The 182881-nt window shown below is 73.2% G+C and carries 154 protein-coding genes and 2 pseudogenes; 77 read left to right on the top strand and 79 right to left on the bottom strand.

Features of this window, described 5'->3' with window-relative positions:
• The first annotated feature begins 318 nt into the window (after positions 1–318).
• Positions 319–768 (top strand): PTS glucose transporter subunit IIA, encoded by a 450-nt coding sequence (locus ACFY9V_RS34000; RefSeq protein ID WP_355344104.1) that lies wholly within the window; start codon positions 319–321, stop codon positions 766–768.
• Positions 769–858: 90 nt separating this feature from the next.
• Positions 859–2529, top strand: coding sequence for a phosphoenolpyruvate--protein phosphotransferase (gene ptsP, locus ACFY9V_RS33995; protein ID WP_391050064.1), 1671 nt, complete (start codon positions 859–861; stop codon positions 2527–2529).
• A gap of 133 nt (positions 2530–2662) precedes the next feature.
• On the opposite strand, the gene ACFY9V_RS33990 is transcribed toward ptsP, so the two are convergent.
• Positions 2663–3646, bottom strand: a complete 984-nt coding sequence (locus ACFY9V_RS33990; protein ID WP_391164208.1) for a hypothetical protein — start codon at positions 3644–3646, stop codon at positions 2663–2665.
• A gap of 38 nt (positions 3647–3684) precedes the next feature.
• Positions 3685–4992: an MFS transporter gene (locus ACFY9V_RS33985; protein ID WP_391164207.1), complete on the bottom strand. Its 1308-nt coding sequence runs from the start codon at positions 4990–4992 to the stop codon at positions 3685–3687.
• 94 nt (positions 4993–5086) lie between these two features.
• On the opposite strand from ACFY9V_RS33985, the gene ACFY9V_RS33980 reads away from it, so the two are divergent.
• The gene (locus tag ACFY9V_RS33980) at positions 5087–6415 is read left to right on the top strand and encodes an aminotransferase class I/II-fold pyridoxal phosphate-dependent enzyme (protein ID WP_391164206.1); all 1329 of its coding nucleotides are present in this window, start codon (positions 5087–5089) and stop codon (positions 6413–6415) included.
• Positions 6416–6533: 118 nt separating this feature from the next.
• Positions 6534–8129: a cellulose binding domain-containing protein gene (locus ACFY9V_RS33975; protein WP_391164205.1), complete on the top strand. Its 1596-nt coding sequence runs from the start codon at positions 6534–6536 to the stop codon at positions 8127–8129.
• Positions 8130–8169: 40 nt separating this feature from the next.
• Here ACFY9V_RS33975 and ACFY9V_RS33970 read toward each other — a convergent pair whose 3' ends face one another.
• Positions 8170–10188: an acetoacetate--CoA ligase gene (locus ACFY9V_RS33970; RefSeq protein WP_391164204.1), complete on the bottom strand. Its 2019-nt coding sequence runs from the start codon at positions 10186–10188 to the stop codon at positions 8170–8172.
• Positions 10189–10610: 422 nt separating this feature from the next.
• Between ACFY9V_RS33970 and ACFY9V_RS33965 the strand changes: the two genes are divergently transcribed.
• Positions 10611–12971: a TIM-barrel domain-containing protein gene (locus tag ACFY9V_RS33965; protein WP_391164203.1), complete on the top strand. Its 2361-nt coding sequence runs from the start codon at positions 10611–10613 to the stop codon at positions 12969–12971.
• Between the two features lie 49 nt (positions 12972–13020).
• On the opposite strand, the gene ACFY9V_RS33960 is transcribed toward ACFY9V_RS33965, so the two are convergent.
• The 5 genes from ACFY9V_RS33960 to ACFY9V_RS33940 are packed head-to-tail and all read right to left on the bottom strand — an operon-like array spanning position 13021 to position 17963.
• Positions 13021–13545 (bottom strand): NUDIX domain-containing protein, encoded by a 525-nt coding sequence (locus tag ACFY9V_RS33960; protein ID WP_391050075.1) that lies wholly within the window; start codon positions 13543–13545, stop codon positions 13021–13023.
• 9 nt (positions 13546–13554) lie between these two features.
• On the bottom strand, positions 13555–14889 hold the full coding sequence (locus tag ACFY9V_RS33955; RefSeq protein ID WP_391164202.1) for an adenylosuccinate synthetase: 1335 nt from the start codon (positions 14887–14889) through the stop codon (positions 13555–13557).
• A complete protein-coding gene (locus tag ACFY9V_RS33950; RefSeq protein ID WP_391164201.1) occupies positions 14889–15899 on the bottom strand; it encodes a hypothetical protein in 1011 nt (336 codons plus the stop codon). The genes ACFY9V_RS33955 and ACFY9V_RS33950 overlap by 1 nt, the downstream gene beginning before the upstream one ends.
• A 40-nt stretch (positions 15900–15939) precedes the next feature.
• Entirely contained in the window at positions 15940–17058 is a 1119-nt protein-coding gene (locus ACFY9V_RS33945) for a molecular chaperone DnaJ (protein ID WP_391164200.1), read from the bottom strand.
• Entirely contained in the window at positions 17055–17963 is a 909-nt protein-coding gene (locus tag ACFY9V_RS33940) for an NUDIX domain-containing protein (protein WP_391050080.1), read from the bottom strand. The genes ACFY9V_RS33945 and ACFY9V_RS33940 overlap by 4 nt, the downstream gene beginning before the upstream one ends.
• Positions 17964–18085: 122 nt before the next feature.
• Here ACFY9V_RS33940 and ACFY9V_RS33935 point away from each other — a divergent pair, with 122 nt between their 5' ends.
• The 4 genes from ACFY9V_RS33935 to glpK all read left to right on the top strand — a co-directional run bounded on the left by ACFY9V_RS33935 (position 18086) and on the right by glpK (position 22069).
• Positions 18086–18451, top strand: coding sequence for an Mpo1-like protein (locus ACFY9V_RS33935; protein ID WP_391050082.1), 366 nt, complete (start codon positions 18086–18088; stop codon positions 18449–18451).
• 119 nt (positions 18452–18570) lie between these two features.
• Complete coding sequence (locus tag ACFY9V_RS33930) at positions 18571–19047, top strand: zinc ribbon domain-containing protein (RefSeq protein WP_391164199.1); 477 nt, start codon at positions 18571–18573, stop codon at positions 19045–19047.
• A complete protein-coding gene (locus ACFY9V_RS33925) occupies positions 19044–20231 on the top strand; it encodes a lipid-transfer protein (protein WP_391164197.1) in 1188 nt (395 codons plus the stop codon). Before ACFY9V_RS33930 ends, ACFY9V_RS33925 begins: the two co-directional genes overlap by 4 nt.
• A gap of 302 nt (positions 20232–20533) precedes the next feature.
• Positions 20534–22069 (top strand): glycerol kinase GlpK, encoded by a 1536-nt coding sequence (gene glpK / locus ACFY9V_RS33920; protein WP_391164196.1) that lies wholly within the window; start codon positions 20534–20536, stop codon positions 22067–22069.
• A 129-nt stretch (positions 22070–22198) separates the two neighbouring features.
• On the opposite strand, the gene ACFY9V_RS33915 is transcribed toward glpK, so the two are convergent.
• The 4 genes from ACFY9V_RS33915 to ACFY9V_RS33900 form a co-directional block, all read right to left on the bottom strand.
• Positions 22199–22810, bottom strand: coding sequence for an ATP/GTP-binding protein (locus ACFY9V_RS33915; protein ID WP_391164195.1), 612 nt, complete (start codon positions 22808–22810; stop codon positions 22199–22201).
• 131 nt (positions 22811–22941) lie between these two features.
• Complete coding sequence (locus tag ACFY9V_RS33910; protein ID WP_355344056.1) at positions 22942–23337, bottom strand: DUF742 domain-containing protein; 396 nt, start codon at positions 23335–23337, stop codon at positions 22942–22944.
• 32 nt (positions 23338–23369) lie between these two features.
• Positions 23370–23792: a roadblock/LC7 domain-containing protein gene (locus ACFY9V_RS33905; protein WP_188286155.1), complete on the bottom strand. Its 423-nt coding sequence runs from the start codon at positions 23790–23792 to the stop codon at positions 23370–23372.
• Positions 23789–26476, bottom strand: a complete 2688-nt coding sequence (locus tag ACFY9V_RS33900; protein WP_391164194.1) for a nitrate- and nitrite sensing domain-containing protein — start codon at positions 26474–26476, stop codon at positions 23789–23791. The genes ACFY9V_RS33905 and ACFY9V_RS33900 overlap by 4 nt, the downstream gene beginning before the upstream one ends.
• A gap of 166 nt (positions 26477–26642) precedes the next feature.
• Between ACFY9V_RS33900 and ACFY9V_RS33895 the strand changes: the two genes are divergently transcribed.
• Complete coding sequence (locus ACFY9V_RS33895; protein WP_391050091.1) at positions 26643–27050, top strand: hypothetical protein; 408 nt, start codon at positions 26643–26645, stop codon at positions 27048–27050.
• A gap of 121 nt (positions 27051–27171) precedes the next feature.
• Here the strand turns inward: ACFY9V_RS33895 and ACFY9V_RS33890 are convergent, their stop codons facing one another.
• From ACFY9V_RS33890 to ACFY9V_RS33880, 3 genes are all read right to left on the bottom strand, one after another.
• Positions 27172–32124 (bottom strand): hypothetical protein, encoded by a 4953-nt coding sequence (locus ACFY9V_RS33890; protein ID WP_391164193.1) that lies wholly within the window; start codon positions 32122–32124, stop codon positions 27172–27174.
• 114 nt (positions 32125–32238) lie between these two features.
• On the bottom strand, positions 32239–33153 hold the full coding sequence (locus ACFY9V_RS33885; RefSeq protein WP_355344044.1) for a hypothetical protein: 915 nt from the start codon (positions 33151–33153) through the stop codon (positions 32239–32241).
• Positions 33154–33262: 109 nt separating this feature from the next.
• Positions 33263–34774, bottom strand: a complete 1512-nt coding sequence (locus ACFY9V_RS33880; protein ID WP_355344041.1) for a hypothetical protein — start codon at positions 34772–34774, stop codon at positions 33263–33265.
• Positions 34775–34981: 207 nt separating this feature from the next.
• On the opposite strand from ACFY9V_RS33880, the gene ACFY9V_RS33875 reads away from it, so the two are divergent.
• From ACFY9V_RS33875 to ACFY9V_RS33865, 3 genes are read left to right on the top strand one after another with little or no spacing between them, the layout of a single operon-like run.
• Complete coding sequence (locus ACFY9V_RS33875; RefSeq protein ID WP_391164192.1) at positions 34982–35815, top strand: 5-oxoprolinase subunit PxpA; 834 nt, start codon at positions 34982–34984, stop codon at positions 35813–35815.
• Between the two features lie 47 nt (positions 35816–35862).
• Positions 35863–36474 (top strand): carboxyltransferase domain-containing protein, encoded by a 612-nt coding sequence (locus ACFY9V_RS33870; RefSeq protein ID WP_391164191.1) that lies wholly within the window; start codon positions 35863–35865, stop codon positions 36472–36474.
• Positions 36471–37403: a 5-oxoprolinase/urea amidolyase family protein gene (locus tag ACFY9V_RS33865; RefSeq protein WP_391164189.1), complete on the top strand. Its 933-nt coding sequence runs from the start codon at positions 36471–36473 to the stop codon at positions 37401–37403. The genes ACFY9V_RS33870 and ACFY9V_RS33865 overlap by 4 nt, the downstream gene beginning before the upstream one ends.
• Here the strand turns inward: ACFY9V_RS33865 and ACFY9V_RS33860 are convergent.
• The 4 genes from ACFY9V_RS33860 to ACFY9V_RS33845 form a co-directional block, all read right to left on the bottom strand.
• Positions 37304–38293 (bottom strand): GDSL-type esterase/lipase family protein, encoded by a 990-nt coding sequence (locus ACFY9V_RS33860; protein WP_391164187.1) that lies wholly within the window; start codon positions 38291–38293, stop codon positions 37304–37306. The genes ACFY9V_RS33865 and ACFY9V_RS33860 overlap by 100 nt on opposite strands.
• Positions 38290–39708 carry a glycosyltransferase gene (locus ACFY9V_RS33855; protein WP_391164185.1) on the bottom strand — a complete coding sequence of 473 codons (1419 nt, stop codon included), beginning with the start codon at positions 39706–39708 and terminating at the stop codon, positions 38290–38292. Before ACFY9V_RS33855 ends, ACFY9V_RS33860 begins: the two co-directional genes overlap by 4 nt.
• A complete protein-coding gene (locus ACFY9V_RS33850; RefSeq protein ID WP_391164184.1) occupies positions 39705–40826 on the bottom strand; it encodes a glycosyltransferase in 1122 nt (373 codons plus the stop codon). The genes ACFY9V_RS33855 and ACFY9V_RS33850 overlap by 4 nt, the downstream gene beginning before the upstream one ends.
• 191 nt (positions 40827–41017) lie before the next feature.
• Positions 41018–42445, bottom strand: coding sequence for a HEAT repeat domain-containing protein (locus ACFY9V_RS33845; RefSeq protein WP_391118569.1), 1428 nt, complete (start codon positions 42443–42445; stop codon positions 41018–41020).
• Between the two features lie 385 nt (positions 42446–42830).
• Here ACFY9V_RS33845 and ACFY9V_RS33840 point away from each other — a divergent pair, with 385 nt between their 5' ends.
• Positions 42831–44300 (top strand): SpoIIE family protein phosphatase, encoded by a 1470-nt coding sequence (locus ACFY9V_RS33840; protein WP_391164182.1) that lies wholly within the window; start codon positions 42831–42833, stop codon positions 44298–44300.
• Positions 44301–44513: 213 nt separating this feature from the next.
• Here the strand turns inward: ACFY9V_RS33840 and ACFY9V_RS33835 are convergent, their stop codons facing one another.
• Positions 44514–45995, bottom strand: coding sequence for a hypothetical protein (locus ACFY9V_RS33835; protein WP_391050109.1), 1482 nt, complete (start codon positions 45993–45995; stop codon positions 44514–44516).
• A 226-nt stretch (positions 45996–46221) separates the two neighbouring features.
• Between ACFY9V_RS33835 and ACFY9V_RS33830 the strand changes: the two genes are divergently transcribed.
• Both ACFY9V_RS33830 and ACFY9V_RS33825 read left to right on the top strand, forming a co-directional pair.
• Positions 46222–47310 carry an aminoglycoside phosphotransferase family protein gene (locus tag ACFY9V_RS33830; RefSeq protein ID WP_355344012.1) on the top strand — a complete coding sequence of 363 codons (1089 nt, stop codon included), beginning with the start codon at positions 46222–46224 and terminating at the stop codon, positions 47308–47310.
• Positions 47311–47612: 302 nt separating this feature from the next.
• Positions 47613–49556, top strand: a complete 1944-nt coding sequence (locus ACFY9V_RS33825) for an N-acetylmuramoyl-L-alanine amidase (RefSeq protein WP_391164180.1) — start codon at positions 47613–47615, stop codon at positions 49554–49556.
• 195 nt (positions 49557–49751) lie between these two features.
• Here the strand turns inward: ACFY9V_RS33825 and ACFY9V_RS33820 are convergent, their stop codons facing one another.
• The 3 genes from ACFY9V_RS33820 to ACFY9V_RS33810 form a co-directional block, all read right to left on the bottom strand.
• The gene (locus tag ACFY9V_RS33820; protein WP_355344009.1) at positions 49752–50252 is read right to left on the bottom strand and encodes a hypothetical protein; all 501 of its coding nucleotides are present in this window, start codon (positions 50250–50252) and stop codon (positions 49752–49754) included.
• 128 nt (positions 50253–50380) lie between these two features.
• The gene (locus tag ACFY9V_RS33815) at positions 50381–53326 is read right to left on the bottom strand and encodes an AAA family ATPase (RefSeq protein ID WP_391164178.1); all 2946 of its coding nucleotides are present in this window, start codon (positions 53324–53326) and stop codon (positions 50381–50383) included.
• A 578-nt stretch (positions 53327–53904) separates the two neighbouring features.
• Complete coding sequence (locus tag ACFY9V_RS33810) at positions 53905–54537, bottom strand: ABATE domain-containing protein (RefSeq protein ID WP_391164176.1); 633 nt, start codon at positions 54535–54537, stop codon at positions 53905–53907.
• A gap of 49 nt (positions 54538–54586) precedes the next feature.
• Between ACFY9V_RS33810 and ACFY9V_RS33805 the strand changes: the two genes are divergently transcribed.
• Positions 54587–55240 carry a pyridoxal 5'-phosphate synthase gene (locus ACFY9V_RS33805; RefSeq protein WP_355344000.1) on the top strand — a complete coding sequence of 218 codons (654 nt, stop codon included), beginning with the start codon at positions 54587–54589 and terminating at the stop codon, positions 55238–55240.
• Complete coding sequence (locus ACFY9V_RS33800) at positions 55237–55962, top strand: maleylpyruvate isomerase family mycothiol-dependent enzyme (RefSeq protein ID WP_391164174.1); 726 nt, start codon at positions 55237–55239, stop codon at positions 55960–55962. The genes ACFY9V_RS33805 and ACFY9V_RS33800 overlap by 4 nt, the downstream gene beginning before the upstream one ends.
• Before the next feature lie 91 nt (positions 55963–56053).
• On the opposite strand, the gene ACFY9V_RS33795 is transcribed toward ACFY9V_RS33800, so the two are convergent.
• The 5 genes from ACFY9V_RS33795 to ACFY9V_RS33775 all read right to left on the bottom strand — a co-directional run bounded on the left by ACFY9V_RS33795 (position 56054) and on the right by ACFY9V_RS33775 (position 60566).
• Entirely contained in the window at positions 56054–56293 is a 240-nt protein-coding gene (locus tag ACFY9V_RS33795) for a DUF397 domain-containing protein (RefSeq protein WP_093716245.1), read from the bottom strand.
• Positions 56294–56390: 97 nt separating this feature from the next.
• Positions 56391–57557 (bottom strand): thiolase domain-containing protein, encoded by a 1167-nt coding sequence (locus ACFY9V_RS33790; RefSeq protein ID WP_391050118.1) that lies wholly within the window; start codon positions 57555–57557, stop codon positions 56391–56393.
• 3 nt (positions 57558–57560) lie between these two features.
• Complete coding sequence (locus ACFY9V_RS33785) at positions 57561–58604, bottom strand: thiolase domain-containing protein (RefSeq protein WP_391164171.1); 1044 nt, start codon at positions 58602–58604, stop codon at positions 57561–57563.
• On the bottom strand, positions 58605–59576 hold the full coding sequence (locus ACFY9V_RS33780) for an OB-fold domain-containing protein (RefSeq protein ID WP_391164169.1): 972 nt from the start codon (positions 59574–59576) through the stop codon (positions 58605–58607).
• Positions 59577–59762: 186 nt separating this feature from the next.
• A complete protein-coding gene (locus tag ACFY9V_RS33775) occupies positions 59763–60566 on the bottom strand; it encodes a crotonase/enoyl-CoA hydratase family protein (protein WP_391164167.1) in 804 nt (267 codons plus the stop codon).
• A gap of 198 nt (positions 60567–60764) precedes the next feature.
• On the opposite strand from ACFY9V_RS33775, the gene ACFY9V_RS33770 reads away from it, so the two are divergent.
• From ACFY9V_RS33770 to ACFY9V_RS33745, 6 genes are all read left to right on the top strand, one after another.
• A complete protein-coding gene (locus tag ACFY9V_RS33770; RefSeq protein ID WP_391164165.1) occupies positions 60765–62402 on the top strand; it encodes an AMP-binding protein in 1638 nt (545 codons plus the stop codon).
• A gap of 9 nt (positions 62403–62411) precedes the next feature.
• Complete coding sequence (locus ACFY9V_RS33765; RefSeq protein WP_391164164.1) at positions 62412–63020, top strand: isochorismatase family protein; 609 nt, start codon at positions 62412–62414, stop codon at positions 63018–63020.
• Between the two features lie 99 nt (positions 63021–63119).
• Complete coding sequence (locus ACFY9V_RS33760) at positions 63120–63689, top strand: TetR/AcrR family transcriptional regulator (RefSeq protein ID WP_355343976.1); 570 nt, start codon at positions 63120–63122, stop codon at positions 63687–63689.
• Between the two features lie 117 nt (positions 63690–63806).
• A complete protein-coding gene (locus ACFY9V_RS33755) occupies positions 63807–64394 on the top strand; it encodes a DUF4865 family protein (RefSeq protein ID WP_391050126.1) in 588 nt (195 codons plus the stop codon).
• 122 nt (positions 64395–64516) lie between these two features.
• Complete coding sequence (locus ACFY9V_RS33750) at positions 64517–64981, top strand: carboxymuconolactone decarboxylase family protein (RefSeq protein ID WP_391164162.1); 465 nt, start codon at positions 64517–64519, stop codon at positions 64979–64981.
• On the top strand, positions 64978–65967 hold the full coding sequence (locus ACFY9V_RS33745) for a phosphotriesterase (RefSeq protein ID WP_391164159.1): 990 nt from the start codon (positions 64978–64980) through the stop codon (positions 65965–65967). Before ACFY9V_RS33750 ends, ACFY9V_RS33745 begins: the two co-directional genes overlap by 4 nt.
• On the opposite strand, the gene ACFY9V_RS33740 is transcribed toward ACFY9V_RS33745, so the two are convergent.
• Positions 65964–66806 carry an endonuclease/exonuclease/phosphatase family protein gene (locus ACFY9V_RS33740; RefSeq protein ID WP_391164214.1) on the bottom strand — a complete coding sequence of 281 codons (843 nt, stop codon included), beginning with the start codon at positions 66804–66806 and terminating at the stop codon, positions 65964–65966. The genes ACFY9V_RS33745 and ACFY9V_RS33740 overlap by 4 nt on opposite strands.
• Before the next feature lie 128 nt (positions 66807–66934).
• Between ACFY9V_RS33740 and cpt the strand changes: the two genes are divergently transcribed.
• Positions 66935–67480, top strand: coding sequence for a chloramphenicol phosphotransferase CPT (gene cpt / locus ACFY9V_RS33735; RefSeq protein ID WP_391164157.1), 546 nt, complete (start codon positions 66935–66937; stop codon positions 67478–67480).
• A gap of 126 nt (positions 67481–67606) precedes the next feature.
• On the opposite strand, the gene ACFY9V_RS33730 is transcribed toward cpt, so the two are convergent.
• From ACFY9V_RS33730 to ACFY9V_RS33715, 4 genes are all read right to left on the bottom strand, one after another.
• Entirely contained in the window at positions 67607–68338 is a 732-nt protein-coding gene (locus tag ACFY9V_RS33730; RefSeq protein ID WP_391164155.1) for an alpha/beta fold hydrolase, read from the bottom strand.
• Positions 68339–68366: 28 nt separating this feature from the next.
• Entirely contained in the window at positions 68367–69920 is a 1554-nt protein-coding gene (locus tag ACFY9V_RS33725) for an AMP-binding protein (RefSeq protein WP_391164153.1), read from the bottom strand.
• Positions 69921–69978: 58 nt separating this feature from the next.
• A complete protein-coding gene (locus ACFY9V_RS33720) occupies positions 69979–71124 on the bottom strand; it encodes a nitronate monooxygenase (protein ID WP_391164152.1) in 1146 nt (381 codons plus the stop codon).
• 213 nt (positions 71125–71337) lie between these two features.
• Entirely contained in the window at positions 71338–72843 is a 1506-nt protein-coding gene (locus tag ACFY9V_RS33715) for an MFS transporter (protein WP_391164150.1), read from the bottom strand.
• Positions 72844–73006: 163 nt separating this feature from the next.
• Here ACFY9V_RS33715 and ACFY9V_RS33710 point away from each other — a divergent pair, with 163 nt between their 5' ends.
• Entirely contained in the window at positions 73007–73990 is a 984-nt protein-coding gene (locus tag ACFY9V_RS33710; protein ID WP_391164148.1) for an AsnC family transcriptional regulator, read from the top strand.
• A gap of 40 nt (positions 73991–74030) precedes the next feature.
• On the opposite strand, the gene ACFY9V_RS33705 is transcribed toward ACFY9V_RS33710, so the two are convergent.
• Together ACFY9V_RS33705 and ACFY9V_RS33700 are read right to left on the bottom strand one after the other, a co-directional pair.
• Positions 74031–76322, bottom strand: coding sequence for a tetratricopeptide repeat protein (locus ACFY9V_RS33705; protein ID WP_391164146.1), 2292 nt, complete (start codon positions 76320–76322; stop codon positions 74031–74033).
• Positions 76323–76577: 255 nt separating this feature from the next.
• Positions 76578–77756, bottom strand: a complete 1179-nt coding sequence (locus tag ACFY9V_RS33700) for an acyl-CoA dehydrogenase family protein (protein WP_355343944.1) — start codon at positions 77754–77756, stop codon at positions 76578–76580.
• Positions 77757–78047: 291 nt separating this feature from the next.
• On the opposite strand from ACFY9V_RS33700, the gene ACFY9V_RS33695 reads away from it, so the two are divergent.
• The 4 genes from ACFY9V_RS33695 to ACFY9V_RS33680 all read left to right on the top strand — a co-directional run bounded on the left by ACFY9V_RS33695 (position 78048) and on the right by ACFY9V_RS33680 (position 81853).
• Entirely contained in the window at positions 78048–79514 is a 1467-nt protein-coding gene (locus tag ACFY9V_RS33695; protein ID WP_391164144.1) for an LCP family protein, read from the top strand.
• A 197-nt stretch (positions 79515–79711) separates the two neighbouring features.
• A complete protein-coding gene (gene dhaK / locus ACFY9V_RS33690) occupies positions 79712–80704 on the top strand; it encodes a dihydroxyacetone kinase subunit DhaK (protein WP_391164142.1) in 993 nt (330 codons plus the stop codon).
• A 73-nt stretch (positions 80705–80777) separates the two neighbouring features.
• The gene (gene dhaL, locus ACFY9V_RS33685) at positions 80778–81452 is read left to right on the top strand and encodes a dihydroxyacetone kinase subunit DhaL (protein ID WP_355343936.1); all 675 of its coding nucleotides are present in this window, start codon (positions 80778–80780) and stop codon (positions 81450–81452) included.
• On the top strand, positions 81449–81853 hold the full coding sequence (locus ACFY9V_RS33680) for a PTS fructose transporter subunit IIA (protein WP_355343933.1): 405 nt from the start codon (positions 81449–81451) through the stop codon (positions 81851–81853). Before dhaL ends, ACFY9V_RS33680 begins: the two co-directional genes overlap by 4 nt.
• 76 nt (positions 81854–81929) lie before the next feature.
• Here the strand turns inward: ACFY9V_RS33680 and ACFY9V_RS33675 are convergent, their stop codons facing one another.
• The 5 genes from ACFY9V_RS33675 to ACFY9V_RS33655 all read right to left on the bottom strand — a co-directional run bounded on the left by ACFY9V_RS33675 (position 81930) and on the right by ACFY9V_RS33655 (position 89305).
• Entirely contained in the window at positions 81930–82187 is a 258-nt protein-coding gene (locus tag ACFY9V_RS33675; RefSeq protein WP_355343930.1) for a hypothetical protein, read from the bottom strand.
• 193 nt (positions 82188–82380) lie between these two features.
• Positions 82381–83454 carry a hypothetical protein gene (locus ACFY9V_RS33670; protein ID WP_391164141.1) on the bottom strand — a complete coding sequence of 358 codons (1074 nt, stop codon included), beginning with the start codon at positions 83452–83454 and terminating at the stop codon, positions 82381–82383.
• 180 nt (positions 83455–83634) lie between these two features.
• Positions 83635–85290: an MFS transporter gene (locus tag ACFY9V_RS33665; protein WP_355343925.1), complete on the bottom strand. Its 1656-nt coding sequence runs from the start codon at positions 85288–85290 to the stop codon at positions 83635–83637.
• Between the two features lie 343 nt (positions 85291–85633).
• Positions 85634–88411, bottom strand: a complete 2778-nt coding sequence (locus ACFY9V_RS33660) for a BTAD domain-containing putative transcriptional regulator (RefSeq protein ID WP_391164140.1) — start codon at positions 88409–88411, stop codon at positions 85634–85636.
• A gap of 384 nt (positions 88412–88795) precedes the next feature.
• On the bottom strand, positions 88796–89305 hold the full coding sequence (locus ACFY9V_RS33655; RefSeq protein WP_391050159.1) for an NUDIX domain-containing protein: 510 nt from the start codon (positions 89303–89305) through the stop codon (positions 88796–88798).
• A 188-nt stretch (positions 89306–89493) separates the two neighbouring features.
• Between ACFY9V_RS33655 and ACFY9V_RS33650 the strand changes: the two genes are divergently transcribed.
• Positions 89494–90636, top strand: coding sequence for an O-antigen ligase family protein (locus tag ACFY9V_RS33650; RefSeq protein WP_391164139.1), 1143 nt, complete (start codon positions 89494–89496; stop codon positions 90634–90636).
• A gap of 106 nt (positions 90637–90742) precedes the next feature.
• Here the strand turns inward: ACFY9V_RS33650 and ACFY9V_RS33645 are convergent, their stop codons facing one another.
• Both ACFY9V_RS33645 and ACFY9V_RS33640 read right to left on the bottom strand, forming a co-directional pair.
• Positions 90743–91294, bottom strand: a complete 552-nt coding sequence (locus ACFY9V_RS33645; RefSeq protein ID WP_355343913.1) for a hypothetical protein — start codon at positions 91292–91294, stop codon at positions 90743–90745.
• A 46-nt stretch (positions 91295–91340) separates the two neighbouring features.
• Complete coding sequence (locus ACFY9V_RS33640) at positions 91341–92102, bottom strand: aspartate/glutamate racemase family protein (protein WP_391164138.1); 762 nt, start codon at positions 92100–92102, stop codon at positions 91341–91343.
• 341 nt (positions 92103–92443) lie between these two features.
• Here ACFY9V_RS33640 and ACFY9V_RS33635 point away from each other — a divergent pair, with 341 nt between their 5' ends.
• A complete protein-coding gene (locus ACFY9V_RS33635; RefSeq protein ID WP_355344119.1) occupies positions 92444–93601 on the top strand; it encodes a glycosyltransferase in 1158 nt (385 codons plus the stop codon).
• A gap of 69 nt (positions 93602–93670) precedes the next feature.
• Here the strand turns inward: ACFY9V_RS33635 and ACFY9V_RS33630 are convergent, their stop codons facing one another.
• A complete protein-coding gene (locus ACFY9V_RS33630; RefSeq protein WP_391164137.1) occupies positions 93671–95011 on the bottom strand; it encodes a TerD family protein in 1341 nt (446 codons plus the stop codon).
• 195 nt (positions 95012–95206) lie between these two features.
• Here ACFY9V_RS33630 and ACFY9V_RS33625 point away from each other — a divergent pair, with 195 nt between their 5' ends.
• From ACFY9V_RS33625 to ACFY9V_RS33610, 4 genes are all read left to right on the top strand, one after another.
• The gene (locus tag ACFY9V_RS33625) at positions 95207–95839 is read left to right on the top strand and encodes a DUF6643 family protein (protein WP_391164136.1); all 633 of its coding nucleotides are present in this window, start codon (positions 95207–95209) and stop codon (positions 95837–95839) included.
• A gap of 53 nt (positions 95840–95892) precedes the next feature.
• Positions 95893–96720 (top strand): MOSC N-terminal beta barrel domain-containing protein, encoded by an 828-nt coding sequence (locus ACFY9V_RS33620; RefSeq protein WP_355343902.1) that lies wholly within the window; start codon positions 95893–95895, stop codon positions 96718–96720.
• 93 nt (positions 96721–96813) lie between these two features.
• Positions 96814–97443: a hypothetical protein gene (locus ACFY9V_RS33615; RefSeq protein WP_391164135.1), complete on the top strand. Its 630-nt coding sequence runs from the start codon at positions 96814–96816 to the stop codon at positions 97441–97443.
• 118 nt (positions 97444–97561) lie between these two features.
• The gene (locus tag ACFY9V_RS33610; RefSeq protein ID WP_355343896.1) at positions 97562–99973 is read left to right on the top strand and encodes a right-handed parallel beta-helix repeat-containing protein; all 2412 of its coding nucleotides are present in this window, start codon (positions 97562–97564) and stop codon (positions 99971–99973) included.
• On the opposite strand, the gene ACFY9V_RS33605 is transcribed toward ACFY9V_RS33610, so the two are convergent.
• Entirely contained in the window at positions 99943–102546 is a 2604-nt protein-coding gene (locus tag ACFY9V_RS33605) for a hypothetical protein (RefSeq protein WP_391164134.1), read from the bottom strand. The genes ACFY9V_RS33610 and ACFY9V_RS33605 overlap by 31 nt on opposite strands.
• A gap of 219 nt (positions 102547–102765) precedes the next feature.
• On the opposite strand from ACFY9V_RS33605, the gene ACFY9V_RS33600 reads away from it, so the two are divergent.
• Complete coding sequence (locus ACFY9V_RS33600; protein ID WP_188286022.1) at positions 102766–103611, top strand: DeoR/GlpR family DNA-binding transcription regulator; 846 nt, start codon at positions 102766–102768, stop codon at positions 103609–103611.
• Between the two features lie 70 nt (positions 103612–103681).
• Here ACFY9V_RS33600 and ACFY9V_RS33595 read toward each other — a convergent pair whose 3' ends face one another.
• The 3 genes from ACFY9V_RS33595 to ACFY9V_RS33585 form a co-directional block, all read right to left on the bottom strand.
• On the bottom strand, positions 103682–105085 hold the full coding sequence (locus ACFY9V_RS33595) for a hypothetical protein (RefSeq protein WP_391164133.1): 1404 nt from the start codon (positions 105083–105085) through the stop codon (positions 103682–103684).
• Between the two features lie 126 nt (positions 105086–105211).
• Entirely contained in the window at positions 105212–105919 is a 708-nt protein-coding gene (locus ACFY9V_RS33590) for a cytochrome b/b6 domain-containing protein (RefSeq protein WP_391164132.1), read from the bottom strand.
• Positions 105900–106589, bottom strand: coding sequence for a molybdopterin-dependent oxidoreductase (locus tag ACFY9V_RS33585; protein ID WP_391164131.1), 690 nt, complete (start codon positions 106587–106589; stop codon positions 105900–105902). The genes ACFY9V_RS33590 and ACFY9V_RS33585 overlap by 20 nt, the downstream gene beginning before the upstream one ends.
• Positions 106590–106938: 349 nt before the next feature.
• Here ACFY9V_RS33585 and ACFY9V_RS33580 point away from each other — a divergent pair, with 349 nt between their 5' ends.
• Positions 106939–107343, top strand: coding sequence for a Rid family hydrolase (locus ACFY9V_RS33580; RefSeq protein ID WP_391164130.1), 405 nt, complete (start codon positions 106939–106941; stop codon positions 107341–107343).
• A gap of 54 nt (positions 107344–107397) precedes the next feature.
• Here ACFY9V_RS33580 and ACFY9V_RS33575 read toward each other — a convergent pair whose 3' ends face one another.
• Entirely contained in the window at positions 107398–108627 is a 1230-nt protein-coding gene (locus ACFY9V_RS33575) for a pyridoxal-phosphate dependent enzyme (protein ID WP_391050181.1), read from the bottom strand.
• A gap of 250 nt (positions 108628–108877) precedes the next feature.
• Between ACFY9V_RS33575 and ACFY9V_RS33570 the strand changes: the two genes are divergently transcribed.
• The gene (locus ACFY9V_RS33570; RefSeq protein ID WP_391050183.1) at positions 108878–109387 is read left to right on the top strand and encodes an ATP-binding protein; all 510 of its coding nucleotides are present in this window, start codon (positions 108878–108880) and stop codon (positions 109385–109387) included.
• A 260-nt stretch (positions 109388–109647) separates the two neighbouring features.
• Here the strand turns inward: ACFY9V_RS33570 and ACFY9V_RS33565 are convergent, their stop codons facing one another.
• Positions 109648–109968: an SHOCT domain-containing protein gene (locus ACFY9V_RS33565; protein WP_391164129.1), complete on the bottom strand. Its 321-nt coding sequence runs from the start codon at positions 109966–109968 to the stop codon at positions 109648–109650.
• A gap of 191 nt (positions 109969–110159) precedes the next feature.
• On the opposite strand from ACFY9V_RS33565, the gene ACFY9V_RS33560 reads away from it, so the two are divergent.
• A complete protein-coding gene (locus ACFY9V_RS33560; RefSeq protein WP_355343879.1) occupies positions 110160–111071 on the top strand; it encodes a DUF2797 domain-containing protein in 912 nt (303 codons plus the stop codon).
• A gap of 944 nt (positions 111072–112015) precedes the next feature.
• Here ACFY9V_RS33560 and ACFY9V_RS33555 read toward each other — a convergent pair.
• Positions 112016–113248, bottom strand: a complete 1233-nt coding sequence (locus ACFY9V_RS33555) for an ROK family protein (RefSeq protein WP_391164128.1) — start codon at positions 113246–113248, stop codon at positions 112016–112018.
• A gap of 17 nt (positions 113249–113265) precedes the next feature.
• Here ACFY9V_RS33555 and ACFY9V_RS33550 point away from each other — a divergent pair, with 17 nt between their 5' ends.
• The 3 genes from ACFY9V_RS33550 (at position 113266) to ACFY9V_RS33540 (ending at position 116028) form a co-directional block, all read left to right on the top strand.
• A complete protein-coding gene (locus tag ACFY9V_RS33550) occupies positions 113266–114612 on the top strand; it encodes an MFS transporter (protein ID WP_391164127.1) in 1347 nt (448 codons plus the stop codon).
• 157 nt (positions 114613–114769) lie between these two features.
• Positions 114770–115183: an SCO4225 family membrane protein gene (locus ACFY9V_RS33545; protein WP_391164126.1), complete on the top strand. Its 414-nt coding sequence runs from the start codon at positions 114770–114772 to the stop codon at positions 115181–115183.
• A 101-nt stretch (positions 115184–115284) separates the two neighbouring features.
• Positions 115285–116028: a maleylpyruvate isomerase family mycothiol-dependent enzyme gene (locus tag ACFY9V_RS33540; protein WP_391164125.1), complete on the top strand. Its 744-nt coding sequence runs from the start codon at positions 115285–115287 to the stop codon at positions 116026–116028.
• 35 nt (positions 116029–116063) lie between these two features.
• Here the strand turns inward: ACFY9V_RS33540 and ACFY9V_RS33535 are convergent, their stop codons facing one another.
• A complete protein-coding gene (locus ACFY9V_RS33535) occupies positions 116064–116459 on the bottom strand; it encodes a MarR family transcriptional regulator (RefSeq protein ID WP_355343865.1) in 396 nt (131 codons plus the stop codon).
• Between the two features lie 87 nt (positions 116460–116546).
• Between ACFY9V_RS33535 and ACFY9V_RS33530 the strand changes: the two genes are divergently transcribed.
• Together ACFY9V_RS33530 and ACFY9V_RS33525 are read left to right on the top strand one after the other, a co-directional pair.
• A complete protein-coding gene (locus ACFY9V_RS33530; RefSeq protein ID WP_391164124.1) occupies positions 116547–118124 on the top strand; it encodes an MFS transporter in 1578 nt (525 codons plus the stop codon).
• Positions 118125–118308: 184 nt separating this feature from the next.
• The gene (locus ACFY9V_RS33525) at positions 118309–118755 is read left to right on the top strand and encodes a DUF6332 family protein (protein WP_391164123.1); all 447 of its coding nucleotides are present in this window, start codon (positions 118309–118311) and stop codon (positions 118753–118755) included.
• Here the strand turns inward: ACFY9V_RS33525 and ACFY9V_RS33520 are convergent.
• From ACFY9V_RS33520 to ACFY9V_RS33510, 3 genes are read right to left on the bottom strand one after another with little or no spacing between them, the layout of a single operon-like run.
• The gene (locus ACFY9V_RS33520) at positions 118716–119381 is read right to left on the bottom strand and encodes a response regulator (protein ID WP_391050197.1); all 666 of its coding nucleotides are present in this window, start codon (positions 119379–119381) and stop codon (positions 118716–118718) included. The two genes, ACFY9V_RS33525 and ACFY9V_RS33520, sit on opposite strands and share 40 nt — an antisense overlap.
• Positions 119378–120778: a histidine kinase gene (locus ACFY9V_RS33515; protein WP_391164122.1), complete on the bottom strand. Its 1401-nt coding sequence runs from the start codon at positions 120776–120778 to the stop codon at positions 119378–119380. The genes ACFY9V_RS33520 and ACFY9V_RS33515 overlap by 4 nt, the downstream gene beginning before the upstream one ends.
• 58 nt (positions 120779–120836) lie before the next feature.
• Positions 120837–121619, bottom strand: a complete 783-nt coding sequence (locus ACFY9V_RS33510; RefSeq protein WP_355343850.1) for a TetR/AcrR family transcriptional regulator — start codon at positions 121617–121619, stop codon at positions 120837–120839.
• A gap of 150 nt (positions 121620–121769) precedes the next feature.
• Here ACFY9V_RS33510 and ACFY9V_RS33505 point away from each other — a divergent pair, with 150 nt between their 5' ends.
• On the top strand, positions 121770–122234 hold the full coding sequence (locus tag ACFY9V_RS33505; protein WP_391164121.1) for a nitroreductase family deazaflavin-dependent oxidoreductase: 465 nt from the start codon (positions 121770–121772) through the stop codon (positions 122232–122234).
• Between the two features lie 46 nt (positions 122235–122280).
• On the opposite strand, the gene ACFY9V_RS33500 is transcribed toward ACFY9V_RS33505, so the two are convergent.
• Positions 122281–123534 carry a geranylgeranyl reductase family protein gene (locus ACFY9V_RS33500; protein ID WP_355343843.1) on the bottom strand — a complete coding sequence of 418 codons (1254 nt, stop codon included), beginning with the start codon at positions 123532–123534 and terminating at the stop codon, positions 122281–122283.
• A gap of 159 nt (positions 123535–123693) precedes the next feature.
• Between ACFY9V_RS33500 and ACFY9V_RS33495 the strand changes: the two genes are divergently transcribed.
• Complete coding sequence (locus tag ACFY9V_RS33495; protein ID WP_391164120.1) at positions 123694–125067, top strand: M20/M25/M40 family metallo-hydrolase; 1374 nt, start codon at positions 123694–123696, stop codon at positions 125065–125067.
• A gap of 84 nt (positions 125068–125151) precedes the next feature.
• Here the strand turns inward: ACFY9V_RS33495 and ACFY9V_RS33490 are convergent, their stop codons facing one another.
• From ACFY9V_RS33490 to ACFY9V_RS33480, 3 genes are all read right to left on the bottom strand, one after another.
• The gene (locus ACFY9V_RS33490; protein WP_391164119.1) at positions 125152–126186 is read right to left on the bottom strand and encodes an NUDIX domain-containing protein; all 1035 of its coding nucleotides are present in this window, start codon (positions 126184–126186) and stop codon (positions 125152–125154) included.
• 305 nt (positions 126187–126491) lie between these two features.
• Entirely contained in the window at positions 126492–126836 is a 345-nt protein-coding gene (locus ACFY9V_RS33485) for a hypothetical protein (RefSeq protein ID WP_391164118.1), read from the bottom strand.
• A gap of 5 nt (positions 126837–126841) precedes the next feature.
• Entirely contained in the window at positions 126842–127393 is a 552-nt protein-coding gene (locus ACFY9V_RS33480; RefSeq protein ID WP_391164213.1) for a hypothetical protein, read from the bottom strand.
• On the opposite strand from ACFY9V_RS33480, the gene ACFY9V_RS33475 reads away from it, so the two are divergent.
• On the top strand, positions 127347–127562 hold the full coding sequence (locus ACFY9V_RS33475) for a hypothetical protein (protein ID WP_391164215.1): 216 nt from the start codon (positions 127347–127349) through the stop codon (positions 127560–127562). The genes ACFY9V_RS33480 and ACFY9V_RS33475 overlap by 47 nt on opposite strands.
• Positions 127563–127911: 349 nt before the next feature.
• Here ACFY9V_RS33475 and ACFY9V_RS33470 read toward each other — a convergent pair whose 3' ends face one another.
• Positions 127912–128883: an ROK family protein gene (locus ACFY9V_RS33470; RefSeq protein ID WP_355343834.1), complete on the bottom strand. Its 972-nt coding sequence runs from the start codon at positions 128881–128883 to the stop codon at positions 127912–127914.
• Positions 128884–129060: 177 nt separating this feature from the next.
• Between ACFY9V_RS33470 and ACFY9V_RS33465 the strand changes: the two genes are divergently transcribed.
• Positions 129061–130050 (top strand): LacI family DNA-binding transcriptional regulator, encoded by a 990-nt coding sequence (locus ACFY9V_RS33465; protein ID WP_355343831.1) that lies wholly within the window; start codon positions 129061–129063, stop codon positions 130048–130050.
• A 91-nt stretch (positions 130051–130141) separates the two neighbouring features.
• On the opposite strand, the gene ACFY9V_RS33460 is transcribed toward ACFY9V_RS33465, so the two are convergent.
• The 5 genes from ACFY9V_RS33460 to ACFY9V_RS33440 all read right to left on the bottom strand — a co-directional run bounded on the left by ACFY9V_RS33460 (position 130142) and on the right by ACFY9V_RS33440 (position 134850).
• Positions 130142–131434, bottom strand: coding sequence for a DUF6986 family protein (locus ACFY9V_RS33460; RefSeq protein ID WP_391164117.1), 1293 nt, complete (start codon positions 131432–131434; stop codon positions 130142–130144).
• Positions 131435–131578: 144 nt separating this feature from the next.
• Positions 131579–132541 (bottom strand): electron transfer flavoprotein subunit alpha/FixB family protein, encoded by a 963-nt coding sequence (locus ACFY9V_RS33455; RefSeq protein WP_355343825.1) that lies wholly within the window; start codon positions 132539–132541, stop codon positions 131579–131581.
• A gap of 99 nt (positions 132542–132640) precedes the next feature.
• Positions 132641–133426, bottom strand: a complete 786-nt coding sequence (locus ACFY9V_RS33450; RefSeq protein ID WP_355343822.1) for an electron transfer flavoprotein subunit beta/FixA family protein — start codon at positions 133424–133426, stop codon at positions 132641–132643.
• 206 nt (positions 133427–133632) lie between these two features.
• Positions 133633–134163 (bottom strand): flavin reductase, encoded by a 531-nt coding sequence (locus ACFY9V_RS33445; protein WP_391164212.1) that lies wholly within the window; start codon positions 134161–134163, stop codon positions 133633–133635.
• Between the two features lie 273 nt (positions 134164–134436).
• Positions 134437–134850, bottom strand: a complete 414-nt coding sequence (locus ACFY9V_RS33440) for a thioredoxin domain-containing protein (protein ID WP_391050214.1) — start codon at positions 134848–134850, stop codon at positions 134437–134439.
• A 205-nt stretch (positions 134851–135055) separates the two neighbouring features.
• On the opposite strand from ACFY9V_RS33440, the gene ACFY9V_RS33435 reads away from it, so the two are divergent.
• Together ACFY9V_RS33435 and ACFY9V_RS33430 are read left to right on the top strand one after the other, a co-directional pair.
• Positions 135056–135463, top strand: coding sequence for a DUF4395 domain-containing protein (locus ACFY9V_RS33435; RefSeq protein ID WP_355343813.1), 408 nt, complete (start codon positions 135056–135058; stop codon positions 135461–135463).
• 159 nt (positions 135464–135622) lie between these two features.
• Positions 135623–136369 (top strand): lysophospholipid acyltransferase family protein, encoded by a 747-nt coding sequence (locus tag ACFY9V_RS33430; RefSeq protein WP_355343810.1) that lies wholly within the window; start codon positions 135623–135625, stop codon positions 136367–136369.
• Positions 136370–136412: 43 nt separating this feature from the next.
• Here the strand turns inward: ACFY9V_RS33430 and ACFY9V_RS33425 are convergent, their stop codons facing one another.
• The 4 genes from ACFY9V_RS33425 to ACFY9V_RS33410 all read right to left on the bottom strand — a co-directional run bounded on the left by ACFY9V_RS33425 (position 136413) and on the right by ACFY9V_RS33410 (position 140358).
• The gene (locus ACFY9V_RS33425) at positions 136413–137015 is read right to left on the bottom strand and encodes a transglutaminase domain-containing protein (protein WP_391164116.1); all 603 of its coding nucleotides are present in this window, start codon (positions 137013–137015) and stop codon (positions 136413–136415) included.
• A gap of 93 nt (positions 137016–137108) precedes the next feature.
• Positions 137109–138200, bottom strand: coding sequence for a beta-eliminating lyase-related protein (locus ACFY9V_RS33420; RefSeq protein WP_391164115.1), 1092 nt, complete (start codon positions 138198–138200; stop codon positions 137109–137111).
• Positions 138179–138937, bottom strand: a complete 759-nt coding sequence (locus ACFY9V_RS33415) for an SDR family oxidoreductase (protein ID WP_355343801.1) — start codon at positions 138935–138937, stop codon at positions 138179–138181. The genes ACFY9V_RS33420 and ACFY9V_RS33415 overlap by 22 nt, the downstream gene beginning before the upstream one ends.
• Positions 138938–138960: 23 nt before the next feature.
• Positions 138961–140358 carry a DUF6421 family protein gene (locus ACFY9V_RS33410; protein ID WP_355343798.1) on the bottom strand — a complete coding sequence of 466 codons (1398 nt, stop codon included), beginning with the start codon at positions 140356–140358 and terminating at the stop codon, positions 138961–138963.
• Positions 140359–140592: 234 nt separating this feature from the next.
• On the opposite strand from ACFY9V_RS33410, the gene ACFY9V_RS33405 reads away from it, so the two are divergent.
• The 4 genes from ACFY9V_RS33405 to ACFY9V_RS33390 all read left to right on the top strand — a co-directional run bounded on the left by ACFY9V_RS33405 (position 140593) and on the right by ACFY9V_RS33390 (position 144025).
• A complete protein-coding gene (locus ACFY9V_RS33405; RefSeq protein ID WP_355343795.1) occupies positions 140593–141264 on the top strand; it encodes a glycerophosphodiester phosphodiesterase family protein in 672 nt (223 codons plus the stop codon).
• Positions 141265–141405: 141 nt separating this feature from the next.
• The gene (locus ACFY9V_RS33400) at positions 141406–142326 is read left to right on the top strand and encodes a transporter substrate-binding domain-containing protein (RefSeq protein WP_391164114.1); all 921 of its coding nucleotides are present in this window, start codon (positions 141406–141408) and stop codon (positions 142324–142326) included.
• A complete protein-coding gene (locus ACFY9V_RS33395; RefSeq protein WP_355343789.1) occupies positions 142323–143201 on the top strand; it encodes an amino acid ABC transporter permease in 879 nt (292 codons plus the stop codon). The genes ACFY9V_RS33400 and ACFY9V_RS33395 overlap by 4 nt, the downstream gene beginning before the upstream one ends.
• On the top strand, positions 143198–144025 hold the full coding sequence (locus tag ACFY9V_RS33390; RefSeq protein WP_391164113.1) for an ATP-binding cassette domain-containing protein: 828 nt from the start codon (positions 143198–143200) through the stop codon (positions 144023–144025). Before ACFY9V_RS33395 ends, ACFY9V_RS33390 begins: the two co-directional genes overlap by 4 nt.
• 78 nt (positions 144026–144103) lie before the next feature.
• Here ACFY9V_RS33390 and ACFY9V_RS33385 read toward each other — a convergent pair whose 3' ends face one another.
• Both ACFY9V_RS33385 and ACFY9V_RS33380 read right to left on the bottom strand, forming a co-directional pair.
• On the bottom strand, positions 144104–144637 hold the full coding sequence (locus tag ACFY9V_RS33385) for a GNAT family N-acetyltransferase (protein WP_391164112.1): 534 nt from the start codon (positions 144635–144637) through the stop codon (positions 144104–144106).
• A 221-nt stretch (positions 144638–144858) separates the two neighbouring features.
• Positions 144859–146286, bottom strand: a complete 1428-nt coding sequence (locus ACFY9V_RS33380) for an aminotransferase class I/II-fold pyridoxal phosphate-dependent enzyme (RefSeq protein WP_391164111.1) — start codon at positions 146284–146286, stop codon at positions 144859–144861.
• Between ACFY9V_RS33380 and ACFY9V_RS33375 the strand changes: the two are divergent.
• The 6 genes and pseudogenes from ACFY9V_RS33375 to ACFY9V_RS33350 form a co-directional block, all read left to right on the top strand.
• Positions 146285–147169: pseudogene (locus ACFY9V_RS33375) on the top strand (DMT family transporter); the annotation flags it as partial. The gene ACFY9V_RS33380 and the pseudogene ACFY9V_RS33375 sit on opposite strands and share 2 nt — an antisense overlap.
• Positions 147170–147530: 361 nt before the next feature.
• On the top strand, positions 147531–148142 hold the full coding sequence (locus ACFY9V_RS33370) for a DUF5134 domain-containing protein (protein WP_355343777.1): 612 nt from the start codon (positions 147531–147533) through the stop codon (positions 148140–148142).
• A gap of 81 nt (positions 148143–148223) precedes the next feature.
• Positions 148224–149162: a M48 family metalloprotease gene (locus ACFY9V_RS33365; protein WP_391164110.1), complete on the top strand. Its 939-nt coding sequence runs from the start codon at positions 148224–148226 to the stop codon at positions 149160–149162.
• Between the two features lie 23 nt (positions 149163–149185).
• Complete coding sequence (locus tag ACFY9V_RS33360; RefSeq protein ID WP_391164109.1) at positions 149186–149890, top strand: HAD-IA family hydrolase; 705 nt, start codon at positions 149186–149188, stop codon at positions 149888–149890.
• 227 nt (positions 149891–150117) lie between these two features.
• Positions 150118–150804 carry a TetR family transcriptional regulator gene (locus ACFY9V_RS33355; RefSeq protein WP_391164107.1) on the top strand — a complete coding sequence of 229 codons (687 nt, stop codon included), beginning with the start codon at positions 150118–150120 and terminating at the stop codon, positions 150802–150804.
• A 96-nt stretch (positions 150805–150900) separates the two neighbouring features.
• Positions 150901–152274 (top strand): annotated as a pseudogene (locus ACFY9V_RS33350) (FAD-dependent oxidoreductase).
• 173 nt (positions 152275–152447) lie between these two features.
• Here the strand turns inward: ACFY9V_RS33350 and ACFY9V_RS33345 are convergent.
• On the bottom strand, positions 152448–152822 hold the full coding sequence (locus ACFY9V_RS33345) for an ArsR/SmtB family transcription factor (RefSeq protein ID WP_391164210.1): 375 nt from the start codon (positions 152820–152822) through the stop codon (positions 152448–152450).
• Between the two features lie 207 nt (positions 152823–153029).
• Between ACFY9V_RS33345 and ACFY9V_RS33340 the strand changes: the two genes are divergently transcribed.
• The 5 genes from ACFY9V_RS33340 to ACFY9V_RS33320 all read left to right on the top strand — a co-directional run bounded on the left by ACFY9V_RS33340 (position 153030) and on the right by ACFY9V_RS33320 (position 157820).
• Positions 153030–154124: a tRNA-dihydrouridine synthase gene (locus ACFY9V_RS33340; RefSeq protein ID WP_391164106.1), complete on the top strand. Its 1095-nt coding sequence runs from the start codon at positions 153030–153032 to the stop codon at positions 154122–154124.
• A 98-nt stretch (positions 154125–154222) separates the two neighbouring features.
• Complete coding sequence (locus ACFY9V_RS33335; protein WP_391164105.1) at positions 154223–154900, top strand: uracil-DNA glycosylase; 678 nt, start codon at positions 154223–154225, stop codon at positions 154898–154900.
• Between the two features lie 25 nt (positions 154901–154925).
• Complete coding sequence (locus tag ACFY9V_RS33330) at positions 154926–155765, top strand: phospholipid scramblase-related protein (RefSeq protein ID WP_355343755.1); 840 nt, start codon at positions 154926–154928, stop codon at positions 155763–155765.
• 3 nt (positions 155766–155768) lie between these two features.
• A complete protein-coding gene (locus ACFY9V_RS33325; RefSeq protein ID WP_391164104.1) occupies positions 155769–156851 on the top strand; it encodes a BadF/BadG/BcrA/BcrD ATPase family protein in 1083 nt (360 codons plus the stop codon).
• Positions 156852–156932: 81 nt separating this feature from the next.
• Positions 156933–157820, top strand: a complete 888-nt coding sequence (locus tag ACFY9V_RS33320) for a hypothetical protein (RefSeq protein ID WP_355343749.1) — start codon at positions 156933–156935, stop codon at positions 157818–157820.
• 117 nt (positions 157821–157937) lie between these two features.
• On the opposite strand, the gene ACFY9V_RS33315 is transcribed toward ACFY9V_RS33320, so the two are convergent.
• Together ACFY9V_RS33315 and ACFY9V_RS33310 are read right to left on the bottom strand one after the other, a co-directional pair.
• Positions 157938–158984: a beta-propeller fold lactonase family protein gene (locus tag ACFY9V_RS33315; protein WP_391050247.1), complete on the bottom strand. Its 1047-nt coding sequence runs from the start codon at positions 158982–158984 to the stop codon at positions 157938–157940.
• A gap of 83 nt (positions 158985–159067) precedes the next feature.
• Complete coding sequence (locus ACFY9V_RS33310) at positions 159068–160633, bottom strand: FUSC family protein (protein WP_391164103.1); 1566 nt, start codon at positions 160631–160633, stop codon at positions 159068–159070.
• A gap of 145 nt (positions 160634–160778) precedes the next feature.
• On the opposite strand from ACFY9V_RS33310, the gene ACFY9V_RS33305 reads away from it, so the two are divergent.
• From ACFY9V_RS33305 to ACFY9V_RS33290, 4 genes are all read left to right on the top strand, one after another.
• On the top strand, positions 160779–161354 hold the full coding sequence (locus tag ACFY9V_RS33305; protein ID WP_391164102.1) for an Lrp/AsnC ligand binding domain-containing protein: 576 nt from the start codon (positions 160779–160781) through the stop codon (positions 161352–161354).
• Between the two features lie 731 nt (positions 161355–162085).
• On the top strand, positions 162086–162508 hold the full coding sequence (locus ACFY9V_RS33300) for a hypothetical protein (RefSeq protein ID WP_188284393.1): 423 nt from the start codon (positions 162086–162088) through the stop codon (positions 162506–162508).
• 11 nt (positions 162509–162519) lie between these two features.
• Positions 162520–163149 carry a cell wall protein gene (locus tag ACFY9V_RS33295; protein ID WP_355343736.1) on the top strand — a complete coding sequence of 210 codons (630 nt, stop codon included), beginning with the start codon at positions 162520–162522 and terminating at the stop codon, positions 163147–163149.
• Between the two features lie 11 nt (positions 163150–163160).
• A complete protein-coding gene (locus ACFY9V_RS33290) occupies positions 163161–164060 on the top strand; it encodes a MauE/DoxX family redox-associated membrane protein (protein ID WP_355343733.1) in 900 nt (299 codons plus the stop codon).
• Between the two features lie 78 nt (positions 164061–164138).
• On the opposite strand, the gene ACFY9V_RS33285 is transcribed toward ACFY9V_RS33290, so the two are convergent.
• Both ACFY9V_RS33285 and ACFY9V_RS33280 read right to left on the bottom strand, forming a co-directional pair.
• Entirely contained in the window at positions 164139–168731 is a 4593-nt protein-coding gene (locus ACFY9V_RS33285) for an endo-alpha-N-acetylgalactosaminidase family protein (protein ID WP_391164101.1), read from the bottom strand.
• Between the two features lie 243 nt (positions 168732–168974).
• Positions 168975–170003: a substrate-binding domain-containing protein gene (locus ACFY9V_RS33280; protein ID WP_391118749.1), complete on the bottom strand. Its 1029-nt coding sequence runs from the start codon at positions 170001–170003 to the stop codon at positions 168975–168977.
• Positions 170004–170147: 144 nt separating this feature from the next.
• Between ACFY9V_RS33280 and ACFY9V_RS33275 the strand changes: the two genes are divergently transcribed.
• Complete coding sequence (locus tag ACFY9V_RS33275; RefSeq protein ID WP_391164100.1) at positions 170148–171980, top strand: beta-galactosidase; 1833 nt, start codon at positions 170148–170150, stop codon at positions 171978–171980.
• A 32-nt stretch (positions 171981–172012) separates the two neighbouring features.
• Here ACFY9V_RS33275 and ligD read toward each other — a convergent pair whose 3' ends face one another.
• Positions 172013–173044 carry a non-homologous end-joining DNA ligase gene (ligD, locus tag ACFY9V_RS33270; protein WP_391164099.1) on the bottom strand — a complete coding sequence of 344 codons (1032 nt, stop codon included), beginning with the start codon at positions 173042–173044 and terminating at the stop codon, positions 172013–172015.
• 77 nt (positions 173045–173121) lie between these two features.
• Here ligD and ACFY9V_RS33265 point away from each other — a divergent pair, with 77 nt between their 5' ends.
• The gene (locus ACFY9V_RS33265) at positions 173122–174183 is read left to right on the top strand and encodes an ATP-dependent DNA ligase (protein WP_355343717.1); all 1062 of its coding nucleotides are present in this window, start codon (positions 173122–173124) and stop codon (positions 174181–174183) included.
• 36 nt (positions 174184–174219) lie between these two features.
• On the opposite strand, the gene ACFY9V_RS33260 is transcribed toward ACFY9V_RS33265, so the two are convergent.
• On the bottom strand, positions 174220–175449 hold the full coding sequence (locus ACFY9V_RS33260; protein ID WP_355343714.1) for an extracellular solute-binding protein: 1230 nt from the start codon (positions 175447–175449) through the stop codon (positions 174220–174222).
• Between the two features lie 324 nt (positions 175450–175773).
• Complete coding sequence (locus ACFY9V_RS33255) at positions 175774–176196, bottom strand: secondary thiamine-phosphate synthase enzyme YjbQ (RefSeq protein ID WP_355343711.1); 423 nt, start codon at positions 176194–176196, stop codon at positions 175774–175776.
• Between the two features lie 456 nt (positions 176197–176652).
• On the opposite strand from ACFY9V_RS33255, the gene ACFY9V_RS33250 reads away from it, so the two are divergent.
• The 3 genes from ACFY9V_RS33250 to ACFY9V_RS33240 all read left to right on the top strand — a co-directional run bounded on the left by ACFY9V_RS33250 (position 176653) and on the right by ACFY9V_RS33240 (position 179931).
• Entirely contained in the window at positions 176653–177858 is a 1206-nt protein-coding gene (locus ACFY9V_RS33250) for an LLM class flavin-dependent oxidoreductase (RefSeq protein ID WP_355343708.1), read from the top strand.
• A gap of 167 nt (positions 177859–178025) precedes the next feature.
• The gene (locus ACFY9V_RS33245) at positions 178026–178859 is read left to right on the top strand and encodes a glycoside hydrolase family 3 N-terminal domain-containing protein (protein WP_355343705.1); all 834 of its coding nucleotides are present in this window, start codon (positions 178026–178028) and stop codon (positions 178857–178859) included.
• Between the two features lie 229 nt (positions 178860–179088).
• The gene (locus tag ACFY9V_RS33240; protein ID WP_391164098.1) at positions 179089–179931 is read left to right on the top strand and encodes an NAD(P)H-binding protein; all 843 of its coding nucleotides are present in this window, start codon (positions 179089–179091) and stop codon (positions 179929–179931) included.
• Positions 179932–179944: 13 nt separating this feature from the next.
• Here the strand turns inward: ACFY9V_RS33240 and ACFY9V_RS33235 are convergent, their stop codons facing one another.
• Positions 179945–180481: a MarR family transcriptional regulator gene (locus ACFY9V_RS33235; RefSeq protein ID WP_355343699.1), complete on the bottom strand. Its 537-nt coding sequence runs from the start codon at positions 180479–180481 to the stop codon at positions 179945–179947.
• A gap of 175 nt (positions 180482–180656) precedes the next feature.
• Here ACFY9V_RS33235 and ACFY9V_RS33230 point away from each other — a divergent pair, with 175 nt between their 5' ends.
• Together ACFY9V_RS33230 and ACFY9V_RS33225 are read left to right on the top strand one after the other, a co-directional pair.
• Positions 180657–181796 carry an NAD(P)-binding domain-containing protein gene (locus ACFY9V_RS33230; protein WP_391164097.1) on the top strand — a complete coding sequence of 380 codons (1140 nt, stop codon included), beginning with the start codon at positions 180657–180659 and terminating at the stop codon, positions 181794–181796.
• 232 nt (positions 181797–182028) lie between these two features.
• Positions 182029–182799 carry a heterodisulfide reductase-related iron-sulfur binding cluster gene (locus ACFY9V_RS33225; RefSeq protein ID WP_391164096.1) on the top strand — a complete coding sequence of 257 codons (771 nt, stop codon included), beginning with the start codon at positions 182029–182031 and terminating at the stop codon, positions 182797–182799.
• The last annotated feature ends 82 nt before the right edge of the window (positions 182800–182881 follow it).

Below are 182881 nucleotides of genomic sequence, written 5' to 3'. Positions count from 1 at the left end.
CTTTAGCAGAAGCTATTCGGTCGGAATTACCAACCCCGTTCCGAGCACACACGTTTCCGCGGGTCTCGTCGAGGCGGTTGTGCCAACGTACTGGACTCCCTCGCTCGGAGCAAATCGACCGCGGCCGTTGCGGTCGCGGTGACAGTCACGGTGGCTGAGGGTGGCCGGATGACAGACTTCCGATCGGGAAGGGTCATCATGTGGTCGCTTCCGCTCGGGCGGAATCCATACTTGACATGACTTAGGCTGCTCTCGCGGCCTCGCCGTCCGGTGACAGGCAGTGACGGCGTCTTGAGCTCCGCATATAGGAGGCTTCCCATGACGACCGTTTCTTCTCCGCTGGCCGGACGAGCCATCGGGCTCGCGGCAGTGCCCGACCCCGTGTTCTCCGGCGCCATGGTGGGACCGGGTACGGCCATCGACCCCGTGCGCGAGTCGACGGTGGCGGTGTCCCCGGTGGACGGAGTCGTTGTTTCTCTGCACCCGCACGCGTTCGTCGTCGTGGACGACGAAGGGCACGGAGTGCTGACGCACCTCGGCATCGACACCGTTCAGCTCAATGGCGAGGGATTCGAGTTGCTGGTGTCCAAGGGCGACACCGTCAGCCGCGGCCAGGAGGTCGTCCGGTGGAATCCGGCGGCCGTCGAGGAGGCCGGGAAGTCGCCGGTGTGCCCCGTGGTCGCGCTCGAGGCCACGGTGGAAGCGCTCGGCGAGGTCGCGGAGAGCGGCGAGATCGAAGCGGGCGGCACTCTCTTCACCTGGAAGTAGTCCCGCTCTCCGCCAGGAGTCAGGCCAGCGGGGGCACGCAACTTAAGCGGCGGCGTCATCGACCCGCCGCATCGACCGGAGACGGGTGAGATGGAGACAACGCTGCGAGGCGTCGGTGTCAGCCACGGTGTGGCGATCGGCGAGGTACGGCACATGGGCACCGCTGTTCTGGAGCCGCCCGCCAAGCAGATCCCGGCGGACGACGCTCCGCGCGAGCAGGGTCGGGCGCGACAGGCCGTCGAGGCGGTGGCCGCCGATCTGACCGCGCGTGGTCATCTCGCGGGCGGCGAGGCGCAGGCGGTGCTCGAGGCGCAGGCGCTGATGGCGCAGGACCCGGAGCTGCTGGCCGACGCCGAGCGCCGGATCGCGGTGGGGAGTACGGCCGAGCGCGCGGTGTACGACGCTTTCGCCTCCTACCGGGCGCTGTTGGCGGGCGCTGGTGAGTATCTGGCCGGTCGGGTCGCGGATCTGGACGACGTGCGGAACCGGATCGTGGCGCGGCTGCTGGGTGTGCCGATGCCGGGTGTGCCGGACAGCGACGAGCCGTATGTGCTGATCGCGCGTGATCTGGCGCCTGCGGACACGGCGCTGCTCGACCCTGCGTTGGTGCTCGGTTTCGTCACCGAGGAGGGCGGGCCGACCAGTCACAGCGCGATTCTGGCGCGGGCGCTCGGGGTGCCGGCCGTGGTGGCGCTGCCGGGTGCGGGTGAGCTGGCCGAGGGGACGCTGATCGCGGTCGACGGCAGCACCGGTGAGGTGTTCGTCGAGCCGGACGAGGAGAAGCGGACCGCGCTGTCCGAGGCGGCCGCGGCCCGGAAGGCGGCGCTGTCGGCGTCGTCGGGTCCTGGCGCGACGTCGGACGGGCACAAGGTGCCGTTGCTGGCGAATGTCGGCGGGCCGGCCGATGTGCCCGCGGCGGTGGCGGCGGGGGCGGAGGGCGTGGGTCTGTTCCGTACGGAGTTCCTGTTCCTGGACGACTCCTCGAAGGCGCCGACGGAGGACAAGCAGGTTCAGGCGTACCGCCAGGTGCTCGAGGCGTTCCCCGAGGGCCGGGTGGTGGTGCGCGTGCTCGACGCGGGCGCCGACAAGCCGCTGGAGTTCCTGACGCCCGCGGACGAGCCCAACCCGGCGCTGGGTGTGCGGGGGCTGCGGTCGCTGCTCGACCACCCGGAGGTGCTGCGGACGCAGCTCACCGCGCTGGCGAAGGCGTCGGAGGGGCTTCCGGTGTACCTGGAGGTCATGGCGCCGATGGTGGCGGACCGTCAGGACGCGAAGGCGTTCGCGGACGCGTGCCGTGCGGCGGGGCTGCGGGCGAAGTTCGGTGCGATGGTGGAGATTCCGTCGGCTGCGCTGCGCGCGCGGTCGATTCTCCAGGAGGTCGAGTTCCTGTCGCTCGGCACCAATGACCTGGCGCAGTACACCTTCGCGGCGGACCGGCAGGTCGGTGCGGTGTCGCGGCTTCAGGACCCGTGGCAGCCCGCGCTGCTCGACCTGGTGGCGGCGTCCGCGGACGCGGCTCGGGCCGAGGGCAAGAGCTGTGGTGTGTGCGGTGAGGCGGCGGCGGATCCGCTGCTCGCGTGTGTGCTGACGGGTCTGGGTGTCACCAGCCTTTCGATGGGTGCGGCGTCGATTCCTTATGTGCGGGCGACGTTGGCGAAGTACACGCTGGCGCAGTGCGAGCGTGCGGCTGCCGCGGCTCGGGCGACCGACAGCGCCGATGATGCGCGGCGGGCGGCGCAGGGCGTGCTGTCCGGCGAGTGAGCCGACGACGGCTACGACGGCGGTCGGGCCGGTTGGCGGAGGGCGTTCCACCCGTGCGGGGTGGGGCGCCCTCCGCCGTTTTGTCATCGGCCCGGTGTTCCGCGCTAGCCGGTCCCGTACTGCGGCCTCTCCCTCATGTGAGGGGTCCGAAGGGACCCGTCGGGCCGATGTGGTCGACGGGCGGTGGCGGCAGGGGGAGTCCCGCGCGGTAGACGACGCCGTGCTCGGGCGGTACGGGGTCGCCGGTGGCGGCGTCGGTGCAGTAGGCGTTGAAGACCTCCGCTTCGGTGAGCGGGTGGAGGTGGCCGTCGCGCAGGGACCAGCCGCGTACGGTGTCGGGCCGTTCGTCGTCGTGGGTGGTGCGCAGGACGACGCCTCCGGTCCGGCCGGTGGCGGTGCTGGCGGCCATGACGGTGCAGAGCACGAGGGCGTCGTTCTCCGCGAGTTCGATCGTGTCGTCGGTGTCGGCGTGTACGTGGACGGCGGCGAGCAGTGGGCCATCGTCGGCGGGGAGGCTGCACACGACGTGGTGGGTGCCGGGGCCGACGGTCTCGATGAGGCGCAGCAGGGTGTCGGAGGCGCGGTCGAAGGCGCAGTGGGCGAGGTCCTGTCCGCAGTCGGGGCAGGTGCCGGCCCGGGTGAGGGCGTCGGTGGCGCTCTCCCAGGTGGCGCGGCGGTCGGCTTCGTGGGCGAGTTGGCCGCGCAGCAGGGTGAGGGACTGGCGGGTGTAGGCGACGGAGGGGCCCGCGGCGGTCGCCTCCGCGGTGTAGTGGGTGCGGGTGGTGGCGCTGTCCGGGGGCTGGCGGGTGGTGGTGCAGTAGTCGGCGTAGGCGTCGGGGTCGAAGAGTGTGACGGCGATGTGGTGGCCCTGGGCGTGCAGGTGGCGGAGGAAGGCGTCGACGGCATGCAGATACTGTGCGTAGTTGTCGAAGGCGAAGCTGCGGTGGTCGGTCAGGGCCGCGAAGTCCTCGTCGTCCAGGAGCAGGGCGACGACGGTGGGGGCTTCGCGGCGCAGCGCCCTGCGGTGGGCCGCGCGGTGCCGGGGCGGGCGTTGTGCCTGGTCGGCGCGGGCGTGGCGGTTCTTGCGGTGGGTGGTGCGGTTCTTGGTGCTGGACATGCTTCCCCCTCGGTGTGGCACCGGGGTCCCGATGACCCCTAGTGCTCACTCACCGTAACCGGGTGCACTGACAACGGCGGTTCTGCGGCGGTCGGGTGCGGTCGGTCGAGGCGGCGCAGGACCAGGCGGCGTTGCAGGAGCGCGGCGGCGGCGAGTACGGCGCCGAGCGCGATCCAGCCGGTCGGTCCCGTGGCGATGACGACGGAGGTCATGAGCAGCGGGCCGACGCAGCGTGAGGTGGACTGGGCGAGGCCGTGCACGCCGACGTAGCTGCCCTGTGCGTCGTCGGGTGCGAGGGCGACGGACAGTTCCCAGGAGATGGCGGACTGGATCATCTCGACGACGGTGAAGGCGATGGCGGCGGCGAGGATCGCGGCGGTCGCGGCCCATCGCGTGTGGACGACGGCGACGGCCGTGGCGGCTCCGGAGAGCAGGAACCATACGGCGACCCGGCGCAGGGAGTCGGCGGCGACGCGTGGGGTCCTGCCGTGCCGGGAGAGCCGGACCTGGAAGGCGACCACGATGACGGTGTTGACGACGAAGATGGCGGCTGCGAGGCCGTGCGGGGCGTCGGTGCGGGTGATGATCCACAGCGGCATGCCGACGCTGAGCGCGCAGCCGTACAGGAACATCGCCGAGTCGAGGGCGGCGTAGAGGAGGTAACCGCGGTCCCGCCAGGGGTTCGAGGGGGCGCCGACTTCGCGGTGCGGTACGGGAGTTGTGGCCGTGGTGGCGGTCGGGGCGGTGTGGGCGGCGACGGTTCTGCTGGCCGAGGGGGGTTCGGCGCAGCGGGCGACCAGGGCGGCGACGAGGACGAAGGACAGGGCGTCGCCGAGGAGCAGGCCGCGGTAGACCGCGCTGGTGCCGATGGCCAGGGCGGCGGAGGCGCCGAGGCCGCCGACGGTGTAGCCGACGTTGACGACGGTGCGCTGTACGGCCTGGTAGCGGGCGCGGTCGGGTCCCGCGACGCGGGCGGCGAAGAGTTTGGTGAGGACGGAGGCGGAGCGTTCGCCGAAGCTGCCGAGGGCGACCAGGGGCAGCAGTTGCCAGAAGCCGTGGGCGAGCAGGAGCAGCAGGCTGGAGGCGCCGCGCAGGAGTTGGACGGCGAACAGCACGCGGGTGAGCGGCACGCGGTCGGCCAGGCGGCCCGCGACGGGCGCGCCCGCGATGCCGGCCGCGCCGCCGAGGCCGAGCAGCAGTCCGGCCTGGCCGGTGCTGAGTCCGCCGATGAGGACGAAGTAGAGGGCGGTGACGGCGACCCAGAGTCCCGAGCCTGTCTTGTCGATGAGGTTGATCCAGAGCATCCGCCGCCCGTCCGGGCCTCCTGGTATCGGCGGTATCCGCATCGTGTCCGCTCCCCCTCGTCACCGGGTCCGTTCGCCGCTCGTCCGCCACGTACTCGCTTGCCGTACGGCTTTGTATTGGTACATACTGATGTATGTGGCAACACAATATGCGATCAGCGGTGCGACGGCCAGGGAGATTGCCGCGTCGGCCGAACGGGCGGTGACCGAAGGGCGGTTGCGGCCGGGGGACGCGCTGCCGCCGGTGCGGACGCTGGCGGACGGGCTCGGTGTGAGTCCGGGGACGGTGGCGACGGCGTACAAGGAGCTGCGGCGGCGCGGGATCGTGGTGACGCGCGGGCGCGGCGGGACGGTGGTCGCGTCGGCGCCCTCGGTGGCCTCGCGGCGTCCGCCCCGGGTGCCAGAGGGGCTGCGGGATCTGGCGGGCGGCCATCCGGACCCGGCCTTCCTGCCGGATCTGGTGCCGCCGGGACGGCTGTCGCCCGGCGCGCGTTCGCACCGCGCCTCGCCCCGGCTGCCGCAGTTGGAGGAGCTGGCGCGGGCGTGGTTCCGCCGGGACGGGGTGCCCGACGGGCAGGTGACCTTCGCGCACGGCGCGCTGGACTGCGTCGCGCGGCTGCTGTCGGTGGAGCTGCGGCCCGGCGACGCGGTGGCCGTCGAGGACCCCGGCTTCCACCATCTGCTCGATCTCGTACCGGCGTTGGGGCTGCGGACGCTCGCGGTGGCGGTGGACGACGAGGGGATGCGGCCGGAAGCGCTGCGGTCGGCGCTGCGGGCCGGCGCGCGGGCGGTGGTGCTGTGTCCGCGCGCGCAGAATCCGTACGGGTCGCGGGTGTCGGAGGCGCGCCGGGAGGAGTTGCTCGCGGTGCTGGCGGGGTCGCCCGAGGTGCTGGTCGTCGAGGACGACCACAGCGCGGACACGGCGGGCGGTCCGCTGCACTCGCTGACCACGGCGGGGGTGCGGGGTCCGGGGCGATGGGCGCAGATCCGTACGGTCTCCAAGCATCTGGGCACCGATCTGCGATGGACGGCGATGGCCTGCGACCCGGTCACGCTCGCCCGGCACGACGGCCGGATGCTGCTGACGTCGGGCTGGGTCAGCCATGTGCTCCAGGAGACGGTGGTCCGGCTGATGACCGATCCGGTGACGGCGGAACTGGTCGCCGCGGCGGGGACGGCGTACACCGAGCGCCGCGAAGCGCTGATCGCGGCGCTCGCGGAGCACGGGATCACCGGGGCCGGGGTGAGCGGTCTGAATGTGTGGGTGCCGGTGCGCGACGAGGCCGCGGTCGTCAACGGCCTGCGGTCGCAGGGCTGGTGGGTGGCGGGCGGGTCGCGGTTCCGGATCGGTGCGGGTCCGGGCGTACGGATCACCGTCGCGGACCTGCGGGTGCCGGAAGCGGCCGTGCTGGCCGCCGACTTCGGTCGCGTGCTCGCCGACTCCGCGAGCACGTACGGGGGTTGAGGCACCGCACCGTGACGGGGGTGGTCAGTGAGGTGCCAGCGGCGCTATTGACGGGGGCGGCGCCGGTCAAGTATCCAGATCCTGGGCGGCATTGGTACAGACCAAATGGGAGTCCGGCATGCGAAGATCCCTCACACCCCTCCTCGCGCTCTTCGGCACGCTCGTCCTGTTCCTCGTTCCTCCCGCCTCGGCGGCCGGCGGCGTCGGCGCGGCCTTCGCCAAGACCTCGGACTGGGGCAGCGGCTACCAGGCGCAGTACACGATCACCAACGGCAGCGGTTCCGCGATCAGTTCCTGGAAGGTCGAGTTCGACCTGGCCTCCGGCAGCAGCGTCGGCAGCTACTGGGACGCGCTGCTGACCCAGTCCGCCACGTCCGGCGGCACGCACTACACGTTCACCAACCGCGACTACAACGGGACGCTCGCGCCGGGCGCCTCGGCCGTCTTCGGCTGGGTGGGTTCGGGAACCGCCACCCCCGCCAACTGCAAGCTCAACGGGGCTTCTTGCGACGCGGGCGGCGGTGGCGGCGGTTCCGACACCACGCCTCCGACCGTGCCCGGCGGCGTCACCGTGGGCTCGCCGACCAGCTCCTCGCTGACGGTGAAGTGGAACGCCTCGACCGACAACTCCGGTTCCGTGGCCGGTTACGAGGTCTCACGCAACGGCGGCACGCCGGTCGCCGTGACCGGCACCTCGTACACCGCGACGGGTCTCGCGGCGTCCACCGCGTACTCCTTCCAGGTCCGCGCCAAGGACGCGGCGGGCAACTACTCGGCGTACAGCGCGGCCGTCAGCGGCACCACGAGCGCGACCGGTGGCGGCGGGAATCCGAGCCCCGGCGTGATCCGTACCGCGCCGTACGTGGACATGGGCGCCTGGCCGACGCCGAGTCTCACGGCGATGTCCCAGGCGAGCGGCGTGAAGAGCTTCACGCTCGCCTTCGTCACCTCGGCGGGCTGCAAGGCGTCGTGGTTCAACGCCTATGACCCGCGCCAGGCGTGGGCGAAGGACCAGATCGACGCCATCAGGGCGGCCGGCGGGGACGTGAAGGTCTCCTTCGGCGGCGCGAGCGGCATCGAGCTGGCCCAGGCGTGCGGTTCGGCCAGTGCGCTGACCACCGAGTACGGCGCCGTGGTCGACGCGTACAACCTGTCCTACGTCGACTTCGACATCGAGGGCTCGGCGGTCGCGGAACCCGCGTCGATCGCCCTGCGCTCACAGGCGTTGGCGCTGCTCCAGCAGTCCCACCCGAGTCTGCGGATCTCGCTGACCCTGCCGGTGCTGCCCAACGGTCTCGACGCGAACGGGCTGAACGTGGTCACCTCCGCGAAGAACGCGGGCGTCAACCTGGACATGGTCAATGTGATGGCCATGGACTACTACCAGAGCGTCGACTACGGCGACGCGGCGGTCCGGGCCGCCAACAGCCTCTTCGGACAGCTCAAATCCCTCTATCCGACCAAGTCCGACGCGCAGCTCTGGGCGATGGTCGGCGTGACGCCGATGCTCGGCCAGAACGACGACGGACACGTCTACGACCAGGCCGACGCCCGTCAGCTCGTCGCCTTCGCGCAGAGCAAGCACCTGGGCATGCTCTCGTTCTGGGAGGAGGGCCGGGACGCCAACGCGTGCACCGGCGCCACCTACAAGTGCACCAACATCTCGCAGACGCCGTACGAGTTCTCGAAGATCTTCGCGGCGTACACCGGATGACGGCGACGCGGACGTGACCGTCGGCGCCTGAAGTGACCTTCTACGAGCGGCCCTTCGCGCGTTCGGCGGCGAGCCGCTCGTAGAAGCGCAGCACCCCGAGGTCGTCCACCGAGCCCGGGTTGACTGCCTTGTCGAGCGCGGTGCCCTGGAGGAGCCGTTTGACGGGGACCTCGATGCGCTTGCCGGTGAGGGTGTGGGGGACGCCGGGGACGGCGATGACCTCGTCGGGTACGTGGCGCGGCGAGAGTTGGGCGCGGATCGCGGTGCGGATCCGGTCGCGCAGCGCGTCGTTCAGTTCCGCGCCGTCGGCGAGCTGCACGAACAGCGGCATCCAGTAGCCGCCGTCGGGCTGTTCGATCCCGATGACCAGCGACTCGCGGATCTCCGGCAGGCGTTCGACGACCTCGTAGATGTCGGAGGAACCCATGCGGACGCCCTGGCGGTTGAGGGTGGAGTCGGAGCGGCCGTGGATGACGACGGTGCCGCGCGCGGTGAGGGTGATCCAGTCGCCGTGCCGCCACACGCCGGGGAACATCTCGAAGTAGCTCTCGCGGTAGCGGGCGCCGTCCGGGTCGTTCCAGAACCTGATGGGCATGGACGGCATGGGGTTGGTGACGACCAGCTCGCCGACCTCGTCGACGACCGGGCGGCCCTGCGCGTCCCACGCCTGCAAGTCGGTCCCCAGGCACGGCGCTTGGAGCTCACCGATGTGCACGGGGAGGGTGGGGACACCGCCCGCGAAGCAACTGCACACATCGGTGCCGCCGCTGACCGACGCGATCCACAGGTCTTCCTTGACCTCGTCGTGCAGCCAGCGGAATCCGTCCGGCGGCAGCGGCGAGCCGGTGGTGGCCACGCACTTGACGGCCGACAGGTCGACGTCACGGCCGGGGTGGATGTCCGCCTTGCGGCAGGCGATCACATACGCGGCGGAGGTGCCGAAGACGGTGGTGCCGGTCTGTTCCGCCACCCGCCACTGGGCGGCGACGTCGGGGTAGCCGGGGCTGCCGTCGTAGAGCACGACGGTGGAACCGGCCAGGAGCCCGGAGACCAGGAAATTCCACATCATCCAGCCGGTGGAGGTGTACCAGAAGAAGCGGTCGTCCGGGCCGAGGTCAAGGTGGAGGCCGGTCTGCTTGAGGTGTTCGAGCAGGATGCCGCCCTGGGACTGCACGATGGCCTTGGGCAGTCCCGTGGTGCCGGAGGAGTAGAGCACCCACAGCGGGTGGTCGAAGGGCACGGCCTCGTACGCGGGCGCGGTGTCGTCGGCGGTCAGATCCGCCCAGTCCAGGGCGCCTTCGGGGGCGGGCGTGCCGAGCAGCGGGATGTGCACGGTGGCGCGCAACGAGGGCAGCCCGGCGCGCAGTTCGGTGACGACGTCGGTCCGTTCGTGCCGCTTGCCGCCGTAGCGGTAGCCGTCCACGGTGAACAGCACGACGGGCTCAACCTGTTGGAAGCGGTCGAGGACGCTGCGGGCACCGAAGTCCGGGGCGCAGGAGGTCCATACGCCGCCGACGGCCGCGGTGGCGAGCAGCGCGACGACGGCCTGCGGGATGTTGGGCAGGTAGCCGCTGACGCGGTCGCCGGGGGTGACGCCGAGGCGGCGCAGGGCCGCGGCGAGCGAGGCGACCTGGCGGCTGAGTTCGGCCCAGCTCACCGTACCGGTCTCGTGGCTCTCGTCCAGGTGCAGCAGGGCGGGGGTGTCCGCGCGGGCCGGGTCGAGGGCCGGGCGCAGCGCGTGCTCCGCGTAGTTGAGGGTCCCGCCGGGGAACCAACGGGCGCCGGGCATCGAGGCGTCGGCGAGCACCGTCTCGTACGGGGTGCTGAAGCGGACGTCGTACCACTCGGTGATCGCGCGCCAGAAGGCGTCGGGGTCGCGGACCGACCAGGCGTGCAGCGCGTGGTAGCTCGCGGCGGGGTCGCCGGGCACGGCGGCCGGGGCGCCGTACCGCTCGGCCGTCCAGTCCTGGAACCGGGTCACCTGCGCGCGGGCGATCCGCTCGGGTCCCGGCGTCCACAGGGGCTCCGGGCTGTCGGCGGGCTCGGGCGTGGTGCTCATATGGGCGGCTCCCCGGACGGTACGCGTCGTCGCGTATCTGCGGCTGGTCCCCTGCGGGCGGAATGTCCCGCCCCGGGCCTGGGCAGGACGATGCCATGTGATCGTCTTCGGCGCCAGGGCGGGGTGGCCCACGGGTCGCGCGGCGGGGGTCGGCGGGGGCTCTGACGAGGGGTTCCGAGGGGGTGGTCCGGGCGACGGGGCGGCTCTGTTTCCGGCTCCCGCCGGGGTTCCCGCCAAGATCCCTGGGAAGATCACTCACCGGGCCCGCACGGGCCCGGCCCCGCCACTGGAGGGCACGGGCGCGCGGGGTGCGGTCCGGGTCGGCGGCGCCGGCGACCGGCGCGGGTCGCGCACCGCCCCCTCCAGGTGAACGGTGGCTGAACGAGCGGCGCGACCGGCGGTTTCGATGGAAGGGTGGGGGCATGGACGCTCGGGACCTGCTGCGGTCGGTGCGGACGGCGGGTTCCGCCGAGGGCCGGCGTGCCACACGCTCGGCCTGGCGGCGGCAGCGCACGGACGCGCGGGATCTGCCGCGGCGCGGCGCCGAGCGCGCCCGGGTGCCGGGCGCCGCACGGGAGGTGGAGCCGCTGCCCGGCGGCGGCCGGGTGCGGTTCGCGCGCTCGGTGCTGCGGATACGGGTGGCGATCGGCGGCGCTGTCTTCTGCGGCTGGGACGGCGCGGATCCCGACCCGTCGTACGCGCTGGCCGGCGGGCGGCCCGAGGCGGATCTGCGGGCGATCCTCGAACCGGACAAGGACGGCTGGCGGGTGGTGTCCGAGCGCGTCACCGTCCTGGTGTCGCGGCACGGCGCGGTGGAGATCCGCACGCCCGGCGGCGTGCTGCTGCGCAGGGAGCTGCCGCCGCGCTGGTGGGAGCCGACCGGCGGTGAGCCGGGGGTGGGCGCGCGCTGGGTGCAGCGCTCGGAGACCCCGGCCGACGCGCGGGTGTACGGGCTCGGCGGCCGGGCCGTGGGACCCCGGCTGCCCGCGGGCGGCTACCGGTTGTGGAACACCGACCCCGACGGCTCCTTCGAGCCGGGCGACGACCCGCTGTACATCACCATGCCGGTGCAGCTCGTGGTCGCCGACGCGGGCTGCCACCTGGTCTTCCACGACAACACGTGGGACGGCAGGGTGACGCTGCGGGACGGTGAGGAGGGCGCGGGCTCGGGCCACGACCGGCCGGGCGGCTGCGAGCTGCGGATGGACGGCGGGCCGCTGCGCTACTGGGTGATCACCGGTACACCGTCACGGGTGCTCAACGGCTGGACGGCGCTAACCGGCAGGCCCGCGCTGCCGCCGAGCTGGGCGCTGGGCCACCACCACTCGCGCTGGGGCTTCGGCAGCGAGCGGGAGGTGCGGCGGGTCGTGGCGGGCTACCGCGAGCGCGAACTGCCCCTGTCGGTGCTGCATCTGGACATCGACCACTTCGACGGCCACCAGGTCTTTACCGTCGACAAGGGCCGGTTTCCCGATCTGCCCGGTCTGGCCGCGGAGTTGGCCGAGTCCGGGATCCGGATGGTGTCGATCGTGGACCCGGCGGTGAAGGCGGAGCCCGGTGTGGCGGTCTACGACAGCGGCACCGAGGAAGGCGCGTTCGTGCGGGACGCGCGGGGCCGGGAGGTCAACGGCGTGGTCTGGCCGGGCGATGCGGCCTTCCCCGACTTCACCGACCCCCAGGTGCGGGCGTGGTGGGGCCGGTTGTACGCCGAGCGCCTCGATCAGGGCTTCTCCGGGGTCTGGCACGACATGAACGAGCCGGTGTCCTTCGTGTCCTTCGGCGAGAACACCCTGCCGCGCTCGGCGCGGCACTCTTTGGAGGGCCGAGGCGGCGACCACCGCGAGGCGCACAATGTGTACGGCCTGACGATGGCCCGCGCGGGCTACGAAGGGCTGCGCGAACTGCGCCCCGAGCAGCGGCCGTTCCTCTTCTCGCGCTCCGGCTGGGCGGGCATGCAGCGGTACGGCGGTACCTGGTCGGGCGATGTGTCGACCGGCTGGCCGGGGCTGCGCGCGTCCCTGTCGCTGGTCCTCGGGCTCGGCCTGTGCGGGGTGCCGTACTCGGGCCCCGATGTGGGCGGCTTCACCGGTTCACCGTCGCCCGAGCTGTATCTGCGCTGGTTCCAACTCGCCGCGTATCTGCCGTTCTTCCGCACCCATTCGGCGATCGACGCCGGGCGGCGCGAGCCGTGGGAGTTCGGCCCCGAGGTGCTGGAGCACGCGCGGGCCGCGCTGACCGAGCGGGTGCGGCTGCTGCCGTATCTGGAGTCGCTGGCGCACGTCGCGCACCGCACCGGCGCCCCGTACGTCCGCCCGCTGTGGTGGAACGCGCCGGGTGACCGGGCGTTGCGCGAGTGCGGTGACGCTTTCCTGCTGGGCGACGCGCTGTTGGTGGCTCCGGTGCTCGAACCGGGTTCGCTGACGCGGGCGATACGGCTGCCGCGCGGCCTGTGGTACGACACCGCGACCGGTACGGCGCACCGCGGGCCCGGTCAGGTGCTGCTCGACGCGCCGCTGGGCCGGATTCCGGTACTGGCGCGGGCGGGTGCGATCGTGCCGGTGGCCGGGGCGGACGGCGAGGTCGAACTGGAGGTGTGGGCACCGCGACTCGGCCGTACCGGGGGCGGTGTCGTCTTCAGCGGCGACCCGGAGGGCTGGGGCACGGCGCGGATGGAACGGTTCACCTCTCGGTGGGCGGACGGCGAGGTCGTGGTGGAGCGGGACGGCGCGGACGCCGGGGAGCCGGTCGGCTACCGGGTGCGGGTGCGCGGCACGGCGTCGTAGAAGCGGGTCGGCTACGGGGTGGCGGCACGGCGTCGTAGGGGCCGACCGGTTACCGGGTGTGCGGCGGCGTGTCGTAAGCGCCGTCGAACCAGCGGCGGGCGGCCAGGGTGTGCAGGGGGAAGCCCAACTCGGCCGGGCGCGGCAGAATCTGGTGCCCGTCGGTCTCGTCGGTCGGTACGGACGGCGGCAGTTCGGCCGCGTCGCGCTCCGGCAGCAGGCCGAACAGCAGCAGATATCCGCCGTCCTCGTCGGTGAGCGCGTCGGCGAGGGTGACGTCCGCCGCCGAGGCGCGGATGCCGGTCTCCTCCGACAGCTCCCGGACGACGGCCTGTTCCCAGCTCTCGCCGAAGTCGATGAAGCCGCCGGGCAGGGCGAGTCGGCCCAGGCGCGGCTCGATCGTCCGGCGGATCACGACGAGCCCCGTGCCGTCGGTGTGCCGTACCGGGAGCAGGACGACGGCGACGGGCAGCGGGTTGCGGTAGCTGACGGCCCCGCAGTTCCCGCAGGTGCGCGGCCATCCGGGGTCGGCGCCGAAGGGCGCGCCGCATGACGAGCAGTGAGAGTCCTTGGCCACGGCGGGACCCTATCGGACAGCGGTCGTGCGGGTGGGGTGCCGGGCCGCTTCAGAGGCGGCCTTGCGGGTCGGGCCGGCTTCTGGGCCGCGGGGCGGCTTGCGCAGGACCTGGCGGGTCGGGGACGAGGACTCCAGCAGGACGGGGGCGCCCAGGGCCGCGCCGATCGCGTCCGACCAGCGGCGTGGGTCGCGTCCGGGCGTGTCCCACAGGGCCGGGAGGGCGCGCTGGAGGCGCGCGGTGAGGGCGGCCTGGCGGGCCAGGTCGCCGGGCGGACCCGGCGGGAGGCGTTCGACGAGGGTGCCGTCGATGCCGTAGGCGCGGCAGATGCGCAGGCCGCGGGCGCGGGCGGGCGCGTCGAGGTGGGTGACGGCGAGGGCGTCCACTCCCCCGCAGACCTCCACGGCGTACGCGTGCGCGACGGCGTCGAAGTGGCCGGTGCGGAAGGCGCCTTGCCAGCGGCCGTGGCCGTTGTGCGGCTCGGGCAGCAGCGGTGTCAGCTCCGGGTCCTCGGTGACGAGCGGGCCCGGCCCGTGCCGGGTGGTGTAGGTGCGCACGACGCCCAGCCGCCGTGCCTCGCCCGGTGTGCCTGCCTCGGCCAGCAGCGTCTCGGCGTTGGCGAAGGTGGTGGTGGACCAGGTGGTGTACGGGTGGAAGCCGTGCCATTCGTCCAGCAGGACGCCCTGGGCGCCCTCGAAGACCACCGGGCCCCGTCGCAGGAGGTCGTGCAGCGCGGCCCCGTCGGTCAGGGTGACCGTACGGGCGAAGGCGGCGAGGACTTCCGCGCAGTCCTCGACCGGCGGCGCGGGAAGCGGGCCCAACTCGTCCGCCAACCGGTCGCGCAGCAGGCGCAGTTGGCGCAGCAGCCGAGGGCGTGACGCGCAGTCGCCGACGGTCGGCGCGTCACCGGGGTGGGCGAGCGCGTACGCGGCGGCCTCGCCCACGCCCATCCCGCAGGAGCCGTGCCGGTCGGCGCCGCGCGCCTGCTCCCGCAGCCGGTTGGCGGCGGCGTGGTACGGGGTGGCGATCGGCGCCGCGCGGTCGACGGACAGCAGGGCGTACGGGTCGGGGACGCCGACCGTGCGCAGGTGGTCGGCCTCGGCGGCCAGCGCGAGCGGGTCGACGGTCATGAACCGCGACAGGTGGGTGCGGACCCCGCGCAGCGTGCCGGAGCCGAACTGCGCGAAGGTGTGGTGGCGGCCGTCGGCGGTGACGACGTTGTGCGCGGCCTGGGCGCCGCCGTTGAACCGGACGACCGCCTGGACCGTACCGTCCTGGCAGAGCCGGTCCACGGCGGCGCCCTTGCCCGCGTCCCCGAATCCGAGGTCGACGACGATGGTGTGCACTACAGCCTCGTGGTGGTGGCGGGACCCGCGTCGCCGTCGGTGAGGGGCGCGTCGGAGACGGCGAGGGCGCTGCCGCGGGCCGCGCCGTCCCTGCCCCGGTCGAGTCCGGCGAGCGCCCTGCTGACGCTGTCGCCCGCCGCCGAGCCGACGTCGGCCAGGTCGGCCAGGCCCGCGGCGAGGTCGATCGCCTCCTCGCCGAGGCCCACGGTCAGCGCGATGGTCTCGCAGACCGCGTCGAGGTCGTCCAGCTCGATGACGTTCTGGCCGAGCAACTTCCGCCAGATGCCGAGCACTTCGGTGTTGCCGACGTAGGAGGAGCCCGCCGGGAGGATGTAGTGGACGTGGTAGGTGCGCTGGAGTTCGGCGACGATGTCGGTGATCGGGATGTCCTGCGGGATGCGCTCGCCGAGGACGTCCCACACCTCGCGCGCCTTGACCTTGCCGTACGGCATCTCGTCGCCGATCAGGAACAGGTAGCCGCGCCGCCCGCGCTTCTCGTGGCAGTCCAGCGCGGTGTGCCGGGCCATGGTGTAGAGCGCGAGTTCGTACGACTCGCTCATCTGGCCGCCGCCCCCGCCCTCCAGGAGGATGTTGCCGAGGTCGTCGTCCATCCGGTTGTCGGACTCGAACTGCCCGATCTGGAGGGGCACCCGGTCGCAGGTGGCGTCGCCGACCGCGCCGAACATCACCTGCGGGTGCTCGGTGTAGCCCTTGCGCAGCAGCAGGCCGAACAGCTCGGGCAGCTTGGTCTGGAGCACCTGCGGCACGGTGCGCATCGAGCCGGTGACGTCGAAGAGCACGGCGATGGCGAGCGAGGTGGGGTGTTCCGCGGAGTCGCGGCTCTCCCGCAGGGTGATGTTCTTGGGGTCGAGTGACGGGTGGGCCGCCCAACTGCTGCGCGGGGACGAGCCGGTGACGTGGTCGCTGTAGGCGAAGGCGCCGGAGCCGGACGCGGCGCGGTAGCGCGCGGCGGCGTCGTAGACATTGGTGGACCAGCTTCCGCTGCCCATGGTGGTTCCCCCTTGTGTCGTGGTGGTGGTGTCGCGGTTGTCAGATGTGCGGCATGGCGAACGGGCGGAAGGTGCGCGGCCCGTAGAGCCGTTCCAGCAGGTCGTCCAGCTCGCCGAGGAGCTGCCAGGCGTCCTGCGGGCGGGCGTTCTGCGAGGGCAGGACGCACGCGCGCAGGAAGGCGCGCATCGGCGCCGGTGCCCGGTCGCCCATGAGCTGCCGCACGCAGAGCGCGGCGAGGTGGATGTCGGTGGCCGGGGAGGCCGGTCGGCGCTCCGGGACCTCGGGCGGATAGGCGTCCCTGTGCCGGTCGACGAGGACCGGCACATGGGTGTCGAAGGCGGTCGCGTAGCACCAGTCGACCAGGACCAGGCCGTGCAACTCGGGGTGGATGAGGACGTGTTCGGGGAAGACGGCGCCGTGCACCAGCCGGGCGCGGTGGGCCCAGCCGAGCGCGGTCAGCAGGCGGCGCCACATCCAGGCCGCGTCGCGCGGGTCGAGGCCGCCGGGGTGGGCGGCGGCGACCTCGGCGAGCGTGTGGAAGCCGGTGAGCGGTACGAGCGCGTTGACGTGCCGCTCGACGCCGTCGGTGTCGCGGTGCCTGAAGCTCTCGATCAGTTGCGGGGCGTACGCGCGGTGCCGCCGTTCGCCGACGGTGTCGAGGCGGCGCAGCACGTCGGCCTCGTGCTCCAACAGGTCGTTGTCGCGGGGCCGTTGCGGGATCTTCAGTACGGCCTCGCGCCGGTCGCCGTTCTCGTCGTAGTGGGCGGTCCGCAGGACGGCGAGGTCGCCGGTGGCCAGGACCGGGCCGAGGACGTAGCGGCGGTCCGCGGTGGTGACGGTGGGAGCGGTGGCCCTTTCGTCGGTGTGGTGGTGGCGGGCGGACAGCCGGGCGAAGGCCGCGGCGGCCTCCGCGGTCCGGCCGGGCGGTGCGGCGTCGGGGTGCAGCAGCCGGGCGAGCCGCCGGTAGTGGCGGACCGCGTCGTGGGCGTCGGCCGGGAAGTCCGCGTCGAGGGCGGCGAGGGCGTCCTCGAAGGTGCGTATGTGTGCGCCCGACGGGTCGTTGCCGGGGTCGCCGAGGGGTCCGCGACTCGCGCCCCGCGTCGGGCCGTTGGTCCGGTCACCGGCCGGGTCACCGAGCGGATTCGTGGTGGCGGTCATCGGACGTCGTCCTCCCGGTCGGGGCGGAGCAGCGCCGGGTGCAGCAACCGGGCATCGCCTGCCCGGTAGAGACGGGCGCGCGGACCGCCCTTGCTGCCGGGGCGGCTGTCGGTCTCGCCGGTGGACTCCACGAAGCCCGGCACGGAGAGCACTTTGCGGTGGAAGTTGCCCGCGTGCAGCGGCGCGCCCCACACCGTCTCGTAGACCGCGCGCAATTCGCTGATGGTGAAGGTCTCGCCGAGGAAAGCCGTGGCCAGCGGGGTGTACTCGATCTTTCCGCGGGCGCGTTCCAGACCGTCCGCGAGGATGCGGTCGTGGTCGAAGGCGAGCCGGGGAGCGCTCCCGTGAGAAGCGGGCCGGCGGCCGGTACCACCCCCGTAGATTCCGGTCCGCCGACCCTGCTCGAAGGGACGCGGCGGCGCCGCGTCCGGTTGCCCTTTCGGGAGGATTGCTTCGACGGGGATCCAGGCGGCGCCCGCGGCGTCGCTTCCCGGCGTGGCATCGGGCAGTCCCGGCGCGAAGGCGAGGTACGCGATCGAGACCACGTGCATGCGCGGGTCGCGGTCGGGGACGCCGTAGGAGCCGAGCTGTTCCAGGTGGACCCGGCCGAGCGCCGTGGCGTCCAGGCCGGTCTCCTCGGCCAACTCCCGCGCCGCCGCCTCGTCCAGGGACTCGCGTCCCGCCCGGACGAATCCGCCCGGCAGTGCCCGCTCCCCCGCGAACGGCGGTCCGCCCCGCTCGACGGCCAGTACGTGCAGCCGGTCGGCGCGCAGGGTCAGCGCGACGATGTCGACGGTCACGGCAATCGGGTCGAAGGCGCGCGGATCGTAGGAGTCGAGGAAGTCCCGCTCCCGCCGCGCCGCCGACTCCCCCGCCGACTCCGGCGTGTTCACCGCGTCCGTCATGATCGCCCCCGTCTCGCGCCGAACCCACCCCGCATGTTGTTCTCAGGGTGAGTCATTCTCACTAGGAGAAGACCATAGCACCGACCCCTGACACCGTCCAGGGGCGGCGCTACTCTGCGGTAATGACGAAGCAGACGTTCAGCACTTTCGAGGAGTTCTGGCCGTACTACGTGGCGATGCACTCGAAGGCCGCCACCCGCTGGGTGCACCTGGCGGGCACGCTCACCGGCCTCGCGGTCACCGGGTACGGCCTGGCGCGGGGCCGCAAGCGGTACGCGGCGGCGCTGCCGCTGATCGGGTACGGAACGGCGTGGCCCGCCCACTTCCTGATCGAGAAGAACAATCCGGCGACCTTCGGGCACCCGGCGTGGTCGCTGCGCGGCGACGTCAAGATGATCACCACCATGCTCGCCGGACGGGACGCCGAACTGGCCGAGACGGCGGACAAGTGGCTGGCGGAGCAGGGCGGCACGGGCGACGACGCCTGACACCGCCTCGCACCGGCAGGTCCGGCCCGCCGACGTCGCGCGGTCCGGCGCTGTTCCGCCGGCGGGCCGCCCGTGGCACACTTCTGACGATCCGTCAGATGGCGAGTCGGGGAGGCCGCGTGGAGCAGCACAGGCGCACACCGCCGGTGGTCGAGGGCTGGTTCACCGAGGGGACGGGAACCGACTTCCGGCTGCTCGGCACCCGGTGCCGCGACTGCGGAAGCGTGTTCTTCCCCCGTGAGGACTCCTTCTGCCGCAACCCCGCCTGCGCGGGTACCGACTTGGACGAGTTCCCGCTCTCCAGGACCGGGCACGTCTGGTCGTACACCGACGCCCGCTACCGGACGCCGCCGCCGTATCCCTGGGACCCCGGGCGCGCGTGGCAGCCGTACACCCTGGTCGCCGTCGAGCTGGCGGACGAGCGGATGGTCGTGCTGGGACAGGCGGCGCCCGGGGTGACCCCGGCCGATCTCGCGGTCGGGATGCCGGTCGAGCTGGTGCCCGGGGTGCTCGGGGAGACGGCAGCCGACGGTACGGGCGGCGCCGACACCGGGCGCGGCACCTGGAACTGGCGGCCCGTGGGCGGTGCCCGATGACCGCCGACATCGCGGTGCTCGGTGCCGGCATGCACCCCTGGGGCAAGTGGGGGCGGCCGTTCACCGAATACGGGGTCGCCGCCGCCCGCGCGGCCCTCGCGGACGCGGGCCTCGACTGGCGCGAGGTGCGGTCGGTGGTGGGCGCCGACACCGTACGCGGCGGCTATCCCGGATACGTGGCGGGCGCGACCTTCGCGCGGGCGCTCGGCTGGCAGGGCGCCCGCGTCACCAGCGTCTACGCCGCGTGCGCCTCCGGGGCGCAGGCCATCGCGACCGCCCGCGCGCAGATCCTGGCGGGCCTCACCGACGTGGCGCTCGTGGTCGGCGCCGACTCCGCGCCCAAGGGCTTCTTCGCCCCCGCGGGCGGCGAGCGGCCCGACGACCCCGACTGGCTGCGCTTCCGGGTCCTCGGCGCCACCAACCCCGGCTACTTCGGCCTGTACGCGCGCCGCAGGATGGCCGTGCACGGTGACACACTCGACGACTTCGCGCAGGTCAAGGTCAAGAACTCCCGTGCGGGCGCGGCCAATCCACTGGCCCGCTACCGCGAGCCGGTCAGCGCCGAAGAGGTCGCGGCCTCCGCGGTCGTCGCCGATCCGCTGCGGCTGCTGGACATCTGCGCCACCTCGGACGGCGGCGCCGCGCTCGTGCTGTCGAGCATGGACTTCGCCCGGCGGCACACCTCCACCCCGGTACGGATCCGCGCGGTCTCCACCGTGACGCCCCAATACCCGCGCACCGTACCGGACTTGCCTGACATCGCGAGTGACTCCGCCGTCGCCGTGCCCCCGCCCGGACGGGAGCCGCGCGCCTCGATCGCGGCGGCGGCGTACGAGGAAGCCGGGATCGCGCCGGGAGACCTCGACCTGGCTGAGGTCTACGACCTGTCGACCGCCCTGGAACTCCAGTGGTACGAGGATCTGGGCCTGTGCCCGGCGGGTGAGGGCGCCAAGCTGCTGCGGTCGGGGGCGACCGCGCTGGGCGGCGCCATCCCGGTCAACACCAGCGGCGGCCTGGCGTCCTTCGGCGAGGCCGTACCCGCCCAGGCCATCGCGCAGGTCTGCGAGCTGGTCCGCCAGATCCGCGGCCGGGCGGAAGGGCGGCAGGTCGCGGGAGCGCGCCTCGGAATCACCGCCAACCAGGGGCTGTTCGGGCACGGCTCCGCGGTGGTCGTGGTGAAGTGACCGGGCACCGGGGGGCGCGTAGCGGATCGTACGGGCCGGGCGGACGCGCACCGGGCCGCACGGGTTGGTCGGACGCGCACCGGGCCGGACCGTACCGACGCGTGTCGGGTCACACGGTGGGGATCGGTCGCGGCTTCGTCGTGAAGTGACCTGATCGGTCACGCTTCTTGACGCTCCGTCACCCCTGGAGAACACTTCCGGTGGCGCGGAGCCGGTCGGCGGGAGGGGCACCGGCCACCGGCGGTCCGCGCCGCCGCCCGTTCCCGACACGGTCCCGCGCGGACCGGGCAAGGGAGACCGACATGAGCGACCAGCCCGTGAGCTACGTAGCCGCCATCGACCAGGGCACCACGTCCACCCGGTGCGTCGTCTTCGACAGCGGCGGCCGGATCGTCGCCGCCGACCAGCGCGACCACCGGCAGATCCTCCCCAGGCCCGGCTGGGTGGAGCACGACGCGACCGAGATCTGGGCGAAGACGCAGGCCGTGGCGGCTGGCGCGCTCGCCAGGGCCGGGCTGCGCCCCGACCAGCTCAGCGCCCTCGGGATCGCCAACCAGCGCGAGACGACGGTGCTCTGGGACCGCTCGACCGGACGCCCGGTGCACAACGCGCTGGTCTGGCAGGACACCCGCACCTCGGCGCTGTGCGCCGAACTCGGCGGCACCTACGGCCAGGACAGGTTCCGCGACGCCACCGGGTTGCCGCTGGCGCCGTACTTCTCCGGGCCCAAGGTGGCCTGGCTGCTCGACCATGTGCCGGGGCTGCGGCGGCGCGCGGAGAACGGCGAGATCGCCTTCGGCACCGTCGACTCCTGGTTGGTGTGGAATCTGACCGGCGGCGTCCACGGCGGCGTCCATGTCACCGACGTCACCAACGCCTCGCGCACCCTGCTGATGGACCTCGACACGCTGGACTGGGACCCGGCGATCCTGGCCACCATGGACATCCCCGAGGCCGTCCTGCCGGAGATACGGTCCTCCGCCGAGGTCTACGGCACCGCCGTCGGACGGCTCGCGGGCGTGCCGGTGGCCGCCGCGCTCGGCGACCAGCAGGCCGCGCTCTTCGGACAGACCTGCTTCGAGACCGGCGAGGCCAAGAACACCTACGGCGCGGGCAGCTTCCTGCTGATGAGCACCGGGGCACGGCCGGTGCCGTCCAAGAGCGGTCTGCTCACCACCGTCGGCTACCGGCTCGGCGGCGACCGGCCCGCGTACTGCCTGGAGGGCTCGATCGCCGTCACCGGGGCCCTCGTCCACTGGCTGCGCGACCAACTCGGCCTCATCCGCAGCGTGGACGAGATCGAGCCGCTGGCCGCGAGCGTGCCCGACAACGGCGGCGCCTACGTCATGCCGGCCTTCTCCGGGCTGTTCGCGCCCTATTGGCGGTCCGACGCGCGCGGTGTGATCACCGGGCTCACCGGCTTCGTCACCAAGGCGCACCTGGCGCGGGCCGTGCTGGAGGCCACGAGCTGGCAGACCCGCGAGGTGGTCGACGCGATGCAGGAGGACTCCGGCGTACGCATCGCCGAACTGCGCGTGGACGGCGGCATGACCGTCAACAGCCTGCTGATGCAGCATCAGGCCGACGTGCTGGGCGTGCCGGTGGTCCGGCCGGTCGTCGCCGAGACCACCAGCCGCGGCGCGGCCTACGCCGCGGGTCTGGCGACCGGCGTGTGGGACGGCCTCGACACGCTCAGGGCGCAGTGGGAGCGCGACACCGAGTGGAGGCCGCGCATGGCCGAGCCGCGACGTGAACTCGGTTACCGGCGTTGGAAGATGGCCGTCGAGCGGAGCTTCGGCCGGCTGGAGGAGGACGGCGAGGACGGCTCCGCCGGATAGCGATCGGCTCTGAACGGCGGCCGGTTGGCCGTCTCGCGGAAGAACCGGGCTCAGGCGCGGCCGGGCTGCGGAAGCGTCCGAGGCGGCGGCCGGGCTGCGGAAGCGTCCGACCCCAGGCAGCCGCCGGGCTCAGGTGGCGGCGGGCTCCTTGCGCCCCGTCGCCATCTGCGCCGCGTGTTCCACCACGGTGATCAGGACGTTCTTCGCCGAGTCCCGCTCGCGCGCGTCGCACAACACCACCGGCACGGAGGCGTCCAGGTCGAGGGCGTCGCGCACGATGTCCGGCGCGTGCAGCTCGGCGCCGTCGAAGCAGTTGACGGCGACCGTAAAGGGGATGCCGCGCCGCTCGAAGTAGTCGACGGCCGCGAAGCAGTCCTCCAGGCGGCGGGTGTCGGCGAGTACGACCGCGCCGAGCGCGCCCTGCGCCAACTCGTCCCACAGGAACCAGAACCGGTCCTGTCCTGGCGTGCCGAACAGATACAGCACCAGGTTGTCCCTGAGCGTGATCCGCCCGAAGTCCATGGCGACGGTGGTGGTGCGCTTGCCCTCCACGCCCTCGATGTCGTCCACCGGGCGGCCCGCCTCGCTGAGCGACTCCTCGGTGCGCAGCGGCCTGATCTCGCTGACCGCGCCCACCAGCGTGGTCTTGCCCACGCCGAAGCCGCCCGCCACCAGCAGCTTGAGCGCCACCGGCTCGTCGGCGGACGGCTTGCGGCGGCGATCCGATCGCGCGAAAGCCATGTTGTGTCTACTTCCCTGCCGGCGTTGTCAGTTGTACGTCGATCTGTACGTCGGTTGCGCTTCGTCGTACGTCTGCGGAGAGCCTAGTCCTGTTCGAACATGACCGGCACGCCGCAGTGGATCACGATCCACTACAGCGCGCGCAGCCCGTTGATGACCTCGCGCAGGATGTTCTCGTCCACCAACTCGGCCGGTGGGACCGGCTGGTGGAGTTGTACGTGCGACGCCTCCAGCAGGTCCCCGACCAGGACGCGGACCACCCCGACCGGCAGGTCGAGGTCGGCGGCCAGCTCAGCGACGGAGACGGCCTGGACCTGACAGCGTTCGACGATGTCGAGGTGCTCGGGTGACAGCGTGTGGTCGTCCTGCGCGCCTCCGTCGTCCCCGGCCTCGGTCTCCGTGATCACCAGGGCGATCAGGTCGATCTTCGTCTCAGCGGCGTTGCTGGTGCGGCCCCTTGTCATCGCATAGGGCCGCACCACCGGTCCTGCCGCGTCGTCGTACCACCGGTCCGAATCAGAAGTCATGACACCCGTCACCCCGTTGTCAGATCATCCGGTCAGCCGCTGAGTGCCGCGCCGCCGTCGTTCCGAGCCGCGGTGCCCAGGTGGGCACCGACCCGCTTGACCAGTAGCGCCATCTCGTACGCGACCTGGCCGACGTCGGACTCGGCCGCGCTGAGTACGGCCAGGCAGCTTCCGTCGCCCGCCGCCGTCACGAAGAGGAAGGCGTCGTCCAGTTCGACCATGGTCTGCCGGACGCGCCCGGCCTCGAAATGCCGTCCTACGCCCTTGGCGAGGCTGTGGAAGCCGGATGCGACGGCGGCGAGGTGCTCGGAGTCCTCGCGGGTCAGTCCGTCCGACGCGCCGATGGCCAGGCCGTCGCCGGAGAGGACCAGGGCCTTGCGGATGCTGGCCACGCGCGAGACCAGATCGTCAAGGAGCCAGCTCAGCTCGCGTGTCGGGCTCGATGGTGCGGTCATCGACCGTTCCCCTCAGGTGTCGTTCTCGGTGCGGATGCCGACGGGTCGTCTTGCGTGCCGTCGTTCTCGGTCACTTCCCGGCCGCGCTGCCAGCCGCGCTGGAGTGCCGCCATCCGGTCGCGGACCTCGTCCGCCGACCGCTCGCGGCCGGCGCCCTCGCCGGTCGCGCCGCCGCTGTCGCGGGCGGTGGTCTCCACCCTCAACTGCGGCGCCAGATTGGCCTGCCTGACCCGGCGGGGCAGTGCGCTGCCGCCCGCGCCGGACGCGGTCGTCTTCTTCGCGGCCGTCAAAGGCGTGGACCCGGACGGGGGTTCGGGCGTGGGTTCGGACGCGGGCCGAGACGGGGACCGGCGCGCGGGCAGCGGCTGGGGCTCCGCCGGAGCCGGTGCCTGCGCCGGGGTCTGTGCCTGCGGCTGGCCCTGTGGGTACAGCTCGCCGCGGGCCTGCGCCTGCGCCACGGCCCGCTCCGCGGCCTGTTCCAGCGCTCCCCGGTCGGCCTGCGAGGTCTGCGCGGAGGGTCCGCCGACCGGTCGGCCGCGGTCGGAGACCAGTACGGGCGCGGTACGGCGGCGGCGCGGCAACGGCAGCGGCCCGTCGAGTTCCGGGTCGCCCGCCTCGCCGACCGGCGCGCCGACGGGTTCGTCCGCCGGGTGCGCCTCGTGCTCCTTCTGCGTCTCGCCGCCGATGCCGTCCAGGCCCCACTGCCGGAAGGTGTGCTCGGTGTCGGAGGGCACCCGCGCCGGGCGGGACTCGGTGAGGTCGCCGATCTTGGTCGCGCCGGTGTCGTCGCCGGTCTCGGTGAGCAGATTCGCCGGGATGAGGACGACGGCGGTGGTGCCGCCGTACGGGGACTGCCGCAGCGAGACCCTGACGCCCTGGCGCTGCGCGAGGCGGCTGACCACGAACAGGCCGAGCCGGTCGGTGTCCGACAGTTCGAATTCCGGGGTCTCGGCCAGCCGGAGGTTGGACTCCAGCAGCGCGTCGGGCGTCAGGCCGAGGCCGCGGTCGTCGATCTCCAGCACGAAGCCGTTGGCGACCGGCTCGCCGTGCAGCCGTACCGCGGTGTGCGGCGGCGAGAACACGGCGGCGTTCTCGATGAGTTCGGCGAGCAGGTGGGTGAGGTCGCCGACCGCCGAGCCGGTGACGGCCAGCCGGGGCAGACGCCGTACCTCGATCCGCTCGTAGTCCTCGACCTCGGCGACGGCGGCGCGGACCACGTCCATGAGCTGGACGGGCTTGCGCCACTGCCGGGAGGGGGCGACACCGGAGAGGATGACCAGGCCCTCGGCGTGCCGCCGCATGCGGGTGGTCATGTGGTCGAGGCGGAAGAGGTCGGCCAGTTCCTCGGCGTTCTCCGTGCGGCGCTCCATCGCGTCCAGCAGGGTGAGCTGGCGGTGCAGCAGGACCTGGCTGCGGCGGGCGAGGTTGACGAAGACCTCGGAGACGCCCTTGCGCATGTCGGCCTGGCGGACGGCGGCCTCGACGGCGGCCCGCTGGAGGGTGTTGAGCGCCTTGCCGACCTGTCCGATCTCGTCGTCGGAGTACTGGAGCCGCGGCACCTCGGTCTCGACGTCGACCTGTTCGCCCGCGGCCAGCCGCCGCATGACGCGGGGCAGCCGGGTGCCGGAGACCTCCTGGGCCTCGCGGCGCAGCCCGGACAGGTCGCGGATCAGGCTGCGGCCGATCCGTACCGACACGATCAGCGAGGCGATCACCGCGACCAGACCGAGGACACCGATGACGGCGGCTTCGACGACCAGCGTGGTGGACAGCGGCCTGGCCTGCTTGCTGAACTTCGCGATGGCCTCGCCGTCGAGCTTGCCGAGGTCGGTCATCACGGTGGCGGCGGTCGCGGGCCACGCCTTCTGGGCGGCCACGACCGGCGCCTCCTCCACGCCCGCGACGATGATCGCGTTCTCGGCGGCCCGCAGCGCCTTGCCGCTGGCGCTCTGCCAGTACGTGTCGAAGGGCGCGCGCGCCTCGTCGGTGAGGGTCTTGAGGTCGACGGCGTAGTAGTTGCGCTGCTCGGCGACCGCGAAGGTGAAGGAGCGCAGTTCGTCCTTGCTGGTGTGGCCGGTGCTGATCGCGGCGGCCACCAGCGCGTCCTCGCGGCTGACCTCCTCCTGCGCCCGGTAGAGGCCGATCACCGCGCGCCGCTGGCTGTCCAGCGTGACGTCGCTGAGCGGGAGGTACTCCTCGAAGAGGTCGAAGGTGGGATCGACCAGCGAGTTGTACGCCTGGTAGGCGTCGTCGCGGGTGATCCGCTGGTTGTCGATCCGCTGGCGGAGCGAGGTGAGGCCCTCGACGGTGTTGAGGAGGTCGTCGAGGCGGTCGCGGGACCGCGCGTTCAGGTCGTCGCGGACGCCGGACGCGTCGATGGTCGTCCGCATCTTGGCGATGGACGCGTCGGTGGCGTGTTCCTGCTTGTCGTAGGCGATCCGCGCCTCGGAGTCACGGGTGTTGGCCAGAAAGACCAGAGCGACCCTGCGCTCCTGCTGAAGGTTCCGAACCGCGTCGTCGGCGGGATAGCCGACATTGTCGACTATTCGCTGGATGTCCGGCCGTCCGAACACCTCGCGCCCGGTGATGGTGGCGGCGAAGGCCCAGATGAGGGTGAGGGACACCAGTGGGATCAGCAGCAGCGCCACGATCTTCCGGCGGATCGTCGTACCGCGAAAGCGCATGGCCTCCCCAACGTCTTCCCCGGTATGGGGATCGTCTGTCGCGTTTAAACGGCGTGAGCCTACTACTGCCGATGCGGTAACTCGAAAGCCAGTGCGTAGGGTTGGGCAGGTCTGGCCGGATACGTACCCCGGAATGCATCGTGAAGATTCGGGGCAGGCACCTTGTATGGACTTCGAACAAGGGCGGGTGTGGACCGAGGACCCGGTCGGCACTCCCCGAATGCCCGATCCGGTACGAGCGGCGGCGGTGCGGGCGGTGCTGATCGTGGCCGTCGCGCTGATCCTCGCGGTGATGGCCGTACTGCTGGCCGCCGGACACTCCTGGCTGTCGGCGCCCGCGCTGATCTCCGCCGTCTTCACCAGCGTCGTCGCCACGTGGGCGGTGTTGGACGTGTGGGTGACGCGACAGGTGTGGAACCAGCGCAACGGGGTGCTCTCCAGCCCGAGCAGCGCGGCCCGTGCCCTGCGCAGGGAGCGGCGCAGAAGGCACCGTGCGGCGCGGTCGGCCGCGCGCGGCAGGCCGACGCGGCGGGTGCACATACCGCGCCATCTGCCCTGGCACCTCGGCGTCTGACTCCGGCCGCTCGCGGTCTGCCGTCGGTACCTGGTGGTCGGGCGACGGTCCGGGAGCTGATCGCGGTCCGTACCCAGCGGCGGCCGGTTGCAGCGGCGGCCACCGCCGGCGACGGTCCGGACTAGCCTCTGTCCGGCTGGAGTTCCCTGCCCGGTCCGGGCACGGCGGCGCGCCCGGACCCGGAAACGGGCATGTCCGATTCCCCGTCTCTCCCGTCCCGCTCCGGCTCGGGCGGCCGTCGGTACATCCGGGTGGCGGTGATCTCGCCGTGCACCTGCTCGCCCTGCGGGTCGGGGACCGGAAGTCCCGGCCGCAGATGCTCCTCGACGCTGATGTATTTCAGGCCCGCCCGCAGATCCGCGTCATTGCGGAGCCTGACCACCAGCGGGAATTCGGCGAGTGCCGTGGTGTCGAACAGTCCCGTGGTGTAAATGAGCTGTACGCCCAAGGCGTCGGCCACCGCGCGCTGCAATTCCAGGAGATAGGTGGCGTTGGCGCGACCGATGGGATTGTCGAGGAACAAGGTGCCCGCGTGCCGCTGCTTGTCCCGGCCCCGGTCGTTGCTTCGCAGCGCGGCCATCGTGCAATAGAGGGCGATGGCGGCGGTGAGGAGCTGCCCGCCGGAGAACACGTCGCCCATCTGTCCGACCGGCACCCGCTCGGCGCGCAGCACCGCGTCCGGTTTGAGGATCTCCACGGCGATGCCGCGCGGTTCGAGCGCGGACCCGACGCCGCGCAGCAGCAGGGACATCCCGTCCCGCCGCAGGTCCGAATTCTTGCGTACGGCGGCCCTGGTGGCCTCGTCGATGACCTCGCCGAGGCGTTCGGTGAGAACGGACTGGTCCGGGTCCTCGAAGCGGATCCGCAGGAACTCCTGGCCCGACCATTCGCCGAGCCCTTCCGGCAGCCGTGACAGGCGCTGCGCCGAGCGCAGGGTGGCGAGCGAGGACTCGACCAGGCCGCGCAGCCGGTCCACGATGCTGTCGCGGTTGCGCTCCAGCTGGGTCAGCTCGTCGGTCAGCACGCGCAGCCGCGGGGCGAAGGCGGTCGCCCAGGCCGCGGCGTGCTCGGGCAGCGCGGCGGCGGGCAGTTCCCTGATCTGCTGGCGCGCGGGCGTCCTGACCTGCTCGTAGCGCACCGCGTTGGCGTGCCGGACCAGGACGTCGGAGGCTTCGCGGAGCTGGGTCTCCGCGGTGGACAGGTCGGCCGCGCAGCCGCGCAGACCGCGCCGGGCCTCCGCCGCGGCCTGCCGGGCCTCCTCGGTGCTGCCGGGGTACGGCTCCGGCTCGTCCTCGTCCTGCTGTCCCGGCGCGTTGTCCCGCAGCAGGTCGCGCAGCATCGCGGCGATCTCGTCGAAGCCGCCCGCCGCGTCCTCGGCGGCGCGGTGGGCGTGGACCATGTCGGTGTGGGCGGCCCTCGCCTGCTCCAACGCGTCGGTGCGGGAAGCCAGTTCGGCGTTGGCGGCGCGCAGCAGCTCCTGCGCGTGCTCGGCATCGCGCGGCAGCAGTCCGTCGGGCAGGTCGGTGTGCCGGTCGCCGTCCGCGGGCGCGAGCCGTTCCGCCTCGCCGCGCAGCCGCCCCAACTGCTCGCTGGCGGTGGAGGCGCGCGACTCCAGGGTCTGTACGAGCTGTTCCGCGCGGGCCGCCGCGGCCTGCCGTGAGGGGCCGTCGGCGCCGTCCGGGCCTTCGAGCAACTGGGCGGCGCGGCTGCGGACCTTGTTGGTGAGCCGGTCCAGTTCGACCAGGGCCGCGTTCTCGGTGCTCTCCGCGCGGGCCTGCTCGGCGCGCAGGTCGGCGCCGACACCGACCTTCTCGTACACCTGGGAGGCCGAGTGGTACGCCTCGCGGAGCGCGGGCAGCGACTCGGTGGCCGCGGGGGCCTGCGCCCGGTCCTGCGCGCTCTCGTCGGGGGCTCCGGCGATCTCGGACCGCTCGGCGCGCAGGACGCGGGCGGTGCGGCGGGCGTCGTCGGAGGCGCGCTGGGCGGCGCGGCGGTCCTCGTCCGCGGCGCGGGCCTGCGCCAGGCAGGTCTCGGCGCGGGTCTCCGCCTCGGCCGCGTCGGCGGCCAACTCCCGTGCCCTGCGCTGCCAGTTGGCGCGCTCGCGGAGCCGGTGGGCGAGACCGGCGAGCGCGTCGGCGCGGCGCCGGGCCTGCTCGGCGGCGGCGCGGCGGGCGTCGTTGTCCCGCGCGCTCTCGGCGGCGGCGGCCTCGGCCTCCGCGCGTTCGGCGCGCAGCGCGGCCAGCTCCGCGCGGGCCTGCTCCGCGCTCTGCCGCGCGGCGGTGACCTCCGCCTCCAGCTCGGCGAGGCGGTCCGGCGGGCAGGAGGCGCGCCACGAGGCGAGGCGGGCCGACAGCGTCCGGTCGTGCGCGAGCCGGGCCGCGAGCGTCCTGATGTCCTCCTCGCGGGCGGTGGCGCGGGCCCGCAGCTCCTGGCGTTCGCCGTCGGCGGCCAGTTCGTCGTGCATCGCCGGGTTCGGCGGGACCAGGAACACGTCCTGGTCCGCGCTGCCCGCCGCCGTCGCGGGCGGCGGCGCGAGCAGCGCCGCCGCGGTGCCGACCGCGACCGTCGAGCGCGGCAGCAGCGCGGCCTGCGCCAGCACGTCCCTGGCCCGCTGGTACGAGCCGGGTTCCGTGACCACGACGCCGTCGACCAGCTCGGGGCGGGAGGCCAGCACGACCGCGTGGTCCACCGGGTCCACGGCCTGTGCGAGGTAGCGCCAGCCGGGCAGCGCCGGAATGCCGTGCTCCCCCAGGAATTCGACGGTCGCCAGGACGTCGGGGCCCGGCGGCAGCAGGCCGCCGTCGCCGAGCGCGGCGAGGATGCGCGCGTCGTCGGCCGCCGCGGTCCGCAGCTCGAAGAGTTTGCGCTCGGCGGAGGCGACGGCGCTGTCCAGCAGTTCCCGCAGCGGCTCGGCGAAGCCGTCGAGCTCCGCGGCGGTGAGGGGACCGTCCGCGGACGGGCGCGCGGCGGCGGGGCGGAGGGGCGACGCGCCCGCGCCGTCCCGGTCGGAGGCTCCCGAGCCCTGGCCGATGCGGCCCGCGGCCGTACCCGCGGCGCCGGAGCCCGTACCGCCGTGCCGTCCTGCCGAGCCGTCCCGGGCGTCACGGCCCGTACCGCCGTGCGGCCCGGTCGCGCTGTCACCGGCCGAGGCGTCGGAGGTTCTGCCGGAGCGGGCGCCGACCGGGTGTCCGGCGTCCTGGCCCGCCGCGGAATCCGTGCCGTCGCGCGGGCCCGGCACGCTCAGCAGGGCGGCCAGGCGGGGGTCGGCGGCGAGCGCGGTGGCCGCCACGGTCGCGGCGGTTCTGGCGGCTTCCGCGGTGGTGAGGGCGTCGGCGGCGCGGGCGGCGGCCAGGTCGGCGCGGGCCTCGGCGGAGGCGGCCTCGCGGGCGCGGGCGGCGGCGCTGTGGGCGGTGTCGGTGGCGGAACGGGCCAGGGCCGCCGCGGTCTGTTCCGCGTCGGAGGCGGCGAGGGCCGCGCGGGCCGGGTCGGCGTCGGGTGCGGTGTCGTCGAGCCAGCCCGCGCTGACCGCCTCGGCGGTCTCCTGCTCGACCTCGGCGAGCCGCTGTCCGAGGTGTCCGCTCTCGCTGCGGGCGCGCTGCGCCTCGGTGGCGGCGGCGGTCGCGTCGCGGTGCGCGGCCTCGGACTCCGCCTGAAGCGCGGCGGACCGCTCCTCCTCGGCGTCGGCCTGCTGCTCGGCGCGTGCGGCGGCGGCGTGCAGGGCGCGTACGAGATCGGCGGCGGCGCGGGTGCGGGCGGCCAGCGCCGGGGCCGCGTCGCGTTCGGCCTCGCGGATCGCGGCGGTGACGCGGGTCAGCCGGTCGCCCGCGGCGCGCTGCCGCAGTACGGTCTCGGCCGCCTGCCAGGCGGCGTGCAGCGTACGGGCGTCGCCCAGCTCGCGGCGGAGTCCCGCGGCGCTCTTGTCCGCGGCGGCCAGCGCCAACGAGGCGTGCCGGTAGGCAAGTTCGGCGGCGATCAGGGCGCTGCCGCCGCGGGCCTGGTCGGCGTCGGTGACGCTGTGCGCGGCGCGCGCCATGTGCTCGGCCAGTTCGGCGGTCCTGCCGCGCTCCTGCTGGGCGCGGGCGGACAGGCGACGGGCGAGGGCGCGGGTGCGGCGTTCGGACTGGGCGTGGACGCCGCGGGCCTGGTCGCGGGTGGCGGCGGCCTCGACGATCCGCTCCAGCAGGTCGAGCGAGCCCGCGGTGAAGTCGCGTTCCGCGGTGAGTTCCGCGCGGCGGCCGAGCTTGTTGGCGAAGCCGTGCACGAGGTCGGCGAGGCCGTCGGTGTCACGGGTGTCGGTGACGGCGCGCAGCAGGAGGTCGGTGAAGTCGGAGTCCTTCTTGACGGCGAACAGGCCCGCGGCCTCGCCCTCGTCGGCGTTCATCTCCCGCTGGTAGCGGAAGAGTTCGGGGTCGAGGCCGAGGTCGCCGAGGTGTTCGTTCCACCGGTCGTGGATCTCCTCCCACACCACTTCCAGGTGCGGGTACGCCTTGCCAGCCTCGGTGACCGCGTCCCGGAAGCCCTTCATGGTGCGGCGCCTGCCGCGCGCGCCGGACATGCCCTCGACCGGCGGCCGGACGCTGGCGGCCTCGGCGACGGGCAGCGAGTCCAGGCTGAGGCCGGGTCCCGGCCGGAACGAATACCACGCCTCGGCGAATTTCCGCGGGTCGGTGGACACCTGGCGGCCTCGCCACTCGCTGACCTTGCCGACCACGACCAGCTCGCCTGTGACGGTGTGCTGCCACTCCAGGGCGACGTGGCCGCAGTCCTCGGCCAGCAGGAATTTCCGCAGGACGCCGGAGCTGGCGCCGCCCAGGGTGTTGCGGTGGCCGGGCAGCATCACCGAGAAGATCAGCTTGAGCAGGACCGACTTGCCGCCGCCGTTCTCCAGGAAGAGCACGCCCGCGGGCGCCGGGCGGCGCGGCGGTCCTGCGGGCTCGTCGGCGAAGAACTCGCCCTGCGCGGGGGCGGGTTGCGGCACCGGCTCGCCGACGCCCCGCAGGTCCAGGACGGTGTCGGCGTAGCGCGCGCCCGCGGGCCCGATGGAGTAGAGGCGGAGTCGGGAAAGCTCGTACATGCGGCGGACTCTCGTGGCTCGTGGTTCAGGTCGGAAGTGGACTGGGGGTCGGGGGCGAGTGGGAGGCGGGGCGGGTGGGAGGCGGTGACGGTGGCGGTGAGAGGCGGGCCCCGGTCAGGTGTGGGCGTGGAACGGCAGACCGGCGTCCGCGGCCAGGTCGAGGCCGCTGTCGTCGGCGGCGGCCGGGACGAGGCTGGCGCTGCCGTCGCCGACCGGGACGATGCCGAGGTCGAGCAGTTCGGCCATGGCGGCGCTGCCCGCCATGTCGCGGACCTGCAACTGGTAGCGGGCGGTGGTGCGGTAGGTGCCTCCCGACTCGTCCCCGGTGCGCTGGAGGAAGCCGGAGTCGACGAGGAAGGCGACGGCCTTGCCGATGATGCCGGTGGTGGAACTGGCCAGCCTGCGGGCGTCCTTGGTGGCGCCGGTCGCGCTGCGCCGGGTGTAGACCCGCCAGGCGGCTTCCAGTCCCGGCGCGTCGCTGGCCGGGTCGGTGTTCTCACCGGTCTCGTCGGCCTGTTCCTCCAGGCGGCGGCAGGCCTGGCGGATGAAGGCGTCGATGCCGTTGACGGTGATCCGGCCGATGTAGCCGTCGTCGGCCAGGTCCTCGGGGCGCGGGAAGGCGAGCGCCGCCGCGGCGAGGTGGGCCAGGCCGTGCAGGAAGCGGTCACCGGAGTCGGAGGCGGCGCGGCGGGCGTAGTCGCCCATCCGGACGGCGAACACCGAGTCCTCGCCCGCCGCCAGGGCCATTCCGGCGCGGGGCGAGACCTCCAGCACGATCAGGCCGAGTCCGGCCGCGACCGCGTCGGCCAGGCGCGCGAAGGCGGGGTCCTCGCGGTGGCGGCGGATCAGTTCCGCGTACTCCGCGTCGCGGGCGGGCAGCAGTTTGGGCTGGAGCCCGAAGCCCACGAGGCGGGCGGCGTCCGCCGCGTCGCCGGGCGTCACTCCCCCGGTGCGCGCCGGTCCGGTGCTCCCGGCCTCGTACGCCGCGGCCTCGGGCGTGTCCGCCGCCGTCTCCCGGTACTCGCTCACTTCTCGCTCTCCTCGGTCCAGGCGATGACGCCGGTCGGCACCGTCGCGTCCGCCGTACGTGGTCGCCCGCCGCCGGGTCGGAAACGGCGGGCGGGCGCCGTGCCGGGCCTCACGCGGGCTCCGCGCGCGCGGCCGTCATCGCCGCCGCGTCCAGTCGCGCGGTGCCGACGATGAGGTCGGCGCCGCCGAATTCGTGGTCGTCCAGCGGCGTGCCGTCGTCCACCGCGAAGAGCAGGCGCTGTTCGCCCTGGCGGTAGGCGGTGCCGACCGGCGGGGAGGCGGCGTGGATCGCCAGCAGGGCCAGCAGATAGGGCAGTTCGGGGTCGCGGCGGCGGGCGTCGGCCAGGAGCCCCGACAGGCGGCGCGGCGCGTCGTGCGGCAGGTCGAGCAGATCGAGCGCGGATTCGAGCTGTTCCTCGCTGAACCGGCTGTCGTCCGGGGTGGCGACCAGGTCGGGCTCCGGCATCTCCGCGCCCAGGTGCTCCCGCTCCAGCGGCGGGGTGAGCAGCAGTTCGACCAGGTCGGTGACGCGTACGGCGGACGGGGTGCGCAGGCCCGCGCCGCGGGCGAAGAACGCGTCGGTGACCCGCGACGCGCGCTCGACCGGGATCGGCAGCAGGGGCGCGACGAGCTGCCCGTACAGGTCGAGTCCGGCGCGCGCGGGGGGCGCGGCGAACGCCTGCCGGTCCTGCTCGGCGCGGAACAGCGGTCCGGCCTCCAGCAGCCTGGACTGGAGCTGGGTGTGGCGCCGGATGCAGTCCTTGACGATGTCGACCAGTTCGGCGGCGCGGCGCTTGTGCTCCGGCTCCTCCGCCTCGTCGCGCGCCTTGCGGATGTTGGTGAGGATCGCGTTCTCGTGCCGGTAGCGGTCGGCGACGTGGTCGAGGGCCTCGGCGATCATGTCGGGGACGGTCCGCAGCCAGTCGACCGCCCGGACGTTGCGCCGGGTGGCCTCCAGGGTGCGGCGCAGCGTCTCCGCGTACTGCACGGTGCGGTACCTGGCCTGTTCCGCGGCGAGTTGGGCGTCGGCGAGCCTGCCGCGGCTGATCAGCACCTCCAGCTTGACCTCGGCGGCGATCTGCGCGCTGGTGACGTCGGTGTCGAGCGCGCCGACCAGGACGTTGACCGCCTCGTCGGTGGTGCGCAGGTAAACGCTGCCGCCGGGGCCCGGCACTTCCTCGATCAGCTTGAAGTCGTAGTCCCGCCGCACATATCCGCCGTCGGCGCCGAACGTGCCGTAGACGGCGCGGAATCCGCGGTCGGCGCTGCCGACGTTGATCAGATTCTCCAGCACCCAGCGGGCGACGCGCTCGTGCTCGGCCTGGCCGCGGACGGGGGCCTGCGCGGCGACGCGGGGCAGCAGTCTGGCCACTATCTGGTCGTGGTCCGCGCCGGTGTCGAAGTCCATGTTGAGCGTGACCAGGTCGATCGCGGCCAGCGCGATCTCCGCCATCGCGTACACCGAGTACTCGCCCGCGAGGTTGGCCTTGCGGGTGTCGAGGTCGTGCAGCGGCGCCGTGCAGGCGAGCGCCTTGAGCCTGCGGGCCAGGCCCTCGTCGGCGGCCGGGCCCGGGGCGGGCCGGGCGGCGCCCGGCAGCGAGTACGGGATCGTGGTGGTCACGCCCCACACATTAGGCGGTGGCACCGACAACGAACGAAACGGCACGGATCGCCACGGGGCGGGCACCCGGCGCGTCGGCCCGCGGGAGTGCCATGATCGGTCCCGCGACAGGTACGGCACGGGCACGGAAGACTCGCGGGCGGCGCGCGGAGCACCTTCGGCGCCGTTCGTAGGCGGATACGAGGATACGAGGACGGGCTGATCATCATGGCGGACGCGGTCACCGGGGCGGCACCCGGCACGGCTCCTCGGACACCTCCCGGCGCGGCACCCGACACCGACCCCGGCACGGTCATCGATCTCAACGCCGACCTCGGCGAGGGCTTCGGCCGCTGGCGGCTGACCGACGACGAGGCGCTGCTGTCCGTCGTCACCAGCGCGAATGTCGCGTGCGGCTTCCACGCGGGCGACCCGTCGACGATGTGGCGGGTGTGCGAACTGGCGGCGGAGCGGGGCGTACGGATCGGCGCGCAGGTCTCCTACCGCGACCTCGCCGGTTTCGGCCGGCGCTCGATGGACGTGCCTCCGGAGGAACTGGCCGCCGAAGTCGCCTATCAGATCGGCGCGTTGGAGGTCTTCGCCCGCGCGGCGGGCACCACGGTGGCGTACGTCAAGCCGCACGGCGCCCTCTACAACCGGGCGGTGCACGACGCCGAGCAGGCGGTGGCCGTCGTCGCGGGCGTGCGGCTCGCGGGGGAACTGCCCGTACTCGGCCTGCCCGGCTCGCAGTTGCTGCTCGCGGCGGCCCGCGAAGGGCTGCCCACGGTCCACGAGGCGTTCGCCGACCGCGCCTACACCTCGGGCGGCACGCTGGTCCCGCGCCGCGAGCCGGGCGCGGTCCTGGAGTCGGAGGACGAGGTGGTGGCCCGCTCGGTGGGCATCGCCCGCGACGGGCGGGTGACGGCGATCACCGGCGAGAGGGTGCCGGTCGCGGCGCGGTCCTTGTGCGTGCACGGCGACACACCGGGCGCGGCCCGGCTGGCGGCCCGCGTCCGGGAGTCGCTGGAGGCGTCGGGTCTGCGGATCACGGCCTTCGCGTGAGCCGGGCGGGTTCCGGGCCGGGTTCCGGGGCGGGCACGGGGCCGCGGGTGCTGCGCGTCGGGGCGGACGCCGTACTGGTGGAGTCCGCGACCGGTGAGGAGACGGAAGCGCTGCACGCCGAGTTGCTGCGCAGGCGGGCGGCCGGGGAACTGGCCGGGGTGACGGAGATCGTGCCGGCCGCCCGTACCGTGCTGGTGTGCGGGCTCGCCGATCCGCGGGCCTTCGCTGCCGAGGTGGCCGCGTGGGACGTGCCCGCGGTGCCGCGTGGGCGGGGCGCGGCCGTGGAGATCGCGGTGCGCTTCGACGGGCCCGACCTCGCGGAGGTGGCCGGGCTGTGGCGGGTCTCCCCCGAGGAGGTGGTAGGGACTGTGACCTCGACGCCCTTCCGTGTGGCCTTCTGCGGCTTCGCGCCCGGCTTCGGCTATCTGACCGGACTGCCCGAGCACCTGCGCGTACCGCGCCGGGCCGAGCCCCGTACCGCCGTACCGCCCGGCTCCGTCGCGCTGGCCGGACCGTACGCGGGGGTGTATCCGCGCTCCTCGCCCGGCGGTTGGCAACTGGTCGGCACGACGGACGCCGTGCTCTGGGACCCCGAGCGGGAGCCCGCGGCGCTGCTGAGCCCCGGCACCGAGGTGCGGTTCACGGAGGTGCGGGGGTGAGGGAAACGGCGGCAGGGCAGGCCGAGTTGGCCGTCGTACGGGCGGGGGCGCTCACCACCGTGCAGGACCTCGGGCGGCCGGGCCACGCGCATCTGGGGGTGCCGCGGTCCGGCGCGCTGGACGGTCCGGCGCTGCGGGCGGCGAACCGGCTGGTCGGCAATCCGGCGGAGGCCGCCGGTCTGGAGACGACGGTCGACGGCTGCGCGCTGCGGGCCTCGCACGCGGTGCTGGTGGCGGTGACGGGCGCGCCGTGCGCGGTGCGGGTCGACGGGCGTCCCGCGGCGTGGGGCGCGCCGGTACGGGTGCCCGGCGGGGCGGTGCTCGACGTGGGGCGGGCGGAGCCGGGGCTGCGCAGCTATCTGGCGGTGTCCGGCGGTGTGGCCGTACGGCCGGTGCTGGGCAGCAGGTCGACGGACCTGCTGTCGGGGCTCGGTCCCGCGCCGCTCGCGAGGGGTGCCGTGCTGCCTGTCGGCGGCCGGTTCGGGGACGTCATCAGGGGCTCCGACGTGAGCTCTGACGGAGACTTCGTCAGCCTCTTCGGCGAGGGCGATGTGGTGGCACTGCCCGGTCCCGGAGCCGAGTTGGTCCTTCCGTTGGCGCGCGGGCCGCGTGACGACTGGTTCGCGCCGGACGCCTTCCGTACGTTGTTCGGCGGCGGTTACACCGTCTCACCCGCGTCCAACCGGATCGGGCTGCGCACGCGGGGCCCGGCGCTGCGCCGGGCCCGCGGCGGTGAACTGCCCAGTGAGGGCATGGTGCTCGGCGCTGTGCAGGTGCCTCCGGACGGCTGTCCTGTGGTCTTTCTCGCCGACCATCCGACCACCGGCGGCTATCCGGTCATCGGCGTGGTCCCCGAGGGTTCGCTGCCGGCCGCCGCCCAGTCACCGCCGGGGACGCCGGTCCGCTTCGTGCCGCTCAGCACGCGCTGACCCGGCACCGGTGGGCGCGGCGGGGTATACGGCCGCGCCGCCGGGCCCGGCGGGACCTTGAGCGCGGCGAGCGCCGCGACCGTGGCGCGCCGCGCGTCCTCCTCCAACACCGCTGTGCCGCCCTGCCGGTGGTGGCGCAGTTCGGTGCCCGCCAGCCGGATCAGGTCGGGCAGCAGGTCGGTGCAGCGGTCGGCGATCCACCGGGTGCCGCGGGTGGCCATCCACCACGCGGCGGCCCGGCGGCCGGGCGGCGCGCCGTCCGGCTCGGGGCGGGGCGCGGGCCCCTGGGCGAGGCCCGCGGCGGTGAGCAGGGCGTGGAAGTCGCGGGCGAGCAGCCGGTGTCCGGTCTCGCTGGGGTGCAGCCGGTCGGCGCTCAGCGCTCCCGGCATGGTCGCCCAGTGGCGCTCGGCGGCGTGGAGGTGGTGCGCGCCGTGGTGCGCGGACAGGGCGTGCACGGTGTCGTTGAGCGCGCGCATCCTGCGGCCCAGCGGCCGGGCCAGCGGCCACGGCAGCCCGAGCACGGTTCCGGGGTCCGGCAGGCACGCGGTGAGCACGTCGCAGCCCTCGGCGCGCAACGCGCCCATCACGACGTGCAGTTCGGCGGCCACCGCCTGGATGTCGAAGCCGCCGCGCAGCGTGTCGTTCCCGCCGACCAGCACGGACGCGAGGTCCGGCCGGTGCCGCAGCGCCGCTTCGAGCTGCGGACCCGCCACGTCGCCCGAACGGGCCCCGCTCCGGGCGAGGTTGAGCGTCCGGGTGTCGTACGGGGCCGCCGCGAGCCCGTCGGCGAGCAGCGCCGCCCAGCCGCGCCACCCGCCGTCGGGCAGCGGGTCGCCGACGCCTTCGCTGAGCGAGTCGCCGAGTACGGCGAAGCGCACGGCGCCGGTCACGGCCTGACCCCGTCGGACTCCGGTGCGGTCCGGCGGCGCGCGGACGGTGCGGCGGCACCCACGGCGGCCCGGTGCGCGGTGAGGAAGGCGTTGACGGCGGCGGGCCAGGTGTACAGCTCGGCGCGGGTGCGGGCCATGGCGCGGCGCCCCTCCTCGGGCGCGGCCAGGATTCGCTGTACGGCGGCGGCGTACTCGGCGGGTGTGTCGGCGCAGCCGCCCGCCGGTCCGATGAGGGTGGGCAGCGCGGAGCGGGAGCTGGCCACCACGGGAGTGCCGCACGCGAGGGCTTCGAGGGCGGCCAGACCGAAGGTCTCGACGGGTCCCGGTGCCAGTGCCACGTCGGCGGTGGCGAGCAGCGCGGCGAGGTCGGCGCGCCGCGGCACATGGCCGAGGAAGGTGACCGGCAGCCGGGCGGCCCTGGCCTGGGCGGTGAGCCGGGGCCGCAGGGGTCCCTCGCCCGCGACCACCAGCGCCGCGTCGACGCCGGAGCCGCGCAGGTGGGCCAGGGTCTCCAGCGCCATGCCCGGCCGCTTCTCGGGCGAGAGCCGCGAGCAGAGCACCAGCAGCACGGCGGCGCCGTGCCCGTGCGTCTCGCGCAGCCGCGGGTTCCGGGCACCGGGGTGGCAGCCTTCGAGGTCGACGCCGAGCGGGGCGCGTACGACGTTGCGGGCGCCGATCCGCTCGAATTCGGCGGCGGCCCAGGCCGTGGTGCACACCACACGCGTGTAGGCCAGCGCGGTACGGCGGTTGAGGGCGTCGGCTGCGCGGCGGGCGGGGCCCGAGGGCAGGCCCCAGGTGCCGAGCACACCGTCGGCGCTCTCGTGGGACACCATCAGGGAGGGGACGCGGTGCCGCCTGGCCCACTCCCCCGTCCAGCGCAGGGTGGTGCGGTCGGAGACCTCGATCCGGTCGGGGGCGAGCGAGGCGAGTACGGCCGCCACGGGGGCGCGGCGGGCCAGTACGCGGTAGCCGCCGGTGCCGGGGATCTCAGGGCCCGGCAGGGTGATCACCCGCCCCTGCGGGGTGAGTTCGTCGGAGGCGGTGGCGCCGGGGACGATCAGGACGGGTTCGTGGCCCGCCGCCGCGTAGCCCTCGCCGAGATGGCGCAGCGCGGTGCGCAGGCCGCCGGAGACGGGCGTGACGAAGTTGGCGAGCCGCACGATGCGCAGGGCGGACTCGGGGTCGCGGTCGAGGGGGTGCGGGGCGGTGCGGGCACCGCCGTCGGGTGACGCGAGGTCGTCCTGGCCGTACATGACGTGGTCCCTGCCGTCGGTGGGGTCGGTGCCGAAGTCTGTGATGGTGCCGCCGGTTCGCGCGCCGCTCGCCGTACCGGCCGTTCGCGTACCGGTGGTCGTACGGTCGCCCGCGCCGCTCATGCCGTCGCCGTTGACGCCGCTGCTCATGTCGGTGGTCATGCCGCTGCCGCCTCGCGTTCGCCGAGCACCTGGTCGTAGTGGCCGAGAAGTTGGTCGCCGACGGCCTCCCACGTACGGTCGGCGACCGCTGTGCGAGCCGCGCTCCCGTAGCGCTCGCGCAGCCCGTCGTCGCCGAGCAGGAACTGGACGGCCGAGCGGACGGCCGCCGGGTCGAGCGGCGGCACCAGCAGGCCGGTGCGGCCGTGCTGGACGAGGTCGAGGGGGCCGCCGGCCGCCGGGGCGACGACGGGGACTCCACTGGCCATCGCCTCCTGCACGGTCTGGCAGAAGGTCTCGAACGGTCCTGTGTGGCAGAAGACGTCGAAGGAGGCGTGGATGCGGGCGAGTTCGGTGCCGGTCCTGCGGCCCATGAAGACCGCGCCCGGCAGGGCGGTGCGCAGGCTCGGCGCGCTGGGGCCGTCGCCGACGACGACCACGCGCACACCGGGCAGTTCGCAGAGCCCAGCGAGCAGTTCGACGTGCTTCTCCGGCGCGAGCCTGCCGACGTATCCGACGATCAGCTCGCCGTTCGGGGCCAGTTCGCGGCGCAGCGACCCGTCGCGGCGCGCGGGGTGGAAGCGGTCGGAGTCGACGCCGCGCGGCCACAAGTGGACGCGCGGCACGCCCTGTTCCGCCAGCGCGCTGACGGACGCGGAGGAGGGGGCCAGGGTGCGGGCAGCGGCGGAGTGCACCGCGCGGATCCGGCGCCAGGCGGCGGACTCGCCCGCGTTCAGATACGTCCTGGCGTATCCGGCGAGGTCGGTCTGGTAGACGGCGACGGCAGGGATACGCAACCGAGTGGCGGCGGCCAGGCCGCGCGCGCCGAGCACGAAGGGACTGGCCAGGTGGACCAGCTCCGTCCGGTGCGCGGCGATGGCGGCGGCGGTACGGCGGCCCGGCAGCGCGACCCGCACCTGCGGGTAGCCGGGCAGCGGGAGGGAGGGGACACGGATGACGGGACAGGGGTCGGGACCGGGGTCCTGGTCGGCCGGGCCCGCGGGCGCGACCACGAGCGGTTCGTGGCCGCGCCGGGCGAGGTGTTCGGCCGTGCGCAGGGCGCAGTGGGCCACTCCGTTGACGTCGGGTGGGAAGGACTCTGTGACGATGGCGACACGCATACCGTGGTTGTCGCCGCATTGAGCGTTGTCAGGGCCACGTGGATCTTTCCCGAAGTGGAACGCCCCATGAGCGTTAGGGCATGCCCGGCGGATCATGGGCGGTCCGGGTGCCGAAGGGGCCGTTCGTGATCCGCCGGACACGCCCTGAGACCCGCGCCGGGTTCTCCGTGGTCCGCCCGCGGGTCGGCCGCCTACCTGGACGTACCGCCGGAACTGAGCCGGCCGCGTACGGCGGTCTGCACTTCGGCCTCTTCCGCGGGGTCCGCGGCCAGTCTGCGCAGCTGCGCCAGGACCCTCACGTCACCGGACGTCGCGCGGTGCGCGGCCAGCTCGCGGGTGCTCTCCTCGCAGTCCCAGAGGCACTCGACGGCGAAACCGGCGGCGAAACCGGGGTCGGTGACGGCGAGCGCGACGGCGGCGGTGCCGCGGAGCTGGGAGGACGACGTCTCCCGGTAGATGTGCCGCAGGACGGGTGCGGCCAGGCAGGCGGAGAGCCGGCCGACTCCCTCGACGAGCGCGTCGAGCCCTTCGGCGTCCGCGCCGCCGGTCTGTACGGTCCTGCGCAGCGCGCCCAGCACGTGCTCGGCGTCCTGCGGTCCGCCGTGGCGGGCGAGCAGCCGGGCGGCGGCGGAGCCGAGCGGGTCGGTGCGGGCGGCCCAGACGCGGGCGCGGGCCATCGCCTCGTCGTCCCTGAGCCGTTCCAGGGATTCGAGGGCGGCGCGTACGACGAGGTCGTCGGTGGAGACCGCGGCCGTCTCGATCAGGTCCAGGCGCCGGGGGTCGCAGCGGTCGGTGAGGTGGCGCAGCGCGGCGGCGCGGGCGGCTGAGGGGCCGTGCAGGGCCGCTTCCAGCAGTTCCGCGTGGTCCTCGGGGCCCGCGACGGCGGCCAGGCAGCGGGCGGCGGGCTGGTCGCGTTCGACCTGGGGGTGGCGGGTCAGTCCCTGCTGCGCCCATTCGAGGACGGCGGTGACGCTCCAGCCGGGGGTCGGGCCCGCGGAGCGCATCTGCCGCTGCCAGCGGTCGAACGAGACCTGTTCCGCGGCCTTGGCCACGCGGGTCGCGGTGGCCGGTTGCGAGGCGTCCTCGGCCCAGAGCTGCCACGGGCGGGGTTCGTAGGCCTCGCGGACGGCGCGGGCCAGTTCCGCGTCGCCTTCGGGAGTGTGCGGGAAGCGGGCGACGACGGCGGGGCCCAGCGCGCGCAGTCCCGCCTCGTCGTCGCGGACCGCCAGCTCGTCGAGGGCCCATTCCCAGCAGCCGCCGGTGGCCGCGTACCGCCGCAGCAGGTGCAGCGCGTCGCGGCGGCCGTATCCGGCGAGGTGTCCGAGGACGGACAGGGCGAGGCCGCAGCGGTGCTCGTCCGGGGCGACCAGGTCGTCCGGGTGGAAGAGGTGGTGTTCGATCCCGTCGAGCGGGCTCTCCAGGTCCGAGTAGAGGCGCGCGTAATACAAGGAGCGCGACTCGACCCGCCAGTCGAGCCGGGGATCGCGCAGCACGCACTGCTCCAAAGCGGCGAGGGCTTCCGTCCGCGGCGCCGCCAGGGCATGCAGGGGCCCGTCTCCGCGTCCTCGCTGGAGGAGGCCGAGAAGGGATCCACTGGGCGCTATGTCTGGGTCGAACATGAGGTCAGCATCCGGTGCGGGGGGTTCCATGGCAACGGGATTTCCGCTACCGGTGCCCGGCATCCTTACCGGCCGTCGTCGGTTTCATGCCTGACGGGAACGGGGGATTCCGTGGGGACGGGCGGCGGAAGCCTACCGACTCGGGGTGCGCCGTGTCGCTTCCGGGCGGCGGGCGGGTGTCGAACGGGTGGCGCGGGAACGGCCGGTGGGGTGGCGCGGAGGGTGGCGTTATGCCGCTGGGCTGGTGGCATATGCCAGAAGCACCACCGTATCGGGTATCGCGGAAACCCTTACGGCCGATCGCTCCCTGTGCAACAGTCGTTACCGGTCCTTCCGTCCGCGACGGCCGTTCAGCGCCTGCCAGCAGACACGTTCGGAGTGTGTCATGCCGTTCCCCACGCACGCGGAGCACAACTCCGCGCAGCCACCGGATCCCGGTGCGGTGGACGCCCTGATCTCTCAGGCGCGTCGCCTCAGGACCCAGGTGGATTCGGTGCTGCGCGAGAGCGCCGCCGCCGCCGAGGACCCCCAGTTGCGCTGGCAGCGCGCCCTGTGCGATCTGGCCGTGCACCAGCTCGACGACGTGGACACCCACCTCGGCCAGCTCAGGGACGGCCTGGACACCGGGTATCCGGGCGGCGACCCGCTGACCGCCGACCTGCTGGTGGACCTGCCGTCGCAGACGTCCCTGCCGCCGGGGCCCGACGCGGTCAGCGCGCTGGGCCGGGCGGGCAGCGCGGAGTGGGACCTGCTCACCGATGACGCGCAGTGGTCGGACGAGCTGTACCGGATCTTCGGCCGGGAGTCCGCCGACGGTCCGCTGACCCTGGACGAGCTGCCCTCGTGGCTGTTCTCCGAGGACCAGCAGATCCTCACCGAGATGGTGACCGGCTGCCTGGTCGACGGCCGTCCGATCGACGGCGAATTCCGTATCGTGCGCGCGGACGGGTCCGTGCGTACGGTGCACATGGTCGGCGAGCCGGTACTCGGCGCCGACGGGGACACCGTGTCCATGTGGGCGGTGTTGCGGGACGTCAGCGACCTGCGGCGCAGCCAGCGCACGCTCCGGGAGACCCGTGACTCCCTCCAGCGGCAGCGGCAGATCGCGCAGACCGAGCGTCGGCTGGCGGTTGAGCTGCAGGAGGCCGTGCTGCCGCCCTGGCGCGGCACCCTGCGGTTCCCGCAGGACGGGGGGCCCACCACGATGGACCTGGCAGCGCATTATCTGCCGTCCGGCACCAGCGCCCTCATCGGCGGCGACTGGTACGACGCGATGCAGTTGCCCGACGGGTCCTCCTTACTCACGGTCGGCGACCTCACCGGACACGGGGTGGCCGCCACCTCCGGCATGGCGATGCTGCTGGGCGCGCTGCGCGGCATGGCCGTCGCGGGCCTCCAGCCCGGCCCCCTGATGGGCTGGCTCAACGAACTGCTCGACACCTCGGCGCAGCCCGCGCTCGGCAGCGCCCTGTGCTGCCGGTACGAGCCCTCGACCCGGCTGCTGCGCTGGGCCCAGGCGGGCCACCCTGCCCCGCTGCTGTTCCGCGACGGGGCGGGGCGGGTGCTCGATTCCCCCGAGGGCGTCCTGCTCGGAGCGACCTCCGGTGCCCTGTACGGGCAGGCCGACGAGCAACTGGCCGCCGGTGATCTGCTGGTGCTGCACACCGACGGCCTTGTGCCGCGCCGTTCCGCGCTGGACACCGACACCGAGAGCGGCTCGGGACGACTCCTGGCGATGGCACCGCTGTTCGCACGCGCCCGGACCGCACAGGACTGCGTGCGGATCGTCGCCGAGGAGTTCGGCACCCCGGAGCGCGAGGACGACGCCTGTGTGCTGATCGCCAGGATCGCCTGAGCCTTCTTTCCTGCTTCCTTTCCCGTGGACACGTTCCGCGGACAGGTCGCGCGCACGAATTCCGTACAGCATTCCGTACGGGCATTCCGCGCGTGCGCTCCGCGGGTGAATCGCGGTCTTCTTTTTCGAGACCCTCGAGAGCCCGGCAGGGATCTCATCCGTGCTGTCGTACGAGCTGTCCGACCCGTTCGGCGGCAGGCCGGCCGGCCGCTGTTACACGGAGCGGGTCTTCCCGGTGGTTCCCTTCCCCTTGGATTTCGGCAGTGCCGTCTCGATCTCGGTGCGCAGATCCTGGATCTTGGTGTAGCCGGAATACCGGCCGGTGAGCCGGTACATCTCGCGCAGCCGGTCCCAGGTGCGGTGCGAGGAGGTCTCCCCGATGGTGAGCAGCGCCATCCGGGCGTAGCGGTCGGCCTCCTCCGGGTCGTCGGCGATGAAGCAGGCCGACGCCAGCGACAGATAGTCGAAGATCATCGACCGCTCGTGGCCGCCGCCCCGCAGCACCAGCGCCTTCTTGGCGTGGAGTTGCGCCTCGGCCGCGGCCGACGGGTCGTGGTCGGCCAGGGTGCGGAAGGCGAGCGCCTGCATCCCGTGCAGGTCGGCCTCGTCGAAATTCTGCATCCAACTGGGCGCCGGTACATCGCCCTTGTCGGACACGAACAGGTCCTCGGCCTCGCCGAGGGTCCGCCGCATCGCCTGGCCGCGGCCCATGGACGCCTGCGCCCACGCCTCGATGGTGCGCAGCATGGCGCGGGTGCGCGGCAGCGCGGACTCGCCGGAACCGGACTTGGCGAGCTTCATCAGGTCCAGCGCGTCGTCCGGCCGCCCCAGGTGCACCATCTGGCGGGCGGCCCTGGACAGCGCCTCACCGGCCCTGGGCCGGTCGCCGCCCTCCCGCGCGGCGTGTGCGGCGATCACGAAGTACTTCTGGGCGGTGGGTTCCAGGCCCACGTCGTGCGACATCCAGCCCGCCAGCACCGCGAGGTTGGCGGCCACGCCCCACAACCGGCGCTGGAGATGCGCGGGATGAGCGTAGGAGAGCATGCCTCCCACCTCGTTGAGCTGGCCGACCACGGCCTTGCGCTGGAGGCCGCCGCCGCGTGAGGCGTCCCAGGCGCGGAACACCTCGACCGAGCGTTCCAGCGACTCGATCTCCTGGGAGCCGACGGGTACCGCCTCGTACTGGTCGTAGGCGGCGGGGTCGGCGTCGAGCGGATCGTCGAGGACTGGCGCGTCGGCCGCTAGGGCCGGGTCGGTGTGCAGCCAGTCGTGCATGGCGGTGCTGAGTACGGAACCGGTGGCGAGCGCGGCGCCCGCGCCCACCAGACCGCGTCGGTTGAGCATGAGGTCCATTCCCGTGAATTCGGTGAGGACCGCGGCGGTTCGTTCCGGCGGCCACGGGAGGCCGTCTCCGGTCTGTCTTTTTCCCGTCTTCCGGCGCCGGTCGAACCCGAGATCCTCGATGGTCACGACACGGCCGAGACGCTCGGTGAACAGCGCGGCCAACACCTTCGGCACGGGATCGCGCGGCGACTCACCGGTCTCGATCCAACGGCGTACGCGCGATGTGTCGGTCGACAGCTGCGGATGGCCCATGGCCGCCGCCTGCCGGTTGACCAACCGTGCGAGTTCGCCCTTGGACCAGCCGGTGAGGCCGAACAGGTCCGCGAGTCGGGTGTTGGCTTCATTGCCCACGTCAAGCCCCCAGGTTCCTCGGCTGAATTGACACTATTCCCCCTGACAATGGCCTCGCGACTATTCGCCAGGGTTCGCCAGGGTCCGCTACGTGGTGTGCCACCCGCGGGCGGGTGTCAGGTAGGAACGCGCCACCCCGGTCCGTCTCCGCATTCCCCAGGGTGCGGTACCGGACCGGCCGTGGCGCCCCTGAACCGTTGGCACACGAAGGGATCTGCTTCTCCTCATGTATTCGGCATCGTCCTCCGTGTCCGCACCGCCCCGGCCGTCGTACCCCGCCGTCGCGGAATCCGCCCTCCGCCCCCGCCAGGCCACCGCCGTACGGCGCGTCGGCCGGCCCGCGGGCAGCTCCCATCCGCTCAGCGGGAGACTCGACTTGACCGGCCCACAGGGCGCCCAGTTGCGCACCGCCGTCGCCGCCGTGCAGCGCATCTGCCCCGAGTTCGCCCCGGTCCAGCTCCTGCGCCGGGGCGGCCGTACCGCGCTGCTGATCGGCACCTCGGGGCGCGCTCCGGCCGTCGCGAAGTGTCTGCTCGACCAGTCCCCCGCCTGGGCGGAGCGTTTCCGCCAGGAGATAGCGGCCTACCGCACGTTCGTCCGGCACCGGCCGCCGGTCCGGGTGCCGCGGCTGATCGCCGCGGACCCCGAGAGCTGTGTGCTGGTGATGGAGCGGATGCCCGGACGGGTGGTGTCGCCGCAGCGGCACCCGGTGCAGCCGCCGACCAAGGGCGATGTGCGGGCGGCGCTCTCGGCGTACTCGCGCGTCAACATGTGGCGCCCGCCCGCCGGTTCCTTCGACGCGCCGATCGACTATCCCGTCCGTATCAACCGCTACCACGAGTTGGGGCTGCTGACCGACCGGGACATGGGCGACCTCCAGCAGCTTCTGCACGGACTGGCCCATGTGCAGGGGCAGTTCTGCCACGGCGACGCGCAGTTGTCGAATGTGCTGCTGTCGCCCGCGGGTCCCTCGCTGGTCGACTGGGAGCACTCGGGCTGGTATCTGCCGGGGTACGACCTGGCGGTGCTGTGGTCGGTGCTCGGCGACGACCCGGCGGCGCGGCGGCAGATCAGCCAGCAGGCGCAGGCGCAGGGTCCGGCGGCGCGGGACTCCTTCCTGGTCAATCTGATGCTGGTGCTGACCCGGGAGATCCGCACCTACGAGACGGCCGTCCAGCGCACGATGCGGGCCGTGGGACCCGTGGCGCCCGGCGCGGCCGAGGCGGGCGAGGAGCAGCGGCTGCTGCTGCGCCGCCTGCACGACGACTGCGGCATGGCCCGCAGGGCGGTGCGCGCCGCGGTCGGCACCCGGTAGGAGCGGACCGGACGGGTACACCGTGACCGCGGCCGGCCACGAGTTCGGCGCACCGTCCCGCGCGCCCCACTGGTCCACACCACTGACGAGGAGCAGGCCAGCACGCCGCAGCGGGGAAACTTCCGAAATACGCCGCTGACGTGCGAAGACGGCCTCGTGTCCGGATGCCTGACGGATGGTTGACGGATGTTCCGGCAGCCGATACCTCTGTGGTGCCGATCGTTCGGCATCTCTTGGAGGAGGCTGCTTTGCGAGGATCCGCTCCCCCGTCCGACAGACGCCGTGGACGGCGCGCGCTGCGTATGGCCACGGCCGCCGCGGCTGCCGCCGCTCTGCTCCCGGTGTTCGGTGTCGCCCACGCGGCCGAGCCCGGCCCGAGTGCCGCGGGCTCGCTGCAACAGGCGTTCACGGACGCCGCAAAGGCGTACCACGTGCCGCAGAGCGTGCTGCTGGGCGTGTCGTATCTGGAGTCCCGCTGGGACGGCCACCAGGGCATGCCGAGTGTGACCGGCGGCTACGGGCCGATGCATCTGACCGACACCCGTACCGCCCTCGCGGACTTCCCGAGCAAGGGCATGGGGGACGGCGCGGACGACGGGCGCGGGGACGACACCCGGCCGATGATCAGTACGGCGACCGCGCAGGCGCCCGATCTGGCCGCGCTGCCCGCCTCGTACACCACGCTGGACCGCGCGGCGACGCTGACCGGGCTGTCGGCCGGTGCGCTGCGCGAGGACGCGGCGAACAATGTGGCGGGCGGCGCGGCGCTGCTCGCCGACACCCAGAAGTCGCTGGGCGAGCCGCTGAGTTCGGATCCCGCGGACTGGTACGCGGCGGTCGCCCGCTACTCCGGCGCCGACGACACGGCGACGGCCGCGGCCTTCGCCGACGACGTCTTCGACGTCCTGAAGCAGGGGCAGACGCGGACCACCGACGCCGGGCAGCGGGTCACGCTGGCCGCGGCTCCCGCGGTGAGGCCCGCGGCGGGCCAGGCCGCCAGGATCGGCCTGAAGCAGGTCAACGCGGCGGGGACGGAGTGCCCGAGCGGCCTGGGCTGCGAGTGGATCCCGGCGCCGTACGAGGACACCGGCGGCGGGGACTACGGCAACTACGACAAGGCCGACCGGCCGAACACCGAGAAGATCGACACGATCGTCATCCACGACACCGAGGGCTACTGGGACACCGCCCTCCAGCTCGTCCAGGACCCGACGTATCTGGCCTGGCACTACACCGTGCGCTCCTCCGACGGGCACATCGCCCAGCACTTGAACACCAAGGACGTCGGCTGGCACGCGGGCAACTGGTACACCAACTCCAAGTCCGTCGGCATCGAGCACGAGGGCTTCCTGACCGATCCGGGCACCTGGTACACGGAGTCGATGTACCGCACGTCCGCGCGGCTGGTGAAGTACCTGGCGGCGAAATACCACATCCCGCTGGACCGGCAGCACATCCTCGGGCACGACAATGTGCCGGGCCCGACCGCCTCGTACATCTCGGGGATGCACACCGACCCGGGCCCGTACTGGGACTGGGGTCACTACATGGCGCTGATGGGCGCCCCCCTGCGCGCGACCGCCGGCGCCTGGGGCGGCGTGGTCACCATCGCCCCCGACTACGACACCAACCAGCCGGTCTACACCGGCTGTGTGACGGCTGCGGCGGTCTGTCCGGCGCACGGCTCCGACGCGGTCCGGCTGTACACGGCGCCGAGCGAGGACGCGCCGCTGGTCAAGGACATCGGGCTGCACGGCGCGACCGGCGCGAGCACCACGGGCGTCAATGACGTGGGCGCGCGGGCCTCCGCGGGCCAGCAGTTCGCGGTGGCCGAGCGGCAGGGCGACTGGACCGCGGTGTGGTACCTCGGCCAGAAGGCGTGGTTCCACAACCCGGCGTCGCGGCCTACGGCCGTCAACTCGATCGGCCTGGTGATCACCCCGAAGAAGGGGCTGGCGAGCATCCCGGTCTACGGCCGCGCGTACCCGGAGGCGGCGGCGTATCCGGCGGACGTGCCGGTGCAGGGCATCTTCCCGATGCCGTACGCGATCCCGGCCGGACAGCGGTATGTGGTCGGCAATGTGGTGCCGGGCGAGTACTTCTACTCGACCTCCTTCGACACCAGCAACCAGAAGGTGGTGCGCGGGAAGCAGCTCTACTACGAGATCCAGCTCGGCCACCGGGTGGAGTACGTGATGGCCTCCGACGTGACCTTGCTGCCGTCGGTGCTGGGCGCTCCGCGCTGAGTCCGCCGGGCCCGCGGCGGCGGGCCCGAGGGTAGCGGGGGAAGGGCGGCACCGGGATTCCGGTGCCGCCCTTCGCCGTGTCCTGTCGCGCCCGTGTCGCGAAGCGTGCGTGTGCCGAAGCGTGCGTGTCCTGGGCGTCCTGTCGCGTCCGCGTCCTGGGCGTCCGCCCCGCGGAAGGTGTGTGTCCGCCGGGTCTCAGCCCGCCTGGAACATCTCCGCGGGCAGCGGCTTCAGAAGCTGGTACAGATCGTCGGTGATCGGCCGGTCCCAGGTGGCGATGGTGACCTGGACGCCGTCGCTGCGGTCGAACTGGGCGCAGGCGACCCGCGACTCGGAGATCTTGATCCGGCGCACGATCAGCAGGCTGTCACCGTGCATCACGGGGGTGTCCTCGATCCCGGTGACCTCGGCCGGTTCGTCGTTGCCGAGCGCCGCGAGGAGCTGGGCGACCTCGAAGGGCACCTGGCCGTCGTCCAGCTCGCGGGCGGGCGAGCCGACCGGGAGGTTGCCGATCAGCATCGCGGGGCCGCGTCCGCCGAACAGGTCGTAGCGCAGATAGATGCCCTGGCAACTGCCGTCGGGGCCGGGCAGCAGCCCGGCGCCGAGGTCACCGGGCCAGTCCCCCGGGTCCATCGCGAGGACATCGAAGTCCGGCCCGGTGGGCGTGGCTGCGCTACGGCGGCGGAGGAAGGACATGCCGCCATCGTACGGGTAGCGACCGCCGCCGGGGACCGGGCCCGCGCCCCTTCCGTGCCCTGGTCGCGCGCCGCCCCGGCAGGTGCGATCCCGTACGGCGGCCCGCCCATGGGCCGCTCCCCCGGCCGTCAGCGGCCGTAGGCGTCGTCGTCCGGCGGCGCGGGCGCCGCGGGGATTTTGCGCAGGGCTTCCGGCAGCCCGGTGGGGTCGGTGCCGAGCTTGCGGTAGACGGCGTTCAGGGTGCGGACGACGTCGCGCTCGCCGGTGCCGAGGGCGGCGGCGATCCGGCGGTGGTCCTCGCCCTGTGCGGCGCGCAGGGCGGCGGCGTGCTCGCGGGCGGTGAGGGCGTCGGAGTCGGCCGAGTGCGGGTGCCGCGGGCGCAGCCCGGCCAGCTCCAGCTCCTGGCCGGCCCGGTCGGCCAGGCCGTCCGCGCCGCACGTCCGGGCGGTGTCGAGTCCGCGGTGGAGCTGTTCCGCGGCCCGCTCTGGCTGTCCCGCCCGGCGCAGCGCGGCGCCATGGGCGACGAGCGAGCAGGCGAGCTGGTGCGCGGAGGGCGACTCCTCCAGCCGGTCGACGGACTCCTCGAGCAGCTTCAGCCCGTCCGGGCCGCCGGTGACCTCGGCGGCGACCCGCAGCGCGTGGCCGACGGCGGAGGCGGCGCCGAACTGGCGGGCGCGGGCGACGGCGTCCAGCGCGGTCGCCCTGGCCCGGTCGGGGGTGTCGTGCGCCTCGGCGAGCGCGAGGTGCAGTTGCCAGGGGCTCCAGGCGGGGTTGCGCATCCCCCGCGGGTCGAGCCTGCCGCCGACGCCGGTCAGTTCGGCGACGGCTTCTTTGTACCGCCCCTGGGCGAGCAGCAGTTCGCCGTGCACGGCCTGGGCGTCGGGGAAGGTGACGGCCGCGGGGAACGGCTCCCGGAAGTCGTACGCGGCGGCGAGCGCGACGGCTTCCTCGGTCCGGCCGCGGGCCAGCAGGATCTCGATGAGGACGGCCACCGAGTACCACTGGACGGGGGTGCCGCGGCCGACCCGCTCGGCCAGCCGCAGCCCGTCGCGGGCGAAGTCCTCGGCCTCCGCGAGCCGCCCGCGGCGGTAGCGCAGGTAGCCGAGCAGCAGATAGCCGAAGGACAGGTGGGCGCCGCGCCAGCCGTGCCGCTCGAAGCCCGCGATGCCGGTGGTGAACAGCTCCTCGGCGCGGCCCGGCTGGTCGGCGTACATGTAGGTCATGGCGACCAGGACGGGGACCTCGAAGCCCCACCCCTCGTTGGCCCAGGGCAGGCCGCCGTCCAGGGCGCGGCCCGCGTGGTGCAGGACGGTGGTCGTGGGCTCGCCGCGCAAGGTGGCGTCCCAGGCGCGCAGGCCGATGATGTACCGCTCGGTGAGGTCGCGGCCGGTGAGCCGGTCGGCGAGCCTGGCCAGCCGCCGGGAGCGGCTGGGCGAGTCGGGTTCGTCGGCGCGGAAGGCGTCCCACATGAACTGTTCCGCCTGCATCCGCAGCCTGGTGCGGGCGCCGGTGGCGGTACGGGCGGCGTGCGCGACGACGTCGGCGGCCTCGCCGAGCCGGTCGCTGTGGGCGAGGGACTGGGAGAGCCGGAAGACGATGCCGTCGCGCAGTTCGGGGTCGGTGATCGGCTCTTCGAGCGCGGCCCGCAGGTGGTTGACGGTGACCGAGGGCTCCAGGAGCTGGGAGGCGGAGCCCAGTTCGTAGAGCACGGCGGCCCGGTCCTCGGGCGGCGGGGGTTCGCGCAGGGCGCGGCCCAGGCACGCGCGGGCCGCCTCGGGGGCGCCCGCGCGCAGCGTCTCCCGTGCGGCGGCGCGCAGTTGGGCGACCACCCAGGGGTCGCCCTCGGGGTGGGTCTCCAGCAGATGGCGGGCCGCGGCGGCCGGGCCGAGGCCCTCGTCGACCACCGACCAGGCGGCCTGACCGTGCAGGGCGACGCGTACGGCGTCCGGGATCGCCCGGTAGACGGCGGTGGCGATCAGCGGGTGGACGAACTCCAGGGTGCCGCTGCCGGTGACGATACGGGCGTCGCGCAGCCGGTCGGCGCAGTCGGCGGCCTCCTCGCGGCCGAGTCCTGCGACGGTGGCGGCCAGCGTCGGGGAGATCTCCGTGCCGAGGACGGCGGCGGCCCAGGCGAGGCGGACGGTGGAGGGGCCCAGGCGTTCGAGCCGCGCGATCAGACCGCTGCCCTTGGCCGCGGCGGCCAGGTCGCGCAGCAGGTGGGCGCTGGACTCGTCGGGGCGCAGCCCCCGGTCGCGGACCTTCTCGGCCAACTCGACGGCTTCGAAGGGGTTTCCGGCGGTGACCGCCCAGCACTCGCGGCAGAACGCCTCGTCGGCGTGCGCGCCGACCGACTCCCTGATCAGGTGGCGGATGGCGGTCGCGGTGAGCGGTTCGAGGCCGATCGGGCGGTGTCCCGCCCGGCCGGGCAGGCCGCGGAACGACTCGGCGCCCGGCGGGAGTTCGTCCGGCCGGTAGGCGACGACGATGAGCAGCGCCAGTTCGTCGGCGCGCGGCGCGAAGGCCGCGAGCCAGTTGAGCGACTGCGGGTCGGCCCAGTGCGCGTCGTCCAACACCAGCACGACGGGCGCGCGTTGGACGGCGATGTGGGTGAGGACCCAGTCCAGGCCGTCGCGCAGACCCTGCGGGTCGGGGGCGGCGCCTTCCGCCGTGCACAGTCCGAGGGCCGGGCCGACGATGCCGTACCAACTGCCGAGCCTGGCGCGGATTTCCGTCTCCGGGGCTCCGACGAGCTGGGGTTGCAGCAGTTGCCGCGCGACGTGGAAGGCGACCTGCTGCTCCTGGTCGCCGCCGCGCGCGGACAGTACGGTGCAGCCGCGTTCCGCGGCCCTGCGGCGTACTTCGGTGAGCAGTGTGGTCTTGCCGAGGCCGGCGGACGCGGCGAAGGCGATGAGCCCGCCGTGCCGTTCGGCGGGGCGCGCGGCGATGCCCGCGTCCGTACCGGCGTCGTCGTCGGCGCCTAAGCCGGTGAGATCGCTCAACGCCTCGTCCACGGCGACGAGTTCGGCGTCTCGTTCGAGCAGCGCGCGCCGGTTGCGCGAGTGGCGCTGCGACATGGTCAACCCCCCTGCCTGCCGGTGGTGTGCGCCCGGCGCACGACATGCGGGGACGTGCAGGACGGACAGCCGACCGGTGGCCTCACAGCGTACGCCGTCGGCTCCGCTGTGTAAGGGGGACGGCCATGCCGGTTCGCCACTGGCAGGGGACGTGACCGGCACGGCGGGAGCGGCGGCGACCTGGGAGATCTTCCCGCCGCCCAGCACGGGCGAGACTGCCACGCGAGACGGTCGTCCCACCAGGCACCGCAGTCCCCGCACCGCACTGGAGCACCCGTGCGCCCCATGTGCGCCCCCCTTACCCGCCGTAACGCGCCGTCTCGTCCGCGGGTCCTGCCGTACGCCCCTCGTGCGCGCGTCAGCCCCCGCGGGATGTCGGCGACTCTCGCTCATCGGCTCGCCGCGCGTCTCAATCCGACGCGGGCCCCAACTCGGCGCGCACCTCAATCCGACGCGGGCCTCAACTCGTCCCGCGCCTCAACTCGTCCCGCGCTTCAGCTCGACGCGGGCCTCGACTCGAGCGGGCCTCGACTCGGCGCGCACACCCGCTCGATCCGCGCGTCACCCCCTCCCTGCGGTCAACTCCCCTGCCCAGCGCGCTCCTCGCGCTGCCGCGCGTGATGGCGGGCGACGCGGGCGCGGTTGCCGCAGGACGGTTTGCACCACTCCTGGCGGGCGTGCTCCTTGACGAAGTAGCGGACGCAGCGCGGGGCGGGGCAGGCGCGCAACAGCGCGCGCTCGGGTCCGGCGAGGAAGGCGATGGCGGCGCGGGCGAGGGCGGCGGCCAGCCGGTCGGCCGGAGCCGCGTCGGCGGACACGGTGTGAGCCGCCGCGGGTTCCGCGCCGTCCGGCCAGTCCAGGCGCGGGGCGACGGGGACCAGGGCGGACGCGGTGTTCAGCCGGTCGAGCGCCTGCCGGGCCGACGGCAGTCGTCCGGCGTCCGCACGGCTGGGCGGACCGGGCAGCACGGCGCGGGCGAAGAGCGCGCGGACCGCCGTACGCACCTCGACGACGGCGGTGCGCGCGGCCTCGTCGGCGGTGAACCGCGCCGCCGAGCCCGGCACTTCACCGAGAACGCCGCTGAGCGCGTCGGCGTGCTCGCGCACCCACCGGGTCAGCCCGGCGGGGTCCGCGAGGTCGTCGGCGACGCCTCCGTGGCCGTCGTGCCGGATGGTGACGGCGAGGTCGAGCGCGAGATGATCACCGGTCATGCCCTAATGCTATCGTCGCCATAAGCCATTAACGACTGAGGGGGTACCTGTGTCCGACCTCCGCGAGATCCTGCGCGGTCTCGATGTGTTCGACGGCGACCTGCCGCCTTTCGACATCGCGGAACTGCCCGCGGATCCGCATGAGTTGTTCATCGAGTGGCTGCTGGCGGCCGTCGCGGCCGGGGTCCGCGAGCCGCACGCCATGACGGTCTCCACGCTGGGCGCCGACGGCGACCCCGCCGCCCGCGTGCTCATCGTCAAGAACGTGTCGGCGGCGGGCTGGGAGTTCGCCTCCGACACCGGCAGCCGCAAGGGCCGCGAACTGGCCGCCCACCCCGCGGCGGCGCTCACCTTCTACTGGTCGCCGCTCGCCCGCCAGGTGCGGATTCGCGGCCGGGTCGAGACCGCGGGCCCAGAGGCGAGCGCGGCGGACTTCCTGGCCCGCTCCCCCGGCGCCCGCGCCGAAGCGCTGCTCGGCCGCCAGAGCGCACCCCTGACCGACCTCGCCACCCGCGACGCGGCTGTGCGGGAGGCCGCGGGGCGGATCGAGCGCGACCCGGACCTGGTGGCCCCCGGCTGGGCGCTCCACACGCTGCGCGCGGACAGTGTCGAGTTCTGGCAGGGCGACCGCGACCGCAGACACACCAGAGTCAACTACGTCCGCACCGAAGGTGGTTGGGAGCGAGGTCTGCTGTGGCCGTGACCGGACCCACGACCGGCCCGACGGCCGGAGGACCCGCACTCGCGGCCGTGCTCGACGCGGGGCAGACCCGGCTGCGCACACTGCTCGACGGTCTCGACGACGCCGCCGTCCGCGCCCCCAGCGCGCTGCCCGGCTGGACCCGCGGCCATGTCCTGACGCATATCGAGGGCGTCGGCCTCGCGCTGGCCCGGCAGGCGCGCTACGCGCTGCGCGGCAAGCTGATCGAGGTGTACGACGGCGGTCGCAGCGGCCGGGACGCGGCCATCGAGGCCGGGCAAGGCCGCTCCGCACCGGTGCTGACCGCCGCGCTCGGCGACGCGCTGGACGAGATCGAGGCGTCCTGGGCCGCGGTCGGCCCGGACGACTGGGACCGGCAAGTGAGCTACCGCGACGGCACGGTGACCACGGCGGGGCTCGCCTGGTGGCGCGAGCTGGAGATCCACACGGCGGACGCGCTGCTCGGCCCGACCCCGGCGGACTGGTCCCCCGAGTTGTGTACGCACCTGGTCGACTTCCTGTCCGCGCGGGTGCCGGACGGGATACGGCTCACGCTCGGCACGCCGGGGGACGCGGCGGACGACACCTGGTCGTTCACGCGGGGCCAGGGCACACCCGTGCTCGTACGGGGTCGGCTGACCGACCTGGCGGCCTGGCTGGCCGGACGGGTGCCGCCGCGGGCGCTGACCGGCGATCCGCTGCCGACGCTGGGCAGTTGGCCGTAGCGGGCCCGCTGACCACGGTGACCCGCGGCGGGCGGCGGAAGCCTCCCGGCCGCGGGTGGGCGGCGGCCGATGCCGTCCGCCCGTGCTGGGCTCAGGTGAGGTCGAACTCGCCGTCCCGCGCGCCCAGTACGAAGGCGCGCCACTCGGCGGGGGTGAAGATCAGGGCGGGCCCGTCGGGGTTGCGCCCGTCCCGCATCGCGATGTAGCCCTCGACAAAGGCGATCTGTACGTCGCCGGTGCCCTGGCTGCTGGAAAGCCACTCCGCGTCCGTCAAGTCGACCTGCGGCTTCTTCCCGTTGGCCAACGGCTGTCCGATGGTGCTTTCGGCCACGTCCGCTCTCCTCCTACGTCGTCGTCCGTCCTCCAGCCTATCCACCGGATCCGGAGCCCGCACAAGTCCGCGGAAACCACCCGGCGCACGGTGTACTTCAGGTAGTGGGGGGCTCGCTGCCCACCACCCACATGGAGAAGAACTGCGACCCGCCGCCGTAGGCGTGTCCCAGGGCCCGCCTGGCGCCGGGGACCTGGTGCTCCCCGGCCTCGCCGCGTACCTGAAGGGCCGCCTCGGCGAAGCGGATCATGCCGGACGCGCCGATCGGGTTGGTGGACAGCACGCCGCCCGAGGGGTTGACCGGCAGGTCGCCGCCCAGCTCCGTGACGCCGGACTCGGTGAGTTTCCAGCCCTCGCCCTCGTCGGCGAAGCCCAGATTCTCCAGCCACATCGGCTCGTACCAGGAGAAGGGCACGTACATCTCGACGGCGTCGATCTCGCGGCGCGGCGCGGTGATCCCGGCCTGCCGGAAGACGTCGGCCGCGCAGTCCCGGCCGGCCCGCGGGCTGACGTAGTCCTTGCCCGCGAACATCGTGGGTTCGCTGCGCATGGCGCCGCCGTGCATCCAGGCGGCCGGTCGCGGCGCCCGGTCCGCGCCCGCGGTGTCGGTGAGCACCATCGCGCAGGCGCCGTCGGAGGACGGGCAGGTCTCGGAGTAGCGGATCGGGTCCCAGAGCATCGGCGAGGAGCGCACCTTCTCCAGGGTGATGTCGGTCTCGTGCAGGTGCGCGTAGGGGTTGAGCAGGGCGTTGCGGCGGTCCTTGTAGGCGACCAGCGAGCCGACGGCGGCGGGCGCTCCGGTACGGCGCATGTAGGCGCGCACGTGCGGTGCGAAGAAGCCGCCCGCGCCCGCCAGCAGCGGCTGCTGGAAGGGGATCGGCAGCGACAGGCCCCACATGGCGTTGGACTCCGACTGCTTCTCGAACGCGACGGTCAGCACGGTGCGGTGGACGCGTGCGGCGACCAGTCCTGCGGCGACCAGCGCGGTGGAACCGCCGACCGAACCCGCGGTGTGCACCCGCAGCATCGGTTTGCCGACCGCGCCGAGCGCGTCGGCCAGATACAGCTCCGGCATCATGACGCCCTCGAAGAAGTCGGGCGCCTTGCCGATCACGACGGCGTCGACGTCCGCCCAGTCCAGTTCGGCGTCGTCCAGCGCGCGGCGGGCGGCCTCGCGGACGAGTCCCGCGATGGACACGTCGTGGCGCGCGGCGACGTGTTTGGTCTGGCCGACGCCGACGACGGCCACGGGCTCCTTGGGCATGGGTTACTCCCCTTCCAGGACGGCCACGAGATTCTGCTGGAGGCAGGGGCCCGAGGTGGCGTGGGCCAGCGCGCGGTCCGAGCCGCCGCGGTGGATACGGGCCGCCGCCTCGCCGAGCCTGATCAGCCCGGCGGCCATCATCGGATTGGCGGCGAGCGGCCCGCCGGAGGGGTTGACGGCCACGTCGGGGCCGAGCCGCAGCGCCCTGCGCAGGACGACCTCCTGCGAGGTGAAGGGCGCGTGCAGCTCCGCGGTGTCCACGGGCGCGTCGAAGGCCCCGGCCCGCTCGGCCGCGAGCCGCGTCGAGGGCGAGTCGGTGAGGTCGCGGACGCCGAGAGAGGGGGCCTCGATGCGGTGGTCCATGCCGCGGATCCAGGCGGGCCGCGCGCACAGCCGCCGGGCGGTGTCCCCCGCCGCGAGCACCACGGCCGCGGCCCCGTCGCCGACCGGCGGGCAGTCGGCGCGGCGCAACGGGCGTACGACATAGGGGTCGTCGGCTGCGGGCGCGGTGGTGAGCTGCGCGTTCGGGTTGGTGCGGGCGGCGGCGCGGCTGCGGGCGGCGATCCCGGCCAGCTCGCGCTCGTCGGTGGCTCCCGCGTCGATCAGCGCCCGGGCCTGGAGGGCGGCGAGCGCGACGGAGTCGGGCCACAGCGGCGCCATGTAGTACGGGTCGAGCTGCCGGGTGAGGACCGAACGCAGGTCGCCGGGCGAGGACTTGCCGTAGGAGTAGACGAGCGCGGTCTCGGCCTCGCCGGTGAGGATCCGCACCCACGCCTCGTACAGCGCCCAGGCGCCGTCGGTCTCGACGTGGGACTCGGAGATCGGCGGCCAGGCGCCGACGCCGTCCAGCGCCATGGTGAAGGAGAAGGCGCGTCCCGCGAGGTAGTCGGCGGAGCCCGAGCAGGTGAAGTCGATCTCGCTGGTGGCCAGTCCGGTCTGTCCGAGCGCGTCGTGCAGGACGGGCATCAGCAGTTCGACCTCGGAGACCTCGTCGGTGCGCGCGCGGTGGCGGGACTGCGCGAAGGCGACGATGGCGACGTCGGGCATCTAGACCAGCTCCCGGTAGGTGTCGTATTCGGCGTCCGGTTCCCCGGTGGGGCGGTAGTGGTCGGGGTAGCGTCCGCCCTCGGTCCAGACCGCCTCCACCCGCAGGCCCATCCGCACCTGGTCGTACGGCATTCCGGCGATCCGTCCGTGCAGCGGGAGGTCGGCGCCGTCGAGCGCGATGTGCGCGTAGACGTACGGGACTTCTATGTCCATGGCCTTCAGGTGGGCGCTCTTGATGTTGACGATGCAGAAGGTGGTGACTGTGCCGCGCGGACCGACCTCGACCTCTTCCGCGGTGGCGACGCCGCAGGTGGGGCAGGCGCCGCGCGGCGGGACGTAGACCTTGCGGCAGGACGGGCAGCGCTCGCCGACGATCCGCCGGTCCTCGGCGGCGCGCAGGTAGCCGGTCTGGGCGCGGCCGGGCGAGTAGGTGTAGTCGAGGCGGGCGGGGGCGACGATGCCGGTGACGGGGTCGGTGAAGACGCCGTCGTGGGCGGTGGCCGCGCCGCGCGTACGGCCGTCGTCGTACGGCTCGAAGCAGGCGATGTCGGTGATGGCGCCCTGGCGTTGCCCGGCCCAGCGGATCGCGACGCGCATGCCGGTGCTGACGTCCTCGGGTGCGGCGGCGTCGAGCGCGTGCAGCAGGGCGGTGTCGGCGCCGTCGAGGCGGACCAGGACCCAGGCGAAGGGCGTGGTCAACGGCTGGTTGGGGCGCGGGTCGGGATTCCAGGCCCAGGTGGTGACGGTGCCGGTGGCGCCGACCTCGACCAGGTCGCGCACCTCGGCCGCGGTGACAGGGTCGTACTCGACGGGGGGTACGAGGACGCGGCCTTCGGCGGTCCGCACGCCGAGCACGGTGCGCTCGCGCAGCCCGGTGAGGAAGGCGCTCTGCACGGGGCCGAGCGAGCGGGTGAAGGGGAATTCCACGACGAGCGGGGCGCTGAGCACGTCCGGTGCGTGGCCTGGTGTCATGGGCTGGCCTCCTGGGGTGGGGCGGCTCGTCGGGGGTGGTGCGCGGTGGCTGGCCGAGCGCGCTGCGCGTCCGGTGCCGGGGGGGGGTCAGGCGCCCGGGTTCAGGCGCCCGGGTTCAGGCGCCGGGGGTTCAGGTGCCCGGCTTCAGGGGCCAGGCTTCAGGGGCCGGGGTTCAGGGGCCGGGGTTCAGGCGCGGCGGAAGACCGGCTGCCGCTTCTCGGCGAAGGCGCGCGGTCCTTCCTTCGCGTCGGCGGTGGCGAACAGCGGCCAGCCGCGCTCGAGTTCGAGTTTCAGCCCCTCGGTCTCGGGCAACTCCGCGGTGTCGTAGACGCTGGCCTTGACGGCCTCGACGGCGAGCGGGCCGTTGGCGTTGATCAGCTCCGCGGTCTCCATGGCCCGGTCCAACGCGGTCCCGTCGGGCACGACATGGCCGATCAGGCCGATGTCGCGGGCCTCGTCGGCGCTGTACGGGCGTCCGGTGAGCAGCATCTCCAGCGCGTGGGTGCGGGCGATCTGCCGGGTGAGCCGTACGGTCGAGCCGCCGATCGGGAAGAGGCCGCGACGGACCTCGAACAGGCCGAAGACCGCGCTCCGTCCCGCGATCCGGATGTCGGTGCCCTGGAGGATCTCGGTGCCGCCCGCCACGCACGGTCCTTCGACAGCGGCGATCACGGGTTTGCGCGGCCGGTGGTGCCGGAGCATCGCCTTCCAGTGCAGATCGGGGTCGTCCTTCAGCCGGGCCCGCGCCCGCGTGGCGGTCTCGTCGGCGCCCTGCGACAGCGCTTTGAGGTCCATCCCGGCGCAGAAGGCGCCGCCCGCTCCGGTCAGCACGATCGAGCGGATCGCGTCGTCCTCGTCGGCCTCGACCCAGCCGTCGTACAGCCCGACGAGCATCGGCAGCGAGAACGCGTTGCGTGCCCGCGGCCGGTTCAGGGTGAGGACGAGGGTGGCGCCCGCACGCTCCACGGTGAGGTGTTCCGTACCGCCCATCACGGTGCTCCTTCCGTCCGGTACTGGAACAGGTTGCAGTAGCCGCAGGCCGGGGACAAGGGTTTTCTGACTACTCGTCAGATTTGTTGGACGGGAGCCCTTCCCACCGCACGCCCGGACCGCTCTAATGACCGCGAGCCCACCGCCACTTCACCTTCACCGACGACCGACGCGGGACCGCGCGGGACGGGAGACGCCGTGGAGTACAACCTTGCCGACCTCTTCGAGTCGGTCGTCGACGCCGTACCGGACCGGGAGGCGCTGGTGTACGTCGACCACCCCGGCACCGGCTCCGAGCGGCGGCTGACGTACGCGCAACTCGACGCGGCGGCCAACCGGCTCGCCCACCACCTCCTCGCGGCCGGGCTGCGCCCCGGCGAACACGTCGGACTGCACCTCTACAACGGGGTCGAATACCTCCAGACCGCCTACGCCTGCCTCAAGGCCCGCCTGGTGCCGGTCAACGTCAACTACCGCTATGTGGCTGAGGAGTTGGTCTACCTCTACCGGGACGCCGACCTGGCGGCGCTGGTCTTCGACGCCGAGTTCACCGACCGCGTGGCCGCGGCCCTGCCGCAAGCCGACCGGCTGCGGCATCTGATCCGGGTGGGCGGCCCGCCCGCCGCCGAGGAGGCGGAATCCGCCCTGGATACGGTGGAGTTCGCCGACGCGGTGGCCGCGGAATCGTCCTTACGCGACTTCGGCCCGCGGTCGGCCGACGACCAGTTCGTCATCTACACCGGCGGCACGACCGGCATGCCCAAGGGTGTGATGTGGCGTCAGGAGGACCTGTTCTTCTCGGGGATGGGCGGCGGCGCCCCGACCGGCGAGCCGGTCAAACGGCCGGAGGAGCTGGCGGAGCGGGTCGCGGCCGGCGGCGAGGGCCTGGTCTTCTTCCCCACCCCGCCGCTGATGCACGGCACGTCCACGCTCACCGCCTTCATCGGCTTCCACTTCGGCCAGAAGGTGGTGATCCACCGGAAATTCGTGCCGGAGGAGGTGCTGCGCACCATCGCGAAGGAACGGGTCACCAGTGTCTCGCTGGTCGGCGACGCGATGCTCAGGCCGCTCGCCGACGCGCTGGCCGGACCGCTCCAAGGCACCGACTGCTCCTCGCTGTTCACCCTGTCCAGCTCGGGCGCGGTGATGTCGCAAACGGTCAGGGACCAGTTCCAGTCGCTGGTGCCCGGGGTGCTGATCCTCAACAACTTCGGCTCGTCGGAGTCCGGTTTCAACGGCACCGCGACGGCCGACGCGGGCCCCGACCGCGGCTTCCGCATCTCGGTCGACTCGCACATCGCGGTGGTCGACCCGGCCACGCTCGAACCGGTGACCGGCGCGGCGCCCGGCCGTATCGCGCTGCGCGGCCACGTACCGCTCGGCTATTACAACGACCCCGCCGCGTCCGCGGCGACCTTCTTCCGGCGGGACGGCGAACGCTGGGTACTGCTCGGCGACATGGCCACCGTGGACGAGGACGGCGTGGTGACGGTGCTCGGGCGGGGCTCGCAGTGCATCAACACCGGTGGTGAGAAGGTCTATCCGGAGGAGGTCGAGGAGGCGCTCAAGGCGCATCCCGACGTCTACGACGCGCTGGTGGCGGGGGTGCCGGACGAGCGCTGGGGCCACCGTGTGGCGGCGGTGGTACAGCCGCGCGAGGGGGCGGACCCGCTCACCCTCGAGGACGTGCAGGCGCACTGCCGTGCGCGGCTGGCCGGGTACAAGATTCCGCGCAGTCTGGTGGTGACCGACCGCATCCAGCGCTCCCCCAGCGGCAAGGCCGACTACCGGTGGGCCCGTTCGATCGTCGTACAGGGGGCCGGATCCGGCGGGTAGGGTCCGATCATGACCGTACATGATCACCAACGCGGCGCCGGGCGGAACTCCGGCCGCGAGTCGCCGCATGCGCCGCACTCCGCCCTGTCCCCGCTCTCTCCCGGCCTCGATCCGGCCCGCACCGCGCTGGTGCTGGTCGACCTCATGGACCGGATCGTCGCGTTACCCCTGGCTCCGCACAGCGGGCCCGACGTGCTCACCGCCGCGTGCGGCCTCGCCGCGTCCTTCCGGGACGCGGGCGCGACGGTCGTCGCCGTCCGCGCGCAGCGCACCGGCCCCGCGGAACAGCCGCCGGGCAGCGGCCTGGTGGAGGGCGTGGCGCGGGACGGCGACCTGCTCGTCGTGAAGCGGACCGTCGGCGCCTTCCACGACACCGGCCTCCACGACCGGCTCCAAGAGCGCGGCATCGACACCCTCGTCATGGCCGGGATAGCCACCAACATGGGCGTGGAGTCCACCGCGCGGGCCGCCGCCGACCACGGCTACCGGCTGGTCTTCGCCGAGGACGCGATGTCCGGCCTCACCGCCGCCGAGCACCGGGCGACGGTCTCCCTCGACTTCCCCCGGTTCGGCACCGTCGTCTCCGCCGCGGAGGTGGAATTCGCCGGTCCCGGCTGAACCCGCCGGTCTTGGGGAACCTAGGAGTGGCGGCGGGGTGGCCCGCCGCCTTCTTTTTCACCCTGGTTTCTGTACCTACTAGTATGTACACTCGGTACCATGGACACGGCGGAGCGGTTGATCGAGAGCGCCCAGGAGCTGCTCTGGGAGCGGGGCTATGTCGGGACCAGCCCGAAGGCCATACAGGACCGGGCGGGTGCCGGGCAGGGCAGCATGTACCACCACTTCCGGGGCAAGCCGGACCTGGCGGTGACGGCGATGCGGCGCAGCGCCGCGCAGCTCAGGGCCCAGGCAGAGGAGCAACTGGCGGGCGGCGAGACGGCTGTGGAGAAGGCGCTGGCGTATCTGCTGCGCGAGCGCGACGCCCTGCGCGGCTGCCGGGTCGGCCGGATGGCCATGGACCCGGACGTCATCGACAGCGCGGAGCTGCGACAGCCGGTGGCGGAGACCTTCGGCTGGCTGTGCGACCGGCTCGCCGGGATCATCGCCGACGGCATGGACAGCGGCGAGCTGCGGCCGGGCCTGGATCCGTACGACACGGCCGCCGCGATAGTCGCCGTCGTCCAGGGCGGTTACGTCCTGGCCCGCGCCGCCGACTCGCAGGAGCCGTTCGACCGGGCGGTACGGGGTGCCACGGCGCTACTGACGGCGGCGCGTACGGCGTCCTGACCACCGCCACCCTGCGCCGCTTCTCGACCCGACACCTGACAAGGACCCGTCCCGCCGCACGACGGCGGCGCACCGCTCCGAGGCGGCGCCGCGGCACTCATGGGGGAGCCACCGACCATGCACGCGATGAACTACCGCATCACCCTGCCCGCCGACTACGACATGGGGATCATCCGGCACCGGGTGGCGACCCGCGGCCACCTCCTGGACGACTTCCCCGGCCTGGGCGTCAAGGCGTACCTCATACGTGAGCGCGGGGTCGAGGACTCGCCGGTCAACCAGTACGCCCCGTTCTATCTGTGGAACACCCCGCAGGGCATGAACGGCTTCCTGTGGGGTCCCGGATTCCAGGGGATCGTCAGCGACTTCGGACGGCCGGTGGTCGAGCACTGGACCGGGCTCGGCTTCGCGCGCGGACCGTCCTTCGGCGCCGTTCCGCGCGCGGCGGCCAGGCGGGCGTGGCCGCTGGACCCGGGCGCCGAGCCCGCCGCCGTGATCAGTGCCGCGCTCGCGGAACTGCCGGAGCTGGCCGCACGCCCCGGCGCGCACAGCGTCGCGCTCGCCGTCGACCCCCGACGGTGGGAGCTGCTGCGCTTCACCCTGTGGGAACAGACGGCCCCGCCCGCCCCCGGCGAGGAGCGGTACGAGGTGCTGCGTCTGTCGGCACCGGAGTTGGACACGATCGAGACGGGACAGCAGTGGTGACCACCCCTACGGCTGATACGGCGCGTACATCCCCAACGGTCCCTACGGCCCGTACGGCCCCTACGGCCCCTACGGCCCCTACGGCCCCTACGGCCCCTACGGCCCCTACGGCCCCTACGACGATGACGCCGAGCACGATCGACCGGGACGCGGGCTACCGGCTGCTGGCCGAAATGGCGGGGCCCTCCACCGTCGAGTCCACCCTCACCGGCCTCGACTCGCTCGCCCCCGGCTTCCCCGACTGGATCGTCACCGCCCTCTTCGGCGGCACCTACCAGCGCGAGGGGCTGGCCCTGAGGGACCGGCAGATCGCCAATCTGGCGGCGCTGACCGCGATCGGCGGGGTCGAGCCGCAGCTCGACGACCATGTGCGCAACAGCCTGCGGATCGGCATGTCCGCACGCGAGATCGTGGAGGTGATGGTGCACCTCGCACCGTACGTGGGCGTGCCGAGGGCGTTGGCCGGGCTGCGGGTGGCGGCCGGCGTCTTCGCGGACGGGGCGGACGGCGCGGACGATGCGGGCGGCGCGGGCGATTCCGGCGATGCGGGCAACGCCGACGGCACAGCGCCGGGCGGTGCGCGATGAGCGGGCGGTCCGGGACGAGGGCGGTGCGTACGGTCCTCGGGGACATCGCGCCCGACCGGCTCGGGGTGTGCGACGCCCACGACCATCTCTTCCTGCGCATGCCCGCGCTCGCCGGACAGGAGCTGGACGATCCGGCGGCGGCCGGGGCCGAGTTGGCCGCCTTCCGGGCGCTCGGCGGGGCGGCGGTCGCCCAGTGGACGCCGTTCGGCCTCGGGCGGCGAGCGGCCGAGCTGCCCGCGCTGTCGCGGACCTCGGGCGTGCACGTCGTGGCGGCGACCGGACTGCACCAGGCCGCCCACTACGCGCCCGAGCTGGTGGAGCGGCTGCGCGCGGACGGCCTGGCCGCCTTCTTCACCGCCGAGCTGACCCGGGGGCTGCTCGACGGCGACGACCCGGACGGCCCGCGCGGCACCGCGAGGGCGGGCATGATCAAGGTCGCCGGGATGTTCCACGGCCTCGACGGCCACGCCCGGCGGGTCCTGGCGGCGGCGGCCGAGGCCCACCACACCACGGGTGCGCCGATCGGCGTCCACCACGAGCTGGGGACCGCCGCGGTCGACGTCCTCGGCGTACTCCACGGCGAGGAGGGCGTGCCCACCGCCAGCGTCCTGCTCGGCCACCTCAACCGCTTCCCCGATCCGGGCGTCCACCGCGAACTGGCCGCCTCCGGCGCGTTCCTCGCCTTCGACGGCCCCTCACGCGCCAACCACGCCACCGACTGGCGGCTGATCGACTGCATGGTCGCGCTCGCCGAGGCCGGCCACACCGCGCAGCTCCTGCTCGGCGGCGACACCACGACGGCCGCCGCCCGCTCCTCGACCGGCGGCGGTCCGGGACTGCCCTACCTCCTGCGTACGCTCCGGCCGCGCCTGGAAAGAGAGTTGGGCACAGCGGCGGCCGAGGCGGTCTTCGTGACCAACCCGGCGCGGGCGCTGTCCGCCGAGTGGCACGACGGGGGCGGGAGCACGGGCGCCGACAGGCCCTAGGCCGGGTCCGGTCGGCCGCCGGTCGCCGCGCCCTGGGCCAGGTCGACGACCACGGCCGCGTGGTCTGAGGGCCAGACGCCGTCGACCAGGCGGTCACCGGCCCGGTGGGCGCGCTGGACGGCGCCGCGCGTGCCCCCGGCCGTCGGCATGCCGACGAAGATGTAGTCGAGGCAGGTGGGCCGGTTGCCGAAGTTGACCGCGTCCTGCTGGGTGATGTCCCACGTGCCGTTCGGCAGAGCGGGGTCGGCGAACCGCCAGGCGTCGACCAGCACGAGCCCCGGAACGGCGGGCGCCGTCCGGTAGCCGCCCATCAGCCGGATCTCGTCGAAGTCCGGTTCCGCGTTGAAGTCCCCGGTGACGACGGGCGGATGCCCGCCGGTCGACCGCTCGGCCACGAAGGCGGCCAGCTCCCGCACCTGGAGGCAGCGGACCGCGGAGTCGGCGGCCCCGGAGTTGAGGTGGGTGGTGAAGAAGGGCAGCGGGCCGCCGGGCGCGTCGATCAGCGTGTGCAGCGCCGTCTTGCCGTCGTCGGCGGCGGAGCCCGCGGGCAGCCGACGCTCGGCGGTCTCCAGGATCGGGTGGCGGCTGAGCACCGCGACCCCGACGTCGACGGTGGTGTCACCGCCGTTGCGCCCGTGCCAGCGGTCCTGCACCGGGGCGCGCGACCAGGCCCACTCCATGCCCAGCTCGTCCGCCAGCCACCTGGCCAGATTCTCGTCCGCGCTCCCCCACACTTCCTGGAGGCCCACGACGTCCGGCCGGACCTCGGCCAGCGTCCGCACGATCGCGTCCCGCCGCTCGCGCCAGTTCCCGAACCGCCACCAGAGATTCCAGGTCATGACGCGGGTGGTGTCCGCCGACCCGGAGCCGCTGCCGGAGCCGCTGCTGGAGCCGCCGTCGAAGCCCGTGTCCGAGCCGCTGCCGATATCCACTCGCCGGTTCCCCTCACCGCGCCTACCGTGTCGGGATGTCCACTGAGGTGATCATTCTCAACGGCGGATCGAGTTCCGGGAAGTCCAGGATCGCCCGCTGCCTGCAAGATGTGCTGCCGCGGCCCTGGCTGACCTTCGGCTGCGACACCCTGGTCGACGCGCTGCCCGCCGCGATGCGCACCTCGGAGGACCCCGAGGGCGGCATCGGCTTCGGACCCGACGGCTCGGTGTCGGTCGGCGACGACTTCCGGCTGCTGGACATCGCCTGGGCGCGGGGCATCGGGGCGATGGCCCGCGCGGGGGCCAGGATCGTCGTGGACGAGGTCTTCCTCGGCGGGCCCGACTCCCAGGAGCGCTGGCGCACCGCCCTGACCGGCCTCGACGTCCTGTGGGTCGGCGTGCGCTGCGACCCCGAGGTGGCGGCGGCCCGCGAGGCCGCCCGCGGCGACCGCGCTACCGGCATGGCCCGCTCCCAGGCCGACCTCGTCCACCGCGGTGTGCGCTACGACCTGGAGGTCGACACCAGCCGCACGCCGTCGCTGGCCTGCGCCCGTACGATCGCCGCCCGCGTCACCGGCTGACCGCCGCCGGACGACGGCACCGGGCACCGGGCGCCGGGCACCCACGACGGCCACGCCGCCCGTCGGTCACGGTGTCAGGCGGCGCGGCCCCCGTCGCCGGAAGGCGCCGACCGTACCCGTCGGGCCTCAGCCCCGCGCCCCGTCCGCCGGCCGACCGGCCGGGACCGGGGACAGGAAGGCCCGTACCTCGCGCAGGAATTCGGCCGGGCGGTCGTCGTGGATCATGTGACCGGCCTCGATGGTGACCAGGCGGCAGTCGGGGATGCGGCCCGCGACCCGGGCGAGCTGGTCCTGGCGCAGGTGGCTGCTCGGGCCGCCCGCGACGAGCAAGGTGGGCGCGGTGATCGCGGTGAGATCGCGCCACCAGGCCGGGTCGGGGTCGTTGCGCTGCGCCGCGACGGCGGGCAGCAGACGCCAGTCGTACGGGGTCGGCTCCCCGGGGGCTTCGGTCGGGACGGGGCGCGGCGGGTCGGCGGGGAAGGGCAGCGGGCCCTCCTCCAGTACGAGCCGCCGTACGGCGTCCGGCCGCGCGATGGCCGCCAGCGACGCGGCGAACGTGCCCAGCGAGTGGCTGACCACCGTCACCCGCCGCAGTCCCAGCGCGTCGAGGAAGCCGAGCACGTCGTCCCGCAGCAGCTCGAAGGAGTACGTGCCGGGGTGTTCGCTCGCGCCGTGGCCGCGCAGGTCGGGCGCGTACGCGCGCCAGCCGTCGGCGGCCAGCGCGTCCGACACCGCGCGCCAGGACGTACGGTCCTCGCCCAGCGCGTGCAGCAGCAGGAGCGGCGGCCCGTCCGCCGGACCGGCCACCTCGTAGGCGAGCCGCACACCGTTCGCCTCGACGTTCAGAATCTCACCCATACGCCGAGGCTACGGTGCCGCGGGCCGCTCACAGCGGGCGTTCGCGCTCGGCCCAATACGGCTCGCGGAGCCGTCGCTTGTAGAGCTTGCCGTTGGGGTCGCGGGGCATCTCGGCGACGAAGTCGACGGTCTTGGGCCGCTTGTACCCGGCCAGTCTCCGGCCGCAGTGTTCGAGGATGTCGTCGGCGAGCGCCGGTCCCGGCTCGTGTCCGGGTGCGGCCTCGACCACGGCCTTGACCTCCTCGCCCCACTCGTCGTGCGGGATGCCGAAGGCGGCGGCGTCGGCGACGGCGGGGTGGGTGAGGAGGGCGGCCTCGATCTCGGCGGGGTAGATGTTGACGCCGCCGGAGATGATCAGGTCGATCTTGCGGTCGCGCAGGAAGAGGTAGCCGTCCTCGTCGAGATAGCCGAGGTCGCCGACGGTGAAGAAGTCGCCGATCCGGTTGGACCGGGTCTTGGCCGCGTCCTTGTGGTAACTGAAGCCGCCGGTCTTCATGTTGATGTAGACGGTGCCGACCTCGCCGGGCGGCAGCAGATTCCCGGCGTCGTCGTGGACGGCGATCTCGCTGATCGGCCAGGCCCGCCCCACGGTGCCGGGTTTCTTCAGCCACTCCCGCGCGGTGGCGAAGGTGCCGCCGCCCTCGCTGGCCGCGTAGTACTCCTCCACGCACGGGCCCCACCACTCCAGCATCGCCCGCTTGACGTGGTCGGGGCAGGGCGCGGCGCCGTGGATCGCGTGCCGCATGGACGTCACGTCGTAGCGCCCCCGTACGTCCTCCGGCAGGGCCAGCAGCCGGTGGAACTGCGTGGGGACCATGTGCGTGTGGGTGCAGTGGTAGCGGTCGATGACGCGCAGCATCTCCTCCGGCGTCCACTTGTCCATCAGCACCACCGGGTGCCCGATGTGCAGGGCGGCGCCCGCGAATTGGAGCACGGCGGTGTGGTAGAGCGGTGAGCAGACGAGGTGGACGTTGCCGTCGAAGGGCCTGATCCCGAAGATCCCGAGGAATCCGCCGAGATACGTCTCCTCGGGCGGCTTGCCCGACAGCGGGCGGCGGATGCCGCGCGGGCGGCCGGTGGTGCCCGAGGTGTAGTTCATGACCCAGCCGCTGGTCCTGGCGTCGGGCGCGGTGGCGGGCTGTCCCGCGAGCAGGTCGGCGAAGGGGCGGAAGCCGTCGATGTCGCCGATCGCGTACCGCCGGTCCGAGGCGAACCCCGCCTCGTCGGCCGCCTCGCGGGCGGCCTCGGCGAAGCGCTCGTGCGCGATGAGCACCTTGGCGCCGGAGTCGGCGAGTATCCAGCCGATCTCGGGGGCCACGAAGTGGTGGTTGACGGGCACCAGGTAGAAACCGGCCTGGAAGGCGGCGAGATAGGCGGTGAAGAACTCGACGCCGTTGGGCAGGACGACGGCGAAGGCGTCGCCGGGCTCCAATCCGGCCGCGCGCAGCCCGTGCACGAGCCGGTTGGACGCCGCGTGCAGCCGCTCGGCGCTCCACTGCTCGCCGTCGGGCGCGGTGAGAACGGTACGGCCGGGGTCCTGTTCGGCCTGTGCCCAGAAGCCGTTGGGCGTGGACGTGCTCATCCGGTCCTCCTCAGCGGTCGAATCTGCCGGAGCAGATCTGTTCTGCGCGTGCGGGCGGTCAGCGCCGGTCACGCCCTGGGCCGGGGGCGGCGCCGTCCCGCGCGCCGCGTCCGGCGATACTGTTCAGCCGGTCCATCGCGCGCTCGAAGCCGCGCGTGAGGTCGTCGAAGACGGCCTGGACGGGGCGCTCCTGGTTCATCGCGCCGACGATCTGGCCGACCGGTGTGCCGAGCAGCGGGCCGACCTCGTAGCGCTGGATGCGGGAGACGGCGTCGGCGACCAGCAGGCCCTGGAGCGGCATCGGCAGGGTGCCGGGGCCTGCCGGGTCCTCCCAGGCGTCGGTCCACTCGGTGCGGAGCTGGCGGGCGGGTTTGCCGGTGAGGGCGCGGGAGCGGACGGTGTCGCCCGAGCCCGCGGCGAGCAGCTTGCGGGTGAGGGCGGGCGAGTGCAGATCGGCCTCGGCGGCGGTGAGCCAGACCGAGCCGAGCCAGACGCCCTGCGCGCCCAACGCCAGCCCGGCGGCGACCTGTTCGCCGGTGCCGATGCCGCCTGCCGCGAGCACCGGCAACGGGTCGACGGCGCGCACCACTTCGGGGACGAGCACCATGCTCGCGATCTCCCCGGTGTGGCCGCCCGCCTCGTAGCCCTGGGCGACCACGATGTCGATGCCCGCCTCCTGGTGGTGCCGCGCGTGCCGGGCGCTGCCGGCGAGCGCGGCGACCAGCACACCGTGGTCGTGGGCCCGGCGCACGACGTCGGCGGGCGGTGAGCCCAGCGCGTTGGCGAGCAGCTTGATCGGGTAGTCGAAGGCGACGTCGAGCTGGTCGCGGGCGACCTTCTCCATCCAGCCGGTGATCCGCCAGCCCGCGCGCTCGTCGGCGGCGAGTGCGGGGACGCCGTGTTTGGTCAGCAACGCCTCGACGTAGGCGCGGTGTTCCGGCGGGATCATCGCCTCGATGTCCGCCTCGGTGACTCCCTCGACCTTCTTCGCGGGCATCACGACGTCGAGGCCGTACGGCAGTTTGTCGGTGTGCCCGTCCAACCAGTCGAGGTCGCGGGCGAGTTCGTCGGGGGCGGAGTAGCGGACCGCGCCCAGGACGCCCATGCCGCCCGCGCGGCTGATCGCGGCGGCGACCGCGGGGAACGGCGTGAAGCCGAAGACGGGGTACTCGATGCCCAGCCGTGTGCTCAGCTCGGTCTCCATGGGGGGCAGGATGCCGCAGCCGGTCTGGAGAGGGAAGAGATTTTCTGACGCAGTGTCAGATTTCTGCGACCCCGCGCCCGTCACGCGGGGCCGCGACGCCCGGGCGCGTCACACGTCGGCGACACTCCCGGCCGCCGCCCCGTCACGTCGGCGGCGCTCCCGGCCGCCCCCCGTCACATCAGCGGCGGTCCCGGCCGCCGCCCCCCCGTCACATCAGCGGCTGTCGCCGCCCTCGTCGCCCCGCCGCACCGTCATCACCGCCGCCGCGACCGCGGTCGCCGCCAGGATCGCGGCGGCGGTACCGAGGGCTGCCTGCGCGGCGGCGCGCGGTGTGCCGTCCCCCGCGAGGTAGACGCCTCCGATGACGGCGACGCCGATGGTGCCGCCGAGTTGCTGGACGGCGTTGAGCAGCCCGGCGGCCGAGCCGGTCTCCTGCCGGCCGACGCCGCTCAGCGCGGTGGTGAAGAACGGCGGGGTGAACAGCCCGGTGCCCAGGCCCGCGACGGCGAGCGCGAACAGCAGCGCCGTCGGGTACGCGTCGGGCGCGGCGGACCGGTAGGCGAGGACCGCGCCGCCGATCCCGACGCCGAGGAAGGCGATCCCGGCGTGCATGACGCGGGTCCCGTAGCGCGGGACCAGACGGCCGCCCGCGGCCACCGACCCCGCGGACAGCCCGAGCGACCAGGGCAGCATGGTCAGTCCCGCGGTGAGCGGGCCGCGGCGCAGGCCCAGTTCGAGATGGAGGACCACGGTGATCATGACGCCGTTCATGACGGCGAAGAACAGCGTGGAGGTGGCGAGCGCGGCGGGGAAGGCACGGCCGCGCAGCAGGGCCGGTTCGATGAGCGGCGCCCCGCCGCCGCGCGCGGTGCGCCGCTGGTGGACGACGAACAGCGCCAGTACGGCGGCGCCGACGGCCGCCACCGCCCATCCGGCCGCTCCGGGCGAGCCGGTGGCCAGCGGGCACACCACCAGCGCGGTGCCCGCCATGGCCAGCGTCGTCCCCGCCGGGTCGAGGCGCGGCCGGACCGGGGCGCGGTCCTCGCGCAGCCGTCGCGCGACGGCCAGCACGACGACGGCGAGCGGGACGTTGACCATGAAGCAGGCGCGCCAGGACGAGCCGAACAGGTCGGCGTGCGTCAGGACCCCGCCGAGCACCGGGCCGAGGACCGCGGACAGGCCCATCACCGGGCCGATCGTGCCCAGCGCCTTGGCCAGTTCGTCGCCGTCGAACATCGCGCGGATCAGGCCGAAGGTCTGCGGGATGATCAGCGCCGCCGCCGCGCCTTGCAGCGCCCGCAGTCCGATCAGCGTCTCGGGGGTCGGCGCGAGCGCGCACGCCAGCGACGTGACGGCGAAGGCCGTCACCCCGATCCGGAAGACCCGGCGGCGGCCCGCGATGTCGCCGAGCCGGGCGCCGGTCAGCAGCCCGAGCGCGAACGCGAGGGTGTAGGCGGCGCTGAACCACGGGATGGCGGCTGCCGCGCCGCCGAGGTCGGTGTGGATGACCGGGCCGGCGACCTGCACGATCGTGGCGTCCAGCAGATTCATCGCCTCCGCGACCAGCACGGCGGCCAGCGCGATCCACCGCCAGGGGTACGCGGACGGCGGTACGGAACCGGCCGCCGGTCCCTCTCCTGTGCCGGGATCCCCGGTCACGGCGGGCGCGCCGTGCGGGTCGTACGTGTCGTGCGTCTCGTGTCCTGTGCTGCGGGACATGCCTCTCCCCTGCGTACGGGTGCGCGGTTGGTCGTCCGTGCGCGTGGTCCGTCTCGCGACGCCCCGGCCCCGTGACCGACGACCACCACCGTCCCGCCCGTACGGCACCCGCTTCCATTTCCGTGGCAGAATTCGATGATTACTTCCATCGAGGTCGGCTGATATGGCGAAGGCGCTCGCACTCGACGATCTGGACCGCGGCCTGATCCACGCCCTGCAAGTGGACGGCCGGGCGCCGTTCACGCTCGTCGCGGACGTCCTCGGCTGCTCCACCCAGACCGTCGTACGCCGCTACCGCCGCCTGTACGCGCACGCGGGCCTTCGGGTGGTCGCGCTGCCCGCGCCGCGCAGCGCCGGTATCCACCAGTGGTTCGTACGGCTGACCGCCGCCACGCGCGCCGCGCACGACATCGCGGTCGCCCTCGCGCGGCGCCCCGATACCTCGTGGGTACGGCTGACCTCGGGCGGCACCGAGATCGTCGCGATCATCCACACCCAGCCCGCGGGCCCCGACGCGCACGCGCTGCTGCTGCGCGACATCCCCCGTACCGCCGGGATCACCGCGGTGTCCGCGCACTACCTCCTGCACACCTACGTCGGCGGACCGGCCGCCTGGCACGGACGGGTCGGTGTCCTGGACGCCGCACAGCGGGCGCGGCTGCGCGCCGAGAGCGCCGCCGAGGAGCCGGGCGCCTCGCCGTATCTCCTCACCGGCTCCGACCGCCTCCTGCTGGACGCGCTGCGCGACGACGCCCGGATCAGCTACGCGGAACTCGCCGCCGCGACCGGCTCCACGGCCGCCACCGTCGCCCGCACACTCGCCGAACTGCGCACGCGTGGCGCGCTCTTCCTCGACGTGGACATCGAACCGGCGGTGCTGGGCGTGACCGTGTCGGCGCTGCTGTGGATGCAGGTGAAGCCCGCGCATCTGGACGCGGTCGCCACGGAGTTGGCGGGGCACCGGGAACTGGCGATGGTCGCGGCGACGACCGGGCCGACGAATCTGGTCGCGCAGGCGCTGTGCGGGGACGCGGAGGAACTGCACCGCTATCTGACCCGCGAGGTCGCGCTCGACCCGATCGCGCGGATCGAGACGGCGCCGGTCCTGCGCACCTACAAGGCCGCCGCGACCCTCCGGATCGGCTGAGGACGGGGCCGAGGGGCCGGGACCGGATCGGACCCGCCGCTCACAACCGCTCGGGCGCGCCCTGCTGTTGGGCGGAGACACGGCGGTACAGGGCCTGCGCCTCGGCGGTCCTGCCGAGCTGTTCCAGGCAGTGCGCCTCGTCGTTGCGACTGGTGAGGGTGTCGGAGTGGTCGGCGCCCAGCACGCGCTCGCGCGCCTCGGCGACCTCGTGGTAGACCGCGAGCGCGGTCGACCAGCGGCCCAGCCAGCCCAGCCCCACCGCTATCTCCCGCTTGCTGACGAGGGTGTCGGGGTGCTCCGCGCCCAGTACCCGCTCGCGCACCGCCGCCACGTCGCGCGCCTCGGCCAGCGCCCGGTCCCAGTGGCCGAGCCGTCCCAGATTGACCCCGAGCGCGTGCCGGGCCCGCAGCGTCTCGGCGTCGGTGGAGCCCCCGGTCCTGGTCCTGGCCTCGACCAACTCCTCGTACAGCGCGAGGGCGTCGCCGCTGCGGCCGAGCCGTCCGAGGCAGATGCCGGTCTCGTAGCGCGCGGCCAGCGTGTCGGAGTGGTCGGCGCCCAGCACCCGGGCGCGCGCGGCGGCCACGTCGCGGTAGGTGGCCAGCGCCTCGGCCCAGCGGCCCGCGCGGCCCTGCGCGTAGCCGACCTCGAAGCGGGTCACCAGCGTCTCGGGGTGATCGGCGCCCAGCACCCGCGCCCGGGCGTCGGCGACCTCGACGGCCATCGCGTACGACTCGTCCGTCCGGCCGAGACGGCCCAGGTTGAAGGCCAGATTGTGCTTGCAGTGCAGGGTGTCGGGGTGGTCCGCGCCGACCGTGCGCTCGCGCGCCGCCAGCACGGCCGAGTAGATCTGGTGGGCCTCCAGGTAACGGCCGAGGCTGCCCAGCGCGTACGCGGCCTCGTGCCGGGCCACCAGCGTGTCCGGGTGGTCGGGGCCGAGGACCCGGCGGCGTACGTCCGAGATGTACTCGTACAGCCGCAGCGACTCCTCGGTGCGGCCGAGCCTGCCCAGGCAGAAGGCGGCCTCGTGGCGGCTGGCCAGGGTGTCGGGGTGCTCGGTGCCGAGCGCGCGGTCGCGGGCGGCGGCGACGGAGGTGTGCAGGTCGTACGCCTGCCGCCAGTTGCCGACCCGGCCGAGGTCGATGCCCTCGGTGTGCCGGGCGGCGAGCGCGGCCAGGGTGTCGGGGCCCGCGGCGGCGACGACCACGCGGGTGGACCAGGCGCCGGTGAGTTCGTGGTGCGGCGCGTCGGGAATGCGGTGCGCGCGGGTGGAGCGCGCGGCGGAGCCGGTGGTCAGTCCGCTGGCCCAGGACGGCAGCGCCGAGGGACGCTCGGCGGCGGCCGCGCCCGCCGCCGCCCGCATGGCCTTGAGCCGGCCGCCGACGTCAGCGGCGTCCTGCGGGCGGTCCTCCGGGTCCTTGGCGAGCAGGTCGAGGATCAACCGGTCCAGTTCGGCGGGGAGTTCCGGCCGCGTCATCCGTGGCGGGTCGGGCGCGGTGTCCCGGTGGCCGACCAGGATCGACCAGGCGTCCTCCAGGTCGAACGGCGGCCGTCCGGTGGCCAGTTCGTACAGCACGCAGCCCAACGAGTAGAGGTCGCTGCGCTGGTCGACCTCGGAGACCGCGCCGATCTGCTCGGGCGACATGTAGTGCGGGGTGCCCATCGCCATGCCGGTGCCGGTGAGCCGGGAGGTGAAGCCGATGTCGTGGCCGAGCCGGGCGATGCCGAAATCGCAGATCTTCACCGCGCCGTCGCTGAGCCGCATGATGTTGGCCGGTTTCAGGTCGCGGTGCACGATGCCCTGGGTGTGCGTGTACGCGAGGGCGTCCGCGACCTGTTCCGCGATGTCGGTGATGTCGGGGACCGGCAGCGGATGGCGCCGCGCGTCGTCCAGCACCTGGAGCAGATTGCGGCCGTCGAGCAGTTCCATCACCAGGTAGAGGACGCCGTCGTGTTCGCCGAAGTCGTGCACGACGGTGACCCCGCGGTGCTGGAGGGACGCCGCGACGCGCGCCTCGCGGCGGAAGCGCTCCTGGAGGACGCGGGTGAATCCCGCGTCGCCCGCGTGGCCGACCGGTTTCAGGCACTTCACCGCGACCCGGCGGCCCAGCGACTCGTCCAGCGCACGCCAGACCTCGCCCATGCCGCCGCGGCCGATCAGTTCGTGCAGGCGGTACCGCCCCTGGATGAGGGTCCCCAGTCCCTCGGGGCCGTTCCCCTGCCCGCGTCCCGGTCCGTGTCCCTGCTCGCGCCCCTGCTGGTAGGTCTGTTCGCGTCCCTGGCCGTGTCCCTGTGGATGTCCCTGGTCGTGTCCGTCGTGATGTCCAGCCGCCATCGCGTGCCGCCGCCCCCGTGGTCCTCGGTGCTTCCCCGGTCCCAGTATGGCCGCGACCGCCGACAAGCGGCACAGCGCATCAGGGCAAAACGGCCGCGGACTCGCGAAGCCGCGGGCCCGCCGGGCGGGTGACGGGTGACGGGCGCCGGGCCCCGCCCGTAGGACCGACGGCCGGGTGACGGCTCCGACCCGCCGGACCGCCACGGGCACGCGCCCCGGCGGGGGCCGAACAGCCGGGCACCCGCCGCACAGGCCCTAGCGGCGGACGCGCGGCATCCCCAGGCCGATCCAGGAGATGATCTCGCGCTGGATCTCGTTGTTGCCGCCGCCGAAGGTGAAGATGACGGCGCTGCGGTAGCCGCGTTCCAGCTCGCCGTGGAGCACGGCGCCCGCCGAGCCCTCCTTCAGCGGTCCGGCCGCCGCGGTCACCTCCATCAGCCAGGCGTACGCGTCCCGCCGGGCCTCGCTGCCGTAGACCTTGACCGCGGAGGCGTCCTGCGGGGTGAGGGTGCCGCGCTGGAGGGCGTCCACCATCTGCCAGTTGAGCAGCTTCATGGCGTCGAGCCGGGTGTGCGCGCGGGCCAGCCGGCCGCGGACCCAGCCGAGGTCGATGACGCGGCGGCCGTCGTCGAGCTTGGTGTCGGCGGCCCAGCGCTGGACGTCGTGCAGGGCGCGGATCGCCATGGTGCCGTGCGCGGCCAGCGTGACCCGCTCGTGGTTGAGCTGGGTGGTGATTAGCCGCCAGCCCTTGTTCTCCTCGCCGACTCTGCGGGTGACGGGCACGCGGACGTCGTCGTAGTAGCTGGCGGTCGTGTCGTGCGAGGCCAGGGTGTTGATCACCGTGCAGGAGTAGCCGGGGTCGGTGGTCGGCACCAGCAGCATGCTGATGCCCTTGTGCGGCGGCGCGTCCGGATCGGTGCGCACCGCGAGCCACACCCAGTCGGCGGTGTCGCCGTTGGTGGTCCAGATCTTCTGGCCGTTGACCACGTACGTGTCGCCGTCGCGCACCGCGCGGGTCTTGAGCGCGGCGAGGTCGGTGCCCGCGTCGGGCTCCGAGTAGCCGATGGCGAAGTCGATCTCGCCCGCGACGATCTTCGGCAGGAAGTACGCCTTCTGCTCGTCGGTGCCGAACTGCATGATCGTCGGACCGACGGTGTTGAGTGCCATCAGCGGAAGTGGCACCCCGGCCTGCGCGGCCTCGTCGAAGAAGATGAACTGCGCCATCGGCGTCATCCCGCGCCCGCCGAATTCGGTGGGCCAGCCGATCCCGAGCCAGCGGTCGGCGCCGAGCTCGCGGATCGTCCGCCGGTAGAAGTCCTTGCGTGCGGCGGGGTCGTCGTGCCGGGCGTAGGCGTTGTCCGGTACGAGACCGGCGAAGTAGTCGCGCAACTCGGCGCGCAGCCGCCGCTGTTCGGGCGTGTATTCCAGGTCCACGGCCCCTCCTGAACTCTTCGGGACTCCCGTCGGGACGCACCGGCGGTGCCGGCCGCTGCCCCGATACCGGCGCACACAGTAGAACGCGTTCCAGAAATTCGGAAGGGCCGTGCGTGGGGCGGCGACGGCCGGAACGCGGCGCGGGAACGGAGGCGGCCGGGTGCCGCGACGGTCCACGACACCCCGCCCGCGGGCAGCCGGGATTCGCCGCCGCCGTGGGTGATACTGCAATTTCGCTGGTGGGCGCCGTGTCCACCGGTCCGTGGACGGACGCGAGGGACGCACACACGTATGGCCGACGGGCAGGACGACCCCCACGAGGACGACCGGACCGGGCCGCCGGGGGCCGGCGGGGAACCGGTGGCCGAAGACGGGGAATCCCCCGAGGAGGACACGCCGCCCGTGCCGGGCGCCACAGCCCTCGGCGTCCGGCGGTACCGAGGGCGGCGGACGATGCGCGTGACCGCGCTCGCCGTCTCCGTCCTGGTCCTGCTGACCGCCGCGACCGGTGCCTTCCTCTACCTCCGCCTGGACGGCAACATCCGCGATCTGCCCCTGTTCGGCGGGGTCGGCGGCGACGCGGGCACCGAGCGGGCCGACGCCTTCGGCAGGACCCCGATCAATGTGCTGGTGATCGGCTCCGACACCCGCGCGGACCCGGAGGACTGCCGGCTCGGCGGCGACTGCGGCCCGGGGCAGAACGCGGACGTGGGCATGGTGCTGCACATCTCCGCCGACCGCTCGCACGCCTCGGTGCTCAGCATCCCCCGCGACACGGTGACCGACCTGCCCGCCTGCCGCGACCCGCACGGCGGTGTCACCGAGCCCCGGCACGCCCAGATCAACTCCACGCTGCGCTACGGGCCCGGCTGTACGGTCGCGGCCGTGCACGCGCTCACGCGGATCCCCATCGACCACTTCGTGATGGCCGACTTCGCGGGCGTGGTCCGGATGTCCGACGCGGTCGGCGGCGTCCCGGTCTGCGTGGACCGCAATGTGTACGACTCCTACTCGCACCTGAAGCTGGCCAAGGGCAGGCACGAACTCCAGGGCACGGCCGCGCTCCAGTTCCTGCGCTCGCGCCACGCGTTCGGCGACGGCAGCGACCTCGGCCGTACGGACGCGCAGCATCTCTTCCTCGGCGCGCTCGCCCACCGGCTGCGCGAGAACAGCACGTTCACCGACCCGGCCTCGCTGCTGGACCTCGCGGACGCGGCCACCCGGGCGCTGACCGTGGACACCCGGCTCGGGAGCGTCTCCCGGCTGGTCGGCCTGATCGACGACCTGCGCAAGGTGCCGTCGGCGCGGATCGCGTTCGTCACCATGCCCAACATGCCCGATCCGGAGGATCCCGACCGCGTGGTCGTCTCGCACTCCGGCCGCCGCCTGTTCGCCGCCATCGCGGCCGACCTCCCGCTGACCGTCACGGACTCCCGGGCGATCGACGGCAAGCCCGACGATCCGACGGACGCCACGGGCCCCACGGACTCCGCGGATTCCACGGCGGGGGTCACGGGTGGTGACGACGGCGACCCGTCGGGGGATGCGACGCGGGACCCCTACGGCGGCGAGGCGGCCACCGCCACCCCGCGCCCGACTCCGGCCCCGCCCCTGACCCACGCCTTCGGCCGTACCGCCGGCGGAAAGGCCGCCTGCGCGCGGGTCGCCACCGGACCCGCGGTCACCGTGCGTGGCGAGACACTGACCCCGAGCGCCGCCTTCCGCGCCACCCCCTGGATCCCGGTCTCCGCGCCATGACCGCCCCGCTCACCTGAGCACGCGGGTGCGGAACGCGCTGTGCGGCGCGTATGCGGCGATACTGGGGGGAGACGCGACAGCCCGGCCGGAGCATGCCGTGGGCCGACCGGGCAAGGCGGTCCCCGAACCGCGTCCGGCCCCTTGACCTGGACGAGGGCCCCCGGGCGCCGCACTGCCGACCTTCTCAGGAGGTACTGATGAAGATGCTGATCAACGTCGCCGAGACCGTGGTCGCCGACGCGCTGCGCGGGATGGCGGCGGCGCATCCGGAGCTGACCGTCGACGTCGAGCGGCGGGTGATCGTGCGGCGGGGGGCGCCGTACGAGGGGAAGGTCGGTCTGGTGTCCGGCGGTGGTTCCGGGCACGAGCCGCTGCACGGCGGATTCGTCGGACGCGGGATGCTGGACGCCGCCTGTCCCGGCGAGGTCTTCACCTCGCCCGTGCCTGACCAGATGGTACGGGCCGCCGCCGCGGTCGACAGCGGGGCCGGGGTGCTGTTCATCGTGAAGAACTACACCGGTGACGTGCTCAACTTCGACATGGCCGCCGAGCTGGCGGAGGACGAGGGCGTGCAGGTCGCCAAGGTCCTGGTCAACGACGACGTGGCGGTGGTCGACAGCCTCTTCACGGCGGGACGGCGCGGTACCGGTGCGACGCTCTTCGTGGAGAAGCTGGCGGGCGCCGCGGCCGACGCGGGAGCGCCGCTCGACCGGGTGGCGGCCGTGGCCCGCCGGGTCAACGAGTCCTCGCGCAGCTTCGGCGTGGCGCTCAGCGCCGTGACCACGCCCGCCAAGGGCACCCCGACCTTCGACCTGCCCAGCGGCGAGCTGGAGCTGGGCATCGGCATCCACGGCGAGCCGGGGCGCGAGCGCCGGGCCATGATGACGTCCGGCGAGATCGCCGATGTGGCGGTCGACGCGGTCGTGGAGGACCTACAGCCGGACGGACCGGTGATCGTGCTGGTCAACGGGATGGGCGCGACGCCGCTGCTGGAGCTGTACGGCTTCAACGCCGAGGTGCACCGGGCCCTGACCGAACGCAAGGTCCCGGTCGCGCGCACACTGGTCGGTAACTATGTGACCTCGCTCGACATGGCGGGCTGCTCGGTGTCGATCTGCCAGGTCGACGAGGAGCTGCTGGGGCTGTGGGACGCGCCGGTCTCGACGCCCGCGCTGCGCTGGGGCTGCTGAGCGCCCGCTCTCCCGCGCCGTACCGACCGCTCCCGGCCACCGGCCGCCACCGCCGAAAGGACCGTACAACCGTATGAATGCCCTCCCCTCCCCCGGATCCGCCGGCTCCACCGTCGACGCGGACTTCGTGCGGCGCTGGCTGGACACGGCCACCGCCTCCGTCGACCGCGAGTCCGAGCGGCTGACCGAACTCGACTCGCCCATCGGCGACGCCGACCACGGCAGCAACATGCGGCGCGGTTTCATCGCGGCGCGCGACGCCGTCGAGCAGGAACCGCCCGGCACGCCCGGCGGCGTGCTGGTGCTGGTGGGCCGGACGCTGATCAGCACGGTCGGCGGGGCGTCGGGGCCGCTGTACGGCACGCTGCTGCGCAAGGCGGGCAAGGAGCTGGGCGACGAGGAGGCCGTCGGCGCGGACCGGCTGCGGGACGCGCTGCGCGCGGGGGTGGACGGGGTCGCCCAGCTGGGCGGCGCGTCGGCCGGTGACAAGACGATGCTGGACGCGCTGCTCCCGGCGGTGGACGCGCTGACCGGCGCGCTCGACGCGGGCGGCTCGCTGGCCGAGGGCCTGGCCGCCGCGGCCTCCGCGGCCGACGAGGGCGCGAAGGCCACCACGCCGCTGCGCGCCCGCAAGGGCCGGGCCAGCTACCTCGGCGAGCGCAGCGTCGGCCACCAGGACCCGGGCGCGACCTCGGCGGCCCTCCTGGTCGACGCGCTGGCCGCCACGGCGCGGGACGGTGCCGCGTGACCACCCCGATAGTCGGCATAGTGCTCGTGTCGCACAGCGCCTCCGTCGCGGCCTCCGTCGTCGCGCTCGCCACCGGACTGACCGGCGGCGCGACCGATGTGCCGGTCGTCGCGGCCGGCGGCGGCCCGGACGGCGGGCTCGGCACCAGCTCCGATCTGATCGTCTCGGCCGCCCGTACGGTCGACCAGGGCGCGGGGGTGGCCGTCATCGCGGACCTGGGCAGCGCCGTACTCACCGTCAAGGCGCTGCTCGCGGACGACGAACTGCCCTCCGGCAGCCGGTTGTTGAACGCCCCCTTCCTCGAAGGCGCGGTCGCCGCGGTCGTCACGGCCTCGACCGGCGCGGACCTGGACGCGGTGGCCGCGGCGGCCGAAGACGCGTACACCTACCGCAAGTTGTGAGCTGAGGCGCCGGAGAAGACCGCGGGCCCCCGCCGTCCCACAAGGGTGACGGCGGGGGCCCGCGGGCTGCTGCGGGTCAGCGTCCGTAGCTGATCAGGGCGCGGACCATGCGGCAGGTGATGTCGGACGGCGGGTGGACGCCGATGCGCTCGGCGGTGTCGTGGATCCGGCGGTTGCTCGCCTGCGCCGGGTCGTAGACGCCCGAGTCGAGCAGGGCGATGACCAGGCGCATCGTCTTGAGCCGGCGGTTGTGCGCGATGTACCACTCACGCGGCCGTCCGGCGGGAAGCGGCTTCTTCGGCAAGGACAGTAGGGGCAGTGCGGCAACGGCCATCGGCATCCTCCTGAGGCGTCGGCCAACCCTCTCGAACACTGTCGATTTTACCGCCAAGCACTGACAAAGGCCGCTGCTCAGACGGGGGTTGGGGGAGGTTCTTCCGACCCGCGCGAGGGCCCTTCGCACGGCACTTCGCAGGGCACTTCGCAGGACATTTCACCGAGCGCCTTCGTGATCCGCCGGGCAGGCCCTAGCCGCCGAGCAGCCGTACGGCGTGGTGGGCGGCGGCGAAGCAGCGCGGGTCCTCGTAGGTCGCGTACTCGCGCCGCGCAACCTCGGCGATCTTGATGGCGTGTTCGTCGCGCAGTTCGACCGCGGCCTCGACGATCCGGCGGCGCTCTGCGGGGTCGTGGGCGTCCACGGCCGGTGCGGCGGGGTCGGGTTCACCGCGTCCGGTGAAGATGTTGAGCAGCGTTCCCGACACGTCGCGGACCGCTTCGTAGGAGGGCAGCGCGAGTTGCGGCGGCAGGTGCGGCAGCGTCATCCGGACCGCGGCGGGCGCGGTGACGGCGTGGATGGCGGGCACCGGATTGCCGCCCGGCCGCATCAGGGTGTACCGCCCGGCGCCGATCGCGGTCAGCTCGGCGAGCGCGGCGTCCACCGACTGTTCGAGCCGCGCGTCGGCGGCGGCGAACAGCTTGGACTTCGGTTGGCGGCCGAGTGTCCTGACCGCGCCCACGGCCTTCGCGCCGCGCGCGAGGGCGCCGTCCGGCGGCTGGTAGAGCGCGGCCCAGAAGGCGAGGCCGTTGGCCAGTTCATGGAGTTGTACGGTGCTGGGCGCGCCGACGGCGGTGATGCCGCGTACGGCGTGCGCGGTACGGATCACCCCGTGGGTCAGACCGGCGAACATGCCGGGAGTCAGCCGGGGCCACCACTTGACCAAGGTCTCCCGCCAGCCCGCGCCGTCGATCTCGCGCCGGAACAGCGTCGCCCAGTCGGCGAGCCGCCGGGCCTCGCCGAGCGCGGCGCGCCAGGAGTCGGGGTCCGCCGCGTCGATGGGGGCGAAGAGGTCGGGCGGCGCGCCGAGGCCGCGGTGGCCCGCGTACCACTCGACCCAGTCCGGCACCTGGTCGCCGTGGCCGAGGGCGGCCAGCGCCTCGGCTCCCATCGGGGCGTGGAGCGCGAATCCGCGCAGCTGATTGCCGGACCCGAGGAAGAACCCGGCGTGACCGAGCCGTTCCAGGGCCTCGTTGACGGCGGTGTCGTACGTGTCGTCGTGCGTGCTGTCGTACGCGTCGTCATGGCTGGGGGTGGCGTCGGGCATGGCGGGCACGGTCCCCTCGGGGTTGCGCGGAAGCGGCGGGTCGGGCGCGGGCGGTGCGGTGCGTCGCAGTGCGGTGCGGCGAGTCGCGGGCGGGGCGGGGCGGCGCGGTGCGGGAAACGGGCCCCGCTCCCCCTCGAACCGGGGAACGGAGCCCGCGCACCGCTGTCGCCCTGTACCGGTTCAGCCCCTGGCGGGGGCCGGGTCGGCGGGCGAGGCGGCGGCCTCCGCGGCGGCGATCTCGTCCGCGCTGAGCGGCAGCCCGTGCGGGTTGGCCGAGGCGCCGTCGATCTTCTTGACGAGCAGGCAGGACAGCGCGCCCAGCGCCATCACCACGACGGACACCAGCAGTGTCGGGTGCATGGCGTCGATGAAGCCGTGCCCGAAGACCGCGGTGCCCGCGTCCTGGATGCGGTGCGCCGCGTCGGCGGGGACGTCCGAGGGGAGCTTCAATCCCGAGGTGTTGCCCGCCACTTCGAGGTGCTTGCCCGCGTTGTCGAAGCTCTTCACGAACCCCTCGCGGTAGTCCGCGGGTACGCTCCCGGCCCGCTGCGCCGCCTGGTCCTTGAGGGAGGAGGCGAGCTGCCCCTGGAGCACCGCGCCGACCACGGCGCCCGCGAGCACGGAACCGACCTGCCGCAGCGCGTTGTTGACGCCGGACGCGGCGCCGGTGAGCTTGGGCGGCACATTGCGCATGACCTCGGTGGCCATCGGGGTGAAGGTGCAGCCCGCGCCCATGCCCATGATGAACAGCGGTGCCACGATGCCGGTCCAGCTCTGGCCGACGTCGGCCACGGACATCACCCACAGCAGGCCGCCGCCGTACAGCACGAGGCCGGTCATCAGGATGTACTTGCCGCCCAGCTTCTCGGAGAGCACACCCGCGGGGCCGGCCATCACGAAGGTGCCGACGGACAGGGGCAGCAGCACGATGCCGGACTTCATGGCGCTGTAGCCGAGGATGGACTGGAGGTAGACGGTGATCGGGAGGAAGAGGCCCACGATGCCGAACGAGATCGCGATGCCGACGAAGTTCATGATCGTGAAGTTGCGGTCCTTGAACAGCGAGAACGGCACGAGGGGTTCGTTGTCCTGCTGGCCGCGCTGGTAGACCAGGAAGACCGCGAAGACCACGGCGGAGGCGGCGATCGACGTCCAGATCCAGCCGTTCCAGTTGTACTTCTGCCCCTCGATCAGCGCGAAGGAGAGCAGGAAGAGCGTCAGCGACAGCAGGACGACGCCTGGAACGTCGAAGCGGTGCTTGACCGTTCGTTCCGCGTTGGGGATGAACAGCAGGGCGCCGGCCACCGCCAGGACGCCGAGCGGGATGTTGACGAAGAAGATCCAGCGCCAGTCGATCTTGGTGACGAGCACACCGCCGACGGCCGGGCCCGCGGCGCCGGACACACCGGCCACGATGCCCCAGATGCCGAGCGCGACACCGCGCTTCTCGTGCGGGAAGACGTCGATGATCAGGGAGAGGGTCTGCGGCAGCAGCATCGCGGCGCCGATGCCCTGGATCGCGCGGAAGGTGATGAGCTGCGACGGGTTCTGCGACAGACCGCAGGCCAGGCTCGCCAGGGTGAACAGCGCGACGCCGTAGACGAAGAGGTTCTTCTTGCCGGTCAGATCGCCCATCCGGCCCGCGGTGATCAGGAGTACGGCGAGCGCCAGGGTGTACGCGTTGGTGATCCACAGGATCTGGTCGAGTGACGCGTTCAGGTGCTCCACCATGTCCGGAATGGCGATGTTGACGATCGTCAGGTCGAGCAGTGTCATGAAGAACCCGATGGACAGCACCGTCAGGATCGCCCACGGGTTGCCCCGCAACTTGTTCACAATTCCTCCTTGCCGTGGGCGTGGCAGGCGCTCACGGTCGCGTGTGTCGTTCGAGGCGGCGACGATCAGCTCTACGGCCCCAAGAGGAGCCCTCCGCGAGCGGATGTGACATCGCCGTCGGGCGGTGAGGCAGGGATCACAGGCGTGACACCGGCGCGGCCACCGGCGGGAATGGCCGAGGTGAACGCGCGGGTGCGGGGGTGTGCTCGCCCGGCGCCCGCGGCGCGGTCAGGGCGGCGAAAAGCCCCCGTGTGAAGGGGAGTTCCCCCACGGAGGCTGTTGTGGGGCAGGACAAGCCCCTGGGAAAACCGTGACAGACGCCTTCTGGTCCGTCAACCGGCGGCTACAGGTGGGTCACCTCGCGCAGCACGGCGACCTCGCGCGGTTCGAGCCCTTCGAGAATGGTCAGGGCGGTGCGGCGGACCTCGGCCGCGGCGGCCGTGTCACCGGCGGCGTGATGGGTGTCACCCAGATAACTGAGCGTCACGACCTCCTCGGCGAGGTCGCCCAACGCCCGGGTGATCTCCAGCGACCGTTCGAAGGCATCGACGGCCTCCGCGTACTGCCCGAGCCCGTGGTGCGCGTAGCCCAGATTGTCCCAGGCGACCGCCTGCATCGGCCGGTCGCCGAGCACGCTGTAGAGCGCCAGGCCCTGCTGACACTGCGTCAGGGAGGCGGCGAAGTCGCCGAGTCTGCCCAGCAGCCAGCCCGCAGCGTTACGGGCCCGCGCCTCGCCGTGCTGGTGCGCGACGACGTTGAACAACTCCGCGGCCTGCTGGGCGTATTCGAGCGCTTCCTGGTAGCGGCCCCGGTGTTCGAGCACCGAGCTGAGGCCGAAGTAGGTGTGCGCGAGACCGGTGCTGTCGTCGAGGTCGCGGTAGACCCCTGCGCAGTGTTCGAGGTGGGTGAGGGCGGCCGGGTAGGCGACCAGCCACGAGTAGCTGGTGCCGAGACCCCGGTGCACGCCGGAGCGCCGGGGGCCCCAGGGGTCGGGCGGTGACGCCGGGTTGGGGCCGCGCCGGTCGGAGACGCCCATCAGGATCCAGCCGAGCCGGTCGGAGTGCACGTCGAAGCCGTTGACATCGGCCTGCGTGACGGTGGCCATCAGGACCTGTTCCTCGGCCTCCATCCACTCCGCAGCCCGCCGCGCGTCGGCGAGCGTCTCGGGCACCGCGCCCGGCTCCGGGTCCCCCAGCGTCAGCGGGATCGGCACCGGGCTCAGCAGCCTGGCCGCCGCGTGGGCGGTGTGCAGGTAGTGGTCGAGCACCCGCAGCAGGACCGTACGGCGCTCCGCCTCGCTGTCGTGCGTGGCGGTCAGCTCACCGGCGTACGCGCGGAGCAGGTCGTGGAAGGTGAAGCGGCCCGGCACATGCTCCATCACCAGGTGGGCGCGGGTCAGGTCGTACAGCGCGCGGCGTGCCTCGGCGACGGTCACCCCGGTCAGGCTCGCCGCGGCCGGGACGGTGATGTCGGGTCCCGGGTGGACCGACAGCAGCCGGAACATCCGCCGGGCGGACTCCGACAGGTGCCCGTACGACCAGGAGAAGACCGCGCGCAGGTCGGTGGAGGCGTCGCCGATGTCGAGGGTGTCGAGCCGGTGCCGTACGTCGCGCAGCGCGGCGACCAGGTCGGCGAGCGACAGCCGGGGCGAGACGAGGGCGCGGGCGGCGGCGATGCTCAGGGCGAGCGGCAGCCGGGCGCACAGCTCGACCAGTTCGGCGGCGGCCTCGGGTTCCGCGGCGGTGCGCTCGGGGCCGAGGCGGCGGGCCAGCAGGTCCAGCGACTCCACCGCGCTGAGCAGGTCGAGGGTGACGGGGGTGGCGCCCTCGGCGGCGATCAGGCCGGTCAGTTGATTGCGGCTGGTGATCACCACGGCGCAGGAGGTGCTGCCGGGCAGCAGCGGCCGGACCTGGTCGGTGTCGCGCGCGTTGTCCAGGACGATCAGGACCCGGCGGCCCGCCAGCAGGGTGCGGTAGAGCGCGGCGCGGGCGTCCAGTTCCTCGGGGACGCTCTCGGCGGGCACCCCGAGCGCGTCGAGGAAGCCGCGGATCGCCTCGACCGGCGCCAACGGGCGGGAGCCGGGAGCGAATCCGCGCAGATTGACGTGGAGCTGGCCGTCGGGGAAGCGCTCGGCGTTGCGCTGCGCCCAGTGGATGGCCAGCGTCGTCTTGCCGATGCCCGCGGTGCCGTCGATGGCCGAGATGACGGCGGTGCCGCCGAACTGCACGGCGTGGTCGAGGAGTTCGTCGAGCAGCTTGAGCTGTCTGCGGCGGCCGGTGAAGTGCCGTGAAGCGGCGGGGAGTTGGCGGGGCACGCGGGCCGGGGCGGCGACCGGTCCGCCGTCCGTGGCGCGCGGCTTCTCGGGGGCGGCGACCGAGGGATCATTGGCGAGAATCCGCTGGTGCAGCAGGTCGAGCGCGGGCGGTACGTCCAGCCCCATCTCGTCGGCCAGGCGGGTGCGCAGCCCGTGGAAGGCGGCGAGCGCCTCGCTCTGCCTGCCGCCGCGGTGCAGTGCGAGCATGAGCTGGCTGACCGGCTTCTCGCGCAGCGGGTACTCGGCGACGATCGCGGACAGCGAGGCGACCACTTCCGTATGCCGCCCGAGGGCCAACTGGTGGTCGGTACAGGTCTCCTGGACCGCGAGCCGCCGTTCGTTCCAGGCCGCCGCCCTGGCCTCGATCACCCGCCCCGAGAGCCCGGCGAGCGCGGGTCCGTGCCACAACTCCAGCGCCGCGCCCAGCAGTTCCACGCACTCGGCGAGGTCGCCCGCGACGCGCGCCGACTCCGCGGCGGCCACCTGACGGTCGAATTCGGCACTGTCCAGCGCGCCTTCGCTCACCGCCATCCGGTATCCCGCGTCTCCGACGGCCGTGATGTCCCCGGTCCCGCCGGGAGCGGCGACCAGCGCCGAGCGCAGTCGCGACACCGCGTTGCGGATCTGCTTTCCGGCCGTGGCGGGCGGAGTCTCGTCCCAGAGGGCGTCGACGAGGTGGCTGAGCGATACGGTCCTGTTGGCTTCGAGGAGCAGCAGCGCGAGGACTCGCTGTTCCCTGGGCCCGCCGAGGGATATTCGGGTCCGACCGGACCAGGCCTCCAAGGCGCCGAGGACCCGAAACCTCACGCCGTCCCCCTTACCGGGCTCGCCCGGCGTTGTGATCGGAAACTGCATCATAGACCGCGGGCTCCAATGAGGACCAGTTGAGGACGAGTTGAGGCCGCCGTGCCCAATGCTTGAGCCAGGCCCTTCAGCTGAGTAGTCGATGTAGTCGATTGATTAGTCGATCAGTGCGGTGAAGGCAAACAAGCTTGGCGGTCTTCCGCCACCCAACGGGGGTGTGGCGTGAAGATCGGCTCGATGGCATACGCCTCGGGTCCCGGCGGCCGATGGCCGGGACACGCGCGGTGCCTCCCCTGGGCGAGGCCCGGGTTCGGAACCGGCACGGGGCGGCTCCGCACCTGGGCCTCGTTCGTACCCCCGCGCGGGCCGGTGTCCTCGGTGCGGCTGTTACGGGGCCGGGTATCCGGGGTGCGCCGCTCCCGGAGCGGTGGCGGGCGCGAACCACGTGGGGTCGTCGCGCAGCGCCATGTCGATCCGGCCGCGGGCGATCGGGCCGAGCGGCGGCAGTTCGTCCAGCGCGAACCAGCGCACGTCGAGCGATTCGTCGTCGTTCACCCGCGCCTCGCCGCCGACGGCCCGACAGCGCAGCACGATGTCGATGTACTGGGCGCGGTCGCCGTTGTCGTACCTCACCGGCTCGTTGGTGAAGACGCTCAGCACCTTCTCGACGACGGCGTGCACCCCGGTCTCCTCCTCGATCTCCCGGACGGCCGCCTCGGCGGGCTGCTCGCCCGGATCGGGGATGCCACTGATGAGCGCCCATTTTCCGGTGTCCGTACGGCGGTTGAGCAGGATCCGGCCGCGGTCGTCGAAGACGACGGTCACCACACCCGGCAGGAGCAGCAGGGTGTCCCCCGCCTTCGCGCGGATGTCTCGGATGAATTCGGGAATCGCCATGCCCAGAGCGTACGAGAACGACGGTGAACGCCACACCAGCACCAGGTTTCCCACGTGGTGCCGGGTTCCCGTACGACGTATCCACAGGTCGGGGTGTCACCCGTTACGGTGGCGACAGACAGCGCCCACGCGGGGAACGCGGGTGTGACGGTACCCCGTCGCGCCCGGGTGGCAGGGGGTACCGGGGGATGGACACGACGGCCGGCGGGACGCCGGGCGCCACGCGTACGAAGGCGGCCGGAGCGCCGCGCCCGCCGCGGCGCGAACCGCGTCCGTACAGCGGCACCACCGACGCCGTCGGCATCGCCCTCCTCGTCTGCTGCGGCGTCTGGACGCTGATCGCCGCCGCGGGCCGCGCCGCCCGCCCCGAGGGCACCCTGCTCGCCATCCTCGCGGTCAGCGCCGGATACGCGGCCGGCCGCATCCTCGGCGCGCTGCTGCCGGTGCTCGCGCCCGCCGTCGCGGCCGTGGCCGTACTCGCCCTGGTCCTCGTCCCGCCGAGCCGGCTGTCCGCGCACCCCGACGCGCCGCCGCTCGGCTATCCGAACGCCGACGCCGCGCTGCTGGTCCTCGCGGTCGGCGCCGCCTGCTGCGCCGCGTGGGCGGTCCGGGGCAAGGGGTGGCGGCTCGGGCTGCGGCTCGTGGCGGCGGGCGCCGCCGTCACCGCGCTCGCGCTGGGCTCGGCGGCGGGCTTCGCGGCGGGGATCGCCGTCGTCCTGTACTCGCTGGCCGCCGCCCGGATGCGGCGGCGGCTGCTCGGCCTGTGCGGGCTGGCGCTGGCCGCCGCGCTCGCCGTCGGCGGCAGCTACGCCGTCGCGGTCGACGCCCTGCCGTCGGGTCTGTCCGAATCGCTGACCGGCCAGCTCACCCAGCCGCGGGTCGAGCTGTGGCACGAGGCGATCGACCTGGCCGAGCGGCACCCGCTGCGCGGGGTCGGGCCCGAGCGGTTCACCGAGGAGAACGCCGGTCCGCCCGCGGACGCCACCACCGCCGTCGCCGCCTCACCGCCGTCCGCGCCGCTCCAGCTCGCCGCCGAGCAGGGCATTCCGGGCGCGGCGCTGCTCGCCGTCGCCTTCGGCTGGCTGCTGTACGCCCTGTGGCGCTCGCCGCGCCCCACCCCCGTCGTCCTCACCGCGGGCGCCGCCCTCACCGGGCTCGCCCTGCTCGCCACCGTCGACCACGTGCTCAGCTACGCCGTGGTCACGGCGGGAGCCGGTTTCCTCGCGGGCATGGCCACGGCCCGCCCTCTGCCGGACGACGGCTGCCCGCCGGTGGCCGGGTCGGCGTCCGGCCTCTTGCTGCCGGACGACGGATTCGGTCCACTGCGCTGACCGGGTGGCGCGGCCTCGGGGCCCGCCCCGAATACGGGTGCGGCCTCGGGGCCCGCCCCGGATACGGGTGTGCGGGCCTGGGCGTCTCCGGCCCGCGGGACGCGGGTCAGGCGCCGGAGGTGTGGCGGGCGGTGCGCAGCGTCAGCAGGTCGCGGATGGTGTCCACGGCGCCCTGCGCGTCGTCCACGGTGACCGTGAAGCGGCGACCGCTGCCGAGGTCGATGACCAGGCCCTGGCCACGGCGGACGACGACCGCGGTGCCCTCCTCAGGGCGCCAGCGGTAACCCCAGCCGCCCCAGTTGCGCGGGCTGACCAGGGGCGCGAGCTGGGCGCCGCTGACCTGCTCCAGCGGGATACGGCGGCGCGGCACTCCGATGTGGCCGCAGCGCACGTCGACCGCGTCGTGGTCGACCCGGACCCTGACGTGCGTGAAGGCGACCGTGCCGAACAGCACCAGCAGCCCGACGGCCACGCAGCCCACCACGGACATCACCAGCGGGGCCAGGCCCGAGGCGGCGTCGGGGCCTTCCACGGCCAGCTCGATGCCCAGCGCCATGCAGGCGGCGCCACAGGCGGCGAGCACCCATTGCATGCGGTTACGGGCCCGCCCCGTCCAGACCTGGGGCGCGCCGCTCTCCGGCCGAGGAGGGTGCGTCATGCTGTGAAGGGTACTGGGATACCCACCAGAAGGCAGCCCTATGCACTCAGGCGGTGGCGGGTGTCACCAATGAGGCGCCTTCGGCGTACGCCAGCGCCGCCGCGGGGAGGGGGGCCGACCGGCCGTTGAGGACGACCTCGATCCGGCCGCCGCCGGTCGCCCGGGCGGCGGACCCCGCACGGCGCAGCGCCTGCGCGGCGACGGCGTCCGCCGAGCCGTACAGCACGGCGCCGGGGACGGCCGCGGCGATCCGGTCGGCGACGAGTTCGTAGTGCGTGCAACCGAGCACGATGGCCCGCGCTCCGGCGGGGGTCAGCGCTGCGGCGGCGGCGACCGCGGCGGCCACGGCCGCGGTGTCGCCGTACTGCACGGCGTCCGCGAGACCGGGGCAGGGCACCTCGGTGATGTGCGCGCCGTTGCCGAATTCCGCGATCAGTCCGCGCTGGTACGCGCTGCCCGTCGTCGCGGGTGTCGCCCAGATCGCGAGGGAGCCGCCGGCCGCCGCCGCGGGCTTGATCGCGGGCACGGTGCCGACGACCGGCACCGCCGGTTCGAAGGCGGCCCGCAGCGCGGGCAGCGCGTGCACGGTCGCGGTGTTGCAGGCGACGATCAGCGCGTCGGGCCGGTGCGCGACCGCGGCCCGCGCGCACTCCAGCGCCCGCCCGGTCACGTCGTCCGCGCCGCGCGGACCCCACGGCATTCCCTCGGGGTCGGACGACAGCACCAGATCCGCGTCCACCCGCAGCCGCCGTACGGCCGCCGCCGCCGCGAGCAGTCCGATCCCGGAGTCCACCAGTGCGATCTTCACCCCGCCACTCTAGCGACGCCCCCCGCCCCGCCGCCGCGTCACCACCCCCGACCCGCCCACGCCCCGATGCCGATCCCCGCACCGCCGGAGCCGCCGCCGCACGGCGGTCGGGGGTCAGCCCGATCCGCGTCAGGGAGGGGCGCGCCGGGTGGCAGGGGGCCGCGCCCGGGCGGATGAGGCCGCGGCCCGGACCGAGGCCGTCGCCGCCGCAGGCGGTGGGTATCGCAGTCGCCGGGCGGCCGTCGGCGGGCAGGGAGGCGGTCCGATCGGGCTTCGGGGAGGGCGGGGCGCGGCGGGTGGTGGGGGGTGGGTGCGGCAGACTGCGGGGCGTGACGGTGTTGATGGTGATCGCAGGGGTGTCGTTGCTGGCCTGGGTGTGGCTGGTGGTCGGGCAGGGGGGATTCTGGCGGACCGATGTGCGGCTGCCGCGGCGGGGCGCGCTGGACGAGTGGCCGTCGATCGCGATCGTCGTGCCCGCGCGCGACGAGGCCGAGGTGATCGGGGTGAGCCTGCCGTCGCTGCTGGCCCAGGAGTATCCGGGCCACGCCGAGGTCTTCCTGATCGACGACGGCAGCACCGACGGCACCGGGGACCTGGCCCGCGCGCTGCACGACCGGCACGGAGGTCTGCCGCTGACGGTCTCCTCGCCCGGCGAGCCGCCGCCCGGCTGGACGGGCAAGCTGTGGGCGGTCCGGCACGGCATCACGCTGGCCGCCGAGCGCAGCGGCCCCGACTACCTGCTGCTGACGGACGCCGACATCGCCCACCGGCCGGACAGTCTGCGCGAGTTGACGGCCGCCGCGGTCTCCCGCGACCTCGACATGGTCTCGCTCATGGCACGCCTGCGCGTGGAGACGGGCTGGGAGAAGCTCATCGTCCCGGCCTTCGTGTACTTCTTCGCGCAGCTCTACCCCTTCCGCTGGATCAACAAGGCCCGCTCCCGTACGGCCGCCGCCGCGGGCGGCTGCGTGCTGATCCGCGCGTCGGCCGTGGCCGCCGCCCGCGTGCCCGACTCCATCCGGCAGTCGGTGATCGACGACGTGGCGCTCGCCCGCGCGGTGAAGCGTTCGGGCGGCAGGATCTGGCTCGGGCTCGCCGAACGCGTGGACAGCGTGCGGCCCTACCCGGACCTGGGCGAGCTGTGGCGGATGGTCTCGCGCAGCGCGTACGCGCAACTCCGGCACAATCCGGCGGTGTTGCTCGGCACGGTGCTCGGGCTCGCGCTGATCTATCTGGTGCCGCCGCTCGCGGCGGTCGGCGGCGCGATCGCCGGGGCCTGGCCGCTGTGCGCGCTGGGGCTCGCGGCGTGGGCGGCGATGGCGGCCAGTTACGTACCGATGCTGCGGTACTACGGTCAGCCGTGGTGGCTGGCGCCGACCCTGCCGTACACGGCGGCGCTGTATCTGCTGATGACCGTCGACTCCGCGGTCGAGCACTACCGCGGCCGGGGCGCGGCCTGGAAGGGCCGCACCTACGCGCGGCCCGACGCCTCCGTCTAGGGCGCGTCGGCGCCCAGCCCGTCGGCACGGAGTCCGTCGAGGCCCGCACCAAGTCCCTTCAGCCACGCCTCACTTGCGGCCCGGCGTCCAGTTCAGGCCCCAGCCGTACGCGTAGTCCGTCGTGCGCTGCGGGCTCACGCCGCGCCTGGGCACCAGATAGCGCGCCTCGCGCCGTACGACGAGGTCGTCGCCCTCGCGGACCAGCAGCGCGAGGGCGCAGACGTTGGACTGCACGGTGCACTCGTCGAGGACGAAGTCGACCGGGGCGCCGTACTGCGGCTGGAGCGTGACGGTGGCGTGCAGTCCCGCGAAGCTGCGAGCGCCTTCGTAGATCGTGACGAAGACGAGGATCCGCCGGAAGTGGGCGGTGTGGTCGAGGTTGACGGTCAGATTCTCGCCGGACGCGCTGCCGCCGGTGCGGTCGTCGCCGTCGAGCAGGATGAACGGCGGCTGGTAGAGCGAGCCGAAGGCGTTGCCGAGGGCCTGCACCACACCCTTGCTGCCGTCGGAGAGTTCGAAGAGCGCGCACAGGTCGAGGTCGACGCCGCCGCCCTTGCGGAACCGCCCGCCGCCGCGGGCCGGGTCGACCCGCCAGCTCAGATTGACCCGCAACGCGCCCGTGGCGCCGCCCTGTTTGGTGAGCGAGACCGCCGGCGCGTCCTTGGTGAGCGTGACCTTGGACAGCCGTACCGGCGCGGGTGCCGAAGCCGGAAGGGGCGGCGTCATCGGGGCGGGTGGTACGACGGGTACGACAACGGTCGGCTCCGGAGCGACGGCACGCGTCGCCTCTGGCAGAGGGTCGGACATGGGCTCGGACATGGGCTCAGGTACGGGCTCGGGTTCGGGCTCTGGCACCACCTCCGGCAGCCGCTCCGGCAGTTGATCCGCCCGCAGCCCGTACGCGGCGCCCAGCCCCGCGAGCCCGGAGCCGTACCCCTGCCCGACCGCCCGGAATTTCCAGCCGCCGCCGCGCCGGTAACACTCGCCGAGGACGTACGCCGTCTCCGCCGTGGCCCCCTCGCAGTCGAAGCGCGCGACCTCCGCTCCCCCGTCGGTGACGCGCAGCCGCAGTCCGGGGATCCGGCCGAAGGTGCCGCCGCCGGAGCGGGCGACGATCAGCACGGAGGTGACGGTCGTTTCGACGGACGCGAGGTCAACCGAAAGAGTGTCAGTGACCGTGCCTGCGGCCGGGTCCGGATCCGGCGTTCCACCAGCCGCGTAGCGCACCGCGCCGGAGGGGTGAACGGGTGCGGCGGCGTGCACCAGATCGTCCGCATCGCGGGCCCCGGTGTCCGCCACGAGCAGCGCGCAGACGTCGGCGCGCGGGATGCCCGTACCCGCCCGCCTGGTGAACTCCACCTGGAGGACCGCCGTGGGCAGCGGCATGTTCTCGCCCTTGCGCAGCGTCATCGGATGCCCCCTCGCACGTGCGCCGAGACGCCCGGTAACACCAAGGACGCACGGCTTTTACCTGATCACATCATGAGACGCTGACCGTTTTCCCCGGATTCGCTCATATTGGGGACAGGACCGCGCAACACGCAGCGCAAACAACCCGCTAATCGGTCTCCCCAACGACCACATCGTGGGCTTAACTTATGGCTCATGAGCTCCCCCCGCGGTTCTTATGGTGGCGGCTACAGCGGCTACTACCCCTCGTCCTCGTCCTTCCCGGACACCCCGATCTACGACAGCCTCGTGGCCGAGCGAGGCACACCGCAGATCGCCCCCATCCGCGTGCCGTCCTACACCCCGTACGAGACAGGCACCGGATACAGCGGCTACCCCGGCAGCAACCTTCCCGCGCTGCCCGCCCTCCCGGCTCTGCCGTCGGGGCCGTCGGCCCCCTCGCCGCAGTACACCCAGCCGCAGCCCGCCGCGCAGAACGGCTACCCGACGCCCGCGTACCAGCCGCCGCCCGCGCCGTACATCCCGCAGCAGACCGCCGCCCCGCGCGGCGGCTTCAACGGGAACGCCTTCAACGGCGGCAACGGCGGCGCTTTCAACAGCGGCGGCTCCAACGGGACGGGCACCGGCAACGGTTACAGCAACGGCGGCGGGTACCCGGCGCAGCCGCCGCAGCCCTCCCCCTCCGGCTACGAGGCCGCGCGGCCGGTGCCGCCTCGTCCCGTACCGCCGCGGCAGGCGCCCGGCGGCCACCCGGAGGAGCAGTATCCGCGGCGCAATCTCGGCCAGGGTGTTCCCCCGGCCGCCGGAGGCGGTTACTACCAGGGCTGATCAGGTACCTCCCGGGCCGATCGGCCCGGCGCGTGTGCTGGCAGGATGGCGGTATGACCTCGACCGTCCTCAGCGCGCTGCACATCTACCCGGTCAAGTCGCTGCGTGGAATCAGCATGCGGACGGCGGTCGTGGAGCCGTGGGGGCTCACCGCTGACCGCCGTTGGATGCTGGTCGACCGCGAGCGGGGCAAGGCCGTGACACAGCGGGAACAGCCGCGTATGGCGCTGCTGGCCGCCGAACCCGTGGGGGGTGGCGGTCTGCGGCTGACCGGTCCCGGGCTGCCGCCGCTCGATGTCGCCGTGCCTGAACCGGGTCCGCTGGAGACGGTGACGCTCTTCGCCCACAAGATCGAGGTCGTGCCCGCGGGGCAGGCGGCCGACGACTGGTTCAGCGGGTATCTCGGCCGCCCGGTGCGGCTGATGCACATGGACGACCCCGCGGTCCGGCGGCCGGTCGACCCCGATTTCTCCGCGCCGGGCGACATGGTCAGCCTCGCCGACGGCTTTCCGCTGCTGGTGACCACGACCGCCTCGCTCGCCGCCCTCAACTCGCTGATCGCGCAGGGCGAGCGGGCCGAGGAGGGCCCGCTGCCGATGAACCGCTTCAGGCCGAACGCGGTCGTGGACGGCACCGAGGCGTGGGCCGAGGACGACTGGCGGCGGGTACGGATCGGCGAGGTCACCTTCCGCGTCCCCAAACCCTGCGGGCGGTGCGTGATCACCACCACCGACCAGGGCAGCGCCGGGCGCGGCAAGGAGCCGCTGCACACCCTCGGCAAGTACCGCAGGATCGGTTCGAGTCTTGTTTTCGGCCAGAATCTGATCCCCGAGAACCCCGGAACCCTACGGGTCGGCGACCCGTTGACCATCGTGGAGTAACGCGTCGCCGCGGCGCTCCCGCGACCCCCGCGGATCCACACGCATGAGTCGCGCCGTTTGCGGTAGTTGAACGGGTGTGAAGGGGGTCCGTCCATGAATCGCCAGAGTCGGCAGCGTCACCGCACACGGCTCAGGAAGTTCGGCTGGCGGTGGCGGCGCAATCCGCTGCGGCGCCGCTCCGATCTCGTCGAGGCATGGCTCGGCGTGGCCACCGTGGTGCTGCTCTGCGCGACCCCCGCGCTCGGCTGGTGGGCGGGCAGTTCGGTGGACCGGGCCCTCCAGCGGGTGGTGCGCACCGAGAACGCGCAGCGGCGGCTGGTCCCCGCCACCGTGCTGGATCCGCCGGACACGACGACGCCCGCGGTCGCCGACAAGGTCGGCACCGCCGATCCGCGCCGCGGCGATCTGCTGCGCTGGAAGTCCCCGGACGGCGAATCCGTCTACAGCGCGACGGTGCCCGGCGACATCGAGGTCTGGCGCAAGGGCGGTATCTGGCTGTGGACGGACCGCTCGGGCGAACTGGTCGCGCCACCGCTGGATTCGGCCACCGCCGCCACGCACTCCGTGCTGGCGGGCACCGCGGCCGCGACGTCCGCCGCCGGATTCCTGATGATCGTACGGCAGTTGGTGATGTGGCGGCTGATGAGCCGCCGGCTGACGAGCTGGGAGCGGGACTGGGCCCGCGTCGGCCAGGACTGGGGCCGCGCGGGAGCGGGCGGCTGAGCGGCGCGACGACCGGGCGGGACCGCGGGCGGACCGGTGTTCGTCAACAGCCGCCTTCCGCGCACGCTACGGTGGGTCCCCGGTCAGCAGATGCAAGAGGTGGGGGCACAGCAGCCCGATGGCACATGGCGTGGTCCAGGTGACCAATCCGAACAGCTCGCGGTGGCGCCGCCGCACGGGCGAGTACGAGTCCCTGGCCGCCGCGGTCGAAGCGGCGGCGGACGGTGACATCCTCTCGGTGAGTTCAGGCACCTACCGGGAGAATCTGGTGCTGGACCGCGCGGTGACACTGCGCTGCGCCGACGGCGCCGGGACGGTACGGATCGCCCCGGCCTCGGGCGTGGCGCTGACCGTACGGGCCGCCGCGACCGTCCAGGACCTCGTGGTCGAGGGCCAGGACATCTCGGCCGCCGCGCTGCTCGTCGAGGCGTGCGCGCCCGAGCTGACGGGCCTGCGGATCAACACCCGTTCCGCCGTGGGCCTTGAGGTGCGCGACGGCGCCCGGCCCACGGTGCGGCAGTGCACGGTGGACAATCCGGGCGGCCTCGGGATCAGCGTGCTGGACGCCGCGGGCGGGCTGTTCGAGGAGTGCGAGGTGGTCGCCGCGGGCCAGAGCGGGATCGCCGTACGCGGCGGGGCCGCGCCGCGCCTCGAGCGCTGCCGGGTGCACAACACCTCGGGCTCCGGCCTGTCGGTGACCGGCGAGGGCAGCGCCCTGGAGGCGGTGGGCTGCGAGGTCTACGAGATCCGCGGCAGCGGTGTGCAGGTCTCCGCGCGCGCCTCCGCGCACTTCACCGACTGCCAGGTGCACCGCACGACCGGCGACGGCATCTCGCTGGACACCGACGGGGTGCTGGCGATGGCGGACTGCGACATCCACGACATCCCGGAGAACGCGGTCGACCTGCGGGCGCGTTCGGTGCTGACGCTGACCCGCTGCCAGGTCCGCCGCTTCGGCCGCAACGGCCTGTCGGTGTGGGACCCGGGCACCCGCGTGGACGCCAACCAGTGCGAGATCCACGACAGTACGGGCGACTACCCGGCGGTCTGGGTGAGCGACGGCGCCGTGGCCATACTGGATTCCTGCCGGGTCCACGACGTGCCGGACGCGCTCTTCGTCCTGGACCGGGGCTCGCGCGCCGATGTCGTGGACACCGACTTCTCGCAGATCCGCAACACCGCGGTGTCGGTGAGCGACGGTGCGAACGTCCAGCTCGACGACTGCCGGATCCGGGAGGCCGCCACCGGCGCCTGGTTCCGCGACCACGGCAGCGGCGGCACCCTCGCGCAGGTCACCATCGACGACACCGCGACCGGGGTGATCGTCACCAAGGGCGCCGACCCGGCGCTCGACCGCTGTACGGTCACCAACGCGGCCGAGTCCGGCATCTACGTCTCGGCCGAGGGCCGCGGCACCTTCACCGCCGTCCGGGTCACCGGCAGCCGCGGCTACGGCTTCCACATCATCGACGGCTGCCGGTCCACGCTGACCCGCTGCCGTACCGAGCGCTGCGCGCGCGGCGGTTACGAATTCGCCGAGCCGGGCCCGGTCACCGAGGACTGCACCAGCGACCGGGCGGCGACGGAGGCCGATCCGGTGCCGGTGCCCTCGGGCGCCGCGACCGTGCAGCAGGCCGCGGCGACACAGTCGTACGGGCTGCTCGGCGGTGTTCCGGAGCAGCGTCCGGTGGCCGAGACCGCGCCGCCCGAGCAGGTCGCGCGGGACAGCGACGACGTGCTCGGCGACCTGGACGCGCTGGTCGGCCTGGACAGCGTCAAGCGCGAGGTGCGCACGCTGATCGACCTGATCGCGGTCGGCCGCCGCCGCCAGGAGGCCGGTCTGAAGGCGCCCTCGCTCCGCCGCCACCTGGTCTTCACCGGCTCCCCCGGCACCGGCAAGACCACGGTGGCCCGGCTGTACGGGGAGATCCTGGCGTCGCTCGGTGTGCTCCAGCGCGGCCATCTCGTCGAGGTGGCGCGGGTGGACCTGGTGGGCGAGCACATCGGGTCGACGGCGATCCGTACCCAGGAGGCGTTCGAACGGGCCCGCGGCGGTGTGCTGTTCATCGACGAGGCGTACGCGCTGGCCCCCGAGGACTCCGGGCGGGACTTCGGACGCGAGGCGATCGACACGCTGGTGAAGCTGATGGAGGACCACCGGGACGCGGTGGTGGTGATCGTCGCCGGGTACACCGCGGAGATGGAGCGCTTCCTCGCCTCCAACCCCGGTGTGGCGTCGCGTTTCTCACGGACCATCACCTTCGGCGACTACACCGCGGAGGAGCTGCTGCGGATCGTGGAGTCGCAGGTCCTGGAGCAGGAGTACCAACTCGCGGACGACGCGGGCGAGGCGCTGCTCAAGTACTTCACCGCGATCCCGAAGGGTCCGGGGTTCGGCAACGGCCGCGCGGCCCGGCAGACGTTCGAGGCGATGGTCGAGCGGCACGCGGGACGGCTCGCGCAGGTCGAGGAACCCACGCACGAGGAACTCCAGTTGCTCTACCCGGAGGATCTGCCGGAGCTGCCCTGAGCGGGCAGCGCGGTCGGCGCCGGGGCGGACCGTACGGCCCGCTCCGGCCCTGACCGCGCCAACTCGGCGAGCAGCGCCGTGCGTTCCTCGGCGAAGGCCGGGTCGGCCTGGAAGTCCGAGTGCCCGAGCACCGGTTCCGGCAGCGGGTGGTACAGACTGCGGCCGTACGCGACGGGGTCGAGCAGCGGACCCCGGTCGACGTACGGCGCGGCCGAACTGCCGTGCTTGCCCTGTGCGTTGGAGCGGGCGCCGAGGTGGACGGGGCCGCCGATCGGGTCGGTGCGGCGCCACAGATTGCGCCAGGCGTGCATGTCGTCGTGCAGCGCGCGCAGCCGGTCGGGCCCGAAGTGGGCGGGGAACCAGCGGCCGTAGAGCCGGGCCAGCGGACAGCCATAGGTGAGCAGGGCGACGCGGGCGCGGGTGGCCGGGTCGAGCTGCCAGACCGCGGCGGCGCCCAGGACGCTGCCCTGCGAGTGGCCGGACAGGATGATCCGGCCGCCGGTGCGCCGCGTCCAGGTCTGGATCCGCCAGCTCAGGTCGGGCACCGCGCGCTCGGCGTAGCAGGGCGGCGCGAAGGGGTGCGCGGCGCGCGGCCAGAAGGTGCCGACGTCCCACAGGATGCCGACCGTGCGGCGCGCGGAGGCGTCGCGGTACGCCCGCCGTCCCAGCGCGATCAGCGCCACCACTCCGGCGCCGACCATCCAGGAGCCGAGCGCCTGCGCGGTGCCGGCGACCGCGTCGAGGACGCCCGGCGCCCCGGCGGCGGTCTCCCCCGGTGTGCGGCCCGAGCGCAGGGCGCCCACGAGAGCCCCGGCGCCCAGGGCGAACGACGCCGCGCACACCACGGCGATCAGCGTCGGCGCGCTGTCGGTCAGCCCGGCGCGGGCGAGGGTCCCGGCGATCTGCCGGGTCCTGGTCCTGTGGTGCGGCTCTTCCGGGTACATCCGCTCGACCTCCGCGCGCAGCTCCCGCTCCCGGCGCCGCAGCCGCCACATCACCGCGGCGGCGCACAGCAGGAGCACCGCGAGGACGGCGGGGATCACGGACGCCTCCCAGGTCAGCACGGCGGGCGGCCCGGCCAGCGAGCTGCCCTTCTCGCCGGGCGTCGGACCCCGGTCCAGCCAGTCCGCGCACCGCTGCGCCACCCCGCCGGTCAGCACTCCGCCCATCGCACAGGCCAGCAGCGCGACGGCGGGCCCGGCGAGCCCGCGCAGCGCGACCCCGCGGTCGGCGGGCAGGCCGTCGGGCGCGTCGTCAGGCGCGTCGTCAGGTGAATCGTCGGGCGCGTCGTCAGGCACGTCGTCAGGTGAATCGTCGGGCGCGTCGGCGGACCCGGGAGGGGCCGCGGACGTCGGCGCGTACTCCGGCGGAGGCGAGCGGTGCAGGAGCAGCGCCGTCACCGCGAGCGCGGCGATCAGCGCGCCCTGGAGCACGGTGAGCACGGTGAACGTCTGGGCGGCGGGCAGCCGTCCGGCGGAGGTCCAGCCGGGCCGGTGCCAGGCGCCGTAGACGACGGCCGCGGTCAGTGCCGCCGCCGTGCCGTTGAGCAGGACCCGCGTGGTGAGCCGGTCGGTGGTGTCGTCCACGTCGTTCTCGGTACGGCGGGCCCGGCACGCGGCGACGACGGCCGCCGTGCCGAGGACAGCGAGCAGCCCGGCGAGCGTCCAGCCGACCGCCGGGAGCGCCCGCCCGCCGTGCCCGTGGTCGTAGCGCAGGGCCGGGACGCACAGGGCGGCGGCGACGGTGAGCAGGCCGGCGGCGGTGTGGGCGGTGCGCAGCCGGGCGACGGACCGGCGGCCGTACCAGAAGCCGGGCAGCGCGAGGGCGGGGGTGCCGGAGCCGGGCGGCGGGGCCTGCCGGTCGTTCGGGCGCTGCGACTCGTACGCGTACCAGGTGCGGTGGGACAGCCACCACAGCAGGCAGGTCAGGGCGAGCGGTGCGGTGGCGGCCAGGGCGAGGCGGCGGCCGGGCTCGCTCCACCAGCCTCCGCGCTCGACGGCCGCGAAGCCGAGCCACGCCTTGTCGCGGGCGCAGGCGGCCCGGCCCGCGCACTGCCACGCGACGATGTCGAGGGCGACTTCGCAGGCGGCGGCGACCAGCAGCACGGTGAGGGTCAGCGCGATCAGCCGGACGAGGACGTCGTAGCCGCGGCGCAACCGGTGCCGGGTGGACGGCGGGCGCATCCAGTGCGCCAGGTTGGCGATCATGAACGGCAGGAGCAGCAGCCACAGCGCGCGGCTGCCGTTGCCCGAGGTGAGGTTGGACCAGCAGTACGCCTCGGCCACCGGGCCGTCGCGGTGTTCCTCGGGGTGCTCCTCGGCGTCGGCGTCGCGGACGCGGCGGTGTATCCCGGCGATGTCGTCGCCCGCGACGCAGACGATGCGGGAGTCGTCGAGCATGAGGGCGGGGGTGGTGCCGCCGACTCCGTGGACGAGGAGTTCCAGCGCGAGCGTCTCGCACGTACCGGCTTCGGGTCCGGTGTTCGCCTCGGGTTCCGCTTCGGCTCTCGCCTCCGCTTCCGCCGCCCGCGCGTCCGTTCCGCCTTCCGCTCCCGCTCCCGTTCGTGGTGACACTGCGTCCCCCGTCCCTCGCTGTTCCCTCCGGTGGTGCCCGCCCGGCCCGCGGGCAGCCGTCAGGCCCGGCAGCCGTGCCGTAATCGTGATGTCGATGGTCGGAAGTCGTACCGGTCCGGTCACCTGACGTACACGCGATGTCGCCGCTCATGGAAAGATGACCGCAGCACGTCGGTGGACGGCATCGCGGACAACGAGACGGACGGGACGGGGTCACGGGTGAGCGACAACCAGAACCTGCTCGCGGAGCAGCGGCGGGCCCTGATCCTCGACGAGGTGCGGCGGCGCGGCGGTGTCCGGGTCAACGAGCTGACGCGGCGGCTGAACGTCTCCGACATGACGGTGCGGCGCGATCTCGACGCGCTGGCCCGGCAGGGTGTCGTGGAGAAGGTGCACGGCGGCGCGGTGCCGGTCGTCGAGGCCAGCAGCCACGAGCCGGGCTTCGAGGCGAAGTCGGCGCTTGAGCTGGGCGCGAAGGAGGCCATCGCGCGGGCGGCGGCGACCCTGGTCACGCCGGGCAGCGCCATCGCGCTGGCGGGCGGCACGACCACCTTCGCGCTGGCCCACCATCTGCTGGACGTGCCGGATCTGACCGTGGTCACCAACTCGGTGCGGGTCGCGGACGTCTTCCAGTCGGGGCAGCGGCGGACCGGCGCCCACAGTGGCGAGGCGAGCGCGACCGTGGTCATCACCGGTGGTGTGCGCACCCCGTCGGAGACGCTGGTCGGCCCTGTCGCGGACCGGGCGATCCAGTCCCTCCACTTCGACCTGCTCTTCCTCGGCGTGCACGGCATCTCCGTGGAGGCGGGCCTGTCGACGCCGAACCTCGCGGAGGCCGAGACCAACCGGCAGTTCGTACGGTCCGCCCGCCGCGTCGTGGTGATCGCCGACCACACCAAGTGGGGCACGGTGGGCCTGAGTTCCTTCGCCTCGCTGGAGGACGTGGACACTCTCGTGACGGACGCGGGCATTCCCGAGGTGCTGCGCGCGGAGATCGCCGAGCACCTGTCGGAGCTGATGGTCGCCGAGGAGCCGGAGGGCTCGACGGGCGCGGCCGACAACTGACCGCCCGGCTAAGGGTGTTCAGGGCTTCGGCTCCGGTCGCCCAGGGCCTCGGCTCAGTTCGTCCAGCGGCTCAGCGGTATTCGGCGAAGCGTGCGCGCACGGCGAGGAGCACCAGCACACCGGCCGCGCCGAGCGCGCCCCCCGGGATCTGGGGCCAGCCCGCCAGATCGTCGTGGGCGGCCCTCGCGTGCGTGTCGAAATCGTCGAGCTGACGGCCCGCGAGGGCGTCCAGGGTGGTGGCGAAGTCCCAGAAGTCGAAGGCCACGTCACCGCGTCCGACATTGGTCAGGACAACCGCGGCCTCGTCCGTCCTGCCCCGCGACTTCAGTGACCGCAGCCGCTTGTCGTCGGCGAGGAAGTGGCCGTAGCGGGTGAGAACGTCCTCGTACGCGGCGCGTTCGGCCGCGGTGGCGTATCCGTCGGGGCTGAGCAGTGCGTCGAGTCGCTTGACCAGACCGTCGAACTGCCGCTGGTCGGCGACCCCGTAGCCGGCGTCGTGGACGAACCAGCGGCTCTCGCTCGCGGCGGCCTGCGCGGCGGTGGCGCGGGCCTCGGCCAGCCGGGACCAGGGGCGCAGCCCTTCGCGGCCGGCCGCGGTCACGGCGTCGGCGGACGAGGTGAGGGCGAGAGTGCCCACGAGGGTGACGAGCAGCGCGGCGACGGTGGCCGCGACCAGCGCCGGGTTGAACAACCGCCGGTAGTCGGTGGCCAGTTCCCACTGCCACGACAGGAGGAAGCCGAGCGTCAGCAGACCGACGACACCGATGACCAGGGCCCAGCGCAGCGCGGCCGAGTGGGCCGCGGACTCCAACTGCGCCGCCTTCGCCTCGTACCCGGCGGACAGCTCCGTGGCCTCGGGCAGGAGCTGGTCGTGCATGATCTGCCCGGCCTGGACGTTCATCGCCACGGCGCGCGGCGGCGGGTGGCCCGCGGTGCGGTCGGGCTGCTGCTCGTCCACGTAGGCGGCCCGGCCGCTGAGGTCGTCGTAACGGCCGAGCCCGTCGAGCAGGTCCCGCACCCGGACGCTCTGCGAGCGGTCGGCGGCGAGCTGCCGCAGCAGGTCGCTGATTTCGGCGCGCCGCTGCTGCGCGGTGATCAGCGCGATGAGCTGGTTACCGACCTCGACCTGTGCGTCGGTGGCGGATCTGCCCGGTGCGAGGGTGTCGGCCCGCTGGGCGTCCAGGTCGGCCAGGGCGAAGCGCAACTGACCCGCCACGGCGGCCCGTTGGGTCACCGCGTCCCGCAGCCCCGCGGTGTCCGACCGTACGCCGATCGCCCCGGCGACCGCGACGGCGCACAGCGCGGCCAGCAGCGCCAGCGCCGTCACGGCCCTGGTACCGAGCCGCCGCGGCCCGGCCTTCCCCCGTCGAAGGCCGCGCCGCGGCGCGCGTATCGTCTCCGGTTGCCTGACCGTTACGGCCACCACCGCCGGCGGGTCGCCCGCCGGGGGCCGCGTCACCTGAGACGTCGTCATGCGGCGACGCTAGGCGCCTCCCGCGAAACCCCGGTGGCCCCGGAGCGACCGCCCGGTGTCCGGCCCGTAACAGAACTGCCGCGAAAGGTACGTGCGACCGCGAACCGGCCGCGGGCGCCCAGGAGTTCAGCGCGGCCCGCGCGCCGTGGTCGTCCCCGTCCTCCCCGGAGCACGGCCGCCGCCGCTCCCCTCCCCGTCACCCTCGGTCGAGGATTCCGGCTGCCACAGCGGGTGTTCCTCCTTGATCCACCAGCGCGGTACGTAGCCGGTGCGCAGGCCGCGCCGCGCCTCGGGGTCCTTGCTGGCGAACCAGACGTGTCCGGTGATCCCGGCGGCCAGCAGGAGCGCCAGCCAGTCGTGCACGAAGGTGGCGCCGGTACGGTAGAGCAGCGGGGACATCCGGGGGAACCACATGATCAGCCCGCTGCCGATCATCACCAGCACCGCGCCGACGCTGAAGGCGGCGAAGAGCTTCTGGCCCGCGTTGAACTTGCCCGCCAGGCTCGGCTCGCGCCTGCGGGTGCGCAGCGCGGCGCGCAGCCAGCGCCAGTCGTGCGGGAAGAACCGGCCGAGCCCGCTCGCGTCCCGGCGGAAGGCGCGCGAGGCCAGTCCCAGGATCACCGGTACCGGGAGCAGGATGCCGGACCACTCGTGAACGGTGACGACCAGCCGTCTGCGGCCGACGATCTCCGACAGCGGCGGGAAGTACAGACAGGCGGCGGTGAACACGCACACGCCCATCAGCCAGGCCAGTGAGCGGTGCACCCAGGTCTCGGCGCGGGTGAAGCGGCGCAGCCCGGTGACGGCCCGTGCCTCACGTAGTCGGGTCATCATGGCGGCCGTTCGACGTGCCGACCCATCCGTCCACGTCATAGCCGTAGTGCTCCCAGTAGCCGGGTTGGACGTCCTTGGTGACCGTGATTCCGGACAGCCACTTGGCGGACTTGTAGAAGTACATGGGCGCGGCGTAGAGCCGTACGGGTCCGCCGTGCGCGTCGGTGACGGGCTTGTCGTTCATGGTGAGCGCCACCAGCATGTCGGGCCGTCTGGCCTGCTCCATGGTGAGGCTCTCGGTGTAGACGCCGTCGAAGCAGTTGAAGCGGATCGCCCCGCCCTTGGCCTGGACGCCCGCCGCGTCGAGCAGGGTGGACAGCCGCACCCCGGAGAATGCGGTGCTCGGCACCCGCCAGCCGGTGACGCACTGCACGTCGTGCACCATCCGCACCTGCGGCAACGCCCGCAGATCGGCGAGGCGGTACGAGGCGGGCTTGTCGACGAGGCCGCCGACGGTCAGCCGGTAGTCGTTCTCTCCCCGGTGCGGGATGGAGTTGGACACCGAGTAGAAGCGGAAACCGCCGCCGCCGGGCAGCAGTCCGGTCACCCCGGTGGGGTCCTTGGCGCTGACCGACGCCAGGATCGTGTCGAGCTTGCCCTGGACAGCGCTGCCGACGCCGACGCCGACGGCGCCGAGTCCCAGCATGCCGAGGATGACTCGGCGACCCACAGGGGTGCCGCGCCCTTCCGATTCCGCGCCCTCCGGGGAGTCCTGAGCGTCCTGCGAGTCCGGGGTGTCCCGCGGTTGGGGGGTGTCCGGCGATCTGGGGGTGTCCGGCGATTTCGGGGTGTGCGGGACTGCCGACGGCGGAAGCGGTTCCGGTGACCTCACCGGGTGGGACGTGCTGTCTTCCATTCCTCGATTCGAGCACGCCGGAGGCCCGCTGGCCAGGGTCGGCGGCACTCCGTCAGAGTTTCGTCACATCCGGGTCCGTTTATCCGCGTCCGCTGTGCGTTCCGCGAGGTCGCGGCGGGTGCGGGTGCGGGGACCGGCACACGGCTGTGCCACCATGCCGGTCATGGGTGACAAAGATCAGGACATCGCGCACTACGAGCGGCCTGAGGGGCTGCCGCCGGTCAACGGGTACAGCCACGCGGTGGCGTTCACCGGTCGCACGGTCGCGGTGTCGGGTCAGGTGCCGCTCGACGCGGACGGCACGCTGGTCGGCGGGGACGACGCGGAGGCCCAGATCCGGCAGGTGTTCGTCAATCTCGTCGCGGCGCTTGCCGCCGCGGGCGCGACGCCGGACCGGATCGTGAAGCTCACCGTCTTCCTCACCGATCTCGCCGATCTCGCCGCCTTCCGGCGGGTGCGGGATGAATTCCTGGCCCCGCAGAGGCTCCCCGCGTGTTCCCTGGTACGGGTCGCCGGGCTGGTCAACCCCGCGTTCCGGGTGGAGATCGACGCGCTGGCGGCGATCTGATCAGGCACTGGGTCCGGCGCCGGACCGCGCGCCGACCTCGTATCTGACGTGGCGTCAATCCGGCCGACTGCCGTCCGCCAGAAAGGCGTCGATCGCCGCCGCGTACGGCGCGATGTCCAGGCCCTGCGCCGCGAGCCAGGCGTCGGAGTAGTACTTGTCGAGGTAGCGGTCGCCCGGATCGCAGATCAGGGTGACGACGCTGCCGGTGCGCCCCTCCGCGACCATCTCGGCGATGATCTTGAAGGCGCTCCACAGCCCGGTCCCGGTGGAACCGCCCGCCTTGCGGCCGATGGCCGTGTCGAGGGCGCGTACGGCCGCGACCGAGGCGGCGTCCGGGACCTTCATCATGCGGTCGATCGCGCCGGGCACGAAGCTCGGCTCCATGCGCGGCCGCCCGATCCCCTCGATCCGTGAACCCCGCTCGCAGGAAACGGACTTGTCACCGGTCAGCCAGCCGTCGAAGAAGCAGGAGTTCTCCGGGTCGGCGACGCAGATCCGCGTGTCGTGCTGCATGTAGTGCACATAGCGGGCTATGGTCGCCGAGGTGCCGCCGGTCCCCGCGGTGGCGACGATCCAGGCCGGGTCCGGGTACCGCTCACGGCGGAGCTGCTGGAACATCGACTCGGCGATGTTGTTGTTGCCGCGCCAGTCGGTGGCGCGCTCGGCGTACGTGAACTGGTCCATGTAGTGCCCGCCGGTCTCGGCCGCGAGCCGCGCGGAGACCTCGTAGACCGTGCGCGGGTCGTCCACGAGATGACACCGGCCGCCGTGGAATTCGATCAGCCGCTGCTTCTCGTGCGCGGTGGTGCGCGGGAGGACCGCGACGAAGGGCACGCCGATGAGACCCGCGAAATAGGCCTCGGACACGGCGGTTGAGCCGCTGGACGCCTCGATGACCGGCTTGCCGGGGCGGATCCAGCCGTTGCACAGCCCGTAGAGGAAGAGCGAGCGGGCGAGGCGGTGCTTGAGCGAGCCGGTCGGGTGGGTGGACTCGTCCTTGAGGTAGAGGTCGATGCCCCACGACTCGGGCAGCGGGAAGCGCAGCAGGTGGGTGTCGGCGGACCGGTTGGCGTCGGCCTGGACCTTGCGGACGGCTTCCTTCAGCCAGGCGCGGTAGCCGGTGTCGGTGCGGTCGACGTCCACCGTGCCCGTACGGCCGCCCGCCCGGTCACCCGCCCCGGCCGCTCCGGTCGCCCCCGCCGCTCCGGCCCCCTCGGCGGTTCTTCCCGCGCCGCTCGCCCCGTCCGATCGCTCGCCGGTCTCGTCCGAATCGTTCGCGTCCATGCCGTGGATCATAAGCGTCTAAACCATCAGAAAGCGGTCCAGCACTGGCCCGTCGGCCTTTGCGCAGGCGGGCGACGGTCCCGGAAGTTGCGGATTCGGCCACCTGGGGAGACTCTGAAATCGCATCACGGAGTGCTGTAGCAGTCACTCTACGCATTTTCGCTCAGGTGTTCCCATCGGAGCGGCGTACGTCCCGGACCCGCCCCGCGGTGTTCCGGCCCCCGCCGCGGAGGGAGTCGCAGCCGTGATCATGCAAGCCGACCAAACCGACAGAGAGTGTGCGCTCGAACTCGACGCGCATCCGTACCGGATCCAGCAGATCCGGCGCATCGTGTCCGCCCAGCTTCGCTACTGGCGCCTCGACCCGCTGATCGACGCGGCGTCGCTCGGCATCAGCGAACTGCTCGCGAACGTCCACCGCCACGCCAAGCCCGACAAGCACTGCTCGGTGCGTCTGTCGCACGCGTCCGACCGCCTCACGGTGGCCGTCACCGACAACGACCCGAGGCTGCCGAAGCTGGCACCGGCCGCCGCGGAGCCGCTGGCGACCGCCGGTCGCGGGCTGGCCATGGTGGAGGCGGTGAGCGACAGCTGGGGCACCGATCTGCTGCCCGAGGACGGCGGCAAGGTCGTGTGGTTCGTGCTCCGCACACCGATGCCGCGGCCGTCGCTGGTCCCGCTGCGTGCCGCTGTGGCCTTCGAGCCGCCGCGTGAGCGCATCGCCGCCGTCGCCGCCAGTATCGCCGTACCGGTCGCCTGACCGACCCGGTGCGCAGGCCGCCCGTCACGGCGATCCCGTACGGTGCCTGCGCGGCGATCCGCGAGGCCACGGAACCGGCCGTCGTATCCCCCCGTGCGGATACGACGGCCGGTCCGTCTGTGCGCGCGCTCCTCCGCCGTGTCCCGCTGTCGTGTCTCATTGTCGTGCCGGGCCGCCGTGTCCCGCTGGCTCACTCGGTGGTGACGGCCCGCAGGACGTCCAGCCGGGCCGCCCGTCGTTCGGGCCGCTGGGCAGCGCGCTCACGCCGTACCGCCCGTGCCCTCGCGCAGGTCACGGCCGAAGCGCTCGTCCAGGACCGACAGTCGGCGCCAGTACTCGTCCTCGTCGATCTCGCCCGCGGCGAAGCGGCGGCCGAGCAGGGTGACCGGCGAGTTCTCCGCGGCCTCGGCGGCCGCCTCCGACCGCCAGGGCGCCGCCCGCCAGGGGCCGCCGCGCCCGCGTCCGCGCCAGACGGTGCGGCGCAGCACGGTGATCACGGTGACGACCACAGCCGCCCAGATCAGGGGCAGGAACACAATCCACGGGCCGGGCCCGCCGTCATGCCAAGCCAGGGTGTTCATCGCTCGTCAACTCCTCGGTGGATGCCGGGTCGGGAGGCTTCTTCCGACACCACCGAGCCTCGTCCTCCACGGGCCGCCCGTCGTCGTACGACCAGCGGCACCCGCGCTACCACTCGCGGAGTACGCGGCGGCCCCGGCGCTGCTCCGGTCGAGGGCGGGCGCTGTCGTACCCCTGCCCTAGGGTCGGGGACATGTGGCGCTGCACGGGACTGGGCTGGGGTCAGGGCGGTCCCGAGTGGACGTGGTGGCATCCGGTGCACCGCGGCCGGTCGAGCCCGCTGCGGCTCGGCGGACCGCTGTCCCTGGCCGTCGGCGCGGACGCGGTACGCACCTGCGCGGGGGTGTGGCGCGGCGGCCGGTACGTGACGTGTCCTTACGGCGCGCGGCTGCCTCCCGACGTACGGCGCGACCAGTGCGAGCGGTGCGCCGCGCTGGACCGTTCGTATTCGGTGGCGGCCGACACCAAGGCGGACGATCCGCGGCCGTACGCCGTCTATCTGGCCTGGTTCGGCCCCGGACTGCTCAAGGTGGGCATCACGGCGGCCGAACGCGGCGCGGCCAGGCTGCGGGAGCAGGCCGCCGTCTGCTTCACCTTCCTCGGCGAGGGGCCCCTGATGACGGCCCGCCGTACCGAGACGATCCTGGGCGCGGCCCTCGGCGTCCCCGACCGCGTCTCCGCTCCGGCCAAGCGCGCCGCCCGCTACGCGCTGCCCGACGCGGAGGCCCGCGCGGCCGAACTGCGCGGCCTGCACGCCTCGGTGGCCGGCCTGCTGCCCGACACCTTGCGGGCTCGGCCCTGCGAAGTCGTCGACCACGCCGTCCTGTTCGGCCTCTCACCCGGCCAACTCCCGCCTCCCGCCGCCCGCATCACCGCGCTGCCGCCGGGCAGCACGGTCACCGGGACGGTCAGGGCGGCGGCCGGTTACGACGTCTACGTGCGGGTCTCGGAGCCGGAGGGGGCGGAAGACTCGGGCCGCCTTCTACTGCTCGACACCCGGCTCGCCCAGGGCTGGCCTCTGCTGCGCGCGCCGCACGGCGCGCCAACGGACGTCCCGACGGCCGTCACCGCGCCGGCCAAGCAAGCCCCGCCGCCGCTCTTCTGAGGGCTCGCCGCTGCGCGGCCTGTCTTGCCCGCCCACCCGCCCACCCGTGCGGGTGCTTTGTCGTCTGCGGGTGCCGCTTGTGCCTGGTCGGTGCCGGGCCGGGGCACCTCCTCGAAATCCGTACCACCTGGCCTTTCCGCATTCGGTACCCGGCCGTCAACGTATTTCTGCGGGGGCACCCCGCCCCGTCCCCTCCCGGTACGTCGGCGTCCGACGGTCCGGTGGGGGTTGCCGGGGAGGGGGTGGGTGGGGGCTCGCCCCCTGCGCCCCCCGACCCGCCCGCGTAGGCGGGAGGGGGATGGATGGGCTCGGGCACGTCGGCGTCCGACGGTCCGCTGTGGCTAAGGAAGGTCCCAAAGACCGGTGACGACACCCGGCCGTTCCTCCACCGTGGAATCAACGGAGAGCGCCCCCTCAGGGCGGAAGACACCCGGGGCACCCTCACAATCTTGGACACCCACCCCGGCCCCCCACGGACAGGCGGACGCCGACATACCCGAGCCCACCCACCCCTTCTCGTCCGCCCCGGCTGGACGGTCGGTCGCGCAGGGGGCCGAGCCCCCATCCCCCCTTCCCGTCCGCCCCGGCTGGACGGTCGGTCGGGCAGGGGGCCGGGCTTTCACCCACACCTTCCCGTCCGCCCCAGAGGCGGACCGTCGGACGCCGACGTACCCGAGCCCACCCACTCCCCTTCCCCGGCCACCCCCACCGGCGGGCGGACGCCGACGTACCGGGAGGGGACGGGCCGGGGTGCCCCCGCAGGGGGACGAACGGAAAGGGGCTGGACGTTTCGAAGTGGGTGCACGTTCGTCGCCCGAGGAGGTGCCCCGGACCGGCACCGACCCAGGCACAAGCGGCACCCGCAGACGAAAAAGCACCCGCACGGGTGGGCGGGCGGGAAGACAGACCGCGCAGCGGCGAACCCTCAAACCAACGGGCACCCCTCACCCGCCCAGCAGCGCCAGCGGATCATCCAGCACCGGCTGCCACGCCAACTCCGCCGCCCCGACAAGGCTGTTGTGGTCCAGAGCGCAAGCGAGCAGCGGCACACTACCGCTGCGCCCCCAAAGGCTGTGATCGGCGACAACAGCCCGCAAACGCTCCGGATCAGCGTCCAGCAGATAACGGTGCAGGCCGCCGAGAAGGATGCGATCGGGGTTGAGGACGTTGACAAGTCCGGCCAGACCGCGCCCGAGGCGGTCGATGAGGGTGTGCGCGGCGTCGCGGACGGAAGGGTCGGACGGGTCGTCGTACTCCCTGCGGAGCAGGTCGATGGACTGCTGGAGCAGCGAGCCCTCGGGCCCCGGCGCGCGACCGGCCGCTTCGAGGAAGGCCAGCGGGTCGGCCTCGACGTCGAGACAGCCGCGGCTGCCGCAGTGGCAGGGGCGTCCGTCGGGCAGCACGGTGAGGTGGCCGACCTCCAGGGCGAGCCCTGAACTGCCGGTGTGCAGACGGCCGTCGAGGACCAGGGCGCCACCGACACCGCGGTGTCCGGAGGCGACGACGAGCAGGTGCTGGGCGTCGCGTCCCGCGCCGTGCCGGTGTTCGGCGAGCGCGGCGACGTTGACGTCGTTGCCGATGAAGGAGGGGACGGGGTCGCCGTCGGGTCGCGTGATGCCGACGCGGGCGATCTGGCTCGCGAACACCTGCCGTACGGGGGCGCCCGCGGGCCACGCGAGGTGCAGCGGGTTGAGTGCGGTGCCCTCGGGCTCCGCGACGGCGGACGGTACGGCGAGGCCCGCGCCGACGCAGACCCGGCCCGACGCGCTCAGCAGCTCCGCTCCGGCCTCGACGACCGCGGCGAGCACATGCGCGGGATCGGCGTGCACGGTCATGGAGCCGGGCGCGGTGGCGACGATCTCGCCGCCGAGTCCGACCAGCGCGGCCCGGAATCCGTCGGCGTGCACCTGGGCGGCGAGCGCGACCGGTCCGCCGGGGGCCACGTCGAGCCGGTGCGAGGGACGGCCCTGGGCGCCGGAGGGGCCGGTGGGCCGGGTGTCGACCCGGATCAGTCCCAGCGCCTCCAGCTCCGCGGCCACCGCCCCGGCCGTGGCGCGGGTCACTCCGAGCTCCGCGGTGAGCAGGGCGCGGGTCGCCGCGCGGCCGGTGTGCACGAGGGAGAGTGCCGGGCCGAGCGCGCCCCGACCCCTCTCAAGCCTTGTCCGAATCTGTGTCACCCCTCTATTCTGACTTTGTGCCGACGCTAAACAAAATAGGGACGGCCCTCGGCCGATCCCACCACACTCCCCCACCCTCTCCTGCCCTACGCCGCCTGCGCGTCGCCCTGACCGTCTTCTTCGCCGTCGACGGCTTCCTCTTCGCCGGGTGGGTCGTCCGCATTCCCGCGATCAAGGCCCAGACCGGCGCGACCGCCGGTCAGTTGGGCCTCGCGCTGCTCGGTGTCTCCGTCGGCGCCATCGCCACGATGGTGCTCACCGGACGGCTCTGCCGCCGCTTCGGCAGCCGCCGGGTGACGGTGCTGACCGGCATCCTCCTCTCCCTGAGCATCGCCCTGCCCCCGAGGACGCACTCGGCACTCGCCCTCGGCCTCGTCCTGCTGCTGTTCGGGGTGGCCTACGGCGGCATGAACGTGGCGATCAACAGCGTCGCCGTCGACCTGGTCGCGGCCATGCGCCGCCCGGTCATGTCCAGCTTCCACGCGGCGTACAGCATGGGCGGCCTGCTCGGCGCGGGGCTCGGCGGCCTGCTGGCACCGCACCTGTCGGCCGCCACGCACCTGCTGCTGCTCACCCCGATCGGCCTGCTGACGGTCTTCCTCGCCGGACGCGTCCTGCTGGCGCACCCGCTGCGGCAGCCGTCGGCGGTCGCGGCACGCCAGACGGCCGGACCCGTACAGGCCCGTACGGAACCGCCGCTCGCGGACGGCCCGCCCCGTACGGTCGCGGCACCTGCCGACGCGGTCACCGCGACGGCGAAGGACCCGGTGCACGCGCCCGCCGCGAAGACCGCGCCCGGCAAGCCCGCCAGGACGGGGCTGATCGTCCTCCTCTTCGGGCTGATCGCGGCGTGTTCCGCGTACGGCGAGGGCGCGCTCGCCGAATGGGGGCCGCTGCACATCGAGCAGGATCTGCACGGCGGGTCGAGCATCGCGGCGGCCGGTTACGCGGCGGTCGCGGGCGCGATGATGCTCGGCCGCCTTTCCGGTACCGCGCTGATCGAACGCCTTGGACAGACACGGGCGTTGGTGCTGGGCGGCCTCACCGCCTCCGCGGGGATGCTGATCGGCGCGCTGGCGCCGTCGACCCCGGTCGTGGTGGCCGGTTTCGCCGTCACCGGGCTCGGCCTGGCCAACCTCTTCCCCACCGCCATGGCCAGGGCGGGCGAACTGACCGGCCCCGGCGGCGTCGCGGCGGCCTCCACCCTCGGCTACGGCGGCATGCTGCTCGGCCCGCCCTCGATCGGTTTCCTCACCGACGCCGTCGGCCTGCCCACCGCGCTGACCACCGTCTCCGCCCTGGCCGCGGTCGCGGCGGCAATCGCCTACGGCGTACGGAACAGCGCCGTGCGCGCCGAGAAGTGACCGACGGAACAGGCGCTCACCGGCACGTATCACGGCATGCTGGTCCCCGGCCGCGAGATCCACTGCCGGAAGCGTAGGACCCGGAGACCGGGCGGGGCGAAGGCGTCGGAGCCTCACGGGCCGGAATCGTACGGGTTCGGAACCGCAAGGAGGAGCGATGCGCATACCGTCCTGGCTGACCACCGCCACCGGCCCGCTGCACCGGGAACGGATCTCCCGCGGCTATCTGTACGCCGTCGGCGCCGCGCTGGCGCTGATGCTGCTGGACACGGCGGTCTTCTCGCACCGCAACGCCTCGCTCACCGCCGTCCTGCTGGTGCTGCTGACCCTGCCGTGGACGCCGCTGATCTGGGCGCTCTTCGCCGCGGTCGGCGGCATGGACACCCGTGGCACCGCCTTCGGCTGGTCCGGCTGGACGCTGACCGTCGTGGCCGCGCTGGTCTCCGCGGCACTCAACGCCGTACTGCTCGGCTACGCGGCCCGGTACGCCCGCCGCCGCGCCGATACCAGGGGCGAGCGCTCCGCCGACGGCTCGACGGCCGCGGAGACGGGCGCCCGGCCCACCCGCTGAGCGGGCCGCCGGCCCCGTTTACTCCCTCGCCCGCATGGTGACCGTCCTGCGAGAATCCGCGCATGGAGAGCGATCAGCGGACGGGGAAGCGGACGGGGAGCATGGAGACAGCCGAGTTCATCGACACGCTGCGCGACGAAGGCACGCTGCTCGCCGACGCGGCGGGCGGCGCCGGTCTCGACGCGCCCGTGCCGCCGTGTCCCGGCTGGCGGGTGCGCGACCTGCTGGCGCACACCGGCGCGGTGCACCGCTGGGCCACCGGGTACGTCGCCGAAGGCCGCATGGAGCGCGAGCCGTTGGACCCGGCGGTGCCCGACGACCCGGAGCTGGTGGACTGGTACCGGGGTACGCATCGGCGACTGACGGAAGCTCTGGTCGCCGCCCCCGCCGATCTGACGTGCTGGTTCTTCCTGGCGGCGCCCTCGCCGCTGGCCTTCTGGGCGCGGCGCCAGGCCCACGAGACGACGATCCACCGGATCGACGCGGAGGCGGCGCTCGGCCGCGACCCGTCCCCGGTGGCCACCGGCTTCGCGGCGGACGGCGTGGACGAGCTGTTGACCGGCTTCCAGGCCAGGCGGCGGGCCAGGCTCCGCACCGACCGGCCGCGCACGCTGCGGGTCCGGGCGGCCGACGTGCCGGGCGGCGCCCGCGAGTGGCTGCTGCGGCTCTCGTCCGAGGCCCCGACCGCGGAGCGCGACGCGCCCGGTGAGGCGGACTGCACCGTCACCGGCTCGGCGGCCGACCTCTATCTGGCGCTGTGGAACCGCGGGCCGTACGAGCGGCTGTCGGTGACGGGAGACGACGCGCTGGTGGAGCTGTGGCGTCGGACGGCGAAGATCACCTGACGAACGGACCGGGGCCCGCGGATTGACGAACGGGATCAGCTCTGGACGAGCATCCGTTCCAGCACGGCGCGGTGGCAGGGGCGGGCCTGTTCGTAACGGGCGCGGCCGGTCTCGGTGAGGCCGACGCGTACGCCCCGGCGGTCCTCGCTACAGATGCCGCGGTCGACGAGACCGTCCTTCTCCAGCCGGGCGACGAGCCGGGACAGCGCGCTCTGGCTGAGGTGGACGCGGTCGGCCAGCTCCTGGACGCGGAAGGTGCAGCCGCCGTCCTGGGGGTCGCCGGAGGCCAGCAGGTCCAGCACCTCGAAGTCACTGGCGCCGAGCCCGTACTGGTGCAGCGCACGGTCGAGTTCACATGCCGTGCGCGCGTGAACGGCAAGGATCTGCCGCCACTCGTCCACGAGCGCCCGCTCACCCTTGTCGCCGGTCATGTCTGCACGGTAGCAGAAAGCGAACCCTTCATGCACGGACATTAAATGCGCTTGCATTGAATGCGTGCGCATGTAAGTCTCGCCTCCATGACCTCTCCGTCTCCTACCGTCCCCCGCACCGAGGAGCGATGGAGTGCCCTGCAGTGGGGCACGCTCCTGGTGCTCTGCGCGGCGCTCTTCCTCGACGCACTCGATGTGTCGATGGTCGGCGTGGCGCTGCCTTCGATCGCCCACGACCTCGACCTCTCCACGTCCTCGCTCCAGTGGGTCGTCAGCGGTTACATCCTCGGCTACGGCGGCCTGCTGCTGCTCGGCGGCCGCGCGGCCGACCTGCTCGGCAGGCGCCGCGTCTTTCTCATCGCGCTCGGCGTCTTCGCCGTCGCCTCACTGCTCGGCGGCCTGGTCGACTCGGGTGAACTGCTGATCGCGACCCGCTTCATCAAGGGCCTCAGCGCCGCGTTCACCGCGCCCGCCGGACTGTCGATCATCACCACGACCTTCGCCGAGGGCCCGGTCCGCAACCGCGCCCTCACCATCTACTCGAGCTGCGGCGCCACCGGCTTCTCCATGGGCCTGGTGCTCTCCGGCTTCCTCACCGAGGCGGGCTGGCGCTGGACGATGCTGCTGCCCGCGCCGGTCGCGCTGATCGCCCTCGCCGCCGGTCTGAAGCTCATCCCGAAGAGCCCGCGCGAGAGCGGCAAGGGCCGCGGATACGACCTGCCGGGCGCCGTCACCGGCACGGCCTCGATGCTGTTGCTCGTGTTCACCGTGGTCTCGGCGTCCGAGGCGGGCTGGGCCTCGGCCCGCACGCTGGTCTCCTTCGCCGCCGTCGCCGTCCTGCTCGCGTCCTTCGTCGCCATCGAACACCGCTCCTCGTCCCCGCTGATCCGGCTCGGCGTCCTGCGCTCGTCCAGCCAGATCAGGGCCAACCTCGGCGGCGCCACCTTCTTCGGCTCGTACGTCGCCTTCCAGTTCCTCGTCACGCAGTACATGCAGAACGTGCTGGGCTGGAGCGCCCTGCACACCGCGCTCGCCTTCCTGCCCGCGGGCTCACTGGTGGCCGTCCTGTCCACCCGGATGGGCCCGATCGTGGACCGGTTCGGCACGCCACGGGTGATCGCCGTCGGCTTCACCTCGCTGGTCATCGGCTACATCCTCTTCCTCCGGATCAATCTGGACCCGAACTACGCGGCGGCCATCCTGCCGTCGATGCTGCTGCTCGGCGCCGCCTTCGCGCTGGCCTTCCCCTCCCTCAACATCCAGGCCACCAACGGCGTCAAGGACCATGAGCAGGGCATGGTCTCCGGGCTGCTCAACACCTCCTTCCAGGTCGGCGGCGCCATCTTCCTGGCCGTGGTCACCGCGGTGGTCACCGCAGCCGGCGGCGATCACCCGGCGAACAAGCAGGCCATTCTCGACAGTTACCGGCCCGGCCTGTGGGTCGTCACCGGCATCGGTCTCGTGGGCCTGCTGCTGACCCTGTCCGGGCTGTTCACCCGCAGGAAGGCGTCCTACGGCATCCTGGTCGCGTCCTCGGCCGACTTCGAGAACGGGGGCGCGGGACGGTCCGGCGCCGCCGGTTCCGCGGCTGCCACGGGGTCTGCCGGTTCCGCGGGCACCGCCGAGGCGGCCGACGAATCGGAACAGGTCGCCGTGCGCGACTGATCACCCGATCGGCCGACCGCTCGGCCGACTGACCGATTCCCATCCCGCGTCCCTTCCGGCGTCCTCCGACTCCCTTGGCGATCCGGGCACTTGACGACCGGCCCCGCGCGAAAAGGCATCGCGCGGGGCCGGTCGTGCCATGGCAGACTTGGCCGCATCGCGATTGCGACGGGAGGGGCGGGGGATGCGCGGAAGCCGTACGCAAGCGGAACGCGACGCCATCACAGTCGAAATGGTCTTCGCCATGGTGTCGGGCGCCGTGCTGGCGGCGGTCGGATTTCTGGCGGTGGTGAGCCCGGTCATGGCGGACGAGGCCCACGGCACGGCCCGCGAAGGGTGGTTCACCGCCGCGGTGATCGTCGCCGCGGCCGCCTTCTGCGGGCGCGTCGCCCTGACGCTCCGCCGCTTCGAGCAGCGGGGGCACGCGCTGCACGAGCGGATTCCGTTACCGGGGGCGCCCGTCGGCGCGGACGCGAGCGCCGAGAGGGGCGCGGGCGCCGAGTCGGGCACCGGAACCGGTCCTGATACGGGGGCCCAGTGGGGTACGGCGGCCGGCCGTTCGCCTTCGGGCGGTGGGTCGGTGACGTCGGGTCAGCCCAGCCAGCCGGGCCGGACGAGCCCGGACTCGTAGGCCATCACGACCAGTTGGGCCCGGTCGCGCGCCCCGAGTTTCACCATCGCGCGGCTGACGTGCGTCTTGGCGGTGAGCGGGCTCACGACGAGGCGGCGTGCGATCTCGTCGTTGGACAGCCCGATGCCGACCAGCGCCATCACTTCCCTTTCCCGCTCGGTGAGTTGGTCCAGGCCGACCGCCTGCGCGGGCTCCTTGGAACGAGCGGCGAATTCGGCGATCAGCCGTCGGGTCACACCGGGCGACAGCAGCGCGTCGCCCTCCACCACCGCCCTTACCGCGCGCAGCAGTTCCTCCGGCTCGGTGTCCTTCACCAGGAAGCCGGAGGCTCCGGCGCGGATCGCCTCGAAGACGTATTCGTCGAGTTCGAAGGTGGTGAGGATGACCACCTTGACCTCGGACAACGCCGGGTCGTCGGTGATCCGGCGGGTGGCGGCGAGACCGTCCGTCAGCGGCATGCGGATGTCCATCAGCACGGCGTCGGGGGTCATGTCGCGGACCAGCCGCAGCGCCTCCTCGCCGTCGGCCGCCTCCCCCACCACCTCGATGTCGCTCTGCGCGTCCAGCAGCGCGCGGAATCCGGCGCGTACCAGCACCTGGTCGTCGGCCAGCAGCACGCGGATCACGAACGCTCCTCGGTGGCCTTGGTGAACTCGGTCGCCTCAGCGGCTCCGTCGGCGGGGGTGGGCCGGTCGGCGCGGTCGTGCGGCGGCGGCTCGACCGTGCCCGATCGTACGGCGCGTGGCGTCGGCGGGGCGGCCGGTGGGGTCGGGCCCTCGGGGCGGTCGGCCGGGGCGGAGGGTCCGGGCGTCGGGCCGATTGGGGCCTCGGTGCCGCCGCCCGGTACGCCCGGCGCGACGATCGGCAGCAGCACGCGGATCCGGAAGCCCCCGTCGGGGCGCGGGCCCGCCTCCAGCGTGCCGCCCAGCGCGACGCTCCGCTCGCGCATGCCGACCAGGCCGTTGCCCCCGCCGCTCTCGCCGCCCGCGACGGCGGGTCCGTCGTCGTCGACCGTCACTTCCACGCTGCCGGGCCGATAGCCGAGGCGGATACGGGCGGCGCGGGAGCCGGAGTGCCGCACGATGTTCGTCAGCGCCTCCTGCACGATACGGAAGGCGGCGAGGTCGACGCCGGGCGGCAGCGGGGCCGGTGCGCCGTCGACGGTGACCTCGGCCTTCAGGCCCGCGGAGCCCGCCTGTTCGACCAGTTCGGGGAGCCGGTCGAGGCCCGGTGCGGGCGAGCGCGGTGCCTCGCCGGGGGCGCGGAGCGTACTGAGCACCTGCCGTACCTCGCCCAGCGCTTCCTTGCTGGCGGCCTTGATGGTGACCAGCGCCGTCCGCGCCTGCTCCGGCCGCTCGTCCATCAACGCGAGGGCCACGCCCGCCTGCACATTGATCACCGAGATGCTGTGCGCGAGCACGTCGTGCAGTTCGCGGGCGATCCGCATGCGCTCCTCGTCGGCCTTGCGGTGCTCGGCCTCGGCCCGCTCACGGCGGTCCCTGGCGATCTGCTCCCGCCGTACCCGGTACAGCTCGGCGGCGGCCAGCACCGCGAGCAGCCAGGCACCGGCCGCTGAGGTCTCCGCCCAGGACGCGCGGCCGTCGCCGGAGGGCGGCAGATAGCGGTAGAGCCACTGGCCGATCAGCGTGTGTCCGGCGAAGAACACCAGGGCGATGGCCGGCACGGCCCTTCTGTGGCCCGCGGCGACGGCGCTGAAGAAGGCGACGACGAGGCTGGCGAAGACCGGGCCGTAGGGATAGCCGAGCGTGATGTAGAGCAGCGTCGCGCCGCAGGTCGCGGCGGCCACGACGACCGGCGCGCGGCGGCGGATGAGCAGGAGTGCCGGGCCCGCGAGCAGCAGCAGGTAGCCGAGCCAGTCCAGGCCGACCCGGCCGGTCTGGTGGCCCGATGCCACGCGGGTGCCGACGACCTGGACGAAGGCCAGCGCGAGTGCGGGGATCCAGACGGGCCGCGCGAACGGGATTCCGTGGCGCGGCGGCCCTGTCGGCTCCTCGTGGCTCATGCGTTCCACGCTAGACCGCGGTCCAGGAGGCGGCGTCCGCTGTACGGGGGCACCGCGACTACTTCGCGGGGAGTACGCCGTCCGTCGCCGACGCGTCCGCGGGTATGTCGTCAGGGGTGTCCGCCGAGGCGCTCGCGGCGGCGCCGAGGCCGACTTGGCGGGCCAGTCCCGCGGCTGCCAGTTCGAGGAATTCACGGCGGGCCTCGACCACCCGGTTGAACTGCCCGAAGACCTCGAAGCTGATCAGCCCGAAGAGCTGCGCCCAGGCGGCGACGAGCGCGGCGACCGTCCGCACCGGCAGATCGGGGGCCAGTTCCGCGGCGAGCCGGGCGGCGTCGGCGCGGACGGGGGCGGCGAGCGGATTGCCGGGCGGCTGCGTGAGCAGGCCGTCGCGGTGGGCGTCGCGGACGACGGAGAACAGGGCCAGGGCGGCGCGGGAGGCGGGGCCGATGGTGTCGAGCGGCGCGGTGTAGCCGGGTACGGGTGAGCCGTAGATCAGCGCGTACTCGTGCGGATGGGCGACGGCCCACTCGCCGGCGGCGCGGCAGATCGCGACCCATCGGTCGGCCGGTGCCGCGCCCTGCTCCACCGCGCTCGCCAGGGCGTCCTCCGCCGCCGCGCCGATCGCGTCGTAGGCGTCGATGATGAGAGCGGTGAGCAGATCGTCCCTGCTCGGGAAGTAGCGGTAGAGGGCGGATGAGACCATGCCCAGTTCGCGTGCGACCGCGCGCAGCGAGAGCCGCGCCGCTCCCTCGGCGGCGAGCTGGCGTCTGGCCTCTTCCTTGATGGCCGCGGTGACTTCGATCCTCGCCCGTTCCCTGGCTCCTCTGATCACGCTCATGGCAGCCAGTGTGCCACCTTCAAGAGCATCAGCCAAGAAAGAGAGCAGTGCTCTTGCTTTTTCCCGCGAGGCGCTGGCACACTGTTCTCAAGCGAGAGCACCGCTCACAACAGCGGTCACGACAGCAGTCGAGAAATCGGAGAGATCGCCATGTCTGAGCAGGTCGCACACGTCAAGAAGCCCGGCTGGTTCACCGTCAACGTCCTCAATCGCACGGTCGGCTGGCTGACCCGGCGCGGCTTGAGCGTCTGGGGTTCGCGGGTGCTGGCCGTCCGGGGCCGCAAGAGCGGTGAGTGGCGGCAGACCCCGGTGAATCTGCTGACCTTCGAGGACCGGCGGTATCTGGTGGCCCCGCGCGGCCACGTCCAGTGGACCTACAACATGCGGGTGGCCGGCGGCGGCAAACTGCACCTCGGCAAGAAGGTCGAGAAGTTCACCGCCACCGAGGTGGCCGACGACGACAAGCCCGCCATCCTGCGCGCCTACCTCAAGCGCTGGAAGGCCGAGGCCGGAGCCTTCTTCGACGGCGTGGGCCCGGATTCGACCGACGAGGAGCTGCGCGCGATAGCGCCCAACCACCCGATCTTCCAGGTCCACGCCACCGACGGGAAGTGAGGCGCGGGAGTACGGCACAGGGCCCGGAGCCGGGCCGGGGCCGACGTCAGGCGCGGTCGACGGCCTCCAGTGCCTTGCGGGCGAGCGGGTGGGTGCGGACGAGTTCGGCGAGCGAGCTCTTTCCGCGGGTGATGCCCGCGAAGGCGCGCCAGGCGGGCGGGAATGTGGTGAGCACGGCGTGCAGCATTCCGGGGCGCCGTTCGAAGAGGGTCAGCATGCGGCGGCCGACCCCCATCTCGACGCCGAGCCCGGCCTTCACCGCGAAGGTGTAGTTGAGGGCCTGGCGCCTGGCGTCCACCGCGTCGTGGGACTCGGCGATGCGCACGGCCCACTCCCCCGCCAGACGCCCGGAGCGCAGCGCGTAGGAGATGCCCTCGCGCGTCCAGGGTTCGAGCAGGCCCGCGGCGTCGCCGCAGACCAGGACCCGGCCCCGGGAGAGCGGGGAGTCGTCGGCCCGGCAGCGGGTGAGGTGGCCGGAGGAGACGCTGGGTTCGAACCCGGCCAGACCGAGGCGGGCGATGAAGTCGTCCAGGTAGCGCTTGGTGGCGCTGCCGTCGCCGCGGGCGGAGATCACGCCCACGGTGAGGGAGTCGCCCTTGGGGAAGACCCAGCCGTAACTGCCGGGCAGCGGGCCCCAGTCGATCAGCACCCGTCCCGCCCAGTCCTCCGCGACGGACGTGGGGACCGGGATCTCCGCCTCCAGGCCGAGGTCGACCTGGTCGAGCTTGACGCCGACATGAGCGCCTATCCGGCTCGCACTGCCGTCGGCGCCGACGACGGCGCGGGCGTAGACGGTCTCCTCGACGCCCTTGCCCGCCGGACCGCCGCTGCCGTTGAGCACGACGGCGACGGTGCGACGGTCGGGGACACCGGGACCGTGCTGCTCCACGCGGGAGACGGTCACTCCGGTGCGCAGCTCGGCGCCCGCCTCGCAGGCGGCCTCCACGAGGGCGTTGTCGAATTCGGGCCGGTTGATCAGCCCGAAGAGCATCTGCCGGGAGCGCTTGGTGCGCGTCAGCTTGCCGTTGAGGCTGAAGGTGACCGCGTGCACCCGGTCGCGCAGGGGCAGTTCGAATCCCGGCGGCAGGGCGTCCCGTGAGGACCCGATGATGCCGCCGCCGCAGGTCTTGTACCTCGGCAGTTCGGACTTCTCCAAGAGGAGGACCCGACGGCCCGTCACGGCCGCGGCGTGGGCCGCGGTGGCCCCCGCGGGGCCCGCGCCGATCACCACGACGTCCCAGACCGCGAGCGCCTCGCCGTCGTTCGCGCCGCTGTCCTGCGCCGCCTGCTCACCGCTCACGTCTGTTTCGCTCCCGCTCGGCCTGTCCGGCTGTGTTGCCCCTGTTCAGCCGCATCCTATTGCGCCCGTCCGGAACATCTCGCTGTGGCACCATCGGCAGCGACCCCGTTGTGTGCACCAACGACCGATGTTGCCACCTGATTCCTGCTAGGAGCACCTATGTCCAGCACCCCGCTCGCCGATACCGTCGCCGCCCTGCTTCCCCGTGCCCGGACGGAGCTGGCCGAGCTGGTGTCGTACGCGTCGGTGGCCGATGAACGACAGTTCCCGAAGAGCGAGTGCGAGAAGGCGGCCGTCTGGGTGGCCGACGCGCTGCGGGCGGAGGGCTTCCAGGAGGTGGCCCTGCTGGACACCCCCGACGGCACGCAGTCGGTGTACGGCTGGCTGCCGGGGCCCGAGGGCGCGCCGACGGTGCTGCTGTACGCGCACTACGACGTGCAGCCGCCGCTGGACGAATCGGCGTGGCTCTCCCCGCCCTTCGAGCTGACCGAGCGGGACGGCCGCTGGTACGGGCGTGGCGCGGCCGACTGCAAGGGCGGCGTGCTGATGCACCTCACCGCGCTGCGGGCGCTGCGCGAGCACGGCGGCGCTCCGGTGAACATCAAGGTGATCGTGGAGGGTTCCGAGGAGCAGGGCACCGGCGGTCTTGAGCGCTACGCCGAGGAGCACCCGGAGCTGCTGGCCGCCGACGCGATCGTGATCGGCGACGCGGGCAACTTCCGGGTGGGGCTGCCCACGGTGACCTCGACGCTGCGCGGCATGGTGCTGGCGGAGGTGCGGGTCTCGACGCTCGAAGGCAACCTGCACTCGGGGCAGTTCGGCGGGGCGGCACCGGACGCGCTGGGGGCGCTGATCCAGATCCTGGCGTCGCTGCGGGACGCGGACGGTTCGACCACGATCGACGGTCTCGACGCCTCGGGCGAGTGGCCGGGGCTGCGCTACCCGGAGGAGGACTTCCGGCGCGACGCCAAGGTGCTGGACGGTGTGGAACTGGTCGGCAAGGGCAGTGTCGCGGACCGGATCTGGGCGCGTCCCTCGGTGACGGTGCTGGGCATCGACGCGCCGCCGGTCGTCGGCGCGACCCCGTCCGTACAGGCGACCGCGGGCGCGCTGGTGAGCGTCCGGGTCCCGCCGGGCACCGCGGCCGAGCAGGCGGCCGAGGCGCTGACCGCGCATCTGCGGGCGGCGGCTCCGTGGGGCGCGAAGGTGGAGGTGACGCAGCGCGGCAGCGGTCAGCCGTTCCGCGCGGACACCGGGAGCCCGGCGTACACGGCGATGGCGGACGCGATGCGGGAGGCGTACGGGGAGGAGTTGGCGGTGGCCGGGCAGGGCGGTTCGATCCCGCTGTGCAACACCCTGGCGACCCTGTATCCGCGAGCCGAGATCCTGCTGATCGGCCTCAGCGAGCCGGAGGCGCAGATCCACGCGGTCAACGAGAGCGTGTCGCCGCAGGAGCTGGAGCGGCTGTCGCTGGCGGAGGCGCTGTTCCTGGGCCACTACGCGGCCTCCAAGTCCGCGGACGGCGCGGCCTGACCGACCCGCGGGACCCGGCCGCCGTCACCGCCGTCCACGCCGGGTGGGCGGCGGCGGGGGCAGCGGCGGCCGGGCGGGGCGGGGTCATTCGGCCGGGTGACCGGCCTCCAGGTTGAGCGGGCGGCCCTGTTCGCGGGCGCGCAGCGCCCAGCGCAGCCGGTCGAGGCGGGCCGGTGGGAGCAGTCCCGCGGCCTCGTCCTCGGTGACGAAGCGCCAGCCGCGCAGTTCGGCGCCGGGCAGCAGCAGGCGGCCGATGTCCGCTTCCGCGACCCGGCCGCCGTCGAAGATCAGGCGGAGCCCGCCGTAGCCGGGCGGGCGTGGCGGTTCCCAGTCGACCACGAGGAGTTCGAGGCCGCGGGCGAGTTCGAGCCCCAGCTCCTCGGCGACCTCGCGGTGTCCGGCGCGCGCGGGCGACTCGCCGCGTTCGACGACCCCGCCGGGGAACTCCCAGCCGGGTTTGTAGGTCGGGTCGACCAGCAGGACGCGGTCGGCGTCGTCGAAGAGCAGGACGCCGGACGCCACGGTCTCCGCGGTCGGTTCGGGGGTCTGGACGATCCCGCAGGCCCCGGCGCCGCGCCCGACGGCCTCGGTGACCCGCAGCGCGATCTGACGGGGGGTCAGGCCCGCGGTGGACAGGATGTGCGCGTCCAGGGCGAGCCACGGCAGGGCGTTCTCGTAGTCGGCGATGCGGTCCAGCGCCCAGCGGCGGGCCCGGTCGTTCGTTCCGGTGCGGTCGGGGTGGTCGTCCCTGGTGGCGATGCGTTCACGCAGGATCGTTTCTCCTGGTTCCAGCAGTACGTGCCGGACCTCGATGCCACGGGACGCGAGGCCACCGAAGATCTCGTCGCGGTAGTCCTGCCGCAGCAGGGTCATCGGGGCCACCAGAACGCCGCCCACCTCATTGAGGAGAGCGGCGGCGGTCTCGACCACCAATCGCCGCCATATGGCCAGGTCCTGATAGTCGGTCACTTCTTGGAGCCGTTTTTCCGGCAGCAGTTGGCGCAGACAGCCGCCGAGTACCTCGGGGTCGTACAGGGTGCTTTCCGGTATCAGCTCCAGCATCTCCAGTGCGGCGCTGGTCTTCCCCGCGCCGAACGCCCCGTTCACCCAGATGATCACGGTGCCCCCTTTTCCGTAGACCCCTACGAATTGCCCGGATCATCGTGGGCGGCAAACGCGCCGTGGCCCGCGGCGGCGCGTACCGGCCGCCGCGGTCGGCGCGGGGAGGTCAGCGTGACGGACGCCGGACCGTCGCGGTGCGGGCCGTCGGAGCGCGGCCCGGGCCGCGTCTCCGCCTCCGCGGCCGCCACCCTGTGCTCACCGCGGACCGGCCAGCGCCCGCCGTGTCGAGCCGGGCGCCGCACGCGATGCGGTGGAAGGCGCGGGTCGCTCCCGCCTCCCGGTCCTCGGAAACGCCCCGCCCCTCAGCGGGAATCCGGCACGGCGGCGGCAGGGGCGGGCCTCGGCGCGGCGCCCGGTCCGCCGCGCAGCGGGTCCTCCTCGGCGAACAGCGCGGCCAGGAAGGCAGCGGCGCAGACGGCCGCGGCGACCATGAAGATCTGATGCGTCCCCGTCGCGCCGGAACGCAGGCACGCGTCCCGTCCCGCGCCGCCCGCTCCCGGCACACGCCCCTCGGTGGCCCGGGTGAACAGCGAGCCGAGGACGGCCACGCCGAGCGAGCCGCCGATCGTGCGGAAGAGCGTGACGCCGGCGGACGCGACGCCCATGTCCCGCATCCCGACGTTGTTCTGGGCGATCGTGGTGGGCATCCGCGTCAGCAGGCAGAGCCCCGTACCGGCCGGAGCTGGTGGCCGACGCGCCCTGGACGCTCTGCCGGTACAGCGGCGGATCGAGCGTGGCACCGCACATCGCGGCGCCCACCGCGAAGATCATCATTGACGAGAGCCGGACGTTGCGGGTGTCGAACACCCGCAACGGCAGGACGGGTTCGGGCGCGCGGCGCTGCGAGGCGACAAAAGCAGCCAGGCCGAGCGCGGCGGCGACGGCCGGCGCGCCGATTCGCCAGGAGGCCCCGGCGTAACGGTTGCCCGCCCAGGTCCCGGCGAGCACGACCGAGGAGAGGGCGAAGGTCATGAGGACGATGCCGGGCCAGTCGGTCCTGGCCTTGCCGCGGGAGGCGGGTAGTGGGTAGCGGGCAGCGGGCAGCGGGCAGCGGGCAGCGGGCAGCGGGCAGCCGCAGCATCACCTGGCACCACACCAGCGCGAGCAGGCCGAGCGGCAGATTGACGGAGAAGGCCCAGCGCCCGCCGAGGTGGCCGGTGACGAAACCGCCGAGCAACGGGCCGCCGATGGTGCCGAGCGCCATGACCGAGGCGGTCATGCCCTGGCAGCGGCCCCGCTCGCCGCGGCGGCACCAGCCCGCCGATCAACGAGAAGGCGCCCACGGCGAGACCGCCCGCGCCGAGCCCCTCAAAGGCCCTGAAGGCGATCAGCGCCGTCATCGGCTGCGCGGCACCGGAGTGCGCGCCCCCTGACGAGACACGGCACGCGGTGGCGTCCACGACGCGAAGCACACCGCGCGGAGGCCAAGGTCTCGGGGCCCGCCCCCAGACGCCCGCACCCCTCGGAAGAGAGCGCACTGAGATCTCGGCGCGCACGGTGCGCCGCGGTCACCAATCGCCAGAGGGCACGCCAGGTCTTTTGAGGGGCGCGGGGAACTGCGCGCCCAGCCAGCGCGCAGCCGCGGACCGCAGCCGGCCCCAGCGAGGCTGTCACCTCTTCGGATTGTCGGGCCACCGGTCCGACAAAAGCCGAGCACGCCGCAGGCCCCCGCCCCCACAGGAACCGTCCTCGCGGACGCGAACCCGGCGGCGAGCCGCCCCGTCAGATCGTCGTCGTAAAGGCGTCCAACCGCAGCGCCTGCGCCGCGGCCGCCGCCGCCCCGACCAACCCGGCATCCGTCCCGAGCTTGGCGGGCACGACATCGACCCCGGCCGCGAAAGAAAGCGTGGCGTACCGCGCGAGGTGCTCCCGGAGAGGATCGAAGAGAATCGGCCCGGCCCCCGCGACACCCCCGCCGATGACGGCGACATGGATCTCGACGAGCGTCGCGGTGGCCGCGATCCCGGCCGCGAGCGCCTGCGCGGCCCGGTCGAAGGAGGCCAGCGCGACGGCGTCCCCGCCGCGCGCGGCCTCGGCGACGGCCGCCGCCGTGGGCGCGGCACCGGCGGGCGGCACCCAGCCCCCGTCCAGCGCGCGGCGCGCGATGTTCGGCCCGCTGGCGATCCGCTCGACGCAGCCGCGCGACCCGCACGGGCAGAGATCACCGTCGAGGTCGACGCTGATGTGACCGATGTGCCCGGCATTGCCGGTGGGCCCGGGAAGGAGGGCGCCGCCGAGGACCAGACCGCCGCCGACCCCGGTGGAGACGACCATGCACAGCGCGTTGTCGTAACCGCGGGCGGCTCCCTGCCAGTGCTCGGCCGCGGTCATGGCGACGCCGTCGCCGGTGAGGACGACGGGCAGGCCGCCGACCGCGTCGGACACCCGCGCGACGAGCGGGAATTCGCGCCAGCCTGGCACGTTGACCGGGCTGACGGTGCCGTGCGCGGCGTCGACGGGACCCGCGCTGCCGATGCCGACGGCGACGACGCGGGGCCACACGGCGGTGGCCCGCAGCTCGGCGATCACGTCGGTGACCGCCCGCACCACCGTCTCGCCGTCCTCCCCCGCGGGCGTCGCCCGCAGCGCCCGCGCCAGCAGTCGCCCCTCCGCGTCGATGAGCGCCCCGGCGATCTTCGTACCGCCGATGTCGATTGCGGCCACGAGTGGACCGGTAGCGCCTTGGGGGTGCATCGCTCGGGGATCTCCTCTTTCCTGACGTTCCTGACGAATGTCCTGGCGAATCGCCCGGGGTTCCGCGGAAACGGCACCAGAGATAGTCTCGCCTAACTCTGACAACGTTGTCCAACTCTTCCCGCAGGGAATACTACGATCGTGACCCACAGTTCTGGACGAGTTCCCCGGCCCACCATGAAAGATGTCGCCGCCCGAGCGGGCGTCGGCCTCAAGACGGTGTCGCGGGTGGTGAACGAGGAGCCCGGCGTCACCCCGGACACGGTCGCCCGCGTCCAGGCGGCGATCGACGCGCTCGGCTTCCGGCGCAACGACAGCGCGCGACTGCTGCGCACCCGCCGCACCGCCAGTGTCGGCCTGGTGCTCGAAGACCTCGCCGACCCGTTCTACGCCCCGCTCAGCAGGGCGGTCGAGGACGTGGCACGGGCCAACGGCGCGCTGCTGTTCACCGGGTCGAGCGCCGAGGACCCGCGGCGTGAGCAGGAGCTGGTGCTGGCGTTCTGCGCCCGCCGGGTGGACGGGCTGATCGTGGTGCCCGCGGGTGACGACCACCGGTATCTGGTCCCGGAGATCGAGGCCGGGGTGGCGACGGTCTTCGTCGACCGTCCCGCGGGCCGGATCGACGCGGACATGGTGCTGACCGACAACGCGGGCGGCACCCGTGACGGTGTCGCGCATCTGATCGCGCACGGACACCGCAGGATCGGCTTCATCGGTGACCAGCCGGGCATTCACACCGCCGCCGAGCGACTGCGCGGCTACCGCGAGGCGATGGCCGACGCGGGGCTGACGATCAGGCCCGAGTGGTATTCGATGGGCCCGACCAACCCCGAGCGGGTCCGCGCCGTCCTGGCGTCCCTGCTGTCCGGTCCCGAGCCGGTGACGGCGCTGTTCGCGGGCAACAACCGCGTCACCGTCACGGCGGTGCGCGTGCTGTCCCACCACCCGCGCCCGGTCGCCCTGGTCGGCTTCGACGACTTCGAACTCGCCGATCTGCTGGACCCGCCGGTCAGCGTCGTGGCCCAGGACTCGCCGGGGCTCGGACGCAGCGCGGCGCAGTTGCTCTTCCGCCGCCTGGAGGGCGGCGCGGACGCCGCCCCCGCCCGGCTGGAGCTCCCCGCCCGCCTGATCGCCCGCGGCTCCGGCGAGATCCCCCCGTCCGACTGAGCACTCGCCGGGCTCGTAACGGCATCGGCCCGTGTCCGGCGGGCATGCGCCCGCCGCGTCAGGGGCCGTTCGCGATCCGCGGGACAGGCTCCTAGCGGCCCGCCAGCGTGTCCAGCTCCGCGCGGCCGAGCCCGGTGCGCTCGGTGACCTCCTCGGCGTCGATGGCGCCGCAGTCGAGGCCGCGCAGCAGGTAGCCGCTGAGGGCGCGGGCCGTGGCGGGCTCGTCCATGACGTCGCCGCCCGCCTTGGCGACGTAGGCGGCGAGGCGGGCGGCGGAGGCGTCCAGGCCCTCGCGGTAGAAGGCGTAGACGGCGGCGTAGCGGGTCGGCAGGTGGGCGGGGTGCATGTCCCAGCCCTGGTAGTACGCGCGGGCCAGTGAGCGGCGGACCAGGCCGTAGTGCAGGCGCCAGGCGTCGTGCACCTGCTCGGCCGGGCCGACGGGGAGCACGTTGGTGGAGCCGTCGGACAGCCGGACGCCGGTGCCCGCCGCGGCGACCTGCATGACCGCCTTGGCGTAGTCGGCGGCCGGGTGGTCCATCGACTGGTGGGCGGCGCTGACCCCGCACGCGGCGCTGTAGTCGAAGGTGCCGTAGTGCAGACCGGTGGCGCGGCCCTTGGCGGCGTCGATCAGCCGCGGCACGGTCGCCGTGCCGTCGGGGCCGAGGATGGACTGGGTGGTCTCGATCTGGATCTCGAAGCCGATCCGCCCCCGCGGCAGCCCGGCCGCCCGCTCGAACTCCTCGCACAGCCGCGCCATCGCCGCGACCTGCGCGGGGAAGGTCACCTTGGGCAGTGTCAGCAGCAGCCCGTCGGGCAGACCGCCCCCGTCCAGCAGGGCGGTCAGGAAGAGGTCGAGCGTACGGATGCCCCGGTCGCGGACCGCCGCCTCCATGCACTTCATCCGGATGCCGACGTACGGCGGCGCGCTGCCGTCCGCGACGGCGGCCGTCACGGTGCGGGCGGCGGCCACGGCCGCCGCGTCCTCCTCGGTGTCGGGGCGCGGCCCGTAGCCGTCCTCGAAGTCGATCCGCAGGTCCTCGACGGGCTCGCGCTCCAGCTTGGCCCGCACCCGGTCGTGGACCTCGGCGGCCAGCCCGGTGGACGGCCCCGCGGGAAGGCCGAGTACGGCGGCGAGCGCGGCGGCGTCCGGGGCGTGGGCGTCGAGTGCGGCCAGCGCCTGGTCGCCCCAGTCGCGTACGGTCCGGGGGCCGAAGGCGTCGGCGGGTACGTAGACGGTGTGCACGGGCTGCCGGGTGCCGGGGTCGCCGGGGTAACGGCGGGCCAGTTCGGCGTCGGTGCCGGCCAGACCGGCGCCGATGTCCGCCCGTACCGCGTCCGCCAGTGTCGTACCGGCCGCCGCCGCGCCCGCTGAGCCCTGCGCCATGTGCCACCCTCCCGGAAATTCAACAAATCGTTGAAGTGAAGCTAGCCGTGCCGTAGGCCGAGGTCAACACCCCACCAGCGGGGCGCCGGACGGACGACGGCCCCCGCACGCGGCTGGCGTGCGGGGGCCGTCGGGAGGGGTCGGTCAGCCCTTGCGGGCCTTGATCTCCTCGGTGAGCTGGGGGACGACCTGGAAGAGGTCGCCGACGACGCCGTAGTCGACGAGGTCGAAGATCGGCGCCTCCGCGTCCTTGTTCACCGCGACGATCGTCTTGGACGTCTGCATGCCCGCGCGGTGCTGGATCGCGCCCGAGATGCCGTTGGCGATGTAGAGCTGCGGCGACACCGACTTGCCGGTCTGGCCGACCTGGTTGGTGTGCGGGTACCAGCCCGCGTCCACCGCCGCGCGCGACGCGCCCACGGCCGCGCCCAGGGAGTCCGCCAGCGCCTCGATGACCGAGAAGTTCTCGGCGCCGTTGACACCGCGACCGCCGGAGACCACGATCGCGGCCTCGGTCAGCTCAGGACGCCCGGTCGACTCCCGCGGGGTCCGCGAGACGACCTTGGTGCCGGTGGCCAGTTCACCGAAGGCCACCTCCAGCGCCTCGACCGTCCCGGCCGCCGAAGCCGCCTCGACCGGCGCGGAGTTCGGCTTCACCGTGATGACGGGGACGCCCGTGCTGACCCGGGAGCGGGTCGTGAAGGCGGCGGCGAACGCCGACTGCGTGGCCACCGGGCCGTCGGCGCCGGCCTCCACGTCGATCGCGTCGGTGATCAGGCCCGAGCCCAGGCGCAGCGCGAGCCGCGCGGCGATCTCCTTGCCCTCGGCGGAGGACGGCACCAGGACCGCGACCGGGCTCACCGCCTTGGCGGCGGCCTCCAGCGCGTCGACCTTCGGTACGACGAGGTAGTCGGCGAACTCCGGCGCGTCGGCGGCCAGTACCCGCACGGCGCCGTGCTCGCCCAGCACGGAGGCGGCGGCGTCGGCGCCGGGGCCGAGGTGGACCGCGACCGGCTCTCCGATCCGGCGGGCCAGCGTCAGCAGTTCGAGAGTCGGCTTGCGGACGGCACCGTCCACGTGGTCGACATAGACGAGGACTTCACCCATGGAAATGCACTCCTACGAAAAAGTTTGACGGGGCGGATACGGACCGGAACGGCCGGAAGCGGGCCCGGGACAGCGTCCGGGAGGGCGCCCGGCATCCGGTCAGATGAACTTCTGGCTCGCCAGGTACTCCGCGAGCTGCTTGCCGCCCTCGCCCTCGTCCTTCACGATCGTGCCCGCCGTCCGCGCCGGACGCTGCGTGGCGTCCTCGACGGCCGTCCACGCACCGGCCAGGCCCACCTCGGCCGCGTCCAGACCCAGATCCGACAGGTCCAGGGCCTCCACCGGCTTCTTCTTCGCCGCCATGATCCCCTTGAACGAGGGGTAACGGGCCTCGCCCGACTGGTCGGTCACCGAGACCAGCGCCGGAAGCGACGCCTCCAGCCGCTCGCTGGCCGCGTCGCCGTCGCGGCGGCCGGTCACCTTGCCGTCCTCGACCGACACCTCGGACAGGAACGTCACCTGCGGCACGCCCAGCCGCTCGGCCAGCAGCGCGGGCACCACGCCCGCGGTGCCGTCGGTCGAGGCCATGCCGGTCACCACGAGGTCGAAGCCCGCGCGCTCGATGGCCTTGGCGAGCACCAGCGACGTGCCGAGGATGTCCGTGCCGTGCAGGCCGTCGTCCTCGACGTGGATCGCCTTGTCCGCGCCCATCGACAGCGCCTTGCGCAACGCGTCCTTCGCGTCCTCGGGACCCACGGTCAGCACCGTGATCTCCGCGTCGTCCGCCGCGTCGGCGATCTGCAGCGCCTGCTCGACCGCGTACTCGTCCAGCTCGGAGAGCAGGCCGTCCACCGCGTCGCGGTCAGTGGTCAGGTCCTCGGCGAAGTGACGGTCGCCCGTGGCATCGGGCACGTACTTCACTGCGACTACGATCCTCAAACTCACGCCAGCTCTCCTACCTACTGCATCGTTGCAACGTCTTCGTCCAACTGCCCCGGAATCCGCCCCGGAATGGCAGCATAGGCGTCCGCGGCGGCGGCTCCCCGCCGGGACGCAGCAACTGCCCCGACAGAAATATTACTCGCCAGTACACAGAGCTGGTTCCCCGTTAGCAAGGACCTTGAACTGTGATGTGGCCGACGCCGCCGCCGTCAGTGGCCGAGTGAGTTGAAGCCGCCCTGGTGGTAGAGGAGCGGGCGGCCGGGACCCTGGGGGTCGCCGGCGACGGCCTGGGCGATGACGATCCGGTGGTCGCCCGCCGGGATGCGCGCCACGACGCGGCACACCAGCCAGGCCGGTACCTCGTCGAGCAGCGGGACGCCGTGCGGGCCGGACGCCCAGGCGGTGGCGGGGCCGAAGCGGTCGGCGCCGCTGCGGGCGAACGTGCCGGCCAGCACTTCCTGGTGCTCGCCGAGTATGTGGACGCCGACGAACGCCGCCTCGGCGACGGTCGGCCAGCTCGACGACCCCAGGCTGATGCCGAAGGAGAGCAGCGGCGGCTCGGCGGACACCGAGGTCAGGGAGGTGGCGGTGAAGCCGACGGGGTCGGGGCCCGCGGCGGTGATCACGGCGACTCCGGCCGCGTGGCGGCGGAAGACCGAACGGAAGACGGCGGGGTCGAGAGCGGGGCCGGGCGCGGGGTCGAAGGCCGAGGAGTCAAAGGCGGCGGGGTGATCGCTGATGGCAGTCACGGTCAGATCCTTCTGAAGCGGTCGAGCGGCGGAGTGCGGGTCGTGGGCGCTCAGCAGCTCGGACAACGCGCGCTGGAGTGCCGACCGAAGTCGACATCGGCGCGCGCGTACAGATACGCGTACAGAAAGTGGTCGTGCGACATAACGTCAGAGTGACGATTCGGACGGGGTCACGTCAAGACCCGCCCGGAATATGGAATTTCCGTCACACCGCGCTCCCCCGGAGGCTGACAGCCCCTCAGATCGGCCGGCCCGCCCGGCTCGTCAGACAGCCGCGCCCAGCGCGGCGATCACGTCCGCCTTGCGCGGCTGACCGGCGGCCCTGCGCACGATCGCGCCGTCCGCGTCGAGGACGAACACGGTCGGGGTCTTGAGGACGCTCAGCCGCCTGACCAGCTCCAGGTGCGCCTCGGCGTCGATCTCGACGTGCCGGACGCCGTCCACCATGCCCGCCACCTCGTCGAGCACGCGCCGGGTGGCCCGGCAGGGCGCGCAGAAGGCGCTGGAGAACTGCACCAGGGTGGCGCGCTCCCCCAGCGGCCCGCCGAGGTCAGCGGCCGTCAGCCGCTCGTCGCCGTCCTTCGTCCGCACCCGGATTCTCCCGTCCCTGCGCCGGTGCACCAGCCCGTAGGCGCTCGCGGCCAGCAGTACGGCCAGGCAGACCACCAGTCCCGTCAACGCCGTGCTCCTCGTCCGCTCACACATCTCGTACGTCTCATACGCCTGCTCATACGTCCGGTCACACACCGTCGTACGTCCGGTCACACACACGGTCGTACGTCCGGCGGCTTCCCGCCCGCGTCATTCCGATCCGTGCAGCGTTCATGCGAACGCAATGATTCCCGCGGTCGCGTTCCGTCGCTGGTCGGCCATTATTTCAGTCATGGAGATCGATGTACGAGGGCCCCGCTTCGGTGCGTCCCTGACCACGGTGGTGCTGGCGGTCGTGCTGATCACCGGCAGCGGCTGGCTGCTGGCCGTTCAGGCCGCGGTCTTCGCCGTGGGAGCGGTGGCCGGAGTGCAGAATTCGCCGTACGGCTGGGTTTTCCGCACCCTGGTGCGGCCCAGGCTGGGGCCGCCGCCCGGCACCGAGGACGCGGCCCCGCCGCGGTTCGCGCAGGCGGTGGGTTTCGGCTTCTCCGTGATCGGTGTCATCGGCTATCTGGTGGGCCCGCAGTGGCTGGGTCTGGCGGCCACCGCGTGCGCGCTCGCCGCCGCCTTCCTCAACGCCGCTTTCGCCTACTGCCTGGGGTGCGAGGTGTATCTGCTGCTGAAACGGGCAGCAGCCTGATGGGTTCCGCCGCAGGTCGTGAGAAGAATCTCGCCTTGGCACCGGTCCCCGGGATGACAGGGGGCCCGCCGGCGGGGCACCATCGCTCAGCGGCCGAACAACTTACGGGCGCGTAACTTCCGCCGGGAGCGCCGCCCCGGAGAGAGCAGGTGCCCCGACATGGCCGAACTCGTCTACCCACCGGTGATCGCTTGTGCCCGCACCATGTTCAAGGTGCAGGGGCTCAAATTCGACATCCGGGGCACCGAGAACGTCCCCCGCCAAGGCGGCGCCCTGCTCGTCAGCAACCACATCGGCTATCTGGACTTCGTCTTCTGCGGTCTGACGACGCTGCCCGCCAAGCGCCTGGTGCGCTTCATGGCGAAGGAATCGGTTTTCCGGCACAAGGTGTCGGGTCCGCTGATGCGCGCCATGAAGCACATTCCGGTGGACCGCTCCGAGGGCATGCACGCGTACGCGCACGCCTTGGACGCGCTGCGCGGCGGTGAGATCATCGGGGTCTTCCCCGAGGCGACCATCTCGCAGTCGTTCACGTTGAAGTCGTTCAAGTCGGGTGCGGCCCGGCTGGCGATGGAGGCCGGTGTGCCGCTGCTGCCGATGGCGCTGTGGGGCACTCAGCGGCTGTGGACGAAGGGGCACCCGCGCAATCTGGGCCGCAGCAAGTTCCCGATCACGCTGCGGATCGGCGAGCAGATGCGCCCGCAGGAGAACGAGAAGGCGGGCGCGCTCACCCGGCGGCTGCGGCTGCGGGTGCAGGAGCTGCTGGACGACGCGCAGCGTACGTATCCGGGCAGGCCCTCGGGCCCCGCCGACCGCTGGTGGCTGCCCGCGCATCTGGGCGGCACCGCCCCGACGCCTGAGGAAGCGGCGGCCAGGGACCGCGAGCAGCAGCCCCAGCCGAGCTGAGGCGGGACCCTCCGGACGCGGGACGCGGGACGCGACGGCGTCCTCACGGCAGTTCGGTGGGCAGCGTCCTGGCCAGTTCCGACCGGTCGCGCGCGCCGCGCAGGGCCTCCAGTACGGCCGTGGGCGGCGCCGCGTGCACGAGCGGATAGTCGGCCTCGCCGATCTCCGGGCGCACCGCCCACGCGAGCCGTTCCTCGTCCAGCGAGAAGCGCGCGTCGACGCCGGGTTTGTTGCCGCGCGCGTCCAGCCGTGACCAGTGGCCGCGCCCCGGCAGCAGCAGGGCGATCAGGCCGTGGACCACCGGGTCCGTACCGTCGTCGTCGGTGAGCCGCTGGTAGCAGAGCCCGGCGGGGATGGACGCGGCGCGCAGCAGCGCCGTCAGCGCGTGCGACTTGGCGTAGCAGATGCCGGTGCGCTGCTCCAGCACGTCGGAGGCCCGCCAGGTGACGCGGTCGTCGCCGGAGTCGAAGGAGTGCGGGATCGTGTCGCGGACGAATACGAAGGCGGCCCGCGCATAGTCATGCGGTCCGGTGGTACGGGCCAGCAGCGTGTCCACGGTGTCGCGCACTCGCGGGTGGCCGTGGTCGATGACGTCGTCGGCGGCCGTATACGCCGAGAGGTCGGCGGTCTCCAGGATCAGCTCCATATGCGGGAGCCTAGGAAACCGCCGACCACTCGATCAATCGAATTACCGCCAACCGCATACTCATGCGGCCGACTCCGGGCCGCAGGACAGGCCCTAGGCCCGCATCTCCTCCTCGAGCGCGGCGGCGAAGCCGTCCACGTCCGACTCGGTCGTGTCGAAGGAGCACATCCAGCGGACCTCGCCCGTCGACTCGTCCCAGAAGTAGAAGCGGTAACGCTTCTGCAGCCGCTCGCTGACCTCGCGCGGCAGCAGCGCGAAGACGGCGTTGGACTGCACGGGCCGCAGCACGGTGACCCCGTCCACGCCCTGTACGGCCTGCTCCAGGCGGCGGGCCATCGCGTTGGCGTGGGCGGCGCTGCGCAGCCACAGGTCGCCCGAGAGCAGCGCCTCGAACTGCACGGAGACGAACCGCATCTTGGAGGCGAGCTGCATCGACAGCTTGCGCAGGTAGTCGATGGCGCGCACCCGCTCGGGGCTGAGGACGACCACGCACTCGCCGAGCAGCAGGCCGTTCTTGGTGCCGCCGAAGGAGAGGATGTCCACGCCCGCCTCGGTGGTGAAGCGGGCCAGCGGCACGTCGAGGCCGGCCGCCGCGTTGGCGATCCGCGCGCCGTCCAGGTGCACGGCCATGCCGAGCTGGTGCGCGTGGTCGCAGATCGCCTTGATCTCCTCGGGCGTGTAGCAGGTGCCCAGTTCGGTGGTCTGGGTGATCGAGACGACCTGCGGCTGGGCCCGGTGCTCGTCGGAGAAGCCGTACGCCTGCCGGTCGATCAGCTCGGGGGTGAGCTTGCCGTCCGGGGTCGGGACGGTGAGCAGCTTCAGGCCGCCGACCCGCTCGGGGGCGCCGCACTCGTCCACGTGGATGTGCGCGGACTCGGCGCAGATCACCGCGCCCCAGCGCTCGGTGACGGCCTGGAGCGCCGTCACGTTGGCGCCGGTGCCGTTGAAGACCGGGAAGGCCTCCGCGCGCGGGCCGAAGTGGCCGCGGAAGACCTCCTGGAGGTGGCCGGTGTACTCGTCCCCTCCGTAGGCGGGCTGATGGCCGCCGTTGGCGAGGGCGAGCGCGGTGAGGATCTCCGGGTGCACCCCGGCGTAGTTGTCACTGGCGAAGCCGCGCACCTGCGGGTCGTGGCGGCGCACGGCGTCGCTGGCGAGCTGCTCTGTCACGGTCGGGGCGTCAGCCACTGTCGGGTCCCGTTCACTTCCGTAGGGCTCTGGTCCCAGACGTCCGCGATGGCCTCGGCGAGGTCGCGCACGTCGGTGAAGCCGGCGAATTTGGCGTTCGGGCGCGTGGCCCGCATCTCATCGTGCACCAACGCCTTGATCACCAGCACAGTGGCCGCGGCCGTGGGTCCGTCGGCGCCGCCGAGCTTGCGGAAGGAGTCGCCCAGCGCGAGCGTCCACGCCTCGGCCGCGGCCTTGGCCGCGGAGTAGGCGGCGTTGCCCGCGGTCGGCGTGGTGGCGCCGGACGCGCTGATCAGCACGTACCGGCCGCCGTGGCTGCGCATGAGGCCGTCGTGGAAGGCCAGCGAGGTGTTCTGCACGGTACGGATCAGCAGCTTGTGCAGCACGTCCCAGTCGCCGAGGTCGGTCTCGGGGAAGGACGCGGAGCCGCGCCAGCCGCCCACGAGGTGGACCAGGCCGTCGACCCTGCCGTGGTCCTTCTCGATCCGGCCGGCCCAGTCCTGGGTCGCCTCCAGGTCGAGCAGGTCGACGATCTCGCCGGTGATGTCGGCGCCGCCCGCGTCGTAGCGCGCCGCGTCGACGGCCTCGGCCAGCCGCTCGGGGTCGGCGTCGGCGGCGATCACATGGCCGCCCTCGCGTGCGAGCCGTTGCAGTACCGCCCGCCCCGCGGGGCCGCCCGCGCCCGCCACGGCGATCACCGCTCCGTCGAGACCACCCGTGTACGTGTCGGTCGTCATGTCCGCCTCCTCGGCCGCACCGGTCACGCGGCGCCCCGAAGTGAGCTCTCGCCGGTGATTCCCTTGGTCGAGGTGATCACCGTCCGCAGCTTCTTCGCAAGGGCCTCGTAGAACATGCTGAGCGGAAACTCGTCCGCCAGCACGTCGTCCACGAGTTTGCGCGGGGGCTGGGACAGGTCGAGGGCGTCGGGGCCCTTCGCCCAGACCGAGCCGGGATGCGGGGAGAGGTAGCTGGCGACCAGGTCGTAGGCGGCGAACCAGTGCACGAGCTTGGGCCGGTCGATGCCGTCCCGGTAGAGCGTCTCGATCTCGGCGCAGAGCTGGTTGGTGACCTGCGGTGCGCGCTCCCAGTCGATGTGCAGGGTGTTGTCTGTCCAGCGTACGGCGTCGTGCTTGTGCAGGTACGCGAAGAGGAGCTGTCCGCCGAGTCCGTCGTAGTTGCGGACGCGTTCACCGGTGACCGGGAAGCGGAAGAGCCGGTCGAAGAGGATCGCGTACTGCACGCCCAGGCCCATCGGGTGGCCCTCGGCCTGGAGCTTCACGGCCTCCCTGAACGTGGTCAGGTCGCAGCGCAGCTCCTCCAGCCCGTACATCCAGAACGGCGCGCGCTGCTTGATCATGAACGGGTCGAACGGCAGGTCGCCGTGGCTGTGCGTGCGGTCGTGGATCATGTCCCACAGGACGTACGTCTGCTGCGCCAGGTCCTGGTCGGCGATCAGCCGGGCCGCTTCCTCGGGCAGTTCCAGGCCGAGGGTGTCGACGGCGGCGGCGGTCACCGCGCGGAAGCGGGCGGCCTCGCGGTCGCAGAAGATCGCGCCCCAGGTCCAGCGCTCGGGGGCCTCGCGGACGGCGACGGTCTCCGGGAAGAGCACCGCGGAGTTGGTGTCGTAACCGGGGGTGAAGTCCTCGAAGGTGATCGGTACGAACAGCGGGTTGTCGTACCGATTGCGCTCCAGCTCGGCCAGCCAGTCGGGCCAGACGACGCGCAGGGCGACGGCCTCCAGGTTGCGGTCCGGGTTGCCGTTCTGCGTGTACATCGGGAAGACGACCAGGTGCGGCAGGCCGTCGCGGCGGTCGGCCGCGGGCTGGAAGGCGAGCAGCGAGTCGAGGAAGTCCGGGACGCCGAAGCCGTCGTCGGACCAGCGGCGCAGGTCGGCGACCAGGGCGCGGTGGTACTCGGCGTCGTGCGGGAGGAGCGGGGAGAGCTGTTCGACCGACTCGGTCACCCGGCGCACGGTCCGCTCGGCGTCGTCCTTGCTGGGCGCGCCCTCGGCCTCGAAGTCGATGGAGCCGTCCTTGCGCTGCCAGGGCCTGATGGCTTCGACGGCCTGCTTCAGCACCGCCCACGCGGGGTGGCCGACGATGCCCACGCCGGACGTACCGCCGCCGTCCGCCACCTTCGCCGAAAGAACTTCGCCCATGACCCCTCCTCCACAAAAGAAACTGTCGTCCGGACACCGTATCCGTGACCTTGTTGATCCATCAAGGGGAGCCGGTGGAGATTGTCCTGCCTGATGGTCGACAGGCCGCTGTTCTTCCTGTCGTCTGCCGGGATGGGTCACTAAAACTTGCGCATAGGGGCCGCTTGAGCACGCGGTCCCGAGTCGTCACGGCGTGTTCGGCCCGCCGTCGCCCGGTCTCGCTAGGGTGCCGGTATGAGCTTCCTCACCGTCGGCCACCGCGGGGTCATGGGCGTCGAGCCGGAGAACACCCTGCGGTCCTTCCGCCGAGCCGAAAAGGCGGGCCTGGACCAGATCGAGCTGGATCTGCACCTCAGCAAGGACGGCGCGCTGATCGTCATGCACGACGCCGACGTCGACCGCACCACCGACGGCGCCGGCCTGGTCCGCGACCTCACGCTGGACGAGATCCGCGGCCTGGACGCCGGGCTCGGCGAGCGCGTACCGGTCTTCGAGGAGGTCCTCGAAGCGGTCGGCCGGCCGATCCAGGCCGAGATCAAGGACGTGGCGGCGGCCCGCGCGCTGGCCGACACCCTGAGCGCGCACGGCGCGACCGACCGGGTCAGTGTGCTGTCCTTCCACGACGAGGCGCTGGCCGAGATCCGTACGCTGCTGCCCGACGTGCGCACGGTGCTGGTCGCCAGCGACCTCGGCCCGGAGATCGTCACCCGCGCCCAGGCGGTGGGCGCCCGCCTGGTCAGCCTGGAACTGCGGCAGGTGAACCTGGACGTCGTCGAGCGCTGCCAGGCCGCGGGCATCGCCGTCATGGCCTGGACCGTCAACACCGCGCAGGAGTGGGCCCTGGCCCGCGCGCTGCGGCTGGACGGCGCCGCCACCGACCTCCCCGAGGAACCGGCCATCGCGTAGCGCCGCGGTACCGTACCGGCGTCATCCCGGCGCGCCGCGGTCCCGCGGCCCCGCGCAATGTGCCGGACACAAAGGTCCGGCATCCGGACAACTGGCCGAATCGCGTGGACAGACGCGCCCGCGCGGTGCCAAGGTCCCGCCATGCGTCCCGCGATCTCGCTGTCCCCGCGCCGTGCCGCGCTCGCCGCGGCTGCCCTGCTCACCCTCGCACTGGCCGGCTGCTCGCCCCAGGACGACACGACCGACGCCGGTCCCTCGTCCTCCGCGGCGTCGGCCGGTGCGACCGGCACCACCACCGCCACCACGGCGTCGTGCGCGCCCGGCACGCTCGCCACCCGTACCCCCGGCAAGCTCACCGTCGGCACCGACAATCCGGCGTACGACCCCTGGTTCTCGGACAACAAGCCGTCCAACGGCAAGGGGTACGAGTCGGCGGTCGCGTACGCGGTGGCCAAGCAGCTCGGTTACGCGCCGGACCAGGTCGTCTGGCAGACCGTCGCCTTCAACAAGGCGTTCGCGCCCGGTGCCAAGAACTTCGATTTCGACATCAACCAGGTTTCGATCAACGACGAGCGCAAGAAGGCCGTCGACTTCTCGCCCGGCTACTACGACGTACGGCAGACCGTCGTCGCGCTGAAGACCTCGAAGATCGCGAACGCGCACAGCGTCGCGGACCTGAAGAACGCCAAGCTCGGCGCCCAGGTGGGCACCACCAGCCTGGACGTCATCGACAACCTGGTGAAGCCCGCCAAGCAGCCCGCCGTCTACCAGCGCAACGACCTCGCCGTGGCCGCGCTCAAGAACGGCCAGGTCGACGGGATCGTGGTCGACCTGCCGACCGCCTTCTACATCACCGGGGCCGAGGTCACCGACGCCAAGGTGGTCGGGCAGTTCGCGGCGGCGGGCTCCTCGCCCGAGCAGTTCGGGCTGGTCCTCGACAAGGGCAGCAAGCTGACCGCGTGCGTCTCGCGGGCCGTCACCGCCCTGCACGGCGACGGGACGCTGGCCGCCCTGGAGAAGCGGTGGCTGTCGGACGCCGTCGGCGCCCCGGTGCTCGGATGACCGTGCGGGACGACCCCGCGCAGGTCGACACGTACCAGCCGTCCGCGCGGCGAATCGAGCGCGAGCTGTACCGACGCGCCCGCGGCCGCCGCGCCCTGGTAGTGGCGAGCGTCAGCACCCTGGCGACCGCCGGGGTGCTGATCGGGCTGATCGTCAGTTCGCCCGGCTGGCAGCGCACCCGTGAGACGTTCCTCAACGGGCACTACGCGCGGCTCGCGCTGCCGGACGTGCTCCAGGGCCTCTGGCTCAATCTGCGGCTGATGGTGGTGTGCGGCGCCGTCGTCTTGGTCGCGGGGCTGCTGCTGGCGGTCGTGCGCACCCTGCGCGGCCCGGTGTTCTTCCCGCTGCGCGCCCTGGCGACGGCGTACGTGGACTTCTTCCGCGGGCTGCCGCTGATCATCTGCCTGCTCGCGGTGGTCTTCGGCGTGCCCGCGCTGCGGCTGAGCGGCGTCACCAACGACCCCGTGCTCCTGGGCGGCCTGGCGCTCTGCCTGACGTACACCGCCTATGTCGCCGAGGTGTTCAGGGCCGGGATCGAGACCGTCCACCCGAGCCAGCGCGCCGCGGCCCGCTCGCTCGGCCTCAGCAGTGCGCAGACGATGCGGTACGTGGTGCTGCCGCAAGCCGTGCGCCGCGTGGTGCCGCCGCTGCTCAACGACCTGGTGTCGCTCCAGAAGGACACCGGCCTGGTGTCGATCGCGGGCGCCGTGGACGCCGTCTACGCGGCGCAGATCATCGCCAGCCGCGACTTCAACTACACGCCGTACGTGGTCGCGGGGCTGATCTTTGTCGCGCTGACCATCCCGATGACGCGGTTCACCGACTGGGTGACGGCCAGAATGAACCGGCGGCAGTCGCAGGGAGGCGTCGTATGAGCGGCACGGGCGGGGACCGGCTCGCCAAGGACGTACCGCCCCAGGCGCGGGACCTGGCCGACCCGGACCGGAGCCGGGACACGCCCGTGCTGCGGCTGGAGTCGGTCCGCAAGACGTACGGCTCCTCCGTCGTCCTGCGGGACATCGCGCTCGACGTGCCCGCGCACACGGTCACGGCGCTGATCGGCGCGTCCGGCTCAGGGAAGTCCACGCTGCTGCGCTGCGCGAATCTGCTGGAGGAGATCGACGACGGCGCGATCTTCCTGGACGGCGAGGACATCACCGACCCGCGGGCCGACCAGGACGCGGTACGGCGCAGGATCGGCGTCGTCTTCCAGGCGTACAACCTGTTCCCGCACATGACGGTGCTGGACAACATCACCCTGGCGCCGCGCCGGGTGCACGGGGTGCCGCGGGGCGAGGCGGAGGAGCGGGCACGGGAGCTGCTGGCCCGGCTGGGGCTCGCCGACCGGGCCGCGGAGTATCCGGACCGGCTCAGCGGCGGCCAGCAGCAGCGGGTGGCGATCCTGCGGGCGGTCGCGACCAGGCCGCGGCTGCTGCTTCTCGACGAGGTGACCGCGGCGCTCGACCCGGAGCTCGTCGGCGAGGTGCTGTCGGTGGTCCGCGACCTGAAGGAGCAGGGCATGACGATGGTGATCGCCACCCATGAGATGGCGTTCGCCCGCGATGTCGCCGATCAGGTCTGCTTCCTGGACGCGGGCGTGATCCTGGAGCGCGGCACTCCCGCCGAGGTGTTCGGCGCCCCGGCCGAGCAGCGCACGCGGGACTTCCTGCGCCGGATCACGGAGGCGGGACGGCTGTGACGGCCGGCGCCGGGCGACCGGGTTCGGGGCGCCGGGTACCGGGTGGCACGGGTGGATCGGGTGGCGGGCGTCCGGGTCTCAGACCAGCTTCTTCGTGAGCAGCTCGAACTCCAGGTCGTCCCTGGTCGGCAGCCCGAAGCGCTCCTCGCCGTACGGGAAGGGGCTGGTCTGCCCGGTGCGCTGGTAGCCGCGGCGGACGTACCAGGCGATCAGGTCCTCGCGGACCGAGATCACCGTCATGTGCAGCTCGGCGACGTCCCACTCCTCGCGGGCGAACCGTTCGGCCTCGGCGAGGATCACCTTGCCGAGCCCGGCGCCCTGGAGCGCGGGCCGTACGGCGAACATCCCGAAGTACGCGTGGTCGCCGCGGTGTTCGAGCTGGCAGCAGGCCACCACCTCGTCGGCGGACTCCACCACCGTCAGCCTGCTGTCCGCGCCTTCGATGACGGCCAGCACGCCTTCGGGGTCGGTCCGCTGCCCCTGAAGGATGTCCGCCTCCGTCGTCCACCCCGCGCGGCTCGCGTCGCCGCGGTAGGCGGACTCGATCAGCCCGACCAGGACGGGGACGTCGTCGGGGGTGGCGGCGCGGAAGCGGGGAGCGGCGATATCCATGCGGGCAAGGCTATCCCCAGGTCCGGGCCGCGCTCACGGGTCCTGCCGAGGTCTTCGCGGGCGGGCGGCGTCGGCGCGTGACGGGGCGCGTGTTCGACGTGGGGCAGGGCGCGGGTTCGGCGTGCGACAGGACGCGTGTGCGGCGCGCGGAAGGGCGCGTGCTCGGCGCGCGGAAGGACGCGTGTGCGGCGCGCGGAAGGGCTTCGCGACAGGGCTGGTGCTCACAGCGCGGGGGCGGTCTCGCGCAGCGCCAGCTCGAAGCGCCGGACGCCTTCGGTGATCTCGGCGGCGCCCGTGGTGTAGGCGAAGGTGATCCGTATGTACGGGGCGGGCGACTCGGCGGGGAAATAGGGACGGCCGGGGGCGACGGCCACGCCCGCGCGGAGCGCGGCGCCGGTCAGCGCGGTCTCGTCGGTGCCGTCGGGCAGCCGCAGCCACAGGTGGTAGCCGCCGGTGGGCACCGGGTCGGGGACCAGTTCCGGCAGGCGGTGCCGGAGCGCGGCGAGCATGGCGTCGCGCCGCTCGCGCAGTGCGGTGGTGACGGCGCGCAGATGGCGCGGCCAGGAGGGCGCGCCGACGAGTTCCAGGGTCGCCTCCTGGAGGGGCCTGGGCACGAAGAAGCTGTCGACCACCTGGATGGCGCGCAGCCGTTCCATCACCGGGCCGCGGGCGATCAGCGCGCCGACGCGCAGATTGGGCGAGGTCGGCTTGGTGAGCGACGCGAAGTGGACGACGGTGCCGTACGGGTCCTCGGCGACCAGGGGCGGCGGCAGTGGGTCGCCGTGGCCGAGCCGCCGGGCGAAGTCGTCCTCGACCACGAAGGCGCCCGCCGCCCGCGCGATGTCGAGTACCTGGCGGCGGCGCCCGGCGGCGAGCACCGCGCCGGTCGGATTCTGGAAGAGCGGCTGGCAGAAGAAGACCCGCGCGCCGCTGGCCTCGAAGGCATCGGCGAGCAGATCGGGCCGGACGCCGTCCGCGTCGAGCGGGACCGGCACCGGCCGCAGCCCCGCGGCGCGGGCGGCAGAGAGCGCGCCGGGGTAGGTGGGCGATTCGACGAGTACGGCGGAGCCCGGCGCGGCCAGCGCGCGCAGGGCCGTGGTGAGGGCGGCCTGCCCGCCGGAGGTGATCAGCACCTGGGCGGGCGGGACTCCCGCCTCGCGGCCGAACCAGTTCCGCAGCGCGGTGAGCCCTTCCAGCGGCGGCCGTTCCCAGGCGCCGGGCCTGCGGGCGGCGCGGGCCAGCGCGGCGCCGAGCGCCCGCTCGGGCTGGAGGCCGGGGTGCAGATAGCCGCCGTTGAGGGGGATGACGCCCTGCGGCGGGCCGACCAGGCAGCCCAGCACTCCGGAGGCGTCGACCACGCGCGGTGCCACGTCCGGGTCCTCCGCGGTGAGCGCGACCTGCTGCCAGGAGGTGTCGACGGCGCTGGTGGTCGCCGCGCCCTCGGCGGCCCGGTAGGTGCCCGCGCCGGGCCGGGTGACGACCAGTCCCTGCGCGGCGAGCGTCGCCAGCGCCCGCGAGACCGTCACCGGACTGACCCCGAACCGCTCGACCAGGGCCCGGCTCGACGGCAGTTTCGCTCCCGGTGAGAAGCGGTCCAGCTCTCCTCGGAGGGATTCTGCCAGCGCACCGGCACTGCTATCGTCATTCATGAAGGATAAGAATAGCGCTACTCCCCGCACCTCAGTAGCGGTCGCGGGCACCGCGCTCGCCTGTCTCGGTGTGGCCGCCTTTTCGCTCACCTTCCCTTCCACCCACTGGGCGCTGAGCGGATTCGGCGCCTGGTCGGCGGTGACGGTCCGGGCGGTCCTGGCCACCGCGGTCGCCGGGGCCTTCCTCGCGGCGGGCCGGGCGAAGGTGCCGGACCGGGAGCACTGGGCGGGACTGGCCGTGGTCGCCTGCGGTGTCGTCATCGGCTTCCCGCTGCTGACCACCCTCGCGCTGCGCACCACCGACACCTCGCACGCCGCCGTCGTCGTCGGCGCGCTCCCGCTGTGCACCGCGGTGCTCGCGGCCGTGCGCACCGGTGCGCGGCCGTCCCGTACGTTCTGGATCGCGGCCGTCGCGGGCGCGGCGGTGGTCACCGCCTTCTCGCTCGGCGAGAGCGGCGGCGCGCCGACCGCCGGGGACGGCTTCCTCTTCGCCTCGCTGCTGGTCTGCGCCGCCGGTTACGTGGAGGGCGGGCGGCTGGCGTCGGTGCTGCCGGGCTGGCAGGTGGTCGGCTGGGCGCTGGTCGGTACGCTGCCGCTCACGCTGCCCGCCGCGGTCGTGTCGCTGTCGCTGGAGCCGGTACGGCTGACCGGCGAGTCGGTCGGCGGGCTGGTGTGGGTCTCGGTGGTGTCGCAGTTCCTCGGCCTGATGGTCTGGTACCGCGGCATGGCGGCGATCGGGGTGACCAGGGCCAGCCAGCTCCAACTCGCCCAGCCCGTGCTGACGTTGGTGTGGTCCGCCGCGCTGCTCGGTGAGCACCTGGGCCGCGCCACACCGCCCGCGGCGCTCGCCGTACTGGTCTGCGTGGCCGTCACACAGCGCTCCGGCGCCCGGCAGGCGCGGGAAGTACGCAGGTCGCGGGCCGCGGCGCGGGCGCGCGGGGCCGAGGCGCCGGACGCCGGCCCGGAGGCGTTGCGGTCGGGCGACGCGCACGAGATCGTGGCACACGGCGATCCGCGACGGCGCGCGCCGCGGTGACACGCTCCCCCGACTACCCCGATGCGCTCGGGTGTGCGCCCTCGGACCTGGGCAGTTCTCCTGGGACCGCCGAACAACCGTCCGGCGGCCCGGTCGTCACGGACTGGACCGGGCCGGACGTCACGGACCGGACCGGACCGGACCGGCCGAGGGTCACCGCACGGACCGGGGCGCGCCGAAGAGGCGTGAGGATGAGGGGGAGGACGGCATGCACGGACCACCGCTGGTGGCCTGGCTGCTCGTGGCGCTCAGCACCGTCGCCGCGGTCGCGTGCCTGCTGCGCCGCGAAGCGCGCGACGAGGCGGTGATGGCGGCGGGCATGGCGGTGATGGCCGTCCCGATGTCCGTCCTCGACCCGCGGCCGTGGGGGACGCCGCTGTTCGCCGTCGTCCTCGGCGTGGTCTTCGCGCTGGCCGGGGTACGGGCGCTGCTGCTGGTCCGGCGGCCCGGCCACCATCTGCACCACTCCGTGTGCTCGGCCGCGATGGTCTACATGGCCGTGGCGATGGGCGGGGCGGCGTCGGCGCACGGCGGCCACGCCGAGCACATGGCGGCCACCGGCGCGGGCACCCCGCTGCTCACCGGCCTGCTGCTGCTCTACTTCGCGGGCTACGTCCTGCGCAGCGGCACCACCCTGGTCGCGCTCCCAGCGCAGGCGCACGGCGCGCCGGGCGGCGGCCCGCTGATATCCACCGGCCAGGCGGAAGGAGGCGCGGGCGGCGGCCGGGACCGTGTCCCGCTGCGGCACGCGCCGGAGGTCGCGGCGGCCTGCCGGGTGGCGATGGCGCTGGGGATGTTCGCGATGCTGCTGACCCTGTGACGGACTCGCTGCCGTGAGTCATGCGTCACATCGGGTCGTGGTCCGTCCCCCGTGAACCGCGCGCCTCCTAGGCTGATCACCATGACGGTCCCGTTCGTGCTGCTGATTCTCGGCGCACTTGCGGCGGCGATGGCGCCGCGTCTGCTGTCCCGTGCCAAGTGGCCGGAACGCGAACCGGTGCTGGCCCTGTGGGTCTGGCAGTGTGTGGTCGCCGCCGTACTGCTGTGCTGCGTGCTGGCCATGGCGCTCTCCGCCTCGGCCGCCTGGGCCGCGGTCCGCGGCAATCTCTTCGCGTTCGCCCCGAGCGGTGTGGTCGACGCCTACGCGCTGTCCGAGTACGGCCGCTGGGCCGGGACCATCGCCGTCCTGCTCGCGCTCGGCGGGGTGTGGACCGCGGCGATGCTCACCCGCGAGGTGCGCGGCACACGGTCGCGGCGCAAGCAGCGCCGCGCGGAACTCCGCGTGCGCGCGCCCCGACTGCCCGGCGAGACCGTCACGCCCAGCGAGCGTCTGGTGGTCCTGGAGGACGCCCGCTCCGACGCCTGGTGGCTGTCCGGCGCCGAGCCCCAACTGGTCATCACCACGGCCGCGCTGCGCCGCCTGAAGGGCCGCCAACTGGACGCCGTGCTGGCCCACGAGCAGGGACACGTACGCGCCAGGCACGACGTACTGCTGCACTGCTCGGGCGCGCTCGCGGGCGGCTTCCCGCAGGTGCCGGTCTTCGCCGCCTTCCGTGACCAGGTGCACCACCTGGTGGAACTGGCGGCCGACGACACCGCCTCGCGCCGCTTCGGCCGCCTCACCACCGCCCTCGCGCTGGTCGAACTCAACGCGGAACGCGGTGTCTTCGGCCCCTGCCCCACGCCGCTCGCCGCGCTGCCCGGCCGCGTGCACCGGCTGCTCGATCCCGCGCCCCGGCTGCCGCTCGGCCAACGGGTGCGGATGACGGCCTTCGCGCTGCTGGTCCCGGCCGTCCCGCTGCTGATCGCTTTCGGCCCCGGCCTCGGCGCGCTGACCTGAGCGGCGGCGGGAGAGGCGGGGCCATGGCCGTCAAAGGCGTGATGTTCGACTTCTCCGGCACCCTGATGCGGGTCGAAGCGGCCGAGTCCTGGCTGCGGTCGGCGCTCACCGCCGAGGGCGTCACGGCCACCGACGACGAGGTCGCGGCGTACGCCGGAACGCTGGAGCGGGCGGGCGCGCTGCCCGGCGGCGGACCGCCCGAGCGGATTCCGCCGCGATTGGCGGCGGCCTGGGCCCGGCGCGACACCAACGCGGCCGAGCACCGGGCGGCGTACGGCGGCCTGTCCCGTACCGTCGCGCTCCCCTGGGATGTGCACGACGCGCTCTACGACCGGCACATGGCGCCCGCCGCGTGGAATCCGTACCCCGACACCGAGCGCGTGCTGCGGGCCCTGCGGGACCGGGGCGTGCCGGTGGCGGTGGTGAGCAACATCGGATGGGATCTGCGGCCGGTCTTCGGGGAGCACGGGCTGGACGAGTTGGTGGACGTCTTCGCGCTGAGCTTCGAGCACGGCGTCCAGAAGCCGGACGAGCGGCTGTTCCGGATCGCCTGCGACGGGCTCGGACTGGAGCCCGCGGACGTCGCGATGGTGGGCGACAGCCGTGCGGCGGACGGCGCCGCCGCCGCGCTGGGCTGCCCGGTGTTCCTGGTGGACCATCTGCCGGTGACGGCACGTCCCGACGCGCTGCTCGGCGTCCTGGACCGACTGGGCTACCGACCGGGCTGATGCGGCACCGCGCACCGTACGCGCCGAGCGCTCATGAACCGGCCGCTGAAGGGGCAAGCGCTTTCAGGACACGAGCCTCGATGACAAGCGCTTTCGGGATCGGCGCCGGTCCCGGCGATCCCCCGCGCCGCCGGGCCCGGCACCATCCCCCGTTTCCCGGACAGGGCGAAGCCCGCCGGGTTGCGCTGAGTATATTGGCTCGCAGCCAGTCAACGCAGGAGTAAATAATGTCCCCTCGGAGCGCATCGGTCAATGAAGCTATGCGTCAGCGTTCCCGGGAACGGTTGCTCCAGGCAACCGTGGAGCTGGTCGAGGAACGCGGCTACGCGGCCACCACGCTGGCGGACATCACCCAGCGGGCGGGGTCGGCACGCGGCCTGGTCTCGTACTACTTCGCGGGAAAGCGCGAACTGTTGCAGTCCGCCGTGCACCGGCTGATGCACATGGAACTGGCCGCCGCGCTGGACCGCGAGCCGCGGTCGGAGGACGGCCAGGAACGGCTGGCGCGGGCCATCGACGCGGTCCTCGGCCTCACGCAGACGCACACCACCTTGATGCGTACGCACATGGCGTCGATCCTCCAGGCGGAGGGTTTCATCCAGTGCCCGGAGCAGCAGAAGCTCGCGGCGCTGCTGAGCCAGGCGGTGGACGGCGCGGGAATCGTGTCGGGACCCGAGGGTCCCGAGGCGGAGTACCGGCTGCTGCGCGCGCTGCTGATGGGCGCGACCGTGGCGCTGCTGCTGCCGGGCGCTCCGATGCCGCTGTCGCGGCTGCGGGCCGAACTCTTCGAGCGGTACGGGCTGGAGTGGACGCTGGGGGTGCCGCCGAAGGACTGCGCGGTGGCCCCCGCGAAGGCCGGCGCGGGCGGGGACGGGGGCGGCGGGGACGGCGGGGACCGGCGACCGGTGGGCTGAAACCGTGCGCCTCGACCGGGCCGCCGGGTGCTGCGCTCTGCCGCGACGCGTCCGGAGGGCGCATGCTGGTGACATCCCGCCGAAGGGAGCACCGTCGTGTTACGCGTCGCAGTCGTCGGTTCGGGTCCGAGCGGGGTGTACACCGCGGACGCGCTCACCCGTCAGGAGTCGGTGCCGGATGTCGCGGTTGACGTGCTCGACCGGTTGCCGTGCCCGTACGGCCTGGTCAGATACGGTGTCGCGCCCGACCACGAGAAGATCAAGTCCCTCCAGGGCAGCCTGCGCAAGGTGCTGGAGGACCCGCGGGTCCGCATCCTCGGCAACATCGGCGTGGGGCCCGCGCCGCTGACGCCGGAGCGGCTGCTCGGCCTGTACCACGCGGTGGTCTACTGCGTGGGCGCCGCGACCGACCGCAAACTGGGCGTGCCCGGCTAGGAGTTGCCCGGCAGCTACTCGGCGACCCGCTTCGTGTCCTGGTACAGCGCGCACCCCGACGAGCCGCCGGACGGCTTCGCGCTGCGGGCCCGCTCGGCCGTGGTCATCGGCGTGGGGAACGTCGCGGTCGACGTGGCGCGCGTGCTGGCCCGGCGCGCGGACGAACTGCGGCGCACCGACGTACCGGAGGCGGCGCTGCGGGCGCTCGCCGACAGCCGCGTCACCGACATCCACATGGTGGGGCGGCGCGGACCCTCGCAGGCGAAGTTCACCACCAAGGAGCTGCGTGAGCTGGGCGCGCTGGCCGACACCGATGTGATCGTGCGCGAGGACGAGTTGGCGCTCGACCCGGCATACGCCGACCCCTCCGGTCTGCCGACGGCGGCCCGGCGCAATGTGGAGGTGCTGCGCTCGTGGGCCGCGCAGCCGCCGCGGGGACGGCTGCGCCGACTCCATGTGCGGTTCTTCCTGCGCCCCACCGCGTTCCTCGCCGACGAGGCCGGGCGGGTGCGCGCGGTCCGTTTCACCCGAACGGGTCCTGACGGGAGCGGCGGTGTGTCCGATACAGGCGGCGGCGAGGAGATCGACGCGGGACTCGTCCTGCGCTCGGTCGGCTACCAGGGGGTGCCGCTGCCCGGCCTGCCCTTCGACCCTCGGGGCGCGGTGGTGCCGAACGACGCGGGCCGCGTGCTGCGCGACGGTACGCCCTCCCCCGGCGAGTACGTGGCGGGCTGGATCAAGCGCGGGCCGACCGGTGTGATCGGCACCAACCGGCCGTGCGCCAAGGAGACCGCGGCGGCGCTGATCGCCGACGCGCCGGGTCTGCTGACGCGAGAGCTGTCGGCCGATCCGCTGGCCGGGCTGCGGGCCGCGGGCGTACGGCCGGTTGCCTGGCGGGGCTGGCTGGCGATCGAGGCGGCGGAGGCGGAGTGGGGCCGTTCCCTGGACCGGGGGACGGTCAAGATCCCCGACTGGGAAGGGCTGTTGACGGCGGCGGCCCACTCGTCGTCGCCGCCCGCCGAGGGACCGGCCTGAGGCCCCGTCACGGACGGGATGGATCGAGGCGCGTCGAATCCAGCCACTCGAAATCCGGGCACTCGAATCCGGGCACTCGAATCCAGGGACTCGGATACAGGGACTCGGATACAGGGACTCGGATACAGGCACTCGGATACAGACTTTGGATCCAGGTGCCCGACGCCCCACGGTCAGCCGTCGAGCCGGGCCGCCTGGCGGGCCGCCGCGTCGAGGACGCGGTCGAGCAGACCGGGGAAGAGCGCTTCGAGGTCGTCCGTGCGCAGCGCGTTCATCTTGGAGGTGCCGCGGTAGATCTGGCTGATGACGCCCGCCTCGCGCAGCACCCGGAAGTGGTGCGTGGTCGTGGACTTGCTGACCGGCAACGGCACGTCGGAGCAGGCCACTTCACCGTGGGCCGCGGCCAGATTGCGGACCACGATCAGCCGCATCGGGTCGGACAGCGCGTGCAGCACCTCTTCGAGCCGGATCTCCCCGGCGCCGGGGTGCTCCAGCGCGCGCCCGGCGGCGGCCGGGGCGTCGGCACCTGCGGCTGGCGCCGACGACAACGGTGCCGGTGCCGGTGACGGTGCCGGTGACGGTGCCGGTGACGCGTGGGACGGAATCGGGAGTGTCATGAACGTCATATTACGATACTCGTCGTAGTTTGACGCCTGCCGTACTACGGCGTCTATCGTAGAAGCCGTCACCAGTGCGCGGCGACAGGCCCCGACCGGTGGAGCCCCGCGACGGAGTCCGACGACGAGGAGAGTGCCGTGAGCGCGCTGTTCGAGCCCTTCACCCTGCGGTCCGTGACCATTCCCAACCGGGCCTGGATGGCGCCGATGTGCCAGTACTCGGCGGCGACCGAGGGGCCCGACGAGGGAGCGCCCGGCGACTGGCACTTCGCGCACTACGCGTCGCGGGCGGTCGGGGGCGCCGGACTGATCCTGGTCGAGGCGACCGCGGTCAGCCCCGAGGGCCGGATCAGCCCCGCCGACCTCGGGATCTGGAACGACCACCAGGTGGCGGCCTTCAGCCGGATCACCCGCTTCCTCAAGGACCACGGCACCGTGCCCGGCATCCAGATCGGCCACGCCGGACGCAAGGCGTCCACGGACCGGCCGTGGGCGGGTGGCGGCCCGCTGGGCACGGACGAGCGCGGCTGGCAGCCGGTGGCGCCGAGCCCGGTGGCGTTCTCCGACGAGTCCAAGGTGCCGACCGAGCTGTCGGAGGCGGACATCAGGGACGTCGTCGGGCAGTTCGTGGCCGGGGCCCGGCGCGCGCTCGCGGCGGGCTTCGAGGTGCTCGAACTGCACGGCGCGCACGGCTATCTGATCGGCGAATTCCTCTCTCCGCACAGCAACCACCGCACCGACGGCTACGGCGGCGCCTTCGAGAACCGGATCAGGTTCGCGCTGGAGACGGTCGACGCCGTGCGCGAGGTCTGGCCGGAGGAACTGCCGCTGTTCTTCCGCATCTCGGCCACCGACTGGCTGGAGGACGGCGGCTGGACGGCGGACGAGACGGTCCGCTTCGCCAAGGAACTGCTCGTGCGCGGGGTCGACCTGCTCGACGTGTCCACGGGCGGGAACGCCGCGGGCGTACGCATTCCGCTCGGCCCCGGCTATCAGGTGCCCTTCGCGGCCCGCGTGAAGGCCGAGACCGGCCTGCCGGTGGCGGCCGTCGGCGAGATCACCCACCCCCGGCAGGCCGAGACGATCCTGTCCACCGGCCAGGCCGACGCCGTCCTGCTCGGCCGCGAACTGCTGCGTACGCCGAACTGGCCGCTGCACGCCGCCCGTGAGCTGGGCTCCGAGGTGGCGGTGCCGCAGCAGTACGGGCGGGCCTTCCGCCGGGCCGGTATCTGACCGGTCCTGCCCGGCGGTCCGCCATCGGCGGCGTCGTTGCGCGGGCGGGTCCGATCCCCGTCCGCGGCACGGCCGTTGAGCCAGTAGAGTGACGGACCGTGACAGCGCGACCATTGAACGAGATCGTCGAAGCGGGCTGGGCGAAGGCGCTCGAACCGGTGGCGGACCGGATCGCGGCGATGGGGGACTTCCTCCGCGCCGAGATCGCCGCGGGGCGTACGTACCTTCCCTCCGGTGCGAACGTACTGCGCGCGTTCCAGCAGCCCTTCAACGACGTGCGGGTGCTGATCGTCGGGCAGGACCCGTATCCGACCCCGGGGCACGCGGTGGGACTCAGTTTCTCCGTCGCGCCGGACGTACGGCCGCTGCCGGGCAGTCTGGAGAACATCTACCGCGAGCTGGGCTCCGACCTGGGGCTGCCGCGGCCGTCCAACGGGGATCTCACGCCGTGGACCCGGCAGGGTGTGCTGCTGCTCAACAGGGCGCTGACCACCGCGCCCCGGCGGCCCGCCGCGCACCGCGGCAAGGGCTGGGAAGAGGTCACCGAGCAGGCGATCAGGGCGCTCGCCGCCCGGGGCCGTCCGCTGGTCTCCGTGCTGTGGGGCCGGGACGCCCGCAATCTGCGACCGCTGCTCGGGCAGTTGCCCGCCATCGAGTCCTCGCACCCCTCCCCCATGTCGGCCGACCGCGGCTTCTTCGGCTCGCGGCCCTTCAGCCGCGCCAATGATCTGCTGGTCCGGCAGGGTGCGCAGCCGGTCGACTGGCTCCTTCCCTGACATGTCTTGACGGTACTCTGCCCGGGTGACGACGCATCCCAATACTCCGGCGGGCTGGTACGCCGACCCGCAAGGCACTCCGAATCTGCTCCGCTACTGGGACGGCAAACAGTGGACGGAGCACACGAACCCCGGCCAGATTCCGCAGCAGCAGCAAGGCGGCGGCAACGCGTGGGAGGTGAATGTCAGCGGCGCCCCCGACCCGTCCAAGGTCCAGCGCCAGGTGCAGCAGCAGGCCGGGATAGCGCCGACCTCGTTCGGCGGCGGCACCCTGTTCACCGAGCCGATCCTGGTGGTGAACCAGAAGGCCAAGCTGATCGAGCTGGTCAACGAGTACAGCGTCTTCGACCAGCAGGGCCGTACCCTCGGCTCGGTCGTCGAGATCGGGCAGAGCACGGCGAAGAAGGTGCTGCGCTTCGTCTCCAGCGTGGACCAGTTCCTGACCCACAAGCTGGAGGTCAGGGACGCGCACGGGCAGCCGCAGTTGGTGCTCACCCGGCCCGCGAAGTTCATCAAGTCCAAGGTGCTGGTGCACCGCTCGAACGGTGAGCCGCTCGGCGAGATCGTGCAGCAGAACGCCTTCGGCAAGATCAAGTTCGCGTTCATGTACAACGGCCAGCAGATCGGTGCCATCAAGGCAGAGAACTGGCGGGCGTGGAACTTCGCCATCGTGGACCACACGGAGACGGAGATCGGCCGGATCACCAAGACGTGGGAGGGCCTGGCCAAGACCATGTTCACCACGGCGGACAACTACGTCCTCCAGATCCACCGGCCGCTGGCCGACCCGCTGCTGAGCATGGTCGTCGCCTCGGCGCTGACCGTGGACACCGCGCTCAAGCAGGACTCGCGCGGGCTCGGCTGATCCGTGCCCGCTTCCGCTGACTGGGTGCTCGGGATCGACTCCGGCGGTTCCGGTGTGCGGGTGGCCGTCGCCCGCGCCGACGGCACCGAGGTGTCCGCGCCCGCCGTCTCGGCCCGCCCGGCCGTGACCGGCGAGCGCGGGATCGACGCCGCGAGCCTGCTCGACCAGGTCGTGCCCCTGGTGAACGGCCTGCTGGACAAGGCCGGGGCCGGCACGCTGGCCGCCGCATGCGTCGGCGCGGCCGGTATGGCCACACTCGGCACCGACCTGCGCGCCGTGCTGCCCGACGCCCTGGCCGCCGCCTTCGGGGTGGAGTCGCTGGCGCTGGCCGGTGACGCGGTGACCGCGTACGCGGGCGCGCTCGGTCTGCGGCCGGGCGTCGTCGTCGCCGCGGGGACCGGCATGATCGCGCTCGGCACCGCGGCCGACGGCCGCGGCTGGCTGCGCGCGGACGGCTGGGGCCATCTGCTGGGCGACGCGGGCGGCGGGTCCTGGATCGGCCGCGCGGGCCTGGACGCGGCGATGCGCGCGCACGACGGCAGGGCGGGCGGCTCCACGGCGCTGCTGGCCCGCGCGGAGGAGCGTTTCGGGCCGCTCGACGGGATGCCCGCGCGGCTCTACCCGCGCCCCGACCGGCCCGCCGTGCTGGCCTCGTTCGCGCCCGACGTGGCCGCCTGTGCCACGGGGGGCGATCCGGTGGCCTCCGGCATCCTGCGGGCCGCCGCGACGCACATCCTGGAGTCGGCGGCTGCCGTACGGCCGGACGCCGCCGCGGTGGACGTGGCGCTGACCGGTGGCCTGTTCAAGATGGGTGAGCCGCTGCTCGGGCCGCTGCGTGAGCGGGCCGGGCGGATGCTGCCGGACGCCAGGCTCGTACCGGCGGCCGGGGATCCGCTGGACGGCGCGCTGCTGATCGCGGGGGCGCTGCACCGGGACGCGCTGCCGCTTCCGGCCGACCCCGCGCTGCTGCGGCTCGTCTCCCGTGCCGCACCGGCACGTTCGCGTACCGCACCAGTTCGTTCCGGTGCCGACGCGGCGCGTTCCGGCACAGCTCAGACTCGTTCAATGACCGAACGTGAGCGGTGAAACGGACAGATCAGGACAGGTCTGCCGCGGCTCCGACCCGGCCGAACATCCAGGCGCCCCAAGGCGTTAGCATGCGTCGCCATGAGCACTGCCACAGGGCCCGCCTCCGGCCTTCCCGTTCGAATGCCGCGCCCGCGCCAGCCGGGACGTCACCGCCGACCGGAGGCGCTGGCCGCGCCCGAGGGCGCGCCGGTGCTGGTTCTGGCCGTCCCCGGCACTCCCACCGCCGCCGCGCTCAGTCTGGCGGAGGAGGTCGTGAGCATCGCCCGCTCCGAGCTGTCGGGACTCGATCCGCGGATCGGCTTCGTCGACGGTGAGGACGGCGCGGAGACCGAATTCCCGGCGCTGCGCGGCGTCCTGGCCGCGATCGCGGACGAGCGGTCGGGGGAGGACACCGCGGCCGTCGTCGTCCCGCTGCTCGCGGGACCCGAGGCTTCGGTGCTGCGCAGGATCCGGCAGGCCATCGCCGACACCAAGGCGCAGGTGGAGCTGACCGACGTCCTCGGTCCGCACCCGCTGCTCGCCGAGGCGCTGCACGTCCGGCTCGCCGAGGCGGGTCTGGCCCGCGCCGACCGCGCCCGGCTGTTCACCGTGGCGACCGCGGCCGACGGGATCATCCTGGCGACCGTCGGCGGCGAGGAGGCGGCGCAGGCCGCGGGTGTGACCGGGCTGCTGCTGGCCGCGCGGCTCGCCGTGCCGGTGCTGGCCGCCGCGCTCGACGAGGACGGCTCCATCGCACGGGCGGCGGAGCAACTGCGCTCCTCCGGCTCCGGCCGGCTCGCGCTCGCCCCGTGCCTGATCGGCCCGGAGATCGCGCCGCAGCTCCTGCACACCGCCGCGGCGGAGGCGGGCTGCTCGGGCGCCGACGCGCTCGGCCCGTACCCGGCGGTCGGCAAGCTGGTGGTCACGCATTACGCGGGCGCGCTGGGCATCGCGATGCAGCAGCAGGAGAGCGCGCCCTCGCACTGAACGAGGCGGCGCGTCGACACGGAGACGACAACGGCGCGGGCGGGCGGTCCTGTCGAAGGACCGCCCGCCCGCGCCGTTTTCCTGTCGTGCGGGCCGCGCGAGCCCGCCGCCGCGGTGTCAGGGCCGGGCGAAGAGCACGCAGGACACCGCGGGCAGCGCGAGCGAACCGGCCTGCTTGGGGATGCCGGTGCCCGGGTCGACGTCGAACCAGGTGACGTCGCCGGAGCGCTCGTTGGCCGCGTACAGCCGGGTGCCCGACGGGTCGAGGGTCAGGTGGCGCGGCCAGTCGCCGCCGCAGCTCACGGTGTCGAGCAGTTCCAGCCGCTCCCCCGTCTCGTCCAGGGCGAGCACCGCGATGCTGTTGTGGCCGCGGTTGGCGGCCCAGGCGAAGCGGCCGTCGGGCGAGACGACCAGTTCCGAGGGGTAGTTCTCGCCTTCGGTGCCGTCGGGGAGCACGCGGACCTCGGCGAGCGGGCGCAGGCTGCCGATGGAGGGGTCCCAGCGGCAGACGGTGACGACGGAGTCGAGTTCGTTCATCACATAGGCGTGGTGGCCGGCCGGGTGGAAGGTGAGGTGGCGCGGGCCGATCCCGGAGCGCAGTCCCAGCTCGCGCTCGATCTCCAGCTCGCCGCTGTCGGTGTCCAGTTCGCAGACCCGCACCGAGTCGGTGCCGAGGTCGACGCTGACCGCCCAGCGTCCGCTGGGGTCGGTCAGCACGGCGTGGGCGTGCGGCCCGGTCTGGCGCTCGGGGTGGGGGCCGTCGCCCTCGTGCTCCAGCAGTGAGCGCAGTCCGCCGAGCGCGCCGTCCTCGCCGATGGACAGGACGCTGACGCTGCCGGGCTCCGCGTAGTTGGCCGTGAGCAGGTGGCCGCGGTGGACGGCGAGGTGGGTGGGCCAGCCGCCGTGCACCTGCACGGGCGCGCCGAGCAGCCGGGGCGCGGCCGGGTCCGCGAGCGAGAACGCGGCGGCGGTGCCCTCCGGCTCGGTCTCGCCGACCGTGTAGAGCGTCCGCCCGTCGTCGGACAGGGCGAGGAAGGACGGATTCTGCACCTCGGCGTTGTCGCCGAGCGCGGTGAGCGCTCCCGTGTCCGGGTCGACGGCGGCCGTGGTGAGCCCTCGCCCGCCCGCCGAAGTGAACGACCCGATGTAAACGTGCCCGGCCACTGCCGTACCTCTTCCGCCTGATGTCTGTACGGCGGCTGAGATTAGTACCTGACGGCGGCCGCGTCGCCCCCGGGTCCCACTGGTCAGGCGGCGAGCGGCGCCCGGGGGTCGGCGTGCAGGGGGGCGGCGAGGTCGGTGAGCGCCGTTTCCAGGACCCGCAGGTGGCCGAGCGCGCGTTCGGCGTGCGGATGTCCCGCGCCGTCCCGGGGCGTTTCCGGCCGGGGTTCCGGTGCCTCGACGCCGCGTACGACCAGGCGGCGCACGGCGTCCTCGACCCGTCGGCAGGCGGCCGACAGCCGCTCGTCGTGGCCCGCTTCGGGGTGGGCGACGACCTCGGCGAGGCCGCGCACCTGGTGGGCGCAGGCGTCGAGGAGGCGCAGTACGTGACCGGCCCGCGCTCTGCGGGCCCGCAGGGGGCTCAGCGGGTGCACCAGCGGCGCCAGGCAGGCGCGTACCCGGCCGAGTACCAGGTCCAGTTCGGCGGCGCGTCCCGCCAGGTCGGCGCCGGGTTCACCGGCGAGGTGCCGGGCGGCCTGCGCGGTGAAGTCGCGTACGGATTCCAGGGCGCGCTGGATCCAGGCGTCGGTGGCGGCGTGCGTGGTGACCGGCAGCACCAGCAGCACGGCGAGGGCAGCCCAGAGCGCGCCCGCCCCGGTCTCCTCGAGGCGCAGCAGGAGCAGCGCCGGGTGCAGGACGCCGAGCAGCCCGTAGAGGGAGCCGGCCATGACGGTGACGAAGAAGGTCATCCAGGAGTAGGAGACGGCCGCGCTGTAGAAGATGCCGAAGACGCACACCGCGACGAGGACGGCGGACGGTACGGGGGCGCCGTGCAGGGGAAGGGCGAGGGCGAATCCGGCCACGATGCCGAGCGCGGTGCCGAGCACGCGGCGGAAGCCGCGCACCAGGGTCTCGCCGCGCGACGCCGTGTTGACGAAGATCCACCAGGAGGTGGCGACCGCCCAGTACCAGCGGTCCTGCGACAGTGCCTGGCCGAGCGCGAGGGCTCCGGCCGCGGCGGTCGCGGCTTGGACGGCCTGCCGGGTGGTCGGCCTGCGCAGACCGGGCGGTTGGACAAGAGATACGGCCGGTACGGGAGCGGCGCCGCGTTCGTAGCACCACAGGCCGAAGCGGACGGTGGCGGCGGCGGCGAGGCTGAGGCCGATCGCCGCGTACAGCTCGGGGAGTTCGGCCGGTACGGCGTGCAGGAACTGCGCGATGAAGAACATCATGAAGCCGAAGACGCCGAGCGCGTGGCCGCGGGCGCCCCAGCGGCGGACGTAGACCCCGGCGAGGACGACGGCGACGAAGGCGGCGTCGCGGGCGAGCGGGTACGGGTGCAGCCAGGCCGCGGCGGTGAGCACCGGCAGTCCGGTCAGGGGCATCAGGGCGGTGGTGACCGCCTGCTGGCCGACGCGGGGGTCGGCGACGACGAAGAAGGCGAGCAGCGCGGCGAGACCGCCGCCGCACATCGCGGGCAGCGGAAATCCGGCCAGGCCCGCCGCGGTGACGGCGAGCGCGATGCCGAGGACGGCGCGGGAGGCGTGGCGCAGCCGCGCGCGGCCCGGATCCGGTGCGACGAACAACTTCTTCACGTGTGCGGTTCCACCCCTGTCCGGTACGGGTGCCCGGCGGCGGTCGGCGCCGGACATGGCAAAGGCGTTGCGGAGGACCGCAACGCCATCGTCACCACCAGGAAAGCACCCGAGCGGGCAGTGGCTCAAACTGGTCGCTCGGCGCTGTGCCATTGGTACGGTGAGGGTGCCCTGTCATCGACCATGAGGAGACCAGTGGCCCATGGCCGTCGACGCACTGGACACCCGCATCCTGCGGCTGCTGCTGGAGCAGCCGCGCACCAGCGTCCGTGAGTACGCCCGCATACTCGGCGTGGCCCGCGGCACCCTCCAGGCCCGGCTCGACCGGCTGGAGCGGGACGGGGTGATCACCACGGCGGGACCACGCGTGTCGCCTGCCGCGCTGGGCCACCCGGTGCTGGCCTTCGTGCGGATCGAGGTGACGCAGGGGCGCCTGGACGACGTGGGCGAAGCGCTCGCGGCCGTGCCGGAGATCATCGAGGCGCTCTCGATCACCGGGGGCGGGGATCTGCTCACCCGGGTCGCGGCCCGCGACAACGCCCATCTGGAGGACATCATCCAGCGGTTGATCCAACTGCCGGGCGTGGTCCGCACCCGTACGGAGATCGCCCTGCGCGAGCGGGTCCCGTACCGCGTGCTGCCGCTGGTGGAGGCCGTGGGCCGCAGCGCGGCGACCCGACGCCAGGGCGGACCGGGCGGCAGGGCGGCCGGGGTCCCGGGGCCCGGCGCCGGATCGGGCGACGGATCAGGCGGTGGCGCTCAGCGGGCGACCCGGTAGCCCTTCACCGCCGGGCGACACCCCCAGCGACCGCGCCCGATACGCGGGCGGCAGGCGGCAGGCGGCAGGCGGCAGGCGGCAGGCGGCAGGCGGCAGGCGGCAGGCGGCAGGCGGCAGGCGGCAAATCGTAGGCGTACGCGAGCCGCCGTGGCCGCGGCTGGCTGGATCACGACATCCCGGGCACCCCGCGAAAGGCGGCCCACGCCTCCGCGCGCCGCGCGGCGGCCGTGATGCCCGAGGCCAACGCCCGGTACCCCGCGCCGTCCGGCTCGTGCCGCCCGCCCCAAGGGCCTCTCGTGTCTCCCGCCCTCTGGCGGACGCGCGTAGAAGCGCGCATCATGGCCGTGTTCCACCATCACTGCCGACCCATCCGACGCACACCTTGTCATGGGCATGCAATTCTCCCGGCGTCCCCACATGCCCCGGAATCCCCACAGGACCCGCGCCGCCCTCAGCACTCGCAGCACCCGAACCCCCCACCGTCCCCCCACGCATCGAGCGCACCACGCACCTCGCACATCCGCGCGATTCACGCCACACCGCCCCACCGCCTCGCGGCCCCGCCCGTCGCCCCACCTCCCCCGCGAGCGCGCGCATCCCGGACGCCGAACGCCCAGCACCGCCGCCGTCCCCACCGGCGGCCCCGTGTCACGTGTCACGCATGGCGCGGCCCGCACCTTGTGTTGTCATGCGCAGGTCACAACACCTGCGCGCGAGCGAAGGGAATCGACATGGCTTGCGGATCGACCAGTCTCTGGGCAGGTGAGACCACCTGGTTCTGCTGCGGCAGCGCCTGGGGCCCCTGCGGCAGCACCGGCACCGGTGCCTGCGGCACCTGCCAGTCCAACGCCCACCAGGCGGCGTGGCCGAACGCCTCCCAGGCGTGCTTCGACATCACCCGGCCCGACCTGTGCGGTGAGACCATCGCGCGCCGCGGCTGCGGCTCGGTGATGAACGTCAAGCACCAGTGCTCCGGCGCGACGGTCTGCGTCACGGTCTCCGACTGCGGACCGCGCACCAAGAGCTTCTGCGGCGAGTCCGCGTGCTGCAACGGCGTCTGCCGCACCAACCGGGTCATCGACCTGACCCCGGCCGCGTTCTCCGCGATCGGCAATCTCAGCTCCGGCAAGCTCCCCGTCTACATCTACGAGTGAGGAGGACCGACATGAGCCACGATCAGAATCCCGCGGGCCGCGGCCGGATGGACCGCCGGCGCTTCCTCACCACCGCCGCGCTCGGCGGTGCGACCATCGTCGGCGCCACCGCGCTCGGCGGCATCGACGCGGACGCCGCCTTCGCCGCGCCGATGCCGTCGCTCGACCCGGCGATCTCCAAGTCGGCGTTCGCCGAGGGCCGGATCACCGCGATCAACGGCACCGTGCTGGAGGTCGCCGGTTCCTACGGCGACCAGCACCTCATCCAGCTCACCAACGCCACCAGCGTCTGGAAGCTGCGCCCCACCACCGCGGCGGAGATCAAGGTCGGCGACGGCCTGTACGCGCGCGGTGTCGACATGCCCGACGGCACCATCGCGGCCGACGCGGTGTGGGTCAACATCGTGAATCTCTTCTGCGAGATCCAGGGCATCGCCAAGGACCGGCTGCACCTCACGCACGGCAACAACCACGCCGTCGTGGGCCGGATCGTCACCGAGACGACCACCGCCTCGTACCTGGGCGGCGCGCTCACCTCGGACCTGTCGCGGGTGCGGATCGGGCAGTCGGCGCAGATCCTCGGCGCCTGGCGTCCCGAGGACGACACCGTCGACATCGCCCGCGTGACCGTCGGCCACTAGGAGGGAGCGCGATGATCTCCGTCATCCCGAGTCTGGCGCCGCTGCTGTGCGGGGTCCTGCTCGCCGTGACCGGCGCGCCGAAGCTCTTCGGCCGCCGTACGGCCCAACTGGCCGCGAACACCGTCCTGGTGCGGGTCCTGGGCAACGGCCACCGCGCCACCCGGGCACTGCGCGCGGTGGGCGCGGTCGAGCTGCTGATCGCGGCGGCGCTGCTCGCCGTTCCCGAGGCCGTGGCGCCCGCCGTGGCAACGGCGGTGCTGGGCGCGGGCTTCACCGCGTATCTGGGGTACGCGCGGGCGACGGCGCCCGAGTCGTCCTGCGGGTGCAGCGCCCGTGACGAGGGGCCGGTCGGCTGGCGGTCCTTCACCCGTGCCGGTCTGGTCGTCGTAGGCGGTCTGGCCGCCGTGGCCGCCGACCGTACGTGGTGGTCACGGATCGGCGGGGATCCGGTGCCGTCGGCCGTCGTCCTGGTGGTGGCCGCGGCGGTGCTGCTCGGTCTGTCCTCCGACCTCGACCAGCGGTGGCTGCGGCCGTTGCGCAAGCTGCGGCTGCGGGTCCTCGGGCATCCGCTGAGCGGTTCCGGCGAACGGGTGCCGGTCGCGGCGTCCGTGGAGCTGCTGGAGAACTCCCTGGCCTGGCAGGCGACGGCTCCCGTCGTCCGCTCGGCCCTGCTCGACCACTGGGACGACGAGGGCTGGCGCATCCTGCGGTTCGCGGGCGTCCACGAGGACTCGCGCGGGGCGCGGCCGGTGAACGTGCTGTTCGCGCTCGACCTGGCGGCGACCATCGACACGGCGCCCGTGCCCGCGGTGCGGGTGTCCGTCATCGACGACGTCACGGAGGAGCCGGTCGACGTGGACCCGCTCATCTCGGCGGCCGAGCGCCTTCAGCTCCTCCCGCTGGTCAACTGACCCGAGAACGACGGGGCGCGCCCCCCTCCCCGGTCAGGGAGGGGGGCGCGCCCCGCGTGGTGCCCGTTCGGGCCGTGGTCAGGCGCCCGGTGCGGGATCCGGCGGGTAGCCGACGGGCGTGTCGGCGTAACTGCCGTAGGCCCGCATCTCGGCTGCCGCCGCGAACGGCAGTCCGTTGAGCGCGCTGAGCGCGGTGAAGCGGACATAGCTCGCGCGGACCCGGTCGAAGGCGATGACCTGGATCGACGGGGAGTCCACGAGGGTGCCGCGGGCGACGGTCGTCCAGGTGGCGCCGTTGTCGGAGACGGCGACCTCGTAGCCGGCCACCCGGCCGTTCTGTCCGCCGGTCTGGCGGTCGAGGTAGCCGAAGCCGTCGAGGTCGGCGGGGCCGCCCAGCTTGAGGGTCACCCAATGGGGGTACGGCGCGTCGGAGTTGGTGTAGTCGGTGTGCCAGATGGTGCCGGGGTCACCGTCGAGCACGTTGGAGACCGGACCCTCCGCGGCTCCCGAGGAGAGGTTCTCGGAGTCCGCGGTCGCCGTCATCGAACTGGGCGAGAGCAGCGCGCGGGTCGCGACGGTCGCCTTGGCGTCCGCCGACACCGACTTGGTGGCGCCGTCGTCGGTGTAGCCCGCCACGACCTTCCAGGAGGCGGCGGTCCCCGCCGCTCCCGCGGGCGGGGTCAGCAGCCAGGTGGTGCTCACCGACGCGCCGGGCTTCACGGTGGCGAAGCTGTTGCCGTGCTCGGTCTTCACCGCCGCGGTCCACCCGGCGGGCAGGCCGTCGAGCCGCTGGACGACGCCGGTGGCGTCGGTCAGCTCGCTGTTGGTGAAGGTGGTCACGTACTCGCTCGGCACGCCGGGGCTCAGCTCGGCGGTCGGCGGCGTCGTCACACTCGCGCACGCCGGACCCGCCGGGGCGGGGCCCAGGTCGGTCACCGAGAAGTCGTCCAGCACGAAGTCCGTGCCGTTGGCGCCGCCGAGCTTGCGCAGCCCCACCCAGGTGTCGCCGCAGCCCGCGACGATCTCCTTGGAGTACGTGGCCGTGTCGAGCGCGGGCGCGAGCACGTCGCGCGTCACGTCCTTCGAGGCGACCTTTCCGCCGCCGACGACGTCCGCGCCGGTCACCCAGGCCCACTGGCCGTCGAGGTTGGTCTGGTAGCGGAAGGAGACCGCGTACGTGTGGCCCGCCACGAAGGGCACGGTCGCGGGCACCGTCCGGTAGACCAGACCGCTGTTCTCCTCGTGGGCCTTGAGCGAGTGGTTCCCGCCGATGACGTCGTCGATCGCCTGGCCCTTGAGGGCCCCTGAGTTGTACGGCGAGTAGGTGTTCTTCCAGGTCTTCTGGCTGTACGGGGCGTGCAGGTCGCTGATGCTGGTGCGCGGGTCGGTGGCGCCGCCCGCGTCGCCCTTGACGAAGGGTCCCCAGCCGGGCTGGTTGCCCTCGAAGTCGTCCCGCGCGAGGACGGTCCCGTCAGAACCGGCCGCCTTCTTGGGCAGCGGCAGCGTGGTGTCGGCCATCAGGCGTATGTCGTCCAGCGTGACGGCCGCGCCCCCCGCCACCGCGCTGACGGCGACGGTGACCTTGCCGTTGGACGGCGCGGTGAAGGTCACCGACGCGCGCTGCGAGTACGTGCCCTGCTTGGCGTCCGCGGCCATCTGGTTGGCGGCGGGCGTGGTGTCGAAGGTGTTCGCGGCGGGCTGCTTGCCGCCGGTGACGGCGAGGGTGGTGGCCCTGCGCTGCCCCTTGGCGATCTCGACGTTGGCGCTGAGGGTGTAGGTCTTGCCGGACGTCAGGCCCTTGACCTGCTGCGAGATACCGGTGGCCGCGGTGCCGAGCCGGGCGACGTTGTCACCGTTGGCGGTGCGTACGGCGGTCGCGCCGCCGCGGGCGTTCCAGGCCGTGAGGTCGCCGGCGTTGAAGCCGGGGTCGTTCAGACCGGTGCCCTGCCCGAAGTCGACGTTGGTGTGCGGCGCCTTGCCGGACTGCGGGGCGAGCACGTACGGCTGGTTCTTGTCGCCGCTGATCGTGACCTTGCCGCCGGTCGGGGTGATGTCACCGGCCTTCACCCGGCCCTGGTCGGTGAGCTTGTAGAGGGTGAAGCGCTTGGTGCCCGCGAACTGCCGTGTCACGTCGAAGGTGTGGGCGCCGCCGGACGCGCTGAAGTAGTACATCTTGTCGGCGTCGCTCGGCGAGGAGGTGCCGTTGCCGCGCTTGGCCTCGCCCCACGGCAGCAGGTAGCTGTCGCCGTCGAGGACGAGCGCGCCGCCCATGGTCACCTGGCGCTTGCCGCCCGCCATCGCGACGTGGACACCGCCGGTGAGGTCGGCGGAGACGCCGAAGTCCCAGGTGGTGAGCTGGTAGTGCTGGAGGAATTTGGTCGGCAGGTTGTCGGTCCAGATGTTCCGGTAGAAGGCGTTGTAGTCGTCCTGGCCGGTCCAGCCCTCGAACTCCTTGATGTCGGAGCCGCCGAGCAGCGGGTCGACGTTCCACACGTCACGGTCGGAGTTGGCGATGAAGCGGACGATGTTGGAGTTGATGCCCTTGTTGGTGGCGCCGCCGTAGTTCTTGTCGCTCGCCCAGTGCGACCAGATCGAGTCGCCCTCGAATTTGTAGGCCCACTCGCTGGCGACCTCGAAGCCCATCGCGTGGAGCTGGCGGGCCAGTTCGTCGGCGAGCCAGCCGCTGGAGTAGTAGGCGTCGATGTAGACGGTCTTGATGCCGGGCGCCTGCTTGCGCAGTTCCTTGAAGCGGTCGAGGACGGCGCCGCTGCCGAGGTCGGTGCGCTGGTCGATGTGGTACGACTGGTTGAGCCAGTCCCAGCCGTTGACCTGGCCCTGGATGAGTCCCGAGCTGAAGTTCTTGGCCTGCGGGTACGCCTCGGTCACATTGACGTGGACGGCGATGTCGGAGTTGTAGTCGGCGCCCACGGAAGCCAGCTTGTTGAGGTCGGTGAGGCCGCCGGCCCTGACGTTGTAGTCGCCGCCGTAGTCCGGGTGCGCGGAGTCGTGGCCCTCGTTGGCGTAGCCCTTCTCCAGCACCCACTGGCCGAGGTCGTCGGTGGCCAGCGAGATCCGCTTGACGTTGTCAAGCGTCTTGAGGAACGGGTTGGTGGCCTGGCTCGCGAAGTTGAACGGGATGTGCTGCACGACGCGTTCGGGCACCCGGTCGGCGCCGAGCGGGCGCGTCATCGCGGCGCGGTAGGCGAGCGCCCCGTCCTCCCAGGTCACCTTGTTGTCGCCGTTGGCGTCACCGGAGAGCACGACCGTGGTCCGCGGCAGCGCGTACGTCGCCACCCGCCGGTCCGTGGCGCCCTTGGGCGCGTAGGTGTAGGTGCCGACGGACAGCTCCGCGCGGCGCGCGCCGCCGCCCGCGTCCACGATCCGCGACTGGAGCCGGGTGTTGCCGTTGTCGTTGTTGTCCTGCGCGGCGTCGTCGGTCGCATCGGTGATCAGCCCGCCCGCGAGCGTGGAGTTGCTGACGAAGCCGTACGGGGTGCCGACGGACGCCTTGTCGGGCTTGGCCGCCGCGCTGATCGTGAGGAACTGGTCGGCCGTCGTCGTGGAGTCCGTGGAGATCTTCGTACGGGCCAGGCTCGCGTGCGGGTCGGAGGAGTCGACCGACAGCAGCGACTGGCCGGGGATCGAGAACTGGTTGACGGTACGGGCGGCGCTGCCGGTGATCTTCCGGACGGCGAAGACGACGGTCTTCTTCGCCGTCGCGGTGATCGTCGAGGTGATGGTGACGTTCGGCAGGTCGGCGAAGGTCGAGGTGTACGTCGCGGTGTCGCCGTGCGCGGACATCTTCGTGGTCGCGGTGTGCGCGGCGCCGTTGATGTCGAAGGTGTGCAGGACGGACGCCTGGCCCGCGAGGGTGCCGCCGTTCAGCGCGTACGAGATGACCTGCGGGAATTCCTTGGCGACCGTGACCTTGAGCGCGCCGTGCCTGATCTCGACGGGGGTCGCGGGGTCGGCCGGGGGCGGCGGGTCGACGGGGGCGGGCGTGGTGTCGCCGACGGCGCGGACCCTGATCTCGGAGGCGGAGGCGTTGTCGGACCCGTTGACGGCGCTCTCGGCCTCGACCTTCACATAGCGGCCGGTGACGGGCTTGTCGAAGACGACGGTCTGCACCTCGGTGTTGCTCGTCGGCTGGTGGAAGGAGCCGGTCGCGGCGGGCGCTCCCCAGTTCCCCTTCGGGTCCTTGGCGACGGCCGCGTCGTCGGTGACGAAGATCCGGTAGCCCTTGACCGGGCCGTTGGCCTGGTTCTTCACCGAGTAGTCGACACCGGTGAGGGTGAAGGAGCCGCCGACGTCGAGGGTGATCCAGTGCGGCATCGGGGTCTTGGCGACGCCGACGCCGCCGACCACGTCGTAGGCGACCGTCCACTGCGTCGACGGGTCGTTGTCGAACGCGGCGAGCGCCGTGCCGTCCAGGGCCGGGGGCGCGGGGTAGGCGGGCGACTCGGAGTCTGCCTGGACCAGCGTGTACTGGGCGGGGTCGATCGGGGTGCCCGCGGCGGCGGCCGGGTCGGCCGACGTCTGCGGCGGGGCGGCGAGCGCCGGAGTGACGCCGACCGACAGCAGGGCGAGCGAGGCGAGCAGGGCGGCGGCGGTCGCGGACCGCTGCCGCCGCCACCTTCCGCGGTGGGGTGATCGGGGCGAGCGCGAGGTCATTCCTGTACCACCTAGGGCCGTGAAGAGCCGGGAGCGAGTCGGGAGTGGTGGAGACTGTAGCGGCGATGGCATCGATAACACCAGAGCCCGACAGAGCTTCTTCCACAGGTGATAGCGGCCGACATCGGGCGGTCGTGCGGCCGGTGTGGTCCGGGAACGCGGACAGGCGGCGGCACGGACGGCAGGGGGACGTACTCCCCCGCGCGTGGTGACGCCCTCAGGCCGTCGGCCGGCGCCTGACCGTCAGCGGCGGGCGGGCGCCGTGCTGGCGCGGACGACCAGCGTCGGCTCCACGGAGGCCGGTTCCAAGGTGGCGTCCGGGTCCGCGATGTACCGCATGAGGTGGGAGACCGCGAGCGCCCCCATCTCGGCGAAGGGCTGGGCCACCGTGGTCAGCGAGGGCGAGCAGTACTCGGCGAGCGCGATGTCGTCCACGCCCACGACGGAGATGTCCTCCGGCACCCTGCGGCCCAGTTCGTGCAGGGCGCGGATCACGCCGAACGCCATCTCGTCACTGGCCACGAAGACCGCGGTGACGTCGGGGATCCGGCCGAGGATGAGGCCGTTGCGGTAGCCGGAGGCGGGCGACCAGTCGCCCGTCAGCTCCGGCGGCACCGTCCTGCCCTCCGCTTCGAGCACCGCGCGCCAGCCCTGCGACCGGCTCGCCGCGTCCAGCCACTCGCCGGGTCCCGCGACGTGCCAGACCGTCTCGTGGCCCAGGTCCAGCAGGTGCCGGGTAGCCAGCCGAGCCGCCGCCGACTGGTCGACGGCGACCACTTCGGTCGCCGACGTGCGCGAACCGTCGACGGTGATGGTGGGCACGGCGCTGGTGAGCTGCTCGATCTGGCGGCTCACATGGATCAGCGGCACGGCGAGCACGACTCCCTCGACGTGCTGGTCGGCCAGCCGCAGCATCGAACTCTCGATGGCGGAGGTGTCCAGCGACGCGGTGGTGGCGGTGCTGACCGCGTAACCGGCCTCCTGAGCGGCCCGTTCGATGCCGAGGGTGAGGGCGGTGCGGGAGTAGAAGCTGGTCTGGAGGGTGACCACGCCGATGGTGCGGCTGCGGCCGGAGGAGAGCATGCGCGCCGCGTTGTTCCTGCGGTAACCGAGCTGGTCGACGGCGGCGAGCACCTTGGCGCGGGTCTTGTCCTGCACATTGGGGTGACCGGCCAGGGCCCGCGAGACGGTCTGCGCGGAGACCCCGGCGACCCGTGCGACATCCGCCATGCCGGGCGGACGGGAGGCGTCGCGCGCGCTCTGGTTCTTCATGGGTCCCTTCCGGCTGATCCGCTGCCGCCGATGATAGCGGTCGCACCCGCCCAAAGGGGGCGCTCTCCAGCTCGTGGTCCCGCCCCGGACCGGCTGAAGGCACCGCGTTGGCATCGATAACAATCTGTGCCACAGTTCGGTGCTGTGAGCCTTCCGACCACCACCGCACCCGCGGACGCCAACGGCCGACCCGCGCCCCTGCTGTCGTATCCGCACGGCACGTTCCTGCGCGGCGGGCAGCCGCACCGCGTCCTGGCGGGGTCGCTGCACTACTTCCGGGTCCACCCCGAGCAGTGGGCCGACCGGCTGGAACGCCTCGCGGCCATGGGGCTCAACACCGTGGACACCTACGTCCCGTGGAATTTCCACGAGCCGCGCCGGGGGCGGCCGTCCTTCGACGGCCCGCGCGACATCGAGCGGTTCGTCGCGCTCGCGCGGGACACCGGCCTGGACGTGATCGTGCGCCCCGGCCCGTACATCTGCGCCGAGTGGGACAACGGCGGCCTGCCCGCGTGGCTGACCGGGACGCCCGGCATGCGGCTGCGCTCCTCGCACCGGCCCTTCCTCGACGAGGTGGCGCACTGGTTCGACGCGTTGATCCCGCGCGTCGCCGCGCTCCAGGCGGCCCGCGGCGGGCCGGTGGTCGCCGTGCAGGTGGAGAACGAGTACGGCAGCTACGGCGACGACCACGGCTATGTGGCGTGGGTGCGCGACGCGCTGGTGGAGCGGGGCATCACCGAACTGCTCTACACCGCGGACGGCCCGACCGACCTGATGCTCGACGGCGGCGCCCTGCCGGGCACGCTGACCACGGCGACCTTCGGGTCCCGCGCCGCGCAGGCCGCCGAACTGCTGCGCTCGCGCAGAACGGGCGAGCCGTTCGTCTGCGCCGAGTTCTGGAACGGCTGGTTCGACCACTGGGGCGAGAAGCACCACATCCGGACCGTCGACAGCGCGGAGGCCACGCTCGCCGAGATCCTGGACGAGGGCGGCTCGGTGAGTGTCTACATGGCGCACGGCGGCACCAACTTCGGTCTGTGGGCGGGCGCCAACCACGACGGCGACAGGCTCCAGCCGACCGTGACCAGCTACGACTCGGACGCGCCGGTCGCCGAACACGGCGGCCTCGGCCCGAAGTTCTTCGCCCTGCGCGACCGGCTGCTCGCGGTGACCGGCGCGGCCGAAGCCTCCCGGCCGCTGCCCGCGACCGCGCCGCCGCTCACCGCTCGCGCGCTGCCCGTGGTCCGGGGCGCCGGTCTGCTGGACGCGCTCACCGCGCTGTCGCGGCCGGTGGCGTCCCCGCATCCGCTGAGCTTCGAGGAGCTGGAACAGCCCTCGGGGCTGGTGCTCTACCGCGCCCGCCCCCGTCTGCCGCGCGGCCCGCGGGAGATCACCGTGCACGGGCTGCACGACCGCGCCCAGGTCTTCGTGGACGGCGCGCCCGCCGGTGTGCTCGACCGGGAGACCGGCTCGCTCACCGTCGAGGGCGCCGGCGAGCCCGTACTGCTGGAACTCCTGGTCGAGAACCAGGGCCGGATCAACTACGGTCCGCTGCTCGGCCAGGGCAAGGGCATCCTCGGCGGGGTCCGCGTCGAGCGCCGCCTGGTGCACAACTGGTCGGTCCACGGACTGCCGCTGGACGAATGGCCCGCGGCCGACGTGGAGCGCGCGCCGTCGGTCGCCCCGCCGTCCGGCGACGCGGGTTTCGCGACCGCCCGGTTCACGGCGGACGCCCCGGCCGACACCTTCCTGGCCTTTCCCGGCTTCGGCAAGGGCTTCGCCTGGGTGAACGGCACGCTGCTCGGCCGGTACTGGGAGATCGGCCCGCAGGTCACCCTCTACGTGCCCGCGCCGCTGCTGACGGCCGGCGAGAACACCGTCACGGTGCTGGAGCTGGAGCGTTTCGGCGACCGCGTCGAGCTGCGCGACCGGCCGGAGCTGGGGCCGACCGAGGAGTACGTCGAGACGTTCGACTGAATCGCGCGGCCGGAGGCCACCGCTTCGCGTCGCTACCCGTCCGCGTCGCTGTCCGACGCGGCCTTCTTGGCGCGGCTCGGCTGCACCCGCTTGGGCTCGCCCTTCATCTTGGGGTGCTCCGGCGGGTAGGGCAGGTCGCCGAGGCCGTGCTCCCGCTCGTCCTTGTCGGCCAGTTCGAGCGCCGCGTCCAGCCGGAAGGCGTGCTCGTCCATGTCGGCGTGCACGTCGCCGACCTCCGCGAACCGCCCCGGCATGGTGCCCAGGTCGAAGTCCTCGGGCACGGCGCTGCTCACCTCGTCCCAGCGCAGCGGCGCCGAGACCGGGGCGTGCGGGAACGGCCGTACGGAGTAGGCGCTGGCGATCGTGCGGTCGCGCGCGGTCTGGTTGTAGTCGACGAAGATCCGCTCGCCGCGCTCCTCCTTCCACCATGCGGTGGTGATCCGGTCGGGCGCGCGGCGCTCCAGTTCGCGGCCGATCGCGATGGCCGAGCGCCGTACCTGGGTGAAGGTCCACTCCGGCGCGATCGGCACGAAGACGTGCAGGCCGCGTCCGCCGGAGGTCTTCGGCCAGCCGGTCAGGCCGAGTCCGTCCAGCACCTCGCGCAGCATGAGCGCCGCGCGTACGGCGTCGCCGTAGTCCGTGCCGGGCTGCGGGTCGAGGTCGATGCGCAGTTCGTCGGGGTGGTCGGTGTCGGCGCGGCGCACCGGCCAGGGGTGGAAGGTGAAGGTGCCGAGGTTGGCGGCCCACAGGACGGCGGCGGTCTCGGTGGGGCAGATCTCGTCGGCGTACCGGCCGCTGGGGAAGGCGATCCGGGCGGTGGGGATCCAGTCGGGCAGATTCTTCGGGGCCCGCTTCTGGAAGAAGGACTCGCCCTCCACGCCGTGGATGTAGCGCTCCAGTGTGGTCGGCCGGTCCCTGACCGCGCGCAGGATGCCGTCGCCGACGCTGAGGTAGTACCTCACCAGGTCGGCCTTGGTGAATCCGCGATGCGGGAAGTAGACCTTGTCGGGGTGGGACACCCGGACGGCCCGCTCGCCGACGGTCAGTTCCAGCGTCTCGGCCATGCGACCACGCTAGGCCGTACGGCCGGGCGGCGCCCGTCGGCGGGCGCCGCCGGGCGGGGCCGCGCACAATCACCAGCATGGACCTTCCGGTGATGCCCCCTGTGCGGCCGATGCTGGCGAAGTCCGCCGCGGCCGTCCCGCCCGGCATGCTCTACGAGGCCAAGTGGGACGGTTTCCGGGCGATCGTCTTCCGCGACGGCGACGAGATCGAGCTGGGCAGCCGCTCGGGCAAGCCGCTGACCCGGTACTTTCCCGAGCTGGTCGAGGCGCTGCGGGAGCGGATTCCGCCGCGCTGCGTGCTGGACGGCGAGATCGTCATCGTGCGGGGCGGCCGGCTGGACTTCGACGCGCTGCTGGAGCGGATTCATCCGGCGGAGTCCCGGGTCCGCCATCTGGCGGAGGTGACGCCCGCGTCCTTCGTCGCCTTCGACCTGCTGGCCGTGGGCGACGAGACGCTGCTGCCGGTGCCGCAGCGGGACCGGCGCGAGGTGCTGGTGGAGGCGTTGCGGGAGGCGACGGCGCCGGTGTTCACCGCGCCCGCCACGCAGGACATCGACACGGCCAAGGAGTGGTTCTCCCGCTTCGAGGGCGCCGGTCTCGACGGGGTCGTCGCCAAACCCCTGCATCTGCCGTACCGGCCGGGCGAGCGGGTCATGATCAAGGTCAAGCACGAGCGCACCGCGGACTGCGTGGTGGCCGGGATGCGGCTGCACAAGAGCGGTCCCGTGGTCGGCTCGCTGCTGCTCGGTCTGTACGACGCCGAGGGGATGCTTCAGCACGTCGGCGTCTGCGCGTCCTTCCCGATGCGCCGCCGCGAGGCGCTGATGACGGAGCTGGAGCCGCTGCGGATGGCGTCCGTCGAGGGCCATCCGTGGCAGGAGTGGGCGAGCGAGGAGGCGCAGGCCGCCGACCGGCTGCCGGGCGGTCCCAGCCGGTGGACCGGCAAGAAGGACCTGTCGTGGATCCCGCTGCGCCCCGAGCGGGTGGTCGAGGTGGCCTACGACCACATGCAGGGCGACCGGTTCCGCCACACCGCGCAGTTCCGCCGCTGGCGCCCGGACCGGGAGGCCGCGGAGTGCACGTACGCGCAGTTGGAGGAGCCGGTGGGGTACGACCTGGCGGAGGTGCTGGGTGCCTGACCGGCCGTGCGGCGGCGCCCTCGTCCGCTCCTCGGACTACCTGGCGCCGTCGCTGCGCTGGGCGTCGCGCTGGAGGCCGGCCAGTACGACCTTGGGGTCGCGGTGCACGGCCTGTCCGATGTCCTTCTTCAGTTCGGCGCTGACCGGGGCCCAGGACGCCTTGGCGACAGGATAGAACGCCGCGTCCGACAACAGGTTCATGAATGGCACGAGATCGCGGTACCGCGGATCCATCCTGACCGTTTCCGCGACTTTCACCGTGACCGGGAGCAACTTGTACTCCTGTTGGAATTTCAACAAATTCTCTTCGCTGTATATGTACTGGAGGAACTTGGCGTCGGCCTCCCGGTGTCCCTTCTGCCGGAAGGCCATCATCCAGTCGGCGTTCCCGAGCGCCTGCGAACTGGGGCCCGTCCTTCCGGGAAGCGGCGCCACTCCGATGTCGATTCCGGCCGCCTTCGCGGAGGGAAGCAGCGTCAGATGGCCGTTGAGCATCCCCGTGCGGCCCGCGAGGAAGTCGCTGAAGGCATCGCTGACACTCGTCCTGGCCGGGTCCTTGGGGCCGACGAGACCGGCGTCGACGAGGTTCTTCTTCAGCCAGACGAAGGCGTCGACATTGCGCACCGAGTCCAGGTTGTACGAGCCGACGTTGTCGGTGTAGCCGCCGTCGTTGCCGATCATCCACATCATGGTCTCGGCTTCCGCTTCCTGCGGGCCGAGCGGCAGTCCGTACGGCACCGGGACGCCGTGCTCCTTGAGCTTGACGGCGTCGCGCCTGATGTCGGCCCAGGTCTCCGGGGCGCGGGTGATGCCCGCGCGGGCGAAGAGCTTCTTGTTGTAGAAGAACATCCGGGTGGAGGCGACCCACGGGATGCCGTACTGCACGTGGTTGACGGAACCGGCGTCCGTCAGCGACGGGACGAAGGCGGACTGCATGCTGATCGGGAACAGTTCGTCCGCGCTGTAGAGCTGCTTGCCGTCGCTGAAGGCGCTGAAGGAGTCGAGCTGCGCGAGATCGGGCGCCTGGCCGTCCTCGACCATGGTGGCGACCTGCGCGTCGGCGTCGGCGACGGGCACGAACTGCACGTCGATCGTGATGTTCGGATTCCGCTCCTCGAACGAGCGGGCCAGGCTGTTCCAGGTCTGGGCCACCGGACTCGCGGTCTTCAGACCGCTGTAGTCGGTGGCGACCACGTGCAGGGTGATGGCCTTGCTCCGCGGTGAGGTGTTCCCGCACGCGCCGAGGGTGGTCACCGCCAGCACCATCGAGCCACCGACCGCCGCTAAGCCCAGGAATCGTCGCCGCCGCACCGCTTTCTACCGCCTTCGTATATTACTCGCCCCGTATTAGCCGTGCCGAGTTTTCCGCATGACTTCACCAACGGTCAACACCACACGTGATATCCCGTCAGAAGAAGCGGAGCGCCCAGGTACAACACATCGCGGTATTTCGGAAATCGCGCCAGTCATATCCGCCGCAAAAGGCTGATATGACTGGCGCGATGTGTGTCGGGGCGTCGGGATGTGGCGGGCGCTCCAGGTGGAGCGGCGCGGCGTGCGGGTCAGCGCTTCTCGGCGAGCGCCCGCCGGTCAGCCCAGAAAGCTCAGCCGGACCTGGCGGCGCGGATTGTCGACGTTGGTGTCCACCAGGACGACCGACTGCCAGGTGCCGAGTTCCAGGCGGCCGTCCAGTACCGGCAAGGTGGCGTGCGGCGGGACGAGCGCGGGGAGTACGTGGTCGCGGCCGTGCCCGCGGCTGCCGTGGCGGTGGCTCCAGCGGTCGTCGGCGGGGAGCAGGTCCTGGAGCGCGGCGAGCAGGTCGTCGTCGCTGCCCGCGCCCGTCTCGATGACGGCCACGCCCGCGGTGGCGTGCGGCACGAAGACGTTCAGCAGCCCGTCCCGCCCGGCCGCCGCCTCGCGCAGGAACGACGCGCAGGCGTCGGTGAGGTCGTGGACGGTCTCGCTGGAGCCGGTCGCGATGTCGATGACGCGTGAGGTGAGGTTGTCGGCCATACGTCCATGGTCACTCAATTCCGCGGGGCGGCGGGGGTGTCGGCGCGGCGGGTCGCCGGGGTCCCCGTGCCCGGCGGCGGGGGGGGCGGGCTCCGACCCGGCGGGCGGCTTGCGCCGCGATCAGCCGCGATCAGCCGCGTTCCGCCGCCATCCGCGAGGTGAGACGGCGTTGACCTGCCGACGGACGCGTGACTACCGTCGTTGTATGCCGCGTCCCTGCATGCTCACCTCGCGTGGTCACATCGACCTCCTGCGGGTGGCGTCTGCCGCGTGTTGTCGCGGTCGCTGACGTTTCGCGCCGCTTCCCCTCCCCCGCGCTTCCGTAGCTCTTCTTCGCGTTCCGGCCCCGCCGGTCCCCTCGGGACGTCCCCGCGGTGATCCGGCGGACCTCCCGTGCCGCGCGCCGGGATCCCGCCGGACCGCACCGGATCCCGCCCATCGAAAGGCGTCCGCCCGATGTCCGTACACCTGCACTGGTTCCTGCCCACCGGCGGCGACGGCCGCACCCTGGTGGACCGCCATGTCTACACCGACGGAGGCGTGAAGCGCTCCCGGATCACGCCGGTCTCCGGCATCCGCGCCCCCGACATCGAGTATCTGGCCCAGATCGCGCGCGCCGCCGACCAGTTGGGGTTCGAGGGGGTGCTGACGCCGACCGGTACGTGGTGCGAGGACGCGTGGCTGACGACGCTGGCGCTGACCCAGCACACCGAGCGGCTGAAGTTCCTGGTCGCCTTCAGGCCCGGGGTGATCTCGCCGGTCCTCGCGGCGCAGATGGCGGCCACGTATCAGCGGATCAGCCGGGGGCGGCTGCTGCTCAACGTGGTGACCGGCGGCGACTCCACCGAGCAGAAGCGGTTCGGCGACCATCTGGACCACGACAGCCGGTACGCGCGCACCGCGGAGTTCCTGTCGGTGGTGCGCGGGGTGTGGGAGGGCAAGCCGTTCGACTACGACGGCGAGCACTACCAGGTGGCGGGCGGGCTGGTGGCGCTGCCGCCCGAGCCCCGCCCCGACATCTTCTTCGGCGGTTCCTCTCAGGCCGCCGGGCCGGTCGCAGCCCGGTACGCCGACGTCTATCTGACCTGGGGCGAGCCGCCCGAGCAGGTGAAGCGGAAGATCGACTGGATCAGGGGGCTCGCGGAGGCCGAGGGCCGTACGGTCAGATTCGGCATCCGGCTGCACGTCATCGCGCGGGACTCGGCGCGCGACGCGTGGGCGACCGCGGACCGGCTACTGGCCGACCTCGACGAGGACACGGTCGCCGCGGCCCAACAGGCGCTCGGCCGCAGCGAGTCGGTGGGCCAGCAGCGGATGCTGGCGCTGCACGGCGGGCAGCGGGACAAGCTGGAGATCTCGCCGAATCTGTGGGCGGGCGTCGGGCTGGTGCGCGGCGGCGCCGGTACGGCGCTGGTCGGCGCCCACGCGGAGGTCGCCGACCGGATCGAGGAGTACCACGCACTGGGCATCGACCACTTCATCTTCTCCGGCTATCCGCACCTGGAGGAGGCGTACTGGTTCGGCGAGGGCGTGATGCCGGAACTGGCCGCGCGCGGTCTGCTGGAGGCCCTTCCGTCGCCGCTGTCCGCCGTGCCCGCCGCCAACGGCCGCCCGCCGTCCGCTCCGGGCGGGGCGCCGCTGCTGCTGTCCGGGGGCCGCTGAGCGGTCCGCGGCCGTGGGGCCGGCTGTGGTCGCGGGGGTCACCGAGGGGAGGCGGACCTGGGGTGATTGCCGCCTCCGGGCATTGGTCTGTACCATTCGGCGGGCCTCGGGATATCGCCGGGGCTCGGGACATCCGCCTCTGTCGCGCCCCGAAGGGGGACCACCACGTGAACGCGCTGCACCGGCTCGCCGTGCTCGTCGACTCGTGCCTGCTGCCCGCCGTCGACGGCGCGGACGAGAGACTTCCCGACTGGATCCTGCGCGGCCTGGAACGCGGCACCCCCGGCGTCGCGGTGCACGCGCGCGGCCAGGCGGCGCGCAAGGCGTCCGACACGCTGCGCGCGGCGCTCCCCGACGCCCTCACCGGTCACCCGGAGCCGCACCGGCCGGGTGGCGGCAGCGCCGCGGCGGCCGAACTCATGGCGGCCGGTGCCAATCTGCACCTCGCCGTACGGCCCGGCACCCGCGCCGACGAGACGCGGGTCTTCGTGACCGACCTCCAAACGCACGGAGTGGCCGCCGCACTGGGGCCGTTCACCGGTACGGGCAGCCTGCGGCCCTTCGCCGAGGGGGCCGCGGCCGGTGTCCGCGCGATCACCGCGGGGCGCTCCCCGGTACCCGGCGAGGACGGTCTGCCCGCCACGCTCAGCGGCCCGGCCGTCACCGGCATCCTGCGCGGCGAGCTGGGTTACGGCGGGGTCGTGGTCAGCGACACCCTGGACGCGCCGTCGATCGTCGACGGCTGGGGCGTGCCGGGCGCGGCCGTGCTCGCCTGGATCGCCGGGGTCGACCTGGTACGTCTCGGCCCCGCGAGCGGCGCGGGTGTGCACGACGCGATCCACACGGCGGCGGCCCGCGCGGTCGCCGACGGCGACCTGCCGCTGTCCCGGCTGGAGGAGGCGGCGGAACGCGTCTCCCGGCTGCGCCGCTGGGCCTCGGAACCGCGCATGCCCGCCCCGGCCGGGGTCACGGGTCCGTCGGCCCGCACACCGGCCCCCTGAGGCGGCGCACGCTCCTCGGATCGCGGCCGCGGCGCGGGTCCGTCGCGCGCCGGCGCCCTGTCACCAATCCGTTTGACAGCCCTGGAGATGACGCCCATATTTATCTGCGTGACACAGATTCTTCGTGGCGCATAGTTTTCGCCACGACTGCTCCTCCGACCTTCCGTCGGCCGCACGGCTCTTTGTGCCACCCGCTCCCAAGTCCTTTCCACGAACGGGGAACACCGCCATGACCGTCCTCATCACCGGAAGCCGCGGGCGCGTCGCCCGCGCCCTCACCGCGCTCCTTCACGACCGGGGCGCCGACGTACGCGTCGCCTCGCGGAAGCCGGAGGAGGTCGAACCGCCGGAAGGGGTGCGGACCACCGCCCTGAGCCTGGACGACCCGTCCGGCTTCCCCGCCGCGCTCGCGGGGGTCGACTCGGTGTTCCTCTACGCCGAGGCGTCGCACATCGGCGCGTTCCTGGAGCAGGCGGAACGGGCGGGGGTCGCGCACGTGGTGCTGCTCTCGTCCGCCAGCGTCATGGAGCCCGACGCCGAGCGGGACCCGATCGCCCGGCACCACTTGGAGGTGGAGACCGCGCTCGCCGTCTCACCGATCGCCTCGACCGTGCTGCGCCCCGGCGCCTTCGCCGCCAACGCCCTCCAGTGGGCGTGGCCCATCAAGGCGTCAGGCGCGGTGAATCTGCCGTATCCCGGCGCCCACACCGACCCCGTGCACGAGGCCGATCTCGCCGAGGCGGCCTGCGCGGCGCTCACCGATTCCCGTGTGCGCGGCGGGACGTACCACCTGACGGGGCCCGAGTCGCTGAGCTTCGCCGAGCAGGTCGACGTGCTCGCGGACGCCACGGGGCAGCCGATCGCCGCCGTGCCGGTCAGCCGTGAGGCATGGCGGGCGGAGACGGCGGAGCATCTGCCCGAGGCGTTCGCCGAGGCGCTGCTCGACTGGTGGAAGGCGCTCGACGGTACGCCCACGGAGGTGACCGACACTCTTGAACGGCTGATCGGGCGTCCGCCGCGCACCTTCGCGTCCTGGGCGGCGGAGAACGCCGCCGCCTTCACCCGCCCGTAGCGGGTACGGCGGATCAGGCCCCGGCGGCGCCCCTGTGCTCCTCGCCCGCGCCGCCGGGGTCGGCCACGTCACCCGCCCGCAGCCGCGCGATCTGCGCGGTGCTCAGGTCGACGGTGCGGCGCATATGGGCGAGCAGGAGCGCGAGTTGGTCGTCGTCGTAGGAGTCGAGCATCCGCCACCAGCCGCCGCTCAGGCCGCCCCACACACGGCCGAAGTCCGCCATCCGGTCGGGCACGGTGGTCACCATGACCCGGCGCCGGTCCTCGGTGTCCCGCTCACGGACCACGTAACCCGCGCGTTCCAGCCGGTCCACGAGCCGGGTGGCGGAGCCGGTGGTGAGGCCGGTCAGCTCGGCGATCCGCCCGATGGTGACCGGGCGCGACTCCAGGCTCAGCAGATTGAGGCACTGCACGTCCGTGGGGTGCAGCCCGAAGTAGTCGGCGAGCGCCTGGTTGAACAGGGCGTACGACGCCGTGTAGTGGCGCGAGGCCACGGACAGCTCGGACAGCAGATCGGAGCGGCGGCCGGTGGGGGCGTCGGTCCGCGCCATGGTGCCTCCTGCGTGGTTCCGCGCGGCCGTGCAGGCCCGCGCCCGTGCCGTCGCGCTTCTCTGCGCGACGCAGACAGTTTGGCAGACCGCCGCCCGCCCGGACACCGACGTCTCCCGCGTCCCCGGCCGCCCGCGCGCGGGGAAGCTTTCACTCGCCCTCACCGTTGGGTGAAACATGAACGACTTGGGTGACGCGGCGGACGGGCCGGACGTGTCCGGCGTGCGGGACGTGCGGACGGTCGTGGTCGGCGCCGGGCAGGCGGGGCTCTCGGCCGGGTATTTCCTGCGCCGCGCGGGGCTGCGGTCCGGCACGGACTTCGTCGTCCTCGACCACTCCCCCGGCGCGGGCGGCGCCTGGCAGTTCCGCTGGCCGTCGCTCACCTACGGCAAGGCGCACCGCGTACACGAACTGCCCGGTATGCCGCTGGGCGACGCCGACCCCGACCGGCCGTCCGCCGAGGTGGTCGGCGAGTACTTCGCGCGCTACGAGCGGGAGTTCGACCTGGATGTCCGGCGGCCGGTCGACGTCACCGCCGTACGGGAGGGGGTCGCGGGGCGGCTGCGGGTGGAGACCGACGCGGGTGTGTGGTCCACGCGGACGCTGATCAACGCGACCGGGACCTGGGACCGGCCGTTCCTGCCGTACTACCCGGGCCAGGAGACCTTCCTCGGGCGGCAGTTGCACACGGCGGAGTACCGGGGATCGGCGGAATTCGCCGGGAAGCACGTCCTGGTGGTCGGCGGCGGTACGTCGGCGGTGCAGCTGCTGATGGAGCTGGCCGAGGTCGCCCGCACCACCTGGCTGACCCGCCGCCCGCCGGTCTTCCACAGCGCGCCCTTCGACCAGGAGTGGGGACGTTCCGCGGTCGCCCTCGTCGAGGACCGGGTGCGCCGGGGGCTGCCGCCGCAGAGCGTCGTCAGCGTCACCGGGCTGGCCGCGACCGACGCGATCCGCGACGCGCAGGTGCGCGGGGTCCTGCGGCCCGAGCCCGTCTTCGACCGGATCACCCCGCGCGGCGTCGCGTGGTCCGACGGCCGCACGCTGGACGCCGACGTCATCTTGTGGGCGACCGGCTTCCGCGCGGCCCTCGACCACCTGGCCCCGCTCAAGCTGCGCGAGCCCGGCGGCGGCGTCCGGCTCGACGGCACCCGCGTGGTCAAGGACCCCCGCATCCACCTGGTCGGCTACGGCCCGTCGGCGAGCACGATCGGCGCCAACCGGGCGGGGCGAAGCGCCGTACGCGAGATCCGCGCCTTCCTGGCCACCCGAACAGCCGAACCCACGAGCGAGCGTTCGTTCGAACGCGTGCACTGAACGCGAGTTGTCCCCTGCGACCCACAGGGACGCGTGATGCTTACCGACCGTCCCGGGAGGGGCGGCGCTCCGCGCTGTCCGTCGCTCCGGTCGTCCGCACGCCTGCCGCTCTGGCCACCGATTCCGATAAACATCGGATGTCTCGCTTCCCCGCGTCACGCCGTTGCGGCAGTATGAGCGCCATGGGTCATCGTCAGTCGCACGGCCTGCCGCGGCGCGGCGCGGAGGAGACATGCGCGTAGCGCTTTTCGTGACATGCGTGAACGACCTGCTGTACCCGGACACCGGGCGGGCCGTCGTCACCCTGCTGGAACGGCTCGGCGTCGAGGTGGACTTCCCCGCCGCCCAAACGTGCTGCGGACAGCCCCAGTTCAACACCGGCTACCGGCACGAGACCGAACCGCTGGTCCGCCGCTACGCCGCCGCCTTCGACGCCTACGACCACGTGGTCACGCCGTCCGGCTCCTGCGCGGCCATGGTGCGCGACAACTACCCGCGGATCGCCGCCAAGGCCGTCGCCGAGGGCCGCGACCGGGGACTCACCGAGGCCGCGGCGAGCGCCGTGCCCAAGACGTACGAACTCACGGAGTTCCTGGTGGACGTGCTGGGGGTGACGGATGTGGGCGCGTACTTCCCGCACACGGTGACCTACCACCCGTCCTGTCACGGGCTGCGGATGCTGGGGCTCGGTGAGCGGCCCCGACGGCTGCTGGAGGCCGTGAAGGGGCTTGAGCTGCGGGAGTTGGAGGGTGCGGAGGAGTGCTGCGGCTTCGGCGGCACCTTCGCCGTGAAGAATCCCGACGTCTCGGCCGCGATGGGTGAGGACAAGGTGCGGCACGCGCTCGACAGCGGCGCGCAGGTGCTGTGCGGCGCGGACAACTCCTGCCTGATGCACCTGGACGGTCTGTTGCGGCGGCAGGACGCCGACCTGCGGGCCGTACATCTGGCGGAGATCCTCGCGTCCACCGAGGAACAGCCCTACCGGCAGGAAGTGGTCCGATGAGTGGTACGTATCTGGGTCTGCCGTCGTTCCCGAAGGCCGCCGCCTCGTCCACGAAGGACACCCAGCTCCGCGCGAACCTCAC

It is taken from the genome of Streptomyces sp. NPDC008317 (assembly GCF_042955955.1).
In the GTDB taxonomy this organism is placed as follows: domain Bacteria; phylum Actinomycetota; class Actinomycetes; order Streptomycetales; family Streptomycetaceae; genus Actinacidiphila.
The sequence above is the reverse complement of the archived record's forward strand: the minus strand, read 5'-3'. Positions and strand labels throughout refer to the sequence as shown.

Coding starts and splice junctions, on each gene's coding strand:
- ACFY9V_RS34000 (WP_355344104.1), top strand. CDS start 319: ATGACGACCGTTTCTTCTCCGCTGGCCGGACGAGCCATCGGGCTCGCG.
- ptsP (WP_391050064.1), top strand. CDS start 859: ATGGAGACAACGCTGCGAGGCGTCGGTGTCAGCCACGGTGTGGCGATC.
- ACFY9V_RS33990 (WP_391164208.1), bottom strand. CDS start 3,646: ATGTCCAGCACCAAGAACCGCACCACCCACCGCAAGAACCGCCACGCC.
- ACFY9V_RS33985 (WP_391164207.1), bottom strand. CDS start 4,992: ATGCGGATACCGCCGATACCAGGAGGCCCGGACGGGCGGCGGATGCTC.
- ACFY9V_RS33975 (WP_391164205.1), top strand. CDS start 6,534: ATGCGAAGATCCCTCACACCCCTCCTCGCGCTCTTCGGCACGCTCGTC.
- ACFY9V_RS33970 (WP_391164204.1), bottom strand. CDS start 10,188: ATGAGCACCACGCCCGAGCCCGCCGACAGCCCGGAGCCCCTGTGGACG.
- ACFY9V_RS33965 (WP_391164203.1), top strand. CDS start 10,611: ATGGACGCTCGGGACCTGCTGCGGTCGGTGCGGACGGCGGGTTCCGCC.
- ACFY9V_RS33950 (WP_391164201.1), bottom strand. CDS start 15,899: ATGGGCAGCGGAAGCTGGTCCACCAATGTCTACGACGCCGCCGCGCGC.
- ACFY9V_RS33945 (WP_391164200.1), bottom strand. CDS start 17,058: ATGACCGCCACCACGAATCCGCTCGGTGACCCGGCCGGTGACCGGACC.
- ACFY9V_RS33940 (WP_391050080.1), bottom strand. CDS start 17,963: ATGACGGACGCGGTGAACACGCCGGAGTCGGCGGGGGAGTCGGCGGCG.
- ACFY9V_RS33935 (WP_391050082.1), top strand. CDS start 18,086: ATGACGAAGCAGACGTTCAGCACTTTCGAGGAGTTCTGGCCGTACTAC.
- ACFY9V_RS33925 (WP_391164197.1), top strand. CDS start 19,044: ATGACCGCCGACATCGCGGTGCTCGGTGCCGGCATGCACCCCTGGGGC.
- glpK (WP_391164196.1), top strand. CDS start 20,534: ATGAGCGACCAGCCCGTGAGCTACGTAGCCGCCATCGACCAGGGCACC.
- ACFY9V_RS33915 (WP_391164195.1), bottom strand. CDS start 22,810: ATGGCTTTCGCGCGATCGGATCGCCGCCGCAAGCCGTCCGCCGACGAG.
- ACFY9V_RS33910 (WP_355344056.1), bottom strand. CDS start 23,337: ATGACTTCTGATTCGGACCGGTGGTACGACGACGCGGCAGGACCGGTG.
- ACFY9V_RS33905 (WP_188286155.1), bottom strand. CDS start 23,792: ATGACCGCACCATCGAGCCCGACACGCGAGCTGAGCTGGCTCCTTGAC.
- ACFY9V_RS33900 (WP_391164194.1), bottom strand. CDS start 26,476: ATGCGCTTTCGCGGTACGACGATCCGCCGGAAGATCGTGGCGCTGCTG.
- ACFY9V_RS33895 (WP_391050091.1), top strand. CDS start 26,643: ATGGACTTCGAACAAGGGCGGGTGTGGACCGAGGACCCGGTCGGCACT.
- ACFY9V_RS33890 (WP_391164193.1), bottom strand. CDS start 32,124: ATGTACGAGCTTTCCCGACTCCGCCTCTACTCCATCGGGCCCGCGGGC.
- ACFY9V_RS33875 (WP_391164192.1), top strand. CDS start 34,982: ATGGCGGACGCGGTCACCGGGGCGGCACCCGGCACGGCTCCTCGGACA.
- ACFY9V_RS33855 (WP_391164185.1), bottom strand. CDS start 39,708: ATGACCACCGACATGAGCAGCGGCGTCAACGGCGACGGCATGAGCGGC.
- ACFY9V_RS33850 (WP_391164184.1), bottom strand. CDS start 40,826: ATGCGTGTCGCCATCGTCACAGAGTCCTTCCCACCCGACGTCAACGGA.
- ACFY9V_RS33845 (WP_391118569.1), bottom strand. CDS start 42,445: ATGTTCGACCCAGACATAGCGCCCAGTGGATCCCTTCTCGGCCTCCTC.
- ACFY9V_RS33840 (WP_391164182.1), top strand. CDS start 42,831: ATGCCGTTCCCCACGCACGCGGAGCACAACTCCGCGCAGCCACCGGAT.
- ACFY9V_RS33830 (WP_355344012.1), top strand. CDS start 46,222: ATGTATTCGGCATCGTCCTCCGTGTCCGCACCGCCCCGGCCGTCGTAC.
- ACFY9V_RS33825 (WP_391164180.1), top strand. CDS start 47,613: ATGGCCACGGCCGCCGCGGCTGCCGCCGCTCTGCTCCCGGTGTTCGGT.
- ACFY9V_RS33820 (WP_355344009.1), bottom strand. CDS start 50,252: ATGTCCTTCCTCCGCCGCCGTAGCGCAGCCACGCCCACCGGGCCGGAC.
- ACFY9V_RS33815 (WP_391164178.1), bottom strand. CDS start 53,326: ATGTCGCAGCGCCACTCGCGCAACCGGCGCGCGCTGCTCGAACGAGAC.
- ACFY9V_RS33810 (WP_391164176.1), bottom strand. CDS start 54,537: ATGACCGGTGATCATCTCGCGCTCGACCTCGCCGTCACCATCCGGCAC.
- ACFY9V_RS33790 (WP_391050118.1), bottom strand. CDS start 57,557: ATGCCCAAGGAGCCCGTGGCCGTCGTCGGCGTCGGCCAGACCAAACAC.
- ACFY9V_RS33785 (WP_391164171.1), bottom strand. CDS start 58,604: ATGCCCGACGTCGCCATCGTCGCCTTCGCGCAGTCCCGCCACCGCGCG.
- ACFY9V_RS33780 (WP_391164169.1), bottom strand. CDS start 59,576: ATGACACCAGGCCACGCACCGGACGTGCTCAGCGCCCCGCTCGTCGTG.
- ACFY9V_RS33775 (WP_391164167.1), bottom strand. CDS start 60,566: ATGGGCGGTACGGAACACCTCACCGTGGAGCGTGCGGGCGCCACCCTC.
- ACFY9V_RS33765 (WP_391164164.1), top strand. CDS start 62,412: ATGACCGTACATGATCACCAACGCGGCGCCGGGCGGAACTCCGGCCGC.
- ACFY9V_RS33760 (WP_355343976.1), top strand. CDS start 63,120: ATGGACACGGCGGAGCGGTTGATCGAGAGCGCCCAGGAGCTGCTCTGG.
- ACFY9V_RS33755 (WP_391050126.1), top strand. CDS start 63,807: ATGCACGCGATGAACTACCGCATCACCCTGCCCGCCGACTACGACATG.
- ACFY9V_RS33750 (WP_391164162.1), top strand. CDS start 64,517: ATGACGCCGAGCACGATCGACCGGGACGCGGGCTACCGGCTGCTGGCC.
- ACFY9V_RS33745 (WP_391164159.1), top strand. CDS start 64,978: ATGAGCGGGCGGTCCGGGACGAGGGCGGTGCGTACGGTCCTCGGGGAC.
- ACFY9V_RS33740 (WP_391164214.1), bottom strand. CDS start 66,806: ATGACCTGGAATCTCTGGTGGCGGTTCGGGAACTGGCGCGAGCGGCGG.
- cpt (WP_391164157.1), top strand. CDS start 66,935: ATGTCCACTGAGGTGATCATTCTCAACGGCGGATCGAGTTCCGGGAAG.
- ACFY9V_RS33730 (WP_391164155.1), bottom strand. CDS start 68,338: ATGGGTGAGATTCTGAACGTCGAGGCGAACGGTGTGCGGCTCGCCTAC.
- ACFY9V_RS33725 (WP_391164153.1), bottom strand. CDS start 69,920: ATGAGCACGTCCACGCCCAACGGCTTCTGGGCACAGGCCGAACAGGAC.
- ACFY9V_RS33720 (WP_391164152.1), bottom strand. CDS start 71,124: ATGGAGACCGAGCTGAGCACACGGCTGGGCATCGAGTACCCCGTCTTC.
- ACFY9V_RS33715 (WP_391164150.1), bottom strand. CDS start 72,843: ATGTCCCGCAGCACAGGACACGAGACGCACGACACGTACGACCCGCAC.
- ACFY9V_RS33710 (WP_391164148.1), top strand. CDS start 73,007: ATGGCGAAGGCGCTCGCACTCGACGATCTGGACCGCGGCCTGATCCAC.
- ACFY9V_RS33705 (WP_391164146.1), bottom strand. CDS start 76,322: ATGGCGGCTGGACATCACGACGGACACGACCAGGGACATCCACAGGGA.
- ACFY9V_RS33695 (WP_391164144.1), top strand. CDS start 78,048: ATGGCCGACGGGCAGGACGACCCCCACGAGGACGACCGGACCGGGCCG.
- dhaK (WP_391164142.1), top strand. CDS start 79,712: ATGAAGATGCTGATCAACGTCGCCGAGACCGTGGTCGCCGACGCGCTG.
- dhaL (WP_355343936.1), top strand. CDS start 80,778: ATGAATGCCCTCCCCTCCCCCGGATCCGCCGGCTCCACCGTCGACGCG.
- ACFY9V_RS33675 (WP_355343930.1), bottom strand. CDS start 82,187: ATGGCCGTTGCCGCACTGCCCCTACTGTCCTTGCCGAAGAAGCCGCTT.
- ACFY9V_RS33670 (WP_391164141.1), bottom strand. CDS start 83,454: ATGCCCGACGCCACCCCCAGCCATGACGACGCGTACGACAGCACGCAC.
- ACFY9V_RS33655 (WP_391050159.1), bottom strand. CDS start 89,305: ATGGCGATTCCCGAATTCATCCGAGACATCCGCGCGAAGGCGGGGGAC.
- ACFY9V_RS33650 (WP_391164139.1), top strand. CDS start 89,494: ATGGACACGACGGCCGGCGGGACGCCGGGCGCCACGCGTACGAAGGCG.
- ACFY9V_RS33645 (WP_355343913.1), bottom strand. CDS start 91,294: ATGACGCACCCTCCTCGGCCGGAGAGCGGCGCGCCCCAGGTCTGGACG.
- ACFY9V_RS33635 (WP_355344119.1), top strand. CDS start 92,444: ATGGTGATCGCAGGGGTGTCGTTGCTGGCCTGGGTGTGGCTGGTGGTC.
- ACFY9V_RS33630 (WP_391164137.1), bottom strand. CDS start 95,011: ATGACGCTGCGCAAGGGCGAGAACATGCCGCTGCCCACGGCGGTCCTC.
- ACFY9V_RS33625 (WP_391164136.1), top strand. CDS start 95,207: ATGAGCTCCCCCCGCGGTTCTTATGGTGGCGGCTACAGCGGCTACTAC.
- ACFY9V_RS33620 (WP_355343902.1), top strand. CDS start 95,893: ATGACCTCGACCGTCCTCAGCGCGCTGCACATCTACCCGGTCAAGTCG.
- ACFY9V_RS33615 (WP_391164135.1), top strand. CDS start 96,814: ATGAATCGCCAGAGTCGGCAGCGTCACCGCACACGGCTCAGGAAGTTC.
- ACFY9V_RS33610 (WP_355343896.1), top strand. CDS start 97,562: ATGGCACATGGCGTGGTCCAGGTGACCAATCCGAACAGCTCGCGGTGG.
- ACFY9V_RS33595 (WP_391164133.1), bottom strand. CDS start 105,085: ATGACGACGTCTCAGGTGACGCGGCCCCCGGCGGGCGACCCGCCGGCG.
- ACFY9V_RS33590 (WP_391164132.1), bottom strand. CDS start 105,919: ATGATGACCCGACTACGTGAGGCACGGGCCGTCACCGGGCTGCGCCGC.
- ACFY9V_RS33580 (WP_391164130.1), top strand. CDS start 106,939: ATGGGTGACAAAGATCAGGACATCGCGCACTACGAGCGGCCTGAGGGG.
- ACFY9V_RS33575 (WP_391050181.1), bottom strand. CDS start 108,627: ATGGACGCGAACGATTCGGACGAGACCGGCGAGCGATCGGACGGGGCG.
- ACFY9V_RS33570 (WP_391050183.1), top strand. CDS start 108,878: ATGCAAGCCGACCAAACCGACAGAGAGTGTGCGCTCGAACTCGACGCG.
- ACFY9V_RS33565 (WP_391164129.1), bottom strand. CDS start 109,968: ATGAACACCCTGGCTTGGCATGACGGCGGGCCCGGCCCGTGGATTGTG.
- ACFY9V_RS33560 (WP_355343879.1), top strand. CDS start 110,160: ATGTGGCGCTGCACGGGACTGGGCTGGGGTCAGGGCGGTCCCGAGTGG.
- ACFY9V_RS33545 (WP_391164126.1), top strand. CDS start 114,770: ATGCGCATACCGTCCTGGCTGACCACCGCCACCGGCCCGCTGCACCGG.
- ACFY9V_RS33540 (WP_391164125.1), top strand. CDS start 115,285: ATGGAGACAGCCGAGTTCATCGACACGCTGCGCGACGAAGGCACGCTG.
- ACFY9V_RS33535 (WP_355343865.1), bottom strand. CDS start 116,459: ATGACCGGCGACAAGGGTGAGCGGGCGCTCGTGGACGAGTGGCGGCAG.
- ACFY9V_RS33530 (WP_391164124.1), top strand. CDS start 116,547: ATGACCTCTCCGTCTCCTACCGTCCCCCGCACCGAGGAGCGATGGAGT.
- ACFY9V_RS33525 (WP_391164123.1), top strand. CDS start 118,309: ATGCGCGGAAGCCGTACGCAAGCGGAACGCGACGCCATCACAGTCGAA.
- ACFY9V_RS33515 (WP_391164122.1), bottom strand. CDS start 120,778: ATGAGCCACGAGGAGCCGACAGGGCCGCCGCGCCACGGAATCCCGTTC.
- ACFY9V_RS33510 (WP_355343850.1), bottom strand. CDS start 121,619: ATGAGCGTGATCAGAGGAGCCAGGGAACGGGCGAGGATCGAAGTCACC.
- ACFY9V_RS33505 (WP_391164121.1), top strand. CDS start 121,770: ATGTCTGAGCAGGTCGCACACGTCAAGAAGCCCGGCTGGTTCACCGTC.
- ACFY9V_RS33495 (WP_391164120.1), top strand. CDS start 123,694: ATGTCCAGCACCCCGCTCGCCGATACCGTCGCCGCCCTGCTTCCCCGT.
- ACFY9V_RS33485 (WP_391164118.1), bottom strand. CDS start 126,836: ATGCCCACCACGATCGCCCAGAACAACGTCGGGATGCGGGACATGGGC.
- ACFY9V_RS33480 (WP_391164213.1), bottom strand. CDS start 127,393: ATGGCGCTCGGCACCATCGGCGGCCCGTTGCTCGGCGGTTTCGTCACC.
- ACFY9V_RS33470 (WP_355343834.1), bottom strand. CDS start 128,883: ATGCACCCCCAAGGCGCTACCGGTCCACTCGTGGCCGCAATCGACATC.
- ACFY9V_RS33465 (WP_355343831.1), top strand. CDS start 129,061: ATGAAAGATGTCGCCGCCCGAGCGGGCGTCGGCCTCAAGACGGTGTCG.
- ACFY9V_RS33460 (WP_391164117.1), bottom strand. CDS start 131,434: ATGGCGCAGGGCTCAGCGGGCGCGGCGGCGGCCGGTACGACACTGGCG.
- ACFY9V_RS33455 (WP_355343825.1), bottom strand. CDS start 132,541: ATGGGTGAAGTCCTCGTCTATGTCGACCACGTGGACGGTGCCGTCCGC.
- ACFY9V_RS33435 (WP_355343813.1), top strand. CDS start 135,056: ATGGAGATCGATGTACGAGGGCCCCGCTTCGGTGCGTCCCTGACCACG.
- ACFY9V_RS33430 (WP_355343810.1), top strand. CDS start 135,623: ATGGCCGAACTCGTCTACCCACCGGTGATCGCTTGTGCCCGCACCATG.
- ACFY9V_RS33425 (WP_391164116.1), bottom strand. CDS start 137,015: ATGGAGCTGATCCTGGAGACCGCCGACCTCTCGGCGTATACGGCCGCC.
- ACFY9V_RS33415 (WP_355343801.1), bottom strand. CDS start 138,937: ATGACGACCGACACGTACACGGGTGGTCTCGACGGAGCGGTGATCGCC.
- ACFY9V_RS33410 (WP_355343798.1), bottom strand. CDS start 140,358: ATGGGCGAAGTTCTTTCGGCGAAGGTGGCGGACGGCGGCGGTACGTCC.
- ACFY9V_RS33405 (WP_355343795.1), top strand. CDS start 140,593: ATGAGCTTCCTCACCGTCGGCCACCGCGGGGTCATGGGCGTCGAGCCG.
- ACFY9V_RS33400 (WP_391164114.1), top strand. CDS start 141,406: ATGCGTCCCGCGATCTCGCTGTCCCCGCGCCGTGCCGCGCTCGCCGCG.
- ACFY9V_RS33395 (WP_355343789.1), top strand. CDS start 142,323: ATGACCGTGCGGGACGACCCCGCGCAGGTCGACACGTACCAGCCGTCC.
- ACFY9V_RS33390 (WP_391164113.1), top strand. CDS start 143,198: ATGAGCGGCACGGGCGGGGACCGGCTCGCCAAGGACGTACCGCCCCAG.
- ACFY9V_RS33385 (WP_391164112.1), bottom strand. CDS start 144,637: ATGGATATCGCCGCTCCCCGCTTCCGCGCCGCCACCCCCGACGACGTC.
- ACFY9V_RS33380 (WP_391164111.1), bottom strand. CDS start 146,286: ATGAATGACGATAGCAGTGCCGGTGCGCTGGCAGAATCCCTCCGAGGA.
- ACFY9V_RS33370 (WP_355343777.1), top strand. CDS start 147,531: ATGCACGGACCACCGCTGGTGGCCTGGCTGCTCGTGGCGCTCAGCACC.
- ACFY9V_RS33365 (WP_391164110.1), top strand. CDS start 148,224: ATGACGGTCCCGTTCGTGCTGCTGATTCTCGGCGCACTTGCGGCGGCG.
- ACFY9V_RS33360 (WP_391164109.1), top strand. CDS start 149,186: ATGGCCGTCAAAGGCGTGATGTTCGACTTCTCCGGCACCCTGATGCGG.
- ACFY9V_RS33355 (WP_391164107.1), top strand. CDS start 150,118: ATGTCCCCTCGGAGCGCATCGGTCAATGAAGCTATGCGTCAGCGTTCC.
- ACFY9V_RS33320 (WP_355343749.1), top strand. CDS start 156,933: ATGAGCACTGCCACAGGGCCCGCCTCCGGCCTTCCCGTTCGAATGCCG.
- ACFY9V_RS33310 (WP_391164103.1), bottom strand. CDS start 160,633: ATGTCCGGCGCCGACCGCCGCCGGGCACCCGTACCGGACAGGGGTGGA.
- ACFY9V_RS33305 (WP_391164102.1), top strand. CDS start 160,779: ATGGCCGTCGACGCACTGGACACCCGCATCCTGCGGCTGCTGCTGGAG.
- ACFY9V_RS33300 (WP_188284393.1), top strand. CDS start 162,086: ATGGCTTGCGGATCGACCAGTCTCTGGGCAGGTGAGACCACCTGGTTC.
- ACFY9V_RS33295 (WP_355343736.1), top strand. CDS start 162,520: ATGAGCCACGATCAGAATCCCGCGGGCCGCGGCCGGATGGACCGCCGG.
- ACFY9V_RS33290 (WP_355343733.1), top strand. CDS start 163,161: ATGATCTCCGTCATCCCGAGTCTGGCGCCGCTGCTGTGCGGGGTCCTG.
- ACFY9V_RS33285 (WP_391164101.1), bottom strand. CDS start 168,731: ATGACCTCGCGCTCGCCCCGATCACCCCACCGCGGAAGGTGGCGGCGG.
- ACFY9V_RS33280 (WP_391118749.1), bottom strand. CDS start 170,003: ATGAAGAACCAGAGCGCGCGCGACGCCTCCCGTCCGCCCGGCATGGCG.
- ligD (WP_391164099.1), bottom strand. CDS start 173,044: ATGGCCGAGACGCTGGAACTGACCGTCGGCGAGCGGGCCGTCCGGGTG.
- ACFY9V_RS33265 (WP_355343717.1), top strand. CDS start 173,122: ATGGACCTTCCGGTGATGCCCCCTGTGCGGCCGATGCTGGCGAAGTCC.
- ACFY9V_RS33260 (WP_355343714.1), bottom strand. CDS start 175,449: ATGGTGCTGGCGGTGACCACCCTCGGCGCGTGCGGGAACACCTCACCG.
- ACFY9V_RS33255 (WP_355343711.1), bottom strand. CDS start 176,196: ATGGCCGACAACCTCACCTCACGCGTCATCGACATCGCGACCGGCTCC.
- ACFY9V_RS33250 (WP_355343708.1), top strand. CDS start 176,653: ATGTCCGTACACCTGCACTGGTTCCTGCCCACCGGCGGCGACGGCCGC.
- ACFY9V_RS33240 (WP_391164098.1), top strand. CDS start 179,089: ATGACCGTCCTCATCACCGGAAGCCGCGGGCGCGTCGCCCGCGCCCTC.
- ACFY9V_RS33235 (WP_355343699.1), bottom strand. CDS start 180,481: ATGGCGCGGACCGACGCCCCCACCGGCCGCCGCTCCGATCTGCTGTCC.
- ACFY9V_RS33230 (WP_391164097.1), top strand. CDS start 180,657: ATGAACGACTTGGGTGACGCGGCGGACGGGCCGGACGTGTCCGGCGTG.
- ACFY9V_RS33225 (WP_391164096.1), top strand. CDS start 182,029: ATGCGCGTAGCGCTTTTCGTGACATGCGTGAACGACCTGCTGTACCCG.